General features: G+C 37.9%; 181 protein-coding genes, 1 tRNA gene and 1 other RNA gene. 88 read left to right on the top strand and 95 right to left on the bottom strand.

Annotated features, from left to right (window positions below; all coding sequences use genetic code 11):
• Positions 1-198: 198 nt before the first annotated feature.
• Together Q0874_RS12225 and Q0874_RS12220 are read right to left on the bottom strand one after the other, a co-directional pair.
• Positions 199-1,722, bottom strand: coding sequence for a glycosyltransferase family 39 protein (locus tag Q0874_RS12225; RefSeq protein ID WP_299163583.1), 1,524 nt, complete (start codon positions 1,720-1,722; stop codon positions 199-201).
• Positions 1,723-1,791: 69 nt separating this feature from the next.
• Positions 1,792-2,568 carry a DUF6090 family protein gene (locus Q0874_RS12220; protein WP_299163581.1) on the bottom strand — a complete coding sequence of 259 codons (777 nt, stop codon included), beginning with the start codon at positions 2,566-2,568 and terminating at the stop codon, positions 1,792-1,794.
• Positions 2,569-2,793: 225 nt separating this feature from the next.
• Between Q0874_RS12220 and Q0874_RS12215 the strand changes: the two genes are divergently transcribed.
• The 4 genes from Q0874_RS12215 to Q0874_RS12200 all read left to right on the top strand — a co-directional run bounded on the left by Q0874_RS12215 (position 2,794) and on the right by Q0874_RS12200 (position 8,923).
• Positions 2,794-3,912, top strand: coding sequence for a helix-turn-helix domain-containing protein (locus Q0874_RS12215; RefSeq protein ID WP_299163579.1), 1,119 nt, complete (start codon positions 2,794-2,796; stop codon positions 3,910-3,912).
• Positions 3,913-4,038: 126 nt separating this feature from the next.
• Positions 4,039-5,184 carry a DUF418 domain-containing protein gene (locus tag Q0874_RS12210; protein ID WP_299163577.1) on the top strand — a complete coding sequence of 382 codons (1,146 nt, stop codon included), beginning with the start codon at positions 4,039-4,041 and terminating at the stop codon, positions 5,182-5,184.
• Positions 5,181-6,137, top strand: a complete 957-nt coding sequence (locus Q0874_RS12205) for a prolyl oligopeptidase family serine peptidase (protein ID WP_299163575.1) — start codon at positions 5,181-5,183, stop codon at positions 6,135-6,137. The genes Q0874_RS12210 and Q0874_RS12205 overlap by 4 nt, the downstream gene beginning before the upstream one ends.
• A gap of 362 nt (positions 6,138-6,499) precedes the next feature.
• Positions 6,500-8,923 carry a glycoside hydrolase family 3 N-terminal domain-containing protein gene (locus tag Q0874_RS12200; protein WP_299163573.1) on the top strand — a complete coding sequence of 808 codons (2,424 nt, stop codon included), beginning with the start codon at positions 6,500-6,502 and terminating at the stop codon, positions 8,921-8,923.
• 123 nt (positions 8,924-9,046) lie between these two features.
• Here the strand turns inward: Q0874_RS12200 and Q0874_RS12195 are convergent, their stop codons facing one another.
• Positions 9,047-9,943, bottom strand: coding sequence for a YitT family protein (locus tag Q0874_RS12195; protein ID WP_299163571.1), 897 nt, complete (start codon positions 9,941-9,943; stop codon positions 9,047-9,049).
• A gap of 357 nt (positions 9,944-10,300) precedes the next feature.
• Here Q0874_RS12195 and Q0874_RS12190 point away from each other — a divergent pair, with 357 nt between their 5' ends.
• Genes Q0874_RS12190 through Q0874_RS12180 form a run of 3 tightly spaced genes read left to right on the top strand, consistent with a single transcriptional unit; the run spans position 10,301 to position 12,274 of the window.
• Positions 10,301-10,870, top strand: a complete 570-nt coding sequence (locus Q0874_RS12190; RefSeq protein ID WP_299163570.1) for a TetR/AcrR family transcriptional regulator — start codon at positions 10,301-10,303, stop codon at positions 10,868-10,870.
• Positions 10,871-10,925: 55 nt separating this feature from the next.
• The gene (locus Q0874_RS12185; protein ID WP_299163569.1) at positions 10,926-11,774 is read left to right on the top strand and encodes an N-acyl homoserine lactonase family protein; all 849 of its coding nucleotides are present in this window, start codon (positions 10,926-10,928) and stop codon (positions 11,772-11,774) included.
• A 41-nt stretch (positions 11,775-11,815) separates the two neighbouring features.
• Positions 11,816-12,274: a carboxymuconolactone decarboxylase family protein gene (locus Q0874_RS12180; RefSeq protein ID WP_299163568.1), complete on the top strand. Its 459-nt coding sequence runs from the start codon at positions 11,816-11,818 to the stop codon at positions 12,272-12,274.
• Positions 12,275-12,323: 49 nt separating this feature from the next.
• On the opposite strand, the gene Q0874_RS12175 is transcribed toward Q0874_RS12180, so the two are convergent.
• The 6 genes from Q0874_RS12175 to Q0874_RS12150 form a co-directional block, all read right to left on the bottom strand.
• Entirely contained in the window at positions 12,324-14,183 is a 1,860-nt protein-coding gene (locus Q0874_RS12175; RefSeq protein ID WP_299163566.1) for a S9 family peptidase, read from the bottom strand.
• Between the two features lie 92 nt (positions 14,184-14,275).
• The gene (locus tag Q0874_RS12170) at positions 14,276-15,592 is read right to left on the bottom strand and encodes a hypothetical protein (protein ID WP_299163564.1); all 1,317 of its coding nucleotides are present in this window, start codon (positions 15,590-15,592) and stop codon (positions 14,276-14,278) included.
• A gap of 249 nt (positions 15,593-15,841) precedes the next feature.
• Positions 15,842-16,309, bottom strand: a complete 468-nt coding sequence (locus tag Q0874_RS12165; RefSeq protein ID WP_299163562.1) for a nuclear transport factor 2 family protein — start codon at positions 16,307-16,309, stop codon at positions 15,842-15,844.
• A gap of 204 nt (positions 16,310-16,513) precedes the next feature.
• A complete protein-coding gene (locus tag Q0874_RS12160; RefSeq protein ID WP_299163560.1) occupies positions 16,514-17,587 on the bottom strand; it encodes a S41 family peptidase in 1,074 nt (357 codons plus the stop codon).
• 327 nt (positions 17,588-17,914) lie between these two features.
• Positions 17,915-18,391: a cupin domain-containing protein gene (locus Q0874_RS12155; RefSeq protein ID WP_299163558.1), complete on the bottom strand. Its 477-nt coding sequence runs from the start codon at positions 18,389-18,391 to the stop codon at positions 17,915-17,917.
• 239 nt (positions 18,392-18,630) lie between these two features.
• On the bottom strand, positions 18,631-20,892 hold the full coding sequence (locus Q0874_RS12150) for a GH92 family glycosyl hydrolase (RefSeq protein WP_299163556.1): 2,262 nt from the start codon (positions 20,890-20,892) through the stop codon (positions 18,631-18,633).
• 321 nt (positions 20,893-21,213) lie between these two features.
• Here Q0874_RS12150 and Q0874_RS12145 point away from each other — a divergent pair, with 321 nt between their 5' ends.
• Complete coding sequence (locus Q0874_RS12145) at positions 21,214-23,097, top strand: helix-turn-helix domain-containing protein (RefSeq protein WP_299163554.1); 1,884 nt, start codon at positions 21,214-21,216, stop codon at positions 23,095-23,097.
• Positions 23,098-23,529: 432 nt separating this feature from the next.
• Entirely contained in the window at positions 23,530-24,099 is a 570-nt protein-coding gene (locus Q0874_RS12140; protein ID WP_299163552.1) for a hypothetical protein, read from the top strand.
• Between the two features lie 224 nt (positions 24,100-24,323).
• Here Q0874_RS12140 and Q0874_RS12135 read toward each other — a convergent pair whose 3' ends face one another.
• The 4 genes from Q0874_RS12135 to Q0874_RS12120 form a co-directional block, all read right to left on the bottom strand.
• A complete protein-coding gene (locus Q0874_RS12135) occupies positions 24,324-25,256 on the bottom strand; it encodes a hypothetical protein (RefSeq protein WP_299163550.1) in 933 nt (310 codons plus the stop codon).
• A 221-nt stretch (positions 25,257-25,477) separates the two neighbouring features.
• Positions 25,478-26,017 (bottom strand): dihydrofolate reductase family protein, encoded by a 540-nt coding sequence (locus Q0874_RS12130; protein ID WP_299163548.1) that lies wholly within the window; start codon positions 26,015-26,017, stop codon positions 25,478-25,480.
• 190 nt (positions 26,018-26,207) lie between these two features.
• Entirely contained in the window at positions 26,208-26,891 is a 684-nt protein-coding gene (locus Q0874_RS12125; protein ID WP_299163546.1) for a DUF4386 domain-containing protein, read from the bottom strand.
• A 102-nt stretch (positions 26,892-26,993) separates the two neighbouring features.
• Complete coding sequence (locus Q0874_RS12120; RefSeq protein ID WP_299163544.1) at positions 26,994-27,401, bottom strand: DUF6326 family protein; 408 nt, start codon at positions 27,399-27,401, stop codon at positions 26,994-26,996.
• Positions 27,402-28,191: 790 nt separating this feature from the next.
• Between Q0874_RS12120 and Q0874_RS12115 the strand changes: the two genes are divergently transcribed.
• The 3 genes from Q0874_RS12115 to Q0874_RS12105 all read left to right on the top strand — a co-directional run bounded on the left by Q0874_RS12115 (position 28,192) and on the right by Q0874_RS12105 (position 30,005).
• Positions 28,192-28,671: an Hsp20/alpha crystallin family protein gene (locus tag Q0874_RS12115; protein WP_299163542.1), complete on the top strand. Its 480-nt coding sequence runs from the start codon at positions 28,192-28,194 to the stop codon at positions 28,669-28,671.
• Between the two features lie 157 nt (positions 28,672-28,828).
• Complete coding sequence (locus Q0874_RS12110) at positions 28,829-29,338, top strand: hypothetical protein (RefSeq protein WP_299163540.1); 510 nt, start codon at positions 28,829-28,831, stop codon at positions 29,336-29,338.
• A gap of 268 nt (positions 29,339-29,606) precedes the next feature.
• Positions 29,607-30,005: a hypothetical protein gene (locus tag Q0874_RS12105; RefSeq protein ID WP_299163538.1), complete on the top strand. Its 399-nt coding sequence runs from the start codon at positions 29,607-29,609 to the stop codon at positions 30,003-30,005.
• A 324-nt stretch (positions 30,006-30,329) separates the two neighbouring features.
• Here Q0874_RS12105 and Q0874_RS12100 read toward each other — a convergent pair whose 3' ends face one another.
• Positions 30,330-30,701, bottom strand: coding sequence for a cupin domain-containing protein (locus Q0874_RS12100; RefSeq protein ID WP_299163536.1), 372 nt, complete (start codon positions 30,699-30,701; stop codon positions 30,330-30,332).
• Between the two features lie 97 nt (positions 30,702-30,798).
• Positions 30,799-31,611, bottom strand: coding sequence for a CPBP family intramembrane glutamic endopeptidase (locus tag Q0874_RS12095; protein ID WP_299163534.1), 813 nt, complete (start codon positions 31,609-31,611; stop codon positions 30,799-30,801).
• Positions 31,612-31,771: 160 nt separating this feature from the next.
• Between Q0874_RS12095 and Q0874_RS12090 the strand changes: the two genes are divergently transcribed.
• On the top strand, positions 31,772-32,101 hold the full coding sequence (locus Q0874_RS12090) for a helix-turn-helix domain-containing protein (protein WP_299163532.1): 330 nt from the start codon (positions 31,772-31,774) through the stop codon (positions 32,099-32,101).
• Between the two features lie 166 nt (positions 32,102-32,267).
• On the opposite strand, the gene Q0874_RS12085 is transcribed toward Q0874_RS12090, so the two are convergent.
• Entirely contained in the window at positions 32,268-33,167 is a 900-nt protein-coding gene (locus tag Q0874_RS12085; RefSeq protein WP_299163530.1) for an alpha/beta hydrolase family protein, read from the bottom strand.
• Between the two features lie 225 nt (positions 33,168-33,392).
• On the opposite strand from Q0874_RS12085, the gene Q0874_RS12080 reads away from it, so the two are divergent.
• Positions 33,393-34,520 (top strand): DUF3667 domain-containing protein, encoded by a 1,128-nt coding sequence (locus tag Q0874_RS12080; protein ID WP_299163528.1) that lies wholly within the window; start codon positions 33,393-33,395, stop codon positions 34,518-34,520.
• Positions 34,521-34,542: 22 nt separating this feature from the next.
• On the opposite strand, the gene Q0874_RS12075 is transcribed toward Q0874_RS12080, so the two are convergent.
• Positions 34,543-36,996 (bottom strand): M14 family metallopeptidase, encoded by a 2,454-nt coding sequence (locus tag Q0874_RS12075; protein WP_299163526.1) that lies wholly within the window; start codon positions 36,994-36,996, stop codon positions 34,543-34,545.
• A gap of 207 nt (positions 36,997-37,203) precedes the next feature.
• Between Q0874_RS12075 and bshC the strand changes: the two genes are divergently transcribed.
• Together bshC and Q0874_RS12065 are read left to right on the top strand one after the other, a co-directional pair.
• A complete protein-coding gene (bshC, locus tag Q0874_RS12070) occupies positions 37,204-38,805 on the top strand; it encodes a bacillithiol biosynthesis cysteine-adding enzyme BshC (RefSeq protein WP_299163974.1) in 1,602 nt (533 codons plus the stop codon).
• A 55-nt stretch (positions 38,806-38,860) separates the two neighbouring features.
• Complete coding sequence (locus Q0874_RS12065) at positions 38,861-40,231, top strand: aminotransferase class V-fold PLP-dependent enzyme (protein WP_299163524.1); 1,371 nt, start codon at positions 38,861-38,863, stop codon at positions 40,229-40,231.
• 12 nt (positions 40,232-40,243) lie between these two features.
• Here Q0874_RS12065 and Q0874_RS12060 read toward each other — a convergent pair whose 3' ends face one another.
• Both Q0874_RS12060 and Q0874_RS12055 read right to left on the bottom strand, forming a co-directional pair.
• Positions 40,244-40,795: a pyridoxamine 5'-phosphate oxidase family protein gene (locus Q0874_RS12060; protein ID WP_299163522.1), complete on the bottom strand. Its 552-nt coding sequence runs from the start codon at positions 40,793-40,795 to the stop codon at positions 40,244-40,246.
• 414 nt (positions 40,796-41,209) lie between these two features.
• Positions 41,210-41,935, bottom strand: coding sequence for an SIMPL domain-containing protein (locus Q0874_RS12055; protein WP_299163520.1), 726 nt, complete (start codon positions 41,933-41,935; stop codon positions 41,210-41,212).
• 78 nt (positions 41,936-42,013) lie between these two features.
• Between Q0874_RS12055 and guaA the strand changes: the two genes are divergently transcribed.
• Genes guaA through Q0874_RS12035 form a run of 4 tightly spaced genes read left to right on the top strand, consistent with a single transcriptional unit; the run spans position 42,014 to position 46,627 of the window.
• Complete coding sequence (gene guaA / locus Q0874_RS12050; RefSeq protein WP_299163518.1) at positions 42,014-43,546, top strand: glutamine-hydrolyzing GMP synthase; 1,533 nt, start codon at positions 42,014-42,016, stop codon at positions 43,544-43,546.
• Positions 43,547-43,557: 11 nt separating this feature from the next.
• On the top strand, positions 43,558-45,708 hold the full coding sequence (locus tag Q0874_RS12045) for a LysM peptidoglycan-binding domain-containing protein (RefSeq protein ID WP_299163516.1): 2,151 nt from the start codon (positions 43,558-43,560) through the stop codon (positions 45,706-45,708).
• Complete coding sequence (locus Q0874_RS12040; RefSeq protein ID WP_299163514.1) at positions 45,705-46,109, top strand: OsmC family protein; 405 nt, start codon at positions 45,705-45,707, stop codon at positions 46,107-46,109. Before Q0874_RS12045 ends, Q0874_RS12040 begins: the two co-directional genes overlap by 4 nt.
• Positions 46,097-46,627 (top strand): DUF922 domain-containing protein, encoded by a 531-nt coding sequence (locus tag Q0874_RS12035; protein WP_299163512.1) that lies wholly within the window; start codon positions 46,097-46,099, stop codon positions 46,625-46,627. The genes Q0874_RS12040 and Q0874_RS12035 overlap by 13 nt, the downstream gene beginning before the upstream one ends.
• 27 nt (positions 46,628-46,654) lie before the next feature.
• Here the strand turns inward: Q0874_RS12035 and Q0874_RS12030 are convergent, their stop codons facing one another.
• Positions 46,655-47,521 (bottom strand): TIM barrel protein, encoded by an 867-nt coding sequence (locus tag Q0874_RS12030; RefSeq protein WP_299163510.1) that lies wholly within the window; start codon positions 47,519-47,521, stop codon positions 46,655-46,657.
• A gap of 47 nt (positions 47,522-47,568) precedes the next feature.
• Here Q0874_RS12030 and Q0874_RS12025 point away from each other — a divergent pair, with 47 nt between their 5' ends.
• From Q0874_RS12025 to yidC, 3 genes are all read left to right on the top strand, one after another.
• On the top strand, positions 47,569-47,811 hold the full coding sequence (locus Q0874_RS12025; protein WP_299163508.1) for a DUF3820 family protein: 243 nt from the start codon (positions 47,569-47,571) through the stop codon (positions 47,809-47,811).
• A gap of 49 nt (positions 47,812-47,860) precedes the next feature.
• Entirely contained in the window at positions 47,861-49,498 is a 1,638-nt protein-coding gene (locus Q0874_RS12020) for a CTP synthase (RefSeq protein WP_299163506.1), read from the top strand.
• Positions 49,499-49,594: 96 nt separating this feature from the next.
• Positions 49,595-51,445 (top strand): membrane protein insertase YidC, encoded by a 1,851-nt coding sequence (gene yidC / locus Q0874_RS12015; protein ID WP_299163504.1) that lies wholly within the window; start codon positions 49,595-49,597, stop codon positions 51,443-51,445.
• 287 nt (positions 51,446-51,732) lie between these two features.
• Here the strand turns inward: yidC and Q0874_RS12010 are convergent, their stop codons facing one another.
• Positions 51,733-53,157, bottom strand: coding sequence for a fasciclin domain-containing protein (locus tag Q0874_RS12010; RefSeq protein WP_299163502.1), 1,425 nt, complete (start codon positions 53,155-53,157; stop codon positions 51,733-51,735).
• Between the two features lie 305 nt (positions 53,158-53,462).
• Complete coding sequence (locus Q0874_RS12005) at positions 53,463-54,446, bottom strand: fasciclin domain-containing protein (RefSeq protein WP_299163500.1); 984 nt, start codon at positions 54,444-54,446, stop codon at positions 53,463-53,465.
• 286 nt (positions 54,447-54,732) lie between these two features.
• On the opposite strand from Q0874_RS12005, the gene mnmA reads away from it, so the two are divergent.
• Positions 54,733-55,923 (top strand): tRNA 2-thiouridine(34) synthase MnmA, encoded by a 1,191-nt coding sequence (gene mnmA / locus Q0874_RS12000; RefSeq protein WP_299163499.1) that lies wholly within the window; start codon positions 54,733-54,735, stop codon positions 55,921-55,923.
• Between the two features lie 66 nt (positions 55,924-55,989).
• The gene (locus tag Q0874_RS11995) at positions 55,990-56,931 is read left to right on the top strand and encodes a nitronate monooxygenase (protein ID WP_299163498.1); all 942 of its coding nucleotides are present in this window, start codon (positions 55,990-55,992) and stop codon (positions 56,929-56,931) included.
• A gap of 70 nt (positions 56,932-57,001) precedes the next feature.
• Here Q0874_RS11995 and Q0874_RS11990 read toward each other — a convergent pair whose 3' ends face one another.
• The 10 genes from Q0874_RS11990 to Q0874_RS11945 form a co-directional block, all read right to left on the bottom strand.
• Positions 57,002-58,054 carry an SMP-30/gluconolactonase/LRE family protein gene (locus tag Q0874_RS11990; RefSeq protein ID WP_299163496.1) on the bottom strand — a complete coding sequence of 351 codons (1,053 nt, stop codon included), beginning with the start codon at positions 58,052-58,054 and terminating at the stop codon, positions 57,002-57,004.
• A 92-nt stretch (positions 58,055-58,146) separates the two neighbouring features.
• Positions 58,147-58,809, bottom strand: coding sequence for an SCO family protein (locus Q0874_RS11985; protein WP_299163495.1), 663 nt, complete (start codon positions 58,807-58,809; stop codon positions 58,147-58,149).
• A gap of 62 nt (positions 58,810-58,871) precedes the next feature.
• Positions 58,872-60,602 carry a hypothetical protein gene (locus tag Q0874_RS11980; RefSeq protein WP_299163493.1) on the bottom strand — a complete coding sequence of 577 codons (1,731 nt, stop codon included), beginning with the start codon at positions 60,600-60,602 and terminating at the stop codon, positions 58,872-58,874.
• 65 nt (positions 60,603-60,667) lie between these two features.
• Positions 60,668-62,350 (bottom strand): hypothetical protein, encoded by a 1,683-nt coding sequence (locus tag Q0874_RS11975; protein WP_299163492.1) that lies wholly within the window; start codon positions 62,348-62,350, stop codon positions 60,668-60,670.
• Positions 62,351-62,609: 259 nt separating this feature from the next.
• Positions 62,610-63,632 carry a DUF3500 domain-containing protein gene (locus tag Q0874_RS11970; protein ID WP_299163491.1) on the bottom strand — a complete coding sequence of 341 codons (1,023 nt, stop codon included), beginning with the start codon at positions 63,630-63,632 and terminating at the stop codon, positions 62,610-62,612.
• Positions 63,632-65,080 carry a serine hydrolase gene (locus Q0874_RS11965; protein WP_299163490.1) on the bottom strand — a complete coding sequence of 483 codons (1,449 nt, stop codon included), beginning with the start codon at positions 65,078-65,080 and terminating at the stop codon, positions 63,632-63,634. The genes Q0874_RS11970 and Q0874_RS11965 overlap by 1 nt, the downstream gene beginning before the upstream one ends.
• A gap of 220 nt (positions 65,081-65,300) precedes the next feature.
• Complete coding sequence (locus Q0874_RS11960; protein ID WP_299163489.1) at positions 65,301-68,711, bottom strand: HEAT repeat domain-containing protein; 3,411 nt, start codon at positions 68,709-68,711, stop codon at positions 65,301-65,303.
• A 35-nt stretch (positions 68,712-68,746) separates the two neighbouring features.
• Positions 68,747-70,945 carry a M28 family metallopeptidase gene (locus Q0874_RS11955; RefSeq protein WP_299163487.1) on the bottom strand — a complete coding sequence of 733 codons (2,199 nt, stop codon included), beginning with the start codon at positions 70,943-70,945 and terminating at the stop codon, positions 68,747-68,749.
• A 41-nt stretch (positions 70,946-70,986) separates the two neighbouring features.
• Positions 70,987-71,481 (bottom strand): CIA30 family protein, encoded by a 495-nt coding sequence (locus Q0874_RS11950; protein WP_299163485.1) that lies wholly within the window; start codon positions 71,479-71,481, stop codon positions 70,987-70,989.
• A 274-nt stretch (positions 71,482-71,755) separates the two neighbouring features.
• Entirely contained in the window at positions 71,756-72,379 is a 624-nt protein-coding gene (locus Q0874_RS11945; RefSeq protein WP_299163484.1) for a DUF2306 domain-containing protein, read from the bottom strand.
• A 189-nt stretch (positions 72,380-72,568) separates the two neighbouring features.
• Between Q0874_RS11945 and Q0874_RS11940 the strand changes: the two genes are divergently transcribed.
• On the top strand, positions 72,569-73,177 hold the full coding sequence (locus Q0874_RS11940; RefSeq protein WP_299163482.1) for a trimeric intracellular cation channel family protein: 609 nt from the start codon (positions 72,569-72,571) through the stop codon (positions 73,175-73,177).
• Here the strand turns inward: Q0874_RS11940 and Q0874_RS11935 are convergent, their stop codons facing one another.
• Positions 73,178-73,891 (bottom strand): peptidylprolyl isomerase, encoded by a 714-nt coding sequence (locus tag Q0874_RS11935; RefSeq protein WP_299163480.1) that lies wholly within the window; start codon positions 73,889-73,891, stop codon positions 73,178-73,180. It lies immediately after the preceding gene.
• On the opposite strand from Q0874_RS11935, the gene Q0874_RS11930 reads away from it, so the two are divergent.
• Together Q0874_RS11930 and Q0874_RS11925 are read left to right on the top strand one after the other, a co-directional pair.
• Positions 73,890-74,531, top strand: coding sequence for a CoA pyrophosphatase (locus Q0874_RS11930; protein ID WP_299163479.1), 642 nt, complete (start codon positions 73,890-73,892; stop codon positions 74,529-74,531). The genes Q0874_RS11935 and Q0874_RS11930 overlap by 2 nt on opposite strands.
• Positions 74,532-74,556: 25 nt before the next feature.
• Positions 74,557-75,360, top strand: a complete 804-nt coding sequence (locus tag Q0874_RS11925; protein ID WP_299163478.1) for a 1-acyl-sn-glycerol-3-phosphate acyltransferase — start codon at positions 74,557-74,559, stop codon at positions 75,358-75,360.
• On the opposite strand, the gene Q0874_RS11920 is transcribed toward Q0874_RS11925, so the two are convergent.
• The 4 genes from Q0874_RS11920 to Q0874_RS11905 form a co-directional block, all read right to left on the bottom strand.
• A complete protein-coding gene (locus tag Q0874_RS11920) occupies positions 75,357-76,001 on the bottom strand; it encodes a hypothetical protein (RefSeq protein ID WP_299163477.1) in 645 nt (214 codons plus the stop codon). The two genes, Q0874_RS11925 and Q0874_RS11920, sit on opposite strands and share 4 nt — an antisense overlap.
• Before the next feature lie 4 nt (positions 76,002-76,005).
• Positions 76,006-76,500, bottom strand: a complete 495-nt coding sequence (locus Q0874_RS11915) for a sigma-70 family RNA polymerase sigma factor (protein WP_299163476.1) — start codon at positions 76,498-76,500, stop codon at positions 76,006-76,008.
• 132 nt (positions 76,501-76,632) lie between these two features.
• Entirely contained in the window at positions 76,633-78,060 is a 1,428-nt protein-coding gene (locus Q0874_RS11910) for an amidohydrolase (RefSeq protein ID WP_299163475.1), read from the bottom strand.
• A gap of 182 nt (positions 78,061-78,242) precedes the next feature.
• Entirely contained in the window at positions 78,243-79,142 is a 900-nt protein-coding gene (locus tag Q0874_RS11905; RefSeq protein WP_299163474.1) for a site-specific tyrosine recombinase, read from the bottom strand.
• Between the two features lie 206 nt (positions 79,143-79,348).
• Here Q0874_RS11905 and aroQ point away from each other — a divergent pair, with 206 nt between their 5' ends.
• Positions 79,349-79,762: a type II 3-dehydroquinate dehydratase gene (gene aroQ, locus Q0874_RS11900; protein ID WP_299163473.1), complete on the top strand. Its 414-nt coding sequence runs from the start codon at positions 79,349-79,351 to the stop codon at positions 79,760-79,762.
• Here aroQ and Q0874_RS11895 read toward each other — a convergent pair.
• The 5 genes from Q0874_RS11895 to Q0874_RS11875 form a co-directional block, all read right to left on the bottom strand.
• A complete protein-coding gene (locus Q0874_RS11895; protein ID WP_299163471.1) occupies positions 79,757-80,044 on the bottom strand; it encodes a DUF3817 domain-containing protein in 288 nt (95 codons plus the stop codon). The two genes, aroQ and Q0874_RS11895, sit on opposite strands and share 6 nt — an antisense overlap.
• A gap of 23 nt (positions 80,045-80,067) precedes the next feature.
• Positions 80,068-81,459 carry a dihydrolipoyl dehydrogenase gene (gene lpdA / locus Q0874_RS11890; RefSeq protein ID WP_299163469.1) on the bottom strand — a complete coding sequence of 464 codons (1,392 nt, stop codon included), beginning with the start codon at positions 81,457-81,459 and terminating at the stop codon, positions 80,068-80,070.
• Positions 81,460-81,546: 87 nt separating this feature from the next.
• Entirely contained in the window at positions 81,547-82,074 is a 528-nt protein-coding gene (locus Q0874_RS11885) for a DUF1572 family protein (protein ID WP_299163467.1), read from the bottom strand.
• A gap of 56 nt (positions 82,075-82,130) precedes the next feature.
• Entirely contained in the window at positions 82,131-82,631 is a 501-nt protein-coding gene (gene msrB / locus Q0874_RS11880) for a peptide-methionine (R)-S-oxide reductase MsrB (RefSeq protein ID WP_299163465.1), read from the bottom strand.
• Positions 82,632-82,766: 135 nt separating this feature from the next.
• Positions 82,767-83,321: a collagen-like protein gene (locus Q0874_RS11875; protein WP_299163464.1), complete on the bottom strand. Its 555-nt coding sequence runs from the start codon at positions 83,319-83,321 to the stop codon at positions 82,767-82,769.
• A 205-nt stretch (positions 83,322-83,526) separates the two neighbouring features.
• Between Q0874_RS11875 and Q0874_RS11870 the strand changes: the two genes are divergently transcribed.
• From Q0874_RS11870 to Q0874_RS11845, 6 genes are all read left to right on the top strand, one after another.
• Complete coding sequence (locus Q0874_RS11870; protein ID WP_367275440.1) at positions 83,527-85,467, top strand: alpha-1,4-glucan--maltose-1-phosphate maltosyltransferase; 1,941 nt, start codon at positions 83,527-83,529, stop codon at positions 85,465-85,467.
• Between the two features lie 2 nt (positions 85,468-85,469).
• On the top strand, positions 85,470-87,104 hold the full coding sequence (locus Q0874_RS11865) for a trehalose synthase (protein ID WP_299163463.1): 1,635 nt from the start codon (positions 85,470-85,472) through the stop codon (positions 87,102-87,104).
• 10 nt (positions 87,105-87,114) lie between these two features.
• On the top strand, positions 87,115-89,010 hold the full coding sequence (glgB, locus tag Q0874_RS11860) for a 1,4-alpha-glucan branching protein GlgB (protein WP_299163461.1): 1,896 nt from the start codon (positions 87,115-87,117) through the stop codon (positions 89,008-89,010).
• Between the two features lie 100 nt (positions 89,011-89,110).
• Complete coding sequence (locus Q0874_RS11855) at positions 89,111-91,510, top strand: glycoside hydrolase family 31 protein (RefSeq protein WP_299163460.1); 2,400 nt, start codon at positions 89,111-89,113, stop codon at positions 91,508-91,510.
• A gap of 34 nt (positions 91,511-91,544) precedes the next feature.
• Entirely contained in the window at positions 91,545-92,360 is an 816-nt protein-coding gene (locus Q0874_RS11850) for a M48 family metallopeptidase (protein ID WP_299163458.1), read from the top strand.
• A gap of 71 nt (positions 92,361-92,431) precedes the next feature.
• Entirely contained in the window at positions 92,432-93,754 is a 1,323-nt protein-coding gene (locus Q0874_RS11845; RefSeq protein WP_299163457.1) for an MFS transporter, read from the top strand.
• 44 nt (positions 93,755-93,798) lie between these two features.
• Here Q0874_RS11845 and Q0874_RS11840 read toward each other — a convergent pair whose 3' ends face one another.
• Genes Q0874_RS11840 through Q0874_RS11825 form a run of 4 tightly spaced genes read right to left on the bottom strand, consistent with a single transcriptional unit; the run spans position 93,799 to position 96,761 of the window.
• Positions 93,799-94,530, bottom strand: a complete 732-nt coding sequence (locus Q0874_RS11840) for a head GIN domain-containing protein (RefSeq protein ID WP_299163455.1) — start codon at positions 94,528-94,530, stop codon at positions 93,799-93,801.
• 44 nt (positions 94,531-94,574) lie between these two features.
• Positions 94,575-95,663, bottom strand: coding sequence for a hypothetical protein (locus Q0874_RS11835; protein ID WP_299163453.1), 1,089 nt, complete (start codon positions 95,661-95,663; stop codon positions 94,575-94,577).
• Positions 95,644-96,207, bottom strand: coding sequence for a hypothetical protein (locus Q0874_RS11830; RefSeq protein WP_299163452.1), 564 nt, complete (start codon positions 96,205-96,207; stop codon positions 95,644-95,646). Before Q0874_RS11830 ends, Q0874_RS11835 begins: the two co-directional genes overlap by 20 nt.
• Positions 96,208-96,209: 2 nt before the next feature.
• Positions 96,210-96,761 (bottom strand): RNA polymerase sigma factor, encoded by a 552-nt coding sequence (locus Q0874_RS11825; protein WP_299163451.1) that lies wholly within the window; start codon positions 96,759-96,761, stop codon positions 96,210-96,212.
• A 217-nt stretch (positions 96,762-96,978) separates the two neighbouring features.
• Here Q0874_RS11825 and lon point away from each other — a divergent pair, with 217 nt between their 5' ends.
• Together lon and cmk are read left to right on the top strand one after the other, a co-directional pair.
• Positions 96,979-99,429, top strand: a complete 2,451-nt coding sequence (lon, locus tag Q0874_RS11820) for an endopeptidase La (protein ID WP_299163450.1) — start codon at positions 96,979-96,981, stop codon at positions 99,427-99,429.
• A 99-nt stretch (positions 99,430-99,528) separates the two neighbouring features.
• On the top strand, positions 99,529-100,233 hold the full coding sequence (gene cmk / locus Q0874_RS11815) for a (d)CMP kinase (RefSeq protein WP_299163449.1): 705 nt from the start codon (positions 99,529-99,531) through the stop codon (positions 100,231-100,233).
• A 31-nt stretch (positions 100,234-100,264) separates the two neighbouring features.
• Here cmk and Q0874_RS11810 read toward each other — a convergent pair whose 3' ends face one another.
• A complete protein-coding gene (locus Q0874_RS11810; protein WP_299163448.1) occupies positions 100,265-100,645 on the bottom strand; it encodes a LysM peptidoglycan-binding domain-containing protein in 381 nt (126 codons plus the stop codon).
• A gap of 261 nt (positions 100,646-100,906) precedes the next feature.
• Here Q0874_RS11810 and rpsA point away from each other — a divergent pair, with 261 nt between their 5' ends.
• From rpsA to Q0874_RS11760, 10 genes are all read left to right on the top strand, one after another.
• Positions 100,907-102,742, top strand: a complete 1,836-nt coding sequence (gene rpsA / locus Q0874_RS11805) for a 30S ribosomal protein S1 (RefSeq protein ID WP_299163447.1) — start codon at positions 100,907-100,909, stop codon at positions 102,740-102,742.
• A gap of 184 nt (positions 102,743-102,926) precedes the next feature.
• Positions 102,927-103,466 (top strand): bifunctional pyr operon transcriptional regulator/uracil phosphoribosyltransferase PyrR, encoded by a 540-nt coding sequence (gene pyrR, locus Q0874_RS11800; protein WP_299163446.1) that lies wholly within the window; start codon positions 102,927-102,929, stop codon positions 103,464-103,466.
• A 7-nt stretch (positions 103,467-103,473) separates the two neighbouring features.
• A complete protein-coding gene (locus Q0874_RS11795) occupies positions 103,474-104,400 on the top strand; it encodes an aspartate carbamoyltransferase catalytic subunit (protein ID WP_299163444.1) in 927 nt (308 codons plus the stop codon).
• Positions 104,401-104,406: 6 nt separating this feature from the next.
• Positions 104,407-104,739 carry a ribonuclease Z gene (locus tag Q0874_RS11790; RefSeq protein ID WP_299163442.1) on the top strand — a complete coding sequence of 111 codons (333 nt, stop codon included), beginning with the start codon at positions 104,407-104,409 and terminating at the stop codon, positions 104,737-104,739.
• A 3-nt stretch (positions 104,740-104,742) separates the two neighbouring features.
• Positions 104,743-105,222 (top strand): DUF3291 domain-containing protein, encoded by a 480-nt coding sequence (locus tag Q0874_RS11785; RefSeq protein WP_299163440.1) that lies wholly within the window; start codon positions 104,743-104,745, stop codon positions 105,220-105,222.
• Positions 105,219-106,124 (top strand): ribonuclease Z, encoded by a 906-nt coding sequence (locus tag Q0874_RS11780; RefSeq protein WP_299163438.1) that lies wholly within the window; start codon positions 105,219-105,221, stop codon positions 106,122-106,124. Before Q0874_RS11785 ends, Q0874_RS11780 begins: the two co-directional genes overlap by 4 nt.
• 153 nt (positions 106,125-106,277) lie before the next feature.
• Positions 106,278-106,925, top strand: coding sequence for a pyridoxamine 5'-phosphate oxidase (gene pdxH, locus Q0874_RS11775; RefSeq protein WP_299163436.1), 648 nt, complete (start codon positions 106,278-106,280; stop codon positions 106,923-106,925).
• Between the two features lie 13 nt (positions 106,926-106,938).
• Positions 106,939-107,424: a histidine phosphatase family protein gene (locus tag Q0874_RS11770; protein ID WP_299163434.1), complete on the top strand. Its 486-nt coding sequence runs from the start codon at positions 106,939-106,941 to the stop codon at positions 107,422-107,424.
• On the top strand, positions 107,424-109,523 hold the full coding sequence (gene ppk1, locus Q0874_RS11765; protein WP_299163432.1) for a polyphosphate kinase 1: 2,100 nt from the start codon (positions 107,424-107,426) through the stop codon (positions 109,521-109,523). Before Q0874_RS11770 ends, ppk1 begins: the two co-directional genes overlap by 1 nt.
• A complete protein-coding gene (locus tag Q0874_RS11760; protein ID WP_299163430.1) occupies positions 109,520-110,410 on the top strand; it encodes an exopolyphosphatase in 891 nt (296 codons plus the stop codon). Before ppk1 ends, Q0874_RS11760 begins: the two co-directional genes overlap by 4 nt.
• Here the strand turns inward: Q0874_RS11760 and Q0874_RS11755 are convergent.
• Positions 110,397-110,978, bottom strand: coding sequence for a tRNA-(ms[2]io[6]A)-hydroxylase (locus Q0874_RS11755; protein WP_299163429.1), 582 nt, complete (start codon positions 110,976-110,978; stop codon positions 110,397-110,399). The genes Q0874_RS11760 and Q0874_RS11755 overlap by 14 nt on opposite strands.
• Positions 110,979-111,143: 165 nt before the next feature.
• Between Q0874_RS11755 and Q0874_RS11750 the strand changes: the two genes are divergently transcribed.
• Genes Q0874_RS11750 through Q0874_RS11720 form a run of 7 tightly spaced genes read left to right on the top strand, consistent with a single transcriptional unit; the run spans position 111,144 to position 117,939 of the window.
• Complete coding sequence (locus Q0874_RS11750) at positions 111,144-112,007, top strand: EboA domain-containing protein (RefSeq protein WP_299163428.1); 864 nt, start codon at positions 111,144-111,146, stop codon at positions 112,005-112,007.
• On the top strand, positions 112,004-112,912 hold the full coding sequence (locus tag Q0874_RS11745; RefSeq protein WP_299163427.1) for a TatD family hydrolase: 909 nt from the start codon (positions 112,004-112,006) through the stop codon (positions 112,910-112,912). Before Q0874_RS11750 ends, Q0874_RS11745 begins: the two co-directional genes overlap by 4 nt.
• A gap of 1 nt (position 112,913) precedes the next feature.
• Positions 112,914-113,816, top strand: coding sequence for a UbiA-like protein EboC (eboC, locus tag Q0874_RS11740; protein WP_299163426.1), 903 nt, complete (start codon positions 112,914-112,916; stop codon positions 113,814-113,816).
• Between the two features lie 9 nt (positions 113,817-113,825).
• A complete protein-coding gene (locus Q0874_RS11735) occupies positions 113,826-114,992 on the top strand; it encodes a 3-dehydroquinate synthase (protein WP_299163425.1) in 1,167 nt (388 codons plus the stop codon).
• A 3-nt stretch (positions 114,993-114,995) separates the two neighbouring features.
• Complete coding sequence (gene eboE, locus Q0874_RS11730; protein ID WP_299163424.1) at positions 114,996-116,189, top strand: metabolite traffic protein EboE; 1,194 nt, start codon at positions 114,996-114,998, stop codon at positions 116,187-116,189.
• Positions 116,190-116,194: 5 nt separating this feature from the next.
• Positions 116,195-117,568 (top strand): alkaline phosphatase family protein, encoded by a 1,374-nt coding sequence (locus Q0874_RS11725; RefSeq protein WP_299163422.1) that lies wholly within the window; start codon positions 116,195-116,197, stop codon positions 117,566-117,568.
• Positions 117,569-117,579: 11 nt separating this feature from the next.
• Positions 117,580-117,939 carry a transmembrane 220 family protein gene (locus tag Q0874_RS11720; RefSeq protein ID WP_299163420.1) on the top strand — a complete coding sequence of 120 codons (360 nt, stop codon included), beginning with the start codon at positions 117,580-117,582 and terminating at the stop codon, positions 117,937-117,939.
• On the opposite strand, the gene Q0874_RS11715 is transcribed toward Q0874_RS11720, so the two are convergent.
• On the bottom strand, positions 117,928-119,742 hold the full coding sequence (locus Q0874_RS11715) for a DNA polymerase III subunit gamma/tau (protein WP_299163418.1): 1,815 nt from the start codon (positions 119,740-119,742) through the stop codon (positions 117,928-117,930). The two genes, Q0874_RS11720 and Q0874_RS11715, sit on opposite strands and share 12 nt — an antisense overlap.
• A 272-nt stretch (positions 119,743-120,014) precedes the next feature.
• Here Q0874_RS11715 and rnpB point away from each other — a divergent pair.
• Positions 120,015-120,334, top strand: an RNA gene (gene rnpB, locus Q0874_RS11710) — RNase P RNA component class A.
• Between the two features lie 53 nt (positions 120,335-120,387).
• On the opposite strand, the gene rsmD is transcribed toward rnpB, so the two are convergent.
• The 3 genes from rsmD to Q0874_RS11695 are packed head-to-tail and all read right to left on the bottom strand — an operon-like array spanning position 120,388 to position 122,388.
• Positions 120,388-120,939, bottom strand: a complete 552-nt coding sequence (gene rsmD, locus Q0874_RS11705; RefSeq protein WP_299163416.1) for a 16S rRNA (guanine(966)-N(2))-methyltransferase RsmD — start codon at positions 120,937-120,939, stop codon at positions 120,388-120,390.
• On the bottom strand, positions 120,939-121,760 hold the full coding sequence (locus Q0874_RS11700; RefSeq protein WP_299163415.1) for a DUF3822 family protein: 822 nt from the start codon (positions 121,758-121,760) through the stop codon (positions 120,939-120,941). The genes rsmD and Q0874_RS11700 overlap by 1 nt, the downstream gene beginning before the upstream one ends.
• Positions 121,738-122,388, bottom strand: coding sequence for a hypothetical protein (locus Q0874_RS11695; RefSeq protein WP_299163414.1), 651 nt, complete (start codon positions 122,386-122,388; stop codon positions 121,738-121,740). Before Q0874_RS11695 ends, Q0874_RS11700 begins: the two co-directional genes overlap by 23 nt.
• A 104-nt stretch (positions 122,389-122,492) precedes the next feature.
• On the opposite strand from Q0874_RS11695, the gene Q0874_RS11690 reads away from it, so the two are divergent.
• From Q0874_RS11690 to Q0874_RS11665, 6 genes are all read left to right on the top strand, one after another.
• Positions 122,493-123,932 (top strand): ATP-binding domain-containing protein, encoded by a 1,440-nt coding sequence (locus Q0874_RS11690; RefSeq protein ID WP_299163412.1) that lies wholly within the window; start codon positions 122,493-122,495, stop codon positions 123,930-123,932.
• 27 nt (positions 123,933-123,959) lie between these two features.
• Complete coding sequence (locus tag Q0874_RS11685; protein ID WP_299163411.1) at positions 123,960-124,529, top strand: DUF4126 domain-containing protein; 570 nt, start codon at positions 123,960-123,962, stop codon at positions 124,527-124,529.
• Between the two features lie 32 nt (positions 124,530-124,561).
• Positions 124,562-125,275, top strand: coding sequence for a 3-deoxy-manno-octulosonate cytidylyltransferase (gene kdsB, locus Q0874_RS11680; protein ID WP_299163970.1), 714 nt, complete (start codon positions 124,562-124,564; stop codon positions 125,273-125,275).
• The gene (locus Q0874_RS11675) at positions 125,266-125,967 is read left to right on the top strand and encodes an HAD family hydrolase (RefSeq protein ID WP_299163410.1); all 702 of its coding nucleotides are present in this window, start codon (positions 125,266-125,268) and stop codon (positions 125,965-125,967) included. The genes kdsB and Q0874_RS11675 overlap by 10 nt, the downstream gene beginning before the upstream one ends.
• A gap of 4 nt (positions 125,968-125,971) precedes the next feature.
• Positions 125,972-127,099 carry an iron-containing alcohol dehydrogenase family protein gene (locus Q0874_RS11670; protein ID WP_299163408.1) on the top strand — a complete coding sequence of 376 codons (1,128 nt, stop codon included), beginning with the start codon at positions 125,972-125,974 and terminating at the stop codon, positions 127,097-127,099.
• Between the two features lie 109 nt (positions 127,100-127,208).
• On the top strand, positions 127,209-127,748 hold the full coding sequence (locus Q0874_RS11665; protein WP_299163407.1) for a 1-acyl-sn-glycerol-3-phosphate acyltransferase: 540 nt from the start codon (positions 127,209-127,211) through the stop codon (positions 127,746-127,748).
• On the opposite strand, the gene Q0874_RS11660 is transcribed toward Q0874_RS11665, so the two are convergent.
• From Q0874_RS11660 to thrA, 8 genes are all read right to left on the bottom strand, one after another.
• Positions 127,745-128,236 (bottom strand): hypothetical protein, encoded by a 492-nt coding sequence (locus tag Q0874_RS11660; RefSeq protein ID WP_299163406.1) that lies wholly within the window; start codon positions 128,234-128,236, stop codon positions 127,745-127,747. The two genes, Q0874_RS11665 and Q0874_RS11660, sit on opposite strands and share 4 nt — an antisense overlap.
• 277 nt (positions 128,237-128,513) lie before the next feature.
• Entirely contained in the window at positions 128,514-129,224 is a 711-nt protein-coding gene (locus tag Q0874_RS11655) for a YebC/PmpR family DNA-binding transcriptional regulator (RefSeq protein ID WP_299163405.1), read from the bottom strand.
• A 77-nt stretch (positions 129,225-129,301) separates the two neighbouring features.
• Complete coding sequence (locus Q0874_RS11650) at positions 129,302-129,589, bottom strand: 4a-hydroxytetrahydrobiopterin dehydratase (protein WP_299163404.1); 288 nt, start codon at positions 129,587-129,589, stop codon at positions 129,302-129,304.
• Positions 129,590-129,659: 70 nt separating this feature from the next.
• The gene (locus Q0874_RS11645) at positions 129,660-130,487 is read right to left on the bottom strand and encodes a sugar nucleotide-binding protein (RefSeq protein ID WP_299163402.1); all 828 of its coding nucleotides are present in this window, start codon (positions 130,485-130,487) and stop codon (positions 129,660-129,662) included.
• A 30-nt stretch (positions 130,488-130,517) separates the two neighbouring features.
• Positions 130,518-131,603, bottom strand: a complete 1,086-nt coding sequence (gcvT, locus tag Q0874_RS11640; RefSeq protein WP_299163400.1) for a glycine cleavage system aminomethyltransferase GcvT — start codon at positions 131,601-131,603, stop codon at positions 130,518-130,520.
• Positions 131,604-131,697: 94 nt separating this feature from the next.
• Positions 131,698-132,993, bottom strand: a complete 1,296-nt coding sequence (gene thrC, locus Q0874_RS11635; RefSeq protein ID WP_299163398.1) for a threonine synthase — start codon at positions 132,991-132,993, stop codon at positions 131,698-131,700.
• 30 nt (positions 132,994-133,023) lie between these two features.
• A complete protein-coding gene (locus Q0874_RS11630) occupies positions 133,024-133,944 on the bottom strand; it encodes a homoserine kinase (RefSeq protein ID WP_299163396.1) in 921 nt (306 codons plus the stop codon).
• 4 nt (positions 133,945-133,948) lie between these two features.
• On the bottom strand, positions 133,949-136,393 hold the full coding sequence (thrA, locus tag Q0874_RS11625; RefSeq protein WP_299163394.1) for a bifunctional aspartate kinase/homoserine dehydrogenase I: 2,445 nt from the start codon (positions 136,391-136,393) through the stop codon (positions 133,949-133,951).
• Between the two features lie 401 nt (positions 136,394-136,794).
• On the opposite strand from thrA, the gene Q0874_RS11620 reads away from it, so the two are divergent.
• The gene (locus tag Q0874_RS11620; RefSeq protein ID WP_299163392.1) at positions 136,795-138,339 is read left to right on the top strand and encodes an NAD(P)H-hydrate dehydratase; all 1,545 of its coding nucleotides are present in this window, start codon (positions 136,795-136,797) and stop codon (positions 138,337-138,339) included.
• A 3-nt stretch (positions 138,340-138,342) separates the two neighbouring features.
• Here the strand turns inward: Q0874_RS11620 and Q0874_RS11615 are convergent, their stop codons facing one another.
• Positions 138,343-138,744 carry an STAS/SEC14 domain-containing protein gene (locus tag Q0874_RS11615; RefSeq protein ID WP_299163390.1) on the bottom strand — a complete coding sequence of 134 codons (402 nt, stop codon included), beginning with the start codon at positions 138,742-138,744 and terminating at the stop codon, positions 138,343-138,345.
• 201 nt (positions 138,745-138,945) lie between these two features.
• Positions 138,946-141,495 carry an ATP-dependent Clp protease ATP-binding subunit gene (locus Q0874_RS11610; RefSeq protein WP_299163388.1) on the bottom strand — a complete coding sequence of 850 codons (2,550 nt, stop codon included), beginning with the start codon at positions 141,493-141,495 and terminating at the stop codon, positions 138,946-138,948.
• Between the two features lie 260 nt (positions 141,496-141,755).
• On the opposite strand from Q0874_RS11610, the gene gyrA reads away from it, so the two are divergent.
• Together gyrA and Q0874_RS11600 are read left to right on the top strand one after the other, a co-directional pair.
• Positions 141,756-144,290: a DNA gyrase subunit A gene (gene gyrA, locus Q0874_RS11605; RefSeq protein WP_299163386.1), complete on the top strand. Its 2,535-nt coding sequence runs from the start codon at positions 141,756-141,758 to the stop codon at positions 144,288-144,290.
• A 34-nt stretch (positions 144,291-144,324) separates the two neighbouring features.
• Positions 144,325-145,581 carry a tetratricopeptide repeat protein gene (locus Q0874_RS11600; protein ID WP_299163384.1) on the top strand — a complete coding sequence of 419 codons (1,257 nt, stop codon included), beginning with the start codon at positions 144,325-144,327 and terminating at the stop codon, positions 145,579-145,581.
• 54 nt (positions 145,582-145,635) lie between these two features.
• Here Q0874_RS11600 and Q0874_RS11595 read toward each other — a convergent pair whose 3' ends face one another.
• Together Q0874_RS11595 and Q0874_RS11590 are read right to left on the bottom strand one after the other, a co-directional pair.
• The gene (locus Q0874_RS11595) at positions 145,636-146,388 is read right to left on the bottom strand and encodes a C40 family peptidase (RefSeq protein WP_299163383.1); all 753 of its coding nucleotides are present in this window, start codon (positions 146,386-146,388) and stop codon (positions 145,636-145,638) included.
• Positions 146,389-146,409: 21 nt separating this feature from the next.
• Positions 146,410-147,585, bottom strand: coding sequence for an acetyl-CoA C-acyltransferase (locus Q0874_RS11590; RefSeq protein ID WP_299163381.1), 1,176 nt, complete (start codon positions 147,583-147,585; stop codon positions 146,410-146,412).
• 118 nt (positions 147,586-147,703) lie between these two features.
• On the opposite strand from Q0874_RS11590, the gene Q0874_RS11585 reads away from it, so the two are divergent.
• Positions 147,704-149,752, top strand: a complete 2,049-nt coding sequence (locus Q0874_RS11585) for an HDIG domain-containing metalloprotein (RefSeq protein ID WP_299163969.1) — start codon at positions 147,704-147,706, stop codon at positions 149,750-149,752.
• Between the two features lie 124 nt (positions 149,753-149,876).
• On the opposite strand, the gene Q0874_RS11580 is transcribed toward Q0874_RS11585, so the two are convergent.
• The 14 genes from Q0874_RS11580 to Q0874_RS11515 all read right to left on the bottom strand — a co-directional run bounded on the left by Q0874_RS11580 (position 149,877) and on the right by Q0874_RS11515 (position 172,589).
• Complete coding sequence (locus Q0874_RS11580) at positions 149,877-150,530, bottom strand: tetratricopeptide repeat protein (protein WP_299163379.1); 654 nt, start codon at positions 150,528-150,530, stop codon at positions 149,877-149,879.
• A 392-nt stretch (positions 150,531-150,922) separates the two neighbouring features.
• Positions 150,923-153,271, bottom strand: coding sequence for an arylsulfatase (locus Q0874_RS11575; protein WP_299163377.1), 2,349 nt, complete (start codon positions 153,269-153,271; stop codon positions 150,923-150,925).
• Positions 153,272-153,572: 301 nt separating this feature from the next.
• Entirely contained in the window at positions 153,573-153,896 is a 324-nt protein-coding gene (locus Q0874_RS11570) for a hypothetical protein (protein ID WP_299163375.1), read from the bottom strand.
• A 2-nt stretch (positions 153,897-153,898) separates the two neighbouring features.
• Entirely contained in the window at positions 153,899-154,873 is a 975-nt protein-coding gene (locus Q0874_RS11565; protein WP_299163374.1) for a deoxyhypusine synthase family protein, read from the bottom strand.
• On the bottom strand, positions 154,863-155,807 hold the full coding sequence (gene speB / locus Q0874_RS11560; protein WP_299163373.1) for an agmatinase: 945 nt from the start codon (positions 155,805-155,807) through the stop codon (positions 154,863-154,865). Before speB ends, Q0874_RS11565 begins: the two co-directional genes overlap by 11 nt.
• On the bottom strand, positions 155,804-157,288 hold the full coding sequence (locus Q0874_RS11555) for an arginine decarboxylase (RefSeq protein WP_299163371.1): 1,485 nt from the start codon (positions 157,286-157,288) through the stop codon (positions 155,804-155,806). The genes speB and Q0874_RS11555 overlap by 4 nt, the downstream gene beginning before the upstream one ends.
• 726 nt (positions 157,289-158,014) lie before the next feature.
• Complete coding sequence (locus Q0874_RS11550) at positions 158,015-159,223, bottom strand: porin (protein ID WP_299163369.1); 1,209 nt, start codon at positions 159,221-159,223, stop codon at positions 158,015-158,017.
• Positions 159,224-159,590: 367 nt separating this feature from the next.
• Positions 159,591-159,785 carry a cold-shock protein gene (locus Q0874_RS11545; RefSeq protein ID WP_299163367.1) on the bottom strand — a complete coding sequence of 65 codons (195 nt, stop codon included), beginning with the start codon at positions 159,783-159,785 and terminating at the stop codon, positions 159,591-159,593.
• 54 nt (positions 159,786-159,839) lie between these two features.
• The gene (locus Q0874_RS11540) at positions 159,840-160,814 is read right to left on the bottom strand and encodes an acyl-CoA desaturase (protein ID WP_299163365.1); all 975 of its coding nucleotides are present in this window, start codon (positions 160,812-160,814) and stop codon (positions 159,840-159,842) included.
• A gap of 670 nt (positions 160,815-161,484) precedes the next feature.
• Positions 161,485-165,129, bottom strand: coding sequence for a M1 family aminopeptidase (locus tag Q0874_RS11535; protein ID WP_299163364.1), 3,645 nt, complete (start codon positions 165,127-165,129; stop codon positions 161,485-161,487).
• A gap of 28 nt (positions 165,130-165,157) precedes the next feature.
• Positions 165,158-166,045, bottom strand: coding sequence for an ABC transporter ATP-binding protein (locus Q0874_RS11530; protein WP_299163362.1), 888 nt, complete (start codon positions 166,043-166,045; stop codon positions 165,158-165,160).
• Positions 166,046-166,103: 58 nt separating this feature from the next.
• A complete protein-coding gene (locus tag Q0874_RS11525) occupies positions 166,104-167,801 on the bottom strand; it encodes an adenylate/guanylate cyclase domain-containing protein (protein WP_299163360.1) in 1,698 nt (565 codons plus the stop codon).
• A 2-nt stretch (positions 167,802-167,803) separates the two neighbouring features.
• Positions 167,804-168,181, bottom strand: a complete 378-nt coding sequence (locus Q0874_RS11520) for a response regulator transcription factor (protein ID WP_299163358.1) — start codon at positions 168,179-168,181, stop codon at positions 167,804-167,806.
• A gap of 28 nt (positions 168,182-168,209) precedes the next feature.
• On the bottom strand, positions 168,210-172,589 hold the full coding sequence (locus Q0874_RS11515; protein ID WP_299163357.1) for a response regulator: 4,380 nt from the start codon (positions 172,587-172,589) through the stop codon (positions 168,210-168,212).
• 362 nt (positions 172,590-172,951) lie between these two features.
• Here Q0874_RS11515 and Q0874_RS11510 point away from each other — a divergent pair, with 362 nt between their 5' ends.
• Positions 172,952-173,470 carry a hypothetical protein gene (locus tag Q0874_RS11510; RefSeq protein WP_299163355.1) on the top strand — a complete coding sequence of 173 codons (519 nt, stop codon included), beginning with the start codon at positions 172,952-172,954 and terminating at the stop codon, positions 173,468-173,470.
• Between the two features lie 3 nt (positions 173,471-173,473).
• The gene (locus Q0874_RS11505) at positions 173,474-175,009 is read left to right on the top strand and encodes an NAD(P)-binding domain-containing protein (RefSeq protein WP_299163353.1); all 1,536 of its coding nucleotides are present in this window, start codon (positions 173,474-173,476) and stop codon (positions 175,007-175,009) included.
• 240 nt (positions 175,010-175,249) lie between these two features.
• Here the strand turns inward: Q0874_RS11505 and Q0874_RS11500 are convergent, their stop codons facing one another.
• The 3 genes from Q0874_RS11500 to Q0874_RS11490 all read right to left on the bottom strand — a co-directional run bounded on the left by Q0874_RS11500 (position 175,250) and on the right by Q0874_RS11490 (position 183,199).
• Positions 175,250-175,903: a tetratricopeptide repeat protein gene (locus Q0874_RS11500; RefSeq protein ID WP_299163351.1), complete on the bottom strand. Its 654-nt coding sequence runs from the start codon at positions 175,901-175,903 to the stop codon at positions 175,250-175,252.
• A 260-nt stretch (positions 175,904-176,163) separates the two neighbouring features.
• Entirely contained in the window at positions 176,164-178,170 is a 2,007-nt protein-coding gene (locus Q0874_RS11495) for an adenylate/guanylate cyclase domain-containing protein (RefSeq protein WP_299163348.1), read from the bottom strand.
• Position 178,171: 1 nt separating this feature from the next.
• A complete protein-coding gene (locus Q0874_RS11490) occupies positions 178,172-183,199 on the bottom strand; it encodes a S8 family peptidase (protein WP_299163345.1) in 5,028 nt (1,675 codons plus the stop codon).
• A gap of 747 nt (positions 183,200-183,946) precedes the next feature.
• Here Q0874_RS11490 and Q0874_RS11485 point away from each other — a divergent pair.
• Positions 183,947-188,056: an FG-GAP-like repeat-containing protein gene (locus Q0874_RS11485; protein WP_299163343.1), complete on the top strand. Its 4,110-nt coding sequence runs from the start codon at positions 183,947-183,949 to the stop codon at positions 188,054-188,056.
• A gap of 584 nt (positions 188,057-188,640) precedes the next feature.
• Here the strand turns inward: Q0874_RS11485 and Q0874_RS11480 are convergent.
• Positions 188,641-188,714: transfer RNA gene (locus Q0874_RS11480), tRNA-Arg, on the bottom strand.
• Between the two features lie 504 nt (positions 188,715-189,218).
• Between Q0874_RS11480 and Q0874_RS11475 the strand changes: the two genes are divergently transcribed.
• The 14 genes from Q0874_RS11475 to Q0874_RS11410 all read left to right on the top strand — a co-directional run bounded on the left by Q0874_RS11475 (position 189,219) and on the right by Q0874_RS11410 (position 206,804).
• Positions 189,219-191,459 carry an MMPL family transporter gene (locus tag Q0874_RS11475; RefSeq protein WP_299163340.1) on the top strand — a complete coding sequence of 747 codons (2,241 nt, stop codon included), beginning with the start codon at positions 189,219-189,221 and terminating at the stop codon, positions 191,457-191,459.
• Positions 191,460-191,748: 289 nt separating this feature from the next.
• Positions 191,749-192,459 (top strand): outer membrane lipoprotein-sorting protein, encoded by a 711-nt coding sequence (locus Q0874_RS11470; protein ID WP_299163338.1) that lies wholly within the window; start codon positions 191,749-191,751, stop codon positions 192,457-192,459.
• A 36-nt stretch (positions 192,460-192,495) separates the two neighbouring features.
• Positions 192,496-193,659, top strand: a complete 1,164-nt coding sequence (locus Q0874_RS11465; RefSeq protein ID WP_299163336.1) for a squalene synthase — start codon at positions 192,496-192,498, stop codon at positions 193,657-193,659.
• A gap of 202 nt (positions 193,660-193,861) precedes the next feature.
• Positions 193,862-194,443 carry a hypothetical protein gene (locus tag Q0874_RS11460; protein WP_299163334.1) on the top strand — a complete coding sequence of 194 codons (582 nt, stop codon included), beginning with the start codon at positions 193,862-193,864 and terminating at the stop codon, positions 194,441-194,443.
• A gap of 272 nt (positions 194,444-194,715) precedes the next feature.
• Entirely contained in the window at positions 194,716-195,651 is a 936-nt protein-coding gene (locus Q0874_RS11455; RefSeq protein ID WP_299163331.1) for a transporter, read from the top strand.
• Between the two features lie 94 nt (positions 195,652-195,745).
• A complete protein-coding gene (locus Q0874_RS11450) occupies positions 195,746-198,910 on the top strand; it encodes an AsmA-like C-terminal region-containing protein (RefSeq protein ID WP_299163328.1) in 3,165 nt (1,054 codons plus the stop codon).
• A gap of 203 nt (positions 198,911-199,113) precedes the next feature.
• On the top strand, positions 199,114-199,638 hold the full coding sequence (locus tag Q0874_RS11445) for a hypothetical protein (protein WP_299163326.1): 525 nt from the start codon (positions 199,114-199,116) through the stop codon (positions 199,636-199,638).
• 311 nt (positions 199,639-199,949) lie between these two features.
• The gene (locus Q0874_RS11440; RefSeq protein WP_299163323.1) at positions 199,950-201,512 is read left to right on the top strand and encodes an arylsulfatase; all 1,563 of its coding nucleotides are present in this window, start codon (positions 199,950-199,952) and stop codon (positions 201,510-201,512) included.
• A gap of 468 nt (positions 201,513-201,980) precedes the next feature.
• Positions 201,981-202,487 (top strand): hypothetical protein, encoded by a 507-nt coding sequence (locus tag Q0874_RS11435; protein WP_299163321.1) that lies wholly within the window; start codon positions 201,981-201,983, stop codon positions 202,485-202,487.
• Between the two features lie 10 nt (positions 202,488-202,497).
• Positions 202,498-203,340 (top strand): hypothetical protein, encoded by an 843-nt coding sequence (locus Q0874_RS11430; protein ID WP_299163319.1) that lies wholly within the window; start codon positions 202,498-202,500, stop codon positions 203,338-203,340.
• An 88-nt stretch (positions 203,341-203,428) separates the two neighbouring features.
• The gene (locus tag Q0874_RS11425; RefSeq protein ID WP_299163316.1) at positions 203,429-204,283 is read left to right on the top strand and encodes a hypothetical protein; all 855 of its coding nucleotides are present in this window, start codon (positions 203,429-203,431) and stop codon (positions 204,281-204,283) included.
• An 89-nt stretch (positions 204,284-204,372) separates the two neighbouring features.
• Entirely contained in the window at positions 204,373-204,981 is a 609-nt protein-coding gene (locus Q0874_RS11420; RefSeq protein WP_299163313.1) for a hypothetical protein, read from the top strand.
• A 75-nt stretch (positions 204,982-205,056) separates the two neighbouring features.
• Positions 205,057-205,683 (top strand): potassium channel family protein, encoded by a 627-nt coding sequence (locus Q0874_RS11415; RefSeq protein WP_299163310.1) that lies wholly within the window; start codon positions 205,057-205,059, stop codon positions 205,681-205,683.
• A gap of 56 nt (positions 205,684-205,739) precedes the next feature.
• Positions 205,740-206,804 (top strand): AI-2E family transporter, encoded by a 1,065-nt coding sequence (locus tag Q0874_RS11410; RefSeq protein WP_299163307.1) that lies wholly within the window; start codon positions 205,740-205,742, stop codon positions 206,802-206,804.
• Between the two features lie 121 nt (positions 206,805-206,925).
• Here Q0874_RS11410 and Q0874_RS11405 read toward each other — a convergent pair whose 3' ends face one another.
• From Q0874_RS11405 to Q0874_RS11390, 4 genes are all read right to left on the bottom strand, one after another.
• Positions 206,926-207,552, bottom strand: coding sequence for a response regulator transcription factor (locus tag Q0874_RS11405; RefSeq protein WP_299163304.1), 627 nt, complete (start codon positions 207,550-207,552; stop codon positions 206,926-206,928).
• A gap of 834 nt (positions 207,553-208,386) precedes the next feature.
• Complete coding sequence (locus Q0874_RS11400; protein WP_299163301.1) at positions 208,387-210,213, bottom strand: PorP/SprF family type IX secretion system membrane protein; 1,827 nt, start codon at positions 210,211-210,213, stop codon at positions 208,387-208,389.
• A gap of 209 nt (positions 210,214-210,422) precedes the next feature.
• Positions 210,423-211,676, bottom strand: a complete 1,254-nt coding sequence (locus Q0874_RS11395) for a cell envelope biogenesis protein OmpA (protein WP_299163298.1) — start codon at positions 211,674-211,676, stop codon at positions 210,423-210,425.
• A 498-nt stretch (positions 211,677-212,174) separates the two neighbouring features.
• Positions 212,175-212,387, bottom strand: coding sequence for a hypothetical protein (locus tag Q0874_RS11390; protein ID WP_299163295.1), 213 nt, complete (start codon positions 212,385-212,387; stop codon positions 212,175-212,177).
• A 195-nt stretch (positions 212,388-212,582) separates the two neighbouring features.
• Here Q0874_RS11390 and Q0874_RS11385 point away from each other — a divergent pair, with 195 nt between their 5' ends.
• From Q0874_RS11385 to Q0874_RS11365, 5 genes are all read left to right on the top strand, one after another.
• Positions 212,583-213,239 carry a dienelactone hydrolase family protein gene (locus Q0874_RS11385; RefSeq protein ID WP_299163293.1) on the top strand — a complete coding sequence of 219 codons (657 nt, stop codon included), beginning with the start codon at positions 212,583-212,585 and terminating at the stop codon, positions 213,237-213,239.
• A gap of 2 nt (positions 213,240-213,241) precedes the next feature.
• Complete coding sequence (locus tag Q0874_RS11380; protein WP_299163291.1) at positions 213,242-213,868, top strand: phosphoribosyltransferase; 627 nt, start codon at positions 213,242-213,244, stop codon at positions 213,866-213,868.
• Positions 213,869-214,100: 232 nt separating this feature from the next.
• A complete protein-coding gene (locus Q0874_RS11375) occupies positions 214,101-214,559 on the top strand; it encodes a pyridoxamine 5'-phosphate oxidase family protein (protein ID WP_299163289.1) in 459 nt (152 codons plus the stop codon).
• A 169-nt stretch (positions 214,560-214,728) separates the two neighbouring features.
• Positions 214,729-217,131: a phosphoenolpyruvate synthase gene (gene ppsA / locus Q0874_RS11370; protein ID WP_299163287.1), complete on the top strand. Its 2,403-nt coding sequence runs from the start codon at positions 214,729-214,731 to the stop codon at positions 217,129-217,131.
• Between the two features lie 127 nt (positions 217,132-217,258).
• Positions 217,259-219,292, top strand: a complete 2,034-nt coding sequence (locus tag Q0874_RS11365) for an adenylate/guanylate cyclase domain-containing protein (RefSeq protein ID WP_299163284.1) — start codon at positions 217,259-217,261, stop codon at positions 219,290-219,292.
• Between the two features lie 147 nt (positions 219,293-219,439).
• Here the strand turns inward: Q0874_RS11365 and madM are convergent, their stop codons facing one another.
• The 9 genes from madM to Q0874_RS11320 all read right to left on the bottom strand — a co-directional run bounded on the left by madM (position 219,440) and on the right by Q0874_RS11320 (position 229,156).
• The gene (gene madM / locus Q0874_RS11360; RefSeq protein ID WP_299163282.1) at positions 219,440-220,186 is read right to left on the bottom strand and encodes a malonate transporter subunit MadM; all 747 of its coding nucleotides are present in this window, start codon (positions 220,184-220,186) and stop codon (positions 219,440-219,442) included.
• Between the two features lie 9 nt (positions 220,187-220,195).
• The gene (madL, locus tag Q0874_RS11355) at positions 220,196-220,567 is read right to left on the bottom strand and encodes a malonate transporter subunit MadL (protein ID WP_299163279.1); all 372 of its coding nucleotides are present in this window, start codon (positions 220,565-220,567) and stop codon (positions 220,196-220,198) included.
• A gap of 6 nt (positions 220,568-220,573) precedes the next feature.
• On the bottom strand, positions 220,574-222,061 hold the full coding sequence (locus Q0874_RS11350) for an acyl-CoA synthetase (RefSeq protein ID WP_299163276.1): 1,488 nt from the start codon (positions 222,059-222,061) through the stop codon (positions 220,574-220,576).
• Positions 222,062-222,487: 426 nt separating this feature from the next.
• Positions 222,488-224,737 carry a molybdopterin cofactor-binding domain-containing protein gene (locus tag Q0874_RS11345; protein ID WP_299163273.1) on the bottom strand — a complete coding sequence of 750 codons (2,250 nt, stop codon included), beginning with the start codon at positions 224,735-224,737 and terminating at the stop codon, positions 222,488-222,490.
• Between the two features lie 24 nt (positions 224,738-224,761).
• On the bottom strand, positions 224,762-227,020 hold the full coding sequence (locus tag Q0874_RS11340; protein ID WP_299163271.1) for a molybdopterin cofactor-binding domain-containing protein: 2,259 nt from the start codon (positions 227,018-227,020) through the stop codon (positions 224,762-224,764).
• 10 nt (positions 227,021-227,030) lie between these two features.
• Positions 227,031-227,495 carry a (2Fe-2S)-binding protein gene (locus Q0874_RS11335; RefSeq protein ID WP_299163269.1) on the bottom strand — a complete coding sequence of 155 codons (465 nt, stop codon included), beginning with the start codon at positions 227,493-227,495 and terminating at the stop codon, positions 227,031-227,033.
• A gap of 96 nt (positions 227,496-227,591) precedes the next feature.
• Positions 227,592-228,215: a flavodoxin gene (locus Q0874_RS11330; protein WP_299163266.1), complete on the bottom strand. Its 624-nt coding sequence runs from the start codon at positions 228,213-228,215 to the stop codon at positions 227,592-227,594.
• Between the two features lie 14 nt (positions 228,216-228,229).
• Entirely contained in the window at positions 228,230-228,679 is a 450-nt protein-coding gene (locus Q0874_RS11325) for a nuclear transport factor 2 family protein (RefSeq protein WP_299163264.1), read from the bottom strand.
• Positions 228,680-228,703: 24 nt separating this feature from the next.
• Positions 228,704-229,156, bottom strand: coding sequence for a nuclear transport factor 2 family protein (locus Q0874_RS11320; protein ID WP_299163262.1), 453 nt, complete (start codon positions 229,154-229,156; stop codon positions 228,704-228,706).
• Positions 229,157-229,363: 207 nt separating this feature from the next.
• Between Q0874_RS11320 and Q0874_RS11315 the strand changes: the two genes are divergently transcribed.
• The gene (locus Q0874_RS11315) at positions 229,364-230,281 is read left to right on the top strand and encodes a helix-turn-helix domain-containing protein (protein WP_299163259.1); all 918 of its coding nucleotides are present in this window, start codon (positions 229,364-229,366) and stop codon (positions 230,279-230,281) included.
• Positions 230,282-230,686: the final 405 nt, after the last annotated feature.

Below are 230,686 nucleotides of genomic sequence, written 5' to 3'. Positions count from 1 at the left end.
GCTCCGTCCTCTAAAGAATTTTATCATTGTTTTGTTGGTTGGTTATCCCGATCCCGAAGGCTATCGGAATAGCACAGAGCCGAATTTTTATATTTTGTTTCTTCTATTTTTCAAGCCAAATTAAAAGTTTGGTGGAACTTTATAAAGAAGAAACCACTCTTTGGTTTTGCACTTACCAGCTTTGTTCTATACACTTTGTTAGCGGTAGTTTTTCACTTCTTCAATTTCACTTTTTATTATTCTATTGACATCAACTTTAGCTGTTGTAAAAACAAATATCATTGTTTTGTATTCCCTCGCATACTTATTTGAAATGGAATCAGCCAGAACGGCGGAATTAAAATACGGAGCGGTTTTTTTAAATTCATCATCTTTTTCTTTATAGCTTATAATCCTGATGAGATTAATATATTGTGGCTCAAGATTAAACCAGTTAATATAGTCTGCATTAAAGGAAACGGCCTTTATTTCCCCAGTCGTATAATAATTAATAGCTCCTGCCTGACCATAGTTGTCGCAAAGTATAAGTGTTTGGCTAGGATTGGGTGTCTTTAAATAAATGGAATCCACTTTCTTAGCTAATTCTTTCCATCCAAGCATATCAGCATAATCTTGTGGTATCAAATGGTCTTTACCGTCTTCCCAGCGAAGTAAGCCCAAATCCTTGTATTTATTAGAATGCTCAATGATATATTGAGGACTTTTATTTGGGAATGCAATATTGTACATTGGAATAAAAAACAAGACTGGAATAGTTATAGCCATAGGTTGCAAATAAACTTTCCATCCATCCTTTAAAATATCGGCAATAAAAACAGAACCAAATGCAATGTAAACAGGATAAAGTCCAATAGCATAGTAGTCTTTAGCTTTGAAAAAAATAAAAACTATGAGTATAAAAAAGAATGTCCAAAAGAATGTTCTATATTTTTTAAAGGGTTTATAAAAAAGCAAAGCATATAAAGCTGAAATAATCACGAATAAAGAACCAATAAAAAACAAAACTTGTGATTTTAAAAAATCAAGTCGGTCAACATTTACCAGTTGTGTGTCTGATAGCTCTTTAAGATGATGAATAACAGGGAAATTATTGTTGTATTGCCACAAAAGGTTAGGAGCAATGAAAAGCAATCCTAGAATGACGGCAAAGTATATTTCTTTTTTAAGGAATACTTTGCGCTGTTCAGTTAATAAAATGGCGGGTAATAAGCCTAAAAGTAAAAATACAATATTGTATTTGTTCAGAAACCCGAAAGCAAATACTATGGCAGCGATAAAAAGCCATTTTTGCTTTTCAGTGTTGAAATATTTAATGATGATAAAGAATAAAGTTGTCCAGCTTAAAACGTCAAAAGAGTTCGGTTGATATAGCGTGTTAAGTCTTAAAAGTGAAGAAAATAAAACACATGTTGCACCTAATATCAGGGCAAATAAACTCCCTTTTAATTCTTCAATAGTTTTCCAAACCACGATAATGGTCAAAGCTCCAAACAGGGAGGGGAAGAATTTAACCCAAAAAACCGAATTTCCTAAAAGATAAATAATTCCAGAAATCCAGGAAGTTAAAGGAGGGACGGATAAATACCCCCAAGCCAAATGATGCCCTAAATCAAGATAAAGATACTCATCTCTTTGTAAGTCGTATTCAGGGCTTATTAAAATGGTTTGAAGTAGAAACTTTAAAATTATAAAGCCAGCTAAAATTAATGCTTTTTTTGCCATTGAATTCGATTGCATTCTTTTAAATTACCTCTATCGGTCTTGAATATGAAAATTCCGTAATTTTTTTGATCATCGTTCTTCATCGTTTAATTCATTATCAATTAATGCAATTATTGAATTACACATGCTCTTCATTTCAGTAAATTGTGTATTCATAACCGAGAATTCATATACAGCCATTACGAAGCCATTCTTCTGTTTAAGATCTTGTAACATGGTTTCATAATTTGCTTTGGGTAATTCTATATTTACGCCCGCCTCTCCATTAGTAACTTGATAAGTAAAGTTTTTGACAATTGGATTTAGATCTAATACCCCATAAGAGGGCTCGTATAATAATATTTCTGCGTCAAATCTAAAATGTTCTTCTTCATTTTTTAACTTTTTATATAATGCTTGAAGATTAAGAAGTCCATTTTTTATGGTATCGTTAGAAATCAGGGTCAAATTCCCTGAATTAATGAGTTCCTGAAAAGTATTGTCGTGTTGAGAAAATTTCTGCCAGATATAAATGTTTGTGGTATGAAAGGCAAAAGCGTTTAAATCTGTTAAGGGCTTACCTTCAAAATGTTCTAGTACATAATTGGCAGATTCAATTCTGGAATTTCTAATGTCGATGTACTTGTCTAATTCAGAGATGTTTAAATTTAGGTCTGTTTTTAAGTTTTTTAAATAATGTAATTCTTGGTTTCGTAGTTTTTGATCTTCGTTGGAATTGTTGATTTGCAGCGCAATTAAGATACCGATTACCACAAGGACTATCTCTCCAAATGCATAAATCAGATATTTACCCAGTTTATTTTCAGTTAGTAGTTGTTGTCTAATTTTACGAAAGAATTTTATCATTTGGTCGTTGGTTGGTCATAAAGACGGCTAAGGGTTCGTATATTATTTGTGCGACTTATACTCTGTGAGTATTTTAACTAGTCAAGTTATAACCTAAAAATAGTAGTTTTTAATGAAGTCATAAAGCAAGCATGAATTATGTACAGTTTAAACAATTAAAATGTGATAATTCATAAAATTCATTTTCTTTGAATATTTAATTGGCATATATCAACAGGAATTAGAATGGAATCATTCATCACCATAGTAATCTGGGCTGCGCTTATTCAAGGTCTTTTGTTAGGGGTGATTTTTATTGCCTCTAAGAAATACGGTAGTTTTGCGAACAAATTATTGGGATTCTTTTTACTTTCCTTTGTGTTTGGGGCCTTGACGGATCTGTTACCCATGAGTGAATTATGGGGCTACTCACTTGAAGGTTACTTCACCCTGCCCGAAGTAAAATTGCTTTTCCCTGTTTTATTTCTCCATTTTGTTCTTGAGAAAGTTGGGAAATCCTCCTCCTATGCATTATACCTGAAAATCCATTATTTCCTTGCGTTCAGCATTATAGGAATTACTCTGATTAATATCTGGTTGTTATTGTTTTCTGGTAATTCTTTATTGGATCTTTTAGGCTGGGAATTTCTTGATCATTTTTTCATGGCGCAACAGTATTACGCCTTTATTTTAACGGTAACTGTGTTTGTCATTGCCATAAGAGAAACATTAAATTATCGAAACTTAATTAGAAATGAATATACAGATATGGCTCTTCTCAATATCAACTGGCTATGGCAATGTATCTTCGCTATAGCCCCTATTATTTTGTTTTGGGGAGCTGAATTATTGCGTATCATATTAGGCGGGACGGGTCAATCCGATCTAATAATTTTAGCCTATTTATTCATTGCTATTTTTAACTACTTTGTGAGTTACAAGGCTTTTACACAACAGACCCTCTTTGATGGATCCGGCGATACTTTCAATATAGTGAAAGATAATGCACCAACTTTCCATAAAGTAAGTACGGCTATCGATCCTGAAATTTGTGGGAAGATCAAAAGCAAAATGGAGACCAATGAATATTACCTCGACCAAGATCTAACCCTCCATTCTTTTGCCAAAGAGATTCAGATTTCTGCACGAACAATCTCTAGCTGTATCAACCAAAATCTGGGAATGAATTTTAATGAATGGGTAAATAATCATCGTGTGGATAAATGCCTGGTAATTATTGAAGCCGATACCAAGAATCAATTATCAATTGAAGGTATTGGCTTTGATGCCGGATTCAAGTCCCGATCCGCAATGTACGAGGCCTTCAAGAAAAAATTAGGACATTCCCCAGGCCATTTTAGGTAAAACAATGTCCTGAAATCAGTTTTCAGTACAAGCAAAGTTTAAAAAAGCGTAACAGCCCTTATATCTTCAGGTCTTCTTGTTAAGTGTTCGAAAACCGGATACAAAGAAACATAATCATAAAAGAAGATGAAAACATTTAAACCAATTACTAAATCCAGGATTGAAGTTGTAGATGCCTTGAGGGGCTTTGCCCTTTTAGGAGTTTTATTTGCTAACATTCCTTATGGCGGAGAACCACCCATTACGGGCATATTTGATGAATCCTTAACCTTTTTAATGGATCTATTGATCTCTAAAAAGTTTATTACCATATTCTCCATCCTTTTTGGATTTGGGTTCTACATCCAAATGTCAAGGGCTGAGAAGAGCGGAGTAAACTTTAAAAGTTACTTTCTAAAAAGAATGGTCTTACTTTTTTTAATTGGAACAATACATTGTTTTTTAATATGGGATGGTGATATTATTATGTCTTATGCCTTTGGAGGTGTTTTTTTATTATTGATAAGGAACTGGTCCATAAAAAAACTAGTGATTCTCGCCATTATATTTAATGTATTGCTAACTGGAATCGTATTTATTGGGAATAGCGCTTTGGAATGGCAGGTATATGACTATGATTATGCATTGGCCTCAGAATGGCTAACAACAAACTCATATTTAGAATATTTGAAGATAAACTTCATCACGGCGCCTTGGGTAAATTTCCTTAATGATATGCCTATTACACTGGTCTATACTTTTGGTAATATGCTGATCGGGGTTATTTTAGGAAAACTGGATTTTTTCAGACTTCCTGCACGATTGAAAAAATTAACGAATAGATTCATTATTTTGGGCTTTTCTGTGGGGATTATCTGTAGCTACTTTTTTCATCAAGTGATGACCGGTGAAATTGAATTGGATATTCCTTTGCTTTGGGTGCCTTTTGTTATAGCAGCAGGAATGGTTCTACAGGCCTTGGGTTATATAGCACTTTTTGTTCATTTATATCAAAAAGGTTTTTTTAAGAAAATGCTTCAATGGTTTAAGTATGTTGGAAAAACAGCATTGTCTAATTATATATTTCAGTCAGTATTTTATCTGGTAGTGTTTTTTCATTGCACCAATATGTTTCAGTTATTTGGAAAGTTGTCCTATGCGGAAACTTTGATGATTGCCTTATTATTTTTTATTTTTCAGTCTGTTATAAGTTATTTATGGTTAAAACGAAGGGACCAGGGACCACTTGAGTATTTGTGGAAAAAAATGAGTTATAAAATAAATAAAAAATGAAAACAAGATTAATCATCATAATTGCCCTGATAATAAACAGCTATGTGAATGGTCAGGAGAGATTGGCTTCTAAAGTATATTTTAAAAGTGGGGAAGAAACCATTGAAGGCATACTGATAAGACCCAATAATAATGATAACACACCTGCTGTTGTTTTTCAACAAGGCTCCGGGAATCACTCCTTTGATGGATACGAAAACGAAGCGTGGGGGCCACATAAATTTTATATAGAGGATGTTTTGCTCGAGCGGGGGTATGCTATTTTGTATTGCAATAAGAGAGGATTAGGAAAATCTACCGGCAACTGGAAAAAAAATAATTTTTATGGGAGAGCTGAAGATGCCTATGCAGCCATAACTTATTTAAAGACATTGCCCTTCATTGATTCTGAGCGAATTGGTATAAGTGGTCACAGTCAGGGGGGGTGGATTGCTCAAATTGTTGCTGCAGAACATAAGGATGTAGCTTTCGTAATTGCATTGGCTGGCCCAACAGTTGGTGTAAAGGAGCAGACAAGTTCTAATGACAGTTTGCAATACATGTGCAATGGATTTTCAGGAGACAAACTGACAAAGCGGATGAAGAAAGATAGGAAGAACAAAAGGTTTGGTTATAATGTAGGTAAAATATCCGGTTTAATTGGTAGTGCCCGATTCTGGTACCTGATAGCTGATTATAACAATGATGAGGTTTTAAAATCAATTCAATGCCCAACCTTGCTATTGTTTGCTGAGTACGATATAAATGTCAATCCTGAGCAGAATATCCAACATTTCAATACTCTTTTTGAAAATAGGCCACCTGATAATTTTAGGATAAAAGTGATGAAGGGAGGCCAACACGGATTCTACAAAGTTTCGGATAGATGTGTGGATTGGGATACTGCCAGCCAGCAGGCTTTTGATCCCCTGTTTCAAGACGAAGTCCGAAGCTGGTTAAAAAAACTGGATTAAAAAAGAAACACGAATAATTACCAAAATTTTGTTCCAAATGCTATACTATGATTTTTATATGAAGCGCAGCCTGCTTCCATGGTGGAATATTCTTTTGTTTGGACAGCCTTAGCGCGCTTTTCACGAGAGGTTCTGTCCTGTTGTGGTATCGTTTTTTGAACAAGCAGCGTTTGCAATGAGGGCAATATCTAATAGTATTGGATACTAAATTTATACTGGCTCATTTGAACGATTCAGTAAGAAATTATCCTCTCCATGTTTAATGATACCCTGCACAGTCATATGGTACTACTAAGATTTGAGGCATTGTGCCACGAAAAGGAATGTGTTATTTTTGTGTCTTAAAGACACTATTTAAAAACATGAAGAAGATTTTAAAAAGATTCTTGATTATTTTAACATCCTTAATTGTTCTGATAGCAATTGCCGCGTTTATCGGTTGGTCCTATTTAAAGTCAAGCTTTTTTACTTTTGAAAAGGACTATCCTGACCACTCTAATATCAAGGAATTAACGATAGAAGGGTACACTTTTTTAGATAGGAATGGGAATGACCGGTTAGATGATTACGAAGATGATCGCAAGTCAATTGATGTGCGGGTAAAAGACCTGGTCTCACAAATGACTTTAGAGGAAAAGATCCATTTGCTTAAAGGCTCGGGAATTGCTTCGGCTATTGGAATGAATGAACCGGGAGAGGGAATACCCGGGGCTGTTGGTACTATTGTGCCTACCCCAAGGCTGGGAATTCCGACGGTATACTTATCAGACGGTCCGGCTGGCCTAAGAATAGAACCAACACGAGAAGGTGAGGACAGAACCTATTATTGCACTGCCTTCCCAATAGCTACTTTGCTCGCATCAACCTGGAACGAAGCGCTTGTTCAGGAGGTTGGTAATGCCATGGGCAAGGAAGCATCGGAATACGGAATAGATGTTATTTTGGGGCCGGGCGCAAACATTCATCGTCACCCCTTATGTGGGAGAAATTTTGAATATTATTCAGAAGATCCGGTATTGACGGGGAATATGGGCGCTGCTATGGTCAATGGTATTGAATCTAACGGTATTGGTACTTCTGTAAAACATTTTGTTGCCAATAATCAGGAAACCGAGCGAAATTTGAATGATGCTATCATTTCCGAAAGGGCCTTGCGAGAAATCTATTTAAAAGGCTTTGAGATTGTTGTACAAAAATCGCAACCCTGGACAATTATGACTTCTTACAACAAAGTAAATGGTACTTATACTTCAGAAAGTGAATATTTGCTCACTGATGTGTTAAGAAACGATTGGGGATTCGAAGGACTCGTGATGAGTGATTGGTTTGGGGGAAGGAATGCTGCGGCTCAAATAAGTGCCGGGAACGACCTATTGGAACCGGGAACCAAAAAACAGTGGGACGCACTTTTAGAAGCCAGCGAAAATGGAACATTGTCTATTGAAGCTGTTGATAGATCTGTAAGTCGTATTCTGGAATTGATACTGAAAACCAGGAAGATGCAGAAACAGGAGTATGGAAACAATCCCGATCTTAATGCACATGCTAAAACCACACGCCTGTCTGCCTCTGAGGGAATGGTGTTACTTAAAAATAAGAATGCACTCCCTTTACAAAATACCAGGAATATTGCCCTGTTAGGCATCACTTCTTACAATTTTATTGCGGGCGGCACAGGCTCGGGAGATGTGAATGAGGCTTACACAATTTCTCTTGAGAAAGGTTTAGAGAATGCCGGCTTTGAAATCAATGAAGCGGCGAAGCATCTGTATGAGCTGCATAGATCAGCAAACGAAAAGGCATTTACCAAGCCCGAAGGCATTGATGCCATGTTTACTCCATATACACCACCTGAGATGACATTTACTGCTGAACAACTAAAAGAAATAGTGGAAAGTTCAGACGTTGGTATTTTGACTATTGGCAGAAATGCAGGTGAAGGAGGCGACAGGGTAGAGGTTGATGACTTTTTGCTGAAGGAATTAGAGCGGGAAATGATTTCCAGTACTGCCAGGGCTTTCCAGGATGCCGGCAAAAAACTGATTGTGGTCCTCAATATTGGAGGAGTTATTGAAACCGCTTCCTGGAAAGGACAACCAGATGCAATCTTGCTGGCATGGCAAGGAGGACAAGAAGGAGGAAATTCTGTCGCAGATATTTTAAGCGGAAAGGTGAATCCAAGTGGTAAATTACCAATGACTTTCCCAATTGCGTTGGATGACCATGCTTCAAATGCCAACTTTCCTCAGACAGGGGGACATCTTACATACACTGAGGCGATTTCTGGTCTTTTATTTCAGAAGGAGGAGAGGCCGGAAGCTGAGCAAGTCCAAAACAGAGACTATACGAACTATGATGAAGGTGTTTATGTAGGTTACAGGCACTTCGATAAAGCCAACCTGCAGGTTTCTTATCCTTTTGGCTTTGGACTTTCATATACCAATTTTGACTATTCAGACCTAGAAGTAAGCCTGTCAAATGGGATGATCAATATTCTTGTAAGCGTTGAAAATACAGGGCAAATTGCTGGAAAAGAAGTTGTTCAGGTATATACAGAAAAACTTGAATCAACCATTGATCGTCCTGTTCAGGAGCTAAAAGCATTTGCAAAAACCAGTATTTTAGAGCCGGGGGCAATTGAGCGCCTGTCTATTAGTATTCCGGTTTCTGAGTTACGTTATTGGGATGAAGCTGGCGGGGAATGGGCTCTTGAAAAAGGGGCATACAAGCTACGAATCGGAACTTCTTCAAGGGATATCAGGCAAATAGAAGAAATGAACTTGTAGATCTTGAAATTTGATCAAGCAGAATATGCATGCCAATGCTTTTGCATATATAGTTAAGGGTTCTATTTACCGGTGTTTTAGTTTAATTTCGAGCTGTATAAGGTTGTTATTTGGTTTCAGCGCTTAAATCGCTGGTTTTTTATGCATTGTTGGCGATAGTTTTTTTAAGCCTTCTTTGGAAAAATATTTTGTATACATACCTCCTCTAATGTTGTTTACGTCAAATTCAATTATAAAGGCATTCTTATCTATAGCGTTAATTAAATTATATGTCCTTCTAATATCAATTCTATTGATTACAGTGTGGATAATGTCTTTTGCAGTTTGAGCGCCTCTTTTTCCAAAGCCTCCTGATCCCTTATATAAAGTTGTGCCTGTTCCAACAACGCGAATAAGCTCATTATTAATTTCATTAGTTTTTTCAGACACAATCATTAAACCAACGAAATCTTCAAACCCCTCGATCATTAGATCAATAACTTTAGCGGTTACTATGAATGTCAATATGGAGTACATTGCTACTTCAAGTGAAAGCAATACTGCAGTTGCTCCAAATAGAATTGCATTAAAAAAAAGCACAACCTTTCCTATACTTATACCTAAACGATCATTTAAAAAAATCCCCAAGATTTCTGAACCATCTAAAACGGCACCGTTTTTTATAGTCAAACCAATTCCAGCTCCTAAGAAAAGACCACCAAATATGGCAATCAGAAGCTTGTCTTCTGTTATTGCAGAAAAATTTTCGAAATGGATAATAATTGCTAATGAGAGGATTGATATCACCGATTTAATAAAAATCCTTTTAGATAGGTAAAACCAAGCCAATATGAGAAATGGGATGCTTACAATTAATAGCGTATAAGAAATATCAAAATCGAAAAGTTCACTTAACAATATGGCAATTCCTGTTGCACCGCCGTCCAGGAAGCCGTTGGGCAGTAAAAACATTTTTAGTCCTATACTTGCAAGAAGAACACCTATTGATATTTGAAAAACCTCAGATAAAATTCGTTTCATAGTTTATGTTCTCTCTTTTCCAATTATATTAACCGAATTATGCATTGTCTTTTATTCGTTTTATTTCTTGTCTAATGAACTTAATTATTGCTTATCCCGATAGCTATTGTTTTAAAGCCGTAAGTTCTTTTTAATTAAGCACAACGGTCTCGTATATGTAAAGCAGCGTTTTAATTTTCACTATCTTTTTATATAGCATAAATGTATTAAAAAAGCGCAAGCTTTGATTATTTGCACTGAATCAGCTATTTGTTATATATGTTGTTGGCGGTAGTTTCAATATAAAATTTGGCAGTTAAAAATTTTTATTGTTAATTTGTACTATAAATACTAAAATAGTACATTTAATATCTTTCTATGAAGGTTAAAGCTCGTATTCTTAATATTGCCAAACAGAAGTTTTTAAAATATGGATTCTACAAAGTTTCTATGGATAGTTTGGTAAAAGAACTTAGAACAAGTAAAAGTAGCTTATATAACCATTATGCTTCAAAAGAGGACCTTGTTAAGGCTGTTATAGAAAGTTTGAACCTGGAGATTAATTCCAAGTTGGAGAAAATTCTCAGTGACGACAGACTTAGCTTTAAAGGCAAGTTGATAGCAGTATCAGAGTTTACAAAGGATATATTAGTGAGCGTTAGTGAAGATTTCTTAAGAGATCTTCAGATAAATACACCGGAAATATGGGAGTATTATCAGAAAACGAGAATGGAAAGAATTAATAAATATTATAGAAGTTTATTTGAATTGGGAGCTAAGGAAGGAAAGGTTAGAAATGATATTAGTATTGATCTAATTCTTGCCGTCTATTTGAACCTAATGGAATTACCACTTAAGTCGGAGCATATAAGTTTCTTAAATATGCAGAATCAAAATGTTTATGAGGATACCACTGAGGTGTTTTTAAACGGGATAATAACGAGTTAATTTTTTTTAATAATAGTACTAAAAAAACTAAAACAGTACAAATAAATTATACGTTATGAAAATTCACAGAATTAAAACCGGACTTGTACGGATCAAAGAAAATCAGATTAGTAAAACCAAAGGTCCTGCTCCTCAAATGCTCAAAGTCCTACTGGGAAAAAAATGGGCTGATTGGGTTCCAATATATGCGTGGGTAATTGAACATCCAGAAGGTATAATTGTTGTTGATACAGGAGAAACTTCCAAAACAGGACAGCAGGGATATCTACCAGAATGGCACCCATATTATGCGTTTGCCGTGCAATTCAAGGTGCATCCACAAGATGAAATTGGACCACAATTGCTAAAATTAGGAATTGATCCTACTAAAGATGTTAGAAAAGTTATCATGACGCACATGCACACTGATCATGCGGGAGGATTGAGTCATTTTCCAAACTCGGAAATTCTCATAGAGAAAAATGAATATAAAGTGGGTTCCGGCATATCAGGGAAACTAGCTGGCTATTTACCCCATAGATGGCCAAAATGGTTAAAACCAAATTTAATTACGCTTCCTAACGAACCCTATTATGGCTTCAATCAGAGCTTGGCAGTAACTGAAGACAGAAAAGTAATGATAGTTGCTACTCCGGGCCATGTGGCAAATCATATATCAGTAGTGGTGGAAATAGAGGGTATATATTATTTTTTAGCCGGAGACACATCCTATACTCAAGAAAATTTGCTCAACCTTATTCCGGATGGCATCGGAACAGAACAGAGTATAAATACACTAAAACGCGTATTGTCTTTTTCAAAATCCAACCCTACAATTTATTTACCATCGCATGATCCTGAGATCCCTGAAAGAATGGAAAATAAGGAGATCGTAGGCAATTATGTGGAAACCATTGCTTCTTAGTACTACAATAGGAAATACATACAAACAATAAAACAAATATTATGGAACGAATTACCTACAATGATATTCCGAAAGGAATGTTCGAAAATCTAATGGCAGTTGAAAATTATATCAACAATTCATCATTGGAAACAAATTTACTCGAATTAATCAGGCTTAGAGTCGCTCAAAAAAATGGTTGTGCATATTGTGTAGACATGCATCACAAAGAACTTAAACATTTAGGGGAAACAGACTTAAGGCTATCATCCTTATGTGTATGGAAAGAAACACCTTATTTTACAGAAAAGGAAATTGCTGTATTGCACCTTACGGAGGTGCTTACTAAATTAAGCAGAGATCCTTTGAGTGAAGGCGTATTTGATGGATTGATCCCTCATTTTAATAAAGAAGAGATTTGTTATTTAACCTTGGCAATATCTCAAATCAATACATGGACAAGATTAATGAAGACATTTAAATTTACACCAGGTAATTATCAAGTAAAAGTATTAGCATAGTTAATAATAGAAGCTAAGTAATAGCGGTTTGTATATAATGAAACTGCTATTACTTTTCAAGCAGGTATAGTTTAAACCAGTTAACGATTGACACCGTTGACATAACCTTATTGGAAGTTTTCCTCCACCCGTGTCCTTCATCTTGAAATAAAATATACTCTACCGGAATATTTCTTTTTTTAAGATTTTCTACAACTTGTTCTGCCTCAACAACAGGAACATTTGTATCATTTGCACCGTGTAAAACAATTGTCGGAGTTTTGACAACTGCAACCTTATTGATAGGAGACAGCGCTCTTAGCATATCTGCTTCAGTATCCGGATCTCCATATTCAACTTTTGAAATCGCAGCCATCCATGGTTCCGTCTCTTCGAAAAAAGTAATGAAATTCACTACCCCAAATAAGTTGGCAGCTGCAGCGAACATATCGGGATACTCCGTAATTCCTGCCATAACCATATAACCGCCATAAGAGCCACCCATGATTCCAACCTTGCTTTTATCTGCAAAACCAGATTCAACCACATAGTTGTAACAAGCTTCAATGTCTTTTATCCCATTTGTTCGTAAGGCACCATTGTCTAAATTCACGAATTCCTTTCCAAAACCTGAGGATCCCCTGACATTTGGAGAAAAGACCGCTATGCCCTGACTCAACAATGCTTGAAAAGTATAACTGAATGATGGTCGGGACTGACCCTCGGGGCCGCCATGATAACTGATTACAGTCGGATAAGGACTATTGCCCACTGCGGGCTGGTATAACCATCCGCTCAGCTCTAAACCATCAAATGATTTGAATTTGACCAGCTCCGGGGCAATCAATTCTTCAAGATTGATACCAGGATGCGGACTGTCCGTCAATTTTGTGAACGTGTCATTTTCGAAATCATAAAGCCAGACATTAGCAGGTTCTGTGGAGCCACTTCCTGTGAAGAGAAAGTAACGGTCATCAGAAGAAAAATCTCCTCCTCCCACTTGCTCTACGGGCATATCTAATGTCTTTAATTCCTTTTGGTTTTGGATATCAAAAAGACTTATTTCATTTTTCCCGGCAACATTCCAGACAAGTAATGCCATTGATCCCGATTCATTAAAAATGAAGTTCTGTAATTCCGAATCTCCGCGTTCACTTAATACTTCAATTTTTCTGTTCTTAATTTTTCCAAACGCTATCTTATCTCTATTCAGATTTGAGGAGATATAGATTTCACCATTCGGAGAAAACTCACCATAGAAACTACCTGGACCACTGTGTTTCGTTAGTAGTGTTTCATTAGATTCTTTATCAATTAGATATAGGTCATTACTTCCTCTACTCGCTACTCTTGACAGTAAAAACCGGTCATTGTCTTTGCCAATATCAGTAATGCGCCCGATTCCTTGATTCACTATGCTCAATTCAGTCATTTTGGTCAGCATATTATACAGATGACTATCCATGCCTGAAGGATTGTTTTGATTTGAAGAATAGGACAAATAATTTCCGTCGTCGCTCCAGTTGCCCATCCAATTATTTGATTTTCCTCCACTGGTAATTTGTTTAATTTCGCTTCCATCTGCCTTGATTGTGTATATCTGGCTATTCATACCACCACCGGGAGCAAGTTGAAAGGCAATTTTATTTCCTTTTGGTGACCAGATTGCATTGGAAACCGGATCATTAAAGTTTGTCAATTGTATAGGCCAGCCCCCAGTACTTGGGATTTTCCATAATTGTGGAATTCCACTAATATTTGATATAAATGCTATTTCACTGCCATCCGGTGAAAATGATGGTGAATAACATGCTCCTACTTTTGCCATCGCCTCTATTTTGGCAGTAAGTTCTTTTGATGATTTTTGCGCAAAGGAGTTTATCGAGATGATCAATAGGGGTAGGAATACGATCCTGAGAGTTATTTTCATAATTTATATTTTCTATTCTTTATTAATTATATGCTTTGTTAGTCTTTGCTATTCCCTCAACGATCTCTGTCTTATTAATTGAAGAATCTAATCTATTCTTTCCAAAAAGGTATAAGGGCGGTTTCACGAAAAAACAAGGTGTCTTTTCCATTATTATTTTCGAGAATTTGCACATCTACTTTTATTGAATGTTCTCCGCGAGGCAAGTATCCTACATCCAGAACAGTCAGTAATCCAATATTTTTGCGAGCAGGGTGTTCATGGAACCGGTATTTAAGATTGTTTAATAGTGTATCATTAACATATATTTTAAGTCGTTGGACGTGGCAGTCCAAAGCCAAATCTGCATTCATGTTGTTTCGTAACGGATCATTATTTCCAAAGAAAAAAAAGCCTGTTTTAGCTGGTTTTAAGTCCGGGCAAATGGCCTCAATAACTTTATCATCCATACGTGCGACATAAGGTAGAAAAAGTTGAGCATATCCGTTTTTGACAAATTTGGAAGAAATACTTGCTGAATATGAAGCCCTGTCTTCTAAGGTATCATCATAAAAATTGTTGCTAATGGATTGTAACGTTCGATTTCCCGGCAGATAAGCATGTGTATTAATGGTCAATGAAGCAATTAAGGTAAAACCAATCAGATAAGGGATTAAAAATAAAACTATATTACGGCCGAATTTATTATCCAACAAATTATAATAAATCGGACGATAGATAAAAGCCAAAGTAATAACGCTAAAAAAGCGATAAATAGGATAATAGAACCTGGCAATTCTTTTTTTTCGTTTTATCCAACCAAGGGTAATGAAATCAAGGAAATAAATAAAACCTCCCAATAAATATAATAATAAAAAAGGCACAATAACCAAGACCCATGCACCTCCGAATCTGCTGCTTACCACTTTCATAGTCATTGCCTGGATAACAATTCCTATAACAAAAAGACCACCGGAAATTAGAATAAAAATGATAAGAAAAGTAAAACCGAAAACAGCACTGCATAATTTTTCCAGTTGCTGGATATATAAATCGAAACTCACAATCTTGCTTCGAAGAAAGCGATCAAATTTAGGACTGATATTTAGCTTGTTAAAATCAATATCTCCGGACACATAGCGTAATCCTATTGTGCTGATCCACAGCCCACGTAACAAAACATGGAGTATAAGATTGATAATCAAAACATACCACGCACCCAATAATACCTGGTAAGGTATATACAGTAATCCATAATAGGGACTCCCTGATAGTAATAGGTCAATTTGATAATCCAGGTTTTGAACTGACTCATAGGATTCGGCGAGTAAAAAAATAGCAAAGCCAGAAATCAATAGTTCAAGTTGCCAACTTTCCTGCTGCAGGATCTCCAACCATTTAGTAAACGATTTATTCTTGTCCTTTTCCATTTGGTTTTTTATAATCACATGTCTAATTTACCATATTGATTTTATTCATCACTTCCTTTTCTGTAAGCTTAGACTTGAATTTTATGGTTTGGATACTCATAATTATACAAATATGTTTAAAATATAAAATAAAAGAACACTAATACGTATGAGATATAATGCTAAGATTGGGTTTGTTGCTAAATTAAAGCCAACGGTTCGGCTATGGCACGTTTTAATGAGCTATAGCCATTGTTGTGTGTTTGTTTTTTACAGTCCAATATCGCGATACATTTTCCATTTGTCATCTTCTAGTTTTCGAACTACAAGGTATTTACCCTTACTTTTAACAGTATTATTTAAATCTGAAAATTCAAAACTACCTATTTCAACTACAAATTCGCCATCACTGGAAACAGAACTGATTTTGAATTTGACATTTGGAGTGCCATTTTCATTGGCGTATCGGATTGATTTTCCCCAGGCAGAAATTAAATTGTCTTTACCCTTAATAGAACCCCAGGTTCCCTCTTTAGCGTAATGCTCGGCTAAAGCTACCGAATCTGCATTATTAAAATTTTCCGAAAATTGGTCGTCCAGTTCCTGTAATAGTTTTTTAACTTTTACTAAATCTATTGTTGCTGGTTCAGCTTCAATTTTTGCACTTGTTTCATTTTTACAAGAATTGATCAATAAAACCAAAAGAAATAATGCTATTGTAGTTATTCTTGAGTTCATTTTTTTATTTAGGTTAATTAATTTTCATTAAATGATATACAACGTTATATTATAAGCGGTCGTTTTAATGACGGTTATATATTGTTAGCACCTGTTAATTCTTTAATGACCCAGTATCTAATGCAAACTCATAGATGGTAGCATTTGTTCTTCCAAATATTACAAGCATTATTAGCATTTTGGATTTATATAGTAATACAGATATTACTCTTTGGTTTCGATTTCTAATTCTTTTAAATATTCAGTGATTATTGTGTCGTGATCAGGCTTATTTTGCAAATCTTTCAAAATATTGATTTGAGCAATTCGTAAAGCATCAGCTGCAGCACACGGAATATCGGGCTGAACTCCAACCACTTCCCAACATTTCTTAGTGAGAGGATGATAATGACGCGCGAATGGAATAAAGGCTGTAAATCCTTGTGAAATTGAAAAAGGACGAATTCCATGAGCGCCACCGCCTGTTGTCTCACCTACTAGTGTAGCACGATTATGCCCCTGCAAAGATGAACTAAACATTTCTGCAGCCGAAAAAGTATAATCACTAGTTAGAATATAGAGAGGTAGTTTTTTTAGTTTTTCTAAATCAGATGTAGGAATTGTTAGGTTTGAAGAATTAATTATAACATTTGTTTCGGCCGACCACGTTTCATATTTATCCCCTGTCGAACGAATTTCATTGATATCTAATAAAGTAGGTTTTTCCATGAAAAAACCAGCTAATAAACTAACGGTTTGTGGTGCCCCTCCCATATTATTACGTAAATCAATTATAACTGCATCAGAATTTGCTGCAAAAAGCATTGCAGAAACAACCAAACTCCCTGCATTTGCCGGAGGAATAAATCGATTGAACTTGACATAAGCAATATTGCCTTTTAGGTGTTCCATTTTTTCGAAAAAATAATTTTGATTGGTAAAATGGCCATAAGATTTTGGTATCATTTGGCGTTGTCCCGCCAAAGCAATGCTGAAATGTTTATCATTACTCCAAGTTTTTAAAATTTCAGAAAGGTGTTTGGCAAGAGCTTGTTTTTCGGTGAAACTGTCCAAATTTCCTTCTTTTAATTCCGTCAATAGTTTTTCTTTTAGAATAGGTGCTTTTTTACCATCAATATAATTTACGGAAATTGAATCGGCTAAATTTTTCACCATTTCATGAACTTCGCTTAGCTCAATCGATTGTGGTTCTGTAGGTTCGCTTTGCCCCATTGTTCTTTGTCCAAAAACTTGACTAATTGATAGTACCAAGCCTATTACTAAAAATGCATATTTCATTATTTTTATTAGTTTTAATTTCAATAAGAACTGCAATGTAGGTCTTATATTTAATGACATGAGTTATAATAAGACTCAAGTGAGTTAAGGAAAAGTTAATTAGGATTAAAGTGAGTCTGTATTAAAAGAAAAAGCACTTCGTTTTTGTCATAACATTGAAAATCCGACCTGACGAAACACAAAAATTTAATTCCTTTTATTTTGTAAAATGATTTAAGTCCATAGCCTTTGGATTAAAAGACTAGGCTTTCTATTGGTGCTAACGGTTTGGCAATATGCTGTGTCCCTAAGGCATAGCGTATAGGTTTTGCCGGTGGCAGGAATTGTTTATTCTTCGATAAAATTTGCCTCCCATGGACCAATACCAGTAAGCTGAATTATTGTTGATGAGTCGGCCCAAACAGTGTGAATGGCGTTTCGGGCATTTACATAGTAATCACCTGGTCCAAATTCTTTCGCATCTTCCCTTGTTGCGTCCTTTCCAAATGCTACATAAGCTTTGCCTTGCAGTATGGTCGCCCGTTCATCTTTGGGGTGGGTGTGGGGCGGCATAATAAATTCTCCACTTACTTTGAAGCGAACTGTAAATAGGTCGTTACTTTTTGGGCTGCCTTCCAAAACAGCCATCTCACAACCTGCTGGCAAGTTTGGGGGACATGGTTTCCATTGAATATCTTTCGCATGCACGACGTGTTGAACCGTTCCTTCGGGAAATTTCATTTCTCCTACCTGTGCCATTAATTGAGAACATTCCATACTGGTTAAACCCAGGATAAATACGAGTACGTATAATTTCTTCTTCATTTTAGATTTTTGGTTTATTGAATTTTTGAATCGCTGCTATATTGCTTAAATATAGTTATACTATTTCAATTACTTTTGAAAAAATACTAACCTTTTTTCTTACAACCAACGATTCAAATATAGTGCTTTTGGTATTTCAGAACATTTCACTTTCAAACCGCCTTATGTATTTAAATGAACTCATTTTCAAATCGGGACTGCAGATCAAATGCATTATAATATTGCTTAATTGCAGAAATTTATTCATAATCATTCAGTGATGGGGGTAGATTTTCTTTACCAAAATCACTGGGTATATCGGCCATGAAGAACTCAATAGTTGCTCCATCCTTTATATCATCATGTTTAAACCATGACTGGTCTAGCGCATTTCCGTTAATTGTTGCTTTTTCTATGTAAATATTTTTATTTGAATAATTGTGAGTTATTATCTTCAAAACCTTGTTTTCACCCATATTTATCGATACTCTTTCAAAATGAGGGGAGGTTAGGATATAAACATCTTGTCCGGCATTCGGGAAGAAACCAATTAAATTAAATATTACCCAGGCCGACATAGATCCGGCATCATCATTTCCAGGAATACCGTCCTGCGCTGCAGTGTAATTTTTTTTTATAATGCTGCGAATTGTGGAATTGGTCTTATCCTGCCGACCAGCATAGGCATAAAGACATGGCGTAAAGAAGCTCGGTTCATTACTTACTTGAAAATGTCCATTGGTAAAAAAAACATCCAATCGCGAAATGAAACTGTCCCTTCCGCCGCAGAGATCAATAAGTGATTTTACATCATGAGGCACATACAAGGAATATTCCCACGCGTTTGCCTCATAAAAAAAATTTCCCCAGCTACCTGCCTTTGTCACACTATAATCTTTTACCCATTTACCCATTTTAGTTTTTGGCCAAATAAAACCACTTACACCCTGGCTATTTATCTGCCCGTTCCAAAGGTTGGCCCAGTTTGAGGCTCTTTTCTTGTATTTCAGATAATCGTCAGTTTTGCCCATGCCTCTGGCCATCAATGCTATTGCCCAATCATTGGCCGAATATTCCAGCGTGCGAGTTCCGGCACGGTCATATAGCTTTGGAGTATGCAGGGTAGGAGAATCCTGCTGGGGCTCATATTCAGCAGGTACGTAGCCTATTTCAATGTATTGGTTAATACCACCACGACCAACTTTTTGTTGGTTTCCTCCTGGAGGGATTTCTGCATTTTTGATCATTGCCTCATAGGCTTTTTCAAAATCAATCCCTTTTAAACCTTTAAGGTATGCCTCGGCAACCACCATATCACAATTGCTACCGCCTTGTGTCCTTCCGCTTGAGTTTCCGCTTCGTGAATCGGGCATATAGCCTTCATATTTATAGATATCAATTAAGGAGCGAACAATATCGGCTTCCCTCTCCGGTTGAATTAAGGTTAGCAATGGGTTTGTAGCCCGGAAAGTATCCCAAATAGCATAATAATCATCATAATATGGTTCATTTGATGTCCATTTAGGATTTTCATTAGTACGATCAGTGGGCATGAGCATGGTATGGTATAACGCTGTGTAAAATATTGTCTGCTGTTCTTTTGACGCACCTTCAATCTTAATATTGTTTAGTACATCGTTCCATTTTTCCACTGCCTTTTTGTGGGTTTTATCAAAATTCCAATGTGGTATTTCCTTTTTTATGTTTTCAAGTGATTTTCCAGTACTGATATAGGATATCCCTACTTTAACCTTAACAGTTTTGTTTTCTGTATTTTTGTAAGTGAAGTAAGCGCCCGTTTTCTCTCCACTATCGTGCATGGTTTTTTCACCCAATTTAACTTCCCCATTTTTCCAAACGCCAAAGTTATCGGCAGGTGTGTCGAATAAAGCTGTAAAAAACACCGTATATTCAGCTCCTTTGTTCCAACCTCCTCTTACTTTTGAATAGCCTTCAATTTGTGTGTCTGAAATAATCCTGATTTCCGAACCAATCAAGTACTGGGCCTCACCGCAGCAATGATTTTCACCAAGAAAACTGCCCGCATCAATTAAAATTCCATTTTCTATATTCTCAATAAAGCTGTATTTGTGAAATCCAACACTGTGGCTGACAGTCATTTCTGCCTTTATATTGCTGGTTTTTAATTCTGCAGAGAAATAACCGGGACTTGCAGTGACACTATCAGATTCCGATGTAATATTGGATAAGTCAAAAGGCCCGGTGAACGGCATTACCAGTATATTTCCATATTTTGCCCCACCTCCAGTTCCACTCACATGGGTATGACTGAATCCATGAATAATCTCATCAGGAATATAACCCGAATTTGAGCGTTTATTACCACAATCAGGCCCCAGCTTCACCATACCATAGGGAAGGGAAGCGCCGGGAAATGTATTGCCATCACCTTTAGTGCCAATAAATGGATCAACAAATTGGATTAGGTTGGTATTCGCTTGTGCTTGAACCATATGCACAACCAGTAAGAAAATCAAAACTAAAATTCCATTTTTACTCATTATTTATTTATAATTTTTGCAACGGTTTATGTATGGTTAGCTATGCGGGCACTAAGATAACAAAGAGAAACTGCGATTTTGGAATTCGCCAGAATTTCCGTGATACTCTTTAAACACTTTTCAGCAATTAATTATACACGTCTTAAGTTTACTTCTCAGTACATCTAATCTATAATCAGAAAGAACAAAAGAGGGGATTAAGGTTATTCTACAAGAGCAAACCTAGACTTCGTCAACATTAATGATCCCTTAACAATAACCCTGGGCACTCCTAAAATAATGAAAATATAAAAGATTACCTTTATTAGGCTATTTGATCATATGGATATAAGTTTTAAAGATAACTTACATAACATAGTAATAAATCATATCATCGATGAAAATTTCGGTGCAAACAGTCTTGCTTTACTTTTAGGTTTAAGTACATCTCAAACATTAAGGAAGGTAAAGGCGGCTACGGGCAAATCAGTTATTCAATATATCAGGGAAGTTAAATTAGCAGAGGCAGCTAAATTAATTAAGGAAACTGATTTAACATCTGCTGAAATTTCCTATAAAGTAGGGTTTAGTAGTCCGTCTTATTTTAATAAAACATTTCGTAAACGTTATGGTATAACTCCTGGAGGGTATAAAGCACAGGTATCTATCCAAAATGAAAATGATTTTATTAAAGATGCCGTTGAAGTACATAAATCAGCACCAATTCAGAAAAAATCAATAAAGCGAAGCTTGATTGTCATTAGCTCCATACTCGTTTTACTATTGGCGACTATGGCATATTCCTTTTATCCAAATCCAAATAATAATACTATTGCTAAAACTTCAGAAACTATAATAAATGATAAGTCTATAGCGATACTCCCATTTAAAAACTTAAGCAGTAATAAGGACAATCAATATTTTGCTGATGGTGTCATGGAGGTGATTTTAAACCATCTTACAAGCATTAAAGAGCTGAAAGTAATTTCAAGAACATCAATGGAGCAATATCGTAAGACGACAAAAACCATACCTGAAATTGCAAAAGAATTGGGCGTATCATATATATTAGAAGGAAGCGTTCAAAAAAATAATGATGAAATTAGAATTATCACTCAATTGATAGATGCAAAAAATGATAAACATATTTCGTCAACAGATATAAAAAAAGATTATAAAGACATCTTTGAACTTCAGAGTACCATTGCCAGCCAAATTTCGAAAGAACTAAATACTGAGCTTTCTGATGTAGAGCGCAATCAAATTGATAAAAAACCAACAAATAATCTAGAAGCATATAATTTATATCTAAAGGGAAATCATTTTACATACAATGGTTTATCAAAAGAAAGTATAACGTATTTAGAACAGGCAATAGAAAAAGACCCAGAGTTTGCCTTAGCGTATTCAAGATTAGCAGTTGCGCATATGCAATTAACCTATCGTGGCATCCTTTCTCCTGTTAAAACTATAAAAAAGATTAAAGAACTAACTCAAAAAGCTATGACCTTGGATCCTGGCAGTGGACAACCTCATAATATTCTTGCATTAGTACTGTTCCGGTATGATTATAATTGGAAAGCTGCAGAAAAGGAATTCTTAATTTCGCTTAAATTAAATCCAAAAAATCCTAACACACACTTGTTATATTCCAAGTTTCTAAATTATACCGGTCGTATAGAGGAATCAAGAGAACAAATAAATAAAGCGCAGTTACTTAATCCTGCTTACTACATTAATTATTTCGTTAGTGCTGAATATTATTATTATGCCGGTGATTATAAAAAAGCACTTTCTGAAAGCAAGAAAGGGTTTGAATTAAGCATTAGATTTACCGAAGATAATTGGGTAAATTTCGAAACTTACATTGCTCAAAAACAATATGATAAAGCCATCATTGAACTGCAAAAAATATATAAGGCGAAAGAGTCTGATGAAATTGATACTATATACAAACAATTTGGAATAAAGGGTGTTTATAATTGGCTTATTAAGATCGATTCTATTAGCGAAAATTACAATGCCCCTTACTATTTAGCTCGAAAATATGCATTTATTGGAGAGCATGAGAAAGCACTAGAGCAACTAGAAAAATCTTTTGAAATGAGAGTTTCAAGACTGGCTGGTATCCTTAGAGATCCTAATTTCAAAAACCTTAGATCAGAGTCTAGATTCAAAAACATTATTAAAAAAATGGGTTTTGATGATTACAAAGTTTCGGATTGAATTTACCATAACTATTTAAAGCGATATAAAAGTAGCTGGAAGTCATTAAAGCTAGTGAGAAGCTTTTTCGTTTTAGGTCAGGTTTTTTTTGATATAAAGAGATTCTCTTTTTTAGCTTCTTTGATAAGTATACAGGCAATAAAACTCCTAAATGCCTGTAAATTACAAGGATTACCCTGTAAAATACAAGAATTAGCATCTTAAGTACAATAATCAAAAGACCATTAAGTCTTAGTTTTAAATAACTGGTTTGAAGCCATCATAGCAACTTCTTCAGGTATTAACGTACTGCCAAAACTAGTTGACAGATTCATTATCAATGAAAACCCACCGGTTATTTTTCATTGATGAAAGGCGTCGATTTCTTGTACACATTTTGACAAATAAACACATTCCCTTACTAATATATTATTAACTATAAATAACAGTATTATGAAAAACGCAGTAAAATTTTTATCGCTCGTAATTATTATGGTTTTATTCTCGTGTAGCACCGAACCAATAATTGAAAGTGAAAGGTCATTACAATCAGTTGCAAGTAAAGCTGCAACTAATAAATCTACAGTAGCTGTTGAGGACAACCTTGCTAATATCGTAGGAACTTCAACCATCCATCGAAACGAAAATGGAATTACTGTAAATTTTAAAACTGATGTGATAATACCAGGAAATGCATATACTATTTGGTTTGTAGTCTTTGATGGTCCAGGCCCACCAACATCTTCTAATTATGCTGCTGGTCATATTGCTGGAGAAAGTGGGAAAGGTAATTTTTCGGGACATTTACTTGCTAAGCCGGGGTTTATGCCTTTAACAGCTGAAGTTCATGTGGTATTACGTACCCATGGACCAGCTCAGCCGGGAATGATACCTGACCAGATACATACTATTGCTACTGGTTGTGTTACTGGTTTTCCATCAGGACCATCTCTACATGCAGACTCTGAAGTAGCAGGGTATTGTGCTAATATACAAGTTGGAGTGCATCCTCCTGTAGATTAAAATTATAACGCACAAATCAGTAAAAAATCAGTATTAGAAAATGGAAACTATTAGTTTCCATTTTTTTATACTATCATTTATTTTTGTGTTGGTCTTAATTAAGGTTAACGGTTGGGCTATAATTTCGTTGTGCATTCATCCGTAGAATGAGGCCACTTAGAAATTGGTTTTTTAAAGTTATAAATTTTGATTGAACAATATTTCAACAGTAATTATAGCCATTGTTAGTTGCTGTTTATGTTCTCAATACGTTCTTTTATTGGTCTAAAATCTATCCAATAAATATCTCCCTTATCTTCTCCACCTCTATGAAAAAATAAATACTTTCCATCAGGCGATACACTGGGGCACATTTCAGTTTGATCGGTATTTACTTCAGATCCTAAATTTAAAGCTTCTGTCCAGGTACCGTTTTTATTAAAGCTGATGTACAAATCATTGTCTCCATATCCCGAAGTGCCTTCACCATCATAAATGATGTAACTTTCATCAGGTGAAATGTATGGATGAGCGATATACTTTCCAGAGAAGTTTATTTGGTTCCCCATCCTTTTTATACTTCTATATTGCCCTTTTTCATTGATTGAGTTATAAATGGCCCAATCTTCGGGCTTATCTTCTTTCTCCCCAGTGGTAAAGTATAAATTGCCATTCTCTGAAGATGTTAAGTACATGGTTACAGACCTCTCGACAAATGGTTTTTCTAAAGGAATTGGCTTTTCCCAGCCACTTACGCTTTTTTTACAATACCATTGATGTAATCCTGATGATTTGATAGTGTCGTTGAGTGGTCTGGTGCTTCCAAAATAGAGTCGACTTCCTTTCGGATCTATATGAGGTTCAAAATCCCATCCTTGATTTGCTTTAAAAAAAGCTAGTTCTGGGTCTGACCATTTACCATCAACTAATTTCATTGTATAAATTTCATTGTTCTCTTCGGGTTTTCTTCTAGTAAAAAACAATTCGTCCATTTCTGGGTTGAAAGTGATTGCGAACTCAAAATTGTTGGTTGAAACAATACCTTTCCCAAAAATCAAGGCGGTATCAGTCGGGATTTGATTGCTGAGTAAAGTAAGATTTGATTTTTCACTGTCTTGACAAGAAGTAATAAAGACAAGTGATAAAGTCGAAATGAATAGAGTTATCACAAATTTCATATCATTAAATAATTACTGTTTTAATTTTAATTTTTTGGGGAATAGCAACTAACGGTCTCGGCTATGAGTAGTTGCGTGTCCCGATAGCTATCGGGATAGCACTTAACGTTGCAAGCCTGCCTGTCGGCAGGCAGGTACGCACAAAACTGAAAATCCGATAGGCTTTTCAGAAGGAGGTGAGATTAAGCAATTACGTATAGTCATTGTTGTGCTTTCGGATTTTATTTCTTTCGTTTATAATGATTCTGTGTGATTTGATTCAAATATGTTTTTGTTCCAATCAGTTCAAATTTCAGTTCGTTAGGAAGTTCTGAAAACAAAGAAGAACCACCGCCTAATAAAATCGGAATTGTTGTAAGCACCATTTCATCAATTAAGTCCTCTTTTAGAAAATTCCTGATAGTTGTTCCACCGTCAATGTATAGACTGTTAAATCCTTTTTCGTGGATTTGGTCTAAAATTTCCGTTAACTTTCCTTTGACCAAAAATGCTTTCTCCTTATGACTTTCTGGTATTTTTTTTAACTTATTGCTCAATACGAAAACGGGTTTGTTATATGGCCAATCAACATCAAATCCAAGCACTGTTTCAAATGTAGTTCGTCCCATAACAAGTGCATCAATTTTATTGGTAAATTCTACATATCCCATATCATCATTGTCGGGATTTAGTATAGAATGTAACCAATCAATTCCGCCATTTTTATCAGCAATGTATCCGTCTAAACTCGTTGCGATAAATACGCTATTTTTTTTATTCATTATTCTTTTGAACTTCGTTTGTCAATATGAATGCCAACGACTTGCATCTATGACTTGTGGCGGTTTTTGAAGCACTTTCTTGTTAGATTGCAACAAACTTACTTAGAAGCAGAAGGGTTTAATTTACCATCATTCCTGCCATAAGTTAGATACGCTGTTATCACCTTTTTTCCTTTGGTATTATTACTAATTATTTATTCACTGGCCGTATTCCAAAAATTAATAAATATCCTATCATCCAGAATTCTCCAACTGTAGCTGGAACGGTTAAATAACGTAACAAGGGGCTTTCAATTCCAATGTAATTAATTGTAGTACTTATCAAGTAGCCGATACCACCAGCAATCAGGGTTAGCCCCAACCAAACAGGCATCCTTTTTGTGCTGGTTATAATGTATCCCAACGGGATAAGCCAAAGCCCAAAGAAAAGGCCGCCGACACCCCAGGCATTTGTAATTAAACTGCTTAAAAGTTCGATTAATATTACTTTGTCTTCAACGGTTTGGGAAGAACTTGCAATTTCAATAGCGGAACCCATTGAAATGGCACTAATCATAATTGCTACGGAATTTATCATTCCCCAAATGCCTACTGCCCATGCTGCCCACTCGTTTATATTTCTAAACAATTTAAAAAACCATACTGCGGTGAGAGCTTGTGAAACAATAATTGCAAATTCCAATAGAAGTCGGGTTCTGGCAAGGGATTCAAGGTCAATCAGATTTGTTAGTGTTTTATGAGAGTCTTCTGAGTCAAATACCTGAGGGTGAAATATCAGAAATCCCAAAATGCCTGAAATTGCCATTGCTAAGTACCAAATGCCTGCGGTTCTTGCTGTCGTTACTAACTCACTTTGTTTGTCATTTATAGTCATATTATTTATCTATTTGATCTTATAAATTCGCGATAACGGGTAGTATATGTGCAGCACGACCGTTTAGGGAGTATTATCGCATATACATTGTTGGTAGCGGGTTTAATTATTTTCTTTTGGCCATTTATACGCAAACCAAACAATTAAAGCAGTTATAACGCTTTCTAAAAATGCTAAAAAAACGTAGAATAAGTACCATTCGTTAGTTGAAATGATTCCTATATACACCATCATTAAAGTAAATAATGTTCCAAATACGATATTAAGAATTCGGTTTATTTTTGGTTTAAGGAAAATTGAAGCTGCCACCATTAAAGATGGAATCGCCAAAATCATAGACGCTATTAATAATATGGTGGGACTATGCAAATTATTATCACCTGTAATTAAACTGTTTACTTTATCAGGTGTGTATAGCTCAAAATAATCACCATATAAATAGCAGAAGGTTGCTGAAGCCCACAATGCAGCAAGTTTAATTTTGATATTTACTTTTGGATTTTCTAACATTCGGATTTAAGTATTTCAAATTTAAATTGGTTTAGAATTAAGACGATTCATCGAAATATTCGTTACATGCAATATCTTTTTTCAATAAGTGGGTAACGGAACCGGCTAATATTCCGTGAAGCTAAATGCCCCTAGGAATTTAGTATTCGGTTTCAACCGTTTAAAAGTAATAAATTTATTTGTAGAAAAGTTCCAATGAATTATAGCCGTTAACATCGGGCAATAGCTGATGCATTTTTATATTGAACTCGTTGTGTTCTTTAATTTTTTTAGTCGAATCAACCGTTCAAAAGAAAGGGCAGCAAGCCCATGAAAACCACCACTATACTATGAGGTGTTTTCTTTTTTATTTTTTTCATGGTCATCTAAAATTAGTATATCAAAGCTATATGGCATATATTTTAATGATATGACAATTTAATTAGAAACCTGTAAGGAATATTCACTTCTCAGTTTCTAAAATGCCATGCCAATATGGTTTGGTATAAATAGCTTAATTCGGACTTTTCATTCTTGTCATCCTAAATATTCAAAGATTTATTTCTTAAATTATGAACTTATAAACATATGACATACAGTTGTTTATATCTGAAAAATTGTCATTTTTGATGAAATTAAAAAATGTCAACTTGACATTTTTTTTATAACTTTTTTAATAATTTCCTTTCAAAATTCTTAAGGAAATTTTAAAAGTATTCGCTTTGGAATATCCATGACCACTTTGGCATTTTTTTTGTCTTCTTGAAGTTAAATTATTTGAATTTATGTTTAACCTAAAAATTTTGTACTTATGAGTAATTTAGTAACAACTAGAAAAAATGGAAGTATGGCAAACACAAATTCGAATGGCCTTACCTTTCCAACATGGTCCTCCTGGATCGACGAAGTGTTCAATAGGGACATGCCTTCAGTTTTTACGTCAAACTTTAATACAGGTATGACTTTGCCAAAGGTAAACATCAGGGAGACCAAGGATGCCTATTTTGTGGATATGGCGGTGCCAGGATTGAAAAAGTCCGATTTCCTTATAGAGCTTGATAATCAAGCACTTTCTATTTCCACTGAATTAGAGGAAAGCCATGAGCAGCAAGAGGAAAGCTTTACCCGAAGGGAGTTTGGATATTCGTCTTTCAAACGTTCTTTCTCACTGCCGGAAACGGTAAAGGTGGATAATATTAAGGCGGAATATATTGACGGCGTACTGAGCATCCATCTACCCAAAAAGGATGAGGCAATACGGAAACCTGTCAGAAGTATCAAAATTTCTTAAAAATAATTATTAAAGGCCGGTTGATCCGGCCTTCTTTAAATAACTCCATAGATTTTTAACAAAAAAAGAGGATTATCGAACTAAGGCAAATTATTGAAGTATTAAGAGCAACTAAATGAGCGCTTGAAAGAATAATAAACCTTAAAAATTTACAACGATGATTGCAATTAAAAAATGTGGGATATTACTATTGGCAACACTTATAACTGCAGGCTGCAATAGTCAGGAAAATAAGAACAAAGAAGAAACAGATAATAAGCAAGAAGTTTCTGCCGACGCTCCCAAGGGTAGTTGGAAGGTAAATAGAGAATTTGATGAAGAAGGAAACTTGATTCGGTACGATTCCATTTATTCATGGTCGTCAGGAGATGATTTGGATAGACTTTCTTCGTTGGACAGGGACAGTACACTGCAAGCCATGCAATCCAAATTCTACAGGAATTTTTCGAGTTTTGGTAATCAGGGCTTTGATGATGTCTTTTCTTCTGATTCCCTTTTTACACAGAGATTCTTCGATGACGCTTTTTTCACAAGCCAGTTCGGAGAGGATTTTATGGATATCGAGAAGGTGCACAAACAAATGGAAGCAATGCAAAAAAAGTTTTTAGAAAAATATCGATCTGAGTTTAAAGAACCTGAAGAAGGGAATTCTAAAAACAACAAATAAGCACAGATAATAATGGGAGTTTTGCTGTCGTGAGAAAGATTAGGGTCGTTTTCTCCATTTTATTTGGTATTATATGACTTCTTTTCAATTTTTGAAGATTTTAGGGTCGTCATTCATCTTGTAATGGTGATTCTTGTTTTAGTAATGGTTAGTTGGTACTTCTCCTGTATCCTAAACAAGAAAGTGGATTCATAGCAACCTGAATTCGATCAGTAAAAAAAGATAAAACAGTTAAACATTTATTAATATGAAAATCGATTCCATTTCAATGTTCAGACACTTAGTTTTTGCACTACTTGTTTGTTCGGTTTTTTCCTTAAAAGGACAAACCTTGTATGCCCTGAAAATTGACCGGAACATTCGTCTTGAGGCCCAGGGCATCACTGCACGGTATCAGCCTCGTCTTGTAATGGGAGTTGACCAGGCCCTGGAGTTCCAATCAACAGTGGCAAGGTTTCTGGTTAAAAAACGTGCTGTTGAGCAAGACGAAAATTTGTCGCCCAAGGCTAAATATGTATTATTGAAACGCCTATCAAGCCGTGAGACTTCTGAAATGGCCGATGTTCTCGAATCTTATCGCTGGCAAGAGTATATGCGCATTAAAGCCCAGATCCAGCCTATACCCGAACCCCTTGATTTAAAGGAAAATCTTGTCGTTCAGGAATAAGTCATGATTGACTAGGTTTTTATCTTGATTTATATCTTCAATGTTATGTTCAACTAAAAGTCTCTCTCTAAAAACGGATCTGGGAATTATATGGTGCAATTCAAGATACCCACCACGGTCTAACTTCTTTGCCTTATTGACTATTCTATAATTTGCCTTTAAATAATTTAAAATACAGACAGTGGTTTATAGTTGCACTTATCGGTCAAGTATAAGCGGTCGTTTTATGCTTAGGCCGAAGCTTCAGCATAGGTGCTAATGCTGCTTATACATAGTGTTGGCTTTACGTTATTTCTTCATTGCCATAAAGGAATCTTATGGTTTCTATGAATTTTGCTTCCCTATGGACTTGGTGATTTCGGTGGACACCTCTCCGGTATGTAAGGTTGTTTTATTTTCTATCAGCATAAGATGGCATTCGTTTTGGGAGCTCACTTTATGATTTACACCTCTTTTTATAATATATAAGTCCCCCTTATTCATTTGAAATGGTGGTGTATTTTCAATTTCGATTTCGAGTGTCCCCTCTAGAATGTAGAAGAGCTCATCCTCATATTTATGATTGTGCCATGGTACTTTTTCACCCAATATTTTTACAATCTTGATATAAACATCATTAACCTCGCCGATAATTTTTGGGGAAAAATGATTCGTTATATTTTTTAGGGTAACTGGTATGTTTATTTTTGATTTCATTTTTTTTGGTTAAAAATATTCTAAGCAGGCCCCCGGCCATTCTTTTATTGGGGCTTACACATTACTAGCTCTGGTTTTTTAAATATTGTATATTTTCTCAAATTTCAATCTCAAGTTTTTCAATAATCTCTTTTTTGTCCAGTTTTTTATAGATTAACAGGCCAATAACAAACAGTGGCAAGAACAAGATTATTGGTGCAACGGATACGGTGTTGGCAGTCTCATCTTGGATGGTTTTCAAGCCCGGTAAAAAAGCCAGTGAAAAGAAAAAATTAATAAGCCCGTGTGTAATTGCAATTGGAATCAGCTTATTGGTTTTTAGTAACAATACACCAAAAAAGAATCCAATGAACATCGCAAAGACCACCTGAACCAGCACTTGGCCAACATTATCGTTCTTCACCAGGCTTATGAGATGAAAAACACCAAAAAACACCGCTGTTAAAAGGATACTCATAAATATGCCGTATTTACGCGAACCATATTTTTTTAAGAAGAGCGGTTGCAGTAAACCTCTGAATAGATATTCTTCTGCAAAGCCGACCATAAGACAGCCGATAAGTAAAAGTATCAGATTCGGGAGCTCTATTTGTGAAAAGTCTCGTGAGTAAACACTTAGAATCCCAATGATGATTAAATAAACTGGTATTAAATTCAAATATTTAAACCTCCAAGGGAATTGTTTTGATAAACCTGCGAGGGTTTGAATCTTCAGCATTCTAATGAAGCTGTAACCTATGAGAAAAAGCAAGCCCATTTTAAATGTGAGATCTACATATTCCAACTTAAAATCATCATTAAAGACTTTGTTGAACATAGCTTCTGTAGGTATAAGCATAACTAACGCTAAAACGGCAAGCACAGCTATGGTAATGACGAAAGGTGATTGTTTTTTAATGATGGTTATCATATTAAAATGTTAAATTTAATTGCCGAGATACATTATTGTCACAGCATATGAATACAAATAACGATATAAAGTATATATTTGACAAGTACATACTTTATTGTGCTGTACATACAAAAAGTATACTATTGTTGAATATCAGTGTGTTATAATTATAATAAATATGAAAATAAATAATGAAAAGGCACATTGCCCCGTAGATTATGCCTTTAAAAGGGTTGGAGGTAAGTATAAAGGAAGAATCTTATGGGTACTTAAAGATGGTTTTTTACGATATGGAGAATTAAAAAGGGCTATTGTGGGAATCACCCCTAAAATGCTTACACAGACACTCAAAGAATTGGAATCCGATGAGTTGGTTTCAAGAAAAGTATATTTGGAAGTTCCTCCTAAAGTTGAGTACTCACTTACCAAAACAGGTAAAGAATTGATTCCATTAATTAGACAATTGAGGAGCTGGGGAGAAAATCAAATGTCTCTGAATAAATATTAATTTATAATGAAATAATTCTTTTTTGGCTTTTGTTTTTAGAACTAATCCTTTAGATATTTTGAATTTTATCAAAAATGAAGTACAACGGTCTTGTGTATGAAACGTAGCTTAGGTCTGTGTGGTAGCTTTGCGTGGCTATGATTACATACATAATGTTCGTAGTCGTTTATCTATTATTGAATTCTTCACTGATAAAAGCTATTAGATGAACGAGTGTTTCGTTGAAATAGTCCCAATTATGTTTCCCATCTCTCACTCTATATTCATGCGGTATTTCTAAATCTCTCATACGGATGTGAAAAAGAGAATTTCCTTTGTATAAATGATCGTCATCACCTATATCTAAATAATACTTTACCTGGCTTGCTCTCTCCTTTGAGGTATTATCAATTAGATTTAGAACACTATATGAATTCCAAAATTCCGTAATTCTTTCATCACCTTCCTTGATATATCCTAAAGCACTTCGATAGTTATACTGAAATTTTTCAAATGGCATATCTCTAATTTGTTGATCAGTCCTGATAGCTGCAGCCATTGAAGCGCAAACACTAAATAAATCAGGGTGGTGTAGGCTGTACACTATGGCTCCATATCCTCCCATCGAACCACCGGCAATTCCTCTAAATATTTTATCGTTTTGGCTTTTATATTCTTCTTCAATAAAAGGTATTAATTCGCTAATAAAATAATCTTCGTATTGGTATTCTCCATTGATATTGTTCATGTAAAAAGTTACTTCAGCGTCTGGCATCACTACTATCATTGGAATAATTTTACCAGTGTTGATTCCAGAATCCATTACCTCTTGTATGTTCATTCTATTAAACCAGGTATGATGTGCATTTGGTTGAGGTCCGCTTCCATGCAAAAGATAAAGAACAGGATATTTCTTCACGCTCGAATCATATCCAACGGGCAAATAGATATTATATAGTATTTCTTTTTGTAGAATTTTACTATTAATTTTTAAATCAATTAGTAATTGACCTTTCTGTGCACTCAAATTGAAATTAAGTACAAAGTTGATAACGAATATTAAAGTGACTTGTCTATTTAGAAACATTATTATTTATAATCTAATGACTACGAACGGTCTAGTGTATGGCTCGTTGCGGAAAATGGCCAACGGACTTTTCCGCCGTATCGGAAAGATAGCAAATTGCAATGAATTCCGATTAGGAATTCAACCGCAATGAGTTATACACAAAATAGCTGTGCTTCATTAATAAAAGCCTCCGGGTATTCTTAAAAGTAAAATGCATCCCTGCGAGCCGGTTACAATAACTTGATGAAGAAAAAGAAGTTTGAAGTATCCCAGCTTTTTGTATTTTTATTCAAAGTTATCTATATGTCGACTTCTGAAATAATACCAACCACTGAACAATGTAAAAATTGCGAAAAAATTTTCGATGCATCCTTTGACTATTGCCCTTACTGTGGGCAGGAAACTGCAGATAACCTTACTATTGGAGTCCTCTTTAGCAATACCATAGATAATTATATCTCCATAGATGCCAGGTTCTTCAGGAGTTTTGGGACCCTTATGACAAAACCCGGCGTACTGGCCCGGAGGTTTGTAGATGGAAAACGCCTTAAATACTTGCATCCGGCACAGTTTTACCTTTTTATCTCGGTTATATTCTTCTTTATCTTTTCTTTTACCATCCGAAAGGCTGATAGCGAAGTTTCTGAAGTAATCAAAAAAGGGATGGAACAGGAGATCAATATGGATTCTATTGCACTAAAACAGGATTCATTGGCGCTTGCCGAAGCTAAAAAGGCCCTGAAAAAAAATCAGAAAATGATTGGCTTATCAGACATAGAAATAAAGGAAATAGATTCCGTAATGGCAGCAGAACCCGAGGTTGTAAGTTTAGATATTGGTTTTAACCGCGATAAGTTAGACTCCCTTATAGCTGTTGGAGCCCCGACAGAACAAAAAATAAAGGCGATGGGGATGAAGGAAGATGCAGGTGCATTTACCCGCAGATTCTACACCCAAATGCTTAAGTTTTATGAGCAGCGGGGTGGGGGCATCCTGCAGGCGTTATATGATACTATTCCTGTGGCAATGTTTCTTCTTTTGCCACTTTTTGCCTTGCTTCTGAAAATATTTTACTGGAAACCGGCTGTTTTTGCCCACCATCTCGTATTTAGCTTTTATTTCTTCACCTTTATATTTACTACCTTTTGCACCATTCTCCTGTTGAATAAAGTATGGGAGGTCCCCATTTGGCTGCAAGTGCTTATCTGCTTCTCTTTTACCATCTACCTTATGATTGCCCTGCGAAATTTTTACAGGAGTTCCTGGGTAGGTGCTTATTTTAAAGCCAGTATAATCTCTTTCCTGTATATGCTCATTATTGTGCCTGTTGCTGCAATCGGAATTGTAATGGTGGCCTTTATGCTTTATTAAACGTAATTATGGTGTGATATGGCTATTTGGCCATGAAGATAGCATTCACAAAAAAAAGTTTGCCATTTTCCCAGAACCCGCGGAAGAGAGGGTTGTCTACCATGTAAACTACCTGGCCCTTTCCGTGCTTCTCTACTCCAAAAACAAGGCTTTTAGCCATTTTTTTCTGTGCTTCACTGCCTGCAAAACCCGCTACCGGCAAGGTATCTTTGGAAATATAAGCCACAGTACCGCTTTCCAGATAGTCATAGCTGTCACTTGCCAGTTTCAGACTAAAATAAGTATCCTTATACCCAAAGGCCAGCGGATGCGTAGTATCTACCTTTGTTTTAAAGATGGCCCCTGTAATGTCGTTTTTAATCTCCTCCCGCTGCAAGTTCTCATAGGGTTGCACCAGATTTACCGTACTATCCTTTTCCTCTTCCCTGGCAGATATGTCAAATCCATCCGCTCCGTCCAAAGAGGCAATAGCCTTGCCCATGGCAATAAGTCTGCCACCCTGGCTTACCCATTCTTTGAGTCGGCTGAGCAAGGCTGTATCCATAAATCGTTCATAACCTGTGCCTCCGGGGAGAATCAACACCTCATAGTTGGAAAGATCCACCCAGTTTATGTAGTTCTCATCCAAAACAGTAACCGGATAATGCAACTGCTGTTCAAAGAAATGCCATATTTCACCAAAACGTAAGGTAGAGGTTGGCTCACCAGCCAGAACGGCTACCTTCACCGCGGGGATCATTAGTACATAACGTGATCCAAAGTCCTTTCCATCATCCACAAAGCCGCTGCTAACTGCGGTTAATGATTTGTGATGTTTTTCGGCAGCTTCACTTAGTATTTTGGTAAAATTCTTTCTTCCGTCATTATCAGCTTTCGTGATGATAAGACTTCCGCTTTCATAACGGTTGCCTTCCAATGTGAATGGCTTTTGAGCCTGACGTACCCTTATGTTTTTTTGAAGTAATTCAGCTAAAAATCGCGCATCATCCATGCCGTTCCAATCCGTCAGGAAGGCGTATGTATTTGCGTTCAAAGCCTCCTTTTTGGATGAATTTTCTTTCTGTGAAGTATTGCTGATCAAACTCTCTGAAGCAATGGCATCTAATCCATAGGCATAAGGCAGTGACCATGCGGTTATATCATAGGTAAGCGAATCACTCAGCCTGGCATCAGGTTCAAATAGGACCTTTACCAATGTTCCGCGGGTCTGGTTGGTAGAAATGATCAGACTTTCTGAATTAGTCCTTAAACTCCCTGCTTTACCGGTTTTATAATTAAACCCTTTTACATTAACACCGGTTCCGTAACTATAACTCAACTGATGCTGGTCCAGAAGTTGGGTAAGTGCCCTCATATGATCTTCCGGGCCTTTCAGAATATAACTTTTGTATTTATAATTTTTAGGTTGATAGAATTTTTGATATTCCTTATTTAATTTTGTCACGTTGCTGGCCGCAACTTCCACGGTAGAGATTCCTGTGGTATGATGGTGCGCAATCCGGTCCTTTAAGGTCAGGGTATCTCCATTGCTTGTAATAACTCCTAGTCCGGCCCTGCCTCCGCCTCCCTGTTCATAGGTCATCCCAATAGCGCCATTGTAGGTAGGGTAGGTGTCCCCATAACTGGGATAAAACAGATCAAAGCGCTCTTTTGTATAGTAGAACCAGCCGTTGGCGTCAAAATATTTAGCATGGTTCTTTCCCATGGTCACCTGAAAATCTCGTTGAAAATCTGTAATAACTTCATGAAACGGCTCTGATGCCGGCGCAAAATAATAAGGGGAATCCATGCTTTGTTCATGGAAATCGACATGTATATGAGGCAGCCATTTGTTGTAATAGCGAAGCCGCTGCTGGCTTTCTAACTGGGTAAGCCAGGCCCAATCACGGTTTAAATCGAACATATAATGGTTGCTGCGCCCACTCCACCAGCCTTCATTATGCTCTTTGCTGTCCGGGTTTAACTGATTAGGGGTGTTTTTAAACTGACTATACCAGTTCACGTACCTGTCACGGCCGTCCGGATTAATACAGGGGTCCATAATTACCACTGTGTTTTCCAGATAGGCCTGCTTGCTGGTTAAAAGTTCATAAATGGTTTGCATAGAAGCTTCTGTGCTTACACTCTCATTCCCATGCACATTATAGCTAAGCCATACTATAGCTTTTGTAGATTTACCCGTTCCAGTGGTGCTTTTTAAATGCTCCTCCCTTATGGCTTCAAGATTCTGCATATTTGTCACCGATGAAACATAGGCCAAAAGCAGTGGCCTTTGTTCATTTGTTTTTCCGTATTCTTTTAATTGCATACGGTCTTTTGCAGCCTCAGAAAGATACTGGTAATAATCTACTACCCGATGATGACGTGTAAATCTGGTGCCTAGCTCATAGCCCAGGAATTCTGAGGGTGATTTTAGTTCTTGTGCACTTAAAGCGATAGTAATTAGGAGGACCACTACAGGGAAAAGTCGCTTCATAAACTGGGGTTTCAAATTAGGACGCTAAAGCTAAGGATTATTCGGGAAATCACATTTTAAGTTCGGTGTTATTCGTTTAAGGGTCGCCAAAGTACACGGCTTTCAAGGAATTGGTTCCTCATTTTTATGTAGTTAATACATCTTAACGTATTTTTGGGAAGAGTAAAACCCGAGAATTTTATCTTTGATCGGATTTTAGAAGTTTCTATGGAAGTAGCCTGTATACCATTTAAAAAAACCGGATATTTTTCTTCACTTATTTCCGACTATCTGGACGAAAACAAGAAGCTAAAACCCTTTTACAACAGGTTTCCAAAGATTGAAGAGTTTAAGGCTCAAATGGAGGAGAAGTCCAATACCTTTCCGCAGACGAACAGGAAAATACTAGAGGAGGTACTTCAAGAACAATACCAGGGTGTAAAGGCATCAAAAACCACAGTAGCTAATATTTCAGCTTTAGCACAGGACGAAACCTTTACGATAGTTACTGGTCATCAGCTGAATATATTTACTGGTCCCTTATATTTTTTATATAAGATTATCAGTACTATAAATCTTGCAAAAGCTTTAAAAAAAGCCTATCCCAGGAATAATTTTGTACCGGTATACTGGATGGCCACAGAAGATCATGATTTTGATGAGATTAATTATTTTAATCTCCACAACAAAAAGATACAATGGAACCGCGATGCCTCCGGAGCGGTAGGAACGTTAAGTACAGAAGGCTTAGAAGCTGTATTTGAGACTTTTTCAAAGGAAGTGGGCCATAATACCCATGCAGAAAATCTTAAGGATCTTTTCAAAAAAGCCTACCTGGAGCACAATTCACTTTCTGAAGCTACCAGATACCTGGCCAACACCCTTTTTGGAGAGTACGGTTTGGTCATCGTAGATGGCGATAACATTAAACTAAAAAACCTTTTTATACCCTATATAAAGAAGGATATCCTTGATAACCTGCCTTATAAAAAAATAAATGAGACTATTACTGCCCTTGAAACTGTGTCTTCTTCTTACAACATTCAGGTTAACCCTAGGGAGATCAATCATTTTTACTTAAAAGATGAGATTAGGGAAAGGCTTCTGGAAAAAGACGGAGATTTTTATGTTAACAATACTAAAATTCAATTCACAAAGGATGAAATACTCATGGAACTGGATGCCCATCCTGAGAGATTTTCACCGAATGTGGTTACCAGGCCCCTTTACCAGGAAGTAGTCCTTCCTAACCTTTGTTATATTGGCGGAGGCGGCGAATTGGCCTATTGGCTTGAGCTTAGATCGTCCTTTGACGCCATGAAAGTTCCATTTCCCATCTTGCTGTTGCGAAATTCGGCTCTGATGCTATCAGAAAAGGAGAATAAAAAAATTCAAAATTTAGATTTAAATCCGGCGGATTTGTTTTTAAAGCAAAACAGTCTTATTAATAAAAGGATTCGGGAAATTTCTAATATTGATATCGATTTTTCCAGTCAAAGGGAGCATCTGAGAAATCAGTTTGAAGCGCTTTACCAATTGGCCGAAGAAACAGATAAGTCCTTCCTGGGTGCGATAAAGGCACAGGAAGTAAAGCAAATAAACGGACTTAACCATCTGGAAAAAAGATTATTAAAAGCCCAGAAAATAAAACTTAAAGACCAGGTGATTAGATTAACAGCACTCCAGAACAAGTTATTCCCTAATCAATCTCTGCAAGAACGTTCTCTAAATTTTTCTGAACTCTATCTGGAAATGGGAGACGGACTTATCCCTTTTTTAATTGCTGCACTAAACCCTTTAAAACAGGAATTTTTGGTATTAAAATACTAAGCCAATTAATGGCATAGGTTTCTTTTCCATAGTACTTTTGATAAAAACTAAGCTCATGCACAATGTGGATATAGAGTTGGTAGAGATGACCCTCGATGTCATGAAATATGCCATTCATAGAATTACGAATGAGTCACCAGAAATGGGAGCACCCAGGAAAGAAGAGGAATTAAAGCGCCAGGCAGGGGAGACCATCACTCCTTCTGGTATTGGTGGAGAGAATGCCTTTCGTCTTTTTCGTGATGTATTGGTAAAAGCAACCGTTCCGATAGATCATCCAAGGCATCTGGCTTTTGTTCCTGCAGCTCCCACACGTGCAGCCATCATGTTTGACCTGGTTACCTCCGCATCCAGTATACACGGGGCCTATTGGATGGAAGGTGCAGGCGGTATTTTCTGTGAGAATGAAGCCATGAGGTGGCTGGTATCACTTACCGGGATGCCCGAAGGTGCCTTTGGTGTTTTTACCAGCGGAGGTACTGCTGCCAACCTATCGGCTATAGTAACGGCACGGGAATATTGGCGAAAGAGTAATGAAAATCAAAATAAAAAGGGATGCATCATCACATCAGTGGGTGCACACTCTTCTATAAAGGCCATGGCAAAAGTAATTGATGCCGATCTGCTCCTGGTGGAAACAGATGATCTAATGACGGCCGAAGCCCTGCAGGAAAAAATTGATTCCCTGGATGAAAATACCGTGGATAGGGTTTTTGCAGTGGTAGCTACCGGGGGTACTACCAATGCTGGGATTGTGGATGACCTCAATGGTATCGCAAAAATTTGTAAGGAACTTAACCTTTGGTTCCACGTAGATGCAGCCTATGGTGGTGGCGCTCTCGCAGCAGATTCTGTTAGGCATCTTTTTAATGGAATTGAAAAAGCGGACAGTGTAACCATAGATCCCCATAAATGGTTGTTCTCCCCATATGATTGCGGAGCTATTATTTATAGAGATCCCGAATTGGCGAAAGCTGCTCATTCTCAGGAAGGTTCTTACCTGGATATCTTTAAAGACCCTGGCGCGCAAGGGTTTAATCCTTGTGATTACCAGATACAATTAACCAGGAGGTTGCGGGGATTACCGTTGTGGTTTTCACTTGCTATGCACGGAACAGATAAATATAAATGGGCGGTGGAACGAGGAATTAAATTAGCTAATTTGGCCGGGGAATTAATTTCATCCCGGTCTGAATTGGAATTGATTCGGCCGCCAGGTCTATCCTGCGTGCTATTCAGACGTAAAGGCTGGTCTGCGGATGATTATAAAAACTGGACGTATACAAATCACCGGGATGGGATAGCCCTGGTAACACCCAGTAAATGGAAAACCAAAGAAAGTATTGAAACAGTAGCCCGGTTTTGTTTTATTAATCCGGATACCACTGAAGAGGATATTCAGGTTATTTTGGATACTATGAAATGAATTGAGCCGGTTTTATGGCACAAGGAATTCTCCGCTCCAAAGTTCTTGTCGCCTGGAAAATCGAACCCTCAGATGCTCAGGCTGTTGTAATTTAAGGTATTCTATTTTAAAAGGGGTAATTTCAACTACACAGAAGTGATTCTCCTTTTTAAGGTATTCTATGACCGCTGGATCCTCGAGCGGCGTACCCGGTGCCATGGCGGTGGTATAATCCTTGCGAGCTTTTTCCGGAATACCATTATTATAAGTTTCTTCTATAGCCTTTCCTTTAATTATGGTAGCAATACCTTCAATTTTTATTTGTAAGAGCTTTTCAGGATTATAAAATAATAACCCCACCTTATTATTTTCCTTTATATGAATAATTTTTTTTGAGCGTAAATCAGTATAAAAAGAAAGTAGGAGTTCATCAGAAACCTTTCTTAAAACCAATGTTCTTTGCCTGGTCAAACGATCCAAACCTACCGTACCCAGGGTAAAGTAGCGAAAAGGATGCGATTTTTGTGTGCTTCCTTTTTTTAGTTCTTCCTGTAAATCTTTAAAAATCTGATCTGTTCTTTCCATGGGTTTCATCTATATAAAGGTAAAAAAATAAAAAATGAGGTAGGGTATTTTTAGAGAAGATTGTTATATATATAAATTGCTATGAAAAAGTTCATTTTTTATAGATAAAATTGTGTCATAACAAGTTCATGTGTTTAGGTTGGTTTTTGATTTGAAAAGCCCTGGCGATCATCGTCGGGGCTTTTTCTTTTAACTATATTTTCTTACTTAAAATAATTCATAATCTTTGTATTCCTTCAAATCAGTTTAATGCATAGTCTAAAACCATAGAATATTTAAATAAAAACAGTATTAATTTGTTAAAATACTATTTGTAGGAATTTAATTAAAAAACTTTAAACCAGGTATTTAAGTTATTTTATATAAATCGTTACTATAATATTGTAAAGGATTGAAAATAACCCCCAAATTATCTTATTTTACCTTGTATTCCAACCGCATAGTGATAGAAGCAGTCTTCTTTTTGGCAGCAGTATTATAAGCCCCGCCCCAGCTGTAAGCCTCGTCTGAATTTTGTCCGGTAATTTGAAAAACACCCATACGTGCAGTAATAAGATCACCCAAAGTGCCTCCGGAATTCTCTGCTATTTTTTCGGCGCGGATACGCGCATCTTCAGTCGCCTTTGAAATCATTTTGATCTTAAGATCAGATAATTTAGTGTAATAATAACGGGGAGGTGAGGAATTAAACTGAACCCCTTTATTTAATAGTTCCGTGATCTCACGCGATACTTTTTCCACCAGAGCCACATCACTCGATTCTATTTGAACAGATTGTGATAACTCGTACCCCCGGAAAATTGTACCAACAAAATTTCCGTTTTCGTACTTATTGTCCCGTTGCTCAATCGTTTGTACAGAATTAAAAATTATGTTATCAGGACTTATTCCTTTGGATACCAGATAATCCCTTACTATTTCCTTGTCATTATTTAATTGTTCAAAAGCGGTCTTTAAAACTGTATTAAAGGCAACAAAGCGTCCTTCCCATACAATAAGGTCTGATGTAAAGTTCTCATTTCCCAGCCCCGTAATGGAAATTACGCGTGCAGGATTTGAACGTTTTACATAAGCGCTACCCAAAAAATTAGCGGCAATGATTATAGCGACCCCAAAAATTATAGCATTTAAATGTTTCATTCTTATGACGTTAATAAAGATGTTATAAATATACCTAAAACTTGTGTTTGAAAATGTACTGAATTACTATTTTTGCCCATGCAAAACAACGTCCTTATTTTAGATTTTGGTTCCCAGTATACTCAACTCATTGCCAGACGGGTCAGGGAACTTAATATTTTCTGCGAAATTAAACCCTATAACCGCCCACCGGAAGACCTGTCAGATTATAAAGCAGTAATTCTGTCTGGTTCTCCATTCTCCGTCAGGGCAGATGATGCTCCACATCCGGATTTATCTGAGATAAAAGGTAAGATTCCCTTACTGGCCATTTGTTATGGGGCACAATACCTGGCTCATTTTCATGGAGGAAATGTTGCACCTTCCAATACCCGTGAATACGGCAGGGCAAGGCTTACTTCAATTGATGGAGATGAACCTTTTTTTTACGAAATCAGAGAAGATTCGCAAGTATGGATGAGCCATAGCGACACTATAAAAAAATTACCTGAAAATGCAGTAAGGTTGGCCAGTACAAATGATGTGCAAAATGCAGCCTTTAAAATAAAAGGGGAAATAACCTATGGTATTCAATTTCACCCGGAAGTATATCATACCAAACAGGGAAAACTGATTCTGGAAAACTTTTTAGTGCATATTTCGGGTTTACAGCAAACCTGGACTCCGGATGCTTTTGTGGAAACCACTGTAACTGAATTAAAACAAAAGATAGGAAGTGAAAAAGTTATCCTTGGACTATCGGGAGGTGTAGATTCTACTGTGGCGGCAGTTTTATTGCACAAGGCCATTGGAGATCATCTTCATTGTATTTTTGTAAATAACGGATTGCTTAGGAAAAACGAATTTCAGGAAGTATTGGACCAATATGAGCATATGGGTCTAAATGTGAAAGGTGTTGACGCTTCGGCACGTTTTTTGAATGCTCTTGCAGGAGAAGATGATCCTGAAAAGAAAAGAAAAATTATTGGAGGGGTTTTCATAGATGTTTTTGATGATGAATCGCATAAAATTGAAGATGCCAAATGGCTTGCCCAGGGTACTATTTATCCCGATGTGATTGAGTCGGTATCTGCAACAGGAGGGCCTTCGGCAACTATTAAAAGCCATCATAATGTAGGGGGATTACCAGATTTTATGAAACTAAAAGTAGTAGAACCCCTGAAAATGTTGTTTAAGGATGAAGTGAGAAGGGTAGGGGCAACTCTTGGAATAGAAGATGAACGTTTAGGGCGCCATCCATTTCCGGGACCTGGATTGGCCATACGAATATTGGGAGATGTTACAGAAGAAAAGGTAAGTATTTTGCAAGAAGTAGATGCTATTTTTATTAATGGTTTGAAGGAATGGGGACTTTATAATGAAGTTTGGCAGGCCGGAGCCATGCTTTTACCCGTAAATAGTGTAGGGGTCATGGGCGATGAGCGAACTTATGAAAAATGTGTAGCTTTGCGGGCAGTAGAAAGCACGGACGGCATGACGGCCGATTGGGTTAATTTGCCCTACGAATTTTTGCAAAAGACCTCCAATGAAATAATAAACAAAGTTCCAGGGGTAAATAGAGTGGTTTATGATATCTCGTCAAAACCCCCGGCAACCATAGAATGGGAATAAAACCTGCAAGCATGTCAATAAGATTTTTAATTACAGCGACTGCAATTCTACTGTTTTCATGTCAGGCCATGGCACAACAGTTTAGCTCTCATGCCGTAAAAGTGGGAGAAACAGTCTATAGTATTGCAAGGCAATACAAGGTGAATCCCGCTGATATCCTCAAATACAATAAGGAGATAGCAGAGGGTGACGTTCTCAAGCCTAATACGATACTTGTTATCCCTCTGGGCGCTAAAGTATTAAGCGCTAATGATTCAATTGCCTTAAATCTAAAACAGGCAAAGGAAGAACAGGAAAAACCAATTGAGTTTATTGCACATAAGGTTAAGAAAAGGGAAACTATTTTCAGCATTGCTCAAAAGTATAATGTTTCTGAAGAAGATATCAAACGTTATAATACCCAATTGTACGCCAGCCAATTAAAAAAGGGTATGCGCCTAAAAGTCCCAAAATACCTGAAAGTTGAAGTTGAAAAAGACAGTATTAACCTTGTTGATTTTGAAACTTATACCGTTCAGCCAAAAGAAACAAGATGGAGTATTGCCAATAAATATGGGATCACCATAGATAGCCTTCTTGCATTAAATCCGGAATTATCAGATGTGACGAATTTTCTGGCAGAAGGTCAACAGTTGAAGCTTCCTAAAATTGCAGGCAGCAGTCTGGAGGACCAAAACGTACAATTGTATATTTCCTATACCGTTCCACCCAAAAAGACTTTATATAGCCTCTCACAGGAATATAAAATTAGCTCGCAGGATATTGTGAGACTCAATCCTGAGATCGGTAAAATCGGGGGGTTAAAGGAAGGTATGGTAATTAGGTTACCGGAAATGAAAAGTGACGAAAATGAGGTGAATACCGATAATTTCATTTTTTATGAAGTTAAACCCAAACAAACAATATACTCCTTATCAAGGAATTTAGGGTTTGATTATAATGAATTGCTGGAACTCAATCCGGATCTCTCAAGAGGTCTAAAAGCCGGAATGGTATTAAAACTGCCTAAAGAACAAAGGGGAAACTTAGAAGTGAAAAATTCTTTGATTCTGGATAAAATAAACCTTTTGGATAGTATCAATACAATTAATAAACCAAAACTAATTTACTTACTTCCTTTTCGCACAGATAAATTAGACCTTAATGATGTTGAGAGTGCATCTGACGCTATTTCACGAAGCAATGCAATAAGTTATAGCCTTGGTTTGTATAGTGGTGCATTGGTTGCTCTGGATTCCATTTCGGAACTGGGAATTTCTGTGGATGTAAAAACATTTGATACCCAATTAGATCCTGATAAAACAAGACAACTGCTACAAAGAGAAAATTTAGAAGGTGTTAGTGCCATCGTTGGGCCATTACAATTAAATTCCTTAAAAGAAGTGGCGATTAAGGCTGCAAATGCTAAAGTACCTGTAATTGCACCTCTGGCCTCTACCAGCGATTTTGAACTCGAAAATGTATTCTTTTCTATTCCGTCCGATCAGATATTACGTGAACGTATGCTCGGTTTTATTAAAGATTCTATCACGGATGAGAATATTATTGTGATTACCGACGCAAAGAATAAGCCGGTTGGCGAACAGATAAAAGAAAAGTTTCCTTTGGCCAAATCTGTTGATCTTCAGGAAGATGAAGAAAATATTTCATTAGATTTGGAAGTATTTGCAAGTCTTCTTTCGCTTGAGACAGAGAACTGGGTATTTGTAGAGACCGATAATTTTAAAGTGGTGTCCAGTGTAAGTTCCATCCTTAATTCATCTAATTCAGATACCACCAAAGTGCGGATGTTTACTACAAATAAGAACAAGGCATTCGAAAATGATGTTATCTCAGGGGCTCATTTGTCTAACCTCAATTTTACATACCCTTCTGTGGATAAAGAAACTAATAATAACGCTTTTGTGAGAAGATACAGAAGGCGTTTTGGGGCAGATCCCGACCGGTATGCGGTACGCGGTTTTGACCTTACCTATGACCTTCTTTTAAAATTGGCTTATAAGCTCAATTTGTTTGAGACCTCAAATATCATTGGGATTACCGAGTATTGCGGAAATAAATTTGATTATGATAATGAACCTTCTTCCGGATATTACAATACGGCTTCCTATATAATGAAGTACCAGGATATGCGAATAACCCAGGTTAATCCGGAACCATGACATCAAAAGTTACCTATATAGGAGAATTACGCACTAGTTGTATCCACCTGCGCTCGGGAAATGAAATCATTACAGATGCCCCTGTTGATAACAACGGCCTTGGACAAGCCTTTTCGCCAACAGATACAGTTGCCACGGCTTTAGCCAGTTGTATGCTTACCATGATGGGTATTAAGGCCAGAGACATGCAGGTTGATCTCAAAAATGCTTACGCAGAGGTCACCAAGCATATGGTCGCAGATCCAAGAAGAATATCTCAGATTGACATAGAGATGCATCTGCCTTCCATTATTTCCGGGAAGCAAAAAAAGATACTCGAGCATACGGCGAGAACCTGCCCTGTACTATTAAGTCTTCACGCTGATATTAAAAAGGAAATTGTATTTCATTGGGATCTCTAAGATTCATATTCGGCTTTTTTGTATTTCTATGGTCTGCAATGTCATTTGCACAGGAAGAAGAGACCATTCTTTGGCACCCCAAACAAAGGTTGAGCTGGTCAAATTTCAAAGCCGAACCCGTAGAGGGTTCTAAGGTCGCTGCCACTACGGCAAGTGGGCTGAGCTATCAATTTTCTACTACAGAAGAAGGTGGTAAATATGAATTGGATTATACCATAAGTACTTATTTTTACCCGGATAGGTCATGGTATCAGCCAAAAATATGTGATGAAGTAATTCTAAGTCATGAGCAGCTGCATTTTGATATCTCCGAATTGTTTGGCAGGAAAATGCGTAAAATTATGGATACCACCACATTTACAAAAAATGTGAAAGCTGAAGTAAAGGCCATTTATCGTCAGATAAATAAGGAGCTTGCAGAATTTCAACAGCTTTATGACCAAGAGACCAACTACTCCAGAAATATTGAGCAGCAGCTATCCTGGAATCAGAAAATAAAAGATGCTCTCCGAAATTAAGAATTTGGTTTCGTTTTCTTTTTTAAGCTATATATCACAAATGGTCACCCCTTGTTTCAAAGCGGCAATTGGGTCCTCCCAGGTCGGAATAAATTCCTGGGCCACATGGCCTTTAAAGCCAGTTTCTAAAATAGCCTTCATTATGGCCGGATAATACAATTCCTGGGTCTCATCAATTTCATGCCTTCCGGGATTGCCGCCGGTATGATAGTGGCCAAAATAGGTATGGTGCTCCTGTATGGTCCTTATAATGTCACCTTCCATAATTTGCATATGGTAAATATCATAAAGTAATTTGAAGTTCTCAGATCCTATTTCCTGGCATAAAGCTACGCCCCATTCTGCATGATCGCACATATAATCTTTGTGGTCTACTTTAGAGTTCAAAAGTTCCATCTGAATAACCACACCGTGTTTTTCTGCCAGTGGCATAATTTGTTTTAACCCATCTGCGCAATTTTTGAGCCCAACGTCATCATTCATACCATTGCGATTTCCACTAAAACAAATCAGATTGGTGTAGCCAGATTCCGCAACTTTCGGAATTATTTGTAAATAATCTTTTATCAGTTCTTCGTGCAGTTTAGGATCGTTCCAACCTTTTTCAATACCAAGACCTGCGCCCCAGCACATGGATGCATGAATGCCATACTTTTTCATTAAAGGCCAGTCTTCCGGGCCTGTTAAATCCATTGCTGTAATACCTAATTCATTGAGGCTCTGAAGAAAATCCTCCATTGGAATCTTGCTATAACACCAACGACATACGCTATGGTTAATATTTCCTTTTAAATTGCCGGTATTAGTTGATTTTCCTTCCATGGCAACGCCTGCAGCAGAAACTAATCCTACGGTTGCGGCCACGGAAGAACCGATGAATGTTCTTCGTTTCATTTTATATCGTTTATAACGTATTAAAGATAATTTATTTAGATTTAATAATGGAACTATTTCCCGATAGGAAAAAGCTTATTGAACTCGCTCATTATAAAATGCCTTTTGGCAAGTATAAAGAGCGGTACCTGCTTGATTTGCCTGAGGCTTATTTAATCTGGTTTCAAAGAAATGATTTTCCTAAAGGTAAACTTGGGGAGCATATGAAGGCCATCCTTGAAGTTAAAATAAATGGTATGGAGGGACTCATTAGAAAAATTAGGGAAGATTTTCCGGTGGATACCCGATAATTTCTAGTTGCATTTTGTACCTTTGAACTCCGTAACATAGATGTGCAATATGCCAGATACTAAATATGTTTTCGTTACGGGAGGTGTTACTTCTTCACTTGGTAAGGGGATCATTGCCGCTTCCTTAGCCAAACTTCTGCAAGCCAGGGGCTATAAAACAACAATACAAAAATTAGATCCCTATATCAATGTAGATCCGGGTACCCTGAATCCATATGAACATGGAGAGTGCTATGTTACAGATGATGGTGCGGAAACCGATTTGGATCTTGGCCACTATGAACGATTTTTAAATGTAAAGACTTCGCAGGCCAATAATGTAACTACAGGAAGGATCTACCAGAGTGTAATTGAAAAAGAGCGCCGCGGAGAGTTTTTAGGTAAAACGGTACAGGTAGTTCCACATATTACCAATGAAATTAAGGAACGGATTCAAATACTTGGAAATAGTGGTGAATACGATATTGTAATTACAGAAATCGGTGGTACCGTAGGGGATATTGAATCTCTTCCCTATATTGAAGCTGTGAGGCAATTACTCTGGGAGCTGGGTGATAACAATGGTATTGTGATACATCTTACTTTGGTACCTTACCTTTCTGCTGCAGGAGAATTAAAAACCAAGCCAACACAGCACTCTGTTAAAACCTTGATGGAGAGTGGAATAAAGGCAGATATTCTGGTGTGCAGGACAGAACATGAACTGTCTGATGACATCAAGCAAAAACTGGCATTATTCTGTAATGTTAAAAAAGAGGCCGTCATACAATCTATAGATGCGTCTACAATATATGATGTACCGGTGATGATGCAGGATGAAGGTTTAGATACCGTAGCGCTGCAAAAACTTGGCTTACCGGATAATACGGTTCCGGATCTGGATCAATGGAATGAATTCCTGGACAGGCATAAACACCCTAAGTCTGAAGTGACCATTGGTTTAATTGGAAAATACGTTGAATTACAGGATTCTTACAAATCCATTCTGGAGTCATTTATTCATGCAGGTGCCATAAATGAAGTGAAAGTAAACATAAGGCCTATTCATTCAGAGCATATCACGGCCAAAAACTTTGAAGAAAAAATGAAGGGTCTTCAGGGAATTCTTGTGGCACCCGGTTTTGGAGAGCGTGGCATTGAAGGTAAAATCAAAGCCGTGCGCTATGCACGGGAAAATAATATTCCTTTTTTAGGCATATGTCTGGGTATGCAAATGGCGGTAATTGAATTTGCCAGGAACGTATTAGGTTTAAAAGATGCAAATTCTACTGAAATGGACGGAGGTACAGAGCATCCTGTCATTAGCTTAATGGAAGCTCAAAAATCGGTAACCAATAAGGGAGGGACAATGCGCCTTGGAGCATGGGATTGTGAAATACTGGAAGGTACGCTTGTCCATAAAGTTTACCATGGACAAACTTCTATTTCAGAAAGACACCGGCATCGTTATGAATTTAATAATGATTACAAGCAAGAATTGGAGAAAGCAGGTATGCTGGCTTCGGGAATAAACAAAGAAACTGGATTGGTGGAAATAATAGAATTGCCTTCTCATCCCTGGTTTATAGGCGTACAATATCATCCGGAATACAAAAGTACTGTAGCAAGTCCGCACCCTCTTTTTGTAGGCTTTGTTAAAGCCGTATTGCTGCACAAAAGACAACAAACTAATGCCAGTTTGGCATAAACTCCACAATTGGATATATATTTGCAAACCATTTGGGACTATCCGTTAATAGGCAAAAGCCAAATTCATAACGGATGGGTATTTAAATTAAGTTAAATGGAAGAAAAGAAACTGGACATAAATTCCATCATCGGTTTTATATTGATATTTGGTATTCTCATTTTTTGGTTTTACCAAAATCAACCTACACCGGAGGAATTGGAAGCTCAAAAAACAGAACGGGCTAAAGTAGAGTCTCAGGTTATAGAGGAGGAGCCAACCGTTCCACAGGCTGTTTTGCCGGAAACAAAAATTGATCTGCAAGACTCTGTTGCAATTGCTGATTACAAAAATGCCATAGGTGGTTTTGGATTTACTTCGGCTAAGGAAGGCACTACCGTTCTTGAAAATGAAGTCCTCTTTTTGGAAATAAGCAATAAAGGAGGCCAGATAATTGAGGCCAGGATGAAGAAATTTGTCACCTTCGATTCAATACCTGTTTATTTGGTAAAAGACGGAAATGCCTCTTTTGGGATTAATTTTTCAACCAGGGATAATCGGGTATTAGATTCAAAGGATCTGTTTTTTGAACCATCAATGTCCAAAAACGGGGACAACCAGGTTCTTTCAATGAAAGCAAAGGTTGCATCGGATCAGTATCTGGAATTTCGCTACGAGATGAAACCCGATGAATACCTGCTGGATTATACGGTTCGTTCTCAAGGTTTAAGTGGGGTAATAAATGATGCCCAGCCAATAAATCTAAATTGGAAACAGAGAGGGATAAGACATAATAAAAGCATTCAATATGAGAATAGGTATACCAGACTTACCTATAAACATGAGGAAGGTAAAATAAGCAAACTGTCTGAGAGTGGTGATGATGAAGAAATTGAGAATGGGGTTACCTGGCTTTCCTACAGACAGCATTTTTTTAGTTCTATCCTGGCAACCAAGACTCCTTTTGAGTCAGCAGCCTTAAGTTCGAAGAATTTGGTAGAGGAGGAGAGTAAAGAAGCAAAAACAACCAAGGAATTCGCTACGTTGGCACCTTTGAAAATGGAAGGTGGTGAACTTTCTTATAATATGAATTGGTATTACGGACCAACGGATATTAAAGTACTATCTGAATATAAGGAATTGGGTCTGGCCGATTCTATTCCATACGGCTGGGGAATATTTGGCTGGATTAACAGATATGTGTTTACTCCATTTTATGGATTTTTGAGTTCTTTTTTACCCTTTGGTATTGCTATTGTTGTGATGACTATTCTGGTAAGATTACTGATGTCTCCTGTTACTTATAAGTCCTATTTGTCTCAGGCCAAAATGAAGGTTCTCAAACCTGAAATTACAGAGCTCACAGAAAAATATAAGGATAATGCGATGAAGAAGCAGCAGGAAACCATGAAGCTTTACAATAAGGCTGGGGTGAGTCCTATGAGTGGTTGTGTACCGGCCTTGTTGCAGTTGCCTATTTTCTATGCGCTATTTATGTTTTTCCCTACATCTTTTGCATTGCGACAGAAAGCATTTCTATGGGCTGGTGATTTATCTTCCTATGACACTATAGCGGAGTTGCCTTTTACCATTCCTTTTTATGGAGATCATGTGAGTTTATTTCCGATATTGGCATCAGTAGCTATTTTCTTTTATATGATGATGACCACAGGACAGAATATGCAAACACAACCGGGTATGCCAAATATGAAATTTATCATGTACCTGTCTCCCTTGATGATGCTTTTCTTTTTTAACAATTATGCAAGTGGTTTGAGTTTGTATTATTTTGTTTCAAACCTTATTACCATCTTTATTATGTTAGCCATAAAGAAATTTATTCTGGATGAGGATAAAATACACGCTCAGATACAGGAGAATAAAAAGAAGCCGAAAAAGGAAAATAAGTTTCAGCGTAAAATGAGGGAGATGATGGATCAGGCAGAGCAACAGAAAAAGAATAAATAACTTAAACTTGTTATAAAAGAAAAAAGCCCTGACACTTGTGTCGGGGCTTCTAGCTTTAAGTAGGTTTAGTTTGATAAGATTTGGGATTTCAAAGATGCACTATAGTTATACTAAAAAAAAAGAATAGTTGTAAAGGGTCATTTTTTGTATGCTAACAGTTTCAAACTTGATGTCTCCAATTTCTAAGCAGAATCCTTGACTTTTTTCCTACAAAAAAACTCCCTTGAAGTTCAAGGGAGTTCCAGCTATCAAATAATTGAATTAGTCTACTAAATCCAATACTGTAATTAGTTTGTAGTATCAGGAAGAAGTACTGAATCAAGTACATGGATTACTCCGTTTCCGGCCTGGACATCCGTAGCAATGATTCCCGCTTCATTTCCGGAACCATCTGTTACAATAACAGGGTTTCCTATAACAGTTACGGTTATGTCATCACCTTCAAGGGTAGTGGCAACATTATCACCATCATTCAAAGCAGAGGATGCGAGGTTTGCCTCACTCACTACGTGATGCAATAATACTTGTGTCAATGCAACTTCTCCCGGAAGGTCACCTAAATCAGTAAAAGCATCATTTGTAGGTGCAAAAACTGTAAAATCAGGATTAATCCCATCGGCATTACTGCCTTCTGTTCTTGATAAAATACTAACAAAATCAGTTCCCGGTGTTAGCGTGGTTAATGCCTCCACTAAAGTAGAGAAATTAGGATCTGCGGCTGCAAAAGTTACTACCGTAGGAATATCAATAACAGTATCAACTGCATGTATAATTCCGTTTGTCCCCACTACGTCCGCAGCAGTTACTGCAGAAATTCCATTAAAAACTACTCCATCAGAGGTGTTATAATATAAACTTAAGGCATTTGTTCCTGGTCCTGTTGCACTGGTATTTGTATAACCGGCACCACCGGCGACTAAGTCAGAGGAGGTAACTACGCCATCAAGCACATGGTTCAGTAATATCTGAGAAAGTACAGCGGTATTCACACCACCTAAATCTGCACCGTCAAGGAAAGTGCTGAATGCTGCATTGTCTGGCGCTAAAACAGTAAAAGGTCCATCTTGACTTAAAACATCAATCAGATCTCCGTCTGCAGCACCTAAGGCTACAGCTAAACTATTGAAATCCGCATTCGCTGCTGCATGAGCAAGTATTGAAGGGATAGGAATAACTGCATCTACAATATGTATTGTTCCGTTAGAGGCGTCAATATCGGCGCCACCATCTGTTACTGCTGCAACATTATTAAAACGTACTCCATTGGAAGTGTTAAAATATATGCTGATAAAATTCCCTCCTGCACCTGAAGCATTCGTACTGGCGTAACCAGCTCCTGCTGCAGCTAAATCACTTGAAGTAATATCAGCTGAAATAACATGATTTAATAAAATTTCCGACAAAACATCTGTCGGGACGTCATCCAGGGAACCAAAACCATTAGAAGCCAGGAAAGCAGTAAAAGCTGCATTTGTAGGGGCTAAAACAGTAAATGGGCCATCTGTGCCAAGCAAATCTACTAAATTCCCGTCTGCTGCCTGTAGTGCAGAAACAAGAATACTAAGTTCGGGAGTTTGTAAAGCGATTTCGACAATATTTAGTTCCGGATCAGTTATCACTGGGCCACCATTATCGTCATCAGAACATGAAAACGATATAACAAATACAAGACTTGCCAGTATCGCTTTAAAAAAATTTGGACTTGATTTCATTTTTAAGATTTTAAATTTATTAATTATTAATGTTTAACAAAACTAGAATAAAAGTTAAACAAAAAAATATATTTATAAAATGTTTAACATTCGAAAAATTGAAGCTTATAGAAGTTAAATATGATTCTATAAAGTTATTTTGATTAAATCAAAATATAGATTCGGAAGCAGCTAAATGGTTGCTTTTGTTTAATAAAAAAAATTAATAAATTAACAAAAAAGTGTAATGATCTTAATTCCTGAGCACAAAAAAACTGCCGCAAATACGGCAGTTAGAAGCTTTAAATTTTTGTTAGACTACAAATCTAATTGGTTGTATCCGGGATCATTACTTCTGTAATAAGATGAATAACACCATTCGCAGCTTGTAAATCGGCTACCGCTAATACGATTTCCGAATTACCGGAACCATCAGTAATTGTAATTAGACCAAGTGATAATGAAAATGTAATGTCGTCACCTTCCAGGGTAGTAACAGTTGATTCATCGGTAATAGCCTCAGAGCGAAGATTGCCATTGCTTACATGATGCTGGAGCACAGCGGTTAACAAATCCTCATCAATATCGCTTACTGTATTCCAGTTGTCGTTAGTAGCCAGCAAAGCGTCGAAGGCTATTTCCGCGGGTGCAAATACCGTAAATGGTCCAGTGCCGGAAAGAAGAGCGGCGAAATCTGTACCCGGTGTTGCCGTCGTTAGAGCAGTAGTTAATTGTTGAAAATTTATATCGTTGGTTATAAAAGTCATCACCGTTGGAAAATCTATTACGGTGTCAACGGTATGAATAACACCATTGGAAGCAAGCACATCCGCGTCAATTACTTTAGAAGCGCCGTTAAATTCTATTGCAGCACCGGTGGCGTTGAAATATAGAGAGAGCTTTGTGCCAGTGGTTGGACCGTCTGCCAGGGTCTCTGCATAGTTCCGGGAAAGAGTTACAAAATTAGCCGCATTTATTTGTGAACCTATTACATGATTAAGTAGTACTTGTTCCAGAACATCAACAGGAACATCATTGATACTTGGAAAATTTCCGGTAGCTAAAAATAGGTCGAACGCAGCATTTGTAGGTGCCAGAACCGTAAAAGGACCGGGGCCTTCAAGGGTAGTAACCAAACCTGTAATTTCCAGTGCCTCAACCAAAGTGGATAAATTTGGATTGGCAATTGCTAATTCAACAATGTTTTCTCCTGATTGGGAACCGCCATCGTCGTCATTATTACAAGACAGGACGGCCAGGGCCAAAAAGGATAAAATCAGGAAATGTTTCATAATTGGGTTCTTTCTCATAATTCGGTTTTTTTATTTGTGCTATAAAAATGCAATATTTTTTGGACACATTTTTTTTGTCTAATTAACTTTAGGATAATTTTAATATTCCGGCAAAATTAATTTTTTGAATTTAACTTTTGCTGGTTTTCTAATTATTTAAGGTTCATTGCATTTTGACAATAAGCAAAACCCTTGCCCTTATACTTGTTATTGCAACGCTCTCGATTCCCGCATTGGTGTTTAGTCTATTCGTATTAGCCCGAATAATAATCAAATTTTGTAATTTTGCAGCTCTTTAGCAAGTATGAAAAAAGTAGTTGTAGGACTTTCGGGCGGGGTAGACTCTAGTGTAGCGGCTTATCTGTTGCAAGAACAGGGATACGAGGTTATAGGCCTTTTTATGAAAAACTGGCATGACGATTCTGTGACTATTTCCAAAGAATGTCCCTGGCTGGAAGACAGCAATGATGCCTTGATAGTCGCTGAGAAGTTGGGAATCCCTTTTCAAACAGTAGATTTGAGCAAAGAGTACAAGGAGCGAATTGTAGATTATATGTTTAGGGAGTATGAAAAAGGAAGAACGCCTAATCCTGATGTGTTATGTAATCGGGAAATTAAGTTTGATGTTTTTCTAAAGATTGCGATGCAATTGGGTGCAGATTACGTGGCGACAGGACATTATTGCAGAAAAGGGGAAATTTCGAATGCTGATGGATCTATCACCTACAGGCTATTATCCGGGATAGATGACAACAAAGATCAATCCTATTTTTTGTGCCAGTTATCACAGGACCAATTGTCCAAAACACTTTTCCCAATTGGGGAGTTGACAAAACCTCAGGTAAGAAAGATAGCCTTTGACAATGAGTTAATTACCGCCGATAAAAAGGATTCCCAGGGACTTTGCTTTATTGGTAAAGTGAGATTACCCGATTTTTTACAGCAAAAATTAAAACCAAAAACAGGCCCCATAGTGGAAGTGCCCCATGATGTGGCCCAATACCTGCGATCAGTCCCTGTCTTTAAAAATAAATTTGAGGAATTGGCCTTTTATGCCCAAAAACCGGTTTACGAAATTTCCGATGGAAAAGTAGTAGGCCAGCATCAGGGTGCTCATTACTTTACCAAAGGACAGCGAAAAGGACTTGATGTAGGGGGTACCCCTGAACCCTTATTTGTTATAGAAACTGATGTTTCCGAAAATATCATTTTTACGGGACAAGGAAAAACCCACCCCGGATTGTTCAGACGAACATTATTTATCACCAATGAAGAACTCCATTGGATAAGACCCGACCTGAGTCTTAGAGTAGATAATTCTTTGGAAGTTTGGGCCAGGATAAGATATAGGCAACCACTCCAAAAAGCAAAATTATACAAGGTTGATGCCGGTCTTTATGTTGATTTTGAAGAGAAGCAGTCGGCCATAACTGAGGGACAGTTTGCAGCCTGGTATATTGAAAACGAGCTTGTGGGTTCCGGAGTAATTTCTTAATTTCTCTGCAGAACAATCAGTATTTTAATAGCTGTATTTTAACGCTGGTGATTTGATTAAAAATATATGCAAAATAAAATAACCTCACTTTTCGGAATTGAGTATCCAATTATCCAGGCGGGAATGATTTGGGCAAGCGGCTGGCGGCTTGCCTCCGCAGTATCCAATGCAGGAGGACTTGGCCTTATTGGTGCAGGTAGTATGTACCCCGAAGTTCTTAGGGAACATATACAAAAGTGCCAGCAGGCAACGGAAAAACCTTTTGGAGTTAACGTACCTATGCTCTATCCGGACATAGATAAGTTAATGGAAATTATAGTAGAATTGAAGGTGAAGATCGTATTTACTTCAGCTGGTAATCCCAGGACATGGACCAGTTATTTAAAAGAAAATGGTGTTACCGTGGTTCATGTAGTAAGCAGTGTCAAATTTGCTTTAAAAGCGCAGGAAGCAGGAGTTGACGCTGTAGTTGCTGAAGGTTTCGAGGCGGGGGGACACAATGGAAGGGATGAAACTACTACCCTGACTCTAATCCCTGCCGTTCATGAAAAAATTAATATTCCCCTTATCGCTGCGGGCGGGATAGCCACAGGTAGTGCAATGCTCGCGGTTATGATTTTGGGGGCAGATGGTGTACAGGTAGGAAGCAGATTTGTGGCAAGTGAGGAGGCATCTTCCCACCAGTTGTTTAAGGAGAAAGTTGTAGAGGCCGGAGAAGGAGATACCCACTTGACACTTAAAGAACTGGCACCTGTAAGACTTCTTAAAAATAAATTTTACAATGATGTTCAGGCGGCCTATGAGCAGGGTTATGGAGTAGAGGAGTTAAAAGATTTGCTGGGTAGGGCCAGGGCTAAACGAGGCATGTTTGAAGGTGATATGGAAGAAGGAGAGTTGGAAATTGGTCAGGTTTCTGCGCTTATCCATGACATTAAACCTGCAGCCGAAATTATTGCTGATATGATACAGGAATTTAGAGAAGCCCAAGATAAATTGCCCCATTTATAACCATTATGTATTTCAACTTGGTAAGGAGTAAAATATCTTAATCTACTATCTGGAGCATGTATAGTAACTGTTAAGACTTCAATGTTACTTTTAAAACGTAGCTATCGGCAGTAATATACAAAGTAGTCTTTTCTTTATTAAAAGCACAGTTTGAAGTGGCTTGCCCTGTTTTTATTTTTCCCAATACCTTTCCTTCGGGTGAGAATATAAAAACCCCTCCGGGCCCTGTAGCAAATAAGTTCCCGTCATTATCAACTTTTAAGCCATCCGGCAGGCCTTTTTCTTTTGGGACCAGCTCGGTTACATCATAAAAGAGTTTACCATTGCGGATAGAACCGTCCTCCAAAACATCAAATACTTTCCAAACAGCAAGTTCCGGATCAGAATTCGCCACATAAAGTTTCTTTTCATCCGGAGAAAAGGCAATGCCATTGGGTCTTGTAAATTCGGTGGTTAAAAGGGTTAATTCTCCTTCCTGACTGAGCCTGTAAACCCCCTGATAGTCCAGTTCTTTGTTTGGATCATCCATTCGTTGCGGCAGGCCATAAGGAGGATCTGTAAAATAAAGATCACCGTCACTTTTGTACACCGCGTCATTTGGGCTATTGAATCTTTTACCTTTAAAAGCACTTGCCAGTGTTTTATAATTGGCTGTTGGTTCCATAACCGGACTTTGCATTAGTGCAAGCTGCCTATCTCCATGTTGGCATAGTACCAACTTGCCTTCGTTATTTAGCAGTAAACCGTTAGCCCCTGGTTCTGATCCTTCAAAATTTTCACCCATAAACCCTGAAGGTTGTAGATACAATTTTGCTTCTTCCCCTTCCTTCCAGCTATAAACTGCATTTCTGGGTATGTCTGTGTATAATAACATTTCCTGATCTGGTAACCATAACGGGCCTTCAGTCCAGTCATGCCCTTGTGCAATAACTTCAATTTTGGATTCTTTAGGGACTATTGACCAAAGACTTTCGTCATAGGCTTCAATCTCACCCTGTTCAAATATTGTGACAGCCTTTGGTTCTTCCTGTCCTGTAACAGAGGGCTCTTTTTTTTCGGTTTTACATTGTGACAGCATTAGAACCACTATTGTAAAACAGCTTAGGTAAGCTATTTTTTTCATTTTATCTAAATTGATTCTCAAACCAGTTATAATTAATTAAACGCTATTTGTCTCCCCCGGGATTTTAAGCAAGTTACCAAAAATACCGGCCACTATTGTAAGGTTCTGATGTCTTTAATCAAACGCTGAATTTCTTCATCTTTAGTGCCGTCATAGATACCTCGTATCTGTTTTTCTTTGTCCACCAGCACGAAGTTGGGCGTATGAATAAAATCCTGCAGACCGCCATCACCCTCATCAACCACAGCAAAATAACTTTTACGGGCAAGTTCATAAATATGTTTTTTGTTACCGGTGGTAATATTCCATTTAGTATCTAGGGCACCATTTTTAGAAGCATAATTATATAAAACAGAAACACTATCTATCTCCGGAGTCACTGAAATGGACAGTAACTTTATGTCGTTATTACTAATAAATTCCTGCTGTAACACTTCCATATTATTAGTCATTACAGGACAAATACTAGGGCATCGGGTAAAAAAGAAATCCGTTACATAGATTGTGTTTTTGTAATCTTCCTGTGTAATTGTATCGCCATTCTGATTAATCAATTCAAATGGTGCAACCTTATGATTTCGCTCAATCTTATGCAAACTTTGGTCTACCAATGCAGGATTTAAATCTGAAGGGTTATAAATCCCCGGTTGTTCTTCCTGCAACCAATAGGAAAAAAAAATTAATAAGGATGTAAGTACAAGAAATACAATTATCCCCTGCCTTAAATGCGGATTTTTAAAAAATTCAGTCTGCAATGATTCGGTATTATTAACTTAATCTGCTAAATGTAACTCATTGACTTCTTCTTCCACTATTTTCAGAGTACGGAAGTGTCTATTTCAATATCAGCATTCTCCCATGCTTTGTCATATTCGGCTTTAATTAGTGTTGCCTCATCCATTTTGCCCTGGGCTAACAGACTTTTATATAAACCCATAAGCGACCATCCGTTTTGCCTTAATACTTCCAGGTCTTCTTTGTAAATAATTTCAGCCTCATTGTATTTTTTGGCTTTTAGTAATACTGCGCCCAGGTTTTGGCGTGTGGGTACATGCCATGCCGCAGGCTCGGTATAGACCAGTTTGTCTTCCAGGGATACTGCATTTTGTAAATGTTCAATTGCTTTTGGTAGATTGCCATTTAGTGATGCCAATTCTCCGGCAACTACCTCATATGCTATACGCGCAATCGAGGCGGAGTTATTATTGGCTGTAGCTACGAGGTTTTCCAGTTCCGGATCCTCCTTAAGGGACGCAAGAGCATCCAGCTCTTCTTGGGCTTCTTTCGCATTGTTTTTTCGGACAAAGGCTATGCCACGGGCATAGTGCCTCATAAGATTTACATGCTTAATCTCCGGATTTGGAGCCGGGATAGTCAATATCTCATTCCATTTACCAAAACGAACATAGGCCAGCATTGGCGTAGATGCAAAATCCTGCAAAAAGGGAAGTGTTATTAATTCCCCTGTGGGTACTTTTTCAGCCGTTTTTTTGGCAGCATCAATAGCTATATCGCTGGCGCCTAATAAACTTGCCGCAGACCATAGGAAATGGATATTATGCGGATAATATCCAAGGGGATAAAGGCCCTGGGAATAACATTGTGAAATATAATCCTCATCCGCCAAAATAGCGGCCTGATTAATTTTTACGGCATCAAGATAACGGCCAACTCTTATATAGATATGAGAGGGCATATGAACAATATGGCCGGCAGCAGGCATAAGAGAAGCCAATTTATCTGCGCTAGGCACCGCAAGATCCGGTGTTGGGAGTTCAACCATATGAATATAATAGTGATGCGCCCCGGGATTATCCGGATTAATTTCCATGGCTTTTTCCAATGCGGCCTTTGCCTCGGCAATATTAGGGGAGGGGTTCCCATCTTTATCCCAATAATTCCACGGTACCGTATTCATGACAGACGCTGCATAGAGTGTTTGAATATTCGAATCCTCAGGAAATTCCTTTACTACTTCGGTCATGGCATTCATATAAGCCATATTCAATTCTGCTACATCCTTGGTAAGGTCAGTACTGTATCTGGATGTAAGTGCATTAATTAATGCCTGTTCTTTCGGACTGGCAGTGGCAGCCAGTTTTTTGGCTTTTGCCATTGCTTCATTATATTTCTCCTTACGCTCGTCTGGCGGCAATTGATCATTTATGTTAGGCCCCAATGCATAGGCTTGCCCCCAATAAGTCATGGCAGAATTCGGATCCAGTCTGGATGCTTCCATAAAAGAGCGGTGTGCTTCTGCATGATTAAAAGCATAGGTAAGTCTTAAACCCTGATTAAAGAAAGTTTGCGCCATTTCTTTGGATGTGGTTATGGGAAAACTAAGATTCCCAAGGTTTTCGAATAAGGGTGATATCTGTTGTGTGGTGTCCACATCGCTTAATAAATATTTAGCAACTGTACATTTGATAGAGTAGAAAGAAGCTTTTTGTGAATGATCCAGTTTTTTTTCACCCATCTGACCAGGTAAAAAATAAACGAGGGCAAGTAACCCAATTGCGACAATGATAAGGCCGGATTTTGTTTTCATGATTGTTGTTATTTATTTGAGTTGAGTTTTACTTATTTTTATGAATACCTACGATCAAAATAGCATCAGGATTCATAACCATTCAAGAATTTTTTAGCTTCTTCCAGTTCGGTACGATCACTGTTTGATGAGGAAATCTCCAGTAATTTTTCAAAATAGAAGGCCGTTTTTTCATTATTCCCACTTTCTTTGGCTGCTACTGCAGCTCCATATAACGCATTAAATCTGTTGGGATGCGTTTTTAGATCTAATTCGTAGGCCTCGAGTGCTCCCTCAGAATTGCCCAAGGTAAGAAGCATATCACCAAATAACTCAACAGCGGGTAAAACCTCACCCGGTGTAACAGGATGTTTGGCAGTATTAGCTTCCATCTCCACTACTTTTTGCATTAATGACAAGGCCTGTTTGTTTTGTCCTTCGGCCATGTATAGCCAGGCCTGGACAGTATTAATTTGAATTTCTACCTGGTTGGCCTTATAGTCATCACCAAGTGCTACTAACTCCTGACGATTTGATTTCAAGGTTTTCAATTCATTTTTGGCAGAAAAAGTGTCGCCCAGATGAACAGCTCCAAGGGCCTTAGAAAAATTCATAATAGATCTTTCCCATGGAAATTTATCCCAGGGAACAATATCGATTAGTGGTAATTGAAGTTCTGCCGCCGCGGCCCAATCTCTATTTTCAAGTGCAATTCTTGAGGGTATTGCTGCGGTGGTATATGCTATTTTGAAATTAGCCGGAAACACCTTTTCAAAACCTTGAAGATATGTGAATTGTTCTTGGGCTTTATCGTTATCTCCTTTTTGCAAATAGGCATAAACTAAATAACCCATGCCGTGAACTTCTTCATCCCAATGGGCATTTTCATCTATCGAAGATGCATAACATACTGCGGAAGAAGTAGAGTTTAGGTTAGAATCAATTGATTCCTCCCATAAACCCAATCGCGTAAAGATATGTGAAGGCATATGTTGGGCATGAGCTGAAGCCGGTGCAATTTCCGCATACCTTCTGGCCGTTGGCAATGCCATTTCTGCAAGTACAGGATTGTCGTAATTGTGAATAATATAATGCGCAATCCCGGGATGATCTGGCTGATCTGGAAATAAGGCTTCCAGTATAGCACCTGCCTTTCTTTCATTAGTATAATTTTTATCAGTTATGTCTGCAGCGGCCTTTAATGCCAGTGCATAAAAAATTGCTGCCTCTTTATCATCGGGATAGGCCTTAAAGATTTGTTCCATTTCAGATTCAAAGCGTTTTATTCTGATACTGTGATCTAAGGTTTCCCAATCAGTATAAAAGGCATTTATGGCATCCAGATATTCTCCGGAGCGCTCAGATTTTGGAATTGTCGCTGCTATTTTAAGAATTTTAGAGCCTTTTTGGAGTTCTTCCCTACTAGGAGGAGACCACAAGGGGTGGAAATTACTCATTGCTACGCCCCAATAGGCCATGGCGCATTCCGGATCCTTATCAATTATATTTACAAAGGCCTTTTCTGCTTCAACATATTCAAAGGAATGCAATAAAGAAACCGCAAGATCAAAGTCGGCACGAGTTTCATAATCACAGGCGAGGGAAAAACTCACCTCTCCAAACTGTCCGCTGCCACATAGGGCAAGGTCTCCTCTGAAAAGGCCTATTGATGCCAATTCAGGATTAGGTCTCGGATTCTTTTTGCAATTCGTGAAGCTAAGTACACATAAAATCAATATACCTAGATACAGAATGTCTTGAGTTTTCATTATAAAACAAGTTTAATACGCAGGAAGCATATGTATATGTGTAAGCGAAAGGATGGGCCGTAAAACGCTATGCAACTTCCTTTAAAGATAGTAAATTCTATGTTTGTTGAAATAGTCTAAAAATAAAACTGTATAGTTTGTTGCTATTTACGCTTAGATTGGGCATTAAAAAGTATGGATGCCCATTTGTCTAAGCCACTTTTAATTTTAGTTATCTACTTAAAGTCTTTTAATTCGATCCAATTTATATGACTACCTATTAATGTTTGTGGCTTTCACTATAATGTTCTTTCAGAAGATCCCTCCCAAAATCATTCGTAAGATCCCTTACTGCCGTATGCACATGATTGGCATTATTTTGTGTATTGTCATATTCTATTAAAATCACGGGGCTTTGTATTCTGTAGTAATGGCCCTTTCCTGGCACTAAACTGCCTGCCCATGCAAATGAGAGCTTATCCATCCCTGAGGCATTTATCTTGTCTAAAAGAGATTTAGAAAATCCGGATTCATAATTGTTCAAATAAACCAGGAGTAATTTTTCAAAAGCTTTTTTCTGGTCCTGATTTAAATCTGAATAAGAAATACCCCATGGATCAAGATTGGTCACTTCCTGTTTATTAGTGGTGATAATTTCCCTGGGTGCTTCTTCAGAAAAGAGCGCTTTAGCTAACTGTTCTTTTGAAAGGGAATTTACCAATGCAAAACCCAATTCACTCTCCAATTTTAAAACCTCCCTGCCTTTTAGGTTACCTTCGAGAACTATGGCCGGGTTGGATCCAAGAAACGATGGAGTAGAGGCCACAATCTTACCCTTTGAGCCAACAAAATTAAAGGAAATATGATGCCCTTCAAATCGCCAACCCCAAAACTGCTCGGTTGCGGGGTCATTAAATACGCAAAAGTGATAATTGAGTGGATCACGACGCGAGCCATCTGCCATTTGGAATTTACCGCTTTCAATCTCCCGCAAAACATTTTCCAGTTCTATGATCTCTTTTGTTTTTCGAAACCCCTCTGCACTCAGGGAAGCTCTGAGCAGCGCCATAGCGGCCTCTTTTTGTTCATCATTGAAGTCATGAAAAGTAGGGCCTTTTCGTACTATAGGGACAAAATTAAAATTCAACCGTTCTTCGTCATCCAGAGCAAAAACTGTTTTTGACTTTAATTCCGGATCAAGCGTGTTTAAAAATTTTGTTGCCAGTAAATTGAGTTCTTGTGAGGATACGCTGGCACAAAAGAGGCTGCATCCAAGCAGTAAAAAAAATGATTTAAATTTCATTAGTTTCTTATTTTATTAGAGTAGTTCCCATGTTGACTGTATTTGGTAATCTTCCCGGTTTCATCCCGTTCAAAAACTATCATCTCTCCGGGCTCTTCGTCTTTTCTTATTTTTTGAAAACTATCTCCCTCCACATACTTAAGGAAAGTCATGGATTTGGCAGGTGATTGGGAGGGAAGCCTTAACATAACCAGCTTTCCTTCCCAGCTTGAAATATAACTTTCACTTCCCCATGGTTGGTTGCTGTAATAACCGGTATATTCTTTCATATCCTTTTTTGAAGTTGTAATTACTTTACCATTTTTAGATTCTTCTTTCACCTTATTGAGAATAGCATGCATTTCCATGGCATATTTATGGGGGTTTGTGCCATTAGCATTAATCATGACAGCATAAGCCATTTTAGATTTTGGATTTAACTGTATACCAGATCTATAGCCCGGGCAACTTCCACCATGGGAAACCCATTTTGTGTCGTCACTGCCTTTAGAAACTGCAAAACCTAACCCCCAGGTAGTTTTCCAATCCGGATCAGTCCAGTGTACCTGTTGCATATATTTTAAGGTTGATGGTTTTATTATTTCTGTAATTGTTGAATCGAGTAAGCGAAATTGCCAGGAGGCAAATTTACCCAAGTCCAATACATTGGATGAGAATCCTGCAGCGGCGGTGATTCCATTTGCCTGGAACAGCTTTACCTTTTTACGCTGTCCCTCCCTGTTTAAAGATGAATAGCCTATAGCCAATTGACTGCCATATAAATTTTCAGGGAGTTGTGTTCTTGTATCATTAAGCTGAAGGGGTTTTATGATATGCTCTTCAACGTATTCAGTATAAGATACCCCTGCCACCTGTTCCACAATTTCTCCCAACAGGGTAAGACCCAGATTGCTATATTGAAAATAGGTCGATGCCGGGTATAAAGTTTCCTGATTGCCTAATTCCTTTTTTATTGCCTCCTTCGAGGGAAATGGAAAATCAGGGCCTGTCCAATAGGGAAAATTAGCCTCTCTTGGTAAACCAGAGGAATGGGTCAATAAATTACGTACTGTAATAGGGCCGCTTTCTGAATATTTCTGATCAAGATTATACCAGGGCAAAAGATCACTCACTTTATCGTCCAAACGCAGCTTACCTTCATCATATAACTTCATAATGGCAGTTGCGGTAAATAATTTTGAAATAGAACAGATACTGCAAATGGTAGTTGTTTCGGTATTGACATCTGCTTCAATATTTGCTTTGCCAAATGCACCGGACCAAATAATTTCCTGATCCTTGATTATTGCCGCAGAAATGCCCGGGAGTTTTTCGTAATCTTTTTGAGCATCTAACCAGACCTCAATAATTTTAAAGGCCTCGGAATAGTCCTTTTTACTCTCTTGAGCACTGGTGTTGAGGTAAAAAAAACAGATTAAGAGAAAAAGTTTAAATTTTATACGATTCATTGGTGATTAAGTTGGTTTATAGGAATTAGTAATGTTACAATATAATTATTGATATAAATAAGTTCACTTTTTGCGAAAAGTGCTAAGGCATGTTATTTTATCTGTCCCAGGTTGCAGCATCATCAATAAAAAAGCCCTGCATAAGGTAATAATTAAATTCGAAATTCCACGGTGGATTCGAAAACTAAAGGAACAAATATAAATTGCGAATATCCCCTGATTATTTTCCTTTTAAATTGGATAAAAATTCAACCAAATCCCTAAGTTCCCTTTTGGATAATAGCGTTCCCATTGGTGGCATTGCCGAAGGCATGTTTTCTCTTTTCTTTATTCTTGAAACCGCTATTTCCATAGGTTCTGCATCAGAGGTCTTAAGAATTATTTCCTCCTTGTTTTCCGCTGCAAGTATTCCCGATACCACCTGGCCATCTTTAAGGGTCAGCACCACAGATCCATAGCCGGGAGCCAAACGGGCTCCGGGTTCAATAAGGGATTGTAAGATTTCTTCCCTGCTTAGTATATTCGCTATATTGTCCAGAGGCGGGCCTACCTGACCGCCGGCTCCATCAATTGCATGGCATCTTACGCACTGTGCCGCTGAATTATTTTTAAAAACATTAGCCCCGGGCCAACTACGACCTCCATATAGGGCTTCCCTATAAGAATCCATAGAATACCCACCATTTTTGAGTTTTCCTAAACTTGCAATCAGTTCTTCGGAATGGGTAGATTCCACAGCCTCAATAAGATCCAGGATAACTCCGGGATTAAGTTGTTTGTTCCCTGCTTTTTGAATCAGATCCTCTATTGCATCCTGACTTTGATCAAGAGGCATTTCTGCCAAAGCATTTATCATTCCTTGCTGTTCCCTGATAGATCCATTTTTAAAAATTGGATATATAACTCCGGGTAATTCATTTTTGGAAATATTTAACTCAGGGATCATACTCACAGCTGCGGCGCGAACATTTTCATCATTGTCGCGCATCCCGGTTTTTACAATTGAGGCAATTGCCTCGTCATGTAATTCTCCTAAAGCTTCTATCATGGCAACTCTTACTTCCGGTCTTCTATCTCTGCTTAGAATAGCTTTTAGTTGAGAATTATAGGTTGATATTCCAAGGGTTCCCAGAATTTTAGAAGTGCCGATAAGAATATTAGGATCCTTATCCTCCAGGAAAACCGGAATATCTCCCTGAATTTTTTGTTTTACAAAATTTGAATCCCGACTAATTTCTCCTCTGTATCGTCCATCTACCCTGTCTAAAACGGAAGGGGATGCCCAGGTGCCTATGGCCGCCAAGGCCTCTCCCCGAAGATCACCGGAAACATCTGTTCTTTTTGCAAATGAAATAAGCATATCTAATTCTTCTTCACCACCAACTCTTAAAGCGGCATTAATGCTTCTGCGAAGCAACGGTTCTGATGTAAATCTTTCTTCCTCCAAAAGACCTGCCAGTGCAGGCATGGCTTCAAGTATTGACCAATCGTCATTGATGGCTCTGGCTGCTTCCGCTACAATGTATTCATCATCGTCTTTTAAAAATACCGCTACATCTTCATTTTGAAGTCTTCTTAAGACCAATACTGCAGCAATCCGCAGACTTCTTTCCGGGTTCTCGGATAATGCAACCATAGGTTCAACTTCACCAATACGGCTCAATGCCAGGACTGCGGCATGACGCAAGTATACATCCTCATCATTATTAACGGCCAGAAAATTAATTAAAGGCTGAACTGCCTTCTTGTATTCTATTCTTCCTAAAGCCTGTGCTGCAAAGAAACGCACCCTTTCGTTTTCATGTTCCAGTAAAGAAATGAGTTTGTCTCCGGCCTCCTTATATTTAACATCTCCGATAACTTTTGCCGCCTGAGCTATAATTTCGGGATCTTCATCATTCAATAAATCCATTAAAGGTTGGGCTTTCTTAATATTATCTGAAGCAATCTGACCAATTCCCCAAATTGCGTGTATACGTGCGAATTGGTTTTTATCTTCCAATATCACCTTTTTTAAGGACCTGTATCCCCAAAAAGTGCGGTCTGCAAGCTCAAATTGAGCCTTTTTTCTTATGCGCATATCCGGATACGCCAGTAGTTTAACAAGATCATCGGCAGACTGATCTTCATATTTTAAGACCATAAGCCTTTGGGTCTCCAGTCTTTCTGCATTTAAATCGTTTTTTGAATCTTCAACATCCAATTTCCAGATGCGTCCATAATTTTTTGTCCCCCAACCATTAATCCAATCAGCCAGGTATAGTGCACCATCAGGCCCGAATTGTAAACCGGTTGGTAAGACACCACTTAAGACATCTGTCTCCTTATCCAGATCAAAGGAAGCCCCTTTTGGCTTTAAAGTAAAGGACCAAATATGTGAAAGTGCCGGATCTCCCACAAATTCAACCAGAAAGAATTGATTCAGCCAGTCCTTCCCAAGGGCGGTCCCCGGGTTATAAACCATCCCTGTAGGACCATTATGGTAATTCGCAATAGGAGGAATTATATAGGCTGCCTGTCCTTCCCAGCGGGGGAGGTATAGCTTTTCATCCATCCACACTTTATAGCTATTGTTCTTAGGATCAGTATATTTACCGTATTGCCAGTTTGCACGCCATCCGGCATCCGAACCTTCGACAATATGCACAAGTCGTTCACTTTCTCCCCTGTGGTCCCCATCATTATCTGAAGAAATTAAATTGCCGTACGCATCAAAAACAAATTCGTGTGTATTTCTAAGGCCTCTTGCAAAAACTTCAAAGTTGGTACCGTCAGGATTACATCGGACAATTACTCCTTGATTTGGATAATGCAGTGTATCACCTTCTACTGTGGTGATACTGGCTCCAATGTCACCAATTCCCCAATAAATTTTACCATCGGGGCCTTCTATTGCCCCGGACATTCCGTGAGCTCCAAATCCAATATGTACTGCGAAACCATGTGCAATTGAAGTTCTGGTATCCATGACACCATCACCATTTGAATCCTCTACGCGCCACATATCGGGTCCTATACCAACAAAAATATCATCGTCCCGCACTAATAAGGCGCCTGCAACATCTGTAATTTCTTCATTAAAATCTTCCAAAATACGTCTGGAAACATCGGCAACACCATCCTTGTCGGTGTCTTCCAGTTTCCATATTTCATCTTTTTCAACGGTGAGATCCTTCCAGTCGTGTATGCTGTCGTTATTTAGATCAGGAAACCATTCGTTCTCTTTGCTGAGCTCAGGAGCGAATGTTTTACGCAAAAAAGCACGCCTGTCTTCTACTGTTTGCAGACTAATGGAGGCCGTCATCCAATCCTGATGCCCCCTGATATCAAATTCAGAATTTTTTTGCCTGTTGGTTCTCGTTAGATATACATTGCCTTCATCATCTATGTCAATGGCAATGGGATCCGGAGCCAATGAATCTGATGCCCATAAGTCCAATTTTAGTCCATCTGCCAATTTTGGCGAAATATACTCCTGACTTACATCAACCAAGGTCGCTGCAGATAAAGAATCCAACTTGTACGTTAAGGGAGTTTCCTTTGGTATTTTTGACTTTTGACTACATGAATGTGCCAATAAGCCTATTGTTATTAATGCGATAATAAATGAGAGGTATCTGCTTGAAATCATTTTTATTTAATTAACGAGACTAATTTAAAATAGGACTATTTATTTTTGGTAATGGAATAAATAGATTTAATATGATTATTTAAATTATTCAGGGTTTTTGCTAGTTTTTTGATTTGTTCCTGAGCTTCCGGCCATTCTTTTTGCTCTATAGCTTCCCTAACACCAGGTAAGGTTTTAACTCCATAACCGGTATAGAAGCCTGGTGCATAAATCTGATGTTTGTACCATGGTCTTCTGGGTAATCCGGAGGCATCGGTTAAGGCAAGTTCGGAATGCATGAGTTGCTTATTTATTGCCTCAAGTTCGCTATCAGAAAGTAAATTTATATCTATTGAATTGAACAAAACAACTGTTGCTCTGAGGCTAATCATACTATTTAGAATAGGCGTAAAATCCAGATAAGGTATATGCTCTTTTTTCTTAGGTTCAATAAAGGGTTTAACCGGATCTGAGGCCAGATAAAAAGCATTTTCATCGATCAGCTTGTTATGTTTTTCCACAGCTTCTCTCATGGTTTCGCAAGACTTCATTACTTCCTCAAGATAGGTTGATACTGTCTCACGTAAGGGGTCGAATGCGAAGGGCAAAAAATCGGCATTTGCGAGTCGCAATACAATTCTGCCTGCTGTCTTTGCCAGGGCTGCCCCGTAGGCAAATTCAGGATCCTTAAAACGTTTATAATGGGTATAAGTATCATAGATAGTATGATATTCTCCACCGGCATTTTCGCCGCCAAATCCTAAATTTAGCGAAGCAATTCCCGCATGTTGAATAAATGGAGTGTAATCAGATCCTGAGCCCAGGGCATAAAGTTCAAATTTATCATCTCCACCATTTATCATGTCCTTTGCAATTTTTCTTTCTTTAATAGAAACACCTTTCTGAGGATCTTTAACGACTTCGGCTACTTCACTTACCAGGGTCTGCAGGGTATGGGAACCCCCAGCGTTGAAAAAACCTCTGCCGTTCCCGTCGGTATTAATGTATGCAACGGCTTTCTTCTGCAGTTCTTCTTTATGATGTTCCACCCATTCCGTTGAGCCAATCAGTCCTGGTTCCTCGGCATCCCATGCGCAGTATACCAAAGTCCTTTTTGGGCGTTGTCCTTTTTTAGCTAATTCACTAATTGCTCTCGCTTCCTCCATTAAAGCCACCATACCACTCACGGGATCGGCAGCACCATGCACCCAAGCATCATGATGGTTACCACGCAAAACCCATTCATTTGGAAATTCGGAACCTGAAAGGGTGGCTATGACATTGTAAGCCGGTTTTAATTGCCAGTCAAATTCAAGTTTTAAATGAACTTTTGCAGGCCCTGGCCCTATATGATAGGTAATTGGTAACCCTCCCCGCCATGAAGCAGGAGCGACCAAACCTCCAAGTGCTTCGAGCAATGGTTCAGCATCTTCATAGGAAATAGGTAATACAGGTATTTTTGTTATCGTAGGAGCATTTTTTCTGTCCAATCTATCAGCTTCAACTGTGGCTCCATAACCGGGTGTAAGAACATCTCCGGGATAAAGAGGCATATCCATTACAGATCCTCGTTGCACTCCGGTCTTATTTTTAAATGCCCCTTTTGGATAAACATCTCCCTGAACATAACCGTCATCCTCAGGATCTGAATAAATGATACAGCCTATAGCTCCCTTTTCAGCGGCTAATTTCGGTTTAATTCCGCGCCAGGATCCGTAATATTTAGCGATAACTATTTTTCCTTTTACGTCTATTCCCAGTTTATCCAGCTCTTCGTAGTCTGCCGGTATTCCATAGTTCACAAAAACGAGTTCTGCCTCAACATCACCGTCCGTAGAGAATGCATTATAGCTGGGTAATAACTCATCTCCCTGCTCAGTATATGCATCACTAGGAACGGGTACTGCAGTTAATTTAGCCTTATAGGCATTGGGTTCTGTTAATTCGAGAATTCTAACTTTAGGATAAGGAAAGAGAACCTGGTAGGTTTCTATTTTTGCATCATAGCCCCAGGATTTGAATTGCTTCAACATCCATTCTGCATTTTCTTTTCCATATTCACTACCTACATAATGGGGCCGGGCAGCCATTTTTTTCATCCAGGAATCCAAATTACCTGTGGATATTTTGGCATCAAATGAGGCTTCCAGATCTAATTGTTTTTTTAAATTTTCAGGTTTAAATCCTTTAATATTCTGGGCATTCAGGGCCACAACAAAAAAGATTAAAAGGAGCACGAGGTATTGTTTATTCATATTGGTTTTTATTATAAAATATTTTAAGTTGTATCGGCTGGCTATTCCAATTCTATTTTGTCAAGATATAATTTAAAATCTTCATTTTTTTTGTTGCCAATCAAAATCGAAAATTGCTCCATATATTCCCCGGGGTAATTGGGAAGATCTAGCACATTTCCACGAAATGATGGGATCATATTTGAAAACAGAATTTCCAAAGTCTGCCATTCTCCATTAGTTTTAATATACGCGATATATGAATAATAATCTGAAGCCCTGGTTTTAACCCTTATCTGATATTGTTTGCCATCGCCTTTAAGACGTAAAGTGATTTTCTTATAACTGCTTACTGATTTTGATTCGAAATTGTAACGAACGGAAGAGAAACCGCCATTATTTTCGAGAGATACATGCCCAGTAAAAAAGCCATCTCCTTTATCATTAACTGAGAAGTTCCCTTTTGACAGACCTCCCATTACACCATCATTCACCACACTCCAGTTTTGAATATTACTTTCTTTAGTGAAATCAAATAGAACAAAAGGTTTAGACATTATTATTATGAAAATTATTAGAAATAAAAATTTCATGAATACAAGACTTCAGGTTTTCTTCTTAATTGTTGTTATAAGAAGAATTTTACTTAACAATAGCTTTTTTAATCCTAATAGCTCATTTTTAGCTATAACGGATTGTTTTTAGATACTAAGAGATCATTTTCTAAAAGTAATGATAAAAATAAACTCAATTTTTTTAAAAAATAACTCTATTTTATCATTTTTTACTTCTAAATAAGCAGAAAGGGAGTCCTCTAAACAATCAGAAGATTCAGTTAAGCCTTCTTACGATAAAAAACTCCGCAATAAGAATATTTGGGACCCAACACAACCAGGCAATAATCTTATAAGCCGGAATAAAGTCCATCTGCATTAACCCAGTGAATAAAGGGAGGTAAAGGCGAAGTGTAACAGCGGCAAAACAGAGAGCGTAACTACGGATCATCCAGCGCTGATGAGCATCAATATTCATTTTTTTAATACTGGTGTAGGCATTTGAGGTGGCATAAAGCCAAAGTAAGGCTAATCCCGCAAATCCAAGAGCGGGAATTATCCCTCCTGTAGCAAAAAACGCAATACTCAATCCCGCAATCCCGCTTAGTAAGACAGCTCCAACATAAATTTTCCCTAAAACCCTATGCAACGCCGGTCTTTTTCTTCTAAGCTTTTTGTAAAATTGAGAAAACCCCGTTAGCAGGGCGAGTCCGCCTAAAAAAATATGGGTATAAAAAGCAGTGAGATAGATAGAACTATTAAGCAGCGTCTCGGATTTTGATCCCAAAAGACTTTCTTCATAAGGCAATCCAATAAATCGTAACGGATATAACCCAATGAAAATGGCAAATAATCCAAGAAAGAAATATCCTGTGTTCAGGCGCCATTTTTTTAAATCCATATTAAAAACTTAATTTAAGATATATTAGTTCGATTTCCTGGTCACAGTCCAACCATTTAAGTTCAAGTAATCTTACGATAATATTGTCATATTTACAAAAATCAATTCTTTTGCAGGCTACTGTCTTAGCTGCGTTTATTTTTATAGTTTTAGCACTTATAATTGGATTTATCTAAATAAGAAGGAATTATGTTTTACTTTCTAATGGATCTATTGGGAACCGTAGCCTTTGCTATATCAGGTGTGCTTGTAGCCATGGATAAACGCCTGGATCTATTTGGAGTATTTATAATCGCATTTGTCACAGCAGTGGGAGGTGGTACACTTAGAGATTTGCTTATTGGCAATACTCCTGTGGCCTGGATGCTTGAATCTACTTATATAATTACCATTATAGGGACTGTTATTCTGGCCATTATTTTCAGGGAAAAACTCAGATATTTACGAAAATCATTATTCTTTTTTGATACGCTTGGAATAGGTTTGTACACTATGGTTGGAATAGAAAAGGGCCTAAACGTTAACTTGCTTCCTGTAATGTGCATTATTTTGGGTACGATAACAGCTAGTTTTGGAGGCGTTATCAGAGATATCTTATGTAATGAAATACCGGTTATCTTTCGCAAAGAGATATATGCCACAGCTTGTGTAGTGGGAGGGTTGAGTTATTTCCTGTTACGAAAATTGCCTTTAGGTGATGAATACGTTTATCTGGCGTCTTTCCTAATTGTTATAGGGATTCGTTTAGTGGCAGTAAAATACAAAATTGCACTTCCCTCTATTTATAAAACTAAATAATCATTCAACAATTTCTGCCTTAAGAATATTGATATTTTGCATAGGCCAGTCTCCGGTATCTACGGGTTGCTGGTTAATTTTATCAACCACATCCATACCACTAATAACTTTCCCAAAGGGTGTGAAATCGCCATCTAAATGGTAGGAACCGGGATTTGTCACAACAATAAAAAACTCATAAGGAGAGGCAAGCATATGCGGATTATCTATTTCACTACTGGGCATAGAAATTGTTCCTCTGTGATGCTTATAACCTTTTCTGGTATCAGGAGGTAGAAGGTATCTGCCAATTTCTTTACGTTTACGGGCGGTTTCAACGTTGTCTGCATTGCCTCCCTGTATGATAAAATCTTTTACAACTCTGTGGAACATGGTATTGTCAAAATATCCTTTTTTCGTGAGGTAAATAAAGTTTGCCTTGTGATAAGGGACATTATCATATAGTTGTACCGTAAAACTACCCAAACTGGTAGTAAGCTTTACTTTGGTAGTTTTTAGATTTTTTTGGTAGTCAAAAAAGAAATCTATGGCATTTTCTTCGGTGAGTAAAAATGTTTCCTCCTCTTTGATTTCAGCTATTGTATCTGTTACTACGGTCTCTACTTTAAGGGGTTTTGTATTTTCTTCCTTGGGGTTTGAAGCCGGGGATTCCTTGCATGCACCAAAAAAAAATAGTGGTAATATTGCAAAGCAGGTAAATTTTAAATAAGACATGAACTATAATGATTTTGCACTTCAGGTAGCAAAAATAAAAAAACTCCCTCTTCCGGGGACACCTTCACACTATAAAATGGCTCCGGAAATCCGTATTCAGGAGTTAAAAGCAATGAAAAGGAAGAACACAAATCCAAAAAAGGCAGGGGTTGTCGCTTTATTTTATCCGGATGAAAGGCAGTTAACAAATCTGTTACTCATTTTGCGAAACACCTATCCCGGGGTACATTCTAATCAAATTGGATTTCCCGGAGGGAGAGCTGAACAAAAAGATAAAGATTTACTTGAAACGGCCTTACGTGAAACTCATGAAGAAGTTGGTGTAAAACCAGGGGATATTCAAATAATCAGATCTTTAAGTGAAATTTATATCCCGCCTAGTAATTTTGAAGTAAGACCCTATATAGGGTTATATGATAAAAGACAACCTTTTGTAAAACAGGAAGATGAAGTAGAGGAATTGGTTGAGGTACCTCTGATTGATTTTATGGATGATTCTAAAATGACCACTCAGATTCTCACAACTTCTTACGCAAATAATATAGAGGTACCTGCCTTTAAATTAATGGGTTATACCGTTTGGGGAGCAACGGCGATGATGCTAAGTGAAATCAAAGAACTTTTCAAACAGGTGTTATAAGCCATATTTTGTAGTTTTGTAGCCTATGGGGTTATTTAAGGAAAATCCATTTGGACATATTTTATTTATAAAGAAGTGGTTAATTCGCAGTTTGGGACTTATCACCCATCAGCGGTATAAAGGTTTTAATACTCTTGAAATAGAAGGTTCTGAAATAATACGTAACCTTCCTGATAAAAATGTATTATTTGTAAGTAATCATCAGACCTATTTTGCTGATGTGGTTGCCATGTTCCATGTGTTTAATGCAAGTTTACACGGAAGGGATGATTCCATAAAAAATATAGGGTATTTATGGAACCCCAAATTGAATATTTACTATGTGGCCGCGGCGGAAACCATGAGAAAGAGTCTCTTAACAAAAATGTTCGCTTACGTAGGTTCCGTGAGTATAGAAAGAACCTGGCGTGCGGAAGGAAAGGAAGTCAACAGGCAGGTTAAGATGAGTGATATTTCAAATATTGGGATGGCTCTGAATGATGGATGGGTCATCACTTTTCCACAAGGGACAACTACACCTTGGAAGCCCCTTCGAAAAGGGACAGCACATATTATTAAAAAGTACAAACCTGTGGTAGTACCGGTGGTTATAGATGGTTTCAGGAGGTCGTTTGATAAACAAGGACTACTTATTAAGAAAAAGGGTATTCTACAGTCTTTGGTTATTAAAGAACCATTGGAGATAGATTATGACAATGAATCTGTTGATTCCATAATAGAAAAACTTGAATATGCCATTGAACAACATCCTTCATTCTTAAAAGTAATTCCCGAAAAGGAATTGCAGGCATATGAAGAGAAAAACAAACAACGTAAATGGAGAGGTTAAACCTCCAGCTTCTTTAATTCGTTGTAATTTTTCCGAAGCCTTTTCAGAAGTATTCCATAAAGCAGTTTATAGAAAAACCAGATCAAGATCAACACAATGGTAATAGCCACAAGGACCATCCCAAATAGCATTACCCAAAAAAGCGTTTCATTTCCTGCCTGTGAGGCAGCTACCTTAATTTGATCGCTGCTTGAACCATAATTCAGATTACCATAAAGACTTACAATTAAGTAGGCTACAAATATTCCTATGTTAAACCAGACATATTGGGAAACTGTTCTTTTCACATTTAAGATGGTCTTCATTAATTTTCTCGAAGATTCTGTTAAGGATATGAGTTTGTAATTAGAATAAAACTTATATATAAAATAAATTAATACAATATAATTTATGATTGTAAGCGTGGTTGTAATTTCATAAATATGCCAGGTCTTTTCAAGCTCCAAGGATTCCTTACTATAGGAAATTAAATTAAGAACCGCCCAAAAGACAAATTCAATTATACTTATGTAAAAAATCCATTTAACGGTAGAGGATGACTTCTTTTTAATCATCCTGTAGATTTCGTCAAAGGACAATTTAGGATGGTGTTCCTCCTTTTTTTGCCAGTCCTTCTTTAATAATTCTAATTCATCCATCATAACCTTAGGGATTAAGTATGGTTCTAAGTTTATTTTTAACACGGTTCATTTTCACCCTGGCATTCACCTCACTAATTCCCAGTGTCTCGGAAATTTCACGGTAATCTTTGTCTTCCAGGTAAAGAAATACCAATGCTTTTTCAATATCTCCCAGCTGCCTCACAGCTTTATACATTAAATGAAGTTGTTGTTCCTCGGTGGCATCATATTCATCTGTTTTAATTCTAAAAATAACCGAATCAAAATCCTGTGTTTTTATACTTCTTTTCGATTTCCTGTACAGCGTTATAGCTGTATTTAAAGCTACTCTGTACATCCATGTGCTGAATTTGGATTCTCCTCTGAATTTCGGGTATGCTTTCCATAGCTGAATGGTTATTTCCTGAAAAAGATCATTGTGTGCCTCCCTGTTCGTGGTGTATAAACTACACACCTTGTGAACAATATTCTGATTATTCTCAAGTTCCGTAACAAATTTGTGTTCCAGTTCGTTGTTCACGCTTCGGGTTGGTAGTGAATTATCTATTAGTAGGTTTTATTTCCAGATTGTTACATGCTTTCTCATTAAATGTAAACATATTTTTTCCTGGCCATATAAAACCTTCATTGTGCAACATTAAATAAGGGTTTGTTATTTTCTGTAGTCCAGGGCAGGTGGCCTGTCTCCCAATAATGGGATATAAACAAAATCTGCTCCTCTTCGTTCTGAAAATTCAGTTTTCGCCTCATTAATTAGCTCCTGGTTAGCCAACAGGTCTATTGCAGTTAGTGTCAGGGTTTTTGCCGCTACCATCATTCCTTTTTTACCAATTGTTGTCCCACCTGCAGCCACGGCCTGCCAGCTATGAGCCGGAGTTCCGGGAACCCAGGTTGCCGCACCCATACCTGCTGTAGGTACCGTAAAACTTACATCACCCACATCTGTCGAGCCTGAAGACTCGCCAACGGTATTGTAAGGTTGAATGTTTTTAGCAATATCTAAATCAGCTTTGTCATACCCCATAGTTTTTGCAATCTTATCTGCAAATACTATTTCCTCTGGTGTATAGGTAATGCCTTGGACCTTTGTAAGATTGTCGTACATTAATTTTTGTAATGTCAGATTTGGCAATAGTTCATGGGTACCTCCAATTAATTCATAATCGGTAGTTGTTCCTGTACCCAGCGCGGCTCCCTCCGCTGCTTTAACAATACGATCAAAAATATTGATCACAACATCTCTTTTGTCATGTCGGGCATAATAGTAAACTTCTGCAAAATCGGGTACAACATTAGGTGCTTTGCCGCCATTTGTAATGACGTAGTGAATCCTGGCTTCTTCCGGAATGTGTTCCCGCATCATATTTACCATTACGTTCATGGCCTCCACCCCATCAAGGGCTGAACGCCCTTTTTCAGGAGAACCCGCAGCATGGGCAGAAATTCCGTAAAATCTAAATTTAGCGGATTTGTTTGCAAGTGCGGCACCTGCGTTTGCCTCATTTTCGTCACCTGGATGCCAGTGTAAAGCGATATCTACATCGTTAAATAATCCATCCCGCACCATATATACTTTACCAGAGCCACCTTCTTCTGCGGGACAGCCATAAAAGCGAATGGTTCCTTTTGTATTACTAGCTTGCATCCAGTCTTTTACCGCTATAGCTGCCGCTGCAGAAGCAGTACCAAAAAGATGGTGACCACATCCATGTCCAGCCGCCTTATCTGCAGATTCTCTCTCAGGTACCGCCTTTTGCGATAAGCCGGGAAGAGCGTCATATTCCCCTAAGATGGCAATTATTGGTGCACCACTACCATATTCAGCGATAAATGCGGTCGGAATACCAGCTACTCCTTTTTTTATTGTAAAACCCTCATCACTCATTGTTTTTTGTAGCAAAGCGGAGCTCTTTTCTTCTAAGTATCCCATTTCCGCAAATTCCCAAATATTCTGCGCTATGCTGGCATAAGCTTCAGATTTCTTATTTAATTCCACAAGGACTTCGTCTTTGCTTTGTTGTGCCTTCAGAGAATTGAAACACAACCCTATTAATGCCGCAAGAAATACTAATTTTCGCATGATCTATATTTTTGATTTTCGTGATAAATATAGTCAAACACATAACTTCTGAGGTAATCCTGGTAAAAAATCATCGGATTTTGCCCTTTATAGATCCAATTCTAAAAGTATTGGCCTTGGGGTATGAAACAAGTAATTTAGTTCATTTACAGATCTATAACCATAGAATTAAAAGGCAGTAACTAGTTTTGTCTCGGATGAAATTTGTTCACCACGTCTGCAAGATGTGAACGATCTAAATGCATGTACACTTCCGTTGTAGTAATACTTTCGTGTCCTAACATTTGCTGAATCGCACGTAAGTCGGCACCATTTTCCAATAAATGAGTTGCAAATGAATGTCTGAAAGTATGTGGACTTATATTTTTGGATAGATCAATTTTAACAGCAAGTTGTTTGATAATTGTAAAGATCATAGCCCGTGTAAGTTTCTTTCCTCTTCGGTTGAGAAATAAAATATCTTCAAATCCCTTTTGAATTTTTTGATGATTGCGCACCTCTTTTCGATAAATAGTAATATATTTTTTATTTACATCATTTATTGGAACAAAACGTTGTTTATCTCCCTTTCCCGTGACTTTGATAAAATCTTCTTCAAAGAATAGGTCAGATATTCTGAGCCCGATTAATTCAGAGACCCTTAACCCGCACCCATAGAGTGTTTCCAGCATGGCTCTGTTGCGTTCACCTTCCGGCGTAGATAAATCAATAGCTTTTATAAGACTATTAATTTCTATAGTTGAAAGGGTGTCTGGGAGTTTTCGGCCTATTTTTGGAGATTCTATTAAATCTAAAGGAGTGTCTTTACGGTAATCTTCAAAAACTAAATAATTAAAAAAACTTTTGAGCCCTGAAATTATACGAGCCTGAGACCTTGGGCCTACTTCTTTGGCCACTTCATATATAAAAAGTTGTAAAGTTTCACGATCCAGGGATATAGGGGTTTTATCTATTCCATTATTTTCCAGGAATATTCTTAGTTTTTCTACGTCTCTTATATAATTGCTTATGGAATTGGCTGCTAAACCACGTTCTATCTTCAAATAGTATTCATAATCTGTTTCGGCCTGTTTCCAATTCATACTATAAAGATATTGCTTGTTTCTCTTAATTTGAAGTTTAGAATATTTTTTCCTCCTTAATTAAGATTTACAGTTTGCTGAAGAAGCAGTTTAACCAGTTTTTAATATGCCTATGAATAATCTGATTAACAGGCTAAAAATATATTAAAAACGAAGTGTGTTTCATGTACTTTTTTTGCACTAGACATTTTATTACTTTTAACCCTATGAAAATTATAATTATTAACGGCCCGAACCTTAACCTTCTGGGGAAAAGAGAACCTGAAATCTACGGTGGAAAAACCTTTGAATCTTACTTTTCTGATTTACAATCAAAATTCAAGGATTTGGAACTGGAGTATTACCAGTCTAATATAGAAGGTGAACTAATAGATAAAATTCAGGAAGTGGGCTTCTCTTATGACGGGATAGTCTTAAACGCTGCTAGTTATACTCACACTTCTGTTGGCTTAGGTGACGTAGTTAAGGCTATAAATACGCCAGTGGTAGAGGTGCATATTTCGAATACGCATAAACGTGAAGATTTTAGGCACGTTTCTTATATCTCATCCGGGGCTAAAGGTGTTATATTAGGATTTGGTTTACAAAGCTATGAGTTGGCAATCCAAAGTTTTTTATGAGATTGCAAGTGGTTTTAGGTATTTCTCATCTATATAGAATGTGCCAAAAGGCAGCAGTGAAGCCAGTACAAGCATTACTATTTTTTTAGGAGCTATTTTCCTTTCCATCGAAAAGACTAAGGCCAAAATCATATAGGCTATAAACAAAAAGCCATGCACATAACCAATATAAACATTAGGTTCAGTGATATTTGCCCAATATTTTAAAGGCATGCTAAAACTGAATAAAAGCAAATAGGAGATACCTTCCAGAATTGCACTTAGTTGAAATATTTTAAGCATATATATTTTATTGATTAGCCGGACTAAAGGTGAATAACTTCGCCATATGCATCTGCAACCGCTTCCATTACGGCTTCACTCATTGTTGGATGTGGGTGAACAGCCTTCAGAATTTCGTGTCCGGTTGTCTCTAATTTACGGGCAACTACTGCCTCGGCAATCATATCGGTTACGCCGGCACCTATCATATGACAGCCTAACCATTCGCCATATTTTGCATCAAAAATCACTTTTACAAAGCCATCGGGATTCCCTGAAGCTTTAGCTTTGCCGCTTGCAGAGAATGGGAATTTGCCAACTTTAAGTTCATAGCCTTTTTCTATAGCTTGTTTCTCTGTGAGGCCTACCGACGCAATTTCCGGCATACAATAGGTACAACCGGGAATGTTACCATAGTCCAAAGGTTCTACATGCATTCCGGCTATTTTTTCTACACAAAGAATACCTTCTGCAGAAGCAACATGAGCAAGTGCCTGCCCCGGGGTGACATCACCAATGGCATAATAACCTTGAATGTTGGTTACATAGTAATCATTAACAAGAATTTTATCTCTATCGGTAGCAATACCTACTTCTTCCAGGCCAATATTCTCAATATTTGATTTAATACCCACTGCAGAAAGCACTATATCGGCTTCCAGGATTTCTTCTCCTTTAGCGGTTTTTACGGTAGCTTTAACTCCATCCCCGGAGGTATCAACATGAGTAACCTCAGATGATGTTTTAATTTTGACTCCGGCTTTTTTGAAGCTGCGTTCCAGCTGTTTCGAAACCTCTTCGTCTTCTACGGGAACAATATTTGGTAAAAATTCAACCACTGTTACTTCGGTCCCCATGGCATTGTAGAAATAGGCAAATTCAATTCCTATAGCCCCACTTCCCACAACTATCATTTTCTTGGGTTGTTTCTCAAGAGTCATTGCCTTACGGTAACCAATAATTTTTTTCCCATCCTGAGGCAAGGCGGGTAGTTCCCTGCTTCTGGCTCCTGTGGCAATAATTATATGCTCCGCACTATATTCCGTATCCTTACCTTCAGAATCTGTAACAATTACCTTCTTTCCGGGAGCTAATTTTCCAAAACCATTAATAACTTCAATTTTATTTTTCTTCATAAGAAATTGAACCCCCTTGCTCATTCCATCCGCTACATTTCTGCTTCGTTGTACAACTGCATCAAAATCTTTATCCACTCCATCTACTTTTAAACCATAATCTGCCGCATGTTGTAAATATTCAAATACCTGGGCAGATTTTAATAAGGCTTTGGTAGGGATACATCCCCAATTTAAACACACACCACCCAGATTCTCTTTTTCTACAATAGCAGTTTTAAATCCAAGTTGTGATGCTCTGATTGCGGTTACATAACCTCCAGGTCCACTCCCTAAAACAATAATATCGAATTTGCCCATTCCAGTATTTTTTGTGATTCAAATTTATGAGGTCGCAAAGTTACAAAACCAAATTGAAAGCTTTTAAACTTCATTAAGAATCTTAAATTAATCCTTGAATTTTGCCTTGTTAAATGCTTTTGATTGGCCTTTTGGTATAGAGAGTGATACCCAGTTTTCACCCTTTATGGTTTTACCCAGCAGTACTATCTGACCTATGTGATAGCAATAATGTGCCAGTTGCCTGTTTAAAGCCTGTGGGAGTGTATGCGGTTCGTTTCTTATTTTGATTGTACGCTCAAAAGTCTCCGGATTTATTTGTTCAATTGCATCAAAAAAACAATTCCAACCTGTTTCCCATGCAACAAGCATTTCCTTTTTTGTTTTGTAGGACGACTCAAATTCTGAGTCCCTGTTTCTCCATTTTTTTTCACCATCTTCGGTAAGAAAGTTAGTCCATCTGCTGAGCATATTCCCAGATAAATGTTTTACCAGTACCGCAATACTATTACCGGTACTATCATATTTCCAATGAATATCTGAATCATCTAGGTGAATAAAAGTTTTGTCTCCAAGGGATTTATAGCGCTTGCATTCAAATAATAGACTTTTCAAGTAATCTTCCTGTAAATTCATTTATTTCTAGACTAATACCAAAACCCTTAACGATCTGTAATTCAACAGACAAGTAACTATTGTTCTTCGGGTACAAAACGCAGTGCGGCTCCGTTGATACAATGTCTCAGTCCGGTGGTTTCCCGGGGGCCGTCCTCAAAGACATGGCCAAGATGACCGCCACAAACTGCGCAATGCTCTTCGGTTCTTTTATACCCAATTTTGTAATCTACGTCAAAGGCTACGTTCCCCTCAATTTCTCTGTCGAAACTTGGCCATCCCGTACCTGAATCAAATTTGTATTCGCTTTTAAATAAAGGGGTACCGCAGCCCGCACATACATAGGTCCCTGCCATTTTATTTTTTAAAAATTCACTGGATCCCGGATTTTCAGTGCCGGCTTTTCTGAGAACATAAAATTGCAGTTCCGTGAGTTCTTTACGCCATTCTTCTTCAGATTTAACCACTTTAAATGCCTCGGTTTGTTCTTCCTCCTTTTCAGTTACTGCTTCTTTTTCCTGCGAAACCCCTTTGCATCCCATGGCTATCAAAAGAATAATGCACACATACTTTTTCATAATAATTTATTTTTTCTTTTTCTATATTTTTTTGACGGTTTTGAACTCAAAACCTTTCAAAGTTAAGGATAACTTCATAAAAAAATCCCTGCCTTAATGTAGCAGGGATAGTTTTACTTTAATTTATATATGTTACTACAATTGAATTCTGCTAATATCTGCTTCCGTTATGTTTAAACTGCTCATAACTTCCCCAATATTTGAAGTATCCATTTTTGCGGATTGGGCAAATTCAGCCGGCACAATAGCTATTCTAAATACTTGATTATCTGTATCTCCCGGAGAAAGGGTTCCAAGGTCAAAATCTGATTCTAAAAACACACTTACATCCAGAAAAGTAAAGTCATAATTATATTGGAGCAAACCCTGATTTAAAATACGAGTTTGAGGTAATAATCGCCAGATATCAAGGGGTTCTCCGTTACCATCTTCCGCAACATCCCATAAAATGTAAACCAGTACAACATCAGATTCGAAAACCTCTACTGTCAGTGGGAATTCATAAAACAGAGAATAGTTATTTCCAGCATCAAAAGTACCTTCAATCTCCAGGACCTGGCCCAAAATATTAATACCGTCTTCTCCGTTTAACCCATCAAAACCCGGAGGTCCCGGAGGTCCTGTTGGTCCTTCACAGGACAAAATAGTTAAAGTTAAAAATGCGCCAAATAGTAGTGATATTTTTTTCATAATAGTAAATGTTTAATGATTAATATTTTAAGTCTGTCTTTTTAATTTTTTAAAATTTTACATATTGTCTTAACCCAGGAAACAAAAAGCGTTCCAAAAATAGATTATACAGCAGGATTATCTTGTAATTCGGCAAAAATTGAGGCTTTGAGGTATTGTATTTCAGATAATTTCCTATTTTTAGCAAAACCCAACTAACTAAATTATGATGTTAAGGCAACAACGTGTTGTAATTGAAAATATTACTCCTCAGCTTCACTGCGGAGCTTATTTTATTAAGCGAGTCGTTGGAGAATCGGTTACTGTATATGCTGATGTTATAGGAGACGGACATGATATAATTCAGGCAGAACTCCAATACAAACACTCATCGGAGAAATCTTTTGTTACCGCACGTATGGAACATCTTGGCGACGATGTCCATAGGGTTTCCTTTAAAGTTCTTAAGCAGGGATTTTATATTTACAGAATTTCGGCCTGGGTAGATCATGCTCAAAACTGGCAGCATGGTATCGAGGCTAAGCTAAAGGATAATCAGCATGTTAACAGTGAACTTTTAGACGGCGTACAACATTTAGAAACCCTGTTAAGTAAGATAAGTACATCGGACAAGAAATATATAAATGATTTAATTGAATCTTTTCAAAGTGAAGATTTATACGAGAAAGCTGTAAAGCATGCGGTTTCAGAAAGACTGCATAAGTTATTTGTTGAATATCCAAATCGTGTATTGGCAAATACCAGTGATGACCTTAAGGTTTATGTAGACAGGCTCAAAGCAAATTTCAGCACCTGGTATGAATTTTTTCCAAGGTCATCTTCGCCAGTGAATGGCAAACATGGTACTTTTAATGATTGTGAGCGCCTACTGCCTAAAATTGCCGGCATGGGCTTCGATGTGCTTTATTTTCCTCCAATACACCCAATTGGTGAAGTTAACAGAAAAGGAAAAAATAATACTACAAATGCTCAGGAAGGAGATTCCGGAGTGCCATGGGCAATAGGTTCTAAGCTTGGAGGACATAAGGAAATTCATCCGGAATTAGGTACCGAAGAAGACCTAAAAAGTCTTATAAAAAAAGCAAAAGAACTGAATTTGGAAATTGCACTGGATTTAGCTTTTCAGGCAGCCCCAGATCATCCTTACATAACAAGTAACCCGGAATGGTTCAGAAAAAGACCCGACGGAACTATGCAGTATGCGGAGAATCCACCAAAGAAATATCAGGATATTGTAAACTTCTATTTTGAAACCCCGGCATTTAAAGAACTTTGGTCAGAACTGTTGGCGGTGACACTAAGATGGGTTGGTCTTGGAGTACAAATATTTCGCGTAGATAATCCTCATACTAAACCATATTATTTTTGGAATTGGTTAATTACTGAGGTTAAAAAGAAACATCCCGATGTGCTTTTTTTAGCGGAAGCTTTTTCCAGACCTAAGGTAATGCAGCAGTTGGCCAAGCAGGGATTTTCGCAGTCATACACATATTTTACATGGAGGGTATATAAGCACGAAATTATTGAATATATGCTGGAGCTTACCCAAACAGAAATGAAGGAGTATTATCGACCAAATTTTTGGCCTAATACACCGGATATTAACCCATATCACCTGCAAGGGGCCAATGAGGCCATGCATATTGCACGTTATGCCCTGGCGGCAACTCTATGTGGCAATGTTGGAATATACGGGCCTGTTTTTGAGTATATGATATCTGACGCTTTGCCGGGAAAAGAAGAGTATCTGAATTCAGAAAAATATGAAGTTAAATTTTGGGATTGGTCTATTAAAAACAAACTAACCTTAATCATTACTCGTTTAAACCAGGCCAGGAAAAATCATGAAGCATTACAACAAACCAACAATATCAGGTTTTGTAATATAGAGAATCACCAGCTTATAGCCTTCTATAAATGGAACGAAGATAAATCGGATGAAGTATTGGTTATTATTAACCTTGACTCGCACTATTCGCAACGAGGAATGCTACAACTTCCCATTGGCGACTTATCCATTAATATTGAGCAAGGGGCTACCATGCATGATCTTGTCACCGACAATAGTTATCTTTGGTATGACGAGTGGAATTTTGTAGAATTACACCCTGCATTGCCATTTCATTTGTTTCACATTAAAAATTAAGAATGTCCAAGAAAAAGCAGGACTCTATTTTACAGCCTCCCTACTCATTTAATGTGGCCTGGGAAAATTTATTGGATGATAAGAACTTTATTAAAGTATTTCTTTCCGATGTACTTGAGGCCTATGTGGTTAATCAACGATGGTATGGAGGTAAGGCAAGTAAACTCAAATATATTGAGCTCCGGGAATACTTCAGGATACAGCAGAAGGGTGAAGTATATTATGGATTATTGCTCGAAGTGAACTTTGAAGAGGCATTTTACCAGCATTATTTTTTACCCATTGCATTTGTTACAGACGAGAATTTTGCTGAAAAAGAAAGAATTCTGCCATTAAGCATTAACGGACAGGCAGGTTTTATAATAGATGCTATAAACCTAGAGGCTTTTAGGAAGTTAGTTTTTGAACGTATTGTCAATGCGGAACCAAATGATACTACCCGCGTGAGGTACCATAAAAGCCTTGGATTTCATGATACTGTTTATGAATCTTCGTGTTTTATGGGTCTTGAGCAGAGTAATACTTCAGTAATAATCAATGATAAATCGGTTATTAAGTTCTTCAGAAGGATATACGCAGATAAAAACCCCGATTTTGAGATGAGTCAGTTCCTTTCGGAGCGAAAAGGGTACAAAAATACACCGGCTTATCAGGGTAGTATAAGCATAATGGACGCTGATAATGTTAACGTTACCATAGCATTAATGCAGGAATTGGTTCCCAATCAGGGAGATGCATGGGATTTTATGTTGAAAGAATTACATAAAATCTTTAGCAACCTGGAATACAAGGGGATAAACGTTCATCAGTTGCCTAAAACGGAATTGTTTGAAAGGTTAAATATAAGGGATGTCCCACCTGAAATTATTGATTGGGCGGGTTTGAATATTTTCATTAAGCTTCAGGTACTGGCACAGAGAACCGCAGAGATGCATATTGCTTTGGGATCAGAGTTTGAAGACACAGCATTCACACCCACTCATTTTAATGGAGATTACGAGGTATGGCTAAAGAATAGATTACTATACCAATTTCAGAATAGATTAAATACGGTAGAAAATAACCTTCATCGTTTGGAAGGTTTATCGCTCGATTTGGCTAAGGAGTTTTTGGAGCGAAAAAATGAGATTAGAAAACGTTTTGTAACCTTTGACTGGACCAAACTCAAAGGAGAAAGGATTCGCGTTCACGGGGATTATCATCTGGGTCAGGTATTGGTGCAGGATGATGATTTTTATTTGCTTGATTTTGAAGGAGAGCCAGAAAGTACAATTAGAGACAGGAAAGTTAAGCAGCCACCATTAAAGGATATAGCGGGTCTTTTCCGGTCTTTTCATTACGCTGTTTATGCAACAATTTTCAACCATATGGAGGAATATGCATATTCACAGGAAGATCTTTTTCTGGCGGGGGAGATTCTTTATCGTTACTTTATTGGAGTATTTCTGGAAACCTATGCCAGTCTGATTCAGGAACATAATATAAATATCGGTTATCGCCAGGAACGAATATTTCTTTTGGAGTATTGTATGCTTGAAAAGGCAGTTTACGAATTGGGATATGAAATGAATTCAAGACCCAGATGGGCCGTGATTCCTTTGCAGGGTATTATGAGTATTATTAACGAACCTAAATAACAACATAAATATGGGCAATGTAATTCCCTATAGCTTATTATCGGATTTTGATATCAATCTTTTTAAAGCGGGTAAGCATTATCGGCTTTATAATCATTTGGGTTCACACCCTATGAAATATAAGGGTAAGAAAGGAACATATTTTGCTGTTTGGGCACCTACAGCCAAATCGGTTTCCGTAATAGGTGATTTCAATTACTGGGTGGAAGGGGAGCATCAGCTGAATGTAAGGTGGGATGAAAGTGGTATCTGGGAAGGTTTTATACCGGGAGTGGAGCAAGGTGCTCTGTATAAGTATAAAATACATTCACATAATAACGATATTAAAACAGAGAAAGCAGATCCTTTTGCGAGATTTTGTCAGCATCCACCTAATACGGCCTCGGTGGTCTGGGATAATGCTTATAAATGGAAGGATAAGAATTGGATGGATACCCGTGAAACCAAAAATAGTTTAGACAAACCTTATTCGGTATATGAAATTCATCTTGGATCCTGGAAGCGCACTAAAGACAATGAATTTATGTCTTATGTGGATCTTGCAGAAGATCTGGTTAAATACCTAAAGGAAATGAATTTTACACATGTAGAATTCATGCCAATTATGGAATATCCTTATGATCCTTCATGGGGTTATCAGCTTACAGGCTATTTTGCGCCTACATCCAGATTTGGTAAACCAGAAGATTTTAAACTTCTGGTTGATAAACTTCATCAAAATGATATTGGGGTTATCCTCGATTGGGTACCTTCCCATTTTCCTGAAGATGCCCACGGGTTAGGGTTTTTTGATGGCTCCTCACTATATGAGAACCCCGACAGAAGAAGAGGATATCATCCGGATTGGAAAAGTTTGATATTTAATTATGGAAGAAACGAAGTTCGTGCATTTCTTATAAGTAATGCGAACTTTTGGCTGGATCAGTATCATGCAGATGGTCTTCGTGTTGATGCGGTTGCTTCAATGCTATATTTAGATTATTCTCGTGAAGAAGGTGAGTGGGAGCCAAATATTTATGGAAATAATGAGAATCTTGAAGCTATATCGTTTATCCGCGAGCTCAATCAAGAGGTATATAGCAGTTTTAAAGGGATTCAAACCATCGCAGAAGAGTCAACTTCCTTCTCTATGGTCTCTAAGCCTGTAAGCATAGGAGGACTTGGATTTGGGATGAAGTGGATGATGGGTTGGATGCATGATACCCTTGAATACTTTAAAAAAGAGCCTATTTACAGAACGCACCATCAGAATGACCTTACATTTAGTATGACCTATGCCTTTACCGAAAATTTTATGCTTCCTTTTTCTCATGATGAGGTAGTTTATGGAAAGCAATCTTTATTATATAAAATGCCGGGTGATGAATGGCAAAGATTCGCTAATTTAAGATTGCTCTATGGATATATGTTTACGCACCCTGGTACTAACCTTATATTTATGGGTGGTGAGTTTGGACAGTCTTCCGAATGGAATTTTCAGCAAAGCCTGGATTGGCATTTGCTGCAATATGATTACCACGCGGGAATTCAGGAGTTGGTAAAGGACCTTAACAAGCTTTATCGTTCATCACCTGCACTTTATGAAAAACAATTCAGCCCTGAAGGATTTCAGTGGATTGATTACGGAGATTATGCGAATTCCGTACTTACATTTATCCGCCGGGGACATGAGCCTAAAAACGACCTTATCGTAGCCTGTAATTTCACTCCGGTAATAAGAGAAGGATACCGAATAGGAATTCCAAAAAAGGGAACGTTGAAGGAGGTTTTTAATAGTGATGCAAAAAAATATGGGGGAAGTGGAAGTAAAAATACTGGCTTAAAAGTTTCCAAAACCGCATGGCATGGTCATAAAACTTCGGTTGAGATTACAATTCCGCCACTTGGCGTGGTTGTTTTCCAATAAATCTGCACAACTATAACGTTATAGTTTATAATTGGTTGTAATATCGTTTTTCTTTTAAAAGTTAAAGTCTTTTTTTTGTGCGTCTCTAAAATCACCCTTTATGATTACGAATACAGAATTAGAATACAAAGGCAATTTATATCCCAACAGTATTGTAGAATTTAAGCGGGATTCAGATAAATTTTATTTTACGTCAGGGAATGGTGTTATTCTGGAGATAACAGTTCTGCGCAATAGCGCGATACGATTCAGATATGCCACAGAGGAAGTTTTTCAACCAGATTTTTCATATGCAATAAGTCCCGATGCTAATAGGGGTTACAACAAGCTTGAGTCCAAAGAAACCAAAACAGAATATTTAATTATTACTTCAAAGATCAAAGTTCTGGTTGATAAAAAAACCATGCGAACCCAGATTTCAGATTTAGAAGGAAATATCATCAATGAAGATGAACTTGGTTTTCATTGGGAAGAGAATTACGAATTTGGAGGTAATTCCGTAAAGATGAGCAAAATTACTCAATCTGCGGAAAGCTTTTATGGAATGGGCGATAAAGCTACGCACTCTAACCTTAAAGGAAAGAGGGTAAGCAATTGGGTTACAGATTCATATGCATATAGTAAAGATCAGGATCCTTTATACAAAGCTATCCCATTTTACATAGGTCTACATAACAATATAGCTTACGGAATATTTTTTGACAATACGTTTAGGACCAATTTCGATTTTGCACATGAAAGAAGAAATATAACAAGTTTTTGGGCAGATGGCGGCGAAATGAACTATTACTTTTTCTATGGTCCTGAAATGTCCAAGGTAGTTAGTGATTATACTGATTTAACCGGAACACCAGAAATGCCCCCGCTTTGGGCATTGGGTTTTCATCAATCTAAATGGAGCTATTTCCCGGAGAGTAATGTAAAAAAAATAGCCGCCAAATTCAGATCCCTTAAAATTCCCTGTGATGCTATTTATCTCGATATCGATTATATGGATGGATTTCGATGTTTTACCTGGGATAAGAAAAAGTTTCCTGATCCGAAGGCCATGATACAGGATTTGTATAAAGATGGCTTTAAAACCGTAGTCATGATAGATCCGGGAATTAAGGTGGATAAAGACTATTGGGTATATCAGGAAGCTATAAAAAATAATTATTTCTGTAAAAGGGGAGATGGACCTTTGATGCGAGGCAAGGTTTGGCCGGGGGAATGCAGTTTTCCTGATTTTACCAATCCAAAGGTTAGAGAATGGTGGGCTGGACTCTATAAAGAACTTATGTCCGAAACCGGGGCACATGCTGTATGGAACGATATGAATGAGCCTGCTATAATGGAAGTACCATCCAAAACAGCGCCATTAGATACCAGGCACGATTTTGATGGTCACCCTTGTAGTCATAGAAAAGCGCATAATATTTATGGCACGCAAATGGTAAGGGCCACTTTTGAAGGTGTAAAAAAATACGTTTACCCCAAACGTCCTTTTGTAATAACGAGGGCGGCATATGCAGGTGCACAGCGTTTCTGCTCTACCTGGACCGGTGATAATGTGGCTACCTGGGAACACCTTTGGATTGCAAATGTGCAGGTTCAAAGAATGTGCATGAGTGGTATGTCTTTTGTTGGTTCAGACATAGGGGGATTTGCAGAACAACCCAATGGAGAACTTTTTGCCCGATGGATACAATTGGGTGTCTTTCATCCCTTTTTCAGAGTGCACTCCAGCGGAGACCACGGGGATCAGGAACCATGGTCATTTGATAAGGAAGTGACCAATATAGTTAGGAAGTTTATTGAATTAAGGTACCAACTTCTTCCTTATCTGTATACCATGTTCTGGAAATATTCCAATGATAACATACCTATGCTTAAACCATTGGTCTATTATGATCAGGAAGACACGCAAACCCATTTTAGAACGGACGAGTTTATTTTTGGGGATCAAATATTGGTCTGTCCGGTACAGGAACCCAACGCACTAGGAAGAAGAATGTATATTCCCAAGGGAAAATGGCATAACTTTTGGACTGGTGAGGTTGTTGAAGGAGGAATGGAGAAATGGGTTGCCGCGGATATTGATAAAATTCCAATTTTTATAAAAGAGGGTGCAATAATTCCAAAATATCCGGTACAACAATATGTTGGTGAAAAGGATATTGAAGAATTGATACTGGAAGTATATTATAAATATGGAATTGAAAGATCTGCGGTTTATGAAGATGCGCAGGACGGCTATGATTATACCAAGGGCAGTTATAGTTTAAGAAATTTTAAGTTGAATGGTAAGGAAAATGAATTGATTATCCAACAGTTTAAAAATGGAACATTTATTACCCCATACAAGACTTTTAAATTAAATCTGATCGACCTGCCATTTAAAATAAAGGAAATAGAGATAGACAATGAGATTGTGCCACTTAAAGAAGTTAAGCTAAATGGGCATAATACGATACATGTAACGAAGGAATTTACAGAATTACATATTATTGGGAAATAAATATTTTGTATTTTAATACTTAATAATTAATAAAATGAGTACTAAAAAGTTTATACTGGCATCCATATTATTACTGGGAATCGCCTCATGTAAAGTAAATCCATTTACGGGGCAAAAAGTATTGAACTTCTATCCCAACAGTCAGATTTTTCCAATGGCCTTTTCTCAGTACGATGAATTTATTGGTCAAAATAATGTCATTGAGAACACTTCGGAGGCAAAGATGATTACGAGGGTAGGGCAGCGAATTTCTTCTGCCGCGGAAAGATGGTTGTCGGCTAATGGATATACGGGATATTTAAAGGATTACCGATGGGAGTACAGTTTAGTCAAAGACACTCTTATTAATGCCTGGTGCATGCCTGGCGGCAAGATTGTTTTTTATACAGGTATTCTGCCCATTTGCCAGGGAGAAACAGGAGTTGCTGTAGTAATGGGCCATGAGGTGGCTCATGCATTGGCAGATCATGGCGCACAGCGAATGAGTGCGGGAACCTTACAGCAACTTGGAGCAGTAGCCGGAAATATTGCGATTCAGGATGATAAATCAAGAAATATGTTTAACCAGGCATACGGTATTGGTTCTACTGTTGGACTTATGCTGCCTTTTAGTCGTAGTCATGAAACGGAAGCAGATAGGATAGGGCTTCAGATTATGGCCATTGCAGGTTATAATCCGGATGAGGCACCTGAACTTTGGAAGCGTATGAAGGCAAATGCAGGAGGTAATGCACCACCGCAATTTCTAAGCACCCACCCTTCAAATGACACCAGGATTGAGAATTTAACTCAATGGGCTCCACTTGCAAAACAGGAAGCTCAGAAGTTTGGTGTAACTTCTTTTCAATAGGTTAATTTAAAATAGTGATTCCTCTAATAATTGTATATTCGAAGCTGCTCATATAGAGCAGTTTTTATTATATGGCCAGAACATTTGCAATAAAAGGAAGTAAGAAATTATTGAATGCATGGGCATTTTATGATTGGGCTAATTCTGTATATAGTCTGGTAATTGCTTCAGCAATATTTCCTATTTTTTATGGAGCTTTATTCAGAATAGCGGATATTGAAAAAGTATCAGTATTTGGAGGGGAAATTGCCAGAGCACCCTTAATAAGCTATTTAACTTCTGCCGCGTTTTTATTCATCGCATTCATCACACCACTTATATCGGGCATTGCGGATTATTTAGGCAATAAAAAAATCTTCATGAAATTTTTTTGTTACCTGGGCGGTATTTCTAGTATAGGGCTTTACTGGTTTTCGTTGGAAAATATTTATATAGGCCTGGCTTGTTACTTTTTTGGCCTGGTTGGCTTTTGGGTAAGTTTTGCGATCAATAATTCATACCTGCCCGATATAGCGTTCCCCGAGCAACAGGATGGCATAAGTGCCAAAGGATTCTCCATGGGCTACATAGGAAGCGTAATTTTACTTCTGTTAAACCTTGCCATGGTAATGAAACCAGATATTTTTGGAATTGAGAGCGATGCTGCTGAAGCAGCGGAGATTAAAGCTATGAAATATTCATTTGTTACAGTGGGCATTTGGTGGATTCTATTCAGCCAGTATACCTTCTTTTACCTGCCTAAGGGCGTTAAAAGGACGGGGGAGCGCAAAAATATTATTTTCAATGGATTTAAGGAACTAAAAGGTGTGTGGTATCAACTTGGAAATGAGGTTCGGTTAAAGCGATATCTGCTTGCCTTTTTTGTATACAGTATGGCTGTTCAGACAGTGATGTTAATTGCCACCTATTTTGGAGAGCAGGAGATTAACTGGGGTTCAGTAAGTGAACGCACCACCGGATTAATTGTTAGTATTCTGGTGATTCAGTTGGTGGCAATAATTGGAGCTACCATGACTGCTAAGGCGTCAAAAAGATTTGGAAACATTAATACGCTTATGGTGATTAATATATTATGGGTATTTATCTGTATATATGCCTATTTCATAATTACACCAACAGATTTCTACATAGCAGCGGGCTGTGTAGGAATTGTCATGGGGGGTATACAGGCATTGTCGAGATCTACCTATTCCAAGTTTATCCCTGAAACAAAGGATACGGCTTCCTTCTTCAGTTTTTATGATGTTGCAGAAAAGTTTGGTATTGTAATTGGCACTTTTTTGTACGGGTTTATTGCTCAGTTTACAGGAAGCATGAGAAATGCAACCATATTCCTGGGACTGTTTTTCCTAAGTGGATTGTTTTTACTGACCAGGGTAAATAAAAAACCCTGACATTTCTGCCAGGGTATGATTGTCGTTCGTTTTTTGATGTAATTCTATCCCTTGCTAATATTGCCGGAACCCGAAGATTTACTATCTATTATTGTTGCATCTCCGCGATAATGAATATCTCCGGAACCAGATACCCTTGCTTTTAGCATTTTATTAGCTGTTACTTGAATATCGGCAGATCCTGAAATACTTGCATCTACTGTATCGGCCATCAGGTCATAAGCCTTTATGTCACCAGAACCCGAAATTTGTACATTAAATACTTCGGCAGTACCACTTAAATTGATGTCGCCGGAACCGGACATTGACGCCGTTACCGTTTTAGAGTCGACATCCAGGGTAATATCACCGGAGCCCGACATATTTGTGCTGAATTCTGAAGCGGATATTGTTTTCTTACCCACTATATCACCCGAGCCTGAAAGAGATACTTCACTAACACTCTCCACAGGAACCGTAACGTAAATACCGCCATCCTTCTTCCATGAAGAAGGTTGAAGGTTAAAACCTTTTTTTACTTTAATTACCAATTTGCCTTCCTTTACCTCTGTTATAATATACTCCAGTAAATTTTCATCCCCTTCAATACTAAGTTTACCCTCTTGCCCATCTACCAGGATAACATCAAACCATCCTGCGACAGCTATGGCGTCATATTCTTCTGTAGATCGCTCTACTGTTGCTATATTCCCGTTCCCTTTAATTTTTTTACCCCACTGGGCGTTTGTTACCGCAACTATGCCTAAGACTAAACCAAGTGTTATTAATTTCTTCATGATAATGTGTTTTAACTAAAAGTGTTTTTTATTAAGTGTTCGATTCAATTTTTAGAAAAAGTGATACTTCCATAATCACTTGTTATGGAGATCATGTTTTCACTATTTTCACTGCCGTAAAATCCCTTGTAATAGCGTTCGTTGGATTTTTCTTTACTTATACTGATTTCAAAATCATCTTTCCCACTAACCCCGGCATATTCTGTTGTAATTTCAAAGTTAAAATTATACATAGGATCATAGCCTATTTTTATGCCTGTATAATCAGTTCGGATAGAAACATTTCCGGCATCCTGGGCCATATTGACTATACCTACAGAGCCATAATCTGCATTGATGTCCACATTACCGTGAATAGTACCCAATTTAACATTTATATAGTCGCCATTGCCTTGTACATTATTAGCTTCATCTACATCCAGTTTGCCATAATCACTGGTATACTCCAGATTTTCCATTTGTACTATTGCAGCATTTGTATAATCTGCACTTATGCTTAAGTTCCCTGCTTTCTGGATGGTAAATCCTGAGTAATCAGCCGAAATCTTGGCACTGTTTACATATTCTATAGTTGATTTCGATGTGTAATCGAATTTTAATTCATTATTCCTCCCGTGTAGTTCACCAATTTCCAATCTTCCGTAATCACAACTAATTTTGGCATGGCCATCGATCCGGTCCAGCATAATATTGCCGTAGTCATTATTTAGATGCACGCTATTTTTTATAGGAAGTTTAATCGTATAATTAATTTGCATATTCACATTGTTATTTTTCCCCCAATTCCAGCCCCAGCCTTTATCTTTATTAAAGATCGTTTTTGCTGAAACCATAGCACTGCTGGCATCAAAATCCACAGTAATTTCATCGAGTTTTTGTTGTACTTTTTGTTCGTTATTTCCATTAGTTTTAATATGAACCTCTATTACCACTCTATTCTCGTTCCATGAACTTAAAGTAAGATTTCCATAACTATTGGTGATTTTAAGCAAGGCATCTGTATTAACATCATATTCCTTCTTAATAGTTTTCTCTTTGGTATACTGGCCTTTCATATTTCCGTCATTGGCCTGGGCTATAACCGGAACTACCAGTAGTGCAATTAATGTATATTTAAATAGTAATGTTTTCATCATCGTAATTTTTAAAGGTTTTAATATTTTCTATTTTGTCCATAACTTCTTGTAGTAAATCTATTCGGGTTTGGAAATTGGTTATCATTGCACTTAGTATTAATTTGCTATTTCCTCCATTAATTAGATCTTGTTCAAGTTTCTTATAGTTTATTTCCAGTTTAGTTAATTGTGCCATTGTATCATCCACCAATATTTTAGTTTCAGGTGTACTTTCATTCTCCAGTTCTTTTATTTGCTCTTCAATTAGGTTGGCAAAGTAAAACTGAGTTTGTGAAGCTTCCGGAGAAATTTGAGCCAGCTGTTCATCCATGGATGGTTGACTAGTAAATAGAGAAGCCCCAACTGCGAAAAGCAATATTATAGAAGCGGCTATTGATAATGGTCTCCACCAATTACGCTTTTTAGGCGCTAGTCTTACTACACCATTTGCATTGCTCAACTTATCCAGGAATCTTTGCTGGTGACCTTCCGCCGGTTCCTCTGTGTCAAAAGAGCCTTGCAGGGTTTTAAATAAGTCCTCTATTGTTCGATCTTCTTTCATAATTAAGTTGTTATCATCTTTTTTCTCAAACTTTCTTTCGCCCTTGATATTGTAGTCCTGCAATTCGCATAACTTATACCCATAATTGAACTAACTTCTTCGTAATCATACCCCTCAATTAGATGTAAGGTCAAAGAAATTCTGTAATTGTCTTTTAATCGTTTCATAGTTTCCATTACTTTTTGAGCCATTTGTTCTGTACTCCCATGATCCTCGGCAATTCCGTCATTATCTTCGACCTTGTACAATATGTCATCTAATCCTACTTCGTTCATTTTCTTCTGTTTTCGGTAATGGTAAATACTTTTATTAATGACTATGCGCTTTAACCACGCACCGAAAGTAACATCCCCTTTAAAAGTGTGCAGTTTCGTAAAAGCATTCAAAAACGATTCCTGCATAACATCTTCGGCTTCTGCACTGTCTTTTACTATCCTATATGCCGTGTTAAACATAGCTTTATAATAGCGATTGTAAATTTCAGCTTGTGCACTTTGCTTACCTTCCAGGCACAATTGTAACAGGGTTTCAGTATGTACTTTATTTTGGCTCAAAAAGTAAATGCTTTATATAAAAGATTTCTTAATTTAAGAAATGTTACACTTTTTTTGGAAAAATATTCATTTGTTGGCACAAGAATTGTCTTAAAGAAGTAGAAAAGCTTGTATTCACAGTCTTTTCTGCCTAAAAACGTGTCGTTTAATAATGTATACGAGGAAAATAATAATAGAAAATCTGTCTTCCAATGACAGAATGACCGAATAAAATGATATGGGATATTACAATTATTCAAAATTTGACAATATGACGTTACAAGGAATTGATGAAGATTCTGAATTAATACCATTATTAACTCCGGAGGATGAAGAGGAAATGAATAATGAAAGCCTACCGGAGGTTTTGCCTATTTTGCCGCTTCGAAATACCGTATTGTTTCCTGGTGTAGTAATACCAATTACAGCAGGAAGGGATGCCTCAATAAATTTGATTAAGGATGCTAACAAAGGATCGAAGGTAATAGGTGTGGTTTCTCAAAAAGATGAGGAGACTGAAAATCCTGGGATTAAGGATATTAATGTTTTAGGAACTGTAGCCAGAATTTTACGCGTTTTAAAAATGCCTGATGGTAATACGACCGTAATAATACAGGGTAAAAAAAGATTTGAGATAGCGGAGGTACTCACGGAGCATCCGTATATGACAGCTACAATTCGAGAAGCGGATGAAGTAAGACCCGAAGCAGGAGATCAGGAATTCCTGGCTATCATTGATTCTATAAAGGAACTGGCATTAAAAATCATCAAGAATAACCCTAATATTCCAAGTGAAGCTTCCTTCGCAATAAAGAATATAGAGAGTAATTCTTTTCTGATAAACTTTGTTTCCTCCAACCTTAATCTTGATGTAAAAGATAAGCAGGATTTACTGGAGATTAGTAATCTCCAGGACAGAGCACTGGCCACTTTGAAATATATGAATGTAGAACTTCAGAAACTGAAACTTCAAAAAGATATTCAATCAAGGGTGCGTAGTGATATGGACCAGCAGCAACGCGAGTATTTTTTACATCAGCAGATGAAGACTATTCAGGAAGAACTTGGGGGCGTTTCTTATGATGAGGAAATTGATGAAATGTTAGCCAAATCCAAGAAGAAAAAATGGGATATAAAAGTAGCTGAACATTTTGACAAGGAATTGGCCAAAATACAACGGATGAACCCGCAGGTGGCTGAATATTCTATACAAAGGAATTATCTGGATTTATTTCTTGAGTTACCTTGGAATGAGTATTCCAAGGATAAGTTTGATCTAAAGCGGGCTAAGAAAATATTAGATCGGGATCACTACGGTCTGGAGGATGTAAAGCAGAGAATAATTGAATATTTAGCGGTCCTTAAGCTCCGAAATGACATGAAATCTCCAATACTATGTCTTTATGGTCCTCCTGGAGTTGGAAAGACTTCCCTTGGAAAATCGGTAGCCGAAGCATTGGGCAGGGAATATGTACGTATGTCTTTAGGTGGAATGCGAGATGAAGCCGAAATCAGGGGGCACCGTAAAACGTATATAGGGGCCATGCCCGGAAGGATTATACAAAGTATTAAAAAAGCGGGGACTTCAAACCCTGTTTTCATTTTAGATGAAATAGATAAATTAGGGGCCAGTCACCAGGGTGATCCGTCCTCTGCAATGTTAGAGGTTTTAGATCCCGAGCAAAATAATGAATTTCATGATAATTTCCTTGAACTGGGGTATGATCTTTCCAAAGTCATGTTTATTGCAACTGCTAATAACCTTTCTACGATTCAGCCAGCCCTGCGCGATAGAATGGAGGTCATAAATGTTACGGGATATACAATTGAAGAAAAAGTGGAAATTGCCAAACGGCATTTGCTACCTAAACAACTTAAAGAACATGGCCTTTCATCGAAAGATTTAAAAATTGGTAAACCCCAGCTGGAAAAAATTGTTGAGGGATATACCCGTGAATCTGGTGTTCGTGGTCTGGAAAAACAAATAGCGAAAATGGTCCGATATGCAGCTAAATCAATTGCTACAGAAGAGTCATATAGCGTGAAAATTAGCAATGTTGATGTTGAAAAAGTATTAGGTCCAGCCAGGATGGAACGCGATAAATACGAGAATAATGACATAGCCGGAGTTGTTACGGGATTAGCCTGGACCAGTGTAGGAGGTGATATTCTTTTTATAGAATCTATCCTGTCTAAGGGAAAAGGCACGCTCAATATAACAGGGAACTTAGGAAAAGTAATGAAGGAATCTGCCACCATTGCAATGGAGTATATAAAATCCAATGCAGAAAGTTTTGGTATAAATCCTGAAGTTTTTGAAAAGTATAATGTTCATATTCACGTGCCGGAAGGAGCAACTCCCAAGGATGGTCCAAGTGCGGGCATTACCATGCTTACTTCACTGGTTTCTTTATTTGCTCAGAAAAAGGTCAAAAAAAGCCTGGCTATGACCGGTGAAATAACCTTAAGAGGTAAAGTTTTACCTGTAGGTGGTATAAAAGAAAAAATACTAGCAGCTAAAAGAGCCAGGATAAAGGAGATCATACTTTCAGAGGAGAACAGAAAAGATATCCTCGAAATAAAAGAGGAATACTTAAAAGGACTAACTTTTCATTATGTAACGGATATGAGTGAGGTAATAGACGAGGCCATTACTGACCAAAAAGTAAAAAACGCCAAGAAATTATAACTAATATTCATAATATTAAATTGCCCTTTTAAGCTTAGAATTAAGTAAATAGGGCTTTTTTTTGTTTGGCTTTTATTCATTTCTCTCTACTTTTAACATATGAGAAAGATTACTATTGCAATTGACGGTTATTCGTCGACAGGAAAAAGCACTATTGCCAAAGAACTGGCCAGCGCTTTAAATTATATTTATGTAGATACCGGTGCTATGTATAGGGCAATTACCCTATTTGCTTTGGAAAATAATTGTATTACCAACGGGATTATTGACCAAAATAAGCTTATCGACCTCCTTCCAAAAGCGAAACTAAAATTTCGTTTGAACAAGGAATTAGGTTATTCGGAAATGTTTCTCAACAGGAATAACGTGGAGAAGGAAATTAGAAGTATGCGAGTTTCTAAGCAGGTGAGCAAGATTTCGGTGATCCCCGAAGTAAGAGCAAAATTGGTAAGCATGCAAAAAAAAATGGGAAAGAAAAAGGGGATAGTTATGGACGGCAGGGATATTGGAACCGTAGTTTTTCCGGATGCAGAATTTAAAATATTCATGACGGCTTCTCCTGATATAAGGGCTTCCAGGCGTTATAAGGAATTGATTTCAAAAGGAGAAAAGGTAACTTACGAGGAGGTGCTTAAAAATGTACGTGAGCGAGATTATATAGATTCAAACAGGTTATCCTCACCATTGCTGAAAGCAGAGGATGCTATTGAATTTGACAATAGCGACATGGGCTTAAAGGAACAGTTTGAAAGAATCCATTATTACACACTGCAGGTTATTGAAAAACAAAAAAAGAACGCTTAAAAAGCGTTCTTTTTTTATATCATTTAGGTAACTAAACGTTAGGTATTATTAATACCTGATCTGGATGAATTATATCCGGGTTACTCAGAATATTTGTATTCGCACTAAAAATCTGTTTATATTTCATTGGGTCACCATAATAGTGCTTTGCTATTTTACTTAGAGACTCTCCACTTTTCACAACATGGCGATGATACACAGAGCTATCACCTACAGTAATATTGGCCTTTATATCTGTGGGGTGTTCTCCACCAAGTTCTTTTATTTTATCCCAAATCAGATCTTTTTCATATTGAGTATGGGCTTCCCCTTTAATCTTTAAAACGCCTTCTGCTTCAACCACATCACCATCTTTTATTCCCAACTGTTCACCTAAATTGAGGACTGCCTGATATTTCGATTTAACACTCATTTTGTTTATTTAAATTGTTATTATTGGTAATGCCCAAGTTACAAAATACCCATCGATTTTACCAAGAAATATGTTAATCTCGACCCTTATTTTAATCCTTCGCTTAGACTGCTTTGTAAAACAACATTTTAATTGTACTTTTGCACTCCTTTTTTACAAATAATCAGGAGAAAAAGGAAGAACAAAAAAAAATCAAATAACACCTTCTGTAGGAATTGTTTAACTCCTGAAAGTACTGCGGAATACAAATTTAATCAGCACATGGCTGAAGAAAAAGCAATAACAGAGGTAGCAGAGACTACTGAAGTAAAAGAAGAACAAAAAGTAGAGGCTCCAAAACAGGATCCTAAAGAGTTTTTAGAGAATTTCAATTGGGAGAAATACGAAGAAGGTATAGAGCGTGTTGAAGATTCCAAGCTGGAAGAATTTGAAAAATTAGTTGCAGAAAATTTTGTAGATACTGCCGATGCAGAGGTTGTTCAAGGTGTGGTTACTCATCTAACCGACCGTGAAGCCATTATCGACATTAATGCGAAGTCTGAGGGAGTTATCTCGCTCAATGAGTTCCGATACAATCCAGATCTGAAGATCGGTGATAAAGTTGAGGTTCTTATTGATATCCGTGAAGATAAAAGCGGACAGTTGGTATTATCACACAGAAAGGCCAGAACTATTATGGCCTGGGATAGGGTTAATGCTGCGCATGATAAAGAAGAAGTGGTAACCGGTTTTGTAAAATGCAGAACAAAGGGAGGAATGATTGTGGATGTTTTTGGAATTGAAGCATTCTTACCTGGCTCACAGATTGATGTTAAACCTATTCGGGATTACGATCAGTATGTTGGCAAGACCATGGAATTTAAAGTTGTAAAGATTAACCACGAGTTTAAGAACGTAGTAGTTTCACATAAAGCCTTGATTGAAGCTGATATTGAAGAACAAAAGAAAGAAATTATCAGTCAGCTTGAAAAAGGCCAGGTTCTCGAAGGGATTGTCAAGAACATTACTTCATATGGTGTATTTATAGACCTTGGTGGTGTTGATGGTTTGGTTCATATCACGGATCTTTCCTGGAGTAGAATAAATCATCCTAACGAAGTTGTAGAATTAGATCAAAAACTTAATGTCGTTATTCTCGATTTCGATGACAATAAATCCAGAATACAATTAGGTCTTAAACAATTGGAAAAACATCCTTGGGATGCTCTTGGAGATGAAATAAAAATTGGGGATAAAGTAAAAGGCAAAGTTGTTGTAATTGCAGATTATGGTGCATTTTTAGAAGTTGCCGAAGGCGTGGAAGGATTGATACATGTTTCTGAAATGTCTTGGTCTACTCATTTGAGATCAGCGCAGGATTTTGTAAAGGTTGGCGATGAACTCGAAGCAGTGGTTTTAACCCTCGACAGAGAAGATCGTAAAATGTCATTGGGGATTAAGCAATTAACACCAGATCCATGGACTGATATTACATCTAAATATCCTGTTGGTTCTAAACATAAAGGGATTGTTAGAAACTTTACAAATTTCGGTGTTTTCGTTGAACTGGAAGAAGGTATAGATGGATTAATATACATCTCAGATCTTTCCTGGACTAAGAAAATAAAGCACCCATCAGAATTTGTAACAGTTGGAGATACTTTAGAAGTTGAAGTATTAGAGCTTGACGTAGAAGGTCGTAAATTAAGTTTGGGCCATAAACAAACTACGGAAAATCCCTGGGATAAATATGAAAAGGAATTTGCCCTTGGCACTGTTCATAAAGCTTCAATCTCTGAAATAGTAGATAAAGGCGCTGTTATAGATTTTAATGAAGATATCACCGCATTTGTCCCTCAACGTCATATGGAAAAAGAGGATGGCAAAAAATTGAATAAAGGTGAAGAGGCTGAATTCAAGATTATTGAATTCAACAAAGAATTCAAACGAGTAGTAGCAAGTCACACCGCTATTTTTAGAGAAGAGGAACAACGCAATGTAAAAGTAGCTAAGAAGAAAGCAGCTGCTTCAGCAGAAGAGGCTAAGCCAACTTTGGGTGATGCCAATGTGCAATTACAGGCGTTGAAAGACAAGATGGAAGCCGATAAGAAAAAATAGGTTTTTAAGAAGTCTTCTTCAATAGTAGTTAAGAAAAAGTCCTGATATATACATCAGGACTTTTTCATTTATCCCGTATTTCTGTAATATTGAAGGAGAAAGCCCTATACAATATTTGAATCCATCATATATATTAAGGAGAAATCCCTACTTTTGTAGTCGAAAAGACTATGTTATCTAACGTATGAGTCAAAAAGTATTGCTTTCTTCTAAAGAAATTAACATTATACTGCATCGCCTGGCTTGTCAACTTTTAGAACATCATTTAGATTTTTCAGAGACTGCATTAATAGGAATACAACCACGTGGAATTTTTCTTGCGCAACGGCTTTCCAAAATTCTTAAAGAAGATTACGGAGTGAAACAAATAAATCTGGGGCTCCTTGATATCACTTTTTATCGGGATGATTTTAGAAGAGGAGAAAAAACCCTGGAAGCCAGTAGCACTAAAATTGATTTTTTGGTAGAAGGTAAAAAGGTAGTCCTGATAGATGATGTGCTCTATACTGGCCGAAGTATTCGTGCGGCCTTGACGGCCATCCAGTCTTTTGGAAGGCCTAAGGAAATAGAATTATTAACCCTTATTGACCGTCGTTTTAGCAGGCATTTACCCATTCAACCTAATTATCGAGGAAGACAGGTAGATGCTATTAATGAAGAGAAAGTAAAGGTCATGTGGAAGGAAAATGATGGAAAGGATATTATTTATTTGGTAAGTAAATAAGGAACTTATGAGCGAATTGAGTGTTAGTCACTTATTGGGTATTAAATATCTCAAAGAAAGAGATATTCAACTCATTTTTGAAACCGCTGATCACTTCAAAGAAGTTATTAACAGATCAATTAAAAAGGTTCCTTCACTTCGTGATATTACCATTGCAAATATTTTCTTCGAAAGCAGTACAAGAACCAAGCTGTCTTTTGAGCTGGCCGAAAAACGGTTATCCGCCGATGTAATTAATTTTTCTGCAGCTCAGTCGTCCGTAAGGAAAGGAGAAACACTTATTGATACGGTTAACAATATCCTCTCCATGAAAGTAGACATGGTGGTAATGCGTCATCCCAGTCCCGGAGCGGGTATTTTTCTGTCGCAACATGTCGATGCAGCTATTGTTAATGCAGGTGACGGAGCACATGAACACCCTACCCAAGCTCTTTTGGATTCTTATTCTATTCGTGAAAAACTGGGTGATGTCGCGGGAAAAAATGTAGTAATTGTAGGCGATATACTTCATTCAAGAGTAGCCTTATCAAATATTTTTGCCCTGAAGTTACAAGGTGCAAATGTGAAGGTCTGTGGTCCTCGAACCTTGCTTCCAAAATATGTAGAATCTTTGGGGATAGAGGTAGAGACCAATCTTATAAAGGCATTAAATTGGTGCGACGTAGCCAATATGTTACGGATTCAGAATGAACGTTTAGATATAAGTTATTTTCCAACAACTAGGGAATATACGCAACAATTCGGAGTTAATAGAGCAATTCTTGATGGCCTGGACAAGGAAATTGTAATTATGCACCCGGGACCCATAAACCGGGGTGTTGAGATAACCAGTGATGTGGCTGATTCCAAACAATCCATAATTCTGAACCAGGTGGAAAACGGGGTAGCTATTCGTATGGCGGTAATATATTTATTAGCATCGAAAATTAAATAGTGAATTATGATTTTTGATAAAACAGGTAATACTACTATTGTTTATCAGGAAAACATTTCCTTGAGAAAATTCATGGAGAATCTAAACAGATCTTATCAGAATATAAAAAACGATCATTTAATTATTAACTTGTTTTCGTTCTCTAAAATTTCTTCAAATGACATCCTGGAGTTTCTTCAGCTATCAAATACACACCGGGCTGCGAATAAATCTTTTGTATTAGTCACGAATAAAGTTGAATTTGATCAGGTGCCTGATGAAATTTGTCTGGTCCCTACAATTCAGGAGGCAAAGGATATTATTGAAATGGAAGAAATTGAACGAGATCTTGAGCTGTAATTCATGAATTATAACCTTGCACAAATTAATATTGCCCGCATGTTAGCCCCTATGGACAGTCCTGTTATGATAGATTTTGTAAATAACCTGGATCGAATAAACCAACTGGCGGAAAAAAGTGAAGGTTTTATCTGGCGATTAATAGAGGACAATAGTGAATCTTCTATTCAGGTGTTCCATGACGAATATATTGTTGTTAATATGTCTGTTTGGCAATCAATAAAAGCACTTTTCGATTTTACCTATAGGTCTGAACACAAGAATATATTCAATAGAAGAAAGGAATGGTTCTCTAATATGAAAGAAATGCATATGGCCTGCTGGTATGTGCCAAATGGTAAATATCCTACTCCCCGGGAGGCGAAAGAACGGCTTGAATATCTTAATAAATATGGGGAAAGTCCCTACGCCTTTACCTTAAAGAGCAATTTTACCCCAAAACAGGCCAATATATATAAATTGGAAACCTGGAAACAAAAATGAAGCTGCACATCCTGGGTTGCTACGCAGCTACTCCTAAAGCATTGACTAACCCAACGTCTCAGGTATTGGAAATAAGGAACCGTCTTTTTCTAATAGACTGCGGTGAAGGAACACAGGTACAGTTGCGAAAGAATAAAATTAAATTCTCAAGGATTGAGCATATATTTATTTCACATTTACATGGAGATCATTTTTTTGGTTTGCCCGGACTTATTTCCACGTTTAGATTATTAGGTAGAGAAAAGGACCTGCACATATATGGTCCGGTAGGAATTCAAAAGGTCATTACCTTACTTCTTAGGCTTGGCAATTCCTGGACCAATTATAAGCTTATTTTTCACGAACTATCTTCCAAAAAATCTGAAATTATTTTTCAAGATGCCAATGTAAGGGTGAAAACAATTCCTTTGGATCATAGAATATATACTAACGGTTTTTTATTCAGCGAACTGCCGGGCGAGCGCAAATTGAATGTGTTGGCAACAGCAAAATATAAAATTGACAAAGCATATTTTCGGAGTATAAAACAGGGTAATGACATAAAACTTGATGATGGTTCAGTTATAGCAAATTCGGAACTCAGCCTGGATCCCCCTCAGACAAAACAATATGCCTATTGCAGTGATACCGGATTTAACAGGGAGATGGTTCCCCTTCTAAACGATGTGGATCTACTGTATCATGAAGCCACTTTTTTAGAAACCGAAGCGAATTTAGCGAAAAAAACCAAGCATTCTACAGCCATGCAGGCGGCAACAATTGCCAAAGAAGCCAATGTATTTAGATTACTACTAGGACATTTTTCTACAAGGTATAAATCTATATTGCCTTTCAGAGAGGAGGCTATTGCAGTTTTTGAGAATGTTGATTTGGCTGATGATGGCAAGATTTTTGAAATTTGACAATAGCTGCTTTCAGAAAATGCAGATCCTGCTTTTGTTTATATTACCAGACTATTATTTAATACTTGCCCGCTTTATTATAAAAATTCAATAACACTTCAATTTTATACATCTTTTCCCCAACTTTGTAGAACTAATATTCGTCTTTTAAAAATGCATAGAGATTTAGGGAATCATCGAAAATCGTATAATAAGAGCGCCTTAACTGAGCAATCTATTTCAGACAATCCAATGGAGCTTTTTCAGAAATGGTATTACGAAGTTGAAGCTGCTGATGGCTTGGATGAAACCAACGCGATGTCAGTTTCGACATTGGGATTGGATGGATTTCCAAAGAGCAGAATGGTCCTCCTGAAAAAATATACATTTGAGGGTTTTATATTTTATTCGAATTACCAAAGCGAAAAAGGAAAAGCAATCGAGGCGAATCCAAGAGTTTGTTTGTCATTTTTTTGGCCCAATCTGGAACGCCAGGTTATTATTAAAGGAACGGCTGAGAAATTAGCCCAAAATCTTTCCGATGGTTATTTTGAGTCTAGACCAGAAGGCAGTAAATTAGGAGCAATTGTATCGGACCAAAGTAGTGTAATTGAGTCTAGAGAAGTCCTGGAAATTGAATTAAAGAAATTGGAAGAAAAATATAAAGGCAAAGAAATTGAACGTCCGGATTATTGGGGTGGTTATCTTGTGAGGCCTGTTTCCATAGAGTTTTGGCAGGGCAGAGATAATAGGTTACACGATAGAATCCGGTACTCACTTCAAGCAGATTTTGATTGGAAAATAGAGCGACTGGCTCCATAAAACTATTTTAATTATGAAAACAGTTATTCTTGTCAGACACGGGAAATCATCCTGGCAATACGGGGTAAGTGATCAGGACAGACCCTTACAAGAGAGGGGAATTAATGACGCCCAATTGGTTAGTGCTGAATTCAAAAGGCTATCAAAGAACATAGATTCAGCATATTCCAGCCCCGCAAACAGGGCTCTTCATACCTGTATGATATTCTTAAGGACTTTTGATTATCCTTTGGAAAAATTAAATATTTCTGATCAACTATATGATTTTTCCGGGGAGGCGGTAATGTCTTTTGTAAAACAATTGGATGATAGTCTCAATAAAGTTGTGATTTTTGGCCATAACTATGCACTCACCAATATTGTTAACCAGTGGGGGAATAAGGCTATCGAAAATGTACCTACTTCGGCTTTGGTGCAAATCAGCTTCGATGTCTCTAGTTGGCAAGTGATTAAAAATGGTATTACCGAACATATCCTTATTCCAAAACTGCTTAAATAATGATTAAAACTAAAAATCAATACATCAACAGGGAGATAAGCTGGTTGATGTTCAATGATCGTGTATTACAGGAAAGTGCAGATAAAAATGTTCCATTAATAGAACGACTTCGGTTTTTAGGTATTTTTTCAAATAATTTGGATGAATTTTTTAAAGTAAGATACGCCACTATTAAAAGAATTGTCCTGGCAGGTAAGAAAGGTAAAAGTGCCTTGGGAGGTGAAAAAGCAAAGGACTTGCTTGCGGAAATCACGGAGATTGTAATCAATCAGCAAAGTAAAAGCCTGGAAATTCACGGGGATATTGAAAAAGAATTAGAATCAGAAGGCATTTATTTTATTAACGAAAGGGAGGTATCTGAAAGTCAGGCTAAGTTTGTTAAAAACTATTTTCTGGAAAAAGTAAGTCCACAGTTAATGACTATTGTTCTTAATGATCTTAATCAATTTCCTCTTTTAAAAGATACCGAAGCCTATCTGGCTGTAAAAATGGTTCATAAGGCAAAGGATATAGACGAAAATGAGAAAGAAATAGTTGAGAAAAGATATGCACTTATAGAAATTCCAAAAGGCATAGACCGCTTTGTTGTGCTGCCTAGGGAAGGAGATAAAGATTACATCATTATACTGGATGACCTGATTCGGTTTTGTCTGGCCCGGATATTTCCCATGTTTGAATATGAAGCTATTTCTGCGCATATGATTAAAATTACCAGAGATGCCGAATTGGATATAGATAATGACTTAAGCAAAACATTTATAGAAAAAATATCATCAAGCGTTCAGGGAAGAAAAATAAGTGATCCGGTTCGTTTTGTATATGATAAGAGTATAGCCAGGGATACCTTAGAATTTCTGAAAGGGAAAATGCGTATTGAGGATACAGATAGTGTGATTCCCGGAGGGCGTTATCACAATAGAAGGGATTATATGGACTTCCCAAGTTTAGGAAGACAAGATCTTATGTACGATAAGATCACGCCACTGCCGGTTAAAGGCTTAAGTCTGGAAGGAAGCTTATTGGAACGTATTGCCGAAAAGGATTACCTGATGTATGCACCATACCATACCTTTTCATACATTATAAAATTCCTTAGGGAAGCAGCCCTGGATCCAAAAGTAAAAAGCATAAAGATTACGGTATATCGGCTCGCCAAGAATTCACAAGTGGCGGCATCCTTAATAAATGCTGTAAAAAATGGTAAGAAAGTTACCATGCAGATAGAATTAAGGGCTCGTTTTGATGAGCAGGCCAATATAAAATATGCAGAAGAATTGCAGGCTGAAGGCGTAAAACTGATCTTTGGAGTCCCGGGTCTAAAAGTACATAGTAAAATTTGCGTAATTGAAAGGGAAGAGGATGATTTAATTAAGCGATATGGATTTATCAGCACCGGAAATTTTAATGAGTCAACTGCCAAAATATATACAGATTATACTCTGTTTACAGCAAACGCAGCTATCTTAAAAGAAGTCAAAATTGTCTTCGATTTTTTTGAAACCACCTACAAAATATATAAATACAAACATCTGGTTGTTTCCCCTCATTATACAAAAAGTTTGTTTAAGAAATTTATTGACAATGAAATACAGTCTGCAAAACTCGGCAGAGATGCCTATATAAAAATAAAGATGAACAGTTTCACCTCCTATGAAATGGTAGATAAATTATATGAGGCAAGTAGGGCTGGTGTTAAAATACAACTAATTATACGGGGTGTTTGTTGTCTTATTCCCGGGGTTGAGGGTATGAGTGAAAATATTGAAGCCATAAGTATTGTTGATAAATTTTTAGAGCATCCGCGTGTATTTATTTTTGGTAATGAAGGCAACCCTAAAATCTATATCTCATCTGCAGATTGGATGACACGTAATTTAGATAATAGGGTGGAGGTTGGTTGTCCAATTTATGATGAAGACATAAAACAGGAATTAATAGATACCTTTGAAATCTCCTGGGGTGACAATGTTAAAGCACGAATTTTTAATGGGGAACAAAACAATATTTATAAGAAGAACGAACAACCTAAATTACGCTCTCAATTCGCTATTTATGATTACTACCTTAACAAAATAAATTCTAAAAATAGAGAAGTTTGAATATCCGAAAATTTGCCGCAATAGACGTTGGTTCCAATGCTATTAGGTTATTGGTTCACAATGTTATTGAGGAAAAGGATAAGGAAACAAAATTCAGGAAAAATGTACTTATTAGGGTTCCTGTCCGTCTTGGAGAAGACTCTTTCACCAAAGGCGCAATATCTGAATTCAATACTGAAAGAATTGTAAAAACCATGAAATCTTTTAGTCTTTTAATGGAGGTTATTGGCGTGGAAAAGTATAAGGCATGTGCAACATCGGCAATGCGAGAGGCCCGTAATGGAAATAAAGTTATTGCCAGGATCTTAAAGGAATCAGGTATTGCCATTGAATTAATTAATGGTAAAGAAGAGGCCTCAATAATTGCATCTACGGATCTAAAAAAACTTATTCAAACAGATCAGTCCTATCTCTATATAGATGTAGGCGGGGGTAGTACAGAGTTCACTTTATTTGCCGAAGGGAGTATTAAAGTATCAAGGTCTTTCAAGATAGGAACAGTGCGCCTGCTTAATAATATGGTGAATGACGATATATGGAACGATATTGAGACATGGATAAGAAAAATTACAAAAGGGACATCTAAAATCTCAATAATTGGTTCAGGAGGCAACATCAATACATTGCATAAATTGTCGGGGCGAAGGGAAGGGGAACCCCTTTCCAATATATGGCTGAATGCTCAATATAACTTTTTGAAAAGTATGTCCTATGAAGACCGTATTTCCGAGTTAGGTCTAAATCCGGATAGGGCAGATGTAATCATTCCCGCCACACGGATATTTTTGACTTCTGCTAAATGGAGTGGGGCAAGAAAAATTCATGTACCCAAAATTGGTCTGTCTGATGGGATTATAAAGACTTTATATTATGCTAACCATGTATAGTTTCTTTTCTGCCTAAATCTTTCATAATCTCCGCTTCATATTCCAGAAGTTCCTGCCATTTTTTATCTACCTCTTCTTTATTTCCGTATTTCCTCGCAAATTTTAAAAACATGGTATAGTGCCCAGCCTCACTGACCATGAGTTTTTGATAAAAATCTGCCAATTCCTTGTCCTTTAGTTCTTCTGATAGCAACCTAAACCGCTCACAACTACGCGCTTCAATCAACGCGGCGTATAACAGACGATGCACCAGTTGAGTGGTCCTGTTTCCTCCTTTTGGAAAAAATTTTAAAAGTTGAATGGCGTATTCATCCTTGCGATACCTTCCCAGTGTTTTACCACGGGCAAGGATCTTATCGTGTACCATTTTAAAATGTCCCATTTCCTCTCTTGATAACGCGATCATTTCCTGAATCAATTCTGTATATTCAGGGAAAGTAATTATTAAAGAAATAGCCGTACTGGCCGCCTTTTGTTCGCAATAGGCATGATCTGTCAGAATTTCGTCTATATTTTTTTCCACTATGTTTACCCAGCGAGGATCAGTTGGTAATTTTAGTCCTAACATAATTCAAATTTTTGCTAAATTAAAAAGAACCTGTGAAACACTTATGGTGTTTAATAAAACTATATTCTCTTATTAATAGAAGAGGATTGCTGTTATCTTAATATATTTGTGCTGCTAAAGATTTTTCTTTTGTTTAACTCCTTGTTTATTTTGTAATTGGAATATATGCAGCATTTGGATACTCGTAAACAGTTATCTAAAATTTTGGGTGATAGTGTATCTGAAGAAACACATACCTGGATAGAGAATAAGTTAGATTTAATTATTAAGTCCAAATCTGCAAAGGAATTATATTTATCTTATAGTCTATTAGCCGGAAAAATTGATCCTGCACAAAAACCAAGAATCCAGGGCATAAATCAGGAATTGGAAAAATATCTGATCGCACAGAATGCGAACCTGCTCCAAATTGCTAGGATTTATCTTCTTAGTAAAGTACTTGAATCAGATTTAGCATATTTTTCAACTAAGGTGGCAAATCTTATTCAGGTTGCTGATACCGGTGAGCTGGAAACCTTTTTGAAGTTTTTAATGCTTTTACCTAATGCCGGGGACTATAATCACGTAGGCGTTGAAGCATTGCGAACTAATATTGGGATAATTTTTGACGCTATAGCATTAAACAATCCTTATCCTTCTATATATTTTAATGATCAGCAATGGAATCAAATGTATTTGAAAGCGGCTTTTATGGAGCGCAATTTGGGAGAGATTGTTGATGTTGAAAAGCGGGCGAACAGAGATTTAGTGAGAATTATTTCAGATTATGCCCATGAGCGATGGGCGGCTTCAAGGGATATAGATCCATTGTTCTGGCGACCTGTAACAGGATTTTTGGAAGGTGTTTTATTACAGGATATGGATCATTTGTTTAGGAGTAAAGATAAAATTGAAAATCTGGCGGCTGCACTTTGTTGTTATTACTCCAATCAACCGGAAGCAATCAGACTATTGGATAAGTATCCCAATTTAAAGGAAAAAGTTGCGAATAAGGCCGTCACCTGGGAAAATTTAAAAAATAAGCTATGAAAGAAAAAATGATGATAATTGACCCTCACATTCATATGACCTCGAGGACAACCGATGACTATGAAGCTATGGCGGAGGCTGGAATTGTTGCAATTATTGAGCCCTCGTTTTGGTTAGGTCAGCCGCGAACCCAGGTTGGATCATTCCAGGATTATTTTAGTAGCCTTGTTGGTTGGGAACCATTTAGGGCCAGTCAGTTTGGAATAAAACACTACTGCACCATTGGCTTGAATTCCAAAGAAGCCAATAATGAGGCCCTGGCAGAGCAGGTTATGGAACTTTTACCCTTATATCTTCACAAGGAAAATGTTGTAGCTATAGGCGAAATAGGCTATGATGATCAAACGCCGGCTGAGGATAAGTATTTTAGGGAACAATTAGAGCTGGCTAAAGAACTAAATATGACTGTACAGGTGCATACCCCTCATAGAGATAAAAAGGCTGGAACAATCAGGAGCATGGAAGTGTGCATGGAGCATAAACTGGATCCTGGCAATGTCATAATTGATCACAATAATGAGGAAACAGTAAAAGAAGTTTTAGATAGAGGTTTTATTGCCGCTTTTACCATTTATCCCAAAACTAAAATGGGCAATGAACGCATGGTAGAAGTAGTGCGTAAATATGGCAGCTCTAAAATCATAGTAGATAGTTCGGCAGACTGGGGGGTTAGTGACCCATTGGCAGTGCCAAAAACGGCAGCCCTTATGTTAAAGCGCGGTATAGAGCGTGAGGATGTCATAAAAACCTGTTATCAGAATGCCCTGGATGCTTTTAGTAAAAATGGCAAAATGAAAGAATCAGACTGGTTAAATCCGCAAGGAATTAATCAATCAATTCTTTTCAATGATAATAGCGTTTTAAGAGGTCAGGAACCTCGTAGAGACACAGATCAAATAAAGTAGAATGAACGTGGTACTTCTGGGTTATTCAAAGCTTGCCAGGCCTGCAAACTTACCCACTGCCATGGCAGATATAATGGCCGGTTCCAGCATATCCGGTTTAACCGTGCTAATTGCATCTGACACTTTTTTAGGTGGAGCTGTATCTCTGAATTTATTACTTCTCCTAATTTCCTCAACGTTCCTTTACGCCGGAGGAGTTGTACTAAATGATGTATTTGATTTTAAAATTGACCAGATAGAACGACCTGAAAGACCTATTCCAAAAGGAGATGTATCTCTAAAAGGAGCTTCATTATTTGGAACCGGCTTATTGATATCAGGAATTATTTTATCCTTTTTTGTGAATTACCTTAGTGGTATCATAGCTTTAATTCTTGCTTTAGCAATCATACTTTATGATACATTTTCCAAAAAATTTCAATTTCTGGGGCCTTTAAATATGGGGCTTTGCAGAGCATTGAACCTTATTTTAGGGATGTCTGTATTTGGTGAAATATCTCACTGGATGTATGCCGTAATTCCTCTTTTATATATTTTTGCCATTACATTAATAAGCAGGGGAGAGGTTTATGGGGAAAACAAAAAGCACATAATTTGGGCAGGGCTATTATATGCTGTGGTAATTTTTAGCGTTTTGATGATTTTACCGGATAAACAGGAAAAGTTGCTTGGTTTAATTCCTTTCCTTGGTTTATTTATATTTCTGATTTATAGTTCATTAATTAGGGCATATAGAATAAATTCACCGGAAAATATAAAAAAAGCAGTGGTTAGCGGTGTACTTTCAATAATTGTTTTGGATGCCTCGCTCACTGTAGCCTTTGATAGTTGGCAGTTTGGATTGATTGTTTTACTATTGTTGCCACTTTCGTACATATTAGCTAAAATATTTGCCGTAACTTAAAATTATGGAATGCAATTAAAGCCTATAGAACAATCTTTTGCCGTAAATTTTAAATATAGTTTACACTTCACAAGTGGCTTATTTGAAAGCAATAATAAATTGTTCAAGGAGGTTATAGAGTCATACAAGCCAAATGAACAGGTAAAACTCCTTTTCGTTGCGGATAATGGCGTTCTTAAAAAGCACCCTAAGCTAATTGAGCGTATTAGAAATTATTGTCTGCTGCATAGCTCTCAACTGCTATTTACCGAGTGTCTGGTAATTGAAGGTGGAGAGATATCCAAAAACAATTACAACAATGTTGATAGAATAATAGGCGCGATCAATAATAATGGTATTTGCAGGCATTCCTTTGTGATAGTCATTGGAGGTGGTGCGGTAATTGATATGGCAGGTTATGCTGCGTCGGTTGCTCACAGGGGTGTAAAGCTCATTCGTATCCCAACTACTGTCCTTTCCCAGAACGATGCCGCAATAGGGGTAAAGAATGGCATAAATGCTTATAACAAAAAGAATTTTATAGGAACTTTTGCGCCACCATATGCAATAATAAACGATAGTGATTTTTTGACAAGTCTTGAGCAACGCGATTGGATTGCAGGAGTAGCTGAGGCTATTAAGGTTGCTCTTATTAAAGATGAATTTTTCTTTAAAACAATTAAAGAAAATGCGATCAAATTGAAAGAACGTGATATGGATGCCATGCTCAAAACTATTTACAGGTGCGCCGAAATGCATATGGAACATATTGCCAAAGGTGGCGACCCTTTCGAAAGCGGATCTTCCAGACCCTTAGATTTTGGTCATTGGTCCGCGCATAAGTTAGAACAGATGAGCAATTATTCTTTGAGACATGGTGAAGCTGTGGCTAAGGGGATTGCTCTGGATTTAGTATATTCTAAGCTTATTGGTTTTATTTCAGCAGAAATTTTGGATGAAATTTTAAAGGTCATGGCAGACATTGGCTTTGATTTGTCTATTCCGGTTTCAGGAGATGAAGAAATGCAGGAATTATTAAAAGGGATTCAGGAGTTTCGTGAGCATCTTGGAGGTGAATTGACAATTACATTAATAAACGGTATTGGGCAGAAGGTAGATGTGCACAAAATAGACATAGAATTAATGAAGAATGCAGTAAATTCCCTTAATAATAAATGTAAAATTAATATGGCATAAACTATGCTGATCGATGATAAATACCATCTGACTTATTGCACTAATATTCATCCGGGACAGGATTGGGAAAGTACTTTTGAGAGTTTAGTTGAATACCTGCCGGTTATAAAGAATAAAATATCAAAAGGGCAACTATTTGGTATAGGATTGCGACTATCCAATAAGGCAAGTGAAGAGCTTGCTATGAATGATAATCTCCCAAAATTTAAAAGTTGGTTAATTAAAAACGGTCTTTATGTATTTACCATGAATGGTTTTCCATATGGAAATTTTCATGATGAAGTTGTAAAGGCTAAAGTCCATGAACCCGATTGGACAACAAGGGATAGAGTCAATTATACTATAAGACTATTTGATCAGTTGGCTTATCTCTTGCCCGAAGGTATTTCTGGGGGTATTTCCACATCACCAATTAGCTACAAACACTGGCACAGTAGCAAGGATAGTAAAAAGACAGTCATGGAAAAGGGAGCAACTCATTTGACCGAGCTTGTGTTAAAACTCCATGAACTTGAAGAAAGAACCGCCAAGTATCTTCATCTTGATATAGAACCGGAGCCGGATGGGATGCTTGAGAATACTGAAGATGTTTTAACGTTCTACCGTAATTTTCTTTTACCAATTGCGAAAAAGGAACTAATAAAAACCCTTGATGTGAGCGAAGAAAGGGCGAAAGATTTGGTTTTGCGCTATTGTACCCTTTGCTATGATATATGTCATTTTTCACTTGCCTATGAAGAGCCCGCCTATACTTTCGAAAAATTAAAGAATGCTGGAATTAAGATTGGAAAAATACAGGTTAGCGCAGCTTTGAAAATTAAATTTGATACATCCGATAGAGATAAAATATGGGAATCATTGGCGCAATTTGATGAGCCTACCTACCTGCACCAGGTTACTGAAAATACTAGCGAGGGGGTTAAGACTTATAATGACTTGCCCGTTGTTCTAAAAAATAAAACTAATGTTTCAGAATTAAGAGCACATTTTCATGTTCCCATTTTTCTAGAATCTTTTGAGGAATTATATTCCACACAAGATCATATATTGAAGGTGATAGCTATTCTCAGAGATAATTTGATTTCAGAACACCTGGAAATTGAGACTTATACCTGGGATGTACTTCCAAATTCTCTTAAAAAAGAACTTTCAGAATCGATAATCAGGGAAATGAACTGGTTAATAGATAAACTATAAAAGGCATGAATAAAACGGTCGTTCTTAATGTTGTTGGTCTTACCAATAGACTAATTGGTGAACATACGCCTTTTATCAAGTCATTTCTGGAAAAAGGCGAGTTAGCCTCAATTGAACCGGTTTTGCCTGCGGTCACCTGCACTGCTCAAACAACTTATCTTACCGGTAAATGGCCTTCAGAACATGGTATTGTTGGAAACGGATGGTATTTTAAGGATGAATGTGAAGTAAAATTTTGGAGACAATCCAATAAATTGACTCAAAGTGACAAGTTGTGGGATGAGATGAAGCAATTGGACAGCAATTTTACCTGTGCTAATCTTTTCTGGTGGTATAATATGTATTCTACAGTGGATTACAGTGTTACGCCTCGTCCTAACTATCTTGCCGATGGCAGAAAAATCCCTGATGTCTATTCACATCCACCTGAATTAAGAGACCAATTACAAAAAGAACTAGGGACTTTCCCTTTATTTAATTTTTGGGGTCCCAAAACATCAGTGAAGTCGAGTCAGTGGATTGCTGACGCTGCAATCAGAATAGACCAATTGCATGATCCTACACTTACTTTAGTTTATCTGCCTCATTTGGATTATAATTTGCAGAGATATGGTATTGACTTTTCCAAAATCAGTAAAGATCTCAATGAAATTGATGAGGTTGTGAAAAAACTGGTAAGTCATTATGACAAGGAAAATACAAATATCGTTCTACTCTCGGAATACGGTATAACCGATGTAAGCAAACCAATTCACATTAACCGTATTCTTCGATCTGAGGGATTAATAAGTATCAGGGAAGAAAGAGGCCTGGAGCTTTTAGATGCAGGCGCCAGTAAAGCTTTTGGAGTGGCTGATCATCAGATAGCGCACATTTATCTTAATGACCCAACAATTGAAAGCAAAGTAAAGGAGTTATTAAAAGGAATTGAAGGTATTGACAGGGTGTTATCGCATAATGAATTGCAAGAGGCACATTTAAATCACAGCAGGTGTGGCGATTTGCTGTTGATAGCTGATAAAGATTCATGGTTTACTTATTATTTCTGGATGGATGATTCAAAAGCTCCGGACTACGCAAATATGGTGGATATCCACAAAAAGCCTGGTTATGACCCGGTAGAAATGTTCACAGATCCGGATGATAAATTTGTGATGCTCAAGGTGATATTGAAACTTATAAAAAAGAAACTCGGATTTAGAACTGTAATGAATATAATTCCCCTAAAAGCAAATTTGGTAAAGGGTTCCCATGGCAGAATACCTGAAGATCAATCAGATTATCCGGTTTTTATAACAAATAATAAAGGATCATTAAAACAGCAACTTTTTAAATCCACAGAGGTGTATCAGCTTATAACTAAACAGTTAACCGGTTAAAATCTTACATTATGAAAAACCTGTTTAAATATCTTTCCTTAATATTTATATTGTTATTCATATGGGCCGCTTATGTGCAATACAATGATCCAGACGCTTTGTTATGGTATGCCATCTATGGAGTTGCTGCTACAGCTTCTTTGTTCTTCTATCTGGGTAAATTAAACTTTACCGTGGCACTTATTCTAAGTGGAATATATTTTATCGGCACTTTTGTTTTGTGGCCAGATAAGTTTGAAGGCGTAACTATTGGTAATGGAGATATTGTCAATATTGAAAGGGGAAGAGAGTCTTTAGGGCTGCTTATTGTAGCAATAGTAATGCTGATTTATGCCCTTAGGTTAGGATTGGTAAATAAATCAAAGGTCTAAATCAAACTCCTTTCTTAGGAGATCAATCGCAGGGTTTATTTCCCTTAGTTTTTGATACTTCTCTTCAGGTGTATAGGCAAATTTTTTGGCAATTTCGTCATTGACGGTTATTTTCAACTCAATACTATAATTGTTAAGCTGCTTTCTTAGAAATTTCAAAAGTTGATATTGTTCCCTTTCAATTTCTTTTTTCATTGTACCATTGGGCAGCTCAATCCATATTTGCGATTCATCAACTATTTTAGGTTGGTCGGAACGTAGATTAGAAGCCATAATCTTTTTACCTGCTTCGTCTAATTTTTGAATATAATTTCCCCAATGTTTTAATAATTCTTCTTTTTCAAAACTTTCTTTAGGCAGTTCATCCTCATCAATTACGACCTCTATCCTTTTAAGCTGATGTTCTTTTTTCGCCTTTAAACTGGATATTGACAATCCCGAAATTCTTTTGGATCGCTCCTTAATCCTAATGTTTTTGTTAGGATCTGATACCAATACTTCTTCCGACATAATGGATGTAAGTGGCTGTTTTTCAATTTTTTCCGTTTCGGGAAATTCCGCCTGTTCCCGGACTTCGACTTCCTTCTCTTTAGGTATGACTGTTTTGATTTCCTCCAACATATTCCCCGATTCCAGAGGTTCCGGAGCCTGGTTAGCGGGTATAGTATCAATAAAAAACGAAGTCGGTATTAATTGAATTTCACCATTCCAGGTGGAACTGAGGTTTTCAAGATTTTTTTTTTCACCATTAAAATCTATGGAGGCTAATTTCATTAAGGTTAACTCAACCAATAATCTATGGTTTTTACTGGCTTTGTAGTTAAGGTCACATTCATTTGCAATAGTTATCCCTCTTAATAAAAAGGATTCAGAAGTTTTTTTAGATTGCTCCAGATACTTTTTTTTAGCCTTTTCTCCAACTTCCAAAAGGGCGATAGTGTCTTTATGCCTGCAAACCAAAAGGTCTCTGAAATGTGAAGCCAGACCGCTAATAAAATGATGTCCCTCAAAGCCTTTAGCGAGCGTTTGATTGTACAAAACTAATAATTGAGGGATGTTATGCTCCAGAATTAAATCTGTAGTGGCAAAATATGTATCGTAATCCAGAACATTTAAATTCTCAGTTACAGCCGCTCTGGTAAGATTTTTTCCGGAGAAACTAACTACCCGGTCAAAAATAGATAATGCATCTCTCATAGCGCCATCTGCCTTCTGGGCTATAATGTGAAGTGCATCATCCTCTGCTTCAATACCTTGTTGCTCGGCAATATATTTGAGATACTCAGCGGCATCCTTAACGGTTATACGTTTAAAGTCAAAGATCTGGCAACGCGATAATATGGTGGGTATAATCTTGTGTTTTTCTGTAGTAGCTAAAATAAAAATAGCATGTTTAGGTGGTTCTTCCAGTGTTTTTAAAAATGCATTAAACGCGGATTGAGACAGCATATGTACCTCATCAATGATATATACTTTGTATTTTCCAACCTGAGGTGGTATTCGCACCTGGTCTATCAAGCTCCTGATATCATCAACAGAATTATTCGATGCCGCATCCAGTTCAAAAATATTGAATGCAAAATCTTCATCTTCTTTTTCTGTACCGTCCTGGTTAATCTGTTTGGCCAAAATCCGTGCGCATGTAGTCTTTCCTACTCCTCTGGGGCCACAGAATAAAAGCGCTTGAGCCAGATGGTTATTATCTATTGCATTCAGCAAAGTATTTGTAATGGCTTCCTGGCCCACAACATCCTTGAAGGTTTTGGGTCTGTACTTACGGGCCGATACAATAAAAGGTTCCAATTAAATAAGGTTTTGTAGGCTAAATATAAACGTCTACTCTGTGATATACAAATATAGAAATAGCCGTCAATTCTGGCGTTTAATTTGGAACTATATGCCCAGTTTTTATCAACAATTGTTTTCTGACAGAACTATTGACCAAGGGTGTAAAGGCCAAAATATTCATTATTATTTCCATGTCAGGATTTGAAATAGCATATATGAAGACAAATCAAAGTATGAATAGAGCCGTATTTGTTTTTAAGCCTAAAAGGGATATCGTACCTTTGCACTAAACAGGTCCCCTTATCGCGCTAACAGTTTATGTTAGTGAGGAAAGTCCGGACACCATAGTGCAGCATAGCGGGTAACGCCCGTCTCTTCCGCCATGTGCGGAAGAAGGACAAGTGCAACAGAAAGCAAGTACAGGTAATGCTGTAGTGAAATCAGGTAAACTCTATGCGGTGAAACGTCATGTAAATCAGCGTTTGAGGACTGCACGTTCAAGCTGAAGGGTAGGCGGTTAGAACTTTGGGGTAACCTTTAGTCCAGATAAATGATAAGGAGGTCTCTTTGAGGCCTTACAGAATCCGGCTTATGACCTGCTTTTAGAAAAACTCCCTTGTTCTATAAGGTCTATTTTGGATCTAAGAGTGAGGGATTTTTTTATTCCATAGATTCATTTGATTCAAAAAAACTAAAAATACTCCCTCCGTATTTCTTCATGTATTTAAAATTTTCAACAACAGATAAATCGGTGTGTTTGGAATGCTCTATTATTAAAATCCCATTTTTATTTAATAATTGTCTTTCAAAAACAATTGAAGCAATCCTGGAACAATCTTCGAAGGTAAAACTATAAGGAGGATCAACAAATATGACATCAAAATTCAGCTTTACTTTTTCAATAAACTTAAAAACATCACTTTTAATAGCAGAAATATTAAAGCCAAGTTCATTGGCCATTTTTGCGATAAACTTAATACATCTGTAATCTTTATCAACAGCCACAATTTCCCTGCTGCCTCTGGAGGCAAATTCGAAACTTATATTCCCCGTCCCAGAAAATAAGTCCAATACTTCTAGATCCTCAAAATAATAGTTGTTATTTAAGATATTGAATAAAGCTTCTTTGGCCATGTCAGTAGTGGGACGTACAGGCAGTCCCTTGGGGGCCATGATACGGCGGCCTTTATGTGAACCGGAGATAATGCGCATTAAAGAGCGTTTAGTACTGTAAAATCCACTGTTTCCTTATCAAACTCTTCAGTTGAATAAATGTCGCTGGGTGGAATAAATAATGAAATATGCTGTATATATTCATAAGCAATATTGTAAAGCTCATCGCCCATATCGACCGCACCGAAAAGCCTCAATTTTATGGTTTCCGTATTCAGTTTTAATTGTTCTAAGGTAAAAAGGAGGTAATAAATAAAATCTTCCTTGGTGCTAAATTGAAAACTATTAAAGAATAATAATTGCTTTTGAGTGAGTACTGTAATATCCATCTGCTTATCGGCTACATGCACATAACAAATAGGCTCATTTCCATTGCTGTGGGAATTTAATAAGGATTGAACCATAACTGTCCCATGGTGCATGAATTCAAATTCCCCAAAAAGATCATAAATGTAATTGTTGATATTTACAAAAGGTACATAAACATTTACCAGATCGTAACTATCAATCTCATCGTATTCAACCAGATCATTGGCGAGTATTTTGACATTAAACTTAAGATAGTTGGCAAGTTCGGCTTTATCAAATAATGGCTTAGGAACAAGGCTAAAGAGATTATTTCTATGGATAACCACGACCTCTGTAAAGGAATAATCTTCAAGTTGTATTTCTCTAAAGAGCTGTTTTAATTCCTTTAGCATCTCATAAGGGCTTAACTCTTTACCAAAGTTACGCCGCTTGTAATGTTTGATCGTGTTGGCTATAGTGTCCACGATACAAAAAGAAAGTCCATTCAAGCTAACCTGAATGGACAATTTATGAAAATTTTCAATATTGTTATTGATCTCCTTTTTTGTCATAAATAGGGGGCCAGTTACCATTGGTACTTACATCTGTAAGCGAACCTACTCTAATTTCTGGTCCGTTTACTTCTTCAACACTTATTTGAGCATTTTCCCTGGCCATAAGATCCCTAGGTTGGTCGTATAAAATAATATCCTTTTTAACTTTGGCTTCAAAAACCGGAGCCTTGTAGCCTCCCTTATCAACAATTTCAGCTTTCATTTCAAATGTTTCTCCACCTTGAGCGTAAGGAACATTCATCATGCTTTTATAGCGATCATCGCCTTTAAATAAGGAATCCTTTACGGAAACAAAACCCAGGGTATCAATAATGGTTACTTCTCTTAAAAGATCAATTCCATAAACCTTGTCGAACTCCATATATGAAGAGTCTCTTTGTTGAGTTATTGTATATTTTCCGGTATCCACAAAAGTTATAAGACTATTAAAGTCGTTGGCAAATTTTCCATTAACTGTCCTGTAAGCTTCCTGAGAATCTCTGATGTCCTTTAAATTGGAAATTACTTTAGAAAAACGTTCTTCCTTTACCTTTTTGAACTCAATAGGTCCCGTTACAGATCTATAGATTAGGTATCCAAGTCCTACGCAAATTATCCAAAGTACTATCTGAAGTATGGTTTTCATTTTTAACTGGTATTAATTATCTTTAACTGGTCTTCACAAATCTACAATTTTTTTTTAATCGTAAAAGGTTTTGTCGCAAAAATCCTCTTTATATTTGAAGGCTTATGAAATTGCTTACTGCGCCTTCTTTTTATAAACTTCTTAAGGATAACTTTCCTCATACACCCACATCAAAACAAGAAGTGGCCTTACAACAGCTGGCACATTTTGTGTTATCTGAAAAAAAAGAGGAAGTCTATTTGTTGAAAGGTTTTGCCGGAACTGGTAAAACAACCATAGTAGGGGACATAGTATCTAATTTATGGAAGACAACTATGAAGGCAGTTCTGCTGGCACCCACCGGAAGGGCCGCCAAAGTGATGAGTAATTATTCCAAAAGTCAGGCCTTCACAATTCACCGGAAAATTTACTTTCCGAAAAAAGAAAGTGGGGGAGGCATAAAATTTATACTTGCACCAAACAAGCATAGGGATACAATTTTTATTGTAGATGAAGCTTCTATGATCCCTGATGCACCATCAGATTCCAAGTTATTTGGAAATGGCTCACTATTAGACGACTTGTTGATGTTTGTGTACTCCGGCCATAATTGTAAATTGATTTTAATTGGTGATACTGCTCAGTTGCCACCGGTTCATTTGCAAATCAGCCCTGCTTTGGACAGCGAAAAACTAGCTCATAATTATAATAAAGAGGTTACAACCTTAGAGTTAGATGAAGTAGTAAGACAGGCAGAGGACTCTGGGATATTACTGAATGCCACCAATTTGCGGGAACAATTACAATCTGGCTACTTGGATGAATTTAGATTTGATGTTAACCCCTATAAAGATATTGTAAGACTAATTGATGGTAATGACATTCAGGAAGCTATTGATAATTCATACAGGGAAAATGGGAAGGAAGAGACAGTACTAATTGTTCGCTCAAATAAAAGAGCAAATTTGTATAATGAAAACATAAGAAACAGAATATTATACCTGGAAAATGAGTTGGCCCCCGGCGATTATATGATGGTTGTCAAGAACAATTACTTTTGGTTAAAGACCAGTTCAGAGGCCGGTTTTATTGCAAATGGGGATATTATTGAAATCCTGGAGATTTTTTCTATTAAGGAACTCTATGGTTTCAAATTTGCGGAGGTAAAAGTAAAAATGGTAGATTATCCGAACCAAAGGCCGTTTGAGACTGTCTTATTATTAGATACAATAAGAGCGGATACACCTTCATTGTCCTATGAAGAAGGAAATAGGTTATATCAGGAAGTACAAAAGGATTATGCTCATGAAAAGTCCAAATACAAACGTTTTCTGGGAGTAAAGAATAACAAATACTTTAATGCCTTGCAGGTGAAATTTTCATATGCCATTACGTGCCATAAATCACAGGGAGGACAATGGAATACTGTATTTGTAGAGCAACCTTATCTTCCGAATGGAATAGATCGTGAATATTTACGATGGCTCTATACCGCGGTAACCAGAGCTAAGGAAAAATTGTACCTGATAGGGTTCAAGAGCGATTTTTTTGTTGATCAGGAATGACTTAAATTAGTACAACAGATTTTTATAATGACATCTGAGACAATTATTAGTATATTTCTTGGAATCGGCCTGGCCGCTTCGGTAGGGTTTAGGGTATTTTTGCCTTTGTTTGCACTTAGTCTTGCGGCCTATTTCGGCGTTTGGGAATTAAACCAACAGTGGGTATGGATTGGTAGTCTTGCAGCATTAATTGTACTTGGAGTTGCTACATTAATAGAATTATTGGCCTATTTTATTCCTTGGGTGGATAACTTACTTGATAGCTTAGCGATTCCCCTTGCTGCAATTGCAGGTACAGCCGTTATGGTTTCTACAGTGGCAAATTTGGATCCGGTTGTTACTTGGTCCCTTGCCATTATAGCCGGAGGAGGCACTGCAACGGCTATAAAAGGAGCTTCAGCAGCTGGAAGAGTTGTTTCTACGACAACTACAGGAGGTTTGGCGAATCCATTGGTTTCTGCCTTAGAATCCGGAACTGCTATAGTAGTTTCAATCGCATCAATATTTGCTCCAATACTTGCTATGGTGTTGGTTATTATTATACTAATTTTTATTTTTTCCATTTATCGAAAACTAAGGCCAAGAATTAAACATTAATAAAAACTATATCAATGACTAAAATAATTGCCATGATACCTGCGCGTTATGCCGCAACCAGATTTCCCGGAAAATTGATGCAGGATTTAGCAGGTAAACCTGTCATTGTCAGAACTAATGAGGCCGCTTTAAAGACAAAATTATTTGATGAGGTTTATGTAGTAACAGACAGCCCTATCATTTATGATGCTATCGTTAAAGTAGGCGGGAATGCTATTATGAGTAAGGAAGAGCATGAATGTGGCAGTGATAGAATAGCGGAGGCAGTGAGCGACATGGAAGTGGATATTATTGTCAATATACAGGGTGATGAACCTTTTACTGACAAGGAAAGTTTAGTTAGTATGCTAAAAGTATTTGAAAATGATTTGAACGAAGAAATTGATTTAGCCTCTCTAATGACAAAAATCACCGATTCGGAGGAAATTAATAATCCTAATATTGTCAAGGTAATTGTCGATAACAGAAATTTCGCACTTTACTTTTCGAGATCGACTATCCCTTATCTGAGGTCTACAGATATGGAAATAGATTATTTTAAACATAAAGGGGTTTATGCTTTCAGAAAAAGGGCACTTATGGATTTTAGAAGTTTACCTATGTTAACTCTTGAAGCAGCAGAGAAAATTGAGGCCATACGATATTTGGAGTATGGAAAAAAAATAAAAATGGTGGAAACTGAAGCAAATGGAATAGAAATTGACACTCCTGAAGATCTTGAAAAAGCTAAAGAGGTATGGAATTAGATTTTAGCAATATCAAAGTGGTTGGTTTCGATGCTGATGATACCCTCTGGGTAAATGAAACCTATTTCCGGGAAGCGGAAGAAAAATTTGCGGATCTTCTTGAAAATTATGAAACCAAGAATAAGGTGGATCAGGAGCTTTTTAAAACGGAAATGAACAACCTTGAGTTGTATGGTTATGGGATAAAAGGTTTTATGCTTTCTATGATAGAATCTGCCATGGAATTATCAAATAATCATGTTCCTCCACAGACACTAACTGAAATATTGAATCTTGGAAAGGAAATGATAGCCAAGCCTGTCGAACTTTTACAGGGCGTGGAAGAAGTATTGCAAAAACTGTCCAGAAAATATCGGTTGATTGTTCTTACAAAAGGAGATCTCTTAGATCAGGAGAGAAAATTAGAAAGATCCGGACTTACTAAATATTTTCATCATGTTGAGGTATTAAGTGACAAGAAGGAAGAGAATTATAAAAATCTACTGGACCATCTGGAAATTAATACTAACGAATTTTTAATGATAGGAAATTCGCTGAAATCAGACGTATTACCTATTTTGAATATAGGTGCCAGGGCAGTACATGTGCCATTTCATACAACCTGGGCACATGAAGAGGTTACTGTAGAGGAACAGACGAATAACCACCTAACATTAAACACGATATCAGATATTCTTAAATACCTTAATTAAAATTATGAAACAAGACAAAGAAATTCCATTAAAGGAAGCTGCTAAAATTACAAAAGGACCATACAGAAATTTTCCAATGGTACCTCGTGTTGTCTTTGGATCTGGAAGTTTTGACCAATTAGGTGAAATAATAGGTCCTCATAGAAGCAGTCCTGATGCCCCCGTTATTTTCCTTGTAGATGATGTTTTCACTAACTCAGACTTAATAGAAAGAATTCCTGTTCAATTCAATGATAGGACTATTCTTATTTCTTCGGACAAAGAACCAAAAACCGGACAGGTAGATGATTTAGTTAGTCAGATAAAAGAAGATTATACAGAGTTACCTTCAGCTGTGGTCGGCATTGGTGGGGGTACTTTATTGGATTTAGCAAAAGCGGTTGCCATCATGTTAAATAACGAGGGTTCTTCGGCGAAGTATCAGGGTTGGGATTTGGTACATAATCCTGCTGTCTATCATGTTGGGATACCTACTATAAGTGGCACGGGGGCTGAGGTGTCCAGAACAACAGTTTTACTTGGCCCCGAGAAGAAACTGGGGATTAATTCGGATTTTACCCCCTTTGACCAGGTTATTCTGGACCCTGATCTGCTTCAGGGAGTTCCCAAAGAACAATGGTTCTATACCGGAATGGATTGTTTTATTCATTGTGTGGAATCTCTCAATGGAACCTACCTGAATGCATTTAGCCAAAGTTATGGTGAAAAAGCACTGGAGTTATGTGAAGAAGTTTTCTTAGGTGATATTTCAGAATCAGAATCCAGGGATAAATTAATGATGGCCTCATGGCATGGGGGTATGAGCATTGCCTATTCTCAGGTAGGTGTTGCACACGCAATGAGTTATGGACTTTCTTACTTACTGGGAACCAGGCATGGGATTGGAAATTGTCTTGTTTTTCAGCATTTAGGAGAGTTTTATCCTGAAGGGGTGGCTATATTTAACAAAATGATGAAAAAGCATGACATCCAACTACCTAAAGGAATTTGCGAACATTTAACTGATGAGCAATTTAATACTATGATAAAAGTATCACTGGGTATGGTGCCGCTTTGGGAAAATGCTTTAGGCAAAGACTGGGCTAAATATATAACCCCTGAAAAATTGAAATCTATTTACCAGAAAATATAATCTTAAAGAAGCATCAACTTTTTACAGAATTGCCCTTTTATGCATATTTGTACTTATTGATTTAAAGGTATTGAGCCTATACATTATTAGAAATCCCTCACACTATTTTATGCATAAACTTTCTAAATTTATTTTTTTTAAGATACTAAAGTGGCAGCTAATAGGTACTTTCCCTGATGTGGATAAATGCGTTGTTATTGTTGTTCCTCATACCAGTTGGGTGGATTTTTTTCTGGGTTTATTGGTTCGAAAGCTATTTAATGAAGAAATTAATTTTATTGGAAAGGAAAGTTTGTTTAAGCCTCCATTCGGCTGGTATTTCAGATGGATGGGAGGTGCTCCTATAAACCGCAGTAAAAGCCAAAACAAAGTAGCAGCCATTGCCAAAATTTTTGATGAGCGCAAAAAATTTAGGTTGGCACTGGCACCAGAAGGTACCCGAAAAAAGGTAGCTGATTGGAAAACCGGGTTTTATTATATCGCCAAGACTGCTCAAGTCCCAATTGTTATGGTGGCCTTTGATTTTGGTAAAAAACAAGTCAAGGTTTCAGAGCCTCAATTCCCCACAGATAACATGGAAGCCGACCTAAAAAAATACAAAGAATTTTATAAAGGAGTCATCGGCAAAATTCCTGAATACAGTTTTTAAACCCTTACAAAGGTAAACCCTATACTAGCAGTTTCAAAAGTTCCATCGTTGTCAAAATCATATTCTCCAGATTCAAAACCCCCATTAATGGTAAATGTGCTGGCGGTAAGTGTTGCCCCATAAGTATCCCAGTCTCCGGGATAAGCAGCCCATTCGATGGCAAAATAATATTTTCCTTCCCATTTTTCCCAGAACATTTCCCCACTTACTGTGTATGAAGGCCTATCTGATGGATCAATGGTTAAAGTAAACTTGCCACTGCTTTGTACGGACATGGATACAGATCCGCCTTCGTCAATGATATTTACAGACAGCATATTACCGTCATTAAAAGTAGCCGAAGTGGCTTCCCAATTACCGGCCAATTCACTTATTTCAAAAGATCCTCCTTCTTTGACTAAAGCATCTGTATCGTCGTCACCAGAACAGGAAAGTAGTAAAAATGCGAACAAGGGGGCAAATAAAAATACTTTGCTTAGTGTTTTCATAATATTAGATTTAAAGGGTTATCAATAATTTAAATTCCGGTTAAGGTAAAATGAGGTATTAGTCTCAATATTAACTTCAACCGATAATAAAATTATTAAGGACATTGATGAATTGAAATGATATGCATCATCCCTTTAAAAATTATTTGATAAACAATAAATCCAATACAGTTTGTATGATTAATGCTTTCTCTAAAAAAAAAGTATGAATATTAATGGATAAGTGTCGAAACCTATTATGAGCTATATCTAAAAGATTATAAGCATATATCGAAATTTATTCCTGCATCGTATGATAAACATTTTGCACATCATCATCTTCCTCAATTTTCTCCAATAGTTTTTCAACATCTTCTGCTTCTTCAGGAGTGAGCTCCTTGGTAATCTGCGGGATTCGTTCGAATCCTGATGACAGGATTTCAATATTTCTGGATTCCAATTCCTTTTGGATGGCGCCAAAACTTTCAAAAGGGGCGTATATCAAAATGCCGTCTTCATCCATAAAAACTTCTTCAGCACCAAAATCTATCATATCTAATTCTATTTCTTCCGGATCTATTCCCTCGGAATTGATGCGAAAATTACAAGTATGATCAAACATAAACTCAACAGATCCTGATGTGCCCAGGCTTCCGTTACATTTATTAAAATAACTGCGAATGTTGGCTACAGTCCTGGTATTATTATCTGTTGCGGTTTCTATTAAAATAGCTATTCCATGGGGAGCATACCCTTCAAACAAAACCTCCTTAAAATCGCCTAGTGACTTATCTGATGCCCTTTTAATGGCTCTTTCGATATTGTCTTTGGGCATATTTACAGACTTGGCATTCTGAATTACCGCTCTTAACCGCGAATTGGAATCAGGATCAGGGCCACCTTCCTTTACAGCCATTACGATATCCTTCCCAATCCGTGTAAAAGCTTTGGACATTGCTGACCATCGCTTCATTTTCCGCGCTTTCCTAAATTCAAATGCTCTTCCCATAAATTAATATGCTATTTATTGAAAGCAAATTTAACAAATTTAAATGTGGAGACAAGAGATGATATAACTGGTAAAAATTATTTGTTATTTACTATCTTTTCAATGCTTTTTGCAAGTTCAAAATCATTATTGGTTATACCGCCAACGTCATGAGTATTTAATCGTATGTTAAGAGAGTTGTAGACATTTGACCAATCCGGATGGTGATTTTGTGCCTCGCATTCAAATGCAATTCGTGTCATTGTTGAAAAAGCTTCTTTAAAATTGCTAAACTTATAGGCTCGTTCAATAGCGGCGTCTTTATATTCCCAACCGGGCAATTCTTTTAGCTTTTTGGTTATTTCTTCTTCGCTTAATTTTTTCATATTATTCTATTTTTCTTAAAGTTAGAAAAATATGACTTAAGCCCTTTAAAATAGACAGATTTCTTACCAGTTAACCCATAACATGATGATCAATAATCTCCTGGCAACTAATTCGTAGGTTTTTTGGAAGTTTATTGTCTTTTGGCAAGACTGCCAGATAACGTTCCTCATTTGTAGTGAATACTCTTTTAAAAATGGGATTAAAGCTCCCAATCCTTTCTAGGATATCCTTAATAAAGTCTTCATGATGAACCAAATCATAACTGCCCAAATGAAAAATTCCGCTCTTATTTCGATTAATGAGATAATGGATTTGCTGAGTAAGCTTGTAATCGCTTGTTACATTAATAATCAGATTGGGGAAAACTTCTATAGGTTCATTATTCCAGATAAATTTCTTCATTTCTTTAACCCGAGGAGAGGAATTTCCAAAAACCATTGGTATTCTTAAAATGGCCATTTTAGATTTAGGCAATCGTAAAAGCATGTTCTCTATTCTGATTTTTAATCTCCCGTAGACACTCTCGGATAAGGTTTTGTCGTGTTCATATGACGGGAATTTGCTGTACGCATCAAACACATTAGCAGAAGATAAGAAATAGAGTTTGCAGTCGTGTTTAACGAGATATTCTATTATGTGCTGGTGTGCCTGAACTTGCGCGCTAAAATTGCCTCTTAACGCAGAAATAATGATTTGTGGACGTATTTTCTCAAGAAGTTGATAGATATCATCTTCCTGCATATCATACCTTATAAATTGTTTATTGTCTTCAAAAGCACCTCCAGATGAACAATAGGTAGCATAGGTGTCAAAATAATTACAGAGTTCCTTGTATATAGCGTATCCAATAAAACCACTTCCTCCCAGTATCAGTATTTTCTTTCCTCCGTCTTTCACCCTTTTTTCCTCCTTCTGTCTAAAAGTAATCTATGCTTTATAAAATGGTAATTTAACCACTTTTGCCTTTACTGTATTCTTGCGTATTTGAATATGAATCTCGCTACCTGCTTCAGAAAATCCAGAATGCACATAGCCTAAACCAATTCCTTTATTTAAGGATGGAGACATAGTGCCCGATGTGACAAAACCAATTTTATTGCCATTTCCATCTACAATGTCATAACCTTGTCTTGGAATGCCTCTTTCTTCCAATTCAAAGGCAATTAATTTTTGTTTTGGAGCTAGCTCCTTTTCTTTAGCCAGAGCCTCACTGTTCACAAAATCTTTGCTAAACTTTGTAATCCAACCAAGACCGGCCTCCAGGGGTGAAGTGTCCTCATTAATGTCATTTCCATATAAACAATACCCCATTTCTAATCTAAGAGTATCCCTGGCAGCCAAACCAATTGGTTTAATACCATAATCGGCACCAGCTTTCAGAACACTATCCCAAATTTGCTTTACTTCCTCATTTTTACAGTAGATTTCAAAACCTCCGGAACCTGTATATCCTGTTGCTGAAATGATAACATGTTCTATCCCCGCAAAGTCGCCAACCACAAAATTATAGAATTTAATTGCCGACAAATCTACGGATGTTAAAGACTGCATGGATTCTACCGCTTTTGGGCCTTGAATAGCCAATAATGAGTAGTTTTCCGATATATCCCTCAGTGTAGCCCCTATCTTTTTATTATACTTAGAGATATGATCCCAATCTTTTTGAATATTAGAGGCATTCACTACGAGGAGATAAACTTCTTCTTTTATTCTATATACGATAAGGTCATCCACAATACCACCAGACTCATTTGGAAAGTAGCTGTACTGGGCCTTTCCAACCGTCAGTTTTGAAGCATCATTGGAGGTGACTTTTTGAATAAGCGTTAAAGCGTTGGGTCCCTCTATTAAGAACTCTCCCATATGAGAAACATCAAAGACGCCCACAGATTTTCGCACCGTTTCATGTTCGGCATTAACTCCTTCGTAAGATACCGGCATTAAATACCCGGCAAATGGAACCATTTTGGCCCCGAGTGCTTCATGGGTCATGGTTAGAGCTGTATTCTTCATATTTCGTCAATTTTAGCTGCGCAAATTTATAGAAAATTAATAGATAGCTAAATCAGGCTTCACAATGTTTTATGACTTATAGAAATAAGATGGCCTATTTGTTCAACAAATAATTTTTAAGTTCTTCGTAGGTATCTATTTTGATGGAAACTTTCTTTTTTTCTAATACTTTTTGAATCTGATAAGGAATGGGTAATTTTAACTTTAGAGTTTCTTCAACCACGTCTAAAAATTTAACGGGATGCGCGGTTTCCAGAAAGACGCCAAAGGTATCAGAGTTATCCTTCAGGTATTCTTTTAAACCTAAATACCCTACTGCACCATGAGGATCAGCAATGTAGTTACTTGAATCATATATGCTGTGCATGGCCCGTTTTGTCTCTTCATCTGTAAATGAATATGAGGACAGAATATTTTTTAATTCGGTAAAATTATTTTTATAAAGATTTCTTATCCTAATAAAATTACTGGGATCTCCTACGTCCATCGCATTCGATATAGTGGCTTTTGAAGTTTTAGGAGAATACTCTTGCGTGCGCATATAAAGAGGAACCGTATCATTTACATTTGTTGCAGCAATAAAATGTGCAACCGGCATACCTAATTTTTGAGCAACCATTCCGGCACAGATATTTCCAAAATTGCCACTTGGGACTGAGAAAACAATAGGCTGATCTTTGTTTTTTAGCTTTTTATATGCAAATAAAAAATAAAACATTTGAGGTAACCATCTGGCTACATTTATTGAGTTTGCAGAAGTTAATTGCATTTCTGACTTCAGATCCGAATCTAAAAAGGCAGTTTTAACCATATTCTGGCAATCATCAAAGTTCCCATTAACCTCAAGGGCCGTTATATTCTGCCCCAAAGTGGTTAACTGCCGTTCCTGAATATCACTGACTTTATCACTTGGGTACAATATAACCACCTTTACACCTTTAACCCCTAAAAAGCCATTGGCCACAGCACCACCTGTATCCCCCGAAGTGGCTACTAGTACGGTTACTTCACTGTTTTGATTCTCTGAGAAATATCCAAGGCAGTGCGCCATAAATCGGGCTCCGACATCTTTAAATGCAAGCGTGGGCCCATGGAAAAGTTCTAATGTCGCCACATTTTTTTCCAATTCAATAAGAGGAAAAGGAAAATCCAACACGCTATTTAAGATCTCTTTTAACGTATTTTCCGGAATGCTTTCACGTACAAATTGTTCTATTGCCTTGAAGGCAATATCATGATCAGTAAGATTTTCAATATTTTCAAAAAAAGCAGGAGGCAAGGGTTTTATTTCTCTGGGAAAATATAATCCTCTATCGGGAGCTATTCCTTTAATGACCGCATCTTTAAATGATACATCCTCAGCTTCTTTATTTAGACTATAAAATTTCATTTGCCGGTTTTATGGAAGTAAAAGTCAAAATTATATTTTACGCATTCCTATGGTATTTATTTTTGAAACATATACATCATAATCCACACCTATATTGATATATACATTTTTCATGGCTTTCGCCACTCTATCCGCCGTTTCCTTTCCTTTACTCAGGGCAAAAATTGAAGGACCAGAACCAGAAATACCCGTGCCCAGGGCTCCTGCTTTAATGGTTGCTGATTTTACTTCACTGAAACCCGGTATTAACATAGAGCGGATAGGTTCTACGATATGGTCTACCAGAGACCTGCCAATTAGATCATAATCTTCAAGGAAAAGGCCCGATATGAGGCCACCAACATTCCCCCATTGTTTTATCCCATCTTTTAAAGAAATTGATGTTTTCAGTATTTTTCTTGAATCTGAGGTCTTTACTTCAATCTGAGGATGGATAACTGTAGCGTACAACTCCGGAGGTGTGTTTATTTTTATAATATCCAGAGGTTCATAGCTGCGCACCAGGGTAAACCCACCATATAATGCAGGTGCTACATTGTCCGCATGCGCTACACCGCTGGCTAATGCCTCGCCTTGCATAGCAAATTTAACCAGCTCAATAGGTGAAAAAGGTTTCTCCAGAAGTTCATTCATGGCCCATACAGCTCCTGCGGCACTTGCCGCACTACTTCCAATACCGCTGCCTGCTTTAATCTTTTTATGTATTTCTATCTCAAAGCCACCAGAATAACCGCTTTCTTTCAATAAGGCCAATCCCGCTACGCCGGCTACGTTATCCATAGTCTCCAGGGGCAGCGATTGTCCAGTTATCTTAGAGATTTTAATACCTGGTTCATTTGTCTTATGTACTATCATTTCATCACCTATTGCATCCAATGCTAACCCCAGGACATCAAATCCGCATGAGATATTAGCTATGGTAGCCGGACAAAAGACTTTAATACTATTCATTTGATTAAAAATTTCCTATTCTAATTATATCTGCAAAAATTCCGGATGCAGTAACATCGGCCCCGGCTCCGGCTCCTTTTATGATCAGCGGTTGGTTAGGGTATCTTTCGGTATAAAAAAGAACAATATTGTCGCTTCCTTCCAAATTATAAAAGTCATGACCTTTAGGGATTAACTCTAGGCCAACACTTGCTTTGCCATTCTCAAATTCTGCAACATATTTGAGCTTACTTTCAGAAGAAACGGCCTTTTTATATAAATTTTGAAACGATTTTTCATTGGCAGTAAGTGAGGCATAAAAGTCTTCATTGTTGGTTGCAGCCAGACTTTCCTCAGGCAAAAATGATTTGTTCTTTATATCTTCAATGTCAAGTACATAACCGCTTTCTCGTGCCAAAATTAATATCTTTCGCATGACATCAATACCACTTAAATCTATTTTTGGATCCGGTTCAGTATAACCCTCTTCTTGCGCTCTTTTAACAATATCATGAAAGGTGGTTTTGTCATTAAAATTATTAAAAACAAAATTCAGGCTTCCGGACAATACAGCTTGTATTTTGTTTATTTTATCTCCGGACACTATCAAATGCTTCAAAGTATCTATTATGGGTAATCCGGCACCCACATTGGTCTCAAAAAGGAATGGAGAATTGTATTCCCTTGAAAGATCTTTAAGGTCTCTATATTTTTTATAGTCTGAAGAACATGCAATTTTATTGCAGGTAACTACAGAGATACTCCGCTTTAAATAATCAGAGTAGTCATTGGCTACAATTTCGCTGGCTGTATTATCTACAAAAATGCTATTTCGATAATTGTACTTTAATACGTTTTCATAAAACTTTGTTCTATCAGCTTTTTCACCTTTTGCTAAAAGCTCTTCCCAATGTTCTAAAGGAATTCCGCCTTCTTCGAAAATCATGGTTCTGGAATTGGATAATCCAATTACCCTGAGATTTAGCTTAAGATTGGTTTTGAGGTATTTTTTCTGTTTTTGGATTTGCTTAATAAATCTGGAACCCACATTTCCAACCCCCATGACGAAGAGGTTTAATTGCTTAATGTTCTCCTCAAAGAACTCTTCATGTAAAGTATTAAGAGCTTTTTTAACATCATCATTTTTTATTACAGCGGAAATATTCCTTTCTGATGCCCCCTGGGCTATGGCTCTGATATTTACATTATTTTTACCTAATGCACTAAACATCTTGCCGCTTAGTCCTTGATGGCTTTTCATATTATCTCCTACCAACGCAATGATGGCGAGCCCGGTTTCCACTAAAACAGGCTTAATTTTATGTGTAGCTATTTCATATTCGAAGGCTGCGTTTACCAGTGATTCTGCAATAACTGCATCATTATCAGAAATTCCAACACAAATTGAATGTTCTGAGGATGCCTGAGTAATAAGGACAACACTAATACCGGCCTGAGAAAGCACTTCAAAAAAGCGTTTTGAAATGCCCGGTATTCCTATCATTCCGGGACCTTCTAGGGAAAGAAGCGTAATATGCTCAACATTACTGATTCCCCGAACAGATTTGCCCAGGACATTTTCATTTTTAGCTATTAAGGTACCTGCCTCCTCCGGGGCAAAAGTATTTTTAATAAGAATAGGTATGTTTTTCGATAGAACGGGCTGAATGGTAGGTGGGTACAAAACTTTGGCTCCAAAATGGGACAATTCCATTGCCTCTTCATAGGATATCTGCGGTATGGCTTTGGCTTGTTTAACTATCCTGGGGTTTGCTGTATACATCCCACTTACGTCCGTCCATATTTGTAATTCTTCTGCATCTATTGCACTGGCCACCACAGCCGCAGAATAATCCGAACCGCCTCTGCCTAGGGTTGTGGGATTACCTTTGGCTGATGAAGAAATAAATCCGGGAATAACAGTTATTTTATTTTTTGTATTTGAAAAATAAGCTTTACAATTGGTGTTTGTACTTTCAAAATCCACAGCAGCCTTTCCATATGTGTCGTCAGTTTTGATCAGCTCCCGGCTATCCTTGAAGGCTGCATTCATACCTGCCGAGATAAAGAATTCACTTATTATAAAGGATGATAAAAGCTCACCAAAACTAACAATCTTGTCCGTTAACTGCGGCGTTTTTTCGGCAATTAGAAATGCACCTTCTGCTAAGGTGTCCAGGGTGTTTAATTCGCTTTTTACCTTACTTAAAATAGCGCTTTGTAATTTAATTGGGATAAGTTCTTTTATGGCCTTTATATGCCTGTCTTCTATTTCCCGAAGACTATCTTTATAGCTTTCATCCTGATTTGATGCCAAATCAACAGTCTTTAGAAGCAGATCTGTAATTCCTCCCAAAGCAGATACTACAACCACAATATTATTTTCATCCAAATTTTTGACGATATTCTGAACCTGCTTTATATGTTGTGCATTGGCTACTGAAGTACCTCCAAATTTTAAAACCTTCATTTTATGATATTATTAATTGCTTGATTGATACAGGGGGTGCTATATTTAAATGGGTACGGACGTGTATGTAGAATCTTACCCCTTAGGGGTAGTAGTAGTGATAACAGCAAAATTGTGCCTGTTGGTATGGGATGAAGCCCATTTATTTATGTCCGATATGCTTTTCATAATGCCTATGATAACAATTCAAAAGTAGGACTTTTGAACCCCTTATCAAATAATTCATGTTATTTTTACGAAGTCATCAATTTTTTTCAAATATTTTTACATAAAATAGCCGCTTTTTAGGTTGATTCATTCAATACATCAGAATTTGTAAATAGGAACTAAAATGGAACAATCTATTTCAAATACGGTTATTACTTAATAAGGGAACTCAAAATCTAACCTTTAAACGGGAAATGAAGATATTTACAGCCAAACAGATATACGCAGCCGATCAATTTACATTAGAAGAGCAGGATATTAGCAGTGATGCGCTTATGGAAAGGGCGGCAACCCGGCTTTTTAACTGGTTTCACCATAGGTTACAGGGTGATCAGGTTAAAATTAAGTTGTTCTGCGGGATTGGGAATAACGGCGGCGATGGATTAGCCCTGGCCAGGCAATTATGGGAACATGGATATAATTTTGAGGTATTTGTTGTAAACTATAGTGAGAAGAGGTCTCACGATTTCCTGATTAATTTGGAACGGTTAAAGGACCGCAAGATTTGGCCAAACTTTGTTAACCAGGATACTGAACTCCCTTCATTAGATTCAGAAGATATTATTATTGATGCTCTTTTCGGGATTGGGTTGAACAGATCACCCGATCAGTGGGTAGAGCGGCTTATAGAACATCTTAATAATTCAGGGGCTTTTGTGGTTTCAGTTGATGTCCCTTCTGGTTTGTTTTTAGATCAGGCCGTTAAAAATTCAAAAGCGGTGGTCAAAGCTAATTATGTCCTCAGTTTTCAGTTTCCAAAACTTATTTTTTTCTTACCGGAAACCGGAATTTTCTCTAATCAATGGGAAATTTTGAATATAGATTTGTCTCAAAAATTTATTGAACAAACAGAGGCCGACTATGAGCTTATTACCAAAAATAAGGTTTTACAATATTATTTGCCGAGGGAAAAATTTTCACATAAAGGCACGTACGGGCATGCTTTGATTCTTGGTGGCAGCCATGGAAAAATTGGTGCTGTCTCCCTTGCTTCCAGGGCCTGTATTACCTCCGGGAGTGGATTGGTTTCGGCCTATGTACCGCAATGCGGATATATACCAATTCAGAGCTCAGTGCCTGAGGTTATGGTTATTACAGACCAAGGCGAAGATGAAATTATGAATATTTCTTTGAACATAGAGCCCGATGTAATAGGCATGGGAATTGGACTGGGAACTGCCAAAAGTACTCAGGAAGCGTTCACAAAGTTCTTAGGAACAACTAACTGTCCGATGGTTATTGATGCTGATGGCCTTAATATACTAGCCAAAAAAAAATCGCTGTTAAAAATGCTTCCCCCAAAAACTATACTCACGCCTCACCCGGGAGAATTGAGGCGTTTGATAGGTAATTGGGAGGACGATTTTGATAAACTACACAAAGCCAAAGAATTCTCCAAAAAACACGACTGTATCCTGGTGCTCAAAGAGGCTCATACTATAGTAGTCTACAATGGGAAGGGATATGTAAATACTACGGGAAACCCCGGAATGGCAACGGCAGGAAGCGGAGATGTACTTACCGGTGTGATAACCTCATTAATTGCCCAGAAGTATGAACCTTTAATAGCAGCTATTTTTGGAGTATACCTCCACGGTAGAGCAGGAGATATTGCAATTGAAAATTTAGGATACCAGGCGCTGACTGCAACAGCAATAATTAATGGTATTGGGCCAGCTTATCTTGATCTGTTTAATGTACCACCTACAGATATTGAAAAAGAAACGAAGGAGAACTAGTTCTCACTTCTTTCTAACTCTTCTTTGCACCCAGGCAAGTGCATTGTTATAATCAATGTAAAATTTCATTGGTTTTTTGTAGAAGAGTTTTTCAATTTTAAAATTATGCATATCTACTTCCTTTACGGAAACAATAGCAAATGCTTTAAGATTTTTTAACTCCCTTAAATAGCTGTAAATAGTGGGATCAACGGCATAAGAATTTTTTCTGAGACTAATAATGCCAAAGTTTGTATCTCTGAAATGTATCTCTGAAATTCCTATAATTTGATAAGCCCTTTCCAGGGTAAGTGTTGCCCCTTCGTCAAAGATTGCAACCATATGATTTTTAAATACCTGAACGGTACCAATATCTAAGTTGTATTCTTTAACTATAATAATTTTTTTAGCCGGTCCGACTTTCATTTCATATAGTTTAGTGTGTCTAAAACGAAAGTATACGCTTGGGCAAGGTTTCCGAAAAATATTAGATCAAAAGCGTATATATCGTTTAACTGGTTTACACCGTGTTGAAACTGTATTCTTATTCTTACTTGTTGTAATCTAGGGAAATAAAAAAAGGAACCAAATAACTTGATTCCTTTATAACTAAATTCTTACATTTTGTTATGCTTTGGAGCCCTTCTTGGATTTTTTTATCTTAATAGACAGTTCATTTTTCTTTTCATCCAAATCCATAAAAATACTATCCCCTTCTTCGAGTTTAGAATTTACAATTTCTTCCGCCAGGGTATCTTCAATATACTTCTGAATAGCTCTTTTTAAAGGTCGGGCACCGTATTCTTTGTCAAAACCTTTATCAGCGATATAATCTTTTGCTTTATCAGTTAAATTCAGATGGTATCCAATATCCTTTATTCTTTCATAAAGCTTATTTAATTCAATGTCGATAATCTTGTGTATATGTTTTCGCTCCAATGGATTAAATACAACAACATCATCTATTCTGTTCAGAAACTCCGGGGCAAAAGCTTTTTTAAGCGCATTTTCAATCACACCCTTATGGTGATCATGTTCCTGCGATTTTTTGGCCGCTGTACCGAAACCAACGCCTTGTCCAAAGTCCTTAAGTTGTCGGGCACCAATATTCGAGGTCATTATAATGATTGTATTCCTAAAATCTATTTTACGCCCTAAACTATCCGTTAAAAAACCATCATCCAATACCTGAAGTAACATGTTAAAAACATCAGGATGCGCTTTTTCAATTTCATCCAAAAGAATTACCGAATAAGGTTTGCGCCTAACTTTTTCAGTAAGTTGTCCACCTTCCTCGTAACCCACATAACCAGGAGGAGCCCCAACTAATCTGGATATGGCAAATTTTTCCATATACTCGCTCATATCAACGCGGATCAAGGCATCTTCAGAATCAAAAAGTTCTTGTGCTAATACCTTGGCCAACTGGGTTTTACCAACACCGGTTTGTCCGAGGAAAATGAAGGAACCTATAGGTTTATTAGGATCTTTTAGACCAGCCCTGTTTCGTTGAATGGCTTTGGCTACTTTAGCTACAGCTTCATCTTGTCCAATTACATTCCCTTTAATAAGATTTGGCAACTCAGCAAGTTTATTGCTTTCCGTCTGTGCTATTCTATTAACCGGAATTCCACTCATCATAGATACTACATCGGCAACATTATCTTCACTTACGGTTTCACGGTGAAGTTTACTGTCTTCTTCCCACTTTTCCTGCGCAATAGAAAGTTCCTTTTCAAGTCTCTTTTCATCATCCCTAAGCTTTGCAGCTTCCTCATAACGCTGTTTCTTAACCACGCTATTCTTCAATTCACGCACATCATCCAACTGATTTTCCAATTCAAGAATTTGCTTTGGAACATCCATGTTTATTATATGTACCCGTGAACCAGATTCGTCCAGCGCATCTATAGCTTTATCCGGTAAAAACCGGTCCGTCATATACCTGTTGGTTAGCTTGACACAGGCGATAATGGCTTCATCAGTATAATTTACATTGTGGTGATCTTCGTATTTCCCTTTAATATTCATTAATATTTCAATGGTTTCCTCCACTGTGGTTGGCTCTACCATTACTTTTTGGAAACGTCTTTCCAGAGCACCATCTTTTTCAATATACTGTCTGTATTCATCAAGTGTAGTTGCTCCAATACATTGAATTTCTCCCCTAGCCAAAGCCGGTTTAAACATATTTGAAGCATCCAAACTGCCTGTTGCTCCTCCTGCTCCTACAATAGTATGGATCTCATCTATAAACAGAATTACGTCATCGTTCTTTTCCAACTCGTTCATCACGGCTTTCATCCGCTCTTCAAACTGTCCGCGATATTTTGTACCAGCAACCAGTGAAGCCAGATCTAAAGTAACTACTCTCTTATTATAAAGGATACGTGATACCTTCTTGTCAATGATTCTAAGTGCTAAACCTTCGGCAATAGCACTTTTACCAACACCAGGTTCTCCTATAAGAAGTGGGTTATTTTTCTTTCTTCTGCTCAGTATCTGAGAAACACGCTCAATTTCTTTCTCCCGTCCTACAACAGGATCTAATTTGTTATCTTCTGCAAGCCGGGTTAAATCTCTTCCAAAATTGTCCAAAACAGGTGTTTTGGATTTTTTATTTCCTTTTTGACCGGAAGCCCCTCCAAAAGATCCTTCCTTGCCTTCCACAGGCTCATCGGAATCACTGGGAAAAGATTCTGAAGTAGGAGAATCAATATAGTCGTCCTCACTGGTGATCATAGATTTAAACTGATCTTTCACTCCATCATAATCCACTTTAAGTTTATGGAGTAATTTTGTGGTTGGATCGTTTTCATTTCTAAGGATGCACAAAAGTAAATGTGCTGTATTTATTGAAGAGCTTTGAAATAATTTCGCTTCCAGGAAGGTAGTTTTTAGCGCACGTTCTGCCTGTCTCGTCAGATGAAGGTTTTTTTTATCTTTTTGGATACCTCCGGAATTTGGATTGGCCGGACTCAAAATTTCCACTTTGCGCCTTAGGTGATCCAGATCCACATCGAGTGCATCCAGAATACTAATTGCTTTTCCATTTCCATCGCGCAGCAATCCCAGCATTAAATGCTCCGTACCAATAAAATCATGGCCGAGTCTTAATGCTTCTTCCTTGCTGTAAGCAATTACATCTTTTACTCTAGGTGAAAAATTATCATCCATAAAATTTTCTTAATCAGTAATAAAATTAGTAAATCTATTCTTAAGAACGACAAATACCGTACCTATATTCGACAAACTTGGACTAAATGACGAAAAAAACACGGATTTACAAAAAAATTAACACCCTAATTATTAACGAAACCCCTATCCGGATGTGTTGATAAATTCTTTAATAAACTACTTGGAACATGCTTCGTAAGCTATGATTTTGCGTATATTGGCCTGAATTTTTAATCACAATAAAGCAATAAGATTTTTATATGGCTGAAGGAGAAAAATTGATCCCTATCAACATTGAAGATGAAATGAAATCAGCCTACATTGACTACTCAATGTCGGTCATTGTGTCACGTGCCCTTCCCGATGTCAGGGATGGTCTAAAGCCGGTTCACAGGAGAGTTTTATACGGAATGCACGACTTAGGTGTTCGTTCTTCAAGTTCACACAAGAAATCTGCCAGGATTGTTGGGGAGGTTTTAGGAAAGTATCACCCACATGGTGATACGTCTGTTTATGATAGTATGGTACGAATGGCTCAGGAATGGAGTCTTAGATACATGTTAATCGACGGGCAGGGGAATTTTGGATCTGTGGATGGCGATAGTCCTGCGGCAATGAGATATACAGAGGCCCGCATGCGCAAGATAGCGGATGAGATGTTGGCGGATATCGATAAAGATACCGTGGATTTTCAGCTTAATTTTGATGATTCTCTTAAAGAACCAACAGTTCTTCCCACCAGGATTCCAAATTTATTGATCAATGGCGCCTCAGGTATTGCAGTGGGAATGGCAACCAATATGCCGCCACACAACCTTTCAGAAGTAGTAGACGGAACAATCGCTTATATTGATAATAAGGACATAGAGATAGATGAATTAATTACACACATTAAAGCTCCCGACTTTCCTACCGGGGGGATCATATACGGTTATGATGGTGTGAAAGAAGCTTTTCATACAGGACGTGGCAGAGTTGTAATGAGGGCCAAAGCCTCTTTTGAGGAAGTTCAGGGCAGGGAATGTATAATTGTCACAGAGATTCCCTATCAGGTCAATAAGGCAGACATGATCAAAAAGACTGCCGATTTGGTCAATGAAAAAAAGATAGACGGGATATCATCTATTAGGGATGAGTCAGATAGAAAGGGAATGCGAATTGTATATATCCTTAAAAGGGATGCTATTCCTAATATTGTTCTTAATACATTATATAAGCATTCAGCATTACAGTCTTCCTTCAGTGTGAATAACATAGCGCTGGTAAATGGAAGACCAAAAATGCTTAATGTAAAAGAGATCATTCATTATTTTGTTGAGCATCGGCATGAAGTAGTGGTAAGACGCACCGCTTTCGATCTGAAAAAGGCGGAAGAAAGGGCTCATATATTGGAGGGACTCATTATAGCCTCCGATAATATTGACGAAGTTATCGCTATCATAAGAGCGTCGTCAAATGCAGATGATGCCAGAGAGAACCTCATAGAAAGATTTAAATTATCCGAACTTCAGGCCAAGGCTATTGTGGAGATGCGTCTTCGCCAGCTTACAGGGCTTGAACAGGATAAATTGCGCTCCGAATACGATGAGATCATTGAGACAATTGCGGACTTAAAGGATATCCTGGCCAATAAGGATCGAAGAATGCAGATTATTAAGGATGAACTTCTGGATATAAAAGAACGCTATGGAGATGCAAGAAGATCAGAAATAAATTTTGCCGGAGGCGACCTGAGTATAGAAGATATGATACCTGACGAGCAGGTAGTAATCACAATTTCGCATGCAGGTTACATAAAAAGGACTCCGCTAAGTGAGTATAAAACACAGCACAGGGGTGGAGTAGGGCAAAAAGCCTCATCAACTAGGACTGAGGATTTCCTTGAGCATCTTTTTGTGGGTACCAACCATCAATATATGCTTTTCTTTACCCAAAAGGGCAAGTGTTTCTGGATGCGGGTTTATGAAATTCCGGAAGGTAGCCGCACATCAAAAGGCAGAGCCATACAAAACCTGGTGAATATTGAACAGGATGATAAGGTAAAAGCGTTTATATGTACCAGAGATTTAAAGGATGAGGAATATGTTAATGGTCATTACGTAATTATGGCCACTAAAAAAGGAGCAGTTAAAAAAACCTCATTAGAACAGTATTCCAGGCCACGTCAAAATGGAATTATTGCAATTAATATAAGAGAAGATGATGAGCTCCTGGAAGCTAAACTAACCACAGGTACAAGTCAGATTTTACTCGGGCTTAAATCCGGTAAGGCTATCAGGTTTGAAGAAAGTAAGACCCGACCTATGGGACGGAATGCCTCTGGTGTACGTGGTATAAGATTGGCGGATGAAAAGGATGAGGTCGTTGGTATGGTCGCTGTTAATAATTTTGATGACGAAATATTGGTGGTCTCGGAGAATGGATATGGTAAAAGATCCAGTATTGATGATTACAGGATTACCAATAGAGGAGGTAAAGGCGTGAAGACCATCTCTATAACCGATAAAACAGGGGGTCTGGTGGCCATTAAAAATGTTTCTGATTCTGATGACTTAATGATCATAAATAAATCTGGTATAGCCATAAGGATGAGTGTTGATGATTTGCGTACTATGGGTAGGGCTACTCAAGGTGTTAAGTTGATCAACCTGAAAGACAGTGACTCCATAGCAGCTGTCGCCAAAGTAATGAAAGATGAAGATAATCTGGATGAGGTTGATATTATGGATATTGAGGTAAAAGCGGAAGATGGCACGGCTATTGATAAAGATAGCCCGGAAACTGATAAAGAATAATTAATAAACACTAATAAGTAAATTTAATTTTAAGATGAAGACTAAATTTTTAATTCTGGCAGCTATATGCTTTACGCTAGCCGGATATTCACAGAAAGCGGAACTTAAAGCCGCTGATAAAGCATTAAAATCTGGTGATACCGCATCTGCCAAAGCCTCTTTGGATGGAATTCAAGGCATGATCAGTGGAGCGGATGAAAAAACTCAGGCAGAGTATTTCTTTCTTAGAGGCAAAACCTATGCAGATCTTGCCAATAAAGGTGATAATGATGCTTTTAATGTAGCAGTTGATTCTTATAAGAAGGTCTTGAGTATTGAAGGTGATAAAGGAAAGCATGCCGCTGAAACAAAGCAGCGTATGGCAGCCATAACAGCTGATCTGGTAAATTCTGCGGTTGCGGATAACGGTAAAAAGGAATTCAAAAGGGCTGCAGATAAGCTCTATTTAAGTTATAAGTTGAGCCCAAAGGACACTATTTATTTATATTATGCCGCGAGTAGTGCCGTAAATGGAGGGCTTTATGAAGAAGCTCTTGGTTATTACGAGGAATTAAGGGATATTAATTATGATGGTAGTGGCGTGGTTTATAAGGCTACTAATTTAGCAACTGGTGAAGAGGAGATGATGGATAAAACTCAAAGAGATTTGATGATAAAGTCTGGTGCTTATAAAGATCCTGTCGATGAAAAATCTCCTTCAAAAAAAGCCGAAATAGTTAAAAATATGGCCTTAATTTATTCACAATTAGGGGAGGACGATAAAGCACTTGCTGCATTTACTGATGCCAGGGCAAGCGACCCCAACGATGTAAATTTGGTCCTGAATGAAGCTAATTTACATTATAAATTAGGCGATAAGGATAAGTTTAAAACACTTATGGCAGAAGCGGCTGCAATGGCCCCGGATAATGCGGATTTGCAGTATAATATAGGTGTAATTAACATGGAACAAGGCAATATTGAGGAAGCTCGAACGGCTTACAGAAAAGCCTTGGAAGTAGACCCTGGATATGTGAATGCACAATTGAATCTTTCAACAACGTATGTAGATGAAGGCAATGGTCTAATAGACGAAATGAATAGTTTAGGAAATTCCAAAGCAGATATAGCGCGATACGAAGAAATAAAGAAGCATAAAGATGATCTTTTTAGGGAAGCTGCCCTTATTTTGGAAGATGCTCTTAAATTGAAACCTGATAACCAGAGCATACTTACTCAGCTTAAGAATATTTATGGTGCTTTGGGGGATACAGAAAATTTTATGAGAATTAAAAAGTTATTGGGAGAATAACAAAGGTTATATATCCATAAGAAAAACCCTGGCAATCAATTTGTCAGGGTTTTTTTATAGGATCTTTTTTATAACTCTCAATTTGTGGGTGTAGTGTCTCTGTTCTGTATTGAATATGCCGGTATGGTCCAGTCGGTCAATTCTTACTTTTTCGTGTACATGGATGATAAAATTATCTTGCATAATAAGACCTACATGATTTATACGCCCCTCATTATTATCGAAAAAAGCAAGGTCCCCCGGTTCGCTTTCTTCAATAAAACTAAGGGCTTCTCCCTGGGTAGCCTGTTCTTCTGCTCTCCTTAGAAGTTTATATCCATTTATTTTGTAAACCATTTGCGTAAAGCCGGAGCCATCTATACCAAAAGGTGTTTTCCCTCCCCATAAATAGGGTGCATTTAAATAGTAAAGCGCAGTATTAATAAGATTGGATTTCCCTTTTTTAGCAGTTATTGAAGTCCCTTCAAATTGATGACCAAGTAAGTTTGTATTCTGAACAACTGAACCAAGAACTATGGGGATCAATATACTTTTACTATTACTTACATAAGATACCAGATCTGCCGAAAAATTATTATCCTCCGATTTTTTTAGATTTTTATAATCTTGTTTGTGGATTGGAATAAATTGATTGTTGCGAATCCATCCCTCGCAACCATCAAAGTCATCCCGAATCTTACTCCAGTATTTTCTTTTTTCCAGGATTTTTATATGATCTCCATAAAGAAGCTGTGTCACCATCTCGCTTGTATCTTCTGCAAGAAATCGTATAGGTACAATACTAAGGTGACAAATACCGTGATGCATAGGCTACCGTTGCAGCGAAAATTAATTTCTTTCCAAAATAATTGCTGAAGCCCCTCCACCACCATTGCAGATAGCGGCAGCTCCTATTTTGCCATTATTTTGCTCTAAGACACTTAAAAGGGTAATGATTATCCGGGCCCCGGAGCATCCTAAAGGATGTCCAAGGGAAACCGCACCACCATTCACATTTACGTTGTTATCCTTGAGTTTCAATAGTTTCATATTGGCCAGCCCTACTACTGCAAATGCCTCGTTAAACTCAAAATAATCAACATCCTCCATCGATATTCCCGCTTTGGCAATGGCTTTGGGAAGTGCCTTGGCCGGTGCTGTTGTAAACCATTTTGGTTCCTGGGCTGCATCGGCATAACTTTTAATGCTGGCTATGGGCTTTAAGCCAAGTTCTTTGGCTTTTTCTGCGCTCATTAAGACCAGGGCAGCCGCACCATCGTTAATAGTTGATGCATTGGCAGCTGTAACAGTACCGTCTTTGCTGAAGGCAGGTCGCAATGCAGGTATCTTATCTAATTTAACATTCTTATATTCTTCATCTTCGCTTACAATAATTGGTTCACCCCGTCGCTGAGGTACCTCAACCGGAACAACTTCATCGGAAAATTTTCCCGATTTCCAGGCCTCGGCAGATCGTTTATAGGATTGGATGGCAAAGTTATCCTGATCCTCCCTGCTGAAATCGTATTCAACTGCACAGGCATCTGCACAAACTCCCATGGCATTCTGGTCGTAAACATCAACCAAACCATCTTTTTGCATGCCGTCTAATAGCGTTGAAGGACCAAATTTCTGACCTGTTCTCATATGAAGGTAATGTGGAATAAGGCTCATATTCTCCATCCCCCCTGCAATAATCACAGAGGTGTCACCAAGTGCAATAGACTGTGCGCCTTGCATCACCGCCTTCATTCCAGATGCACAGACTTTATTTACCGTAGTGCAAGGAACAGTGTCGGGGATACCTGCAAATATGGCGGCCTGTCTTGCCGGAGCCTGTCCGGTTCCCGCCTGTACAACGTTGCCCATAAGTACTTCATCAACTTTATCAGGACTGATGTTAATCTTATCCAATGCACCTTTTATTGCAATAGCCCCTAACTTTGGAGCCGGAATAGTGGATAGAGAGCCCATAAAACTGCCAATAGGTGTTCTGGCTACAGATACAATAACAACCTCTTTCATATGAAAATCCATTAATTACACGAAATTAATAAATTAAAGTGCAATGCATTGTGTTTAGTCTCTAAAAGGCAACCGATGATGCTATTATTTTCTATTTTTGAAGAAGATACTTTCTGAAATGGCCAAAACCTTAGACAGCGTTTATAAAAACCAATCACTTATCTATAAATACATTCTATATGTTATAACCATAGCTTGTATTGTATTTTTCTTCCCCAGAGGTGGTAAGTTCAAATATGAATTTCAGAAAGGTAAACCCTGGCAGTATGAAAACCTTTATGCCCCCTTCGATTTTTCCATTAAGAAAACAACCGATGAAATTGCTGAAGAAAGAAATACGATTGAAAGTGATCAGGTAGATTATTATCAGTATGACGAAGTAGCGGCCTCCGAAGCCTACCAGATTTTTGCAGATAAATTTCCGGTTGTTTTCAGTACTGAAAAATTTAGTAACAGATCAAGGCGTATTTTAGAATCAGTCGGAAAAGATTTTCTGGATACCATATATAGTTACGGAATTTTAAAAAAGGCAGACGAACTAATCTCCAAAAACAGTCTTTATCTTATAAAGGACGGAGAGGCAAGGCGTGTACAATCTGATGCACTTTATAGAATGGGGGCTATTGATGACTCTATAACCAAGGTGCTCAACGACAAGAGACTTGGAAGTTATGATACAGACTTTAAAACTCTTTTATTTGATGTGCTGCAACCCAATGTCTCCTTTGATGAGGAACTTACCAGAAGGGAGCTGGAGGAAGCCCTTTCTGAAATCTCCTTAACAAGGGGTAATGTAGATGAAGGAAAACTTATAATTGCCAGGGGAGAGGTAGTAGAGGCTGATAATTTGAAAATACTGGAGTCCTTAAAAGCGGAATATGAATCGGAATTATGGACTGAAAACAATTACTATTTTATCCTTTTCGGGTATACAATTCTTGTGGCCCTGGTACTGATGATGCTGTTTTTGTTTCTCAAAAAATACAGGCCCGAAGTTTTTAGGAACAATGTAAAAGTGACCTTTATTTTCTTTAATATTTTACTCATGGTATTTATAACCACACTGGTGGTAAAATACAATGAGGCTTATGTTTATGTGGTACCGTTATGTATAATGCCTTTAATACTGAAAACCTTTTTTGATGCGCGACTTGGACTTTTTGTACATGTCTTAACGGTACTTATTCTAGGCTTTGTGGTTCCAAACAGTTTTGAATATATTTTCCTCCAGATCATAGCGGGAATTGTCACCATTCTAACAGTCTCCGAACTCTATAAACGGGCAAATTTATTTATTTCTGTAGGGCAGATAACCCTTATCTACATTATTGGTTATTTTGCTTTTCATATTATTCACGAAGGCAACCTTGATAATGTGAACTGGTACATATTTGGGTTTTTCTTTTTAAATGGTATGATTACGCTTTTCGCACAACCACTTATCTATATCTATGAGAAAATGTTTGGTATGGTCTCAGATGTTTCCCTGCTAGAATTATCTGATACGAATTCCAAATTACTGAAAGAGTTATCTAATAAGGCACCAGGGACCTTTCATCATTCTCTTCAGGTTGCGAATCTGGCCGAAGCTTCTGCAAATGAAATTGGCGCAAATGCCATGCTTGTTAGGGTTGGGGCATTATACCACGATATTGGTAAAATGAACAATCCCACCTATTTTACTGAAAATCAGGTAACCAGTATAAATCCACATGACGATCTGGATCCTAAAGAAAGTGCCAGGATAATCATCAATCATGTGATTGAAGGAATAGAACTTGCCAGGAAGTACAATCTGCCGGACAGGGTAATCGATTTTATAAGAACGCACCATGGAACCAGTTTTGTGTATTATTTCTATAAAAAACAGCAGGAATTAGATCAGCCACTTAAGGAATCAGATTTCAGGTATCCCGGACCTATACCATTTTCCAAGGAAACCGCTATTTTAATGATGGCAGATTCCGTGGAGGCAGCCTCCAAAAGTTTAAATAACCCAACCTATCAGATTATAGACCAATTTGTGGAAAAGATCATAACCGGACAAATGAATGGGAATCAATTTTTAAATGCCAACATTACATTTAAAGAGATTCAAATGATTAAGAAGGTACTTAAGCAAAAATTGACCAATATCTACCACCTTAGGGTGGAGTATCCGGAATAACCAGGGGTTTATTTCAAATGCGGCGGGAAGAACAGCTTCGTTAACTTTTACTATTGAAGTTGCTTCATACTCTTGTACTTCAGTATAAGAGATCGGGTTACTGCATCTCCCCGGTGCTATTCTTTTATTCCTTTAAATACTGATCAAGCGGTACCAACAGGTTCTGGGCACTATTCAATTTTTTGGAGAGTGCCTGGGCCTGGGTGATCATCTCAGCCGTTAGGCCCCGAGTAGCCGAAATATTCTGTTTAGCATGGTTTTCCGGTGAGGGATCCAGGATAACAGACTCCATGAGAAGTGCCACACCCGCGACCTTGTTTTCTTTCACACCCTGGCCCCGCACATAGAGCATGCCCAGATTACCGATGGCCAGCGCATCTCCCTGGACAGAGGCCGCCCGATACCACTTGTGGGCTTTCGCATAATCAATCACAGTTCCACGACCATTTTCATAGAGCACCCCTAGATTGTATTGGGCAGCCGAATTCCCTTGTGTGGCGGATTTGCCATACCAAACAACCGCTTCCTTCTCATCTTTGGCAACCCCTATGCCTTGCTCATACATCAAGGCTACATTAAATTGGGAATCGGCATGGCCTTCCTTAGCAGCTGCGAGAAACTCTTTGTAGGCGAGTGGCAGGTTATTGGCTTGATATGCCGCGATTCCAGCCTCAAAATTGGCATTTTCCTTAGCTTGAGCATGGGTCTCGACAGTAAATGCCGTGGTGGCAAGGAGGCATACGCAAAGAGCAAGAATTTTGGATCTGAATGGTTTCATTTTGTATTGTTTTATATATCGCCCAATTTACGAATTTAACAGTAGACAACTTTCAGTAAGGCTCCGTGACGTCGGAAGTCTGGACATCAATCGTTTTGCATAGTTTTCTTAAAATAAAGTTGCTAATTTTTATTTTAAAACGTGCCCCCATATTATAAAATCACTTATAATAAATCGCTATTACAATTCCAATTTAGTTCAAAAAAAGTACTATTGCTGCAAGAATTGACAAATATCCATCACCTTATGGTAGCGTATCAGGAATAACATCCTCTTTTACAAGAGATACGTATACATCTCTATTTTTTCGAACCAAAAAAAGACTAAAAAGTGAAAATCCGGAAATTCACTCCCGGATTTTCAAATCTTAATTCATGAAGGCTCGTTCTAATCTATTTTAGAGATATAGTAACCTTATCAATCTTTCCGTTAAACTTGCTACTTTCAACATCGTAATCCTTAGATACCGGTGTTTCACTGTCCAACCCAACGTTGGCAGATTCGTCTGCAGAAAAAATCGAAAATTGTGTATGGTCTATCTTACCTGACCCAACAGATTTCCCATTTATGTAGAGAGTGGCAGTACCTCCCTGACCTGGTTTATCTCCACCTTCATAGGCGAAATCCATTTTCACCGTGGACTTTCCCTTGGGCAATTTAGCAGAAGCCGTCACCTTGTATTGATCTATTCCGACATAATTATACAAATAGGTCAACGTGCCATTATTTACATAAAAACTCCAGCCTCCAAAACGTCCGGCCTGAGAAATTATAACGCCATTCGTGGTTTTGTCACCAGCCTCTATATCGGCAACTATCTCAAAAGAGCTGTTTTTGGTATTGATAAAGTCATTCTCAAGCATCCCTGTCATACCTTCGTATAGGGTCAGGCTTGTACGCCCGAACATCAGGTCTGGACGCCCTGCTAATTTTGGATTAAAAAGTTCTTGTCTTCTGTCATCCATAGGCAGTACCTTATATTTTTCGGCTTCACCTATAAACATTTTTTGCATCAGCGCAACGATGTCAGGACGTTCATTTGCGAGGTTGGTAGACATGCTAAAATCTTCTTTCACATGATAGAGTTCCCAGGTATCCTCAGGAAATCGGTTTTCTACCACACCCCAGGGTTTTATATGAACAGTACCGGCAAACCAACCATCAAAATAAATACCACGGTTACCGAACATCTCAAAATATTGGATCTGGTGACGGCTGGGGGACAGGGGTTCATCAAAAGTATAAACCATACTTCCACCTTCAATAGGCCGTTGTGGTGTGCCATTAACAATACGGGGTTCGGGTAAATTTGCTGCTTCCAGAATGGTTGGTACCACATCTATGACATGATGCCATTGAGTTCTAATTTCTCCTTTCGCCTTAATACCATCTGGCCAGTGTATGACCATAGCATTACGGGTACCACCATAATTGGAAGCAACCTGCTTGGTCCAGGTAAATGGCGAGTCAAAACAGACTGCCCATCCGGCTGCCATATGAGGGTATGTGGTAGGCCCACCCCAGTCATCATAGTGCTCCATCATAAAGTCGATATCCGAACCTTTTGCAACACCATTGAAGTATGTCATTTCATTATATAATCCACCCATTCCACCTTCTGCACTTGTGCCGTTATCCCCGGCTATGTAAAAGATTAGCGTATTGTCTAACTCGCCCATATCTTCGATTGCCTGGATTACACGACCTGTTTCGTGATCTGTCATATCCAGGAACCCTGCAAATACCTCTGCCTGTCTTGCAAATAATTTTTTCTCTTTATCTGATAGATCTTTCCAGTCTTTAATATCTGCTGGTTTAGGAGCCAGTTTTGTGTCTGCCGGAATTACGCCCAGTTTTTTCTGATTTTCGAAGATTTGTTCACGAATAACATCCCATCCGGCATCAAACTTACCCTTGTATTTATCAATATAAGATTGAGGCACATGATGAGGTGCATGTACTGCCCCTGGAGCAAAATAGACAAAGAAAGGTTTATCCGGCGTTAATGCCTGCTGGAACCGCATCCATTCAATGGATTTCGTAGCCATATCGTTCATAAAGTGATAGTCAGGATCACTGGAAGGTTCAACCTGATTTTGATTATGGAATAAACCAGGTGACCATTGATTGGTCTCCCCTCCCATAAAGCCATAAAACTCATCAAATCCCTGACCGTTAGGCCAACGTGTCATTGGCCCGGATGGGCTGATCTCCCATACCGCTGTTTCATGCCATTTTCCAAATGCCGCCGTACTGTATCCATTGTGGTTGAGTACAGTTCCAATTCCGGCTACATCATCAGGTAGCATACCAGTAGCACCCGGGAAGGAAGTGGCTACCTCTGAGATCTTGGCCTGGTTAGCCGAATGGTGGTTACGGCCTGTTTTCAAAGCTTGTCTTGTTGGAGAACACAAAGCTGTTGTATGAAATTGATTGTAAAGTAACCCCTGGCTTGCAAGCTTATCGAAATGGGGTGTTTGTAAAACACTTCCTGTGGCACTGGTACCGCCAAAACCGATATCATCCAGGAGGATGATCACTACATTTGGAGCATCTTTTGGTGCTTTTACTTCAAAAACCGGAGGAGCTTCGGCATCCCTTGCATCTAATATTTTTATTGGAGGATACCAGGGTCCTTTTATAGGTAATTCAGTTCTGTCTACTTCCTGCGCTAAAACACCAGTGGTAAGGCTGCTAATCACCAATAATAGTAGCATTTTAACAAAATACTTCTTGTTCATAAATATTTTTTTGAGTTATAATAATTTTTAAAAAAAATCTGATTGAAGTTACTAAATAAAGCATTAATAGACCAGTAAAATCAGGCCTTTTATCTTCATAAAACAAACGCGAATGTAAATTAAGGGCTTTATTCCTGATAGGAGATTATCAATATTTGGCGGTCTGGAAATACTTAGGCCGCTACAAGAGATTAGCCTATGTAAATATTGCTTAAATCATACCTGTGTGCAAAAAACAGACAAGTATAACTTGTGATTCTCTCCTGTCTATTTTTTAGGTGTAACCTCTGAGATTTTTAATTTATTCTTCTGAATCATCATCCATTTCTAAATTTTCTTCCTCCTTGTGGTTTTCAAATTCATTGTCATCATCATCCTGATCCTCATCAGGATCAAAATCCTCCATAGCGGCAACTAAGCGTTTACTAATTTTGACCAGATAAACTGTGTCAATGGTTCTGACCTCTACACATTCAACAACTTCATTTTGTGCATTTTTAAAAGTTATAATATTGTCTTCATCATATCCATCAGGATATTTTGTTACCAAAAGATCAAGGATATCATGGGTAAGCTTTTTATAGTCCACAATTACTCTGCGGAGGGGCGAATTTGTCTTTTTCATTTTTATAGATTCAATAGATAGGCAAAGATCAAGGGAGCAACAATAGTGGCATCACTCTCTATGATATATTTAGGCGTATTAATATCTAACTTACCCCAGGTAATCTTCTCATTGGGTACGGCACCCGAATAAGAACCATAACTTGTGGTAGAGTCGCTAATCTGGCAGAAGTAACTCCAAAAGGGGGTGTCTTCCAGCCCGAGGTCTTGTGTTAACATTGGAACCACACAAATGGGAAAATCTCCTGCTATCCCACCACCAATTTGAAAAAAGCCAATCCCATTCTTTGAATTCGGGGTATACCATTCCGCCAAATAGGTCATATATTCAATGCCGGACTTCATTGTATCAGCCTTTAATTCTCCTTTCATTACATAACTTGCAAAAATATTCCCCATGGTACTGTCTTCCCAGCCGGGCACCACAATCGGCAGGTTCTTTTCAGCTGCTGCATACATCCATGAATCCTTCAGATCAATTTCATAATGTTCTTCCAGTACCCCTGAGAGCAGCATTTTGTACATATATTCATGTGGAAAATAGCGTTCTCCTGCTTGTTCGGCATCCTTCCATATTTTAAAAATATGGTGTTGCAACCTTCTAAAGGCTTCTTCTTCGGGTATACAGGTGTCTGTAACTCGGTTTAGTCCTTTTTCCAGTAAGTTCCATTCATCCTGAGGGGTTAAATCCCTGTAATTGGGTACTCTTTTATAATGCGAATGTGCCACAAGATTCATGATATCCTCTTCAAGGTTTGCGCCGGTACACGAAATGATGTCTACTTTCCCGGAACGGATCATTTGGGCAAAACTTTTACCCAACTCTGCCGTACTCATGGCCCCTGCCAGGGAAACCAACATTTTTGCACCTTTTTCTAACTGCTCTTCATACCCTTTGGCGGCATCTACCAGAGCAGCTGCATTAAAATGTAAAAAGTGCTGTTCTATAAAAGATGAGATTGCTCCCTTAGTCTTCATCATCATCAAATTTGAAATGGGTATTGGAAACTGATTTTAAATCAGTATCATAAGTGTTGTCATAATCATCATCGGCCTCTTCTTCTTTAAACTTATAGGTCAACATTTTATAAAATAATTTGGCGGCTAGGAAATCAGGGGATTTATCATTTTTATTTGGACATAATTCAACCATATCAAACCCAACAACATTTTTCTCCTGAAAAACCTGTAAAAGAAATTCCAGGGTTTCATACCACAATAATCCGCCCGGTTCGGGTGTCCCTGTCGAAGGCATTATGGAAGGATCCAGTGCATCAAGGTCAAAGGTGATAAAAACATTATCAGAAAGTTGATCAATAACATTGTCCATCCAATATTCGTTGCTCAACATTTCATGGGCAAAGAAAGTCTTATCGGGATCCATATAGGTTTTTTCAATTGCATCCATGCTGCGTATTCCTACCTGAACTAAATTTGTCTGTTGCGATGCTTCATGAACCGCACAGGCGTGGTTATACTGGGTGCCCTGATAAGTTTTCCTTAAATCTGCATGTGCATCAATATGTAAAACACTCAGGTTCTCAAAACACTCATTAAATGCCCTGATACTTCCAATAGAAATTGAATGCTCACCTCCGATCAGAGCCACAAATTTGTTACGCTTAATATATTCTTTAGTGACTTTATGCACGGTATCTACCATAGATTCCGGGCTACGGTTCTCCAAAATTTCATCTGCCAGGTAAATACCTTGTTTATAGACTTCAGTATCAGTTTCAATATCATAGAGTTCCATATTCTCTGAAGCTTCTAAAAAGGCATTTGGCCCCTTGTCTGCGCCTTTACCCCATGTGCTCGTTCCATCGTATGGAACAGGAATGAGAACAATCTTTGCTTTTTCAAGTTGTGCCAGATCTTGTGGGATCCCTGCGTAATTAGTGTTTGTTTTCACTTTAATTTAATTTTAGGATAATTATCAAATAATGCTTCAATAAGGTGTTCTCCATTCTGAGATTTATCGATAGGTTTTACTTTTTCCGCGTCATACCCCAGGATGGCTAAAACTTGTTCCGAACTTTGTTCCGGTTTATATACGGAAGAGATAATTCTTCCTTTCTCATCTTTATCAATAATAATATACTTTGGCTGTGGAATTAAGCAATGCTGTAATCCGCCAAAACCGCCTAAGGTTTCCTGGTATGCCCCGGTATTGAAAAAGCCGATATATAAAGGTTTGTCTTTTTTGAATTTGGGCAGGTAAATAGCATTCATATGCTGCTCGCTGTTATAATAATCATCACTATCACAGGTGAGTCCTCCTAACAGAACTCTTTCGTATTCGCTATCCCAGCGGTTAATGGGAAGCATAACAAAACGTTTGTTTATCGCCCAGGTATCCGGCAAGGTGGTAATAAAAGAAGAATCAATCATATTCCACTTTTCCCTATCGTTTTGCTGTTTCTGATACAAAATCTTATAAATAGCCCCTCCGCTTTCACCAACTGTAAAGTTTCCGAATTCGGTAAAAATATTGGGTACAGGAACATCTGCTTCCTTACAAACAACACTTATTTGATTTACTATTTCGTCTACCATGTACTCATAGTCGTAGTCAAATGCAAGGGAGTTTTTGATGGGAAATCCACCCCCAATGTTTAAGCTATCCAGCGAGGTACAATTCTTTTTAAGACGAACGTATACACGGAGACATTTTAGTAATTCGTTCCAATAATAGGCATTATCCTTTATCCCTGTATTAATAAAAAAGTGAAGCATTTTTAGTTCTACCTTATCATTATCCTTAATTTGATTTTCATAAAAGGGTATAATGTTTTTATAGCCAATGCCTAAGCGTGAGGTGTAGAATTCAAACTTTGGTTCTTCCTCGGAAGCAATACGTATCCCTACCTTAAAAGTGTCATTAATTTCTTCTGAGAGTAAATCGATTTCTTCATAGTTATCAATAATGGGAATGCAATTCTGATGGCCTTCATTAATGAGTCGGGCAATGTTTTCTATGTACTGCGGCTTCTTGTACCCATTGCAAATTACAAAAGTGTCGTTTTTGACTTTCCCGGTTTTTTTAAGATGTTCAACAATATTAATATCAAAGGCTGAAGAAGTTTCAATATGAATATCATTCTTGAGGGCCTCATTGAGAACATGAGCAAAATGTGAACTTTTGGTGCAATAACTATAATAATATTTCCCGGCGTAATTATTTTTTTTCATGGCGTTGTTAAACCATGTTTTGGCGCGGTTAATATTATCAGAAATTTTAGGTAAATATGTAAATTTTAGGGGGCTGCCATAGGTTTCTATAAGGCTCAAAAGGTCTATGCCATGAAACCGTAAATTGTTTTCCTCAAGAGAAAGATCATCCTGCGGAAAATCAAATGTCTGATTAATCAGATCGATGTATTTTGTATTCACTGTGGTATATATAAATATTGAAAACTAGTTTTAATAGATCGGCCCACTCTTATACGTAAAAGGCGAGGGCTTTAGTTCTCAACTTCAAATAATTATTTGTTGTGCTGTAGTAGGAATAAAAAAATAGCCATGCTGGCTCGAAAAGATCGCAGTACTAACGGAAGTTAGCTCTAAAATTCGGTTACTTATCCGATAAGCAGTCATTGGGTTTGACTTCCTAATTCCCAATAACCCGAACGTATAAACACGGTTCATAATGTGCAGCTAAAAGCTCTATTGTCTTACCAAAGATTATTCATTTGACAAGACAAATGAAAACAAAAAATTTGAATAAACAACGGATTTATAAAAAAAGTGATGATGTCTTGACACAAGTATTTTCAGGAGAACAGATTTTCATAATGTTTATTCATGTTCGAAAATAAATTTCCGGTTCAGAGATACTTCAATTCATGAAAAACAAATTAATATTAAGTCTTTTAATTCCTTAAAAGGATGTTCCGATAATCTGTTTTATGAAGGTTAACGATAAAATATTTAATCAGAAAGGGGGGGATAGAAAAGCTATCAATCATGAAGGCATATTCCGAAGAGTCATCCTCCAAAAGTTTAAATAACCCAACTTCCCAGACTTATTCTGAGTAAGCAATATTGTAGATTGAATTACTCTATAAATGTTGGTAAATTATGCATATCGTGAAAGAGAATACGGATTATAAGTCGGTATTACAGTGAGATATCCCATTGTACTCTAAATCTCCAACCCTTTGGGATATCGGTGTTTGTAGTTTTGATGTTAAAATAAGTTATGTCTGTGGTTAATTTATTGCGATGCTTCGCAAAGAACCAATTAAACGCTAAAGCGTATTCTTCTTCCTTAAAGGAGGAGATGGTGCTGTTGGGGACATAAAAAGAGTATCTCCCTGCCACTTCAAGCGGTTTTGGAATTTTTTTCCATAATCCATTCAAAAAATAACCCGCCTGAACATAATTTCCATAGAGTTCTGTATTTGTTTCATTCACCTTGTCGGATATATCTTTGAAATGAAGTTCCTGTTGCCATGAAAATCCTCGGTACATGAAGGCAGTCTCAATTAATGCCTGCTTCACCCTGTATTGTCCTGGAATGCCTTCTTCAAAACCATTGAGCTGACCTCCCCCTGACTGGGAGAATCGTGTGTAAGGACTCCTATTGGTAAGTGCACCAAAAGCAAGTAAAGCTGTTGGTTTTTCATGATAATCTAAATCGGAACCGGTCATTTCCAATTCCCGCCCTAAAAAATTCCACTGTAATCTTCCCACATACATAAGGTGGGAATCATCATTTTGGGTTGAACCTCTGCCGGCACCTGTAAGCACTGAGAAATAATAGGAAATATCGGTAAGCGTTTTCGGAAAGATTCGGCCATACACTGAGATTCCCTGTTGCCTGTCTATGGTAAAAGGACGGTTAAGAATGGATCTGTCCATCATCTGTTGTTTTCCCGATGAAATAACTCGTTCTCTGTTGTAATAGGTTTTCCATTGGCCGGCTTTAAATTTTAAAAATTCCCATTTTTCGACCATAAGCCGAAAATCGAGTAAATTTCCCTGCCCCAATTCGTATTCCCAATAATATTTTAGCCAGGGAGCAAATGCGTTACCCCCAACTTTTAAACGGGCTCTGTTAATTTTGAAGATAGGACTATCCGAAATTACTGCATCAAAATTTAAAGGGTCCTCATCATTTGGGTAGGCAAACCTGAATTGAAACCGGGATTCCAGATGTAGTAAAAAACGATTATCCCGTGTTTGCATTTGAAATCCTTTACTGCCATATGTGAAATTGACCTTTTTATCTTCTTGCTCAGTTTCCTGAGCATTCAATTGATATCCAAAAATAATTAGGACTAAGACAATTAATGTGAAATTGATATTTTTCAAAGAATTGGCCATATGGTCGGATATTGGTTGGGAGTATTTCAAATTTACCTAAAATCTCAGTTCAAATAAATGGTGTTTTCCAAAACGTTGTTCAATAACATGAAAAGTTTTTTACCCTTTCTTTTATATATTTCTCAAATTCTTCTTTGGATGACATATTATTACGAAGGTATAGCCCTAGATTTCTAATTGATCATACACCGCAATTTAATTCTGAATTCAGACATGCTTAAAAACATGCAAGAAATATTCATTCAACTTCCTAACTATATAAAAGTATGTTCAAATATTTTATTTTAGTAAGAATTAAAATAGAATTAGGGAAATAAAAAAAGCCATCAGTTATGATGGCTTTAAACTTAGTTTTGGTATTCAGGACTTAGTCAATTACTTCCACATTTACTGCGTTCATTCCCTTTTGTCCTTTTTCCAAATTAAACTTTACGTTATCGTTTTCATTAATTTCATCAATAAGACCACTTTGGTGTACAAAAATGTCTTCTTCAGAATTAACTGGTTTTATAAAACCAAATCCTTTGGCCCTATTAAAAAATTTTACTGTTCCTTCGTTCATTACTTTGATATTTATTATTAATTATTTTATTTATTTTTTGTTTTTATTTTTTTGTCAATTCTTGACTGTTATTGGCTCCAAAGGCGATACTTTGCCTAATTCTTTTAGCATTTTGATATGGTCCCAAATAGCGGAGGCAAGTGTGCTTTTGGTATGATAAGGAATGCCGTGTTCTTTAGCCGTAAGTTCTACAATACCAGATATTTTTTTATAATGGATATGACAAATATTAGGCAATAAGTGATGCTCTATTTGGTAATTTAACCCCCCAATTAACCATGATAAGAATCTGCTTTTAGGCGAGAAATTACATGTTGTTGCCAGTTGATGAGTGAACCAATCACCTTCTACAAAACCATCTTTATCAGGTAAGGGAAATTCTACACTGGGCGTGATATGTGCTACCTGAAACACAATACTGATCAAAATACCGGTCATAAAGTGCATACTAAGAAAGGCCAGTACAATGATCCACGGCGCCAGAGGTATTATCAGAATTGGTAAGATTAAGGCATAAGTATAGTAGAAAAGTTTCCATCCGATTAGTTTTGCCAGTTCCTTTTTAAATTCATTTTTTTTACTAAAAAAACCTTTCTTTCTATAGCGATTTATTCTTACAAAATCCTTAGACGTAATCCACGAAATAGTAGACAGGCCGTAGAAAAACCAAACATAAAAATGCTGAAACTTATGCATCCGGTTTTTTTTCGCATGGGGTGAAAAACGCAGGACTGTTGGAGGGTTTATATCATCATCCGATTGATCTATATTTGTATATGTATGATGTAAAACGTTGTGCTGAATCCTCCATACTGTGGAGTTTGCGCCAATAAGGTTCATGGTGTACCCCAGGTACTTATTAACATATTTATTTTTAGAATAGGAACCATGAATGGCATCATGCATTATACCCATACCAATTCCTGCCATTCCCAAACCACTAATAATGTAAAGGATAAATAAAATTCCAGCACTGGTTATAAGACCACTGTTGATAATTATCATTGGAATAATAAATAATGATAACATAAGTATGGTCTTTAAAATCATGCTCTTATTTGCATGTTTGCTGAGATCATTTGTTTTGAAATAGACATTCACTCTGTCTTTTAATGTTTTCGAAAAGTCAGAGCTTGTTCTTTTTGAAAATTTTGGAGTTTTAATACGATTACTATTTTAATTTTATAGCTTTCTACCGGCTTAAGATATTAATGAACATAAATCATCCTTGTTCATTATTGATTTAGGGTCGGTAAATAATTGGAGGAATTTTAAAGAAACTAATTAAGGTATAATAGGAAAATCTCTTTTCACTTAAAATAACATCTAAACCAGAATCACCTTTTCTTATTATTGGCTGATAAAAAGTTTTTTTGCACTATTGCTATTAAAAAACTGAAGAGAGCGGGAGTAAATTAAAGATCCGGGTAGATCGTAATAAAGGGAAGCTTTCTGACCTTTTAACATTACAAAGATACCTCCTATTTAATGTATTCTTCCAAATACTGTGTTAAAGTGCTAAAAATGAGTAATTTGTTAGTTTGCCTGATAATCTAAAGGGTACTTTCCCATTCCAGGATTACTACTAAAATCTCACTGCATCACTGTATTCACAGGTAATAGATAAAACCTTGGAATATGATGACATAAAGCAATAGTCAGCTTTAATCAGGATCCTTTTTGAAAAAGCCAATATTATTTATTCTGGTTGTTCTTCCACAGCTATTAAATTATCGTCCGGGATGCGATCAATCATTTTATTATAAGGATCGACACCAGCCTTTATAGGTAATTTTTCCACCGTATAAGTAAAGGAATTCTCGCCTGGCATTACCCATCTTTTTTCTAACACCAGCGGGGATTTAACTGTCATCCCCAAATCGTTTTTGACATCCTCAGTAAAAATACCGATTTCTAATGCATTGGCTGATTCCGGCGAATCCAGTAATTTTCCGTTACCATCAAAATGGCTTTTGCTACTTTGCACATCAATAGTTACCTCATATTTTCCATTATCTAATTGCTTGTACGTTGCTTTGGAGGTTTTATTTGAATACAGTGTAATTTTTTCAAAACTATCTTCAAGAAAATAATTCAGTGAATCAGGGGTAGCGGATTTAATATGATCATACCATTCCAAACTGTTTGTAAAAGGAGCTTTAGGACGGAAGGCGGCGGAATCAACATAGCGTTCAAAGGCCTTATTTAGATTTTTCTCTCCAATAAGATCTTGCAGGGCATATAAGATAAGTGCCCCTTTTTGATACCAAACATAGGCCTGGTTGTCATTGTCTAACAAGGTTTTTTCAAACTTACTTTCATTGGCCCTGCCTCTTAAATAACGATCCAATTCATCTTTAAGGAAGCGCTGCATGGCATCTACTCCATACTCCTTTTTCATGACCATCAAGGCCGAATATTCGGCCATGGATTCTGAAACTTGGTTGGCACCTCGAGTGGCCGAGGGAGTTACCTGATGCCCCCACCATTGATGTGCCACTTCATGTGAAGTCACAAAATAAGCGTAGTCCAAGTCTTCAGGGTCACTAAAATCCGCTACCCATCCAAAACTTTCTGAAAAGGGGACCGTATTCGGGAAAGACTGGGCAAAACTTGCATATCTGGGGAATTCTAATATACGCATTTGACGGTATTGATAAGGTCCAAAATTTTCTGAAAAATAATCCATAGAATGTTTTACACTCTTTACAAAACGATCAATATTATAGATATGCGCTGGATGATGGAAGATTTCAATATTCACCCTATCTCCATTCTTACCTGTCCAGACTTCTTTATGGACCTCATATCTAGCCGAGGAAATATTATAAAAGAAATCCAAATCTCCTTCCATTTTGTAGGTATAGAATTTACGTCCATTTTCTTCCCATTCCTTTTGCAAATAACCCGGCATTATAGCTAATTGATCCGGAGCCGTACTAACGGTTCCTTCAAAAGTGACATAATCTGCATCATCGTTAAACAGAAGATTTCTTAGTCCCCAATCATCATTTTGAGGAGGTGACGTATATTCCTTTATGGGTAAATCGTATTTCTTGCGATCCTGATCACTTGTAAGTTCTCCCCCCGAATTGTAACCAAAAGAGGGAAAGAAATCATTATTAAGAAAGGTTCCGTTATAGACTATTTCCCTACCCGTTCCTTCATTGGGAAACCCGTCATAACCTCCGCTCACGGTGAGTTCCAGTTCTAAGGTGTCACCCGGTTGCATTCGGGTTTCCAGGGAATAGATTTCATAGTTATAATCATCATATCTTTTCCCTAGAACAGGGCTTTTTCCATTAATTTTAAATTCCTCCATTTTTTTATGAAAGATTCCTGGCCCACCCCAGTTCAAATGAAGAGAATCTATGGAGACATCCCATTTATTTACTAATTGATAAACGGTTTTAATGGTTGCGCGCCTTTCTTCGGGGACTAAATCGGCTTGTACCTTTACATCCACTACCTTAGGCTGGGGAATTTTGTCGTACTTGCTGAGTTGTTTTTCATAGTCAGCTGAAGCTATGGTCCCGGCTTTTTCATTCCGATAATTATTCAGAGTTTTAGTATTGTAATTTATATAGAGCCCACTTCCTAGCGAAACAATTGCTAAAAGTACTATAGTAGAAAAAGTTGCTTTATTTAAGCGCCCTTTGGCGATTTGCACCCGGGATTTTCTTCCCGAATCCGTACCGCGTCGCCAAAAAAGAAAACCTATATAGGTAAGGACCCCACCAAATGCTAGCCAATACAATCTAAACCAAAAAAGAGCAGTTCCAAAATGCCCAAACCCATTCATATCCGAAACTGTATAACCCGGGGCATAAGCATATAGATAAAGGTTGTTATCAACATCTAAAAAGCTATTCAGCCCAAAAAGGAGGGCCCAAATGGCAATGGCAATAACATGACCAATAAACTTCTTGGTCACCATAGAATGCACAAAGAAAGCCAGCATGATAAAGGTGATGTATTTTGGAAATTCAATAAGATATAAATCGGTAAAATACATCCCCAATTCAAAGTTGAAATAGCCCTTTATTACCTGATTAAAAAGTCCACTTAGGAGTATCAAATTTACCAACAGAAAACTTACAAATGTGAGCGCTAAGAATTTAGAACCATAAACTATTCCATTGGGAATGGGTAAAGAACCAAATATTTGGTCATAGTTAACCCCACGTTCTCTATGCATTACTTCACCTGTCATAAAGACAATCAGCACAAAAATTAAAATGATGTAAGTAAAATCTTTTACTTCCAGCATATAGTAGGTGAGGGGTAGGGATGGAGTTCCATATAATGGAAAGCCAAACCAACCATCAAAGAATAGAAAAAGAACTGCAGCCACTAAAATGGCAATAAAGAAATTATCTCTGATGATATTTTTAAACTCCATTATGGCCAAATCAACCAATAACTTTAAGTTTAAACTTTTGGAGTAAGTCTTTGTAACCACAGGAATATGTTCGCTTACTGTTGACAAGTCCAGCTCATCATCCAAACTTTTCGACTTTTTACTGCTGTAGTTTCTACTCAGAAAACGCTGAAAATCGAATCTGAAAAGGGTAAAAAGCAAAGCTAAAAGGCCCAGACCTATCCATAGCACTCGATTCCATACCATTAAGCCCTTAAAGGGAATGGTTTTTGTGTTTTGTTCTTCAGGCGTCCAATATTCAATTACGTTACTGTAGGTGCCAAATCCAAAAGGATCCAAAAGACTTACGAGATCTTTATTTTCAACATCCTGAGTCAGGGTTAGGGTGATAAGATAAGTTATAAATAGAATGGCCCCTCCGGCATAGGCCAACATTACTCTTTTTGTTAAGGCCACAAGAGCAAAAAATATACAGCCGGCAAAGAAAAAATTACTCCAATAAAGAATGATAGTGGGTTGTATGTAGTACCATAAATGAAAAGATGTGAAACGATCCGGTTCCGTGTAACCTGCATATGGACCAATGGCAAAGCCAACAATTAGCCCAATATGAAATCCAAGGCTAATTAAAAATAAAATGGAAAGGGATCCTAAAAACCTTCCCAGGATATACCCTTTTTCACTTATGGGATAGGTGAAGTAGTAGTTTTCAGTTTTGTGCTCTATATCCCTATATACAGGGACCCCCATGATAGCACTGGCCATCATCACCCCAAAAATGCTAATCGTACTTAACATGGTAGCAATAGCGATAGGGGAATTGACAAAAACCTTTTCTGAGGCAGGGCCATTACCTCCAATAGCTATTATTAATCCAAAAACTAGAAGAATACCGAAATAAGCCCAGGTGGCAGGTCTTTTTAACCTGTATTTTATTTCGAATAAGAATATTTCTTTAAACATGGTGGATGATTTTTAGGTGAAGCAGTTATTAATCTGTAATGCGTTCCATTCTGGTAGTGATCTCAGCAAAATAAACATCTTCCAAATTGGCTTTGCTGGGCTCAAAAGAAGAATCAGGTTGCTCTTCACTTAAGACATGAATAATAGTCTGGCCAGCTTTTAAATAGGTTGAAATGACCTGCATTTCGGATTGGTATCGCTCCAGATCTCCTTTTTCTATCCCCTTTTTCCATATTTTACCCTTTATTCTTTCGGTCAATTCGGAGGGATTGCCTTTAGCCACTACCTCGCCTAAGCATATAATAGCCATATTATTACACAGATTAGAGATATCTTCCACAATATGGGTGGAAAGTATAACAATGGTATTCTCACCAATCTCACTTAATAAGTTATGGAATCTAATACGTTCGGCCGGATCTAAGCCCGCGGTAGGCTCATCCACAATGATAAGACTTGGGTCGCCAATTAGTGCCTGAGCAATGCCAAATCGTTGTTTCATTCCACCGGAATAGGTACCGAGACTCTTGTTTCGCACATGCCATAGATTGGTCTTATTTAATAAGGATTCTACAAGCGCTTTCCGCTCAGATTTATTAGATACCCCTTTTAGGGAGGCTATATGATTAAGCATGTTATAAGAGCTTATTTTCGGGTAAACCCCAAATTCCTGGGGCAGGTAGCCAAGGATTTCCCGAACTTTGGCCTTATCCTTCAGAACATCAATATCTCCCAGAGTTACAGAACCCGAATCTGCCTGTTGCAGGGTGGCCAGGGTTCTCATAAGTGAAGATTTTCCGGCTCCATTGGGGCCCAAAAGCCCAAACATTCCCTGGGGAATAGTAAGGTTCACATCTTTTAAGGCCTGAACACCGTTAGAATAGGTTTTGTTTAAATTTTTGATCTGTAATTCCATAGTTGTATTTGGTATGGTGGTTTATTAGTATTTTTTTAAGGTCTAAATGAAGTTTCGATTATTTGGAGGAAATTGAAGCTATTCCTCTCCAGTCCTCATCAATTTCCTGAGTTATCATATGCGCCGATCTGTTTAGAAATAATTTAGCTGCACTATCAGTGTTTTCTTTTTTTACAATTTGTTGGAACGTTACCGCTGCCATGGCAAACTCCCGGTTAAAATAGAGATTCATACCTTCCTCAAAAGTGCTGAGGGTTTGCAATTTATGCTTTAAAAGTGCTGCGTTGTCACCATTTATACATTCGTAAATATCTATAGGTTTTTGTTTCCCTTTCACCTGAACCGGGCCTAAATATCTAAAATCAAATTCTTCCGGATTAGTCAGGTTGTTTTTACAATTATCAGTTAATAAAATGGATGATCCGTAGTGCTTGGAAAGCCCTTCAATCCTGGAAGCAGTATTCACGGTATCGGATATTATTGCAGCATCCAATCGTTCTATATCTCCTGTGATACCCATAATCAAATTACCGTTTTGCATCCCAATCCCCAGTTTTACGGCAAAACTATTTTTGGTGCTTCTTTCTTCATTATAAAGCCGGAGAGAAGCTTGCATTTCTACAGAAGCCCTTACCGCGGCCTGAGAGCCATCAGGAAACAGCGCCATAAAACCATCACCAAGATATTGCATTATAAATCCGCCATTTTCCCGAACAATGGGCCCCATCCTTTTATTAAATGAATTGATAAAAAGGAAGTTATCCTCCGGGGTCAAAAATTCGGATATGGTAGTAAAATCTCTGATATCGGCAAAGAGTACGGTTACTTCTTTTTCCACAAGGTCTCCTAAAGACACCTCTGTCAGCTTATCTTTCCCTAAAAATTTAATAAATTCATGCGGAACGAATTTTTGACTTACTTCATGAATAGACCTGATAGCTTCTTCTCGTTCCTTGGATTCCTGCAGACCTTTTTGATACAGATAGGCAGTCTCCAAAGCTCCTGCTGATTGTAATGAAATGGTGGTGAGTAATTTCAATTCCGCGGCAGTGAACTCATTTTGCTCATTATGACCCAGTATAACCATGCCCAAAGTGCGATGTTTAACTTTTAACGGGGAATACATAATGGTCCTAAGGTGATTTAATGCAGGGTTATTCTCAATTTTTTCTGAAGGCACAATGGCAGAAGTGCCTCTGCTTATTAGCTCTTTGAGCAAGAAATTTAATTTGTCAATATTTTCTTCCTTATCCGGATTCTGGCCAAAAGAGGCGAGTTCAACAACTTTATTTTTCTCAGGCTCGTAAATTAAGAAGAGGCCGTGGGTAGAATTGATGATTTGCGAGGCCTCACCAAGTGCCATTTCTGCAATTGATTTGGCATCTATTTTTTCTGAAATCCGCTCACTAAAATCATAGATCATATTAATCTCTCTGTACAAGCCTAAAACTTCATTTCCTATTTTTTTCTTTTCGATCTCTTTTTCAACAAAGACCATTATCATATTGGCCAGTAAATTTCCGTCCTCACCTGAAGCTAACAGAGTTCCATAGGTAATTTCATCCAGATTTAAAGGAAATGATTGAAAGCTATCTAAGGGAGTTCCATGTATTAGTTTGTCATCAAAGCCGATGACTGCAAATTTCAATCTCAATTTGGCCGCGATAGCAGTAATTACCTGCTCTGAACTATGGCTCTTTTTTAAGATATTTTTGAGGGCTTTTAAATAATATTTGGAATCCGTATGCCTTGTCATACTTACAGCTTCAGAATTTCTTCTGCAATAGACAACATCTCATCCGGATCAAAAGGTTTGGTCATGTAACGGTCTGCTCCCATGTCCAGCCCTTTTTGACGATCTACTTCCTGACCTTTTGCGGTCAAGAGTATGATATATACATGTGATAATTTGAGTTCTTTTTTTACTTTCTGACAGACTTCCATCCCGTTCATCTTAGGCATCATAACATCCAGAAATACGAGGTTAGGTTCCTCTTTCTGTATTAAGTTTAATGCTTCCTCCCCATTCTCTGCAAACAGTAATTCAACACCTTCATCTTCCAAATCCTCCAGAGTTTGCTCGATTAGCATTCTGATGTGAGCTTCGTCATCTACAATGAGTAACTTTTGTCCCATATATTTTTCCTTCCTTATTAATTAATAGTTATTCATAGATAAAGAACATTACGTTCTCCATCCCTTTCTGAAGTTTTAACTCCTTTAATTTTTTTTGATCCCCATTGAAAACTGAGTTGAGCATAATGATATCCGGTTTGGATTTTGTGGCCGTTTCTAAAAAGTCTTTGGAATTAGATTCCACCACTTTATAGCCTCTTGCGTTCAAGACATCGGAAAGCGTCTTTACTGCCGAGGCATCCTCATCAACTACCAATACTTTCTTTTTAGATACTCCTTGTTCCAGCAGTTCTTCTACTTCATGAAACAAATGTTCTGTATTTATTGGTTTGGTAAGATACCGGTCTACGCCTATTCTAAACCCTCGCTCCTTATCCTGTACAATAGACAATATAATTATAGGGATATCCATGGTAGCAGGATCGTTTTTTAATACCGCCGCTACATCAAACCCATTTATTTCAGGCATCATAACATCAAGAATGATCAAATCGGGTTTAGACATTCTTACCATATCCAAAGCTGCCTTGCCGTTGGCAGCCTCTTTTACTTCGTATCCCGCTTCCGTGAGCTCCTGTCTTAAGAGAGATCTTATAGGAGTGTCATCATCAACGACTAATATCGTTTGTGCCTTCTTTAAGGTATTTAGTGAGGAGTGCTTAATTTGCTTTTTTAAGCTTTTAAGTATTCTGTCTAATTGAATAGGTGGCTTGTCTGTTCCCTCTCCCATAACCGGTATAGTGAAGAAAAAAGTGCTGCCTACCCCAGCCGTGCTCTTCATCCAGATAATTCCCCCATGATGCTCAATAATCTCCCTGCAAATTGGAAGTCCCAAGCCAGTCCCTTTGGGTTTATCTGTCAGGGTATCCCCGGCTTGTCTGAAACGCTCAAAGATCTTATGACGGTCTTCCTCGGCGATACCTATCCCTGTATCCTGTACTTCAACAAGTATTTGCCCGTTATCTAAGGAGGCCTCAATCACTACAGATCCCTTATCTGTGAATTTTACTGCATTAGACAAAAGGTTAATTACCACCTGAATAAGCTTGTCCTCATCAGCACTCACTACCGGAAGATCTTCTGAAACCTTTTTCTTCAGGGTTAGTTTCTTCTCTTCAAATAAAGACGAGGTGCTCGCAATGGCTCTGCTAATAACATCCTGGAGGAAAATTGGTTTCTTGTTCCATTCCATTCTACCTGATTCAATTTTGGCAAGATCCAGCACATCATTGATCAAATTAGTAAGCCGTTCCCCTTCAGACACCACCACATTCAGGTTTTCGCTAACCTGTTTCATGGTTCGCTTTATTTTTTGATCATCAACGGTTACAGCAGGAAATATCTTTTCTTCCAACCTTTTCCTGATTATTTTGGCAAAACCCAATACCGATGTCAACGGGGTACGTAATTCGTGACTTACTGTTGAAAGAAAAGCACTTTTCGCTTCATTGGCATCCTCAGCTTTTGCTTTTGCTTCTTTAGCTTCTTCATAAAGTTCTGCATTGTGCAGGGCCACACCCACGTTAATTGCAATAGTATTTAGTAAATTTTTGTCTTCCTGATTAAACCTGCTGGCCTGTTGGGTGCTTTGAACACTTAGCACCCCAATAACTTTGTCTTCAACAGGAATTGGAACTCCCAAATATGAAATTGCCCGTTTACCTGTCTGGGAAATCCCATACTTATCATATTGGGCAACAATATCAGTATCTTTATTAATCAACAAAGCTTCTCCGTTTTGTATGATTTTAGAAGTGAACCCTTCACCAAAAGTCATTGGTTGCATATCATCACCATCCTGATATGGAAAATTAATAATCCCTTTTTCCTCATCTAATATGGCCAGATAGGTAATATCCGATTTAAATAGGTCCTTCATCTCATTTCCTACAAGTTGTATCAGTTCACTAAGCTCTAATTTTTCTGTAAGCGCTTTACTTACATGGTTAATAGTAGCCAATTCATCCAGGCGCTGTTGAACTTCTTTGGTACGTTCCTCCACTTTTTCTTCCAGATCTTTTTGCTGCTTTACCAAAAGGTTGGTTCTGGTTTTGACAATAGCATAAACCAGTACTAAGAAGCCCAAGACATAGAGTGCATAGGCCAACCACGTTTCATACCATGGAGTACTAATACTAAAGGTGATGGCTTTTTCTTCGGAGACATCCCCATATACATTTTGAGCTTTTACCCTAAAACTATAATTACCAGGAGGAAGATTGATATACTCTCTGGAAGCCTGTTTGGTCCACTCTGACCATGATTTATCTATTCCAACCAGCTGAGTACTATATTGCATTTCATTTTGCCCAATAAAGAGGGGGGCTGCATATCCAATATTTACACTATTCTGTTCAAAAGGTATTTTATAACCTTCTGGAAAATCCATGTTGCCAGCATATATAAGAGAATCTCCTGCAATGGAAAATTTTCTTAATTCTACATTGAAGTTAGGAACATAGGGTTTCGAAAGATTTCCTTCATATCTTATAACACCATCTGGACCTGTGAACCATGCCAACTGGGAGTCGTCTTCCTTAGAATTCTCAACATAAATAGTCCATAATCGATTGTTTTTAAGTTCCTTAAAAGTATCTTTATTAATTATATAATCTCCATTGGAATCTTTTGAGGCCACCATCAGTCCAGATCCCACATCAAACCAAAGACTACCTTTATCATCCTTAAAAAAATTAGTGCCTGGTCTATCAAAATCTACCAGGCTACTAAAAAAGAATTTTTTCTCTTCAAAACGGTTTTCACTTTCGCTATAAGCAAAAGACTGCTTCGTTTCTGTTGCCCAAAAGACTATTTCTTCATCGGCTTCTACGAAAAATATTCTGGAACTAGGTAACCCATCACTCTTATCTAAATAATCAAATTTTGAATCTGAGAAACTCAGTTTATTATTAACTATTTTCGGATAAATCCTTATCACCTGGCTGTCTAAACTAGACTCTACCCATAAACTTCCATCGGAAGCTTCAAGCATATTAGCGCTACTTCGAATGGGTTCATTAGTATATGATTCTTCGAGGAATTGATTTTTACGCTCATCAAAATAAAAACTTATTATTCCTTGCTGATGTGATATATATACGCGCTTTGGATCCATTTTTGACTGATAAATAAAACCAGCTCTAAAGTCATAATTAATGTTTTCCCTTACATATTTAAAGGAAGTTCCCGTTATTTCAACAAATCCCATCCCATTCGTTCCCACATAAAGCCTATCGTTGATTTCAAGAAAATTAGTCCCCTGACCAAAGGTGCCAGGTATATTTTTAATCACTTTTTCTTCTTCATCCAAATAAGCAATACCATCGTTGTTACTCAAATAAAGGACACCTTTAAATCTATAAACAGCATTGACTACATTTGTAGATAGCCCCATATCAGAATCCAAAGAGGTAAAAGTGGAATTTAGGTTTGTAGTAGAAATCCCATTTAAGAGCATAATCCAAAGAACACCTCTGGAATCTACATATACATAATCTACGCTCCCATCTTGCAAGCCATTATCTGTAGTATACTTCTGTATTAATTTTCCATCATGATCAATTAAATAAGCTCCATCGCTAAATGTATTTAAGACAAATCGGCCATCATCTAAAGCTACTCCTGGCAGGTATAATTTATCTTTAACGTAGGCATCTATTTCTGTCTTAAATGGTTTAAATTCTTTACCATCATATAGGTAAAACCCTTGGGTTCTTGTACCAATAAGTAATTGATCTTCATCATATGGTAAGATGGCATAAATACGCTCACTAGTAAATGCTTCTCCTCCTGGCACCAATTCAAAAGTGTCATCATCCTTTAAAATACAGAGACCCACCCCCCAAATACGTAAGTAATAGGTGTCATTAATAATATTACCTACATGATAACCATCCTTAGAGGGAATCACTTTCATGCTTTCACCATCCCAGGCATATAATTTAAATTCCGTTCTAAAAATGATTCGCCCCTTATGGTAATCTATCTCCCATACATCTTTAAAAGACCTATGCTCTTCTGGAATTTCATTTAGTAAAGTCTTATATTGAAATTCCCCTTTGGCGTCTGCTTCCAAATATCCTATTTCCCCAATACCTCCAACATGAATGATTCCTTGCTTATCTTTTTTCAATGATCGTACACCTCCAACCCTTGGTAGCCTAATTACTTTCCAATTTACCCCGTCGTATTGCAAAATTCCTGCACCATTTGCGAAGTACATAATTCCTTGGTCATCTTCTAAAGCCCACCAATTAGCAGGTCCAGCTCCATAATCCTGGTATTTGTAATTTGTAATAATTGGTTTTCCCAATTGTTTCTGCGCCAAAAGAGGTGAAATGGCGATTAAAAAGAAACAAAAAAAAGGAATTACTACTTTTAGGCGAGGGTTATAAATAGTTTTTGGCATAGTTAGTTGGAAAATGGTAATGGTTGGGTTTTTCAAAGTTATAATGATGGAATTTACAAAAATTATTGATATAGTTTAGCTTCCGTAAGAATATGCATAGAAGTTTATCGGTATTTAAAGAAGATTCGCACATATATAGGAGATTTTCCCTTTTTTGAATTAGCTTTCAAGAACTAAAAACAGTATCGGTTTCTACGATTATATGGTACAGTTTTTTGGTAACTAAAAAGAATTCATAAATAAGAGACATTACTAAATTTTGAGTATTTTAGGCGACAAAACTTTCAGTACAAGAGTAATGGGCACTGTCATTTTTTAAAAAATAAACCAAGAGTATAATTAAGATTATTACTATAGACTATATGGATACCAATACCCTGCATACCTCCACACTTGAGAAACTATATGGCCCCGTTGAGTGTGAAATTATTCGCCAGGATGATAAAATAAGGGTTGTTCATCTTAAAGATAAAAAGGGAATTTCAAGAACAGTAGGCGTGGTTAGGTTTTATAACACAGATCACAAACCTATTGAAGCTGTCCACAAACGTATCCTGGAGGGAGGGTTACTGGGGAAAACATTGCAAAAGTTCAAAATTGATTATACAAAGAAAATTATAGGAGCACTGCCTGTGAGATTGCCAGATTGGATAAAAAATGACTTCTTAATTGATGAAGAACATAGTATAGCCCTGATTTCGAACATTAAGATAAAGATTTCTTCTGGCGAACAACTCCTTTATACCAAGATAATTGAAGTCTTACCTCCGGAACTTAGTTCCGGGCATGTACATGATATAATACAAAAGCAGGATGTTGATAAAGACCTTCTGCCTCTTTTTGAATCGGTCGATTTACTAATTGAAAATATAATACTATAAAAAATGTATAACTGTGTAGTAATTGGAGCAGGACCGGGAGGAATAGTTGCCGTTAAAGAACTGCTGGAAAAAGGAATAAAGAATGTTTTGTGTTTGGAACAGTCCGATACACTGGGCGGTGTTTTCTCTAAAGGGTATGACAACCTTATACTAACATCTTCTGTTACTTTTAGCATGTTTTCCGATTTCTGGGTTGGAGAAGGTATGGATCATCATTTTTGGAGCAAGGATGAAGCCGTTTCCTATTGGAATTCCTATGCCGGTCATTTTGGGGTGAAAGAGCATATACGCTATAGTAGCAAGGTAGCAAAAGTGGTTTCAATAGAGGAAGACCACTGGGAGATTGGACTCGCATCGGGAGAATTAATAGAAACCAGGCGTCTTATTTTGGCAATAGGAAACAATAATGTTCCCAGATATCCTGAATGGCAGAAGGAACTTACCAAAGTTTCTTATTCACATTCAAGAGATTATAAAAATGCCAGCGATTTTAAGGATAAACGTGTACTTGTAGTAGGTGGAGGCGAGTCCGGATCCGATGTAGCCTTCGAGATTTCACAAGTAGCCAAAGAATGTTGGGTAAGCCTCCGTGAATCTACAGGTTGGGTAGTTCCAAGGAAGCGTGGCGGCCATGCCGCAGATGTTTCAACACATCGTGGAATTTGGGACCTGCCTCGCGACTATGGAAAATATTTAAGTCCTTTTGTGCTTAAACTGGAAAGGGCCAGAATGGATCCGGTATTTGATGCCCTGGCAGACCTCAATGCAAAAATTACAGTTAAACGAGGTATCTGGGGAATATTCGGGACTAAAACACTCGCTTTACCCAAAGCTATTGCGCATTATGGTTGTAAGGTGGTTGGAGAAATCACCAAAGTGGAAGAAGATGGGCGTAAATTAATCACTGCAGATGGTACCACATTAGAGGATATTGACGCCGTAGTTTTTAGTACCGGCTATCAGAACAAGGTAGACTTTATGCCGGAAGGACTTAAAACCTGTGATCCACGGAAGATGTATAAGCACATGTTTCATCCGGAATATGGAGATCGAATAGCCTGGATAGGGTGGGCGAGGCCCGGATTTGGAAGTCAGTTCCCCATAATGGAAATACAATCGCGTTATTGTGCCTTAATTTTTAATGGCGATATGAAATTACCGGATCCTGTGGAAATGGATAGAATAGCACAGAAAGATTTGGATGTATACCGCGAACAATTTGAGGCAAACGCGGATCGCATAAGAAGCTTAGTAGATTATCATAGGTATATGAATGGCATGGCTGAAATTATTGGCTGCAGCCCTCCTTTGTACAAATACTTTTTCCTGCGCCCAAGGCTTTGGCTGCACTTAATGTATGGTCCTACGCAAGCCACTCAATTCAGACTGCGCGGCCCCGGGAAAAAAGTTAAGCTATCTCATGAAATAATAAGTAAGCTTCCTATTAGCACCTATAATCATATTGTAAAAGCGGGATTGAGGGGTAGGCTACGATATGGTCTGCGTAGTTTAACACCCGGTTTCCTTCAAAGTAATTAAAAGTTTCGCGGTATTATATTGATTGCTGTGAGGCCATAGTTGAAAAAATAAGGAAAACAGATAAATGGGATATCAGTCTGCTTCCTGTGGAAAACTATTACAGCCTGTAAAGGCTATGTTAACTCAAGGTTTTTTTTAGCATTAATTTATTTTTGGTTTTAAGATTTGTTAAGAAAACGGAAATCTTCTTTTGCATGCCCAGTTTCAGGTGTCGGATTGCTATTTCTAGATTTTATTCTCCTATTCCTTCAAATATTCATCCAGGGGCACCAACAGGTTTTTGGCAGTACTAAATTCTTTGGCGAGCTTCTGGGCGTCTGTTATCATTTCTGAAGTTAGGTCACGAGTAGCTGAAATATTTTGTTTAGCATGGTTTTGTGGTGAGGAATCCAGGTAAGCCGACACCAGGAGCAGCGCCACACCAGCAACCTTGTTTTCTTTCACGCCCTGGCCCCGCATATAGAGCATGCCTAGATTACCAATGGCCAGCGGATCTCCCTGTGCAGAAGCTTTACGATACAATTCATTGGCTTTTGCATAATCAATCTTGGTGCCACGACCATTTTCATAGAGCACCCCTAGATTGAATTGTGCAGCAGAATTCCCATGAGCGGCAGATTTACCATACCAAACAACGGCTTCCTTCTCATCCTTACTTACACCTATGCCTTGCTCATACATCAAAGCCACATTAAATTGGGAATCAGCGTGGTCGTCATTTGCAGCTGTGAGAAACTCTTTATAAGCCAGTGGCAGGTTGTTGGCTTGATATGCCTTGAGCCCAGCCTGGAAATTTGTATTTTCCATAGCTTGAGCATTAGTTTCGATAGTAAATATCATTGTGACCGCGAGACATACGATTTGAAGAAGTATTTGAAATCTGAATAGTTTCATTATGTATTGTTTTATATTTAGCTATCCACCTTAAAGATTTGTTTTATTTCTAACTTTTCACCACTTATGGTCTTTATGAATGATTTAAACTCTTACAGCCAAACCAAATTATTCCGCTATTTCTTACACGGCTATTAAATTGTCGTCCGGAATACGATCAATCATTTTATTATAAAGATCTATTCCAGCCTTTATTGGAAATTCTCCCACGGTATAAGTAAAGGAATTTTTGCCTGGTATTATGGCTATCTTATCTAAGATCAAATATTTATTATATTCTCTTTCTTTGCTTTAATGGAAGGTTCATCTTTTTTCTCATTTACATAATACATATCCATCATCCCTTTGTTTTTGACATGTATTTGTCCGCGATGCTCACAGTTATAGCGATCCCTAATGAGCAGATAGGTACTTTGAGATACATTTACCCTTCCCGGTTCTGATAAGGATTCCATGCGTGCTGCCACATTAACCGTATCACCCCAGATGTCATAGGCAAATTTTCTGGTTCCAACCACACCGGCAATAATGACACCCGTATTGATGCCAATACGGACATCAAAAGGAACAATATCCTTAGGAGGTTTAAGTCTAGTTTCTTCCATCACCTGAGCAATTTCGAAAGCGGCCTGAACCATTTTATAAGGATGGTCTTTGGTAGGAAAAGGCAATCCCCCTGCGCACATATAGGCGTCACCGATCGTTTTAATTTTTTCAAGGTCATATTTTTCCATGATGGCATCGAACTTCGAAAAATAATAATCCACAGTTTTAACCAGTAATTCCGGTGATAAATTTTGAGAATAACTGGTAAAGCCTTTAAAATCCGTAAACATGACGGTCACCGATTCAAATTTTTTGGCCTTTACTTTACCAAACTGTTTTAGTTCCAAAGCGGTTTCGTCCGGAAGGATATTTAACAACAGATTTTCGGATCGGTTTTTCTCCTCTTCGATGATCTTATTGGTTTTCTTCACATAACGGTAGCGCTTATAGGATCCTACAGCAAGTACAAAGACCAAAAGCAGACCCAAAACAGTACCATAGATCACATATTGCTGCCGCTTAGCAAGCAATTGCGTAATTTCAGCTTCTTTCTCGAGTAATCCTATTTCATCCTCTTTCTTGTCAAGGTCAAAATCGAATTGCAACCCTCGTATTTTGTCATCGGTCTCTATATTGAAGATCTTATCTTTTAAATCAAGGTATTTATTCTGATAGGCATAGGCATTTTTATAATTTCCCGCGGCATCATAAGCCAAAGCCATCCCTTGATAAATATCCCTTAGTTCTTCATCGGTCTCTATCTCCATCGCCAAATTTTCGGCAGTTTTGTAGACCTGAAGGGCCTTTTTCGGGTCACTTTCTTTATAGGTATTACCCAACGCCAAAAGCGTCCGAACCTGATCTAGCGGGAGGTCAGAATCCTCAGCGGTCTTAAATGCCAAATCAAAATATTCAATGGCCTTTTGGACATTTCCGATCTGACGTTCTTCTTTCCCAATAGCCGTAAGAATATGAGCGTAATCCGAGGTGTTCTTATTAATTACCAAGGCTTCATTGTAATATTTTAAGGCATTTTCATGATCCCCTTTTTTGCTATAAACTTCACCCAATCCCCATAAATAAGCCGACTGCAGTTGTATGTTTTTTAAAGTTGCTAAATAGGGTTCCACTTGTTCGTAGTAGTTTATCGCTTTGTCATAGTCATTCAATTCGGTGTAAACTGATCCTATATTAACCAGAGCAGAGGTGATTCTCACGGGATCTCCCAGTTTTTCGGAAAAACTGAGCGATTGCAGGTAATAATCCAAAGCCCTGGCATGACTGCCTTGATCGTAAAACACCACCCCAAGATTAAGGGCCAAATTGGCGATACCCAAAGTATCTTGAATGGCTTCAAAGGTTTGTAAAGATTGGGTCCAATAGTTTAGGACCTCTTTGTAATTGCTTTGGTAATACTCTGCGATACCTATATTCTTAAGCGCATAGGCCTTGCCTTTTTTGAAATCCAATTGATTGGCAAGGGCAATGGCTTGGTCGGCATAGGCTTTGGCCTCCTCCAATTCTTCGGTTTGTATCAGTTCTGAACTCAATGCATTTAGGGCAACTACCATTGTGGTGTCTTGTTTCCCTGTTTGCACAATTGCCTTAAGACTATCTATTGAGGCATTTTGTGCTAGTGTTATCTGCGGGGTCATTGTCAACACAAAAATACCGGCAATTGTTGACCATTTTGTTACAACCCTTAATAATAAATGCATCATTTTACTGCTTAATTACTGAATATACCCAGACTCTTTTTGTGCTGGTCATCCTCACAATATACAAACCAGGAGGATAGGACTCCATTTTAATTTCATAAGTTCCTACAGTTTTCCATTTCGTGCTAAATCTGAGTATTCCATAATAATCAAAAACTTCGACATCTACCGCGTCGTTAATGGTCTTATCGATTAATAAGGAATTGACAACAGGATTGGGATAAAGTATAAAAGAAGGATTTTCCTCTTCATCATTAATACTCGAACTACATTTTGAAGAGTCTGCATTAGCATCAGAAGTAGTAGAACTTGGATTAGTACTGCCTCCTGAAGTTAATTCCCACTTAATGTTTTGACCATCAAAAAGAATTTGGAAAGTACCCTCGCCTGGCAAGAAAGCGGTAGGTGGTGCCCCTATAAAGCTGCCGTATTCGCCCGTTATTTTATTAAGCGCTCCATTCGGAATATACACCACCTCATTATTCGGGTTTTCATACCGGTAATTCGCAATAAAATCGAAACCACTGGGATCACCCGGATTTTCCTGAACACAATCCAAATAGGCCCTTATCTTCCTGTCATTACCCTCAGCATTTATATAGATTACGGCTTGTGGGCTGTATGTAATAAAATAATTTCTAGGTTCTGTAACTAGGATAAAGAATATTCCTGTATCCCCGGGTTCATATGTTTCACCTAGGGCGTTTTCGAAATAATACGGTATGGCAGTACCAAAGACCGAAGATGAATCATCCATATACTTATCACCATCATTGACAAATCCTACCGGATTTTCTGGATTACTTTTAAGGCTAATATCACTATTCAAAATAACATCTCCTTCTTCGATAACCAAATCATTGATAGCAAAGGACAGTTCCTTCTTCTCAATGCTCAAAGCCCCATGCTCATCACTATATTCAATAGTATACCGCTGAGTATCATCGATCCTAATTAAATATTCACCTACCTCCAGGCGGTCTGAGATTTCGAATCGGTTATCCAGCGCATCTACCAAATAATAGGATAAATCAGTGGTCTCTTCCTCGTCGCCTACAAACCCTTCAAAAGTAGTGGTGAAATCTTCTAAAGAAAGAGGATTGCCATACGTTACCGATAAAGGTGCCGAACTTGCCGTCAAACTCCTTTTAACAATATTCAAAATTGCTATCTGATCTGAATCATCAATGATATAGTTCTGAGGATTTTTGATTTTAATTTGATATTCGCCTACCTCTAGGGGGTCTGAGATTTCATATTCATTGCCTTCAGAATCGACGAAAAAGTAAATGATTTCGCCTAATTCCGGCTGTTCCTCGGATGGGAAAACAACGGCCTGGGTTTCTCCATAAACGTAACCTTTTAGAACCGTATTGAAATCGGAAGGCATCAGGGTGGTTCCGTAGGGAATTTCCAAACCATCAGTGACAGCCTTTAAAATAGCCGGGCTTACCGTAATGTTGGCAGAACCGTATTCAATGTTAAAGTTATTTGATAGGTTGGAAAGGAAAGCCCCAGGAAAAATGAATGAGGGTTCTTCCCCTACGTTAACATCAAGGCTCGTTAACAGGTTAGTGGCGTAGATGATATCCACTTTTCGCTCTTCTTCTCCTTCAGGGGTGCCGTCTTCAAAATCCACTATGGCGAATATCGATGCAAAATCTTCAAATCCATTTGTGTTCAAAATGGTAGTTCCATTCACAACAGCTCTAGATTTGTTGCTAATTGCATCGTATAACTCTATTTGATCATTTAAAAGATCTTGCCCATTTACCACGGCCCTCGATTTATTAACAACAGCTCTAGACTTATTACCAATAGGCTCTATATCAAAATAGTTGGCAAAATTTTGTTCATCCAAATCAAGTAAGTTCATTTTACCCAAATCACTGTTAACAACTGCCCTGGATTTGTTTTGGATGACCCTTTCACTGGAAATCCAACTTCCACCATTCAATAAATCCAGGATTTGTTCTTGGTTCACAACAGCCCTACTTTTGTTGATCAGGACCAAGGTATTCTCTTCAAAGAAGTCATCATTATGGGCATTTATGATGGTTTGGAGAAAAAGGTCCGCATCTTCTATGCCATCGTTCATGAAATCATAGTTGAGTTGCACGTTCACCGCATCCCCATATACAATTTCTTGGGATTCTGGAGTGATTAACAGTTCTTTTTTAGTGACGCTTAAGAGTCCGTTCACGAAGTTTATCAGGTAGCTATCCAAATTTGCCAGTTGGTCAACTGTGGCATTTGCTGTGTCAATTGAGGGGGTAATGGCATAATTGGTTACCCCCGGAAAGGGAGCGCGAGCATCAGCAGGGGATTCAAGTTTAATTGGGGGGAGTTCATCACCAAATTCAATCCCGTCCGGAAGCCCTTCAGCAGTAAAGTTAAATTGGTAAGACTGTCCATATTCTACAGCTACAGTATCTGCATAAATTTTCACAGCAACTCTACCATCTTCAATAATGGGCAAAGGATTGGAGTTGCCGCCATCTTCACCAGTTTCAGTGATGCTAATGGTATTGACCAAGGCATTTGGGTTACCTATGAATGGAGGTACAATAACTACAATTTCTGTGTCGTTGTTCGAAATAATTTCCAATTCTATTTGACTGTCGCCCTCGCCTAGGAATACCGTAGGGTCTTCTGGAAGATACTTTCCGAGTAGCGTTACCTGTACAGGTACTACACTGAGATTATCCTTTTCTTCTTCTGGCACCTCAACCTTCGTTAAAATAGCGGTCTGTGTTGCTATTTTTTGGAGCGAACCAACGGCATTTATAAGCCCTACTCCTGCTTGTTCCGGGATACCCGAGGGCACCGCTGCACTTTTTAATAATGCCAGGACCTGATCTCCCAGCACATTGGAATTAGACTCAACCACCAATTCTAATTCAGTTATCAAATCTTGGGGTAAACCACTTGGATACCATGTTGGCAGAGCCGATATAACTAAAGCTATGGTTGCAGCAGCATGTGGTGCGGCTGCTGAGGTACCAAAGAAGTTGTTAAATCCGGTACCATCGGTATCGGCTCCAAAATTGGTGATATTATTAATATCTACCCCATCCGGGGCTGAGATATCAACGTTTAATGCCACATTGTTTGAAAGTACACCGGCATAGGAAGAGAAGGCCTCTGGCGATGGGTTCTGGGCAAGTTCGTGGAATACAGCTCCTACGGTTACAGCGGCATCTGTCATTGCATGTCCGGTTACGGTTGGAGCACCAGTTGTATATTCCAAATACTCCAGACCATTGGACCTAAAGACAACATACCGAAAAGCCAAATTAGCCGGAGCCGGTCCGTTGGCACTTGTGATCATTATATTGGCAGTGGACTTGGCAGTAACCTGAAATAGCATGGCCTCAACTGAATCTCCTAATTCGTTATTGCGATTGGTATCCACTATTCGTTCACCTTCATCTGTAATCAAATAAATATCCAGGTCTGTGGGTGTGGAATTATTAAAGTTCTGAGATGCCTGCGGTTCATCCCATTGCAGCACGAACATATAAGTACCTGGCTCTAAACTAATTTCATTACCTATATCGTCGTTGTTGTCCCAAAGGTGTGCAACTGTTCCATCGGGGAGAAAATCTGGTACAACAGAGGGATCTGAATTTACAAAAACACCTTGCTGTGCATTGTCGGCAAAATTTCCGGAAGAGGTTACATAGGCCCTGCCGGGTTTAGCTGTAAAATCATTGATGGCCTCTGCTATTTCTCCATCCCCAAAAAATGGTTCCAACGGGTAGGTAACATCATCGGTTATGATCATATAGCCATCTTCGGAGTACGTTTCAATACCCAGCGCCAAATCTCGTGGAGATAAGACTCCGGTGTAGAATCCAAGTTCGGCGCCAGGGGCGACGTCGTGTATGATCTGCAGCATCGCTCGACCCTCGTCTGAACCCTTGCCCGGCAAGTCTTTTTTTACATCAACCGGGGTTAAATTGCCTTCGTCATTTTCTAACCCGGGTAAATCACTTTGATCGACATCCAAAGCCGCTTCGCCTGGATTGACTTTGTCATAACTATCTGAAATGACCCCTATTTTTACTCCACGTCCATCTAACGGTATGCGGCTCCCATCTTGTTCCCTGCCGATACTAAAAGATTCACGCACATCATTTGTCAACATGGCCGCATCACCCTGGGTAGTAACGGTACCCGCACTTAAATTTGGGAGGTATAAAGGTCTTGCAAAATTGATTATCGTAGAAATGGTACCGTCTCCGTAGGCATTCAATTCCAATAATCTACTAATTGGGAAGTATACATCTATGGTAGCATATTTTTGGGCGATAATGGTCGGAGCTACGATAAAGTGTGACAATGATCTACCAAAGCCCGAGGGCGCGGCAAGCTGAAGTAGATCCAGCACATCCTGCATTTTACCATTGGCCGGTACGATTTCTATAAGTACCTCTTTACTAGTATTGATCTGGTATATTAATTTAGAGGGTACATCTCCGGCAGTTGCCGTGCCCAATGCTGTTAACTCAGATCCTATAGGTTTGAAAACCTTTCCAACACCTCCGAAAACCGGAAAAATAGTTCCAAGATCCTGACATACAGGAGAATCTGAAGCAGCTCGTACCTTTGTTTCTGTATTCTTGTTCTGGACCAGGGTCCATTTGGCATGCCCTTTGCCATTGAATACTACGGAAAAAGCCCTTTCTACAGTACCAGGCTCAAAGGTGTTGTTTACATTGAACTTTTGTATACCCTGATATTCATCATCATCTATTTTACTACTTAGATAAACATAACTATCCTCTTCAGGGACAGTTATTGCATCGTCATTAGGGTTTGTGTATCCAAAATAAGCCCGGTACAGACCATTTTCAATTTCCTCGGCACAAGTAAAGAGGGTAATATTTTTATTATTTCCTTTTTGCCCTGCCACTGGCAATACCATACAAAATAGCATTAAAAAAAGACCTGTATTTTTAAGCAAAGCGGTTTGCCTAAATGGGGTCCATTGATTATATACCATAATTTTTGTGTAAAAGTGCTTCATTTAGCAAATTAGTTTTGGTTATTGCATAATAAGATGCACATCTGATACATCCTAATTTATTTGGGGGAAATATTCATTAAGGCAAGTCTAATTCTATTTTACAGGTTTTAACTGCCAGTGGATTACACCTTGCCATACCACATAATCCACTATTCCCGAATTTTTAAGAGAAATTATTTTCTAATAAAAGCTAACAGGAATTGCTCTTGAGTAATTTTAAAAATAGCTTAGAGGTAGGACTAAGATACAATTAAATTTCATTATCATATTACGATGACAAATGCAGGCAAAATCCAGGGAGGATTGAATGGGTCCAAGATATTAATAAAATTCGGTTATTATAATTTATTCTTTCTAGAAGGGGATGTAATGTCTTATTTTTAGGGTAAATGACATTGTATTAAAACATTTTTAGCATAATGCAAAAAAATGGGTTTGAAAATTATGTTCTTTGCATTATTGCGACAATTAAAATTCTTACAGGCCTCCTTTAAATCACACAAAAGGAGAAAAATAAAAAAACATGTTGAAGCTGTTAATTGAAAGTGGCGGACATCTTCTCATCTTAAAATTACAATAGTCAATCGCGGATAGGGAACCAACTTTTAGAAAGTTATGAATTTTAGGAACACTTTTAAATGCTTTAGACCTTTTATTAAAGGCTGCTATGTGAAGAAGTTAGGAATAATGAGATAATGATGAGTAATTAGTAATATTATATCTTTGAATAGATTTGGAAAGAGCTCGATGAGGAAATTAATAATCCCCCTTTTACTGCAGTTTTGGTGCTTTCTCGGTAATAGCCAGGTTTTTTTTGAGGAAAACTTAACTGAATTGGTAAATGAAGAAGTGATTTACGGATCAATACCTTCTTTTCATGGCCCGGGTATCTCTTTTATGGATTTTGATAATGACGGCTGGGACGATATTACTATACCGGCCTCTGCGAACCGGGATTTTCAATTTCTACGGAATACTGGAGGGCAGTTTGAAATCATTGAACTACCCATTAGTAGCGAAGGAATATATACCCGCCAGGTTTTATGGGTGGACTTCGATAATGACGGTGACAATGATTTTTTCGCTACCAGTGAACAGGGCAGATGTTGGTTTTACAGGAATGATGGGGGTAATAATTTCACGGATATCCTCGCTGCTTCAGGAATCGCCACTCAAGCCTCCCAATACTGGGGAGTTTCCTGGGGAGATTATGATAATGATGGTGACCTTGATGTATTTCTCTCTGTAAGAGATCCAGAAAGGATAAATTATAATCTACTTTACCGCAATGAAAATAATGGCACGTTTACAGATGTTACGCTATCTGCTGGCCTGGCATCACAAGGTTATCTTACCCAAAGTGCGGCATTCATTGATTATGATCGAGATGGGTTTCAGGACCTTTTTCTGGCTAATGACAAAGACGAATTGCCTAATATCTTATACAGAAACAGAGGTAACGGAACCTTTCAGGATGTAAGTAGTGCCTCTGGCATGGATCTCTTTATGGATGCCATGTCAACCACGGTAGAAGATTATAACAATGACGGATGGCTGGATATTTACGTTACCAACATTTACCCGCCGGCTTTATCTGGCAGCGTGCTGGGAAATGCATTTTTATTAAACAATGGAGATGGTACTTTTAGCAATATAGCACAGAACAATGGTACTCGTTATGATGGCTATGGTTGGGGCGCTGTCTTTTTAGATAGTGAGAATGATGGTGACCTTGATTTATTTGTGAGTAGCCAGCTAGATGGTTCTGATGGCCGGCCTCCATCTGCATATTATGAAAACAATGGCATCGGTAATTATACAATACCTTCCAATACAGGTTTTATGAATAATATCAGAACCAGTCATGGAAATGCCATTGGAGATATACAGAACGATGGCTTACCTGATATTGCGGTGGTGAATATTGAGAACCAGCCTATAGACTTATGGGTAAACCAGACAGTGACACAAAATAACTGGCTAAAAATAAAACTTCAGGGTACTCAGAGCAACCGAATGGGTATTGGGTCTTATATTGAAATAGGAGTAGGAGAACAGGTATATTATAGATATACCATGTGCGGCGAAGGCTTTATCAGCCAGAACAGCCTTTCAGAATTTTTTGGCATAGGAGCGGCGACTGAGGTAGATTATGTAGAGGTTACCTGGCTAAGCGGCTTAAAAGATCGTTTTGAAAATGTGACGTCTAACCAATTAATAACGCTTGTGGAAGGGTCCAGTCCAGTTGAAAACAACGGAAACCCAAATGGTGGGGGAAATGGAGGTGGAACTCTTAATCCGGATTGGTCCATTGCACGCCATTGGAATGAGGTATTATTAGATGGCATACGCCTGGATCTGGCTCGGCCTACAGTTCATGCCCGTAATCTTTTTCATAGTTCACTGGCCATGTATGATGCCTGGGCCTTGTTTGACGATACTGCTGAAACCGTATTCCTTGGAAAGACCTTTAACGACTTTTACTGTGGCTTTGAGGGAATACTACCCCCCGTGGACCTAGAAGCTGCCAGGCATGAAGTATTAAGCTATGCCTTATATCGCCTGCTTTCGCACAGATTCTCTGATTCTCCCAGAGCAGTTTATGCATTGCAAAAATTTAACGCATTGTTTACAGAATTAGGTTATGATCCCACCTTTAAAGACATAGATTACTCGTCCGGGTCTTATGCAGCATTAGGTAATTATCTGGCGGAAAAACTTATAGAATTTGGCTATCAGGACGGTGCTAATGAAGAAAATAGCTATGAGAATCAAGACTATAACCCGGTTAATAGTCCGCTTTCTTTAGAAAATTATTTAGACGTTTATGAATTAAACAACCCTAACCGATGGCAGCCGCTTGCTTTTGAAAGTTTTATAGATCAGAGTGGAAATTTGATTGAAGGGGCTGTCCCTGAATTTTTAAGCCCGGAATGGGGGAAAGTTACTCCGTTTGCACTCAAATCTTCAGATTTGGAGATTTTAAACAATGGTTTTGATAGTTATATCTACAATAATCCGGGAGGTCCTCCGGGAATCAGTAATTCCTCTGAAGATGGCTTTACCGATCCTTACAAATGGCATTTTGCATTGGTAGCGTCCTGGTCTTCGCATTTGGACCCTAACGACCCCACTTTAATAGATATTTCACCAGGAGCTCTGGGTAATGTGGATATTGCCTTGTACCCTGAAACGTTTGAGGAATACCAGTCTTTTTATGACTTTATGGAAGGAGGTGATATTGGTATGGGGCATGATTTAAACCCCACAACACAGGCACCTTATGTACCGCAACTGGTTAAAAGAGCCGATTACGCCAGGGTTCTTGCAGAATTTTGGGCAGATGGCCCGGATTCAGAAACTCCTCCCGGACATTGGTTCACGATTTTAAATTATGTAAGCGATCATCCGGAAACAGTAAAACAGTTTGGGGGCGAAGGTTCAGTGGTTAGTGATTTAGAGTGGGATGTAAAATCTTATTTAGCACTGGGAGGCGCAATGCACGATGCTGCTGTAAACGCCTGGGGAATTAAAGGTTATTATGATTATATCCGGCCAATTTCAGCTATTCGCTATATGGCTTCTAATGGTCAAAGCACTAATGCCTCACTTCCAGGTTATCATCCACAAGGATTGCCCCTTATTCCCGGGAGAATTGAATTGATTGAAAGTGGTGATCCCCTGGCGGGAGTTGGAGATGTTAACGTGGGAAAAATTAAAATATACGCATGGAAAGGGCCAGATTTCATTAATAACGCATCCACAGATATCGCAGGAGTTGACTGGATCCTGGGAACGCGCTGGTGGCCTTATCAGCGCCCTACATTCGTAACACCACCTTTTGCAGGTTATCTTTCCGGGCATTCCACTTTTTCGCGTGCCGCCGCAGAGGTACTCACCCTGCTTACAGGTGATCCCTATTTTCCGGGAGGCCTGGGAATCTTTGATATTGAACAGAATAATTTTTTAGTTTTTGAAAATGGCCCCAGTGAAAACTTAACCTTGCAATGGGCTACTTATAGAGATGCCTCGGACCAGACCAGTTTATCCCGTATTTGGGGAGGCATTCACCCTCCTATAGATGACATTCCGGGGCGCAAAATTGGCGAGAAAATCGGTAAGGAAGCATTTGGTTTGGCTCAGGAATATTTTGAGGGCCTGGTTAATTTGAAACCGGATAATTTTCTTGTTAAGACTATTGGCGAAAGTTGTCTGGATCTAAATGATGGGGCCATTTCTATTGATGCTGAAGAGTATTACAATTATGTCGCTCTGATTAACGGTCAGGAATACTTTTTTAACCGGGAAATTATAATTGAAAATCTAGCACCTGGGATGTATACTATGTGTTTAAGAGTTGAAAATGAGCCTACAATTGAACAGTGTTATAACTTAAACATCCCGGAAGTACAACCATTAGATGTTACGGCAAAGACAGAATTTCAGGGATTATCCTCTAAAACCTATTTCGACATTGATACCGGTACCCCGCCTTTTGTGTTGACCGTGAATAATGAGGTAAAAGGGACATTTGAAAATAAACAATTTAGTATCCCTTTGAATAATGGCGATCTCGTAAGTTTGAAATCCAGTCTGCCCTGTGAAGGTGAATATTTGGAATTAATATCTTTTACGGACAAAATAATAGCATATCCCAACCCAACATCTAAATATCTAAATCTACCGGGGATTTCAGATAAAAGTTTGATTGAAGTTTATACTATTGCAGGACAATTGGTGAAACAATTTAAGGGTAAAAACCCTCTGGACCTGTCTTTCCTAAGCAATGGAGTTTATTTTATAAAAATCAGGGATGGAGAATCCACTTCCCAGTTTAAAGTAATTGTTTCCAGTTAATCCATGTAGTTTAGCATTTCCAAACAAAAAAGCCATTACTTGCGTTATGGACTTTCTGCTTTAAGTGATCGCGACAGGGGACTGAACAATTGTCAAAGGTCTCGTGACTCCCGATAGTTATCGGGATGATAGTGAAGGGCCAGCAGGCACGTTGGCCTTTTGCTCTAATTTATTAACAAGATTACTCGCTAGCATTCGTGATCCTTCTTGCTCAATGTTGCAAATAAAAAACTCCAAAAGGCTTCGCCTTTTTAGGCTGATCAGAAGCATTCACCCCGATAACTATCGGGGCTCATGATCTTTGGACCTCCCGCCGGAAAATAGAAAGTACAGTTGTTGGCACAACTGGGTCTGTTTTACTACAAGCTTCAAAATATATATTTTTAGCGCAAGCAGGATTACCTTCCTTCTTCGCTACGCTATGGAGGACAAAGACGGTTTTCCTTTGTAACCCCGGGTGAAAATGTAAAGTCCAACCGCTCGCGCAGTTTTTTTATTTTATTCCAGGATTGAAAAGCCATGCGCTTTCCATCCTTTTATAAAACAAAAATCCATCACCCAGGTGATGGATTTTACGCTTTAAGTGATCGCGACAGGATTCGAACCTGTGACCGTCTGCTTAGAAGGCAGATGCTCTATCCAGCTGAGCTACGCGACCATGATGCGGGTAGAAGCTTCTTTCCACAGTATCCACCAAAGCCTTGGCACAGGAAGAGGAGGAAGCTACGCAACCCTGCAAAATACTCGATTATTTTGCGGGGCAAATATACTAATGTATTGTTTAGAATAAAACTTATTGCCAGCAATATTTAACGAATACAAAAAGGCATAATATCTGTTTATATATTAACCTATTGCAAAAAGATCTGCGAAAAATATATTATGAACCACAAAACTAATTGCTCAGTCCCGGCATTTATAAGCAAAAGTAACTTGAATAGGGGATTGACTTTTAACTGATGTCGGAAATTTAGCCTGATTGGAATCGCTATCTGGTATAATTTTGTGCCATAGAAATCCTCAGATTTAGGGTTTTTGTTTTAGAAATAAATTACATTTATCTCCTGGAATTAAAACATTTATTACTATACAATTTCTTTCTCTTTCTAAAGTATGGAGATTGATTTTTGTCTGTTTTTTCAGAAATATCTGATTTTACATAATGCAAGATAAAATTATTAAGTATCGCTCTCTTATTGTAATAACCGCAATGGTTATCACTCTGCTTTCCTTGTTTTTAATTCCACGGCTTCAGGTAAATTCCAATGTGGATGATTATGTACCCGATACCATAAAAAACAAGGTTTACTTAAAAGAGCTGGATAGTATTTTTGGGGGAAGTGAGATGATCTTGTTAATGCTCCATTCTGAGGATGTTGTTAATGCAGCTACCTTAAAAAGACTTGAATCACTTGCAACCAATTTGAGTGAACTGGAAGGTTTAGATCGTATTATTTCTCCATTTACTGCGCAGGAAATTTCTATTGACGACGGATTAATGTCAATGACACCTTTCTTTGAAGAAATTCCGGACAATCAAGCCGATTTTGAGTTGTTAAAGAAAAGAATTGCTGCCAATAGTATGACTAACCGGTTTTTTTCTGAAGATTTTAGCCTTGTATCTTTGGTGCTCATAAAAAACACCAAAACTCCCGATATAATTATAGATGAAATAAAGGGAATTGTAACCGATCATCCGGGAACGGAAGAAGTCCTTTTAGGAGGTTTACCTTTTATCCGCTATTCTATTGAGGGAAATATACTGAATGATTTGGTTGTACTACTTCCCATTGCCATGTTTCTCATGGTCTTTATGTTATACTTTTCATTTCGCGAGTGGAAAGGGGTGTTTATGCCCTTTCTGATCGTTCTTATGAGCATTATTCTCTCTTTTGGTTTGATGGCTTTCTTAGGATGGAAGATTTCGCTTTTCAGCATTTTAATGCCCATCATGATCATCGCAATTGCCAACGATTATGGGATTCACCTGATAGCACATTATCAGGAATTGGCGAGAGGTGAGGAATCACTTACCATGAAACAAATTTGTAAGCAAATTTACATCGACCTTAAAAAGCCCATATTTATAACCGGTATAACTACCATAGGGGGAATACTGGGTTTGCTAAGTCACACCATGATGCCGGCGGCCGAATTAGGGGTGCTAACTGCTATTGGAATCGGGTTTGCGTTACTATTGAGTCTTTGGTTTCTGCCGGCAATGCTCTCATTTTTTAAACCAAAGCGCAGGGATACAGGTACGGAACAGAAAAAGGCACCCATCTTGGATAGATGGCTAAGTAATATGGGTAATTGGGTAACCTTACATCCAAAAAAGATTATTACAATTTCCGTGATCGTGGCAGTGATTGGGGTAATCGGGGTATTTTTATTAAAAGTTGATACCAATGTTGAAAGTTATTTTTCTGCTAAGTCCGAAGTAGGTCGTTCTACAAAATTGATAAATGAAAAATTTGGGGGCTCACAGTTTATCTCTTTACTTTTTTCAGGCGATGTGCTCTCCACGGAGGTGATGAAACGTATGGAGATGTACGAAAAAGAAATTATAAAAGACCCTGCGGTGGGTCTGGTTAGTTCTCCGGTGTCACTGGTAAAAGAACTAAGCAAAGGATTTTATGAACCCACAGAAGAGGGTTATGATGAAATTCCGGCAACATCAGATGAGATATACCAGCTAATTGAAGTCTTTTCGCTGGGAGGGAATGAAGATGATATTTCTCAATACCTGGACTACAATTACGAAAATGCGAGAATCCTGATAAGTCTTAAAGATGGCAGCAATAGTGCCAATAAAAGGGTACTGCAAAAACTTAATGCACTTACAAAGGATGATCCTAATGTTCAATTTGCTGCCGGAGCCGGGCTTACAGAAATTGAACTGGCCGATATGGTCGTTTGGGGTCAGATTAAATCGTTGATATTTGCCCTGGCCGTGGTTTTTATCATTTTGAGTTTGGTGTTTCATTCCCCCAGGGCCGGATTGCTCTCCACTTTGCCGATTACCATTGCCATTGTTGTGCTGTTTGGATTAATGGGGATATTTGGAATAGCCTTAGACATAGCCACAGCCTTATTATCTTCAATTATGATTGGGGTAGGAGTGGACTATACTATTCACTTTTTATGGCGCTTTAAAACAGAACGATCTAAAGGGCATGATCATAAGAACGCAGTGCGCATAACACTTAACACATCGGGCAGAGGAATAATCATTAATGCACTTTCTGTTATAGTTGGCTTTATGCCACTTATTTTATCCAATTTCACCCCTTTAAAGTTTTTTGGTGCCTTGATAGTTATCTCTATAACAACTTGCCTGATTAGTTCACTTTTTTTGGTTCCAGCCATAGTAATTTTAACAAAACCCCGGTTTTTGGAATAGTAATTGTATTTATTAAAAGGTATCATAATCTGTAAAGAATGCCCTTTTTACCAAATTTGCCTTACACCGCCTATCATGCCTCTTTTGAGGTATTGACTGTTTTTTTGATTGAGAGTATCTTTATTGAATAATTAATACGTTTATAATAACTATATGCAGAGAATGGGATACACTACTTTTCTATATAATAATGGGATGAGTACCAGTTTTATTTAAAAAATTGGTAATATTGCGCTCTATGTTAAAGCTTAAATTAATAGTATGTTTCTTAGCATTTTATTCGCCCGTTATGGGTCAGAATAATGCTGCCGAAATTTTTGGAAAAGCGGCAGATCAGCTTTTAACTGAAAATTTGGAACTATCACTGGAGATAAAGGAGATAACCAGTAATGGGAAGTCAAAAGACAAACAATACAATGTGCTTATTGGGAAATTAGGAGAGGTAGAAAAGACTAAAACTGTAATTCAACATCCTGATAAGTTAAAAGGGATTACCATTGTTATAACGAGTTATCCCGATGAACCAGGATTGATAGAAATATTTACTCCGGCAAATGGAAAAATCAGAAAGATGAAGGCTACTTCCAAAAATATGGATTTAGTTAATTCTGGAGTGTCTATTTCCAATTACACCTCGAAGGATCGGAATCAATTGAGTTTCGATTTTAAAGGGAATGAAGAGTTTGAGGGAAAATCCTGTTATAAATTGCAGGTAAATGATGTTTTAGACTTGGAAAATGGTGAAACCGAATATTTAATTGAAGAAAATACGTATCGTATTTTAAAAATTATAGCCTATGACAAAGACGGAACGGAAAAAAGTATTACAACCTATTCCGATTTTCAGGCAATTGGGCAGCTCAAAGGAAAAATCCAACCCATGTTTATGGTGAATAAGGACCTTAAAAAAGCTAAGCACAATGAAATAAAAGTTTTGAAAATTAAAGCCAGGCCCGATTTAAAAGAAGAAAATTTTAGTATTGAACCAGTTATCAACTAAATAGAAATAGGCTTAGGCCAAGCAAAACAACTTATCATGTCAATAAAGAAATCTATTTTAAAACCGGAGGAGATGGCTGCGCTTTTAAAGCTCAAATTTGGGCGTAAGAAAATTATTGGTCAACATAAAAATGGTAAGATAATAAAGGATAGCAACCTTGCCTATTGCTATAATACACTAGATAAGGTATCAAGATCATTTGCCGCGGTTATTCGCCAATTACCGGATGAGGTAAGGGACGTTGTTTGCCTTTTCTATCTGATCTTAAGAGCGCTTGACTCTATAGAAGATGATATGGATTTGGCTCAGGATACTAAAATTAATCTGCTTCGGGAGTTTTATACAAAAAATGTCGAGCAGGGGTGGAAACTTGACAATGTAGGCGACAAAGAAGAATATCGAGATCTGCTCGCCAATTATGATAAGGTAATAGAGGCATTTTTAGTACTGGACGTAAAATACCAAAACATTATAACAGATATCTGCCAAAAAATGGGTGCAGGAATGGCAGATTTTGCAGAGACTGAGATAACCACTTTGGAAGACTACAATCTTTACTGCCATTATGTTGCGGGATTGGTTGGAATAGGGTTATCTGAACTTTTTGCAGCTTCCGAAATAGAGAGCAAGGAATTGGAATCGCAGAAAATGCTCGCTAACTCCATGGGCCTCTTTTTGCAGAAAACGAATATTGTAAGGGACTATAAAGAAGACCTGGACGAAAACAGAATCTTTTGGCCTGAAGAAGTATGGACCTTATATAGTCCAAAAGTTGAAGGTTTTTCATTACATCCGGGAAAATTAGAATCTGTCTCCGGTCTTAATCATATGGTAAATGATGCGCTTTCTCATGCCACGGACTGCCTTGCTTACTTAAAAATATTAAGAAACGAACGTGTATTCAGATTCTGTGCAATACCTCAGGTTATGGCTATAGCTACACTTGCCGAAGTATATAATAATCAGAAGGTTTTTACTGAAAATGTAAAAATCAGAAAAGGACTTGCTGCAAAACTGATTCTAAGTGCCGGTTCTATAATGGAGGTAGTGAAGGTTTACAAAGAGATGGCCTCTGCGATCGCCAAAAAAATCCCTCATGGATATCCTAATTCTGAAGAAACTTTAGAATTAGTACAGAAAATAAATGCCTATTGTGAACTGGCCCTGGCCGAGGCTCATAAGTCCCACGAAATCGCCTAGGTTTTTATGCCGAATTTCAGCTCGGTAAGCACGAATTTTTAGAATTAGGTTTTATTGTGTAGCATATAATAAAACACTGAAAACATTTAATGACAAAGATTCTTTACCGAAGGAAATAAAAAATTTACTTTTGCCGCTAAACACTAAATACCGGAATTGCACTAAGGCAATACTCCGGTAAAAAAATTAAAACTTACATTTTATGAAAACATTTAAATTTTATGCCATTGCTTTATTCTTTTGTACATTTTTAACGTATCCTTTATTAGCGCAGGATCTTGATAGTACCATAGAACCAAGAGAAAGATTAAGTCTTGTAAGTATGCAGGGAACAGTCACGGATATTGTTAAAGAAACCCGCGATGTAACCCTAAAAGGGGCTAATGGAGAACTGGTTACTGTTACAGCCGGCCCGGAGGTTAAAAGGTTTGATGAAATCACAGTTGGTGATGTAATTACTTTTGACTATTATACGTATTTAAAAGCTGAGTTTCGAACCCCAACTGCTACAGAATTGGCAGAACCATTTGTTGTTTTAGAAGGGGAAGACAAGGCTCCTGCAGGTGAAGCTCCCGCAGCGGCAGTAGGAGAAATGGTTAAAGCTATTGTAACTATTGAAATACTTAACAGACCGCAGATGATGGCTACGGTAGAGGGCCCTAATGGAAATTATTTAACTATACCGATGACGGATGCGGCATTTATGGAAAAGCTGCATATTGGACAAGTTGTGATATTGACTTATGCAGAGGCCATAGCCGTTTCTTTGACGAAAGTTGAATAAGCGAATTCAGTTAAAAATATTTTGGAATTGAAAAAGGGGGAGTGGTTTGCATTCCCCCTTTTTTTTGTGCTTCGCCATCATTTTCACATGATATCTTCAGTGGGTTTAATGTCTATTTAATTTATGCGGTTTCATCATTTTGTTTTTGCCATTTTATATAGGAACTTGTACTTTAGAATTTCTTGATATACATTTTTATTTGGAAGTTTAAGTCTTCCATCCGGTAATATTTATTTTTTGAATTATTCTTGACCGATCAACTAATAGGGAAAGTGCGCTTTAAAATCCTTCTAATTATTTTAGTTCTTTCCCCTGTAATATTTAATTGTGGATATTCTCAGGAGCTTGAACCACGAGCCCTTACTAATTTACCTAAAGAGCTTAATTTTGTTGGATTAGCCTATGCTTATGCCTCGGGAAACACCCTTCTGGACCCCTCTTTGCCTTTGGAAGACTTTGATGGGCAAATCAATACCTTAATTTTGGCCTATGTAAGAGCTATTGATTTTTTTGGTAAATCAGGAAAGGTAGATGTTATACTACCCTTTGCAGGAGGAGATTTTACAGGTATTTTTCAAAACACTTCTTTTGAAGATTCGTATACGGGATTTGGAGATTTAAGGATAAGGGCCTCGGTTAATCTCACCGGCGCCCCCTCTATTAACGCTAAAGATTTTTCAGAGTATAAGCAAAAAACCATTACAGGATTGGCGCTTCAGCTGGTAATTCCAACCGGTAATTATAAAAAGGAACAACTTCCAAACTTAGGTTCCAACCGATGGAGTCTTAGGGCAGTTTATGGCCTTTCTCATAATTTGGATAATTGGGTTTTGGAGGCCTATGTAGGTGCCTGGCTATTTTCAGATAACAAAGAGTTTCTGGGCGATAATACCTTGTCTCAATCTGCGCTATGGGTCGCCAAGGGAAATATTATAAGGTCCTTTAAGAAAAAAGGGATGTGGCTTGCCCTCTCCTTTGGTTACGGTTATGGTGCTGAATCTTTTATAAATGATATAAGAAGAGATGCCACTATTTCTCAACTTAGGCTTGGTATAACCTATTCATTGCCTATAAACCCCAGTCATACTTTAAAATTTACCGCGGCTTCAGGAATCCGATTTCAGCAAGGCAGTGATTTTGATGTATTTGGTGTTTCGTATGTGTACTCGTGGTTGGATAAGTCGCCGGGGAAATTGAAGAAGAAGTAGTGAAATTGTGTTCTTCATTGACTAATATCATGTAGCAGCCTTTTTCAATTAACTATTTTTATAAATTACACCTATTAAAATTAATTATGCCTTAATGTTTACAAAATCATTTTTGATTAAAATAGTCAAAAGAATATTGATTGCGTTGGGCATACTAATAGTCTTATGCATTTTTTTGGGATTCCTGTTCTACAAGGATGTCAAAGGTTTTATGGTGTCGCAGATTCAGGATTATATTGCAGAAATTGAATATGGAGACTTGGAAATTGAAGATATTGAAATGGTCCTTTTTCAGCACTTTCCAAATATTAGTGTAAGGCTCAGGCATATAAATTTCTATGAGAAAAAAGATTCCCTTAGAGAAAAAGACCAGTCGCCCATATTGTATGCTGAGAATATCTATCTCGATTTCGCTCCCTGGGAACTAATCAGAAATAAAAACTTAAAGGTTACAACCATAAGTATAGAAGAGGGGGTCTTGGATCTGTTTATGTACGAGGACAATAAAACTAATCTGGAAAAAGCATTTTCCAAGCCGCAGAACCTCCCTATAGCAAATATTAATTTAGATTCGACTGCCCTCAAGGTGTCGAAACCAAAAAAAAGCAAAACTTCCGAAAATCAAAAGAAACCAGAAGCCGGGAAGAAACTACTTGTGATTGATCTAAAAGCAATTGATCTTGACAATATAACTTTGAAGTATAATAACCCCGGTGAAAAACATTCTTCCGAGGTACAACTGGCTTCCCTCGATGGTACGATCTTATTAAATACCCAGGGAATATCCTGCGATATTGAAACTTCATTTGAAATAACCAAAAGCGCAAAATTACCTTCTATTGCAGAGCAAAGACCGGCATCACTTTCACTCAATTTGGATTATATCGATGCTTCTCAACAAATTGTCATTCATAAAGGAGCTTTGAACTTTGAAAATGTTTCAGTAGACATTAAAGGGACTTATAACCACAAGAATGGCAACTACATTGATATGCAATTTGATGCTTCATCTAACGATATGGCTTTCCTTTCGAAATTAATCCAGGAAGATATACTGGAACAGAATATGTCATCGATTCAAAATGCCGATATTGTTTTAAACGGTCAGATAAAGGGCAAAATGGAAGATAATTTCCCAAAAATTGATTTGAATTTTGGTGTAAAGGATCTTAGTATGAAAGGCCCGGCCGGAAAGGGGAATTTTAATAATGTCGGTTTTGACGGGGAATTACATACCGGTGAAGCCGCTGATTTTTCAACTGCAATTCTCTCTTTACGCAATTTAAGAGGTGAGACTCCCGGAGGTTCTGTTTCCGGAAATTTCTTTGTGAAGAATTTCCAGCACCCATATTTAAAAAGTAACGTAAATATAGCACTGGATTTGGATGGTTATGACGATATTTTTCAATTTTCAAGTATCGACTCCCTTAAAGGTAAGATCAATTTCACTTCAGACTTTGATGGCTTGTTAAATCTTGATAATAAGCTCCAGATGGACAGTATTGGAAGCTGGTCTTTGCAAATGAAAGATATAGGGTTCAAATACAACCCCTCTGAAAAAACAATCAGTAAGTTCAAGGGTACTATTAGTGAAAGCCGAAATGAGGTAAGCCTGAACAACCTAAGTATGGAATATGATAGCAGCAATATGACGATCAATGGCAGGATTAAGAACCTGTATCATTTTCTTTTTAATAAAGAGCAGGAACTTGAGGCAGATCTTGAAGTAAAGTCGTCTCAATTATACACTTCCCATTTCATTTTAAATCCAAATTCCACTGCCTTGATAAATGACCGTATACGTTATTTCGAGACGAAAGTAAAAGTAACCGGCAGCGATAATGATGCTTATGATTCATATTTTCCCTCACTCAATATAGAGCTCCAACATATGTCCTTTGAGCTGGATAAACTCCCGGGGCTATCAAAACTGGAAGGCCTTATTAAGTTTAGTGAGACCCAAACTGGATTTAACGTAGCTATCCCTGGACTTCATGCGGAACTTCCAATTGGATCTGCCGATATATTGGGGAATGTTGTGATCCCTGATGATTTCCGTACATTGGATGTAAATGCGGAGCTGAAACTAAATAATATCCCTGAGGAATACGTATCAGATCTGATCAGAGAAATGAATGACGGCGATTTGTTAAATGCAAAAAATATTAGTGCGGATAAATTGACTATAGTGAATGGCAATTTAAATGTATCAGGAGTACTAGAAACAGTTCCTTTTGCCTTGCGAAAAACGGCCATTACTAATAGCAATATTATTTTAAGGTTAGCTGATTCGACATCTTATGAGGTTAATAATCTCAGTTTGAAATTAGATAGTCTTCGCTTTAAACATTTTCCCGGTTCCTACAGGATTGTGGGCATTGAAGCCTTAACAGGGAAACTGCATGCTGATGCCATTAATACATCAAGTATTCCTAAAATTCCTATTGACATTGATTTTAATGCGGCAAATGACCAATTTAATTTGGACTTTTCAAGTTTAAGAGAATCGGGTAATCAGGATAAAGGATCCTTATTTTTAGACATTGCGAAGACTCCTCCAGATTTTGAATTCACGTATGATCTGGTAGATATCTCCATCGAATCTGTCCTTGAAGATTATACTGACAGGAAGCTTATGGAAGGAACATTGAATGCTTCTTTACAATTCACAGGAAGTGGCACCAATTGGGAAGAAGTGAGCACAAATCTGAGGGGTACCGTGAATATGACGGGCGATTCTTTAATTCTTTATGGTATTGATATTGATAATCTCCTGCGAAAATACCAACGCACTCAAAAGTTTAACCTGGCAGATGTCAGCGCCATTGTACTAGCAGGACCTATTGGTATTGCTGTAACAAAAGGAGCAAATTTTACTAGTCTTATTGCCACTGCTGATCTGAAACCGGAGGACAAGACATATGTTTCTAAGGTAATTACCCGTTGGAGTGTTGATCATGGGGTTTTAAAAACAGAGGATGCTGCATTTAGTACATCATCCAACCGGCTTGCATTTGAGGGTGAATTTGATTTTATAAATGATTCCATCCCCGGCTTTACCGCCTATGTTCTTGATAAAAAGGGCTGCAGCCTAATGGAGCAGCGCATTTATGGTAAAATGGGTAGTGTAAAATCCGGCAATTTAAAAATCGCCAAAACGCTGCTTGGATCTGTTATTAACTTTATAAATTCTGTCGTGGGGGACAAATGTGAACCTGTTTACCAGGGGGAAGTTCTTCATCCAATTCCGATAAAATAATCCGATAAGCCCTCTCGGGCTTTAAACTATTGGGAAAAAATAAAATATTCCACCAGGTATTTATTGGCTAAAGTTTAAATGCCCACCTTTTGTAATAAAAACCAATAGCAAGTTTAGTAGGAAATTTGGAACATAGATGCTTAAACTTGCAGTGATTTTTGTTAATTTTAACTTTTATTTAATATTTATCAAAAAGATCATTTATGAAATTTATTTTACTCACCTTTCTGCTGTTTCTCCTCGGTCTGATGCCAATTCAGGCCCAGGAAATGGAGGAGGAAAAGGAAATAAAACATAATGTTGCCATCTTAGTTGGGGTGACACATATACCTAAGGCTATTGAAGATGGGGAAACATTAAGATCTCAAAATTTAGCTACCATTGGGGCGGATTATTACTATCATTTTAATCCAAAATGGAAGCTTGGAGTAGTTGTGGATATTGAATTAGGTAAATACGTGGTAGAATTTCAAGGGGAAAACCTTAAGAGGGAAGCTGCATTTGTGACTGGTCTGGTTATCGGATATAGGTTATTAAAAGGCTGGAGTATTTTTACAGGACCCGGAGTTGAGTTTGAAAAGAATAAGAATTTATTCATATTAAGAGCAAGTACGGATTATGAATTTGAACTTGGCCAAAATTGGGGTTTAGCACCGGTTTTTAGCTATGATTTTAAAAAGGAATATGGTACATATTCCTTTGGTATTGGTGTAACTAAGGGATTCTAAGATTACCGGAAAAGGTATAGATAGCGCTGTATTTTGTGGTAAATTATTTTATACGTAGATCCCAAAGCTAATTTGTTCGAAACTGGAATAGCAGAGAGAAAATGAAAAAGGACCTGTAGTGCCATATTTTCACAAACCTGACAGGTGCGTTTAAAGTACCTGGCCATATTCAGCAAGGGTATTTACATGATCTAGCGAAATTAAAAACTTTAATAAATACATTGAATACCCTAAGATTTGTTACAAAAATCAATAGATTTATACTTCATAAACATTTATAACGAGAACTATTAACAAAAATCAAATTTATTATGAGAAAAGGATATTTAGCAACGACAATTCTATTGCTATTTTGCGTGGCAGTCTTTGCGCAAAAAAACGAAAAACCCAATATCCTTGTCATTTGGGGTGATGATATCGGATATTGGAATATAAGTCATAACAACCATGGGATGATGGGGTTTAAGACTCCAAATATCGACCGGGTTGCAAAAGAAGGTATTGCCTTTACCGATTATTATTCCCAGCAGAGCTGTACCGCCGGTCGTGCGGCATTCTTGGGAGGCAATGTGCCAGTTCGTACGGGTATGACAAAAGTAGGGATGCCCAATGCTCCACAAGGCTGGCAAAAAACGGATGTAACTATAGCCACAGTGATGAAAAGCCTGGGCTATGCCACCGGACAGTTTGGTAAAAACCACCAGGGAGACCGGGATGAACATTTGCCAACGATGCATGGGTTTGATGAATTCCTTGGAAACTTGTACCATTTGAATGCGGAGGAAGAACCAGAAAATGAAGACTATCCCCATGATTTGGTGCTGGCCAATGGAAAGAAATTCGAAGAGGTTTTCGGGCCCAGGGGTGTTATCCATAGTTGGGCTGACGGTAAAGGTGGACAGCGGATTGAGGATACCGGACCTCTTACCAAGAAACGCATGGAATCCATTGATGACGAAACAGTAACTGTGGCCAAGCGGTTTATCAAGGAACAAGTTGATGCCGGGAAACCCTTCTTCACCTGGTGGAACGGAACCCGTATGCACTTCCGTACTCATGTAAAGGAAGAACGTCGCCACTCCGGTAATGATGAATACACGGACGGGATGATCGAACATGATATGCATGTGGGCCAGCTTTTGGATTATCTGGATGAGCTTGGTATTGCAGACAATACCATCGTTTTTTATTCCACTGATAACGGACCTCACTTCAATACCTGGCCAGACGCCGGTACAACTCCATTCCACGGGGAAAAGAATACTAGTTGGGAGGGGGCATTCCGGTCACCTGCCTTCATCAAATGGCCCGGGAAATTTCCTGCCGGGAAAACCCTGAACGGGATCTTTTCTCATGAAGATTGGCTACCTACATTTGCAGCTGTTGCGGGTGCCGATGACATTGCTGATCAACTCAAAAAAGGGGTCACACTTAATGGAAGACAGTACAAGAATTATATTGATGGAGTGAACCAGTTGGACTATCTGATGGGGAAATCTGAGGAATCTGCACGCAAGGGCTTTATTTATGTAAGTGATGCAGGAGAAATCACCGCACTTCGCTATGGAGATTGGAAAGCGATGTTCCGCGTTCAGCGTGAAAACAAACTTGCACTATGGTTTGAGCCTTTTGTAGAACTCAGGGGCCCGTACCTGTTTAACTTAAGACGTGACCCGTTTGAGAAAGCTCTGGAAGGCTCTAATACATATTGGGACTGGTATGTAGATCGTGTTTATATGTTGGGGGGTATGCAGTATTACGCTCTGAATTTCCTAAATACCTTCAAAGAGTTTCCTCCTAGCCAGGTGCCAGGGGATTGGAGTCTGAGCACTATCGAAAAACAGGTGAATGAAATGATACCAACAAGCCGCTAGGTTGTAAGTAATGGAATTTCAAAAATAACTTTTATGAGGTGTGAAATTAAACACATCTGGTATGGTCGTAGATCTGTATACCTTTTTATAGAAGATTAGCAGTAAATTGAACCAAAAAAGATTGGAGAATAGATAAAAAGGGGTGTTTCGGAAGTATCGGAGCACCCTGTCTAGATGCTATTTTTCCTTGATCTGACAAATAACGGTATGGATTTATCTTGTCGTTCTTATTTAAGATGCTTTTAGTACAAAGAGCAAAGTAATTCCCGAATACATTTTATTATATCATAACCATACGTAATACATGACACTACAAGCAAAAAATGAGTCTTGAATGTGCCAGGGGAAAAATTGGGGTTTATTTATGTCCTTTGGGTATACTTTTGAGCAAGGATTCGGAACATATGCTACAAAATGGAGGTTAAACTTGTAGATATTTAATAAATAAACTTCAAGAGCCAATAGAAAATGAAAAAATATAGGATAATTACTGGTGCAGTTGTTTTAGTTTCTGGCTTCTTAAGTCCATTGCTGATCCCGGCAGTACTTAATTCACATTTATCAGGCACTTTTAAAAGTGTTTTAAGTGGGTTGCTGGCTTTTGGTATCCCTGAAATATTTATGCTTGTGGCCGTTGCAATTATGGGGAAAAGCGGGTATCTGTATCTTAAAGATAAAGCCGTGAAAATTATTACGATCATATCTCCCCAAAAGGTTGGTAAGACGCGGCACTTTATTGGGGTAGTTTTTTTCGTAGCACCCATTATTCTCGGCTTTTTCCAACCTTATTTGGCCCATTATTTTTCCTTTTTTAATAATATGCCGCTAAGAAGTATTATTGGTGCCGATTTGATGCTACTGTTGAGTTTATTTATCCTGGGAGGTGACTTCTGGGAAAAGCTAAAGGGATTATTCAATTATAATATAATTTCTATTAAAAGACCTATAAATGAAGACATACCATTAAATAATTAAAAAAGTTACTATGAGAAAATTATTATTTATTTGGGCCATAATGCTGGCCATACCTGTAATGGCTCAGGATACCGAGGAGAATGTAAAACCGATACAGGACGATGCTTCCAAAGCATTGGATGCCACAGCCACCCAATGGAGTTTCCAGTTTGCTTATCAATTTATGCCAAATTATTATAGCGATATAGTAAATGGGACACCCAGACGAGCAGGGCTCGACAACTATGTACAACTGCGAATTGTTGCTCCTATACCCTTAAAAGGCCTTACGATTCTTCCAAGGGTAACCATCCGGCATTATGAAGATGTAAATAACGGGAAATCCGGATTTGGAAATACCGAGATCTTTGCGTTAATCATTCCAAGATTTAGCGACTGGGGAACCGGTAGGGCCGGTATAGGCCCAATGGTTACATTGCCTGGAAATAAAGATGTGGCAAAGGATGAATGGGGGTATGGACTTTCAGGAGCTCTTGTTAATAATTCCGGACTGTGGTTCTACGGGGTTTTGCTTACCCAATCCTTTCGCTCTATAGATCCCGGAATGCTTCCGGCGGGAACTTCAGACGCAAATCCGCTGGGTATTGCCCCCTTCCTTAATTACCGTTTCGGAGATTCGGGATACTACGCGGGTAACGGCGATATGGTGGCTCTTTACGATTGGAACACCAAAGGGTTTTACCTGCCCATAGGACTTAGATTCGGTAAGGTATGGGTGATGGCTAAAGGTTCTATAAATGCCTATGTCGAATACCAAACCAGTGCGATTTACAAAAACTGGCAGGGCCCGGCGGTTCAGAGTTCTTTTCGCCTTAATTTTACTTATACTATGCCGGTGGGTGGAGGCAAATAATAAAATCAATAATTAGACCTGGCTGTTAATAAAATTATAACCCAAGGAAATAATATAGTCCTATTATAATATCCAAATGAATATGAATATGAAAATCAAATTAGCTGTTTTATGGTCTTTAATGTTATTCACGCACATCGGTATATTTGGGCAGGTCGAAACCAAAGGCGAAAGAGATCATTTAAAGGAACAGGAAACGGAGAGCAATGAAACTTTCTATAGATTAGGTTCTCAACGTACCTGGCCGTTTTTTAGTTTTTTAAACGATCCCGGTGATGATGCCAAGACCTTGGGAATAGAATTTGAGAGTTACCTGAATATCGGAAAATATGAGATTAAAAATATATCCTATTTTGAGGTCGATTCTTACCCCAGGGCGATCCCCGGACAGCCAAATGGTAATCCTGAAGAAACAACAGATGAAATTGTTCCTGCGGACGGCATTAATGATTTATTAATGGGCTTTTGGTTTTCGAGGAAAGGAGCCCATCATGGGAAGCACCACTTAACAGGTGGTTTTGCCGCAATGTTTCCAACAGCTTCTGATAAAACCCTTGGAAGTGGTAAATTTTCTTTAGGACCCAGCATTGATTATGAATTTGAGAGTGGTCGCTGGTTTGCAGGGGCAATTGCGCTGCAGGTATGGTCAGTAGCAGGCCCATCTGATTTAAAAGCAGTAAACATGTTAATGATTAAACCCTTTGTAGTGTTTAATGTGGTGGAACGCTTTGATCTCATTTATATGCCCTATGGTGTTTCGGTGTATTGGGACAAACCGGCGGGCGAAAAGGTTTACTTGCCGTTGGGTGGAGGTGGCCAATACCAGATACCGCTTGGAAAAAAAACTACATTGAATCTGGGTCTGCAGTTCTTTAAGAACGTTATTAGACCTACCAAGGGAACGGTGTATGATTTACGTTTCTTAGTTGAGTTTGTTCTTTAATTAATTCTTAAACCATAAGCGCGCAAAAGCCACAGAAATAGTACTTGTATGATTTATTACTTACACGAAATATAACAAATCAATAAAAGATGAAGCCAGAGACAGTTTATTTACAAAGATTAAGCAGGTTTATAGATGTGGTATATGCCCTCTTATTTTTCCACTTGATAATCAACTACCTGCCCACCTTTGAAGACATGGAGTGGACACACAAACCTTTGGGTCTGTTAAGTCATATGGTAGACAACCGTTCAGAATTACTGAGAATTTTTATAGGTGGCGGGCTGGCATTGTTGTACTGGAATCAGAATAATAACCTCTTTAAAAACCTTATAAAAACTAATGGGGTGCACGCCTTACTCTCTCTGGTTCAGTTGTTCCTGGTGGTATTGTTTGTGTATTTTGCTATTGCCGACCCGGCTTTGGTAAGTAAATCATCACCGGCACTTCAGGCCGGATGTCTTGCCCTTGCAGGGTTTACCAGTATTGGTGCCTGGATGTACGCTGCAAAAAATAAACTGATACGTGAAGAAATAGACCAGGAGCAGGTTAAAGCTATTGCAAAAGACAACCTAATGGAACCTCTTACAGCAGTTGTAAATGTTGGGCTTGCCTTTGTGGGGCCTCTTGTCTGGACTCTTGCCTGGTTTGTTCTTCCTCCCGTATTTATATGGTTATTAAAACCAAAAAATAAATAGTTAATAAGAATAAATAGAAGTTATTTTGGCATAGGTGAAGAATACAGACAAAAAAACCGGAAAACTAGTAGGGAGATGCTCGAAAATATAGGTATTACAATCAAGGATAAAAACAAATCGGCAATATTGCTGTTGTTGGCTTGTTTTATATTTGTTTTTATTATGCCTGTTATTGAGTTTTCCTCCAACGCACTTTCCATAATCCTTTTTTTATTAATCATTTTTTTAGCATCATACCCGATCTCCAGGAAAGTAATGTTTATGGCATTTGTTGCCATCCTGATTGAACTGGCAACACGGGCAATTGATTTAATATATGTACATTATTTAGCGGAATTAACCACGAATCTTTTTATAATATTTCTTGTAGGTTATGTTATCAGACATATGATGCATCAAAAGAATGTCACAATTTATACGCTGGTAAATGCCTTAAACGGATATTTATTATTGGGAATTATGTTTATGAGCCTGGTGGCTTTTTGTGATCTGTACATTCCCGGCTCATTCAACTCAAGTGGTAATTCTGATATGGAATTGGTTTATTACACGCTCATAACCTTAACTACAGCCGGCTACGGAGATATTACACCTCAACTCCCTTTGGCTCAGTCTTTGGCTATGCTTATTGCAGTTACGGGTCAATTCTATGTGGCGGTTGTTGTAGCCATATTGGTCGGGAAATATGCCAGCAAGAATTAGGATAATATAATTATATTTAGGTCTCCCATATATATTCTTCTAATAATAAAAAAACCATGAATCTTAAAGACAAAACAACAATAAAGTTCCCTTTTATTATAAGCCTTGCCGCCTTTATAATTGCTATTGCAGGTTTTATTTACGGAGCTTCGCTAATCACTCCAATGTTAATGGCATTGTTTATTTCTATTATTTGTACACAACCCATTACGTATCTTATGAAAAAGAAGGTACCACAAGGTTTGGCTGTTTTAATTGTGTTTACCCTGCTTATAGCCATCTTTTTTGGATTTGGAGAACTAATAGGGAGTTCTCTGTCTTCTTTTTCCAAAAATGCCGGGATATATGAAGAAAACTTGAATAAAATAGGTACTTCTTTTATAAGTTTTTTTAATGATCTTGGGTTTGATATTTCCTTTGATAAAATGAAAGGATTGATGGAACCAGCTAAGATAATGGGTGTTACGGCCGGAGCCCTTGGTGAATTGGGGGGATTTATGGGCAATTTATTAACGATTCTTTTTTTGGTTCTATTTCTTTTATTGGAATTGGATGATATTGCTATAAAGGTAAAGGCGATCTTAAAAGACTATTCAGCCAATTATTCCTTTTTTGATACCATTGCCAGGAACATTCGTCATTATCTTTCAATTAAGACGCTTACAAGCCTTTTAACCGGAATAGTACTTTGGATTATTTTGGCAATAATTGGTGTTGACTATGCTATCTTATGGGGTTTAATAGCCTTTTTATTAAATTATATTCCAACTATTGGTTCTTTTATTGCAGCTTTTCCTGCCGTTTTATTTGCGCTGGTCCAATTGGGATTCGGGGGCGCTTTGGCTACTCTTATTGCGTTTGTTGTGGTGAATATGATCATAGGAAGTATTGTTGAACCAAAATTGATGGGCCAGGGCCTGGGATTATCTACGGCGATTGTATTCATATCCCTTATTTTTTGGGGATTTGTTTTTGGTACCGTAGGTATGTTTTTATCTGTTCCCCTAACTATGACCATGAAAATCATTCTGGAACAAAATCCAAAGACAAAATGGATAGCCATTGTCCTGGGAACAAAAAAAGATGCACAAGCTATGATTAATGAAAATGAATCCAATTAACCGGCAGAAGGTAAAAGTACCTTACAATATAATTTGTCAAATATGGTCATTTGTTTATCAAATGACCATTCTTTTATAACCTTCGCAGCCATGGTAGGCCAACACCAATCTTACCACATCTTTAATTCTCCATTTCTTGTAGTTTGCTAAGCGCCTCCGATTTGGAATTCACATCGAGTTTTAAATAGATATTCTGAATATGAAAATTTACCGTGCTCGTTGTAACAAACAGCTTGTCGGCTATTAGCTTGTATGTCGCACCCTGACACAGATAATCAATTATTTGATTTTCTCTTTCTGAAAAATTATTGTATGATTTTCTGTGAAACATGGAGATCACTGCTTTAACAATGTCATTACTCATGGTGGCACCTTCAAATTTGATAGAATTTAAGGCATTGTACAACCTTTTCCTGGTCACGGGTTTGGTCAGGTAACCATTTGCCCGGTTTTTGAAAGCCCTTTTTATAATCTCAAAGCCGTTTTGGGCACTTATCATAATAATTTTTACATCAGGATCCTTTTTTCTGAACATGCCAATTCCTTGAATGCCGCATACGTTGGGCATAGATACTTCAGAAACAATTATATCGGGTAATAGATCATCATAATCTTTTAAGGCTTCCTCTACCGAAACATAAATTCCTTGAAGGGAATAATCCTGGTAGGTTTCAAAATAGTACCTGTATGCCGCATGAAATAAACGGTCATTATCTATAACAATTATTTTAAGGATATTTGATTTCATATCTATTAGTATTTTGGGGTTGAAAAATATTAAGAAAATAAGAAATTAAAAGTTTGAAAATGAGCAAGTTAATACGGATAAATCATTGCTCGGTCAGCAATTTTTAAACCATAGTAAATAGGGATGTATACTAGCAAAGATACTAGCCATCAATCTCATAAAATGAAATCAAATTTGATGTTAATGCCTTAAAACAAGAATTATCTGTTTTAAGAATTAGGAGCACCATTGTATAGAAATACATCCAATCTTGTTAATCTTATTAGGAACTGAATAATTCCAGAAGCTGATAAGATAAACAAGAATAAAAACTGTATTTACTAAACTTTAAATGGGAGCCTCTTTTAAGAAGATTACGGGGTGAGCTCTTGTTTTTGGCCTGCTTTGCGGGCTGATTTTGGGGTAATTTTGAGTCTGCATATTATGGGGTTTTGGGGGTTGAGCGATCGTTATTCTGTTACTTTTATATTTTAAATATATATAAAAAACACAAAAGCACTGAGATAACGTAGGTATTTTCGTTCAAATACAGACCAACTGGTCGGTAATATTGTCCATTTACTCCATTATTTATACCTCAAAAAACTATGGGAAGTGTAATGTTTATCGCTAAACCATCTTTAGAAGCACAAAACTAAACCCATATATTGCAATTATAATTGAAAAACTTCGAAATTAACTCGTTCATATAGAAAGTAAGCCTAATCGCAAATGACTCCTGATTAATTACACTTGTCAGAATTCCATAAGTAGGACACACAGTTATTTATGGATAAATAGTTTCAAGTATAACAGACAACTTCATTTATTGTTCCTATTGTCCTTGGAAAATCATTAATCTTCATACATAAGATCCGCAGTTGCCGGGGGATTGTCAACCTGCATGATCCACTTCTCATCATTATATCTTCCATTTAAATCAGAAACATAAGCGATCTCGGCTTCTTCCTTAACTTTAAAATCAGCCAAATAAACATAATACAAACCATTTTTCTTATTGTAAAATTGTTTCGCATTCAACCCCTGTTCATTCAGCTGATTCATAAAAGCATTTAAATATTTCTTGTTTTTGTATACGTTGGCGATCACATAATAACCAGATTTTACGCCAACATCTGTTAGATTACTAATTTTTATGGGAAGCTTAATATATTCTTTACGCTCCGCCTCAGATAAACTATTATTAGATGTTTTTAGTTCCAGGTTATTAGTTGTTTTAAACTCCCTGTCGTTTGAAACCATTACTGTATTCTCAGGATTATTGAAATCCTGTAAGTTAGATTTAATGCTGTTTTCAACATCACTTCTTAAAATTCTTACGATCATTTCAAACTTTTTCTCGAATTGGGAGTTACGCGCATTCTCTATAGAGTCTTGTCTTAATATTAGCTCGTCCAAAATTAAGCGGTTTTGGTAAGCCAGTGTATTGGGATCTTCCTCTTTTTCAATTGTATATGCCACAAGTGTAGTTTGAGGTGTATTTTTTAAATCTTTATTTTTGCCGGCAGATGATTTCTTCTTATCTCCGTTTGCTTCAGTTTGGGCACTGGTCAATTTGGCTATTTGTGCTTCATACTTTCTGGTAAGTTCATCAATCTGATTCTTCTTGTCTTTAGTTTGATTCTCCTTTAATTGCGCCAGTTGTTCTTCATAATTTTGAACAATTTCATCAATTCTGTTTTCTTCTGATTTTACTACATATCCACCCAGGGCAGAAGGTTGATTTTTAAAAGTATATGCCAGGGACAATTCATGGTTCCAGCCAAATGCGGCATCTTGATCCAGGACATTTTTTTCTACCAAATACCCGAGAGATAACTTTTTGCTAAGATTAAAACCTAAACCTATCGACATTCCATAGGTATCATCCAGTGTGCTTTGAAACCAGCCATATTTAGGTAATTCAAGGATAACAGATCCTACATAAGAAAGACTCCCATCTATATTTTGGCCTAATTGAACAAGCGGCATTAACCTGGCGTTTGCGAATAAACCATATTTAGTCATAAATGCGTGCGTATATTGTAGCGATGTTTTTACAGTTTTGGTATTAAAACTAGTTAAAAACTCATTAGTGGTCTGGCTGTATCTGATAAGATCCTCCGCGTAGATTCCGACATCAAAATTGCCATAGGAGAATGTAATTCCCGGTTGTATGGCGATCTTATTTTCTAACTTTGCTTCCAGTATTTGGGGGTCATTTTCTGTGGCAACCACACGATTTTTATCCAGTCCTAAGCTGTAATAAGTAACGTTGGTTCCAAATGTTAATTTACTTTTCGAACCCAATTGCACAGAAGTAGCATAATTTGCATTAAAGCCAAACTCCTGGATAACTCCTATTCGTTGACTGTAAACACCTATACCCAATGCAGTATGTTCATTAAATTTATTGCTAAATCCCAGATAATAGTTTTGATTATTGTCTTCAAAAGCAGCATACTGATTTCGGTGCAGAATATTCAGATATGATTTATTTTCCCTAACCAATGAAAATGTAGGATTTATTAAGAACCTGTTAAAAAACAACTGATTGTGATAGGCAGTGTTTGTACTTAGATCAGAAATTGCTTCCTGACCGTAAGAAGCTTGAATACATAGAATCAGGCAAAACACTTTAAGTACGAATACTTTCTTAATATTAGTGGTGTTACAGTTCATCTGATTGAAATTTAAATTTTATTCTGAATACTTATAATCCGATTTGTACTTTTTAAACTAGTGTTGATCGGGTTGGATAATTCGAAAAATTTCTTTTAAACTAAGCACATTCTTATCTGAATAGTTGTTTTGAAATCATCGATCCTGGTGCTGCCAAATAGATCATTGATGAGTACCTGTTTGGTTGAAGTTATAGCCTTGCTATTACTTTAATCATCTTCATAAACAGAGCTCGCGAAATTTACTTTTACATCATTGCTGAAAACTTCTGCAAAGTTATATCCGCCATTTTCCTCTTGTTTGTCTTTTTTAGGATTCGAAAAAGAGAATGCCACTTGTTGAGCAGTATCTGTAGCATTCCCGCGATTAGACATCACATAGCCCATTCCATTTCCGGTAAGGGAAATTGCAAAATCATCTTTGTCACTGTTAATAGGACTCCCTAGGTTCACAGACCACCCCACTTTTTTGTTAAATACCTGCACCATAAATACATCCAGTCCGCCATGGCCTTTATGGCCATCTGATGCAAAAAACAGGGTAGTGCCTCCCGCAAGATTGGGATATAGGTCGTTCTTTTTGGTATTTACTTTTTCACCTAAATTCTTTGCAACACCCATGCTTCCATCCTTATTTATTTCAGACACATAGATATCGTATTTTCCAAAAGTACCTGGCATGTCTGAGGTGAAAAATAATCGCTTCCCGTCTTGAGTAACTGTAGGGTGCATGCTGGAGTAATATTTGGGAGATAATGCTACTTCTTTAATATTTTTCCATTGTCCATTTATCTTTTCCGCCCTATAGATTTTATGAACTAATTGTTTTTTAGAAAAAACACCATACTTGGGTTGTATGTAACTGGCTTTACTAAAATAAGCGGTTTTCCCATCTGCCGTAACTGTAATTGGAGTTTTATAGGCGTTTTTGTAGTTAAATGTTTTATCGTTTAAAACCACTAAATCATTTTCACCTTCCAATACCTGTTGTGCCAGGTCGGCTAGTGATTCATTGATATTGTTTGATAAATCCTTTGCTGAATTGCCTTGATCGGCTAATGGGGTATTAACGTGGTATTCGGCCCTGATTTGTGCCAACCAATCTTTGTTATCATTAGTACCGGCTATCTCTGAGTCAGACGTCTTTTGCAGTGCATAGTGATAACGCTCAGAATAACCGGAACTTAGGATGCCATCTTCACTGATCGCTATCAGTTTTTTATACCAAAATACGGCTGTCTCGTAATTTTGACTTAAAAAATTGGCATTGCCTAAATCTTCATAAATTTCTTTTTCGGCATATCCTAAGTTTAATAACTCCTGATAATTACTCGCTCGTTTATTGGCTTCATAAATTTCCGGATTAGCAGATTTAGTAAACTTAGGATTCTGCGAATACGATGAATAGCAAAAAAACGTTATGATACATCCTAAAGCTACTTTGTAGGTTAAAGCATTCTTCATAGGTCAAGATATTGGGTTAATAACATTCCAAAGATCACAAAATGTTTGGAGCTATGACCTAGCAAAAATTCATAGTTTTTCGATAAATAGAGTCATTTATCGGATGAATGGAAGAATAACAGGGGTTGTTTTTCTACTTTAAAAAGTTTCTTAAGCGCTTCTGGGATTGGGTTTAAGGGCTATTTTGGTTTGAAAAAAAGTTATTGTTCATTTTTTGGAAAGAAACTTCCTGAAATCTGTAATTTTTTGAAGAATTGAGAGAAAAATCATTTTTTTTAACATAAAGTGCAGCTCTTTTTTAGTGGTAACCTATAAGAGATATTTAAATTGGAGCAGGCTATTTTACGGCTTGATAAAGGTCAGCTTGTTTTTTACTATTGCTGCTAACAAAAAAGACAGTACATAAACAAATTTGTCTATCGCTATATAAAAACATCTCTGGAGAATAACTTCATTTATAAGATATTATTGTCAAGGTGTATTCAATTAACAGCTCTATTAGTTTTTCTTATGTGTTTCCAGGTGATGCCGCAGTAATCCTTTCAAACTCTCTAAATATTCCCTTAATACTACAATGTCAATATGAGGATGATTGGTAGCGGGAATGGTCATTGGGTTTTCATCTAAAAACTGATAAAGTTCCGGGTATTCGGTCTCCATCATTGTGGTAAGCTCGGTAATTTCCTTCATCATAATTTGTAATGAATTCATGGCCCGGAGTTTAGGTAATTTTCTTTTTCTTCAATAAATCTAGCCAGTTCCTAAAATAAAGGGAATGATTTAAATCAGTTTAATAATTGCATATGGGAATGACCGTAATCATTGTCTGACTTGTTTGTTATCAATTACTTTGAAAAATAGAATAATCTACATAATAAGCAAGAACCTATTAAAAATAGCTGAAGTATGTTGTTAGAGGAGAAGCATAAGACGATTGAGATCCCTTTAAACCAGGTGGTTTTAAAAGGAAACCTCTTTATACCTGAAAATGCGAGGGCTTTGGTACTTTTCTCGCACGGAAGCGGTAGTAGCAGGTTGAGTCCCAGAAATAACTATGTGGCAGGTGTATTGCAGCATGAGGGTCTGGCCACCTTATTGTTTGATCTTCTAACTGAAGAAGAAGATCGGCTCTACAAAACCCGCTTCAATATTGATCTGTTGACTCAAAGATTGATCGAAGTAACGGAATGGATAAAAACGCAAAAGGAAACCAAAGGATTACAATTGGCTTATTTTGGAGCCAGCACAGGCGCAGCCTCTGCATTAAGTGCTGCTGCATACTTTGGTGATGAAATTGCCGCTGTGGTCTCCAGGGGAGGAAGGCCCGATCTTGCCATGTCCGAGTTGTATAAGGTAACCGCACCCACACTCCTCATCGTTGGTGGCTGGGACAAAGTGGTCATAGTACTGAATCAAAAAGCCTATGGCAATTTGAGATGTGAAAAGAAACTGGAAATTATTCCCGGAGCCACACATCTTTTTGAAGAAAGCGGCAAATTAGAGGCTGTGGCGGCAGTATCGGCAAAATGGTTTACAAAACATCTACAACCAAAAAAAAGCTAGGAATGTTTAAGGATAGAATTGATGCGGGAATTCAGTTGGCAAACAAATTACTGCCGTTTAAAGATAAAGAAGTAGTAGTCCTGGCCATACCCAGAGGTGGATTACCCATAGGGGCCATTGTCGCAAAGGCCCTTCAAGCCCCTTTGGACGTTGCTCTTTCCAAAAAAATTGGACATCCATATAACAGAGAATATGCAATAGGTGCAGTAAGCCTGGAAAATATAATACTCAAAGATGTCTCAGGGATCCATAAAAACTATATTGCCGAAGAAACAGAGCGAATTAGGGAAAAATTAAAAAAACGACACCAGCAATACTATAAAAACAGACAGCCGGAAGATTTAAAGGATAAGATTGTTATTATTATAGATGATGGCATCGCCACAGGAAACACCATTCGGGTTACTGCAGAAATGGTTCGTGCCCAAAAACCAAAAAAAGTAATTGTGGCCATTCCAGTGGCACCTCCTTCGGCTGTTAAAAGCCTCGAAGACTCATCGTATATCGACCAGGTAATCTGTTTGCAGACTCCGTCTGATTTTATGGCCGTAGGGCAGTTCTATGAATTTTTTAACCAGGTATCCGATGAAGAAGCCATACAGTTATTGGAAGAATGTAATGTGGCTTAATTTAAATAAAACATCACCAAAATTAGCTTTGGTATTAGATAGATATTAGAATCATTCTGAGGCTTATTTCAATATAGATTAGCTCACTATAACCTTAGGATGCCCTTTTGGTTGTTTTGAGAATAATTTTTACATCCAACTGATTCACATCATTCCAAAAGTGTATTCTTAAGACTAAGTTTATACCTAAAAGGGGGAATTATTCTTAAGAAGAATTAGAAATTATGTTGTCATGATAAAAAAATTAGAAACCAGGGAATGCACAGAGCTGTTGAGCAATAATTATATTGGGCATTTGGCATTCATAGCACATAAAGAACCTTATGTAATACCGATTACTTATTATTATGATCAGTCAAATAATACAATTATTGGATATTCTGCTGAAGGCCATAAGATAGAGGCTATGCGGAAAAATGATATTGTTTCACTAGAGGTCGAAGAAATAAAGTCTGTAAACAACTGGCGATCTGTACAAGTACATGGCATGTTTGAAGAATTGGAAGGAATTGATGCCAAGTACCTGCTTCATGAGTTTGCCCAAAATGTAAAAAAGATCATTTCCAGAAAGGAGGGTTCACATCCCGAATTTATCAGTGAATTTTCCAGTAAATTATCTGAACAAGGTATCCCAATAGTATATCGGATCAATATAAATGAGATTACCGGTAAATTCAGGGAGGCCTCGTAATAGGGGAGAGGTTTTATTCCAGGAGAAAGGTCCTGTCTGTTTTAATTCTCCTAAACGGCTTATAACTCACTGATCTAAATCATAGTAGGGCTTGGGAAACTAAGGGAAATTTGTTGTAGGAGAAATGATTTCAGGTTTTAGCAATTACTGGTTTGTAAATAAAAAAGCAATGAAAAAATATATCAAATACTTTGATGAAATAGGGATACAAGATATTCCGCAGGTAGGTGGCAAAAATGCTTCTTTAGGTGAAATGTATAACAAACTTACCTCCAAGGGACTAAAAGTACCCAATGGTTTTGCGACTACTTCTAATGCTTTCTGGAATTTTCTGGATGAAAATTCCCTTCGAAAACCTTTGCAAATTACTTTAGCGCAATTAGATACTGAAAATTATTATAATCTGGACGAAATTGGGACAAAGGCCCGTAAGCTTATTTTGGGTGGAAAAATGTCGTCAGATCTTGCCCAAAAAATTATTGAAGCCTATCAAAATTTATATGAAAAGGAACCGTGTGCTGTCGCCGTACGTAGCAGTGCCACAGCCGAAGACCTGCCTGATGCAAGTTTTGCGGGCCAGCACGATACATTTTTGAATATAAAGGGCACAGTCGCATTGCTTGAAGCAGTCAAAAAGTGTTTTGCTTCTTTATATACAAATCGTGCAATTAAGTATCGCGAAGAAAAGGGTTTTAAACATGATGAGATAGCCCTCTCTGTAGGAGTACAAAATATGGTACGGGCAGATATGGGCTGTTCCGGTGTTGGTTTTACTATTGAACCTGAATCAGGCTTTGAGAATGTCATCTTGTTATCCGGGGTATGGGGATTAGGGGAGAATATTGTTCAGGGTACCGTTAACCCCGATGAGTACTACATATTCAAACCGGGACTGGAATTGGGAAAATATCCTATCATCCAGAAAAAAATGGGGGATAAAAAATTAACTATGATCTATGAGAAGTCCAAAAAAGGGATTCCAACAGTCAATATACATACACCGCTTCCCAGACAGCAACAATTTGTATTATCTGATGAAGAAATAATTACTTTGGCACAATGGGCTTTGGTAATTGAAAAGCACTACCAAAAACCTATGGACATCGAATGGGCAAAGGATGGACTTACCAATGAACTCTATATCATTCAGGCCCGTCCTGAAACGGTACACCAGAGTAAGAACAAAAAACTGTTCATACAATATAAACTACAGGAAAAAGGAAAGGTGCTGGCTAGTGGAAATGCAGTTGGCTCCAAAATAAAAGTTGGGATACCCCGTCTTTTGCAATCGCCCAAAGAGGGAAAAAATCTGACATCGGAACATATAATCGTTACGGATACCATTACTCCGGACTGGGATCCCTTATTGAAACAAGTGGGTGGTATTATAACCAATAAAGGCGGAAGGACCAGCCATGCTGCAATAGTGGCACGGGAGCTGGGCGTTCCCGCAATTGTGGGTTGCCATAATGCCACGGCTACTATTGAGGATGGGGAAAGGATAACTTTATGCTGTTCCCAAGGTAAAACGGGGTATGTCTATGAAGGTAAACTTCTTTATAAAGAGGAGGAAATCGACTTTTCAAACATACGAATGCCGCATACCGAGGTAAAAATGATATTGGCCGATCCGGAAAATGCTTTTCAATTATCGCTTTACCCTAATGATGGGGTAGGTTTATTACGAATGGAGTTTATCATAACCCACTCTGTAAAAGTGCATCCGATGGCCTTGGTCAAATTTAATAAGCTAAAAAATGCCACCGTAATACAGCAAATAAACAAACTTACGCAGGGTTATACCAACAAGCAGGATTATTTTATAGATCAACTCTCACAGGGTATTGCCACAATTGCAGCGGCATTTTATCCTAAAGAGGTCATAGTTAGGTTGAGTGATTTTAAAACCAATGAATATGCCAACCTGATTGGAGGCAAGGATTTTGAACCGAAAGAGGAAAACCCTATGTTGGGTTTCCGTGGGGCATCCAGATATTACAACGAACTCTATAAAGAAGGGTTTGCCCTGGAATGTGCTGCCCTTAAAAAAGTTCGAGATACCATGGGCCTTGATAACCTTAAAGTAATGGTTCCTTTTTGCAGAACGTTGGAGGAAGGTAAAAAAGTGGTGGCCATCATGGAAGAAAACGGATTGAAAAGAGGCGAGAATGGCCTTGAAATTTACACGATGGTAGAAATTCCAAGCAACGTAATTTTGGCAGAGGAATTTGCTGAAATATTTGATGGCTTTTCCATCGGTTCCAATGATTTGACCCAGCTGACTTTAGGAATCGATCGCGATTCCGAATTGATGGGCCAATTGTTCGATGAAAATGACCCCGCTGCCAAAAAGATGATCGCCATGGCTATAGCTTCTGCACGAAAGACCAATACAAAAATTGGACTGTGCGGACAAGCACCCAGCGACTTCCCGGAATTTGCCAGTTTCTTGGTAAAGGAAGGCATTAATAGTATATCCTTTAATCCGGATGCGCTATTACAGGGGATTGAGAATATAAACAGGGCTGAAAAAGGTTTTGTAACCTTTGGGCAGGCTGCCAGCAGTAATTGAAAGTATTCTCTTTTGGAACAATTCAAGTTGGAGTAGCTGGTTTAACCGGGTTGAACTTTAATGGGTTGTTGCTCAAAATAACCCAATGCAGGCTATCGCCTAACTGTCTTTTTTTTATATTGATTAAATGCGTACCAAAAGAAAACTAGCTGCAATTATGTTTACCGACATTGTCGGCTATACCGCCTTGATGGGATCAGATGAGGATAAGGCTTTTGAAGTTTTGGAAAAAAGTCGGGATATTCATATCAAAAGCATCAATCAGTTCAATGGCAAGCTTATCAAAGAAATGGGCGATGGTATGCTGGCTCAATTTGATAGTGCAATTGATTCGGTGTTGTGCGCTATCGAAATACAAAAACAGGCCAGGCAGCAAATCAATGAGAAAATTCGGATCGGATTACATTTGGGTGATATCACTTTTGATCACGAGGATATTTTTGGAGATGGCGTAAATATTGCATCTCGATTACAATCGGCCGCAGAACCCGGAGGTATTTATATATCTGAATCTATCCAGAAATCCATTCGGGCCAAAAGCGCTGTTAAAACGAAATACCTGGGTCAGGTCAAATTAAAAAATGTTGATTATCCGGTAAACACCTATTCCATCGTTGAAGATGGACTACCAATCCCTTCTGCTTCTAAAATAGAGCAACTTAAGGGAAAAAGTCTGTTTTATAAACTTACAAGGTCAATTTATACCTATATCATTCTGTTGCTATTGATAATTGCAAATGGACCCTGGATACGAAATGCCTTCAAAACTGAGGCTGCTCCTATATCATCATTACTAATTTTACCATTTGACAATTTTACCGGCGATGAATCACTGGAATATATTGTGGCAGGCATACATGATGCTTTAATTGGGGATGTGGGAAAAATAAGTGCATTAAGAGTACCTTCTAAACGAACAGCCAATGCCTATCGCAACGTGGAAAAATCAATTCCTCAAATAGCCACTGAGCTCAGTGTTGATGCTGCTGTAGAAACTTCAGTGACCTGTTATGGTGAAAATATTTGTATTCAGGTAAAATTGGTAAGTGCCTTTCCTGAGGAGAAGCAGTTGTGGGTACACGATTTCAACATTGAGAAAGGAGAGCTTTCTAATCTTACCAAAAAAATTGCGAACGAGATTTCCCAGCAAATTCATTTAAATCTGACGCCTCAGGAAGAAAAATTGTTATCTGAATCCAAACCGATAGATCCGGATGCTTATGAAGCTTACCTCAGGGGTATGGGCCATTGGGAGTTAGGTACTAAACCAGACCTTGACCGTGCCATGGATTATTTTCAATTGTCCAGTAAAATTGATCCGAATTATGCCCTGGCTTATTTGGGTATTTCTAGAACTTATTGGGCTTATGTGATGCATGGGTTTTTACCCAATTATGAAGTCTCCGAGAAAGCAGAAGTTGCATGGAATAGGGCCCTGATGCTAGACAGTTCGCTAGTAGAAATTCATGCCAGAATGGCCACCAGATATACCTGGGGAGAGTGGAATTGGAAAAAAGCGGAACAAGAGTTTTTGAAAGCCATTGAATTAAATCCAAACTACGCCTTTTCACAGGCATATTACTCACATTTTTTAGCAATAACGGGTAATCCCGAAATGGGCCTCCCACATAGTGAACTGGCTATGCAGTTAGATCCATTTAATACATTGTATATGTCTATTCATGGACAGGCCCTCAAAAATGCCGGAAAGTTTGATGAAGCTCTTGAATTGTTACAAAAACTATATGAAATAGAACCGGATCAGGGCATTGCACTCCCGGCATTGTGGGCGGTTTATCATGAATTGGGCGATGAGGAAAAGGCGCTCGATATTGCAAAAAGAATATACAAATTGCGGGAAAATGAGTTAGCTTTGAAAGCTATTGATCAAGGCTTTGAAGAAGGCGGGTATAATTTGGCCATGCGGCGTACTGCCGAAATGATGATCTCACGACGCGATTCTATTTATTTTCCTTCATGGCAAATAGCTACACTTTATTGCCGTGCAGATATGAAAGAAGAGGCCTTGGAATGGCTCGAAAAAGCGTATGAAGAACATGACAGCAATATGCCTTACATTAGTGTAGATCCTATTTTTGACTTTATACGTGATGAACCTCGATTTCAGGACCTCCTGAAAAAAATGGACTTGCCTGTATAGAATTCACCTTATTATAAAGAGCTTATACAAATCAGGGTGCACACAAAACCAACTTGCGGGGCATTTTACGGATATTACCTGAGCGCTATAGCCCACTTGTCTTTTTTGTTTACACTGCTTAAATGGAGATGCACATAGTTTTTTTGGTTAAAAACCAAACAACTTAAGGGATAAGTAAAATATTGACGGACACAACAGGCATCCTAATCCTGTGAAAAATGTTGCCGTTAGTGCACCATAGGGCACCAACTTTTCGTCAGTTGCGGCAAGACCAGCTACTACACCACTGGTAGTTCCCAATAATCCTCCAAAGACCATTGCCGAATGTGGGTTGTCCAATTTTATCCTTTTGGCAATCATTGGTGTGGCAATTGTAAGGAAAATGGTTTTTACAATCCCTGTGGCAACGCTAATAGCTATTACTTCCGAACTGGCTCCTAAAGCTGAACCGGTTACCGGACCCACAATATAAGTGCAAGCTCCTGCTCCTATGGTTGCAATGCTTTCGGCATCTGAATAACCTAAGCTGATTGCAATTACTACACCCACAAAAAATGAAACAAATACACCTACGAATAAAGATATAGTACCGGCAAGACCGGCTTGTTTTATTTTGCTGATGTCAGCACCCATTGCGGTTGCAACTACTGCAAAATCCCGTAGCATGGATCCCCCTAGTAAAGCCATACCTGCAAAAATAGAGACGTCAGATATCCCTTTTTTATCACCAAAAAAGGCCAGTGCTAACCCAATGATAACGGCAATGGCAACAGCCGGAATTCTCTTTTGGGTAAAGGTTTTAGATATCCAGGCAGAAAGCAACATGATAACTCCAACAAGAAGAAAGGCAAATATGAGTCCGTTTTTGCCAATGACATCGTTAATGATTTCCATTTTCCCCTTTTAAGATTCTGATTCGTTTTTTCTGCCAATCTTAGCGATAACCGGCACTAAAAACAGACAGACTACCGTAACGCCTATACCGGCAAGAATGGCTATGAACCCCCCGGACACCGCAGCCTTTACATTAAGTGTAGCCGCCATTGCTACTACAATAGGTATGTATATCGAACTCCAGAACCAAATCCCTCTTTCCGATTCCTGAACCAACCATCCTTTTTTTCTCAAATAGATACTTGATAACATCAACAGGAACATGGCAAAACCTACACCACCTATATCACTATTGATATTGATAAGTGCACCTAGCATATTGCCCAGTATTTTCCCCAATAAAAAGCATCCGGCCAAAAGGGCGACTCCATATATTTTCATGTTTCGTTATTTAGTAGTAATGAATAGCTGCTTAATATCGTTTTTAGTAACCTTACCCATAACATTTCTGGGTAGATCATCTTGAATGATATATTTTCTCGGGGTTTTATAGCCGGGTAATTTATCGCTAAGCCATGTTTTCAATTGTTCAATATCTAAATCTTTTGACGCTAAAATAAGGCTGGCACCAATGAGTTCTCCCCATTCGTCATCCGGAATTCCTACCACACCACAATCCTTTATTTTTGGATGCGTTCGTAAAACCTCTTCGATTTCCAATGCCGAAATTTTATACCCTCCAGATTTTATGATGTCAATGGAGTTCCTTCCCAAAATTTTATAACTACCATCATCTAAAACGGCAATATCACCTGATTTGAACCATCCATCAGCAGTAAAGGTATTGGCTGTTTCTTTTGGTTTGTTCCAGTATTCTTTAAATACATTGGCTCCCTTAATTTGAATTTCCCCTTGCATTCCTTCAGCTACTTCCATATCGTTTTCATCTGCCAATCGTATGCTTACTCCGTGCAATGCTTGTCCAATATGACCAGGTTTTCGTTCACCATGGTACGGGTTGCTTATGGCCATTCCCATTTCTGTCATTCCATAACGCTCCAATAAGGTATGCCCGCTTATTTCTTTCCATTGTTCTAAGACGCTTACAGGTAATGCGGCAGATCCAGAAACCATTAATCTGAATGATTTTAGCTGTTCCGAAATTTTTTGTTGGTCTGATTCCGGGAGTTCATTGTAATACGTTATCAATTTAAAATAAATAGTGGGCACGGCCATAAAGACATTGACCTCATTTTTACAAAAAGTATCAAAAACCGCCTTAGCACTAAATTTAGAAAGAAACTCGCAACAAGCCCCGCTCCATAAAGCACAACTTAACATATTAATGATACCATGAACGTGATGTAGCGGAAGTACGTTTAAGACATGGTCGTCTTTATCCCACTCCCACGAAGTTGTTAATGCCGTTATTTGCGTTTCAATATTGTTGTGTGTGGTGACTACACCTTTAGGTGACCCGGTTGTGCCACTGGTGTATAGAATAAGCGCACTACGCTCCATTTGAACGTTGGGTAAACTGCCTTCTTGCTCTTCAAATGTTTCTGATGAGATAAAACGGATGTCGGTTGTATTAAAAAGCGGCTTAAGCAGGTTTTCAAATTCTTTTGAAAAAACTACGGCAGAAGCTTTGGTGTCTTCAAGAATATAGGTGATGGAAGGTAATGGATGTTTTTCGCAAAGTGGGACAGCTATACCACCGGACCTCCAGATCCCCCACTGAATACACGCGTACTGGAAACCCGCAGGAACCAAAAATGCTATTCTAGCCCCGTTTAAATCTTTATTGCCGTTTAATAATTTGATGCCCACACTTTTAGATTCACTTAAAAGCTGGCTGTAGGTATAACTTTGTCCGTTACTTTTTATGGCTATTCTTTCTTTAAATGCAGAAGCGCGATCTATTAATGTTATCATTTACGAAATTATAGATTAAACTGTTTTGTAATAGACTGCCCTATGTACCACATCTGCGATAGCAGTCTGCGAGTTGTGCCTCAGGGCTAAATTCTGCAGAAATATAGTGAAAACCTAGAACAATGGATACCACGCGATTCCTTTACCATGAGTGTCGAAGTATTTAAGCCCTGTAAGGGCTTTGTCACGGTCCACCTGAATCGAGTTTGCCACAGGGTCGCCGATTCATCTGACTTAAAGGAGGTACAGGATTTTACGACTAAAGAGGCAAAAAAATCAGGAAAGGTATTTATGTTCAGTTACATCTGAACTTGATTAGTCCCGTAAAACGTTCGTTTAAAGTACCCTTTCGAATATAGACATTGGATTTGTCATTTTATATTCGATTTTTAAGATGGATAATTTTATAGTTTTCGCACAATTCGTCTATCCCACTAAAGCTTTTTCTGTAATAAAAGGCTGATTGTAATGTCGCTTACCGGTTGCCTTGAACAAGGCATTGGCCACGGCTGCGAAGATAGGAGGGAACATCGGTTCACCCAGGCCAGTAGGGTCAATTTCGTTTTTAATGAAATGAACGTCTATTTCTTTGGGTGATTCACTCATTCTGATCATTCGGTACCTGTCAAAGTTGTTCTTTTGTGGTATACCTTCATTAAAGGTCAGTTCTCCGTAGAGTGCATTCCCTATACCATCAACAATACCACCTTCGACCATATTGACCGCTGAATCCGGATTGACAACGATTCCACAGTCGATGGCACAAGTGACTTTTTGTACCAAAGGCATACCATTTTCAATGACTATATCCAGTACCTGTGCTGCATAGGAATTATGACAAAAGTAAGCTGATACACCACGATGGATACCAGGGTCTGATTTGCCCCAATTGGATTTCTCCTTCACCAGTTTTATTACCTCGGCATAGCGTTCTGCCTCATAATCGTTATTTTCACCTACTGGATTTTTATTGGCGCGATCAAGTAATTCCAATCTGAAATCGATGGGATCTTTTCCGGCAGCCTCTGCTACTTCATCCAAGAATGATTGTTCCGCACTTGCCATAAAATTGGATCGCGGTGCTCTGAAGGACCCTACTGTTAGATTAGAATCAATGGTCCAATCCTCGGCCAGGTAATTTTCAACCGCACCGGCCGGGAAGCGGTTTGCTGCCAAAGGGCTTTCAGGTATTCCACCGGCCTTCACATGGAAAGCGATGAGGTTATTTTCGGAATCAAGACCCGCCCGGAATTTGGCATGATAAGCAGGGCGATAGATGCCATCGGTCATATCATCTTCCCGGGTATAGATTAATTTGACAGGGGCGTTCATCTTTTTGGAGATGAGTGCAGCTTCTATCAACCAGTGGGCGTAGGATCTTCGGCCGTAGCCACCCCCTAATCGTGTCATTTTTATATCGATATTCTCCACGGGCATACCCAGTCTTGAAGATAATGCCTGTTCCGTTAATTCGGGTTTTTGCAGAGGTCCTATAAGTTCAGCCTTAGTATCGTTCACATCGGCAAAAAAGTTCATAGGCTCCATACAATTGTGGGCAAGGAATGGGGCTGTAAAGGTACTTTCCACAATCTTTGCCGCACGTTTGAATGCCGCATCGGGGTCTCCATCCTTACGGCGCAATTCCCCTGGTTTGGCCGCCATTGCTTCCATTTGGGCGTAATGATCATTCGTGCTTTCAAGTCCTGCAGGGGTAGTTTCCTTGTATTTTCTACCAAACCTGTCCCGCGACTCGGTTGAACTCTCTATAGGTTCACATTCTATTTTCAGGGCTTTTTTGGCATTCATCACCTCCCAGGTAGAGTTCCCTACTATCACGGCCACCTCGTTGAAGGTACGTGTATCGAAGAACGTCTTTTCGTAGCCATCATTAAATACTTTGACCGTAAATACATCCTTTATCCCGGGCATGTTCCTGGCAACTGAGTCGTCTACCGATTTCAGTTTCAACCCAAACGCAGGAGGGTGAACTATCATGGCAATAAGCATGCCCTCCCGATGCGTGTCCATTCCAAATAATGGCTGTCCGGTTACAATTTTTGGCCCATCTACATTCTTGCGTGAAGTACCAATAATCTTAAAGTTGTTTACATCCTTTAGTTCAACTTCCTCGGGGACTTCAATTTGTGCTGCGGCCGAAGCCATTTCTCCGTATCCTACAGATTTACCACTTGATTCGTGGAGAAGCTTGCCTGCATTGGTGGTAATTTCTTCTACGGGTACTTGCCAAGCTTGGGCAGCTGCCTTTCGAAGCATTTGCCGTGCTGTTGCTCCTGCCATTCTTAGACCTGGCCAGCCTCGTCGAATGGCCTGGCTGCCACCTATAAATTGGAAACTGTACAGATCAGTATTCAAGGGTGCTTGTTCCACAATAACATCGTTCCAATCAATATCAAGTTCGTCGGCAACGATCATGGGCATTGAGGTCTTTACGTTCTGACCGCCTTCAGGATTGGGTGACATAATCGTTACCAGTCCGTTGTCCCCGATCTTCAAAAAACCGTTTAGTTTGAACCATTCTTTGGGTAAAGTTGAGATTTCCTCAGGGGTCAATTTACAGGAAATCAGCCAATTGAAGCTCAACAGCATTCCGCCACCTGCTAGTGAAGTAGTTTTTATAAAGGAACGTCTTCCGATTTTTGTTTTTGCTAATGACATAGAATACCCAGTTTTTTTATAAGATTAACCTAAGACTTGTTTTTTTGTAATAAACGGCTGATGATAATGCCGTTGACCTGTAGCCTTGTATAAGGCATTGGCCAACGCTCCGAAAATAGGTGGAAATGGTGGTTCTCCCATTCCGGTCGGTGCTATTTCGTTTTGTACAAAATGAACGTCTATCCTTTTGGGAGCATCTGCCATTCGGATCATTTGATATTGGTCAAAATTCTTCTTTTGGGGCACACCATCCCGAAAGGTCAATTCCCCATAAAAGGCATTTCCAATGCCATCAATTATGGCTCCTTCAGCCATGTTTTTAGCTGCATCGGGATTCACCACGATTCCACAATCAATGGCACAACAGACGTTCTGTACTACGGGTTTGCCATTCTCATTGGTTAAATCCAAGACATGTGCTGCATAGGAATTATGACAGAAATAGGCCGATACGCCCCTATGAACGTTGGCTTTGTTCTCTCCCCACGCTGCTTTTTCGCGAAGCAATTCCAAAACTCCCGCATACCGCTCCGCATCATAATCATTTTCTTCGCCTACGGGGTTTTCCTTAGCTCGTTTAAGAAGTTCCAATCGAAATTCGATGGGGTCTTTGCCAGCGGCTTCTGCCACTTCATCCAAAAAGGCTTGTTCGGCACCGGCCATGAAATTGGAACGTGGTGCACGAAACGCACCAATGGTTATATTGCTATCAATGGACCATTCCTCAGCCATATAATTTTCAATCGCTCCGGCCGGAAATCGATTGGCGAACAAAGGGCTTTCAGGAATACCGCCTGCTTTCACATGTAAGGCAGTCAAATTGTTGTTTTCATCCAAAGCCGCACGGTAGGTCGCATGATAAGTAGGGCGATATATTCCATTTGTCATATCGTCCTCCCGAGTATATATCAACTTTATTGGGGCATTTACTTTTTGGGAAATCAAAGCTGCTTCGACTACATAGTGGGCATAAGCTTTGCGACCAAAACCACCACCCATACGGGGCATTTCCATTTCAATATTTTCTGCTGGAATACCCAGGCTGCTGGCAATCGTGGGAACAATCAATGAAGGAATCTGAATTGGTGCCGCAATCTTCACTTTATCCCCGATTACATGTGCAAAAGCGTTCAACGGCTCCATGGAATTATGTGCAAGGTAAGGTGCGGAATAACTTCTTTCTATAATTTTGGGAGCATTATTGAAAGCTGCCTCAGGATTACCGTCTTTACGAACCAGTTTTCCTTTTTTGGATGCCAATTCTTCAATTTTGGCCATATGGGATTCTGTAGATTCAAGGCCAGCAGGAATATTTCTTGTTTCTTTTCCCCTAAATCCACTAATAGTTTCGGTTTGGGCGGCAATAGGCTTCCAATTCACTTTTAATTGTTTCTTGGCCTGCATCACTTCCCATGTGGAGTTGCCTACTATTGCCACAAGTTCAGGAAAGGCATTGGTATCGAAACCGCCTTTTTCAAATCCATCCTTAAAACTTTTAATAGTCACTACATCCTTGATGCCGGGCATGGCTTTTACGGCTGTGCCATCTACCGATTCCAAGGTCATACCGAAAGCGGGAGGATGTTCGATCATAGCGATAAGCATACCCTCTTTTTGATAATCGGATCCGAACATGGCTTGGCCTGTAGCAATAGCTTTGGCATCTACATTTTTTATAGACTTACCAATAAGTGTAAAGTCCTTGATTTCTTTCAATTTCACCTCTTCGGGCACGGGCAACTGAGCAGCAGCCGAAGCCATTTCCCCGTAGCCAGCTGAATTTCCTGAGGTTTCATGGCTCAAAATACCTTCGAGGGTCTTGATTTCAGAAGCTGGAACCTGCCAAGCCATGGCAGCGGCTTCTTTCAACATATGCCTGGCCGTTGCTCCTGCCATTCGAAGGGGTTCCCATCTTCTTCTAATTCCTTGGCTGCCACCGGTGAATTGAAAACCATATTTTTCGGGGTGATAGGGAGCTTGTTCAACGAGAACGTTTTTCCAATCCAAGTCCAATTCCTCTGCAATCAACATGGGCATGGAGGTTCTGATATTTTGCCCGAATTCGGGATTGGGCGTATAAATGGTGACCAGACCATTGTCACCAATTTTCAGGTAGGAGTTTATCTCGAACCATTCATTAGGCATTTCTATAGACGCCATTTCTTTGGCTTGTTCAGGCTTACAAGCATTTAAGATACTAAAGCCCAATACAAGGCCCCCACTGGCGAGACTGGTGTTCTTGATGAAGGCACGTCTTCCGATTTTTGTTTTTATGAATGTCATAGTTATGGCTTTAGGAGTTATTACTTTCAGCAGCTAGTTGAACGGCTTTTTTTATTCGGGTATACGTTCCGCATCGGCAGATGTTACCATTCATGGCCATCTCGATTTCTGAATCGGACGGATTAGGATTCTGTTCCAACAATGCAGCTGCGGTCATGATTTGTCCCGTCTGGCAGTATCCACATTGCGGAACGTCTACCTCCAACCATGCTTTTTGAACCGGATGATCCGCATTTTCAGAAAGTCCCTCAATCGTAGTGACCTCTTGATTGCCCACAGCAGATACGGTAAGCACACAAGCCCTAACCGCTATACCACTTAAATGAATAGTGCAAGAACCACATTGTGCAATCCCGCAACCATACTTTGTTCCGACCAGTTTAAGATGATCCCGTAGTACCCAAAGCATAGGTGTGTTGGGATCAACGTCCACCGTTTGTTTTTTTCCGTTGATGTTTAAGTTGAATACTGCCATGATTTCTAATGATTTGTTTAAAGTTATTGATTTTGTTGGAATCCTATCGCTTATGAGGTAATGGATTTATTAAAAAAAATGTTAATTCTTATTGCCTTATGGCTTGTTTTTCAACAGTTTGATTTCACCCAACCATTTTTCAACCTGCTTTTCCGCTTCATTTTTGTTAGCCCCCTTAATCGCAAGATAAATTCCATCTCTCTCACTGCCACCTGTTATGGAAAATCCTTTGAGGACATTACTGTCGGGACAAAGTTCCTTGACCTTTTCAAAGCTGTTGCCCAAACCATAACCACCGTGAGTGTTAAAGGGGATCACGCTCTTTCCCGACAGGTTATTATTATACAAAAAACTTTTCATGGGCGGGGGCAGTTGCATACCCCATGTTGGGAATCCCACGAAAATGGTATTGTATCTGGTCATATCAACTTTTGTTTTTAAAGGAGGCAAAAATCCAGTTTCATTTTCATGTGCCACCTGTTTTACAATGGCATCATAATTATCGGGGTAGGGATTTTCCAATTCCAAGGCCACCAAATCACCACCAACTTTTTGATGTATGATTTCCGCAAGGACTTTGGTGTTGTTTGTGCGGGATAGGTAGATGATTAGCGTCCTTTCGGAACTTTGGCAATTTCCTATCTGACTGAACCTTTCCTCCTCCAAATCGGCTAAGCCAAGGCAAATAAATAGACACAATGTGTAGACCGCAAATTTCATGATTTCGAATTATTCTAATCTCTGGTGAGGAGTTTACTAAAGGTCAAGTCGGCCAATTTCCAATGGCTATTCTCTTTTACATAGACTTCTGTCACCATAAAAGGGTTGGTGACCTCATTACTGCCAACCACGGCCAAGAGCGTAATTCGATTCCAAACAATAACCGTGTTTTCGTTCAAAACTTCTACCATGACTTCGTGTACATCGGCATTTTTGTAATGGATGAATCCGTTTCTAATGATGTCCACCTCCCGGTCTTTTCCCCAGGTACCGCCCATATGGACGAATTTGGCCTTGTCATGGAAAAGTACGGCAAGGCTATCTGCATTTTTATCGGCCATCCACTGCCATTTTTGTTTGGATAGTTCGGTAATTTCCTTTTCGATGCCCGAGGGTTGTGCCAAGGTTACTTGTCCACCTATTAAGACGAATAGGATTCCAAATACTGTAGCCTTAATATTCATGTTTTCTGAGGTTTTCACATTTTGTTAATGTTCAATTTCATGGGTGTCCCTAACACTGCTAAAGGTCAGGTCCAGCAACTTCCAACCGTCCCCTTCCTTTTGATAAAATTCCGTTACGGTAAATTCATTTTTAACGTCATTTCCCCTTACATGGGCGGTAAGCGTAATGCGGTTCCAAAGCACCGCGGTGTCGTCTCCAAAAACTTCAACGGCAACATCGTGGACATCCGCATTTTTGTACCATATACTTCCAGTTTTTATGATTTCCAGCTCCCTGTCCTTTTTCCAGGAACCGCTCATGTGTACAAATTTTGATTTGTCATGGAAAAGGGATGCCAGTTTGTCCACATCCTTGTCTGCCATCCATTGCCATTTTTGTTTTGAGAGTTCTTTAATTTCTTCTTCAATATTGGCACTTTGTGCGAAAGATGGAAGGCCAATTGCTACTAAAAGTATTCCGAATAATAGTTTTTTCATTTTTAAGTGTTTAATAGTTACTAATGGATATTTTTATTTTTAGACCTTATAGTTAAAGTTCTTTATGTAGTCTATAAATATTTACTTCTCAAACTTATGGAATATTTAGGACAGATCAGTTACCCTATTTACTGAATTAGCTACCATTTTTAATGATTTTGATGCGCTATATGGTTTATTTACAAAACATTAATTAAATTCGGAAAAATGAAAACGTCTATGTCCTCCACTAAAGATTTGGTAAAGGTCGATGATTACTGCTCCAAATTCAATCTGTCAACCTTGCACCCATTGGTCAGTGTGCATGATTTATCGGAAGGAACCTGGGAGGGGCAGGAACATGCTGATGCCGTACGGTATCATTTTTACGGTATTTTTCTTAAACAGGGGGAGGGCTGTATTTTGAAATATGGTCGTCAGAACTATGATTACCAGGATGGTACATTGGTATTTCTAGCACCCGGACAATTGGTTCATGTAGGGCACATCGACAAGAATTTTAAACCTTCCGGTCATGCGCTTTTATTTCATCCTGATTTGCTTTGGGGTACCCACTTGGCTAAAACAATGACCGATTACACTTTTTTTTCCTATCAATTTCATGAAGCACTTCATGTTTCCGAAAAGGAGAGACAATTGGTGTTAGACTTATTTGATAAAATACGTGCAGAACTATCCCAGGGAATAGACAAGCACAGTAAAGAGCTCGTCATTGTGAATATTGAGCTCTTTTTGAAATACTGTATGCGATTCTATGATCGGCAGTTCATTACAAGGGAAAAGGAAAACCTAGGCGTTATCCAACGGTTTGAAAATTCCTTGAATTCCTATATACAAACAGGAAAAGCCAGGGAGTTGGGAATACCTTCGGTAAGTTATTTTGCGGAGGAACAAAACCTGTCCTCCAATTATTTCGGTGACCTTGTCAAAAAGGAAACCGGAAAAAGTGCCCATGATCATATTCAGGCTAAAATCATCGAAGTGGCCAAGGAAAAAATCTTTGACCCCGATAAATCTTTAAGTCAGATTGCCTACGAGCTTGGATTCAGATATCCACAGCACTTTACCCGTCTCTTCAAAAATAAAGTGGGGTATACGCCTAATGAATATAGGAGGATGAATTAAACCCGGCAGAGGTTGTCGCCTGTGTGTCTTTTATGTTTCCACTGCTTTAGTGCCTGGCAGCACTTCGCTCTAAAAACAAAAAATCCAACCACTTTCGTGATTGGATTCTCCTGGTTGGGCTTCGCCAACCAAGTTCATCTTTGATAAACGTAGTTGATGTTGCAGGATTACCTGCGGTGATCCTTAAGGGGGTTGTTGCTCAACTAAAAGCCAGAACGCTCCCGCGTTCTGTTGCTTTTTTGTTTTCATTTCACTTTCAAAGCTTCGCCTTGAGCTCATTCAAACAAAAAAGCCAGACAAGAATGTCTGGCTTTTGTTGGTCGGGGTGGCAGGATTACCTGCGGTGATCCTTAAGGGGGTTGTTGCTCAACTAAAAGCCAGAACGCTCCCGCGTTCTGTTGCTTT

Origin of the sequence: uncultured Eudoraea sp., assembly GCF_947490415.1 — a bacterium.
Taxonomy (GTDB): Bacteria; Bacteroidota; Bacteroidia; order Flavobacteriales; family Flavobacteriaceae; genus Eudoraea.
The sequence above is the reverse complement of the archived record's forward strand: the minus strand, read 5'-3'. Positions and strand labels throughout refer to the sequence as shown.

Bases quoted from the DNA above. Each gene is read 5' to 3' on its own strand.
- Q0874_RS12115 (WP_299163542.1), top strand. From the start codon at position 28,192: ATGAGTAATTTAGTAACAACTAGAAAAAATGGAAGTATGGCAAACACA.
- Q0874_RS11675 (WP_299163410.1), top strand. From the start codon at position 125,266: ATGGAATTAGATTTTAGCAATATCAAAGTGGTTGGTTTCGATGCTGAT.
- Q0874_RS11865 (WP_299163463.1), top strand. From the start codon at position 85,470: ATGTCCAAGAAAAAGCAGGACTCTATTTTACAGCCTCCCTACTCATTT.
- Q0874_RS11505 (WP_299163353.1), top strand. From the start codon at position 173,474: ATGTATAACTGTGTAGTAATTGGAGCAGGACCGGGAGGAATAGTTGCC.
- bshC (WP_299163974.1), top strand. From the start codon at position 37,204: ATGGAAGTAGCCTGTATACCATTTAAAAAAACCGGATATTTTTCTTCA.
- Q0874_RS11840 (WP_299163455.1), bottom strand. From the start codon at position 94,530: ATGAAGAAATTAATAACACTTGGTTTAGTCTTAGGCATAGTTGCGGTA.
- Q0874_RS11910 (WP_299163475.1), bottom strand. From the start codon at position 78,060: ATGCGAAAATTAGTATTTCTTGCGGCATTAATAGGGTTGTGTTTCAAT.
- Q0874_RS11390 (WP_299163295.1), bottom strand. From the start codon at position 212,387: ATGAATTCATTACAAATTATGATGAAGGAAATTACCGAGCTTACCACA.
- Q0874_RS11725 (WP_299163422.1), top strand. From the start codon at position 116,195: ATGAATAAAACGGTCGTTCTTAATGTTGTTGGTCTTACCAATAGACTA.
- Q0874_RS11780 (WP_299163438.1), top strand. From the start codon at position 105,219: ATGAAGCTGCACATCCTGGGTTGCTACGCAGCTACTCCTAAAGCATTG.
- Q0874_RS11345 (WP_299163273.1), bottom strand. From the start codon at position 224,737: ATGTCATTAGCAAAAACAAAAATCGGAAGACGTTCCTTTATAAAAACT.
- Q0874_RS11515 (WP_299163357.1), bottom strand. From the start codon at position 172,589: ATGCCAAAAACTATTTATAACCCTCGCCTAAAAGTAGTAATTCCTTTT.
- Q0874_RS11755 (WP_299163429.1), bottom strand. From the start codon at position 110,978: ATGTTAGGACTAAAATTACCAACTGATCCTCGCTGGGTAAACATAGTG.
- Q0874_RS11695 (WP_299163414.1), bottom strand. From the start codon at position 122,388: ATGAAAACCATACTTCAGATAGTACTTTGGATAATTTGCGTAGGACTT.
- rpsA (WP_299163447.1), top strand. From the start codon at position 100,907: ATGGCTGAAGAAAAAGCAATAACAGAGGTAGCAGAGACTACTGAAGTA.
- Q0874_RS12100 (WP_299163536.1), bottom strand. From the start codon at position 30,701: ATGAAATCAAAAATAAACATACCAGTTACCCTAAAAAATATAACGAAT.
- Q0874_RS12180 (WP_299163568.1), top strand. From the start codon at position 11,816: ATGGAACGAATTACCTACAATGATATTCCGAAAGGAATGTTCGAAAAT.
- Q0874_RS12045 (WP_299163516.1), top strand. From the start codon at position 43,558: ATGTCAATAAGATTTTTAATTACAGCGACTGCAATTCTACTGTTTTCA.
- Q0874_RS11930 (WP_299163479.1), top strand. From the start codon at position 73,890: ATGAACTATAATGATTTTGCACTTCAGGTAGCAAAAATAAAAAAACTC.
- Q0874_RS11335 (WP_299163269.1), bottom strand. From the start codon at position 227,495: ATGGCAGTATTCAACTTAAACATCAACGGAAAAAAACAAACGGTGGAC.
- Q0874_RS12195 (WP_299163571.1), bottom strand. From the start codon at position 9,943: ATGAAACGAATTTTATCTGAGGTTTTTCAAATATCAATAGGTGTTCTT.
- Q0874_RS12205 (WP_299163575.1), top strand. From the start codon at position 5,181: ATGAAAACAAGATTAATCATCATAATTGCCCTGATAATAAACAGCTAT.
- Q0874_RS11980 (WP_299163493.1), bottom strand. From the start codon at position 60,602: ATGAAAACAAAATCCGGCCTTATCATTGTCGCAATTGGGTTACTTGCC.
- Q0874_RS12075 (WP_299163526.1), bottom strand. From the start codon at position 36,996: ATGAAGCGACTTTTCCCTGTAGTGGTCCTCCTAATTACTATCGCTTTA.
- msrB (WP_299163465.1), bottom strand. From the start codon at position 82,631: ATGAAAAAGTATGTGTGCATTATTCTTTTGATAGCCATGGGATGCAAA.
- Q0874_RS11870 (WP_367275440.1), top strand. From the start codon at position 83,527: ATGATGTTAAGGCAACAACGTGTTGTAATTGAAAATATTACTCCTCAG.
- eboE (WP_299163424.1), top strand. From the start codon at position 114,996: ATGCTGATCGATGATAAATACCATCTGACTTATTGCACTAATATTCAT.
- Q0874_RS11395 (WP_299163298.1), bottom strand. From the start codon at position 211,676: ATGAAGAATGCTTTAACCTACAAAGTAGCTTTAGGATGTATCATAACG.
- eboC (WP_299163426.1), top strand. From the start codon at position 112,914: ATGAACGTGGTACTTCTGGGTTATTCAAAGCTTGCCAGGCCTGCAAAC.
- Q0874_RS12220 (WP_299163581.1), bottom strand. From the start codon at position 2,568: ATGATAAAATTCTTTCGTAAAATTAGACAACAACTACTAACTGAAAAT.
- Q0874_RS11460 (WP_299163334.1), top strand. From the start codon at position 193,862: ATGAAAACATTTAAATTTTATGCCATTGCTTTATTCTTTTGTACATTT.
- Q0874_RS11530 (WP_299163362.1), bottom strand. From the start codon at position 166,045: ATGGAATTACAGATCAAAAATTTAAACAAAACCTATTCTAACGGTGTT.
- Q0874_RS11790 (WP_299163442.1), top strand. From the start codon at position 104,407: ATGATTTTTGATAAAACAGGTAATACTACTATTGTTTATCAGGAAAAC.
- aroQ (WP_299163473.1), top strand. From the start codon at position 79,349: ATGAAAATTATAATTATTAACGGCCCGAACCTTAACCTTCTGGGGAAA.
- Q0874_RS12060 (WP_299163522.1), bottom strand. From the start codon at position 40,795: ATGGAAAGAACAGATCAGATTTTTAAAGATTTACAGGAAGAACTAAAA.
- Q0874_RS12225 (WP_299163583.1), bottom strand. From the start codon at position 1,722: ATGGCAAAAAAAGCATTAATTTTAGCTGGCTTTATAATTTTAAAGTTT.
- lon (WP_299163450.1), top strand. From the start codon at position 96,979: ATGGGATATTACAATTATTCAAAATTTGACAATATGACGTTACAAGGA.
- Q0874_RS11690 (WP_299163412.1), top strand. From the start codon at position 122,493: ATGAAATTGCTTACTGCGCCTTCTTTTTATAAACTTCTTAAGGATAAC.
- Q0874_RS11575 (WP_299163377.1), bottom strand. From the start codon at position 153,271: ATGAACAAGAAGTATTTTGTTAAAATGCTACTATTATTGGTGATTAGC.
- Q0874_RS11420 (WP_299163313.1), top strand. From the start codon at position 204,373: ATGAAGCCAGAGACAGTTTATTTACAAAGATTAAGCAGGTTTATAGAT.
- mnmA (WP_299163499.1), top strand. From the start codon at position 54,733: ATGAAAAAAGTAGTTGTAGGACTTTCGGGCGGGGTAGACTCTAGTGTA.
- Q0874_RS11935 (WP_299163480.1), bottom strand. From the start codon at position 73,891: ATGTCTTATTTAAAATTTACCTGCTTTGCAATATTACCACTATTTTTT.
- Q0874_RS11510 (WP_299163355.1), top strand. From the start codon at position 172,952: ATGGATACCAATACCCTGCATACCTCCACACTTGAGAAACTATATGGC.
- Q0874_RS11350 (WP_299163276.1), bottom strand. From the start codon at position 222,061: ATGATAACATTAATAGATCGCGCTTCTGCATTTAAAGAAAGAATAGCC.
- Q0874_RS11365 (WP_299163284.1), top strand. From the start codon at position 217,259: ATGCGTACCAAAAGAAAACTAGCTGCAATTATGTTTACCGACATTGTC.
- Q0874_RS12025 (WP_299163508.1), top strand. From the start codon at position 47,569: ATGGAACTATTTCCCGATAGGAAAAAGCTTATTGAACTCGCTCATTAT.
- rsmD (WP_299163416.1), bottom strand. From the start codon at position 120,939: ATGCGCATTATCTCCGGTTCACATAAAGGCCGCCGTATCATGGCCCCC.
- Q0874_RS11655 (WP_299163405.1), bottom strand. From the start codon at position 129,224: ATGGGAAGAGCATTTGAATTTAGGAAAGCGCGGAAAATGAAGCGATGG.
- Q0874_RS11570 (WP_299163375.1), bottom strand. From the start codon at position 153,896: ATGAAAAAGACAAATTCGCCCCTCCGCAGAGTAATTGTGGACTATAAA.
- Q0874_RS11960 (WP_299163489.1), bottom strand. From the start codon at position 68,711: ATGATTTCAAGCAGATACCTCTCATTTATTATCGCATTAATAACAATA.
- Q0874_RS12055 (WP_299163520.1), bottom strand. From the start codon at position 41,935: ATGAAACATTTAAATGCTATAATTTTTGGGGTCGCTATAATCATTGCC.
- Q0874_RS11925 (WP_299163478.1), top strand. From the start codon at position 74,557: ATGGGGTTATTTAAGGAAAATCCATTTGGACATATTTTATTTATAAAG.
- yidC (WP_299163504.1), top strand. From the start codon at position 49,595: ATGGAAGAAAAGAAACTGGACATAAATTCCATCATCGGTTTTATATTG.
- Q0874_RS12040 (WP_299163514.1), top strand. From the start codon at position 45,705: ATGACATCAAAAGTTACCTATATAGGAGAATTACGCACTAGTTGTATC.
- gyrA (WP_299163386.1), top strand. From the start codon at position 141,756: ATGGCTGAAGGAGAAAAATTGATCCCTATCAACATTGAAGATGAAATG.
- Q0874_RS11485 (WP_299163343.1), top strand. From the start codon at position 183,947: ATGAGGAAATTAATAATCCCCCTTTTACTGCAGTTTTGGTGCTTTCTC.
- Q0874_RS12105 (WP_299163538.1), top strand. From the start codon at position 29,607: ATGTTCAGACACTTAGTTTTTGCACTACTTGTTTGTTCGGTTTTTTCC.
- Q0874_RS11340 (WP_299163271.1), bottom strand. From the start codon at position 227,020: ATGACATTCATAAAAACAAAAATCGGAAGACGTGCCTTCATCAAGAAC.
- Q0874_RS11770 (WP_299163434.1), top strand. From the start codon at position 106,939: ATGAAAACAGTTATTCTTGTCAGACACGGGAAATCATCCTGGCAATAC.
- Q0874_RS12200 (WP_299163573.1), top strand. From the start codon at position 6,500: ATGAAGAAGATTTTAAAAAGATTCTTGATTATTTTAACATCCTTAATT.
- Q0874_RS11315 (WP_299163259.1), top strand. From the start codon at position 229,364: ATGAAAACGTCTATGTCCTCCACTAAAGATTTGGTAAAGGTCGATGAT.
- Q0874_RS11380 (WP_299163291.1), top strand. From the start codon at position 213,242: ATGTTTAAGGATAGAATTGATGCGGGAATTCAGTTGGCAAACAAATTA.
- Q0874_RS12135 (WP_299163550.1), bottom strand. From the start codon at position 25,256: ATGAAATTTGTGATAACTCTATTCATTTCGACTTTATCACTTGTCTTT.
- Q0874_RS12175 (WP_299163566.1), bottom strand. From the start codon at position 14,183: ATGAAAATAACTCTCAGGATCGTATTCCTACCCCTATTGATCATCTCG.
- Q0874_RS11595 (WP_299163383.1), bottom strand. From the start codon at position 146,388: ATGCATCACGGTATTTGTCACCTTAGTATTGTACCTATACGATTTCTT.
- Q0874_RS11810 (WP_299163448.1), bottom strand. From the start codon at position 100,645: ATGAGTGTTAAATCGAAATATCAGGCAGTCCTCAATTTAGGTGAACAG.
- Q0874_RS11435 (WP_299163321.1), top strand. From the start codon at position 201,981: ATGAAAAAATATAGGATAATTACTGGTGCAGTTGTTTTAGTTTCTGGC.
- Q0874_RS12160 (WP_299163560.1), bottom strand. From the start codon at position 17,587: ATGAAATATGCATTTTTAGTAATAGGCTTGGTACTATCAATTAGTCAA.
- Q0874_RS11600 (WP_299163384.1), top strand. From the start codon at position 144,325: ATGAAGACTAAATTTTTAATTCTGGCAGCTATATGCTTTACGCTAGCC.
- Q0874_RS11520 (WP_299163358.1), bottom strand. From the start codon at position 168,181: ATGGGACAAAAGTTACTCATTGTAGATGACGAAGCTCACATCAGAATG.
- Q0874_RS11895 (WP_299163471.1), bottom strand. From the start codon at position 80,044: ATGCTTAAAATATTTCAACTAAGTGCAATTCTGGAAGGTATCTCCTAT.
- Q0874_RS11920 (WP_299163477.1), bottom strand. From the start codon at position 76,001: ATGATGGATGAATTAGAATTATTAAAGAAGGACTGGCAAAAAAAGGAG.
- pdxH (WP_299163436.1), top strand. From the start codon at position 106,278: ATGCATAGAGATTTAGGGAATCATCGAAAATCGTATAATAAGAGCGCC.
- Q0874_RS11905 (WP_299163474.1), bottom strand. From the start codon at position 79,142: ATGAATTGGAAACAGGCCGAAACAGATTATGAATACTATTTGAAGATA.
- Q0874_RS11835 (WP_299163453.1), bottom strand. From the start codon at position 95,663: ATGAAAACATTACTATTTAAATATACATTAATTGCACTACTGGTAGTT.
- Q0874_RS12080 (WP_299163528.1), top strand. From the start codon at position 33,393: ATGAAGAAAAAGAAGTTTGAAGTATCCCAGCTTTTTGTATTTTTATTC.
- lpdA (WP_299163469.1), bottom strand. From the start codon at position 81,459: ATGGGCAAATTCGATATTATTGTTTTAGGGAGTGGACCTGGAGGTTAT.
- Q0874_RS12010 (WP_299163502.1), bottom strand. From the start codon at position 53,157: ATGAAATCAAGTCCAAATTTTTTTAAAGCGATACTGGCAAGTCTTGTA.
- Q0874_RS11665 (WP_299163407.1), top strand. From the start codon at position 127,209: ATGCATAAACTTTCTAAATTTATTTTTTTTAAGATACTAAAGTGGCAG.
- Q0874_RS11850 (WP_299163458.1), top strand. From the start codon at position 91,545: ATGAGTACTAAAAAGTTTATACTGGCATCCATATTATTACTGGGAATC.
- Q0874_RS11475 (WP_299163340.1), top strand. From the start codon at position 189,219: ATGCAAGATAAAATTATTAAGTATCGCTCTCTTATTGTAATAACCGCA.
- Q0874_RS11735 (WP_299163425.1), top strand. From the start codon at position 113,826: ATGCAATTAAAGCCTATAGAACAATCTTTTGCCGTAAATTTTAAATAT.
- Q0874_RS11720 (WP_299163420.1), top strand. From the start codon at position 117,580: ATGAAAAACCTGTTTAAATATCTTTCCTTAATATTTATATTGTTATTC.
- Q0874_RS11750 (WP_299163428.1), top strand. From the start codon at position 111,144: ATGCAGCATTTGGATACTCGTAAACAGTTATCTAAAATTTTGGGTGAT.
- cmk (WP_299163449.1), top strand. From the start codon at position 99,529: ATGAGAAAGATTACTATTGCAATTGACGGTTATTCGTCGACAGGAAAA.
- Q0874_RS11975 (WP_299163492.1), bottom strand. From the start codon at position 62,350: ATGAAAACTCAAGACATTCTGTATCTAGGTATATTGATTTTATGTGTA.
- guaA (WP_299163518.1), top strand. From the start codon at position 42,014: ATGCAAAACAACGTCCTTATTTTAGATTTTGGTTCCCAGTATACTCAA.
- Q0874_RS11845 (WP_299163457.1), top strand. From the start codon at position 92,432: ATGGCCAGAACATTTGCAATAAAAGGAAGTAAGAAATTATTGAATGCA.
- Q0874_RS12130 (WP_299163548.1), bottom strand. From the start codon at position 26,017: ATGAATAAAAAAAATAGCGTATTTATCGCAACGAGTTTAGACGGATAC.
- Q0874_RS11565 (WP_299163374.1), bottom strand. From the start codon at position 154,873: ATGAAGACTAAGGGAGCAATCTCATCTTTTATAGAACAGCACTTTTTA.
- Q0874_RS11500 (WP_299163351.1), bottom strand. From the start codon at position 175,903: ATGAAACTATTCAGATTTCAAATACTTCTTCAAATCGTATGTCTCGCG.
- Q0874_RS11540 (WP_299163365.1), bottom strand. From the start codon at position 160,814: ATGTTATCATTATTTATTATTCCAATGATAATTATCAACAGTGGTCTT.
- Q0874_RS12020 (WP_299163506.1), top strand. From the start codon at position 47,861: ATGCCAGATACTAAATATGTTTTCGTTACGGGAGGTGTTACTTCTTCA.
- Q0874_RS11535 (WP_299163364.1), bottom strand. From the start codon at position 165,129: ATGTTTAAAGAAATATTCTTATTCGAAATAAAATACAGGTTAAAAAGA.
- Q0874_RS11700 (WP_299163415.1), bottom strand. From the start codon at position 121,760: ATGACAAAAAAGGAGATCAATAACAATATTGAAAATTTTCATAAATTG.
- Q0874_RS11545 (WP_299163367.1), bottom strand. From the start codon at position 159,785: ATGAACGAAGGAACAGTAAAATTTTTTAATAGGGCCAAAGGATTTGGT.
- Q0874_RS11685 (WP_299163411.1), top strand. From the start codon at position 123,960: ATGACATCTGAGACAATTATTAGTATATTTCTTGGAATCGGCCTGGCC.
- Q0874_RS11445 (WP_299163326.1), top strand. From the start codon at position 199,114: ATGAAATTTATTTTACTCACCTTTCTGCTGTTTCTCCTCGGTCTGATG.
- Q0874_RS11885 (WP_299163467.1), bottom strand. From the start codon at position 82,074: ATGAATTTACAGGAAGATTACTTGAAAAGTCTATTATTTGAATGCAAG.
- Q0874_RS12095 (WP_299163534.1), bottom strand. From the start codon at position 31,611: ATGATAACCATCATTAAAAAACAATCACCTTTCGTCATTACCATAGCT.
- Q0874_RS11580 (WP_299163379.1), bottom strand. From the start codon at position 150,530: ATGAAACCATTCAGATCCAAAATTCTTGCTCTTTGCGTATGCCTCCTT.
- Q0874_RS12090 (WP_299163532.1), top strand. From the start codon at position 31,772: ATGAAAATAAATAATGAAAAGGCACATTGCCCCGTAGATTATGCCTTT.
- Q0874_RS11525 (WP_299163360.1), bottom strand. From the start codon at position 167,801: ATGACAAGGCATACGGATTCCAAATATTATTTAAAAGCCCTCAAAAAT.
- ppk1 (WP_299163432.1), top strand. From the start codon at position 107,424: ATGATTAAAACTAAAAATCAATACATCAACAGGGAGATAAGCTGGTTG.
- Q0874_RS11875 (WP_299163464.1), bottom strand. From the start codon at position 83,321: ATGAAAAAAATATCACTACTATTTGGCGCATTTTTAACTTTAACTATT.
- Q0874_RS11620 (WP_299163392.1), top strand. From the start codon at position 136,795: ATGAAGATATTTACAGCCAAACAGATATACGCAGCCGATCAATTTACA.
- Q0874_RS11450 (WP_299163328.1), top strand. From the start codon at position 195,746: ATGTTTACAAAATCATTTTTGATTAAAATAGTCAAAAGAATATTGATT.
- Q0874_RS11550 (WP_299163369.1), bottom strand. From the start codon at position 159,223: ATGGCCAATTCTTTGAAAAATATCAATTTCACATTAATTGTCTTAGTC.
- Q0874_RS11940 (WP_299163482.1), top strand. From the start codon at position 72,569: ATGTTTTACTTTCTAATGGATCTATTGGGAACCGTAGCCTTTGCTATA.
- Q0874_RS12120 (WP_299163544.1), bottom strand. From the start codon at position 27,401: ATGTTAGAAAATCCAAAAGTAAATATCAAAATTAAACTTGCTGCATTG.
- Q0874_RS11495 (WP_299163348.1), bottom strand. From the start codon at position 178,170: ATGATGCATTTATTATTAAGGGTTGTAACAAAATGGTCAACAATTGCC.
- Q0874_RS11970 (WP_299163491.1), bottom strand. From the start codon at position 63,632: ATGAAATTTAAATCATTTTTTTTACTGCTTGGATGCAGCCTCTTTTGT.
- Q0874_RS12150 (WP_299163556.1), bottom strand. From the start codon at position 20,892: ATGAGTAAAAATGGAATTTTAGTTTTGATTTTCTTACTGGTTGTGCAT.
- Q0874_RS11585 (WP_299163969.1), top strand. From the start codon at position 147,704: ATGGCCAAAACCTTAGACAGCGTTTATAAAAACCAATCACTTATCTAT.
- Q0874_RS12065 (WP_299163524.1), top strand. From the start codon at position 38,861: ATGCACAATGTGGATATAGAGTTGGTAGAGATGACCCTCGATGTCATG.
- Q0874_RS12145 (WP_299163554.1), top strand. From the start codon at position 21,214: ATGGATATAAGTTTTAAAGATAACTTACATAACATAGTAATAAATCAT.
- thrC (WP_299163398.1), bottom strand. From the start codon at position 132,993: ATGAAATTTTATAGTCTAAATAAAGAAGCTGAGGATGTATCATTTAAA.
- thrA (WP_299163394.1), bottom strand. From the start codon at position 136,393: ATGAAGGTTTTAAAATTTGGAGGTACTTCAGTAGCCAATGCACAACAT.
- madL (WP_299163279.1), bottom strand. From the start codon at position 220,567: ATGAAAATATATGGAGTCGCCCTTTTGGCCGGATGCTTTTTATTGGGG.
- Q0874_RS11320 (WP_299163262.1), bottom strand. From the start codon at position 229,156: ATGAAAAAACTATTATTCGGAATACTTTTAGTAGCAATTGGCCTTCCA.
- kdsB (WP_299163970.1), top strand. From the start codon at position 124,562: ATGATACCTGCGCGTTATGCCGCAACCAGATTTCCCGGAAAATTGATG.
- Q0874_RS11590 (WP_299163381.1), bottom strand. From the start codon at position 147,585: ATGAAAGAGGTTGTTATTGTATCTGTAGCCAGAACACCTATTGGCAGT.
- Q0874_RS11955 (WP_299163487.1), bottom strand. From the start codon at position 70,945: ATGAATAAACAATACCTCGTGCTCCTTTTAATCTTTTTTGTTGTGGCC.
- Q0874_RS12155 (WP_299163558.1), bottom strand. From the start codon at position 18,391: ATGAAGAAGAAATTATACGTACTCGTATTTATCCTGGGTTTAACCAGT.
- Q0874_RS11830 (WP_299163452.1), bottom strand. From the start codon at position 96,207: ATGAAAGAAGATCGAACAATAGAGGACTTATTTAAAACCCTGCAAGGC.
- Q0874_RS11465 (WP_299163336.1), top strand. From the start codon at position 192,496: ATGTCAATAAAGAAATCTATTTTAAAACCGGAGGAGATGGCTGCGCTT.
- Q0874_RS12185 (WP_299163569.1), top strand. From the start codon at position 10,926: ATGAAAATTCACAGAATTAAAACCGGACTTGTACGGATCAAAGAAAAT.
- Q0874_RS11415 (WP_299163310.1), top strand. From the start codon at position 205,057: ATGCTCGAAAATATAGGTATTACAATCAAGGATAAAAACAAATCGGCA.
- gcvT (WP_299163400.1), bottom strand. From the start codon at position 131,603: ATGAAGAATACAGCTCTAACCATGACCCATGAAGCACTCGGGGCCAAA.
- Q0874_RS11325 (WP_299163264.1), bottom strand. From the start codon at position 228,679: ATGAATATTAAGGCTACAGTATTTGGAATCCTATTCGTCTTAATAGGT.
- Q0874_RS11610 (WP_299163388.1), bottom strand. From the start codon at position 141,495: ATGGATGATAATTTTTCACCTAGAGTAAAAGATGTAATTGCTTACAGC.
- Q0874_RS11660 (WP_299163406.1), bottom strand. From the start codon at position 128,236: ATGAAAACACTAAGCAAAGTATTTTTATTTGCCCCCTTGTTCGCATTT.
- Q0874_RS11490 (WP_299163345.1), bottom strand. From the start codon at position 183,199: ATGAAGCACTTTTACACAAAAATTATGGTATATAATCAATGGACCCCA.
- Q0874_RS12110 (WP_299163540.1), top strand. From the start codon at position 28,829: ATGATTGCAATTAAAAAATGTGGGATATTACTATTGGCAACACTTATA.
- glgB (WP_299163461.1), top strand. From the start codon at position 87,115: ATGGGCAATGTAATTCCCTATAGCTTATTATCGGATTTTGATATCAAT.
- Q0874_RS11410 (WP_299163307.1), top strand. From the start codon at position 205,740: ATGAATCTTAAAGACAAAACAACAATAAAGTTCCCTTTTATTATAAGC.
- Q0874_RS11615 (WP_299163390.1), bottom strand. From the start codon at position 138,744: ATGAAAGTCGGACCGGCTAAAAAAATTATTATAGTTAAAGAATACAAC.
- Q0874_RS12030 (WP_299163510.1), bottom strand. From the start codon at position 47,521: ATGAAACGAAGAACATTCATCGGTTCTTCCGTGGCCGCAACCGTAGGA.
- Q0874_RS12210 (WP_299163577.1), top strand. From the start codon at position 4,039: ATGAAAACATTTAAACCAATTACTAAATCCAGGATTGAAGTTGTAGAT.
- Q0874_RS12140 (WP_299163552.1), top strand. From the start codon at position 23,530: ATGAAAAACGCAGTAAAATTTTTATCGCTCGTAATTATTATGGTTTTA.
- Q0874_RS11400 (WP_299163301.1), bottom strand. From the start codon at position 210,213: ATGAACTGTAACACCACTAATATTAAGAAAGTATTCGTACTTAAAGTG.
- Q0874_RS12165 (WP_299163562.1), bottom strand. From the start codon at position 16,309: ATGAACTCAAGAATAACTACAATAGCATTATTTCTTTTGGTTTTATTG.
- Q0874_RS11440 (WP_299163323.1), top strand. From the start codon at position 199,950: ATGAGAAAAGGATATTTAGCAACGACAATTCTATTGCTATTTTGCGTG.
- Q0874_RS11470 (WP_299163338.1), top strand. From the start codon at position 191,749: ATGGGTCAGAATAATGCTGCCGAAATTTTTGGAAAAGCGGCAGATCAG.
- ppsA (WP_299163287.1), top strand. From the start codon at position 214,729: ATGAAAAAATATATCAAATACTTTGATGAAATAGGGATACAAGATATT.
- Q0874_RS11995 (WP_299163498.1), top strand. From the start codon at position 55,990: ATGCAAAATAAAATAACCTCACTTTTCGGAATTGAGTATCCAATTATC.
- Q0874_RS11670 (WP_299163408.1), top strand. From the start codon at position 125,972: ATGAAACAAGACAAAGAAATTCCATTAAAGGAAGCTGCTAAAATTACA.
- Q0874_RS12085 (WP_299163530.1), bottom strand. From the start codon at position 33,167: ATGTTTCTAAATAGACAAGTCACTTTAATATTCGTTATCAACTTTGTA.
- Q0874_RS11785 (WP_299163440.1), top strand. From the start codon at position 104,743: ATGAATTATAACCTTGCACAAATTAATATTGCCCGCATGTTAGCCCCT.
- Q0874_RS11745 (WP_299163427.1), top strand. From the start codon at position 112,004: ATGAAAGAAAAAATGATGATAATTGACCCTCACATTCATATGACCTCG.
- Q0874_RS11795 (WP_299163444.1), top strand. From the start codon at position 103,474: ATGAGCGAATTGAGTGTTAGTCACTTATTGGGTATTAAATATCTCAAA.
- Q0874_RS12215 (WP_299163579.1), top strand. From the start codon at position 2,794: ATGGAATCATTCATCACCATAGTAATCTGGGCTGCGCTTATTCAAGGT.
- Q0874_RS12125 (WP_299163546.1), bottom strand. From the start codon at position 26,891: ATGACTATAAATGACAAACAAAGTGAGTTAGTAACGACAGCAAGAACC.
- Q0874_RS11945 (WP_299163484.1), bottom strand. From the start codon at position 72,379: ATGGATTTAAAAAAATGGCGCCTGAACACAGGATATTTCTTTCTTGGA.
- Q0874_RS12190 (WP_299163570.1), top strand. From the start codon at position 10,301: ATGAAGGTTAAAGCTCGTATTCTTAATATTGCCAAACAGAAGTTTTTA.
- Q0874_RS11405 (WP_299163304.1), bottom strand. From the start codon at position 207,552: ATGAAATCAAATATCCTTAAAATAATTGTTATAGATAATGACCGTTTA.
- Q0874_RS11630 (WP_299163396.1), bottom strand. From the start codon at position 133,944: ATGAATAGTATTAAAGTCTTTTGTCCGGCTACCATAGCTAATATCTCA.
- Q0874_RS11990 (WP_299163496.1), bottom strand. From the start codon at position 58,054: ATGAAAAAAATAGCTTACCTAAGCTGTTTTACAATAGTGGTTCTAATG.
- Q0874_RS12005 (WP_299163500.1), bottom strand. From the start codon at position 54,446: ATGAGAAAGAACCCAATTATGAAACATTTCCTGATTTTATCCTTTTTG.
- Q0874_RS11385 (WP_299163293.1), top strand. From the start codon at position 212,583: ATGTTGTTAGAGGAGAAGCATAAGACGATTGAGATCCCTTTAAACCAG.
- Q0874_RS11950 (WP_299163485.1), bottom strand. From the start codon at position 71,481: ATGTCTAAACCTTTTGTTCTATTTGATTTCACTAAAGAAAGTAATATT.
- pyrR (WP_299163446.1), top strand. From the start codon at position 102,927: ATGAGTCAAAAAGTATTGCTTTCTTCTAAAGAAATTAACATTATACTG.
- Q0874_RS11375 (WP_299163289.1), top strand. From the start codon at position 214,101: ATGATAAAAAAATTAGAAACCAGGGAATGCACAGAGCTGTTGAGCAAT.
- Q0874_RS11425 (WP_299163316.1), top strand. From the start codon at position 203,429: ATGAAAATCAAATTAGCTGTTTTATGGTCTTTAATGTTATTCACGCAC.
- Q0874_RS11330 (WP_299163266.1), bottom strand. From the start codon at position 228,215: ATGAAATTTGCGGTCTACACATTGTGTCTATTTATTTGCCTTGGCTTA.
- Q0874_RS12170 (WP_299163564.1), bottom strand. From the start codon at position 15,592: ATGGAAAAGGACAAGAATAAATCGTTTACTAAATGGTTGGAGATCCTG.
- Q0874_RS11430 (WP_299163319.1), top strand. From the start codon at position 202,498: ATGAGAAAATTATTATTTATTTGGGCCATAATGCTGGCCATACCTGTA.
- Q0874_RS11855 (WP_299163460.1), top strand. From the start codon at position 89,111: ATGATTACGAATACAGAATTAGAATACAAAGGCAATTTATATCCCAAC.
- Q0874_RS11650 (WP_299163404.1), bottom strand. From the start codon at position 129,589: ATGAAAAAATTAAGCGAAGAAGAAATAACCAAAAAGCTAAAAGAATTG.
- Q0874_RS11965 (WP_299163490.1), bottom strand. From the start codon at position 65,080: ATGAATCGTATAAAATTTAAACTTTTTCTCTTAATCTGTTTTTTTTAC.
- madM (WP_299163282.1), bottom strand. From the start codon at position 220,186: ATGGAAATCATTAACGATGTCATTGGCAAAAACGGACTCATATTTGCC.